We start from the raw sequence: 230,686 nt of genomic DNA on the forward strand, positions 1-230,686 counted from the left end.
AGAGACTACTATAGAAGTATTCTCAACCAAACCTGAAACCATTTTTGGTGCTAGCTTTATAGGAATTGCCTTTAATCATCCGATAATAGAGCGGTTAGTTTCTAAAACACCTGAAATACTCGCTTTTATAACTCAATGCTCGCATATTACAAGAAGTAGCAAACTAGAAAAGGCTGAAAAGGAAGGTGTATTTACCGGTCTTTTTGTTACTCATCCTTTCGATTCAAATATAGTTTTACCGGTTATTATTACTAATTTTGTGCTAATGGATTATGGCACTGGTGCAATATTTGGTTGCCCTGCTCATGACGAATGTGACCATGAATTAGCTGTTAAAATGAATTTATCTATTAAACAAGTAATTAAAGCAGATATGGATGTACAAAAGATCGCTTATACGGAAGATGGAATTTTAATTAATTCGGATTTTCTAAACGGCTTAACTAGTAACGAAGCAAAACAAGAAGTCATCAGAGAATTTGAGAAACTAGGCATAGGTAAACGCAGCGTAAATTATCGTCTAAAAGATTGGGGGATTTCAAGGCAGCGCTTTTGGGGATGTCCTATTCCTATGATTCACTGCGAAATTTGTGGCATAGTGCCCGTACCTTACAAAGACTTACCCGTTACTTTACCTGATGATGTCAATTTTGACGGTCACGGTAATCCGCTTGATCATCATCCTAGTTGGAAACATGTTAATTGTCCGAAATGCGATAAGCCGGCTGTGCGTGAAACCGATACTTTTGATACATTTTTTGAATCATCTTGGTATTTTACGAGATATTGCAATAGCAATGCTACAGAGATGACTGATAAAAAAGCTTGTGATTACTGGCTACCGGTTGATAAATATATAGGCGGCATTGAACATGCGGTAATGCATTTATTATATGCAAGGTTTTTTACAAAAGTAATGAACGAACAGAATTACGTAAGCGTTCAAGAGCCTTTTAAAGGTCTATTTACTCAAGGTATGGTGCTGCATGCCACTTACAAAGATGAACATAATAATTGGTTATATCCTGAAGAAGTAGTTAAAAAGGGTAATGAATTTTTTCATAAAGAAAGCAATAATAGAGTAGTGCAGGGACGCATTGAAAAGATGAGTAAGTCTAAAAAGAATCTCATCGATCTTGAGACAATGCAAGAGCAATATGGGGCAGATGCTATTAGGCTTTTTGTACTGTCCGATAGTCCGCCTGAGAAAGATCTAGAATGGTCGGCAAGCGGTATTGAAGGCTGCTCACGTTTTATTAATAAGCTTGAGTATATGTTTAAGGCGATAGATTCTTTAAAAGATGATGTGAATAGCGAGGTTAATAAAGAGCTTAATAGGTTAGTACATTTTACAATAAAGCACGTCGCCGAAGATATAAAGCATTTTGCCCTAAACAGAGCAATAGCACGTATGCGTGAGCTTTCTAATTCTATATCTGCTGAAATATCCAAAGATAAAATTGATGTTAAAACCGTAAGGCATGGCTTTAATGTTTTAGTACAGCTACTAAATCCTTTTATCCCGCATATTACGGAAGAAATTTGGCAAAAGCTTGGCAATAAAGAGCGATTATATAATTTGTCTTTTCCTGCATTTGATGAATCAATGCTAGAGTTAGATACATATATTATGGCAGTGCAGGTTAACGGCAAACTCCGTGATACCTATGAGTTTAAAACTTCCGTAAGTGAAGATGAAATAAAGCAAGTTACCGTCAGTCTGCCAAAGGTACAAAAGTTCTTAGAAGGGAAAGAGCCGAAGAAGATTATCCTTGTTCCTCGTAAAATTGTGAATATACTCGTTTAATTTGGACAATTGGCTACGTCGTTTTGGTAAGTCTTCGGATGCTCACGTATTAAGTATATGCTCCGCTCCTCGGCTTACAGATTCCTTGCTCTTTCCAAATTAAGCTGCGTCTATCTACTTTTCATTTATCAGAAGTATATTATTTTTTGAATCTGTCATCCCGCGACTTGATCGTGGGATCTAGTTTAAAATACTAAAATTATTAGTACTTTAAGTTGTTTTTAAATACCGTGGTCAAGCCGCAGTATGACACCTAAGTATACTTTTATTGTATTACCTACCATACTAACCCAAAAAAAAGTAGTAGTATGACCTAAAACTACCGCCTTATGTTTATCTAATGAAGAGTCATAATGCTGCTTCGTCTCATTTATAAAATTACTGCAATTATTATGGTAAGTACCTTTTGAAGCACCCTTATAACTCTGATAAGATGAAGTTTCATAATGTCCCTTCTCTAAGGTAATAGTAAATATTGTTTATTAGCATTAATACTTTATCTATTATATAATTAGCTGCCTACCAAAATGCGGCAAAACCGCCATCAATACTTAAAGTGTCTTCTTCTGTTTCACAAGTTATAATCCTAGGATAACAGAGGTTTGCTATACTATCTAGACTTAGATTTAAATCTGACTCTGAATCTAGCACGTCTATTTTTTTTCTATTAGTCATAAAAATCCCCTTTTAGTTACTAATTAATTAAACTTTTTGTATAACTTGCGTCTAAGGGTAAATTTGTATGTCAATCCGGTACTCACATCCTTACGTATTTTTATATACGCTGCGGTGGCAAGTGTTTCCATGTTTTCTTCAAATTCTTTCTTATTAGCTACATTATGCAATAAGTCTATTGTAGGCTCAGTAATTTAAAAAAATCAATTAGCTACTAATAGACTGTCTGTAATAAATTTTAACCGGTAATTTAATTTTTGTTGCTGTAAATTATAAGATTTTTTTGAAATAGGAACTGCTATTTCTCCAAAAATCTTCAATTATTAATGAAAATTTATTACAGATAGACTATTAAATAGTGCGCCTGATTTTATACCTGAAGTCAATAAATGGTATTAATAAATTAATGCATGAAAATATCAATTTCATTCCAACCGATAAGGTCTAAATTAGCTCTTATCGGTAAAAAACGGAAAATATCTTGGGCAAGTTCATACCTATTTTCTTTAAGTAGCATTTTTTGTAAAATATCTTTTAACTGATGCAAATAAAGCACATCTTTTGCTGCATATTCTTTTTGTTCTGAAGATAAATTATCCGCACCCCAATAGGAAGATTGTTGTTGTTTTGAAATATTTATATTAAGCAATTCTCGGCACAAATCCTTAAGCCCATGACTATCGGTATAAGTTCTAACTAGTTTTGAAGATATTTTAGTACAAAAGATATTTTCTAAATCTATACTTAAATATTTTTTTATGGATGCTAGATCAAATCTAGCAAAATGAAATATCTTACATCTAGTTTTATCTAGTAATAATGCTTTTACATTAGGAGCTGTATAATCTTGATTTGTAAAATGAACAAGATGAGCTTCACCATTGCCATTACTAAATTGTAGCAAACATAGTTTATCTCTATGGAGATTTAGTCCCATTGTTTCGGTATCTATAGCTAGATCTCCTTCAAGTGTAAAATTATTAGGTAGGTCGTTTTGATAAATTTTTATAGTCATAAATGATTTTTAATTCCTTTGAATCAATAATGTTGTTGTGCGGATCGAAAAACGCGTTCTGTGTCATACCGTGGCTTGACCACGGTATAAAAAAAATTACAAAAGACTGGATCCCGCGATCAAGTCGCGGGATGACAACAAAGTTTTGTTATTGGTGATTAAACACCTGCTCATTTGGAGCAGCTACTCCTAAAACTTTCTTTGCTTGTTCTTCTAACATATCTTTATTTAGAGATTCCGTTCGCAGTAATTTGACGTTATGCTCAAGTTCTACTCTTTCTGCTCGTAAGCCTTTTAGTTCATCATAAGCTTTTTCAAGCTGCCTATTTACTTTTAAATATGCAATAATCCCTTTGTTACCATATATGCAATGAAAAACAAAATATCCAAGCAGTAAAGCTAAAAAGATATTTAAAATTATTTTTTTAGAATGATTATTTAAATGTATTATCATAAATATATATTCATAAGAAATAATATCAGAGCGGTTAAAATAATACTATCAAATCTGTCTAGCACTCCTCCATGACCGGGTATTATATGACCGCTATCTTTAATATTAAATTTTCGCTTAAAATATGAAATAAATAAATCACTTAATTGAGCTATTAATGCTAATATACAACTAATTATAAACAAATAAATTTTATTTGAAAAATAGTAATTTTCAATATGAAAGTTTGGTATAAAACTAACTAATACCGCAACTAAACCTGCTGATAATACTCCCGTCACTAAACCGCTCCAGGTTTTGTTAGGACTAAGTTTCGGAGCAAGTTTTGCTCCTTTAAAAGTTTTGCCGCCAATCATAGCGAAAGTATCTACCGACCACATTATGCAAAAATAAAGCATAATAAGCCATCTATTGGTATCTGCCATACTTAAAAATATTAATAGGCTTATAGGAATCGGAATAATAATTAGCCCGATTAATAGATCAGGAATAGAAGAGTAGGTCATATTATACCATTCACTTAACATTCCCGTACCTACTAATATCATTAGAATATAGAATAAAGGCTTACACCATAATATAGCTATGACAAATAACGGAACTAAAACTATACCGGACAGGATTCTTAAATATATGTTTGATTTTTGTTTATCTTTTACCAAATGTTCTTTTCCTTTTTGAGTAATCATTTATAGCTTCTTGTATATCATATTTATTAAAATCAGGCCAATATTTGGGTGAGAAATATAATTCAGCATAAGCTGCTTGCCAAAGCAAGAAATTACTGATGCGATAAACCCCGCCCGGTCTTATTAATAAATCTACATCCGGCATTTCAGGATCATATAAAGCGTGTTGTATATCGCTGTCACTTACTGCTTTTTTACCGCTTGTAATAATTTTTGTGCAGGCATCAACTATTTCTTGACGACTTCCATAACTAAAAGCTATACAAAGCGTTATTTTATTATTATTTTTTGTTAATTCTATAGCATTATTTATTTGTTTTTGCAATGAGCTACTTAATAAAGTCAGCCTACCTATTACTTTTATTTTAACGCCGTTTTTATGTAAATTATTTAATTCGGTTTTTAAATAAATACTTAATAATTTTATTAAGAAATCTACTTCCGTGCTTGAGCGTTGCCAATTTTCGGAAGAGAAAGTATATAAAGTTATATAAGGTATGTTAAGGTTAAGAAACTCAGGCAGTAATTCACGAATTTTATCGGCTCCTGCTTTATGCCCTTCAGATTTTGTTAAGTTATGCTGATCTGCCCAACGAGCATTACCGTCCATTATTATTGCTAAATGTTTTATGTTAGTCATTATTTTATATTTTAGATGTTGCTGCATGGATCGATTTTTCCGTCATTGCAAGCGACTAAAAGGAGCGTGGCAATTTCATGAAACAATATAAAATTTCTGAGATTGTCACGCCCTCGGCTTTGCCTATCCTTGTAATGACGATTTGGCATCTACACGGGAATGACATCGGTAGTCATATTTTAGGTATTTCGATTCTTACCGATAGCCCGCCTAAATCCTTGCTATCTTCTAAATAAATAGAGCCTTTATGATCGTTTATTATTTCTTTAGTAATAGCAAGCCCAAGCCCTACGTTACTTGCATTATCAAGCTGTCTTGCTTTATCCGATCTATAAAACGGTTTAAATACAAGGTGTGTTTCCGTATCATCTATACCGGGACCGTTATCCTCAATAATTATAGCTACGGTAGATGAATTATCTTTTGAGGATATCTTAATTTTAGTTCCATATTTTATAGCGTTACCGATTAAATTAGACAAGGCTCTTTCAAAAGAATGCGGCTTAATGCATACTTCTAGTTTATCTAAATTAGTAGATTTTATAAATTCAATATTTACATGTGACCATTTGTTAAAAAAACGTTCCATCCAAGGTAATAATAAAATGTCTTCAAATTCTTCTGTACTTTCACCTTTAGCAAAATCTAAATAAGAATTTATCATTTGCTGCATAGTTAATATATCTTGTTTTAACCCTTCGATTTCTTCGCTTTCTTCCATCAATTCAAGTTGTAGCTTCATTCTTGTTAAAGGAGTTCTCAGGTCATGAGAAATCATAGCAAGCATAGTGGTTTTTTTAGTAATTTGTTTTTCAATACGAGCTTTCATTTTTAAAAAAGCAAGCCCTGCTTTTCTTATTTCTAAGGCTCCTGAAGGTTTGAAATTTTTGCCTTTTAAAACACCTCGACCAAATTTATCCATGCTATCCGCAAGAGTGAGTATTGATTTAATTTGATTTTTGGAGAAAATAATAGAAACAGAAAGTAATATAACAGTTAAAGATATAATCCATAAAACAAATATATATACTGTAGGATTAAGTAGTAACTTTGCAGGAAAAGTAATATATAATACTCCATCTTTTAATTCTAAAAATACTTCAATTTTATTTTCCTTATTTAGTTTAACTATATTTTTTTCATGGATTTTTGTAGCTAAAATATTTTTGAATATAGTTAAAGGTTCACCTAATTTAGGCTGTTTTATAGATAACTTTTTATTAAGCTGAAACTGATAAGATAAATTAAGATAATTTTCCGATAAATGGGTTATCTCTCTTGAATTATTTCTATGTTCTTTAATCAATGATTCTATTTCATTGATAATAATAGTACTAGTATAATATGAAACATTATACCAATGACGATCGTAAAACAAAAATATAGCAACGATTTGTCCTATTAAAATCGGAATGATTATAATAAACATAAACCGTACAAATAATGTTCTTGGTAAAGCATATTTCAAAGAGCTTGATACAAGCGAATTTTTCAAGATTCGTCTGTGCTCACGTATTGTTATATGCTGTGTAGGCTCGCTTTTAAATTCATCTTGTCTGAAGCTCTTTGAAATATGCTGTAATAATTTAGATATAAAGTGCATAGCCCTCATTACGCACAGTTTTTAAATATTTCGGCTCTTTTGGGTTGTCTTCTATTTTGCTTCTTATTCTTGTAATTTGTACATCGATAGAACGCATACTAAGCCCTCCCATTATTTTTGACAGTTCAAAACGACTAGTAGATTTACCGGAATTTTTTATTAATATCTCAAGTAATTTTTGTTCAGTAGAGCTAAGAGATACAATTTGATTATTCTTGGTAAATTCTTTTGTATCGGAATTATAAAAATTATTGCCGAATTTAATTATATTCGTTTCTTTTTTAAAGTTATTATAATTATTGATTAAGTTATTTATCCGAAGTAATAATTCTCTCGGTTCAAAAGGTTTAGTTATATAATCAGAGGCACCGGCTTCAAGTCCTTTAACACGGTCATCGGCTTCCGATAAAGCAGTAAGCATAACTATAGGAATATTATTACCGGCATCCCTTATAGTAGTAGCAAAATCAAGCCCTGTTATTTCAGGTAACATAACATCTAAAATAATTAAATCATAATTAGAAGTTTTTAATAGATTTTTAGCTTCTATGACTGAGCTTGCCGTTGATACTAAAAACGCGTTTTTATTTAAAAATTGCTTTAAAAGTGCTAATATTCTGCTATCATCATCAACGATTAAAATATGTGCTTTGTATGTATGCATACTCGTTTAATTTAAAAAAATTGTATTTCACTATTGTCATCCCGTGGCTTGACCACGGGATCTTATTTCGTAGGTTGTGTTCTGAGATCCTGAGATCAAGTCGCGGTATGACGTTAAATACTACTGGATTCCCGCTTTCGTAGGAATGACATAGGAACTACGGCCGTATAGCTCATGACGATTGACAATACTTTAATATAAATATAGATTAATGACAATGGTAAAACTAGAGCAAATTTTTTGGCATGTTTGGATTAACGGTGATTTAGTTCCTTATCAATTTGCAAGGATTCATGTTTTGACTCATAGCCTGCATTATTCAGGATCGGTATTTGAGGGTGAGAGAGCTTATAATGGCAAAGTTTTTAAACTAAAAGAACATACGGCAAGATTAATAAAATCAGCAGAAGCATTAGGTTTGAAAGTACCTTATAATGTAGACGAGATAATAAAAGCTCATGAACGTGTAATAAAACAAAATAATATTAAGGATGCATATATAAGACCGCTTATTTGGTGCGGAGATGAGTCGCTAAATATCACTAATCAGTATTTATCTACTAATCTTTTGATTGCCGGTATTCCATCTATGCCGAGGTCTTTTGAGAAAGGTATAAATTTGCATGTAAGCCGCTGGCGTAAAGCAATGCCTGATAGCACCCCGGTACAATCTAAATCCGCCGCTCAATATAATATGGCAATAACGAGTAAAAAAGAAGCTAAGGCTCTTGGCTATGAGGATGCATTATTACTTGATTATGAAGGATATATTGCTGAATGCACTACAACAAATATTTTCTTTGTTAAAGATAAAATATTATATACTCCAATTGCCGATAGGTTTTTAAACGGTATAACAAGACAGACTATTATTGAAATTGCAAAAGATTTAGGTCTAGAAGTAAAAGAAGAGCGTTTAAAATTAGAGCAAATAGAGGATTTTACCGGATGTTTTGTTACAGGCACGGCAATTGAGGTACAAAATATTGATTCTATAGATCTTGGCAATAAAAAGATTATTTTTGATGATCATAAAATTGCAGATCGTTTGAAAGAAGAGTATAGGCGTGTTGTTAGGGAGTAGAAGAAACGTCATTGTGAGGAGGTATTGCCTGTGTATGGATACTGAGTCGTCATTGCGAGCAGTCGTAGACTGCGTGGTAATCCTATGAAATAATAACAAACTCCTGAGATTGCTTAGTCGAATTACTACGTAATTCTTCTCGCAATGATGATTTAATAAGCTAAACAATTAAAATCAAAAAAATCATGCATAACATATTTAAAGGTTTAATTACCGCACTTATAACACCTTTTAAAGATAATAAGTTAGACTTATATGCTTTAGAGAGAATTGTAAAACATCAAATAAAGCATGAAGTCGATGCAGTATTAATTGCAGGCTCAACGGGAGAAAGTAGTAGTTTAAGCTTTGAAGAATATAAATTATTACTGCAAACTAGCGTAGAAATCGTTAATAAGTGTATTCCTATAATAAGCGGGTGTTCATCAAATAATACTACTTATGCAAGAGCACTTGCAGTGGAATCTACAAAAATCGGCGTAGATGGTTTTATGGCTAGTCCACCATCTTATGTCAAACCTACCCAACACGGGATTTATAAGCATTTTGAAGCATTGCATGAAGCGTGTAATCTACCTATTATGTTATATTCAGCTCCAACTAGAAGCGGAGTAGATTTTTCTGATGAGACAATATTGAGACTTAGCAAGCTACCGCGTATTTTAGCATTAAAAGATTGTGGTGTAGATTTAGAACGTCCATTGCGGATCAGAGCAACAGTTAAAAAGGATTTCAATATTTTAACCGGTAATGATGAAGTAGTCTTAGCTTTTAACGCTCAAGGTGGGGTGGGGTGGACTTCTGTAGCCTCTAATATTGTTCCTAATATATGTAAAGAGCTATTAGAAAAATGGAATAAGAACGATACTAAAGGAGCATTAGAAATCCATCAGAAATTACTACCTTTATATACAGCATTATTTGTAGAATCTAATCCGATTCCGATAAAATATGCTGCACATTATTTAGGTTTATGTGAAAATGAAATTAGACCCCCATTAACTGAAGCAAGCGATAGTGCCAAAAAACAAATTGAAAACATCATAACATCACTATCTATAAAAATATGACTGAATATAAGAAAGTTATTGCACAACATAAGAAAGCCCTTTTTCATTATTTTATTGAAGAAAGATTAGAAGCGGGTATTGTATTAAAGGGTAGTGAAGTACGGTCTCTGCGTCAAGGCAAAGCTTCTATAGAAGAAAGTCATGCGGCAGATACCGGACATGAGGTATTTTTGTATAACTGCCATATTGCAGAATATGAAAAAGCGAATAGATTTAATCATGCTACTCGTAGACCACGTAAATTATTGTTGCATACTAAAGAGATAAAGAAAATTATCGGTAGAATTAGAATAAAAGGCTATACGCTAGTAGCTCTTTCTATGTATTTTAATAAAAAAAATAAAGTGAAAGTTGAACTTGGTATTGCTAAAGGTAAGAAATTACATGATAAAAGAGAGTCAATTAAAGAAAAAGACTGGAAAAGAGATCAGAGCAGATTAATAAGACAGAAGTAATGGACTTTGCTACACCGGATGACAAGCCGGCTTTGTTACGTAGCTCGTTTTATGTCATTCCCGCTTTCGCGGGAATGACATATAGAATTACTTAGACTTTAGGAAGATATAAAATTTTAAAAAAAGGTATTTATGCAGCATATTATAGGTAAAATATTGGTTATATTTATAGTTATAATAGGAGTTTTATTTGTTTTCAAAACAATGAAAACTTATTCTACAAATCCAGTTTCCGTTGAGGTTAAACAAAGCGAAGATGCAATAAAATGTGAAGAGGCAAGAGTACAAGAAATAATCAAAGATTATTTGCTTAAAACTCCGGAAATAATAATAGAATCAATAGAAGGGTTGCAAAAACGTAAAGTACAGGAAAATGAGACTAAAGTTAATAACTATATAAAAGATAATAAGTTAAGTATTGAAGATAGCACAAGCTTTCCTGTTATAGGAAATAAAGACGGTGATGTAACAATAATTGCTTTTTATGATTACAATTGTTCTTATTGTAAAAAAGGCGATGTTTCTATAAATGAATTATTGCAAAACGATCCAAAAGTTAAAGTTGTATTACGACCGCTTCCTATCCTTGGAGATGTTTCCGAATATCTTGCAAGAATAGTTTTAGCCGTTTATAAGGTTAATCCAAGTAAATTCAAAGCTGTTCATGATGAATTAATAAAAATAAGAGATGTTTCTAAGGAATCTATAAAAGAATTATTAACTGAGAATGGCTTAAATGCTACGGAAATTGAAGAAATTGCCGATAGTAATGAGATTAAAGATTTAATTACTCAAAATATGAAAATAGCTAGAAGTCTTAGAATGCAAGGAGTACCTGCGTATATAATCGATTCAAAATTAATACCTGGGTTAATAGATTTTCCACAATTACTAAATATAGTTAAAGAAATGAGGGATAATTAAGAGTCCTTAAGAATTGTTGCGTAGACCAGTAAATGCTTTTTATGTTATTCCCGTGAAAGCATTGTTGCATGGGTACCAAATCATCATTGCGAGGAGCGAAGCGACGTGGCAATCTTGTCAAGCATCCTGAAATTGCTTCGTCAATTACTTACGTAATTTCCTCGCAATGACGACCTTCAGTCTCCACGCAACAAGGCCTAGTAGGAATGACAGCAATTGCTCTTGAATAACTTTAGCCTTTATTTAGTAAATCTAACATAGTTTTACCGATATCGGCAGGGGATCTAGTGATAACTACGCCGGCACTTTGTAGAGCTTCCAGCTTATCTTCGGCACTTCCTGTTCTTCCGACAATAATAGCTCCGGCATGTCCCATTCTTTTACCTGGAGGTGCTGTAATACCTGCAATAAAGCTTACTATAGGTTTCTTGATTTTTGACTGCTTGATAAACTCAGCTGCATCTTCTTCTGCATTACCGCCAATTTCACCGATCATAATAATTGCTTTTGTTTCATCATCTTTCAAAAACATCTCAATACAATCAACAAAATTAGTGCCGTTAACAGGATCGCCGCCTATACCGACACACGTAGATTGTCCAAGTCCTACTGCTGTTGTCTGTGCTACTGCTTCATAAGTTAGAGTACCTGATCTTGAAACAATACCTATTGTTCCTCTTTTATGAATATGCCCAGGCATAATACCGATTTTACATTCACCCGGTGTGATAACTCCAGGGCAGTTAGGACCGATTAATCTAGTTTTAGAACCGACTAAAGCACGTTTGACTTTCACCATATCAAGCACCGGAATTCCTTCTGTTATACATACTACTACTTCAATTTCGGCATCGATTGCTTCTAATATCGAATCAGCGGCAAAGCCGGGCGGAACATATATAACGCTTGCATTTGCACCGGTTTTTGCTTTTGCTTCATGTACGGTATTATATACAGGTAAATCAAGGTGAGTATGACCGCCTTTGCCGGGTGTAACACCGCCAACCATGTTAGTGCCGTACGCTATCGCTTGTTCAGAGTGAAAAGTTCCTTGTAAACCAGTAAAACCCTGACAGATAACTTGTGTTTTTTTATTTATTAATATTGCCATGTTAAATAATGTTTATTGTTTTTATTTTACTGTGATGTCCCGCGACTTGATCGCGTTATCCAGTCCTTATTTTAATTTTTTTATGGATACTGTGGTCAAGACACGGTATGACACTGAACTGGTTGTTCGAGCTATACAACAAGGTCAATGCCTGTATAGCTCATGACGGTTATCTACCGTATCGCTTCAACTATTTTATTTGCCGCATCTGCTAAATCATGTGCCGGTATTATTTCTAAACCGGAATTTGATAAAATTTCTTTGCCTTTTTCAACGTTTGTACCGGCTAAACGAACTACTAACGGTACTTTTATACCTATGTCTTTTGCAGCGGCAATAATCCCTTCTGCTATAATATCACAACGCATGATACCGCCAAAAATATTAACTAGAATCCCTTGTACTGCTTTATCAGATAAAATTATTTTTAAAGCTTCTTTTACACGCTCACGATCAGCTCCACCACCGACATCCAAGAAATTAGCAGGTGAAGCACCGTAAAGTTTAATAATATCCATAGTGGCCATGGCAAGACCGGCACCGTTAACCATACAACCTATATTACCTTCCATTTTTACATAGCTAAGTCCTGCATTTGCTGCTCTAGTTTCTAGAGGATCTTCTTCATCATGATCACGCATTGCCGTAATATTTGGATGCCGCAATAAGCCGTTATCGTCAAAAGTAATTTTTGCATCTAAAGCTAATAAGTTCCCGTCGCTATTTACAATTAATGGGTTGATTTCGATTTGTGCTGCATCGGTTTCAATAAAAGCATTATAGACTGATTTTACTATTTCTTTCATCTGTTTAGCTTGGTTATCCTTAAAGCCTAACTCATAAGCTATGCCTCGCATATGAAAATCTTGTAAACCGGTTGCAGGATCAACGGAAAATTTAATAATTTTTTCCGGAGTTTTTTCTGCTACTTCTTCAATATCAACTCCTCCTTCCGTAGAAGCTATAAAAGTAATACAGCTAGCCGATCTATCAAATACTATACTAAAATAATATTCTTTTAAAATCTCACAACCTGATTCGATATAAAGACGGTTTACTTTTTGTCCTTGAGGTCCTGTTTGATGCGTTACTAAATTAATACCAAACATGTCATGAGCAACTTTTTTGGCTTCTTCTTTACTCTTAACAACCTTAACACCGCCTGCTTTACCTCTACCGCCGGCATGTATTTGTGCTTTAACCACATATACTTCCGTATTTAATTTATCTATGGTTTCATTAATCTTTTCGGTTTTCGTAACAACTAGCCCGGTGGAAGTAGGCACGCCGTATTTTCTTAAAATCTCTTTTGCTTGATATTCATGAATATTCATTTTAAATAATTTATTTAAAGTGCTATTAATTTTTATGGATAAGATGCATTTTTAACTTCTCTTACTATGTCTTTATCAAAAGTGCTAAACTTATTAGCACTATTGACTTCTCCTTCTGCAATAATCATATAATCGGCAAAGTCTGCTTTACCTTTAATATATTTCTCAGTAGCTGATATATGTCTTGATGCCCAATGATAAAGCTGGAATTATCAATAAGATTAATTACTGCTTCATAAATTTCCTGGCGAGTAAATTTATTTACTTTTAGCACCCATACAAATTCAAGTAATGCATATGATGCAATAAAAATCTTATTAGTGATGTTATGTTTTAAGAAATTTTGAGCTGCTTTACCTTGTATTTCATCATCTTCAAGAAAAGTACGAGTTAAGATATTAGTGTCAATTCCTATCATTTTCGATAACCGCAATACTAATAGCTTCATCTACATCCACCGGACCGTTTTTAGCTTTATGTTTACCTTTACCAAAAAAGCTATAGATATCTTTTTTTATAGGAAGCAATTCTAATGTTTCATTTTTTTTGTAGTTAATTATTAACTCAGAGCCTGAATGTAAACCAAGTTTATTTCTTATATATTGAGGTATAACTACCTGTCCTTTCGATGAGATGACTACTCTGGCACTTTTACTCATAATACTAATATAGTAAGTTATCTGATCTTACTTTGTATATAAAACACAATTTATTATATGTCAATAAGTTTATAATGAGGTTACTCATTCAATATCCTTAGCAAAAGAATTTATAGTAAACAAACCATAAAAATCAATATGATGGTTTGATAAGATAGTTATTAGAAAGCCGCTTATCGGCATTAATAACATTAAAAGCTATAGCAAATTTATATTAATATTAGTGGCTTTTTGTGCCAATTCGGCATATCTTCCGGTAGCAAAACATTAGCATTATAGAATTTCCATAAAAGCCTTATTATTACTAAAGATAAAACAACTATACCGGTTGCTTCATGTATCCCGTATAATTGCCCTTTTAAAGGAAGTTCTAAGAAATTATCCATTAAGACACCGACAACGAGCATTACTATAACTATAATGCTCATGATCCAGTGAAAAAGTTTTGCAATTAAGCCGTAAGAATTTTCAGTATTTGTAAGTAGCATGATAGTACTCAAACTTACTTAATGTCATTGTCGCTCTTCTGTGTCATTTTCCTGCGAAAGCAGGAATCTAAAAAACAATAAAAAATACTAAAATTATTAGTATTTTTAACTAGATCCCATGGGCAAGCCACGGGGTGACACCGAGTCACGGTATGACAGTTTCTTCTTAATTCCCAACTGCCGTATCTATAATCTTTTCTGCCTCTGTACCGCTAATTTTTTCTTTATCATTCAGAATGAGATTAGCATTCTTTAAGTCATCTCCTATATGTTCCGCTCTTCCTTTTAAAACCTTAGCTAAAAACTGCTCGGCAAGAGCGTAATATGAGATTCTATTACCGGCTTTTGCAAATCCATGACCTTCATCTTTGTAAAGTGCATAAACTACCGGTATATGCTTTGCTTGCATGCTGTTTACAATCTGTTCTGATTCTGCCTGCACGACTCTCACATCGTGAACACCTTGTGCTATAAATAAAGGCTTTTTGATATTATCAACAAAATTAATCGGTGATCTTTGTCTTAAAAATTCTTTTTCTTCTTCAGTGTCCCAAGGTCCTATACGTGTTTTATATATACTTAACAATGGTGTCATATAAGGAGCTTTAGATTGCACATGAGTTAATAAATTAGACATACCGACAACGTCAATACCGCAAGCAAATACGTCAGGCGTCATGGTAAGACCTACAAGCGTTGCATAACCTCCATAGCTTCCACCCATAATACAAACTTTGTCAGAATCAACTATATTATTCTTAATAGCCCAGTTAACACCATCAATTAAATCGGTGTGCATTTTACCGGCATATTCTAAATTACCGGCGTTTAAGAAATCTTTCCCAAAACCGGTAGAACCACGGTAATTTATACTTAAAACTGCGTAACCACGATTTGCAAGCCACTGATGCTCAGTATTGTATCCCCAGCTATCACGTACCCACGGACCGCCGTGGACATTTAAAATTAGAGGTACTTTTCTATCGGGTATATTATTTTTATCGAGCTTTACATCATTTGGAAAAGTGATATAGCTAACTAAATCAAGCCCGTCACGTGACTTGATAATTATCGGTATCATCTTAGCAAGATTATATTGCTCAAGTTCTTTGCGATTAGTAAATAAAAACTCAGCTTTTTTATTTGTCCTATCATATTTATAATATTTCACCGGTGCATTATCAGCCATATAAGCAACGATCCAAGTTTTATCGTCTAGCGTCCTACTATTAATAATTAAATCACCGCGATCAATAGATTGCAAATATTTAATATCATCTTCAATATCTTTATCTAATATTTTATATGAGACTCTATCATAATCTATAGATACTGCTTGCGGAGTTTGCTTTGTGGGATGAACTGTAAATAAGCTGATATCGGCTTTTGCATCTTCGGCTAATATTTCTTCACTACCTGTAGCTAGTGTTATAGCTTTAAGTGCGGAGGTATTACGATTACGTCCCTCTAGCATATATAAAGTTTCACCGCTAGCATCAAAACCAAGTATGGCAGTGTTAAAAGAATCTTCCATTGATATCTTAGTAAATAACTTTGGTTCTCCGTCTTTTAATTCATAATATTCAACAGCTCCGTCTTTATCTAGTAAGCTACCAAATCTTAAATTTAAATTTTCATCAGTTACATAATCAGTAAATCTATCATTTTTATAAATCAGTTCTTTTTCTAGAGTATCTAGATTTAATTTGTAAATATCAAAATATTCAGGATTACGCTCATTTAAATATATTAATATCTCATTTGGCTTCTTATGACTTGCTCCGGCTATTTTGGCTTTAACTCCTTTTGCAGGAGTAAGTAATTTTGTCTCTTTTGTCTCTATGTTATAGCTATAAATTCGGTCATTTTCATCACCGTTAAAATCTTGGGTATATAAAATATTTTTATTATTATAAGCTTTAGCATAAGACCAAATACCGCGTCCTTTGTCATGGGTTATGGCTTCTGCTTTACTAATATCATCTGAGGGTGCTAGCCAAATGTTTAATACACCGTCTTTCGGTGCAACATATAGAATATATTTGCCGTCGTGGGTTAGAGAAACCCTTGCTTTATCAGGGTTACCAAATAAAACTTTTCTGGGGATTATTTGATTGTTATCCGTTATCGTTTGAAACATAAAAATACCGACACTTATTATTAATATAGTGCCTATAATATAGAAAATTTTACTCATTACTAATAGTTTGTTATTTAGTTTTATAGTCTTTTGATGTCATTCCCACTTCCGCGGAAATGACATTCAGGTCATAAAATATAATTGCTACACTCTCTCAATATTGCTTAAAAACCAATCAACTTCTTTGGTATTAGCATTACGTGTAAATGTCCATTCTTCTTTTAAATCTTCGATTTTGTCAACTACATTTTTACCTTGAAATAGTAATTTAATAAATATGTTATTACCGAACATGTAAATTTCTGAATATTTTGCACTTAAAGCCGATGAGTCAAAAAAATCACCATAGGACGGTGTTATTTTTTCAAATTCTTCCAAGTATCTTTTATCTATCAGCTCAGATAATTCTTTAGCATCTTTTTTATAAGCAGCTTCTATAATCATTTGAAAAGCAGTTTTAGCATTATTTATGAATTTAACCGGATCAAAGGAGTAAAGGCGTTTATGGACTTGTTCCATTCCATCTACGACCGCAGTTATATTATGTTCTACTATTATATCTTTAAAAGCTTTAATATCTTGGGCTGTGGGAATATTTTTTGCTTCTTTATTAGATTTAACTATACTGTAAGTTACGTCCTTAATAACCGGTTCGCCAAAATAAGATTTTTGCTTTGTCTGTTCCTCTTCTGAAGTAGAACCGAGAGTCGTAATTAATTTGTTGATAATGTAAAAGGCAATAACGGCAAAAATTAATAACTCTATTATTTGAGGAGACATTTTCTATTTATTTTTATTAAAAGATTATTTTTATATTTTAATATAAAAAAATAATCTTTTAAAGTTATTTAATAAAAATAAGGATTTATTTTTATTTGAGTTATACTTAAAATTTAAAAAATAACTAAAATATCTTGATTATTTTAATTATTATGATATTTATCGTTTTGTAAATGATGTTTAAACTCCATCATTGCAAAACATTTATTTATAGCCTTTAGTCCATTTATGCTAGGGGGCTGTTGTACTAAAGCTTAATTTTTAAGCGTTTTTAGTATAACGGATAATTATTGTTTTCAATGATTGCGTTTATCTCCTAGCACCTATCTATTCACTTTTAATTGACGAATGAACTGGTGAGCTGGTAATTCAATTATATAATGCAAAATAGTAGCTATTGTAACCGAAGTAGCAAATTTAAGCCATAAAGGAGTTGGATAAATCCAGTAATATGCTACAAAAAATTCTGTAGTTAAAGCAGAAAGGTATAAAGTATATGAAATTTGATCTAGAAAATATGTTATTGGATTACCGTAAATAAGTTTACTTAATCCTGAATCATTAGATTTTCCAATAATTATTAAGGATGAGCCAACTGCAAGCCACCAAAGTGTTTCTGCATTAATTATAATAAAAATATAAGCAAAAACAGCAATTCCTACAAATGTAATAATATCATAAATAATATAATTAAGTTTCAAAGATTTTATATATTTTGTAATAAAAAATGTTATACAACCAAAAATAAATACACCTAAAAACATTATTAAGCTTTTACCGTAAGCAAATTGTACTCTTTCGTTACTAAATATGGGTCTGCAGCCATTGAAAAGCATAAGGAGCAGAAATTATCCCATAAGATATAAATAACAAGATTATCAATAACTTAATTATTGATAATCTTTGCATCAATGATATTAAAAAAGGAAATAATTAATATGCAAACATTGCCGTACTTATTGCACATGAAGGTTGATTCCAAGATACTAAATCCGTGAACCCCCATGCTTGAATAAGGAACACATTATAAAAGCATAAATAAATGTAAGGGATAAACTCTGGCAATACGTGCAAATAAAAAACTTTTATAACTAACGGTATGCGTATAAAATCTAGTATTACATACATAACATAAAATAAAGCCGGATAACACAAAAAATATTACAACCCCAAGACTGCCAAGTCTTGCTATATTCATTCCAATTGAGTTATCTGGCCAAATTATATGTGGCGTGTTAAGAAGAATACCCATAATGCAGTATACCCGCGTAAACCTGTTAATCCTTTTATTTCTTTTAAGTTATCTATTTTGTTATGCCATATTTAAGTTATAACATTACTGATTAAAATATGGCATGATACAATAACCTAAATATTAAAACAATTTATTAATAATAATTTTTTTAATAAATTATTAGATTCCTATATTCAGAGATCTTTTAATAAGTGTGCCACTTTTATAGCATTATCAAATCCGTGATCGTAATGAAATCTTATATCAGGCGAGAATTTCATATGTATTTTATTAGTAATAAAATTTCTGATAGCATTTTTAGAATTATTTAATGCATCCATAATTTCATCTATTGTTAGTTTAGTATTAAAAGGCAAGAAATAACAATTAGCTATTTTGAGATCAGTAGTAACTATAACTTTCGTAATAGTGAGAGGACAATCAAAAAGTCTGCTATCCAGCATTTTGCCACGCCTTAGAATTTCTATTAATGCTTCATTTATAATGCTTGCTAATTTTTGTTGTCTATGAGAATGAGTTTTGGTTAATTTTTTCATGCGTTAAAAAATATATACAATTCTAAAGCATAATAGCATGCTTTTGCCAAACAACCAATACCTAAAAATTTTAGAAATTTTGTTTTAAAAAAACCGGAGAATAAAGAAATAAAGCTTCCCCAAAAAGAAAATGCCATTAAGAAAATTATAAATATCTCATATTTATAATATAGTTTTGTTAAATTTTTATGTCTTAAAATATTTTGTGTATTTTTGGAAGCATAAAAGATATTTAAAACTATTTTTCCAAAAATATAATTGATTGCATTACCGCTAAGAGAAGCACAAATAGCTACTAACAGCATTATTAAATTATTATAGCCTCCGAACATTTTCATAGAATGAAATATTAATTCATTCTGAAAACCTATAACAAGATTTGAGACAAAACTATCAACAAATAATAAACTATATGCTTTAAATTGATTCATGAATGTAATATATTGAATTTTGATTAGGGGTATTAATCGTCATTGCAAGGAAAAACTGTAAGTTTTGACGAAGCAATCTCATGCCAAAATCCTGAGATTGCCATAACCCTTACTATCTAACACCAAAATAAAGTAACTGGCAATGAAAAAGCAAATTATTTATCCTGATTTTATAGCACGAATTTTTTCTACGGCACTTGATTTATCAGTATTTGCCTTTATAGCAATCCCAATATCACAATTTTGTTCTTTTAATTTATTATGGTTGTTCTTTAATGATTATTTCCTTAGCAATAACATTAATCTTCATAATCCCAATGAAATGTTTAACTCGGTTATGAGTCAGGAATTTTATGAATATCTTAAAGCAGGAAATTTTAATAAATATATTTTGTTTAATATTTCAATTTTTGCTACTAATATATTAGTAATAGGCTCATATTTCATAACGCTTTGGTATTATAAAGGTGCAACGCTTAGTAAAATGTTTTTACGTATGAAAATCGTAGATGCCGTAACATTAAATCGTCCGACCTTAAAGCAGTTAATTAAAAGATTTTTAGGGTATATGACTTTTCCTATCGGTATTTTTTTCATACTTTTTTCTTCTAAAAAACAAGCATTACATGATAAAATAGCCGGAACCGTCGTTATTAAGTCTTAAATATACTCCTAAGTAATAGACGAAGTTTAATTTGGAAAAGAGCAAGGAGTATATAAGGCGAAGAGCGGAGCATATACAATTAATAGGTGAGTACCGCAGTGCTTATAATACGATGTAGCTCATTTTTCAAATTAAACGAGTATATTTATGAATGAAACAAATGATAATGATATAGATCAGCTAATTTATCTTTTTTCAAAATTACCCGGTCTTGGTATTAGATCGGCAAGGCGTATAGCGCTTTACCTATTGCAAGATAAAGACGTAAGGTTAAAAAGCCTGATTAATAATCTTGTAGAGATAGATAAGAAAATAGTAAAATGCGAGATTTGCGGTAATATGGATACGGAAAATATTTGCCGTATTTGTTCTTCTGAATATAGAGATAAATCAATTATTGCTATTGTCGAAACTGTGGCTGAATTATGGGCAATGGAGCGTAGCGGTAATTTTAAAGGTTTATATCATGTACTCGGTCATAATTTATCGGCAGCTAGTAGACAAAACCCTAGCATACTTCGGTTACCTGAACTACTTACAAGATGTTTTGCAGAAAATATTAAAGAAGTTATTATTGCTACTAATTCTACTTTAGAAGGTCAGACTACTGCTTATTTTATTACAGAATATTTAAAAGAGCATCCTGCTAAAATTTCTCGCCTTGCTAGCGGTATACCTATCGGAGGTGAACTTGATTATTTAGACGAGGGTACCGTATCTGCCGCTATTAACCTACGCCAACCTTTTGAGTAAAAATTAATAATTTTATTAAAGTTATAGTGAACCTTGATGAAATTCTAGATGATGTTCGCCGGCGAATTTTATTACATAATTATGATTTCCTTGATGATCAAAATGTATCAGTAATTCACCTTGTTCGTTTGAATGTAATATATTTGTGAATAAACGCTGGTCACCATCAATTTTAATGTCAACTACTTTTTTACCGATAAATTTAACGCCGTTATCCCCCTGTTGTCTATATATTATATCTTTCTTTAAGACATTTATAAATTTATCACATTGATTCGTATCTAATCTCAATGGCTTCCTGATTTTTATTATCATATTGTAAAATTTCCTCAACTTTCTTTAACCCTAAGTTGTATTTCTTAATTGCGATTAAACAAGTGATAATCTTATTAATTTTTTCTATAGCTTGTGCTTGTACAAAATTAAGGTTGCTAACAAGAGCTTCGATATGAATTTGGTTAATATATTCTTCAGGATTGAATAAAAATTCTATTGCCTGGAAGATATTACTGAGATATGGAGTTATTTTATTTTTAGGTATTTTTTGTATAAATTGTTTAGCTAATTCATATTACTTTGGTATATAAGGCTGTTGTAGATAGTAATATAACACCACTCATAGAGTTGCTCATTTCGATTCACTCATCCTTTAGGTTTTCTTCATGCACAATTTTCTCAGCAGCAGAATATTGATTGTATTTGGCAATATATTGAAAACATCGAAACTGTTCTTGACTATCTTTAGATAAATTGTCTTGATTAATTAGATTTAATTTAGCTTCAGCAATTTCAGCTAAATTAAAACTCATTGCTGTCAAAATTTTGATATCTGTAGGAGCATTTTTGATTAAATTTGTTGTTGCTGTTGCCCTTTCGTTAAGTAAATAAATATTAAATAAGCTATAGCTTGATGCAGCGCTATCGTTTGGTCGATCCTTTAAAATGCGTAATAATTGTTCTTCGTCTAATGATAATTTTCCTGTATTATTATAGGCTACTGATAGATTATAACGGCAAAAATAGATGAATTTACTTTCCTGTTTTTGCTCATTGTTTACTAGATTCGCTGGTCGTGGTGCAGGTAATGTTATTATTTCATCATATTTTTTGGTAGCAAGCAATATTTCAGAAAAAGAGCCTAGAATAGCAAAATCTTCTATATTTGCTAATTGTTTAATAATATCAGGTTGAAATTCAGGTTTTACAAATAATAATATTTAGATATTTTTGATACCATTCTCCGTGAGTTTTAAGTAAATTTAAAACTATAGGTGCTGATTTAAGTATATCTTTAGCTACTTCTTCCATTAATGCAATATTCTTTTCTACTACGGCTAAACGAAAAATATTTTCCTTAGCGATAAATTTATTGATAATCTTAGTGATAGGGTTAGAAGAATTGGAGCTAGGTTTGTATTCAAAAAATATTTCTACTTTAGAATTTTTATTCATTAAAGCATTATATTCACTAATCGCATAATCTTTAAATAACTCATGATTTTTAAGTTCTTCGTAACTGTATTTTTTAATACACATTCCAATAGCTTTTTTGGGGTTTTGACCTCTTTTATCTCCTTAATTGCTAAATTAGCAAATTCTGAAGCTAATTTTGAATTTTTTATTTCTTCAATAGTTCTTAAATAATTATTTTTTATATCAAAATCCTTAACTATTGCTGAGTACAATTCTATAGCTGTATTTAAGGTAATATTGGAGCTTCACGTGGTAACCATAAAATATGGGTATTTTCAGAAAAGTTAATAGAAGACTTTTTTGATTTCATATATGATGCCTAGTTATTTTTAACAAGGCATCATACATTAGTTTAATGCTTAGTCAAAAAATTATTAATATTTTTTAATAATTACCCACCGAATTGCTCTTTAATAATTCTATCTTCCAGCGTATGGTTTTTATTAAAGAGCAGTTTGACAGACTTATCCTTAGTAGATTTAACGGTAACATTTGTGATATTATGAAACTCCTGAAAGTCGGCAGTAGCATTTACCGGTCGTTTATTTGTATTAAGTATTTCAAATTTAATCGTAGCAGATGAAAGCAGTAAAGCACCGTGCCATCTACGCGGTCTAAACGAGCAGATAGGGGTTAGGCATAACATGTTTGACTCAAGCGGTAAAATAGGACCGCTGGCAGATAAATTATAAGCACTACTTCCGGCAGGTGTTGCAACTAAAGCTCCGTCTGCTACTAATTCGTTCATTCTCTCTATCCCGTTTACTTCTATTCTAAATTTAGCAGCTTGATTAGTTTTACGAAATATCGATACTTCGTTAATAGCAAGTGCCGTATATATTTGACCGCTCGTATCTGCGACTTGCATAAGAAGAGGATTTAGGATAGAAACCGTACTTTCGTGTATATTTTGTAATAATTTTTTGGTATCTAAAGGATTCATTAAAAAGCCGAGGCTTCCTAAATTAACTCCGTAAAAAGGTATATTAAGATGCATATAGCGGTGAATATTATGTAGTAATTCTCCATCCCCGCCTATTACGATAATGACCTCCGCTTCCTCTATTTTACAATAATTATAGAGTTTTTTTATTTCCTCTATAATAGCTAAATGTTTGGAATTGTGGTTATAAATCAATGCTATTTTATTTATATTCATTATATGAATTTCTTTTTTAATATATAGACGCTTAACTAATAATAAGTTATAAGAATAAAATAATAAAATAAATATTAAGTTAAATTATGTCATCATTCAACATCAAAAATCATAAAAATGATCTGCTATTTGTACCGCTAGGGGGCTCTAATGAAATAGGTATGAATCTTAATCTTTACCATTATCAAGGTCAATGGTTAATGATTGATTGTGGTAGCGGTTTTGCCGATGATTATTTACCCGGTGTTGATATGATAATTGCTGATAGCAGCTTTATCGAGAAATATAAAAAAGATATAGTAGGTCTGATTTTAACTCATGCTCACGAGGATCATTTAGGTGGAGTCCAATATTTATGGAATAGACTTAAATGTCCTATTTATAGTACTACTTTTACAGCAAATTTTCTAAAAATTCGTTTAAATGAATATGATTTTGCTAAAAATATAAAAATTCATGAAGTAAAACCCGGTAGTAAAATAAATCTAGATCCTTTTTCCTTAGAGATGGTGCCACTGACTCACTCGGCTCCTGAAATGCAAGCAATTATGATCCGTACGGATGCAGGTAATATTTTACATACGGGGGATTGGAAATTTGATAACGATCCGATACTTGGGAAAAAAGCCGATGAGGAGCTTTTAAAATCTTACGGAGATGAAGGGGTTCTTGCACTTGTTTGTGATTCAACTAACGTATTTAATAAAGGAAGCTCAGGTTCTGAGGGGGATGTTAGAAAAAGTTTAGTAGATATTATAGCCGGTTGTCCTCAAATGGTAGTAGTTTCAACCTTTGCCTCTAATTTAGCACGGCTTGATACAATAATTCATGCTGCAGGGCTTGCGGGTAGAAAAGTAGTCTTAACCGGTAGAAGTTTGCACCGTATGATGCTTGCTGCACAGGAAAGCGGCTATTTGAAAGATATTGCTCCTCTAATTAGTGAACGTGATGTTAGCAGATTTAGAAGAGAAGAATTATTAGTAATTGCTACCGGTTGTCAAGGTGAGCCTATGGCTGCTACCGCAAAACTGGCTAGTAATTCTCATCCGTCTATAAAGCTTGTTCCTAAGGATACAATGATTTTTTCTTCAAAAATTATTCCGGGTAATGAAAAGAAAATATTCAGGCTATTTAATATATTTGTTAAAGCCGGTGTAGAAGTTATTACAGAGCGAGACCATTTTGTACATGTTTCAGGACATCCATCGATTGACGAGCTACAAAAAATGTATTCTCTAATTAGACCGAATATTTGTATACCTGTTCACGGCGAGCCTGTACATATTCATGAACATGTTAAGCTTGCTAAGAAAAACGGCATAAAACAGGTAGTAGAGGTTGAAAATGGTAGTGTAGTACTGCTTGAACCTAATAATGCAAAAGTAATTTCAAAGGTTGAAAACGGTTATTTAGCTGTTGACGGTAATTATTTGCTGCCCGTTGAATCTCCGATTTTCAAAGCTAGAAGACGTATGCGTGAGTCGGGTATCGTGGTAGCATCAGTAGTCATTAATAAAAAAGGACTGCTTGCTGCAAACCCAATGCTGTCTATGCCCGGGCTGCTTGATCCGAAAGAGGATATGGCATTAGTTAACCTCATTAAAAACGACATTCAAGAACTTGTGACCATTCAAAATAAACAGGCTAAAAAAGCATTGTCGGATGAACAAGTAATCGAGGCAATAAAAGGAACAATCCGTAAAACCTTAAAACAAGAAATTAATAAGTCACCCGTTATAATAGTAAATCTTGAGAAAGCTGTGGAGTAGTGAAATTGTTATTGTGAGTAGGTATTGTTTTATGGCTCGAGAAATTCGCTCAATGTCATTCCCACAGAAGCGGGAATTCAGAAACACAACTTCAATATTGATACAGAAGTTACATATTTGATAAAAAAACCATATAAAAACAAGTTTTTATATGGTTTTACTGGATTCCCCCCTTCGTGAGAATGACATAAACAAGCCAAGCAACGATACCTACAAACCTGCAAGTGACAAAGAAAAAATAAGCACATGAACAAATTTAAAAATATTGCGGTTTATGGGGGAGGGAGTTTTGGTACTAGCCTTGCTTCTTTAGCAGCACAAAACTGTAATAACGTTACTTTATTTTTACGTGATGAGGCAATAGCAAAGGAAATTTTACATAACAAAACTAATGTAAAATATTTAGGGGATATTAAATTACCTGCTCATTTACAGGCTACTACAAACTTAGATATAATTAAGGATTTTGAATTAATTATTATTGCAGTGCCGTCTTACGCTTTTGATGACTCAATAAAATTATTAAAAACTCACAGCATTTCTAAAGACAATACTCTTCTAATTGCAACAAAAGGCTTTGCCCGTAATCCTACCGCATTATTTTCAGATAGGTTAAAAACTCTATTACCGCATAGTCCTACAGCGTTTTTTGTAGGTCCGAATCTAGCAAAAGAACTTGCTAAAAATTTACCTGCTTCGGCAAGTATTGCAAGTTTAGATATAGATATAGCAAATAAAATAGCTTATAACCTAAGTTCAAAAATTTTTACTACTAATGTGTCAAGCGATATTGTAACATTACAGGTAGCAGGAGCTTTAAAAAATATTTTTGCTATTAAAAGCGGGATTGATTTAGCAAGAAAGCAGGGCGAGAATGCAAGAGCAACGCTTATAGTAGCTGCCTTAAAAGAAATTGCTATTTTGTCGAAAGCGTTAGGTGGTATGCAAAAAAATTCTGATATTTTACTAGAGGGCGTAGTAGGCGATTTAGTGCTTACTTGTTATTCGTTAGGTTCACGTAATACAAAATTTGGTTATGAACTTGGAATTAGTAGCGATAAAAAGCAATTTTTACAGGAATATAAAGAGCTAGTAGAGGGAAGAGAAGCATTAAAATTAGTTTTGGATTTGATAAAAAAATATAATTTACATATGCCTATAATTTCCGAAGTAGCTTCATGTGTTATTCCTTATGTCATTCCTGCAAAAGCAGGAATGACATATGAATCCACGCGAGCAATACCAATAAATATGAAAATTTCATATTAAATTAGACACCTTAAATCACATAAAGTTTTTAAAGTTTTAATTAGAAATTTATTTTGGTCTGATGAAGTAAAAATCTTTACAAAATTTAGTGAAAAAAATAAAACCTCATATATTATAAGTAATTATATCTTTAGCTCATTACATGATAATCTTTAGTATAGTTTTTTTTAAAACCGTTTCGGTATTATTAAGTGTAGTAATAGGATTTTTAGCAGGTAAATATTCAAATGTTGAAAGAGATAGTATCTCTTCGTTACTATTCTATTTTATATCGCCTATAGTATTTTTTACGATACCTGCTAGTACAACCTTAACACTTGCGGCATTAAGCATTACGGTTGTAACATTTGTAATTGCAACACTCTTATCGCTCTTTTCTTATTATTTTTTTGGTAAATTTTGGCAGGATCATACACGTAATATTATAGCTTTGTCTGCAGGTACGGCAAATGGCGGGTATTTTATGTTGCCTATAGCTACAGCACTTTTTGATGATTATACATTAAGTATTTACATGATGGTTGTTATAGGAGTGAATATTTATGAATGTTCCGTCGGCTTTTATATTTGTATGAGGAGCTTTGCTAATACCACCGATAGTATATTAAAAGTAGTAAAATTACCGATTTTAAATGCTTTTTTCTTGGGATGTTTATTTAGTTTTTGCGGTTTTACTTTACCGGATTTTTTAGATGATTTTATATATAATATGAAAGGCTCTTTTTCGATACTCGGTATGGTGATGGTGGGTCTTGCTCTTTCGTCTCTACAAAAATTTGAAGTCGATATCAAATTTACTCTTGCTACTTTTGCTGCTAAATTTCTATTCTATCCTTTGGGAGTAGGGTTATTTATCATGTTTGATCATTTTGTAACAAAATGGTATAACAATGATTACTATAATGCCCTAAAACTACTTTCTACGGCACCACTCGCAGCAAATACTATAGTTATAGCGAATTTACAGAAATTTTACCCTGAAAAAGTTGCAGCTACTGTGTTTTTATCTTTGCTTTTTGTAGTTATATATATGCCGACCATGGTCAGTATATTTTTAAGTGACTTAAATTAATAACATGATGACAATTGATGACAATGATTTTTTTACAATTTATTCTAAATTGGTATTAATAGGTTCATATGAAAATTAATTCAATAAAAATTGGTCCCTATATTAATTTATTACCTCTTCAATATATACCGAAACATAAAATTTCTTATTTGGAATTCGGTGATCCTAAAAATAAAAATATAATAGTATGTGCTCACGGTTTAACTAGAAATGCTCATGATTTTGATAAAATAGCTAAAGAGTTGAGTAAAAATTATAGAGTAATTGCAATAAATTATCCCGGTCGCAGTGATAGCGAAAATTTTAAAAAAGCTAATCATTATAACTATACGACTTATATTAAAGATACGTTATTTTTTTTAAAAAGGCTAAATATCAAAAATCCTATCTGGCTTGGTACTTCAATGGGCGGTATTATAGGTATGGTACTTGCCAGTAAATATAAAAATATTTTTAAAGCCTTAATATTAAATGATATAGGGGCGTTTATTGATGCGGCTCCTTTAATTAAAATGGGAGGTTATGCTAAAAAAACGATACTCTTAGATGATTTGGCTAGTGCAAAAGAACATTTAAAACTTATTTATGCACAAAGCGGTATTAAAGATGAAGAAGATTGGGATTATTTAACAAAATATAGTGTCATTTCTACATTCGGCGGAAAATATAAAATGAATTATGATCCTGCTATAACAAAAGGAATGAAAAATGCTAGTAACCAGGAAGATATTAAACTATGGTCTGTATGGAATAAAATAAAATGTAGAATATTAGTAATTCATGGGATGAAATCTCAAATTTTAACAAAATCTACTCTTAAAAAGATGAAAGAAACAAAAATTTTTGATCTTTATGAAATAAAATATGCCGGTCATGCTCCTTCTCTAATGAACCCTGAAGAAATTAACTATGTCAAATCTTGGTTAGAAAAGAAGTCTTAGATTGTATGACCTTGTATTGTACGAACGTTCAGGATGTCATTCCCGCTTTCGCGGGAATCCAGAAAAATAACCTTAATCTTAGTACAAAAATTACATATTTCATACAATAAACATATAAAAAAATTGTTTTTTATATGTTTTTCTGGATTCCTGCTTTCGCATGAATGACATAGGCATCATTTAAATTAATAAATAATAATTATGAAAATTACTACTAAAGTACTAATAATAGGTTCAGGACCTGCGGGCTTAAGTGCCGCTATTTATACAGCTAGAGCTGCTTTAAAACCAATATTAATAAATGGTATGCAGCCAGGCGGGCAGCTGACAATTACCACCGGTGTTGAGAACTATCCAGGATTTGCGGAAACGGTGCAAGGACCTTGGCTTATGGAGCAGATGTATATGCAGGCTAAAAATGTCGGTACGGAAATTGTTAGTGATTACGTAGAAAAGGTGGATTTATCAAAAAGACCTTTTAAAGTATTTACAGGAGCAGGAAATGAATATGACGCGGAGAGCATAATCATTTGTACCGGTGCGGAAGCAAAATGGCTTGGTATAGCTTCAGAGCAGAAATTTCGTGGTTTTGGTGTTTCGGCATGTGCTACTTGCGATGGTGTCTTTTTTAAGAATCAAGCAATAGTTGTAGTAGGGGGAGGAAATAGTGCAGTAGAAGAAGCTTTATACTTAACCAATCATGCTAACAAAGTCACTATAGTGCATAGAAGAGATAGTTTTAGAGCTGAGAAAATATTACAGGATCGATTATTTAAAAATTCTAAAATATCAGTAATTTGGGATCATGTAGTAGATGAGATTGTAGGTAGCAATAAACCAAAATCCGTTACTGGAGTTAAAATTCAAAATGTTCACACCAAAGAGAGTAGTTTATTGAATTGTAGCGGTGTATTTATAGCTATTGGGCATGCACCGAATACGGGGCTATTTACCGGACAAATTGTAATGGATGACGATAATTATATCATCACGAAGTCAGGCACTACTAGAACTAGTGTAGAAGGTGTTTTTGCTGCTGGTGACGTTCAGGATAAAATTTATAGACAAGCAGTAACTGCTGCAGGAACAGGCTGTATGGCGGCTCTTGAGGCTGCAAAATTTCTCAATAAATAATTTAGATTTTTTAGCTGTAAATTAACATATAAGTTAATAAAAAATTGTTGCATTTAGTAAGACACTTATTATAGTCATTGTGTATTAATTTAATTAGGTACAAATATATAATGACTTGGAACAAATATACCACCACAAAAACAAAATATTGATACATATCCATTACTTATGAAATTTTTAGTTGGATGAGGTAGTTTTAACATACAAAATTTAGAAGCATTGAAAAATGCTAATTTAGAAATAGAGCTAGCAGAAGCCAAAAAATTTTTAATATATTCGGCAATTAAATTTTACTTAAATCATTTTTATCCAAATAGCCAAAGTGAAAAATTTACAGAGCTAGAAATAACCGGAGTTAGATATGATCAAGTGATAAAGGCTCCTGATATTAGGTTAGCTACCGATAAGCCTACGACTACTAATATATTTAAAAATTTGACTTTGGACTCAATATGTTACATCAGAATTGGAGTTTTAATGGAGATGACTCAAATGATTGGCTGTTAGCAAGTATAAATCTTAATAAAGGCGGTTATTTAATAACTTAGAAAAAGTATTTCTCTCAGCTGTGATCTCTTTAGAGTCACAATTAATAAATCCTAAGCAAAAATATTACTCTGATATTTCATCTGAGGTTATTGAGTATACATGGGGTAAAGGAGTTAAAGGTAATTATTTAGAGCCATTCAAGAATTTAATAGCTTTTGAAGTCCCTCTGAGTTATGGGTTAAAATAGCTGAGGCTATAAAGGTAGATAAAGTATCAAATGTATTGTGAGACAATATTCTAGAAGACTTAAACAAGATAGGTGTATGACTTTATTATAATATAACTGAAAACTCTGCTATATTATCTGACATTGGATATAAATTCCTCAAGAAATATTGAATCTTATATTAAATGCAATAGCTCCTGAAGATATCATTAATATTATAAAACATGCTAATTTGGCAAATATTTCTTATGATGTATTAGAAAGTCAAATGGGTGGTGAAGATTTTGGTATAAATAATTCATTATAAATATTTTTCTTTCTAGTATTGCCGTATAATTTTAATATAAGTTTATAACACTTTTCTCGAGCCATGCAACAACGCCAATGTTCGCTCGCAATGACGATTTTAGTATCCACGCAGGTAAAAATATATGAACTTACTTAAAAACATTACGGGAAAGAATTATATAAACGGTGAATTTATAGAGTTCGGGAAGCAAATATCCGTTATTAATCCTGCGACCTTAAAAGAAATTGCTACAGTTCCGAATTTAGGATTATCTGAGATTAATTCAGCGATTAATAATACGGTGACTAGTTTTGCTTTATGGTCACAAAGTTCATTTGAAGCGAGAATAGCGATTCTTAGAAGATGGTATAATTTAGTAATCGAAAATATTGAGGAGTTAAGTCATATATTAACCCTAGAGCAGGGTAAAGTACTTGCTGAATCAAAAAAAGAAATTTTATATGGAGCCTCTTTTATTGATTGGTATACATATGCTATACATAATATTCATTCGACTATCAAACCCGGTAATAGTAACACTCATAAAATTGTTACGCAATATGAGCCTGTAGGACCGTCTGCTGCTATAACTCCTTGGAATTTTCCAAATGCAATGATTGCTCGCAAGGTAGTACCTGCAATAGCTGCGGGTTGCAGCGTTATATTAAAACCGTCAAGTCTTACGCCTCTATCAGCTTTAGTACTTGCGAAATTTGCAAGCGATGCCGGTTTGCCTGCCGGAGTATTTAATGTAATTACAGGTAGTTCAGATATTATAGGTAAGGCTTTTTGTGAAGATTTTAGGCTTCGGAAATTATCATTTACCGGCGCTACAAATGTCGGTAAAATTCTATATCAAAATGCCGCAAATACTCTAAAACGTTTATCTTTGGAACTTGGCGGCAATGCTCCTTTCATTATAACGGCAGATAATAATTTAGAGAAAGTAGTAAGTGATTTAGTAATCGCTAAAACTAGAAATAGTGGACAGTCTTGTACTTCACCTAACAGAATATTTATAGAAGAATCTATATATGAAAAATTTATAGAAATTCTAAAGGCTAAATTTACTAAGCTTAAAGCTGGTGACGGATTTGATAAGGAATCGGATGTAGGTCCGTTAATTAATTCTGCTGCCATAGAAAAAATACAAAAGTTACTCGCTGATGCACAAAGTAAAGGAGCTAAATTAATTTGCGGCGGTAAAACTGTTGATAATTTTATTGAGCCTACTATTATTATTGACTGTTTGGATAATATGGATATCTTTAGAATAGAAATATTCGGTCCGGTAGTTGCTTGTTATAAATTCAAAGATTTGGATGAAGTAATAGAACATGCAAATAATACCGAATACGGCTTGCAAGGATATGTATATTCAAATAATATATCCGTGGCACAAATGATAGCGTCTAAGCTTGATTTTGGTATGGTATCGATTAACGACCCGTTACCTGCAAATGCAAAAGCACCTTTTGCAGGACGTAAAGCTTCAGGTTTTGGAGTGGAAGGCTCATTTGAAGGGATATTTGAATATCTAAATACGAAATATATAAATTTACAGAATTAAGCATGCCCGCATGGTTCCTTTTATGTCATTCCTGCGAAAGCAGGAATCTAATAAAGAATATAATTCTTTGTAGCAGTATTAAGATTATTTTTTCTGGATTCCCGCCTACGCGGGAATGACATAGAAAATATAATAATCTAAATAGTAAAAATTATGCTAGTGCTTGTAGATAATATTGAAGTACAAATTGAAAAAATTTATGAAGTATTTGATTTAATAGATAATGAAGGAGCTGATCTTTTGTTATGGGCATTATCTGATTGTCTTGCCGAGCTATTGCTCAATATAAAGAATCGTTAACAATTGAATATGTTGATCCTTTGATGCAACTAATTAAAAGGTTTGAAGAGCAAAATACTATAATACCCAAAATGCTTAATAATGCTTTAAGCAATATATTATTAATCCTTGAAGATGGATGTAAAGCTGAAGAATCAGAACTAATAGAAAATATAATTAATAGTTTAAATACTCTTGATATGTTAGGAGGACATGCATAGTAATCTTCCAAAAATCTCAATAGTTTTACCGGTTTATAATAGAAAGAAGCTGTTACCTTTTGCTATTGAGAGTTGCCTTAATCAAAGTTTTAAAGACTTTGAGCTTATTATTATTGATGATTGCTCAAAAGATAATAGCGTTATAGTAGCTAGGACATATGCAGAGCAGGATTCACGTATTAAGGTAATAGTAAATGAGACCAATAAAAGATTACCGGCAAGTCTTAATATTGCTTTTAAAGAGGCCAAGGGGGAGTATTTTACTTGGACTTCAGATGATAATCTTTTCCATGAAAATGCTTTAGAAAAAATGGTTAAGATACTTGATAATTCACCTGAGATAGGGCTTGTATATACTGATTATACTTTGATCGATGACCACGGTAAAGTAGGAAGAAGACTTTATCAAGAACCTCCTGAGTTTTTACCGATTAGAGATTGCGTCGGTGCATGTTTCTTATATAGAGCCGATTTAGCAAGGCAAGTAGGTGGATATAATGAAAATATGCAGTTAGTGGATGATTATGAATATTGGCTAAGGTTTGGGCTTGTTACGCAATTTGCTCATATACCGGAATCTTTATATTTCTACCGAGTACATGATCACAGCTTAACAATAGAGCGTAAAGTAGAAGCAAAACAGGCAAAAAGAGTTTTAAAAGCATTATTTAAAGATCAATATATTATTCCTGCTGAGATTAAACCTATAAATGATTTATATAATTGGTTTATTGAAGATAGAAATTTAAGCTCTTATTTTAGGTTATTTAAAATAATTATTTGTAGTCCGATAATTACTATTTCGTATATTATTAAAAATCTAAGAAGAATAAGGTGATATTTTAATGCTTTAATGTCATGCCCGCTTTTGCGGGAATGACATAGTAGAGCCATAGCACAACATCCTTAAAATAAATGCAAAATCAAGATTTCATACATACATTAAATCCAGAGCAGCAAAAAGCAGTTCTTCACACTGAAGGACCGCTTTTATTGCTTGCAGGTGCAGGGACAGGTAAAACAAAGGTACTTACCTCAAGAATAGCTAATATTATTCACCAAAATTTAGCCTCACCTCAAAATATTCTAGCCGTTACTTTTACTAATAAAGCTGCTAAAGAAATGGCTGAAAGAGTTAATAGTCTAATTAATTGCTATGGTCTTAATATAGGCACTTTCCACTCAATGGCAGCTAGGATATTACGTGACCAGATTGAGCATTTAAATCTTGGTTTAAATAATAGATTTACTATTATTAGTCATGATGATCAATTAAAACTAGTGCAAGATATAGTAAAGCTAAAAGATATTGATACTAAACAATATGCTCCTAAATTAATACATATCATAATTTCTAGATGGAAAGATCAAGGATTATTACCAACTAAACTATCAGTATCAGATACTAATTTACCGTTGCAGAGGGTTGCAAAACTTGTATACGAAGAATATCAGAAAAATTTACTTATTTCTAATGTTTTAGATTTTGGAGATTTGCTACTTTATAATAATGAGCTTTTTATTAAAAACTCTGAAATACTAAGATATTACCAAGAAAAATATCGATATATTTTAATTGATGAATATCAAGACACTAACGTTGTCCAGTATTTATGGGCAAGAATGCTCGCAAGTTTATATAAAAATATTTGCTGTGTAGGGGATGATGATCAATCTATTTATGGTTGGCGAGGAGCAGAAGTCGGGAATATATTACGTTTTGAAAAAGATTTTGCAGGTGCAACAGTTATTAAATTAGAGCAGAATTATAGATCAACTTTGCCAATACTTGCTGCTGCTTCCAATGTTATCAATAATAATAAAAACCGTCACAGTAAAACGTTATGGACGGATAGGGAAAACGGTGAAAAGATAAAAATTATCTCTTGTTGGAGTGATAAAGAAGAAGCAAGATATATAGCCGGTGAAATAGATAAGTTAGTGCGAGAAAACCGGTATAATGCCGGCAATATTGCAATATTAGTACGAGCCGGATTTCAAACAAGAAGTTTTGAGGAAGCGTTTATAAATAGTGCTATGCCTTATAAAATTATAGGCGGTTTGCGGTTCTATGAACGTATGGAAATAAGAGATGTGCTTGCTTATATCCGTATATCTTTGAATAAAAATGACAATCTAGCACTTGAGCGTATTATAAATGTGCCGAAAAGGGCAATAGGTGCAGCTAGCTTAAATAAAATTAGAGGTTATGCACTTGAGCGAAATATTTCTAATTTCGCAGCCATTAAAGAAATGCTAGAAATAGGTGCGATTAAAGCAAAATCATATGAAACTCTAAAAGATTTGGTTACTAAAATCGATAATTGGTACGAAAGATTTAGTATAGATGCTCCAATAAACGTAGTTAAAGCAATACTTGATGATTCTGGTTATCTTGAAATGCTTCAAGAAGAAAAAACCGAAGAAGCATTCGGTAGAATCGAAAATATTAACGAAATGCTTAGAGCTATTGCTGAATTTAACGATGTTCATGATTTTATCGAACATTCAAGCTTAGTTATGGAAAATGAAGTGCTTGAAACCAATTACGGTGGCTCGGTTACTATAATGACCCTGCACGCAGCTAAAGGGCTTGAGTTTGACGTGGTATTTTTACCGGGCTGGGAAGAGGGGGTATTTCCGTCTCAAAGATCTCTAGACGAAGATGGCGACAAAGGCTTAGAAGAAGAACGCCGCATTGCTTATGTCGGTATTACGAGAGCCAAAAAAGACCTCTACATTACTCATGCTGAAAGCAGAAAAATATTTTATGAAATAGTCCGTTCTTACCCTTCAAGGTTCATAACTGAAATCCCTGATGAAATTACGATCAGGACCTCTTCTATGAAAAAATACAATTCTTTTTATAAGTTTTAATGAATTTTCATTCATAAATTTTAAATTGGTTTGCCATAGATTTAAGTGAGTCTCAAGTAGAGCAGATGAACGACGAAAAACGTAATGGCTTAAGCGAAGATGAAGTGATGGATATTAAAAAACCATTAGAAAAAGCTATGTTAGAATTAGCTAACCAAAAAATATCTAAAGAACAATATAGAGAGAAATTAATAGATAAAACATTAGATAACCTTAAAGAAAATGTTTCAGAAACAACATTAGGTAACTACAGAAAATTTCTTACTAAAAATACTACCCCTAAACTTGATAAACAAGAGCAAATTAATGATCCAAAACAAGTAGAAGCATTAACACAAGCAGCATTAAAGATAGCTGAATTTTTAAAAATTACTTTTCAAACAAATGAAAAAGAAGCAAAAGCTTTATCGTCTATTCATGAGTTAGGAGTAAATGAGCCTAATATAATTAAAACTTTATTACCAGCGATAAGTAAACTACCGTCTGAAAAAATGATAGAGCAAGGTAAAGAAATTATCAAGAATTTTGCCCCATTACTTGAGAGCAGCAATTTTGCACTTGTTAACGGTACTAAAAGAGTATTAGCAGAGTTAAATCCTGGATATTTAAGGAACACACGGATGGGGGGAGAAAGTTATAGCATGAGAATTACAAAGAGTAACCAAACCTAAGCTATGGCAAAGAATAGTAGCAGTTTTTACCGGTACGGATTATGCTCAAAAAAATATAGATAAAGCATTTGCTAACTTTGAAAAAAGTAATAGTTTACATATAGAAACGAAAAATTTGTCGGAAGAACTACAAAGAGAAAAACAAGCACCCAATATTGTAAAGCAAAATAAAACAATACCCCAAGGCTATAAGTCTTCTATATCAACCCCTATCTCTCATGTTGAAAACCTTAATAAAAGTAGAGAGAGTGGGCAACAGTCAGGGCATAGTAAGTAGTGCTTTATATGATAATATAGTTGCGAATTTTTAAAAAGTTTGATAATTATTCATTATATCAAATAACTTAATAATGAGTATTATATGGCAGAGATTATAACTAATATGGATGATACTATTAAAAAAAACGATGAAGTGACTGAGATATTGGCTGCAGTAAAAGATAAAATAGTTGATATAAAAAACGTAGATAGGAGATTAGATACTTTGAATAAAAATATTGTTACTCCCGATCCTATTCAACAATATTTACAATCTGAAGAATATATCACTAGTACGCTTGAAGTACTTGCCAGTAAAATTATTAGTGAAGTTGTAGAAAATAAAGATATACAAAAATTAGTAGATAACTTGCATATCAATTTAGGACAAGATATAAAACTAATACCTAGTGTAGCAGATAAGCTAAAGTTTGATGTCGCAAGGGCTGAAGCAGCACTTAAGGGTTTTGTACTGCCTCTAAATACAGGAGGACCTTTTGATGAATTATCATTGATGGGTATAGAAGATGAAGAAGAAATCTTTGCCAATCCTATAAGAGCAACTAAAGAAGCATTAATAGCCGTAAGCGGAAAGTCTATACCTAAAGAGCAATATGCACAGGCTGTAAAAGATCAAGCTATAGAAATCTTAAAACAAGATCCTAAAAACACTCCAGACAAACTTGAGAAATATGAAAAATTTATTATGCAAGGAGATCAAAACCAGAAATTTAATAAAAATAGTAAGCAGTTTATCCCAAGAGTAAATCAATTATCTCAAGTGGAATTTAAGGCATTACAAAATGCAGCCACTTATACGGTACAGCAGGTTATTAATAGATTAGAAAAAAATAATAAAATTAGTAAGCAATTAGAACAAATTATTATACTTACTAACTCATCAGGCATAAAGAATCCTGAAATAATAAGGGAATTAAATAAGTTAGATTCTACTTATCTAACTGAGAATAGTACTAAAATAGCCACTGAATTAAAAGATATTAATGATAGAGGTACTTCTTTATGGGAAAAATTTAAGCAGATATTTACAGGTAGAAACTATTTGGAAAAAAGATTAGGAAAAGTTGTAGATAAATATATTACTCTGAGTGATGGATATGTAGTGAAGACAATTAATGATAAAATCTTTTCAAATGCTTTAACAAATCCTGACATTGCTGCAGGTCTAACAAAATTTTTAAATGAAAATAAAGATAAAGTAGCAACTAATCCTGAATTTAAAAATTTAATTCCTGTTACGGGTGAGCCTATTATAGTGCAACCGCAACAAATTAATAATTTTAATTTAGCGGAACTCAGAAAAATCAATCCAATAGCATTTGATAAAACCATATTTGAAGATTTAATAAAACTAAGAAGTTCTAATATAAAATCTCCGCACATCACTCCTAATCCTTCTACTAAAAATCAAGAAGCAGTAAGAAGAAAGGGTTAAATTTTAATATAACTTCATCATTGTGAGGAGGCGTTGTTACATTGCTTCTATGTCATGCCCGCGAAAGCGGGAATCTAGATTTTTTATTGTCACCCCGTGGCGTGACCACGGGGTCTTGTATCACCAGCTGAGTCCTAAGATACCGCAATCAAGTTGCAGTATGACATTAAAGGTTACTAGATTGCTGCTTTCGCAGAAATGACATCAGAACATAAAGATTTAGGTGAGATGCTTAAATACGCCTCTTTCCATAATTCATTATAAAGAATAGGATCGATATTACCGCCTGAGATTAGTACTAGTAATTTTTGAGGTTTGGATTGTGTTTTTAAAAAATTTACCACTGAAACCATGTTTATACTACTTGACGGCTCGCATATTACTTTAAGTAAATGAGTAAGCCACGCCGTCCAGTAATATATTTCATATTCTTCTGCTAAATAAAAATCATCAAGTTTTTTCAGATATTCAAATGTACGAGCTGATATACTCAAGGTTTTAAGACCGTCCGCAATAGTATTTGGAGCATAGTTAAATCTATATGTTTTATTATCTTTAACAGATAAATAAGCATCATTGGCATTTAAAGGTTCTGAACCTATTAACAAGCTTGTCGGTGATATTAATTCCTTGGCAAGATATGCGCCAGAAATTAAACCGCCGCCGCCGCAAGAGGCAAAAATAGCATCAGGACTAAAACCTAGCTGCTGTAATGCTTCATAGCATAACGTGCCTGCTCCTGCTATTGTAGAATCACTATCGGAAGGATGCATATAGTAAAATCCTTGCTTTTCATCTTCTTTTGCTTTTTCTTCCGCTTCTTGTCGAGTATATGTATATATAACTTCACCGCCGTAATAAAGAGCTGCTTGCTGTTTTACTTTTGAAGTATTTAACGGTAAATAAATCCTTGTTTTAATACCGAATAATTTGCTCGCATAAGCAAGACCGATTCCATGGTTACCCGTACTATAACCGACTATTTTATCAGGTAATTTTCCTTGCTCTTTTAATTCTAATAAATGATTTAACACGCCTCTAACTTTAAATGCACCGGTTTTTTGTAATGATTCAACCTTAAAAAAAATCTCATGACCGAGCATCTCATTTAAGCTTTCAGAGTGAACGATCGGAGTTAAATGTAGATATTGTTTTATTCTATTATGTGCGGCTGCTACATTTTGAGGAGGTTGTAGTAATAAATTCATAAATATAATTAATAATGGTAGCTTGAAATCAGGTTAATACTATATTATATAGTTAATAATTAGAAATTTTAAAAGGTTTTAATTGATGCATAAAAAATCCCTTCCGTTAATGGCACTGAGAGATATGGTAGTATTTCCGGGAGTAATTGCTCCTATTTTTGTGGGTAGGCCAAAATCGTTGCAAGCACTCTCTCATACTACCATTTCCGAGGAAGATAATAGTAAATATATTTTAGTAACTTTACAGAAAAAATTTGATCAAGAAAACCCTAGTACACACGAACTTTATAACACAGCTATACTTGCCAAGATTATCCAAATAGTGAAGCTGCCTAATAATACGGCAAAAATCTTAATAGAAGCAGTAGCAAGAGTAAAGCTAAGCAATATCAAAGGCGACGAAGCTTTTGAAGCAAATTACGAAATTATTCCAGATGAAGAAATATTTGATGTTAATAACATGCGTTCACTCGTTGATAATGCAGTACAACTATTTAGTAAATATGCGATTAATGATAAGAAAGTTAATGCAGAAATTATTGAAACTATCAATAAAGCAATAAGTAATAGCACTAATTTCATAGATATTATAAATATATTAGCCTCACATTTGATAACTTCACTTGAGGCAAAGCAGCATTTATTAGAAGAAACTAGTCCTTTTAAGCGTATCACTACGGTTATTAGTACGCTTACTTCCAATATAGTAAATTCAGAAACCGAGCAGGCATTGCAGCAAAGAGTAAGAAAGCAAATCGAAAAAACGCAGCGTGATTATTATCTGCACGAACAAATGAAAGCTATTCAAAAAGAGCTTGATGAAGATAAATCAGAACTTGCTGATATTGAGAAAAAAATTAAAAGTTTAAAATTATCAAAAGAAGCAAAAGAAAAAGCTGAGGCTGAACTTAAGAAACTCCGTACTATGAACCAAATGTCAGCGGAGTCGGGAGTAACGCGTAACTATCTTGAGACATTGCTTAGCCTGCCTTGGGGTAAGTATGATAATAGCAAAATAGATATTAACCAAGCAGAGAAAATTTTAAATCGTGACCATTTTGGACTCGAAAAAGTTAAAGAACGAATTATAGAATATTTAGCGGTATTACAGCGTTCAAGTAAAATTAGAGGACCTATATTATGTTTAATAGGTCCGCCAGGGGTCGGTAAAACTTCACTTGTAAAATCTATTGCCGAAGGAATGGGCAGAAAATATACTAAACTTGCGCTCGGCGGTGTTAGAGACGAAGCAGAAATCAGAGGGCATAGAAAAACTTACCTTGGATCAATGCCCGGTAAAATTTTAGGTCAACTTAAGAAAGTTAAGACTAGTAATCCTGTAATGCTGCTTGATGAAATCGATAAAATGAGTTCTGATTTTAGAGGTGATCCGGCATCCGCTTTGCTTGAGGTATTAGACCCTGAGCAGAATAGTCACTTTGTTGATCATTATCTAGAAGTAGAATATGATCTATCAAATGTAATATTTATTGCTACTGCTAACTCTCATGATTTACCTAGAGCTTTAAGTGATAGAATGGAAAAAATATATATTTCCGGTTATGTAGAGGAAACAAAGCTCCAAATTGCTAGAAATTATTTAGTTCCAAAACAATTTAAAATGCATAAAATCAAAAAAGATGAAATTACTATATCCGAGACGGCAATTTTGGATTTAATTAGATATTATACCAAGGAATCAGGTGTAAGAGCTTTAGAGCGTGAAATAGGGGCATTAACTAGAAAAGCATTAAAGCAGATTTTAGCAGATAAAAGTGTTAAGCATATTGCCATAGATAGTAATCATCTTGAAGAATTTTTAGGAGCTAAGAAATATAATTTCGGGCTTGCCGAGAAAGAAGATCAAATAGGAAGTACTACGGGACTTGCTTACACTGAAGTAGGCGGAGAGCTTTTAACTATAGAGGCTTTAGCATTTCCAGGGAAAGGTGAAATAAAGACCACCGGAAAACTCGGTGATGTTATGAAAGAATCGGCAATGGCTGCCTATAGTTGTTTTAGAAGCAGAGCAACAAATTTTGGATTAAAGTACGACAATTATAAAGATTTTGATATTCACATTCACGTACCAGCTGGAGCTATTCCAAAAGATGGGCCGTCTGCTGGCTGTGCTTTGTTTACGACTATTGTTTCGTTGATGACTAAAATACCCGTACATCGTACTGTAGCAATGACCGGTGAAATTACTTTAAGAGGCAATGTTTTACCTATAGGTGGTCTTAAAGAGAAGTTACTGGCTGCAAGTAGGGGAGGTATTAAAACCGTGTTGATTCCTGAAGAAAATGTCAAAGATTTGCAAGATATACCGCCGAATATAAAAGAAAGCCTAGAAATTATATCTGTATCAAATATTGATCAAGTACTTAAGCATGCTTTGGTAGGAACACCGATAAATAAATAGAGATTTGTTAATAGTCAAAATATCATATGTTAAATTAATGCAAGCTATAGTACAGTAATTCTTTTTGACTTTTCAATCAAAATGCGATTTTTCTTGCTTAATTCCTGACTATCTTGAGCTCACCTACTTATTATAGACTCTCTTCCTTACGCCTGTCACTAAATTGGGCTGAATTGACTATATTGTTGCGTGGATCAATTTCACCTCTGTCATCCCGTGGCTTGACCATGGGATCCAGTTAAAACTACTAATAATTTTAGTATTTTGTATTGTTTTTATGGACCCCGTGGGGGTGTGACACAGTAATGCTGCTACTACTGCGGCAGCTACTCAAAGCGGTGTATCTGAGGTAGTAAAATCCATGCCTACAATAAAAGACAACACAGCTTAGTTTATCTTTCCAAAGTTCATTGAGAAATTCCTTTAACTTAATTCTAAATACATAATTAAATTTCTACACTACCAAGTAACAATATTTGTTTGGTACAGCATCGTTCAGAAAGCTTGATACAAGTGAATTTTCTGACATGTGCCTTTGCTCACGTACTTTTTGTACGTTCCGCAGGCTCAGTCGTCAATTCATCTTGTCTAAAGCTTTCTGAATCTAGCTCTATCTGCTTCTATTTTATTATTGTAAAAAAGTTGCTACAAATTATTAATTAAATGTATTAATATTAATGAAAGAATCAAAAATTTTAAGAAAATTTTTAGCAACGGCATCATTATGCGGAACATTATTCACTAGCTCTAATACTGCAGGAGCAACAATTCCTAATCTCGGGAGCGTAAGCTTGAGTCCCGGTGCCGGTCTTGTAGGAGGAGTATTTAATAACGGCAATATTTATTCAAAGGGCTTGGAATTAAAATATCGGCAGATAAAACAAATGCTGTTATTGGCGGGATAAATACATTAATTAATAGCACTACCTGCTTTTGGTGGGGTTGAGGTAAGTCAAAATGTATCAATAGGTGCTTTTAGTGCAACAGTAGGTCTTACTCCTAATTTCACTCCTCTTAAATTTATTAATAATGATGTTACGTCAATTGTTACCGGAGTCGGTAATCAAACATTTAGTAATATAGATTTCGCTGGTAAGAATTCTACTTGACAAATTAATAACGGTTTAAATATTACAACTCAGATAGATAATACGGTAGCTGGCAATAACGGTACAATAACATTTGTAGGTACGGGTACTATATCAAATCACATAGGTCTAACTAACTCTCTTGCTGGAATAAATCTAGGCAACGGGGAAGCACAGATTTATATGTCCGGCGCAGGTAATATTACAATTAATGCTGCAAATATAAATCTTACTAACAATAACTCTATACTTACTCTTTTTGACGGTAATATAACAACGTTAACGGGTAATATAAGTAATACTACCGGCGTTGACGGTCAAGGGATACTAAATCTAGCTCATGATCTTGGTAGTAGTAACATAATAACAGGCGATATAGGTAATATAGGCTCATTAGCCGCAGTATAATGTTTTACTTGGGTCGGCAACACTTAATTCTACAATATTAAAAGCTACTAATATTAATTTACAAAGTAATACGTCCGTACTTAATTTAGATGACGACATAACGGTTGCGGGTAATATAGACGGTGCTAAAGGAGTAAACGGAAATTTTATAGGGAATGCTATACTTAACGGAAAGATAAATAATTTCAATATACTTCAGTGTAATGGAGGTAACGGTAAGATTCTTGATTTACAAGGTAATACTACAGTAAATAGTATTGTTTTTGCAGATAGTGTTTTAGCTGCGGGCACTATAAGTGTTAACAGTCTATTAGATGTAGGAGGTATTACTTTTAATAATAGTAATGCTAGTGGCGGTACTTTAATAATAAATACCGAAAATACAATCAATGTTGCATTATTAAACGCTATAAAAGCAAAAATACAAATAAATGCTAATTTAACAATCAATGATCCAAGTGCCGGAGATATAGGTGATATTAGAATAGCGGATAATACGACATGCAAATGGGAATGTAAATTTGCTAAAATAATAATTTAAACAAATCTGGTAATGATGAATATGGAATAGTGAGAATAGGAGCAATCACAAAATACCTAACCATAGCAAATAACGGTGGACCTTATACTATAGAATACTCATCGCCTTAAGAATTTCATAGTAGACTGAGCAGGTGATGTCGTAGTCGATAATACGGTATTTACGCAGTTACTTAGTATGAATAGCAGGTAACATTTAACCAAGCTTTAGACCTAGGAGCGGGTGGTAACATATTATTTAGAGCAGATGGTGAGTTAATAGTAAATGGTGTGACCAGTTCAGTTACGACCTCTGCAAATAACCAAGGCAATAACCAATGCACACTGACAATACAAAGCGGTAATGTTAACGGTACGATTGGAACTAACGGCAGCAGCTTAAAACTCGTAAATATCGGAGCAACCCCCATTACGTTCTCAGCTAATGTATTTGTTCCCGTAGCTTTAAATAAGAATGGCTCTATCTTAGCTTTAGCAGATGGGGTTACGCTAACCGGTAGCGTAGGAGCAAATGGAGCAGTACTTAGCACCGGCGGTGTAGGCGGTACATTGAATTTTATAGGTGACGGTAATGTAACTCAAAATATAGGTACGGATGCTGCAAATAGCCCTGCTAATGCTAATATAAATATCCCTAACTTTACTTAATGCAGTAATCTCCATTGCGGCAATTAATTTTTGTGCTTCTGCGGTATTTTCTTTCTGTATAGTTCTTATTAATTCTTGATTTGAGGGTTGAAACCATCTAAACATAATTATTTTCGTATTAAATTCTATAAATTTTGTTAAAAATGAGCTTATAGATAGAATCATAATAAGAAGTTTTAAGAATACAATAGAAATTTAACTAAAAGTGCGAACAAATGAGTTGAGGTTACTTTAAGGCATATACAAAGTTAGTTTTTTATAATATTTAAAATTCGGAATTTAAAAGAGTTTAATATGAGAATTAAAACAAAAGGCGAATAAAAGGAGCATATGAATTTTTTAGAAAACGACAGGAAATCCCGAAACCTGAAAGGGGTTGGCGAGAGTGACGGGACTCGAACCCGCGACCTTCTGCGTGACAGGCAGATGCTCTAACCAACTGAGCTACACCCCCTTATATACTCTTCTGCTTTTAAGAATTGCTCTTTCATTTTATCAAGGATTGCATCTGCATCCATTAAGTATAGGCTGCGGGTGCTCACCTCTCAAAAGAAAATTCAATTCTTGAAATCATTTGAGTATAAGTAAAAGATAACAATGTATATAACAATTTTTCTATTTCTGCAAGAGTAAAATATCGTATTTTATCAAAAAATATACAGAACCTAACATCTAGCTTATTCCTAATATTATAATGACTAGATATCTCTATTAATCCAAATGAGTCACTACTAGTTGAAGCCTTGAAAATTATTATACTTTTTAAGGCCTTTGTTAAAAAAGAAAAACCTAGTAGTTACATTTATTTTAATAAAATCTTACTTTATTAATAATTATTAGAGGTTTTATATGACTAAACCATATGTCATTAAATTAACTACTCCTTTTGAGCGTATTAAACTTTATAATTCTATACCCGATATTGCGCTTAGAAGTGCTATTATTATGCAGGCAATAATAGATGCAACTAATACTTCTAACAAGAAAGAGGCAACAAAAGCAGAATATAACGCTAAAAAATGGCTTGTTGAAAATAATGAAAATTTTAATGCTACCTGCTTAGAAATTGGCATTGAGCCTCATTATGTAAGAAAGACTGCTAAAAAACTAATTAAATCGCAACAAAATAAGGATAAGCGTCCTAAACTCTACGGCTAAAGTTTAAATAAATTAATTTGTAATAAAACTTGAAATTACTCTAAATATAAATTAATTGTATAGGTGTTACTTAGTAACGCCTATATATTAATTATTTCAGATTATAAAGGTTATTTATGATTATTTCAGTTTCAGGTCAACATATTTCTATCGGTAATAATTTACAAGAATATTCAAAAGAGAGGGCTACGCAAGTCGTTAAAAAATATTTTACCGATATAATAAATATAGATATACATTTTTCAAAAGAAGGAATTCACTTTAAATGTGATATTATAGTAAAATATGGCTCCGGTAAACATAATATAGTCAAAAGTAATGATAGTTGTAGCGATATATATGTAGCTTTTGATAAAGCTATGTCAAAACTAGAAAAACAGCTTAGAAAATATAAATCAAAATTCAAAAATCATCATGCGGGTAAAGTAAAAATATCAGAAATTGCTTACGAAGGTACCAAATATATTATTAATCCGCAATCTGATAGTGAAACCTCTAACGCCGAAGATAATGATAATCCGGCAATTATCGCTGAAAAGCCTGTAGAAATATTAAAATTATCAGTAAAAGAAGCGGTAATGCAAATGGATTTAGAAGATTTACCTGCAGTAGTATTTAAAAATATAAATAATGATCGTATCAATATAGTTTATTATCGTAAAGACGGTAATATTTCTTGGGTAGATTATAATTAATGCTCATTATCCCTTACAAAGGAGTTACGCCAAGAATCGATAAAAGTGCATATATTGCCGAAAGCAGCTCTTTAATAGGAGAGGTTGAAATAGGTAGTAATTCAAGCATTTGGTTTAATACGGTTCTTAGAGGCGACGTTGAATAGATAAAAATAGGAAATAATACTAACAAGACGGTAGTGTAATTCATGCTTTAAGGTTTAACGGACCGGTAGAAATAGGCGATAATATAACTACCGGTAATCTCTCTCTTATTCATGCCTGTACAATACATCATAATGCTTTTATCGGTATGAGTGCTACGATAATGGATTATGCAGTAATAGAAGAATATGCCTTTATTGCTGCAGGCAGTCTTATCCTGCTAAAGAAGATAATTAAATCTCAAGAATTATGGATGGGATCCCCTGCAAAATTTGTTAGATATTTAACCGATCAAGATTTAGAATATATGCAAGATAATGTAAGACATTATGTAGAACTTGCAAATGTTTATAAGATACTCGTTGCATTTGAAAAATTGGCGTAGTCTATCTACTTTTTACGTATCAAGAGTATATAAGGAATCCTTAAATGCCTTAACCGTATTTTTAAGTAAAAACGCAATAGTCATCGGTCCGATGCCGCCTGGGACGGGAGTAATATATTGTACTTTAGACTGAACATTTTCAAAATCAACATCACCGATAATTTTATTGCTGCTAATTCTATTAATGCCTACATCAATTACTATAGATTCAGGATTAAAATATTCTGCAGTTAATTTTAAAGGTGAGCCTATTGCAGCAACAACAATATCGGCTTTAGAAGTAATAGAGCGTAAATTGTGTGTCTTAGAATGACAAATAGTAACGCTGCAATTTTCTTTTAACAGTAAAGCACTTAAAGGTTTGCCTACTATATTTGAGCGTCCAATAATTACAACGTTTTTACCGGTTAAATTAGGTTCGTATTTTTTTATAGCTGCAAGACAACCAAGAGCAGTGCAGGGAATAAAGCCTTGACTAATTCCGCTATGTAAGTAACCGACATTTAAAGGGTGGAAACCATCAATATCTTTAGAAGGTGATATTGCCGATAAAATTTTATTTTTATCTATGGAGCTTGGCAAAGGAAGCTGAACTATAATTCCTGAAATCTCGTTATCAAGGTTTAACTCATTGATTTTTGATATTAAATCATTAGTATGAATAGTAGCAGATAGATTTATTAATAAAGTATAAATTCCTACTTGATGTGCATTTTTTATTTTGTGTCTTACATAAATAATGCTTGCCGGATTATCGCCTACTAGGACTATAGCAAGCTTTGGTGAAGTGTTGGTTTGGCTTGTAAGTTCTTGAATTTCTAGCTTTAAGTCTGCTAGTATCTCATTGGCTAATGCTTTACCGTCAATTATATTATTCACTCTTATTTTTGTCTCCGTTCAGTTTTAACGTCATTACAAGGAAATTACGTAAGTAATTGACGAAGCAATCTCAGGAGTTTGTTATTGTTTCATGAGATTGTCACGTTCTCTAAGGTTGTTCGCAATGACGATCTCTTTATTTAGTCACGCTCTTACTTCTTTTCCCCGTATTTTTGGTAGTAGAATACTCAAAATGTAGAGCCTTGCCGTCAAATACTCTACTATAAGCATGATGAAGACTGCTTGCCGCTTCAGCAAAACCCGTAAGAATCAGCTTAAGCTTACCAACATAATGAGCAATATCGCCAATGGCGTAAATACCTTCTATATTAGTTTGATAATAGGAAGAGTCTACTTCAATATGGTGAAGCTTAACATTTAAACCCCAATTTGCTAAGCTACCTAAATCTTGCTTTAACCCAAAAAAAGGTAGTAATATATTGGCATCCAATTTGCGAGTATTATTTTGTAAATCTTTAACTATAACCGATTGAAGTTCACTATTATTACCATCTAAAGCATTTAATTGATAACCGGTTATTAACTCGATTTTATCGGTTTCTGCAATATGCCTTAATTGCCTTACGCTTTCAGGAGCTGCTGTAAATTTATCCCGCCTATGTACTAAATATATTTTATTTGCAATATCTGAAAGAGAAATAGCCCAGTCAACAGCCGAATCCCCGCCGCCTGCTATAACTATATTTTTACCCGCAAATTTGCTTTTATCATTGATGAAATAAAAAACTGACTTGCTTTCAAAATCTTCAATATTCGCAAGGGGCGGTTTGTTTGGACCGAATGAACCTGCTCCTGCTGCAATAATAATAACTTTGCTTTTAATAAGAGTGTTTTTTGAGGTTTTAATTTCAAAAAAATCATCTTGTTTATTTAGCTCTATAGCTTGCTGATTTAAATGATATATAGGGTTAAAAGGAGCTGCTTGAAGTGCTAACTGTTTTATTAGCTCTTCTGCTACAATTTTAGGATATGCCGGTATATCGTAAATAGGCTTTTCAGGATATAGGGTAATACACTGACCGCCGATAACTTCTTGTGCATCAATAACATGACACTTCATGCCAAGCATTCCTGCTTGAAAAACTGCAAATAATCCAACCGGACCGGCACCTATTATTACAACATCAGTATTATGCATACTTTTTATATTTAAATTTTAAAAAGGATTTTATTGGATATTGAGAAAATAATCAATGGTTATGTGAGTATATTTATAGAAATCCAACACTTTCTCAGAGGGATTTTTAAAAACTGTCGGATATTATACTAGACGAGATGCATTTAAAGGTTGTACTGCATTCCACTTTTCTTCTACGGGTTCTAATATATTCGCTTTTATCTCGGCTTTGTTTTGTAGCATACCGAATAATGAGATTTTTTTAGTATTTATAGGTAATATTTGTGCTACTTCCCTATCGCTTTTGGTAATTATAATAGATTCTTTATCTGTTTGTAATTTTTCTATATAAAGAATCTATTTATAGCTAATTTGGGTTATATTCATTATATTTTAATGTAAAAAATAAAATTTAAAGAAAAACCAAAACAAATTCTGTGGGGCACATATCATCAATTCATATTTAAATATAACCATTTCTTAAACTAGCCTTGTAAAATCATTAAACTTTGTAAAAGATTAATAATAGAAATTAATTATTTTTATTATTAATTATGAAAATTAAGATTCTACGAAATATTATCGGTTTTATTATCTGAACTATAAGTACGGGCAATAGTTTTGCCTCCTCCGCTAATGCTTTTTTTCCTTGTTAGTGCGATGGTTTTACCGTCTTGTATAGTTCGGCTACTCCTTTAGCTTTCGGTACGTATGTTCCAACTGTCGATGCTCTGCAAACAAATACAATTATAATAAAGTGTACTTTAGGTACTAATTATACTGTTTCATTAAATGCCGGTACTGCACCTGCTGCTACAACTAGTACCCGTAAAATGACTGGTCTTGTTAACACTAATAGTTATTTACCTTATAATCTTTACTCCCATGCAGGGAGAACACAGAATTGGGGAAATCAATCAAGTGACTGGGTAATGGGAACAGGACTAGATCAAACGCTCACAATATACGGCAAAATACCTCAAGGAGCAAATGTTCCTTCCGATACTTATAATGATACAATTACAATAATCGTGGCATATTGATATAAATCATTTTTTAAGATTTCTACCTATCCTATCTATATTCTTGATTTTTAATTCTTTTGCCAGTGCTACTATCGTACCTGTCAATATATAGTAATAGAATAGCAACTATGACGGTGCAAAATAATGATTATGCACCTAAAAAGTTTCAATTAATTCGTTTAAAGCGTACATATAAAGATGGTATAGAAGAATATAAAGCAACTAAAGATTTAGTGGCAACTCCGGTAACATTTACCTTACATGATGGTAAAATACAATTGATACGGGTAGCTTTAAAAAACACACAGACTTATTCTACTAAAGCAAAAGACTATAGAATTTTTATAAAAGAATTACCTCGTAGAGTGAAGTTAGAGAATAGTGTTACCTCCACCGTAGATCTTGTTGTTCAGCATAGTATAGCTATAACAATATCAGGTTAAAAATCTTTAAAACTAAATAAATTAAAGCAATGTGCTTTTTAAATACAATAATATCGGTTTTTATAGGTATTATTTTTTTATACCGGTGAGTTTTGCAGGTGGAGTTATCTCTGAATCTCTTGGTGATACTTCGCCTTGAATCGCAGCGGATACAAACGTACATGAGGATTAGGAGTTAGGGTTATTGTCCCAATTACCTCTAGCAGTAGAATTTGAGAATAGCGCTAATGAAATTGCGGGTGAGAGTGAATTGATGGTTTCGTTAGAAGTTAATTATACCGAAACCGATATATTGCCGACTATAGTGCAAAACGCTCAAGGTCATTATTTAATTCCTCTTGAAGATATAGAACATTTTGATGTTCAAGCAAATTATCTTAAGCAGGGTTTAGTGCATTATCATGATACTGCATATATTAATTTAGATTTGCTTGAGGGTACTAAATATGATTTAAACTTTGAGAATTTAGATTTAAATATTACTTTTCCAGCAGAAAAATTCAACCTCAATCATTTGATGCTTCAGGTGGTCCTATGAAGAACGTCGATACTAAACTTATTAGTGGGGTATATTTAAACTATGATGTGACTCTTAGTCCAAATGATGATATTAATTATTTAGCCGGAGTAGAGGAACTCAATTATTTCACTGAACACGGTGTATAGTTATAGTTTCTTATTTCAAACTGAAGCCGTTAAATCAAATTTTTCTAAAATCACAAATACCACAAAAAACCAAAATAAATTTACACGTTTAGACACAAATTGGACATATGAGAATGTGGATAAGATGACTAATTGGTGGGTAGGGGATAATAGCATAACTAAAGTGTCTTCTTGGTCTAATTCAACTAGATTTGCCGGTATTCAGTATACTACTAATTTTGCAGTTAGACCGAATTTAGTTACCTATCCGTTACTGGATTTTAGAGGGAAATCAGAACTTCCAAGCAGTATAGAGAGATTTTAGTATACCTATATATAATGCTAAAGCTCATATGGGGGATTTTGATATAACCAATATTCCGGTTATCACCGGTAGAGGTGATTTAATAGTTAAAACGCAAGATATAAACGGTAAAGTTTAGACAATTACTATTCTCCTTATTACGCATCACCGAGCTTATTACGTTCCGGGCTTTCACATTTCTCTTACGAAGCAGGTTTTCAAAGACAAGATTTTACGATATATAGCAGTGCTTATAAATATTTAGTTCTAAATACTGATTATATGCTTGGTATGAATGATTATAACAAGCTGCGGACATAAATTTTTAAAAAATAATGGAGTAGTAGGGGTAATAATTTAAAAATCGGAAATTTATTATAGGCATTTCAGCTGCAAGTAATATCAAAAATTTCGGTCGCTGTCAAAGAATTAATTGCGGCTATACTTATGAATCGGAATATTTTGATATTAATAGTAATTTAGATTGGAATAATAGTAATTATCAGGACGTATATAACGATCCCGATAAAATTTTCTCAAGTTTAAATTATCAGATTTCAGCTAGTTGCGGTAATACCGATTTTGGTAATATAAGTGTTAATTTTTTGTCTTTTGTCGTAAATAACACAATGCAAAAAGGTAAACGCTCAAATATATTATCATCAACTTATCAAAGAAATATTACTAAAAAAGGTTTCTTAAGTTTTACTATAGGTACCGATTTAAACAGTAAACGTAAAAATAATTTTGCCTATATACCATTTAACTTAAATTTAGATTCCAATAAAAGCATTTCATTGACCGATTTATATCAAAATAAATATCATACAAAGCAACTTGGTGTTTCCTGGCCGATTACTTCAAATATGGGATGGGGATATAATGCTAACCTGATCAAAGTTAAAGCTACAAATTACAATGTACAAGTTAACCGTAACGGTAAAAATAATGATATTGGAGTTTATCTGCAGAAAAATGATACCGAAATAATGAAACAGTTTAATATCAAAGGAGGAATTTTCTCTATTGATAAAAGCTATTATGAGACAAGACCGATTAACGGAGGTCTTGCTTTGATTAAAGTCAATAGTTTAAAGAATGTCGGGGTTTATAATAATAGCGGGTGATACCGATGATAAAGGTAAAATGCTTGTACCTAACTTAACACCGTATGTTCCTTCCGAAATAAGACTAGACGATGAAAATCTACCTCTTAATACAGAGTTTGAAGAAATTGCTTTGAAAGTTGCTCCAAGAACAAAATCAGCGGTATTATTAGACTTTAATATTAAAATAATTAAAAGCATTGAAATGACAGTATTTGATAATACGTGAGTATTGAAGGTTTAGATGAAGAAATATTTGTAGGCTATGATGGTAAGATATATATTAAAGATCTTGAAGTATTAAACGGTTCTATTTGTGACGAGAATGCGGAGAATAATAAATACTGTCATTTTAGCGTACCGGTTAATAGAGATTTCAATGACCCTGTAATTGATTTAGGCGAAGCAATATGCAGATGAAGACTTATTATTACTCCTGTGTGGACTAAAAACGCTCCGTTGTCATACCGTGGCTTGACCACCACGGTATGACAAATTCTTTTTAAGCAATGTCAAGAAATCAATAATAATATTATTAATCAACATGATTATGTCAGGAAATGCTATGGCGTTACTTGCAACATGTAATCCGTCAGTTCCAACCGTAAATTTCGGTAGTTTTAATGTCGGTGCCATTAGCACAACTTCCGTTACTGCTGCAGTTACTTGTAGTGCTTTATTATCACTACTTGTTAGCTATACCGTAACTTTCAGTACGGGAGCTGCTAATATTTATAACCCAAGAAATATGATTAATGGGGTACGTAAGCTGAATTATAATTTGTATAAAGATACCGGTTTTACTCAAATCATCGGTAACGGTACTAGTAGTACTGTAACATTTACCGATAGCTATACACTAGGTCTTGAACCGGTCACAAAAAACTATACCGTATATGCACGTCTGCCGTTACAACCTATTGCTGCTACCGGCACGTTTCAAGACACTATTATCGTAACCCAGCCATGGCTATATAATAAAAAATCTTTAAAATCAAAATTCTTCAGTCTAGGTTCTAACTTTGTTGCTTGCATGGATTGACTCCTAGGGTGCTAGACATTGCTGTCCAGTATTATGAAGCTGTATTTTTATTATAATATCAAAAACAATTTAAGTTTTATATTACTATAACTACATTGAGTATTTTGTAGTTACTTAATATTTTTAACTTAAATAAAGGTCGAATTTATGAAAAATGAAGAACAACACAATCCACCAACTCCAAAACATGGTCGAATAATATTCCCGCTTTACACAATGGGAAAAGTTTGTGTAGATAAGAAGCTAATAGATGAAGAGTGGAAACTTAACGAATTTGAAACAGGGAAAGGGAGTGATGAGCGTTTTGGAAATGATGTCGCAGGGGAACCGCTACCACTAGATGGACATATTCTTAATGGTGGGCGTACAGATGATACAGATTGGGTAAATGCTACTAATGAAGAAATAAGAGCGGAATTAAAAGATCCAATGTTTAACTGGATAAACTATACCATTAGAAGGTGAGAAAAAACTTACAATAGCATGGGATTATACTGTATCACATAAAACTTGCGGTTATATAGTGCAAATGACAAAAGCAGAGTTTACCTTTGCAAATAGACTGAAACACGATGATTTAGAAGAAATTTATAGTGAACTTTCTGATCAATTTCCTTACTGGGATAATACATTAGTTCCTTCTAAAATGATTTAAGTAACTTTTCCAGATAGAGAGCCAGGATATTATGTTGTAGAAGTTGATTGGATAGTAGCCGACACGCCACGTTTGTTGCATCGTTTATTGTTGAATATAAGGATGAGGTTACACCGATAGGTCTCTTAATACGAATGATAGAGAATGTATTTAACGTTATTCCCGTATAGATAAGGTCTTGTTGCATGGATCGGTTTTCTTTCTGTTACGCTGTGACTTGATCGTGAGATGACAGAGATGGAATCGATCCTTAAACTTATGTCTACGCGAAAATGCAACCGGGAACCACACAACATTGCCTTACTTCCGCAGGATAAGACTGTTTGTGCCTTAAGAAAGTATAATATTTGTACAAACAATTCTATATAGTAATCAAGAGTGATTTGTGTCAAGTCAAAAATCTAAAAAAAAATAAATATTTATATTGAATAAATTATTATTCTCGTGTCTACTTAAGTGAAGATTCTATACACTGAATATGGTGTCATTTTTTCAAAATAAGCATTATAAATCCTACAACCCCATTAGTACCTATAATGAACACGTTTAAAAAAAATAAATTTCAAATCACTATAAACAACAACCATAACAATTTACTTACTCCTTTCGGTAAAGCTATTCTGCGAGATCGATATCTTATGAAAGGTGAGGATTTTCAAGATTTATTTGCAAGAGTTTCTAGTTATTATGCCGAAAATAAACAGCATGCTCAGAAGTTATATGAATATATGAGTAAAATGTGGTTTATGCCAGCAACACCAATCTTAAGTAACGGCGGAACGGATAGGGGACTTCCTATTTCGTGCTTCTTGAATGAGACCGATGATAGCTTAGACGATATAGTAAATTTATGGACAGAAAATGTTTGGCTTGCTGCACGCGGTGGCGGGATTGGCAGTTATTGGGGTAATGTTCGTGCTATTAATGAAGGGATTCGTGATAAAGGTCATTCATCTGGTATTATACCGTTTATTAAAGTAATGGATTCTATGACTCTTGCTATTTCGCAAGGTTCTATTAGGCGAGGTTCATCGGCTGTATATTTGCCTATTAATCACCCTGAAATTGAAGAATTTATCGATATAAGACGTCCGACAGGCGGGGATGTGAACCGTAAAGCTCTTAATATTCATCACGGTATAGCTATAACCGATGAATTTATGAAAGCAGTTGAAAACAATACGGATTTTGACCTTGTTAGTCCTGCTACCAAAAAAGTCGTAAATAAAGTTAGAGCAAGAGATTTATGGGTTAAGTTATTAACTACTAGAATAGAAACAGGTGAGCCTTATTTGTTATTTATCGATAGTGTTAATAAATCTATCCCTAAGCATCATAAAAAATTAGGGCTTCAAGTTAAAATGTCTAATCTTTGTAGCGAAATTACATTGCCGACGGGAATTGACCATCTAGGCAAGTCAAGAACTGCTGTTTGCTGCCTTTCCTCTTTAAATTTAGAGTATTACGAAGAGTGGAAAGACGATAAAGAATTTATCCATTCTATTATGTTGTTCCTTGATAATGTTTTAGAAGACTTTATTAATAAAGCACCGGATACTATGGCAAGAGCTAAATATTCAGCTTTACGTGAGCGAAGTGTTGGACTTGGCGTAATGGGCTTCCACTCATTTTTGCAAATGAAAAAAGTACCGATAGAATCGGTTATGGCAAAAGTTTGGAATAAAAAAATATTTGAATATATATCTGCTGAAACTGATAAAGCCTCAATAGAAATCGGTAAAGAAAAAGGAGTATGTCCTGATGCTCTAGATGCAGGAAGTAATGAACGATTTAGCAATAAAACCGCAATAGCACCTACCGCCTCAATTTCGGTAATAGCAGGTAATGCCTCACCCGGAATAGAGCCGTTTGCCGCTAATAGCTTTGTACAAAAGACTTTAACCGGTTCTTTTAACGTGCGTAACAAACATTTAGAAAGGTTATTAGAGGAGAAAGGATTTAATAATGATCAAGTTTGGTCTTCGATTGCAACACATGAAGGATCAGTACAACATTTAACATTTTTATCCGAAGAAGAAAAACAGGTTTTCAAAACCGCTTACGAAATTGATCAGAATTGGCTAATTGAACTGGCAAGCGATCGTACTCCTTACATTACGCAAGCACAATCTTTAAACATCTTTTTACCGGGGAATGTTAGTAAGAAATATTTAAATAATATTCATTTTAAAGCCTGGACAAAAGGAGTAAAAAGTTTATATTACTGTCGATCGACATCAATACAGCGAGCCGATAAGGTCTCGCATGACGTATTAAAGGCCAATTTTAAAGATTTAGAGGAACAAAACGATAAGTTAGCAGAAGCCGGTAACTACGAAGAATGCTTAGCTTGTCAGTAAGTATAACTATGCAAAGATATTTAGACCCAACAAATGATGTAGCATTTAAAAAATTGTTTACGGATAAAACAAGGTGACTAGGCTTTCTCAATATATTATGAGGTTACCTGAAGAGTTAAGGATTATCAACCTTGAATATATTTCAAACGAACAAGCGCCGGATTTAGGATAGAATAAAAGGAGTATAGTAGACGTAAAAGTGCGAGATAACTCCGGCAATATTTATATTGTTGAGATGCAAAACGGCTATGCCGATGCTTCTTTATCAAGAGTACCATTTTACAGTTGTATAGCATTTTCTTCGCAATTAAAAAGAGGAAAAGAATATGTTGATCTAGCTCCTGTAGTAATGGTAGTAATTATTTCTGGATTGCAGGCATTGCCCGAGGAACAAGAATGTATTAGCTATCATCAAACTATTAATGTCGGCAACGGTAAGCATCAACTTAAATGCTTGCGTATTTGTTGAATTAGACAAATTTACCAAAGAAGCAGATGAGTGAGAAAGCTTAGAAAATGATTGGTTATATATGATGGCTAAATTCGATAGAGCAAAAGAACCCCCGCAACATACAAAAGATGAAAATAGCATTAGCAGTTTATAAAACTATTGAATAATTTAACTGGAGCGAAGCAGAATATGATCTTGCTACTCAAACGGAAGAGTTAAATCAAAAAAGTAAATATAATGAGGGGAAAGCTGAGGGTATTGAAATTGGAGAAACTAGAAGAAATACAGAAATAGCAAAAGAAATGTTAGCGGATAATGAGCCGATAGAGAAAATAATTAAATATACTAAGCTTTCAAAAGAAGAAATAGAAAAATTAAAAGAAGAAAAATTATGTCACTACTTGATGCAAGTCCAATTTATAAACCGTTTTCATATCCATGGGCATATGAAGCTTGGCACACTCAACAAAAAATTCATTGGCTACCGGAAGAAGTACCGCTTGCCGACGATGTTAAAGATTGGAAATATAACTTAACTCCAGGGGAAAAACATCTATTAACGCAAATATTTCGTTTTTTTACACAGGCAGATATTGAAGTGAATAATTGCTATATGAAGCATTATTCACGAGTATTTAAACCGACTGAAATATTAATGATGTTATCAGCATTTTCTAATATGGAAACGGTACATATCGCGGCATATTCACATTTACTTGATACGGTAGGTATGCCGGAAGTAGAATATTCAGCATTTCTTAAATATAAGGAAATGAAAGACAAGTATGATTATATGCAGCAATTCGGAGTGGATGCCAAAGAAGATATAGCAACTACACTCGCAGTATTTGGAGCTTTTACTGAAGGATTACAGCTATTTGCTTCTTTTGCGATCATGCTTAATTTCCCTCGTTTTAATAAAATGAAAGGTATGGGACAGATTATTGCTTGGTCAGTGCGTGATGAAACACTTCATACTAACTCAATTATTACTCTGTTTAAGACTTTTGTAAGAGAAAACCCTGAAGTTTGGACAGAAACTTTACGTAAACGTATTTATGAAGCTTGTACGACTATTGTGCATTTTGAAGATGCCTTTATTGAACTTGCTTTTGAAGTTGGCGGTATTGAGGGATTAACGGCATATGAAGTAAGACAATATATTCGTTATATTGCCGACCGTCGTTTAATGCAGCTAGGACTCAAAGATGTATATTTGGTAAATCATAACCCCCTTCCTTGGCTTGATGAAATGCTAAACGGAGTCGAACATACGAACTTTTTTGAAAATAGAACAACTGAATATTCAAAAGCAGCGACTACCGGTTCATGGGAAGAAGTATTCACTGAGATGGACGCCACAGCGGAGGCTAAATAATATACTCAGATAGCACTTATGCTAAACATGTTGTGTCGAAGTATACATATTAAGAACAACAATAACAAAAAATTAAAAATACCTGATCTTTATTTTTAAAAATTTTTTAAAATAGATTTAGAATATTTAAACATTGCAAGTGATTTTATGGCTGTTATAAATAATAAAAACTATCAAAAAGTTGTAGAAAAAGTTTTATCTTCTTCTAAAGCTAATAAAGTACTAAAGAGTGCAATTCAGGACTTATCATCTTCAAAGAGTATAAGCTTAAGAACGATATTACTCGGAGCAAGATTTATTTTAACTAATCCTGTAAATACTTATAATCTTGTTAAGCTTGCTAACTCTTCTAAGATATATCTTGATCCGGAATTTCAAAAATCACTTCTTAAAAAATCTCCAATATGGGAATTTTTAAAAAAACATTCGGATGATTTGCCTAAAATAGGTCAAATCTTAGCAAATGCAGGCTTTAGAGAATTTCAAGATAAGAGTGCTTTAGATGAAAAGGGACTCGAAATACTAAAAGAATGTTTTAAAAATGAACAAGTACTTAAAAAACTTCAAGAAATTGCAGTTGAAGTAAAGCAAGAGCTACCGGACTGGAATAAAGTGACTTCTAGAACTTTAGATATGCTGGTTACCGATAAAAACTTCCAAAAATTCTTTAACGAAAAGAGTGAAGATATTACGAAATACATACGTACAGGAGCAACTGAAATACTTCCAAGCGATTATATAAAAACTTTTGATTATATATTACAAAAACCCGAAAAGAAAAATTTATTAAAAATATTTAATGAACATCCTGATTTTAAGCAAGAACTGGCTAAAAATATAAACAATCCTAATACTCTAAAAAGATTTAATAAGTTATATCCTGAAAAACAAATAATTATTGAAAATTTCTTAGAAGAAGCAAAAGAACAAGCTAAACCTTTTTTAAAAGAACATTTTGAAACCTACAAAATTGATCTTAAAATTTTAGATATTATTCCTACTTTATTAAATAAAATGCCTGAGATAAAAGAGATTTGTGATACTCTTAATGCTCCAAATCAAGGTGTAATGATATCTCTTGAGAAATCCTTAGAAATGGTAGCTGGTGATGATAAATTAAAAAGTTTTTTTGCTAATAATAAAACAATCTTACCAAATATTGCTTTAGGTATTATTGAAAATACTCCTAGCGTACAAAACATAACAAAAGAATATAATTTTGATAAACAAATGCTTAGTATTGTAGGCGAAGTTATGTCAAAACCGGAAGTTGCTCATGAGATTATTGCAGACTTAAATAAAGGCGATTATATGAGTTTAACCGGTAATATAATCGCCGCCCTTAATGATCCTTCATTTAAATTAAAAGATATATTAGTAGAGCAAAGTAAAGGAGGTCTATTTGATAATTTAATTACAGGAGTTTTAGAACAAGATGCAAAAAATAGCCAAACTATAAAACAACAACTTATAAATTATAGTCTGGAAGCGAGTGATGTTACAAAGCTAACGAGCATAATGCCTATATTACTTGATCAATCTGAATCATTAAAAAAGATTTTTCGAGATTTTATTCAAGGTGATTATACGGGAATGGCAAAAGAGTTAATAGCTTTAACTAAAGACAATCCTGAAATTAAAAAATATTTAAACAATAATAGAGAAATATTTGCAAGTATTTTAGATAAAACTTTAGTAGAAATACCAGGTATAAATAACCTTGATAAGAAAGAATTATATAATGTACTTCCATCAATGTTAAACCATCCTAATGAATTAGTTAAAGTTATAGAAGAGGTTGAAAAAAGTAATTATCGTGAGGCTGCTAGTGCTATATATAATCTAGTTCAAAAAACAAATTATTTGGAAGGGCAATTGCCGAATATTATAAAAGCAGGTTTGAGCTATGCTACTGAAAAACTAAAAGACGTATTTAGTCCATCACAAGATTTTAAAGATAAAACTATAGATGCAATTACTCTTAGAAATAATTTACATAAAATACAAAATGGAAAATTCAGCTTAGAGGGAGCTATATTAGTAGGTGATTTATCTAATATCGACTTCTCAGGCGTATCATTAAAAAATGCAGATTTAACTAAAGTCACTTCTTTAAAAGATTGTAATTTTAAAAAAATTAATTTAGCAGAGGCTAAATTACCTGATAATTTAATGCTACTTACTGATACTTACAATCTTGATAAGGCTATCCCTCCTTTAGTACCTAAACTAATTAAAGAACAACAAGCAAAATTAATTGATAAGGCAATTGATAAATTATTTTTACAAATACAAGCTGAAGGAAAAAGAAATGTACTTAGTAAAAAACAATTTGCTCAACAAGTAAAAAGATTATATGAAGAAAATCAAACGATTAAAGACTATATTATAGAAAAACTAAATTCACTACCTATGAATATGGTTACTAACCTAGCTACTCCTAGAACAAATCAATATAAACATATTACAAATCATGTAAATTCTCCATTACAAGTATTGAACCCTTTATATGAAAATATTGCAAATAAACAAAATATTAAGAGTAATTTATTGGCAAATATTTTAAGCGAGAAAATATCACAAAAACTTTTTGATAAAGGTGATAATAGAGGTGAAGATTTTTACATGATAAATCAGATGCTAAAACCTATCGTTTCTGAATATTCTAAAGAAAATCCTGATAATATAAATAATTTTTTAGAGCCAAAAAATCTAGAAAAGTTAGCAAGTAATATTGCCTCTACTTTATATGCTAAATCTAAATATACTGGGGTAGGCACTATTACCGGTGGAATTTATTTACCAAAAGAAATCTTCAATGAACAGTTAAAAGATAACTTTAAAAATGAGTTCGAAAATATTAATAAATTAAATGTTTTAAAAGCAGCAAAAAATATAGTTTCAAATTTAGATAGTAAAGTGCATGTAGTAGATAATCACGATAAATCAAATACTTACGCATCATTACCTACAAAAAGTAAACAAATACACAGATAACTCCATAAATCTTAGATCAAATTGATTTAATTACCATATTATGTAATATAAATTAAAATATTTAAGTAGTGCTTAATTTATTTCTTTGAATCAATTTTAAGATAATGTAATGTTTATGTAATTAAATATATTTCATTATTTTTACGGCAGTTACAAATTCCATTAAAGATATTACATTAAAGAATTTTAATAAAACTGTTAAAAGGACATTATCTTCTACTGATGCAGAAAGGCATTGACAAGCTTTATTTATGACCTTGCATCTCCAAAGAAAAAATATTACCAGTTAGTATAGGAGCATTATTAAAAGGTGCGAAGTTTGCCTTCACTAATCCCGTAAATAGTTATAATCTTGTTAAACTTGCAAGCTCCTCTGATATATATCTTGATTCAAAGTTTCAAAAATCTGTTCTTGAAAAATCCGAAATATAGGATTTTCTAAAAAAGCATTCCGATGATTTACCAAAAATAGGACAAATCTTAGCAAAAGCAGGTTTTAGAGAATTTCAAGATAAGAGTGCTTTAGATGAAAAGAGACTCGAAATACTAAAAGAATGTTTTAAAAATGATGCTGTACTTAAAAGCCTTCAAGAAATTGCACTTGAGATAAAGCAAGAAGTACCGGACTATGAATAAAGTAACTTCTAAAACATTAGGAATGTTATCCACGGATAAAAATTGCTGAAAATTTTTTAATGAAAAAGGTAACGATATTGCGAATTACATAACTGAAATACTTCCAAGCGACTATATAAAAGCTTTTGATGATATATTACAAAAACCTCAAAGTAAATGACACATATGCAAAAGTTATAAAAATATTTAATGAACATCCTGAGTTTAAAAAAGAGCTGGCTGAAAATATAAACAATCCTAATGCTCTAAAAAGGTTTAATAAATTATCTCCTGAAAAATAAATAATTATAGAAGGTTTCTTAAATAGAAACTAAAGAACAAGCTAAACCTTTCTTAAAAGAATATTTTGAAAGCTATAAAGTTGATGTAGAGATTTATTAAATAAAATGCCTGAAACAACAGAGATTTTTGATACTCTGAATGCAAATCAAGGAGTAATGGTGGCTTGTGGAGATCTTTAGAAATGGTAGCGGGTGACGATAAATTAAAAAGTTTTTTTGCTGATAATAAAACAGTCTTACCAGATATTGACGCAGCTATTATTGAAAATACTCCGAATATACAAAGCATAACGCAAGAATATAATTTCGATAAACAAATGCTTAGTATAGTAGGTGAAGTTATGTCAAAACCGGAAGTTGCTCATGAGATTATTGCAGACTTAAATAAAGGCGATTATATGAGTTTAACCGGTAATATAATCTCCGCCTTAATAGATCCTTCATTTAAATTAAAAGATATATTAGTAGAGCAAAGTAAAGAGGGTTTATTCGATAATTTAATTAAAGGCATTTTAGAGCAAGATGAAAAAAATAGCCACACTATAAACAGCAGCTTGAAAATTATGGACTAGAAACAAAAGATACTACAAAACTTACGAATGTAATGCCTATATTACTTGATAATCCTGAATAATTAAAAAAGGTTTTTGATGGATTTGTTAAAGGTGATTATACGGGAATAGCTAAAGAATTGGTAATGTTAACTAACGATAATCCCGAGATCAAAAAATATTTAAACGATAATAAGGAAATATTTACAGGTATTTTAGATAAAACTTTAAAAGATGTACCCGGTATAAATAAGCTCGATAAGAAAGAATTATATAGTATACTAACACCTATGCTCAATCAACCGGATAAGCTGATTCCAATCTTAGAAAATATTGAAAATAAAAAATATATTAATGTTGCTACTAGTATAGGTAGTTTAGTTTGGAAAGAAGGACAAGCACTGAATATTATTAAACAAATACTAAATGTTGTTCAAGCAGGAGTTGGTTATTATCAAAAATCTGATAAGAAACCAGAATTAGAAAATAAAGTTCCGGCTGATGTATTAAAAGAAGCACAAAGTATCGTCTCAAATTTAAATAGTAAGATTAATATTGTAGGACCTAAGACAAATACACTTTCCATTACTCCTATTTCCAATAATAAAAAGAAAGAAGCAATACGTAGATAAGCTATATAGTTTTAAAAGAGTTTTTTAAAGTTTGAGTCAATTCTTCTTGGTTAGCATATTCCAATGTGATTTTATCTTGTATCTGATTTTTAAACCAAGTAACTTGTCTTTTAGCATACTGACGGGTTCGTATTTGAGCTGCATTTAAAGCCTCATCTAAAGTGAGATTGCCGTTTAAATAAGCTAAAATTTCTTTTATCCCTACAGCTTTCAAATTCGTATAATCTTTAGGAGCAAATTGCTTTTTTATTAAAGCTATTTCGTCAATTGCCCCTTCTTTAAATATCTTATCTAAACGCTCATCACATGTTTTATATAAAAACTTTCGCTCAGGATTTAAGAAAATAATTTTGCAATTAAAATCAGATAAGATTTGTTCTTTTGGCAAAGTTTGAAAAGAAAAAATAGATTTACCGGTTTGCATGAATACTTCATAAGCTCTAATTAAACGCTGAGTATCATTTTGGTTTATTTTAGAAGCAGCAAGCGGGTCAAACTTCTCTAATTTACCCCATAATTCTATATTGCCTATTTTAACATGTAAATTTCTTACCTGTGCTTGTAAATCTTCTGATATATCAGGAATATTATTATAGCCAAACACTAAAGAATTAATATATAAACCCGTTCCACCTATTAATATAGGTAGCTTACCCCTGTCGGTTATTTCTTTTATTTTTTCTGTCGCAAGTTTTAGATATTTTATTACCGAGAAATCTTCTGTCATTGATAAGAAGTTATATAAGTGATACAAGATTTCAGTTTTGTAGCTTTTCGGAGGGGAGGCGGTAATAATAGGAATTTCCTTATAAACCTGCATTGAGTCGATATTAATGATTTCGCCGTTATAAGCTTTAGCCAGTTCATGACCTAAATAAGACTTCCCGCTAGCAGTCGGCCCGCATAATATAATTATACTCTTCTGCTTTGAAGAATTGTTTCTGCAAAACTTCGGATCACCTATTAAATATAGGCTGTGCGTACTCGCTCCTCGTTTTACATTCCCATTCTCCAAATCATTTGAGTATATTTCTTTCTTTGTCACTTGTTTAACTAATAAATACAAACTTGTATCGTCATTGCAAGCCAGCATTTATGATGGCGTGGCAAGCTCAGGAGTTTTTTTATATTATCTTATGAGATTGCCGCGTCGTTGCTAACGTAACTCCTCGCAATGACAGAAAAACCTATCCATGTAACAACGCCTAGCAGGAATGACCTCATACCCTTAAACGGTTTCATTAGTATTTCCTAAAGTGTCAGTATTAGCATTACTATCTGCTGGTCCACTAAATGTTATTGTACCAAGTTTGTTGTCATAACTAATAGTTGGAGCACTAAATAAGCCCGCATCACTGTAGTCAATGGTCAGACTATTTAAACCATGAGATGCGGCTACGTCACTGTTAAGAGGATTATCAGTAGGCTCAAGGTCTTTATGTTTTATTACTAATGGTGCCTCAAAATGTTAATATTTAATGTATTTACACCTATTGGCGTTATTGTAACTAATCTAGTATCAACAAATGAGTGATTGATATTTGAGATTTTTAACATATTATTTTTCTTTATATTAATTTAATGTAAGAAAAATATATAAAATAATATTTTAGAAAGCAATAATGTGTTAATAATTAATTAATAACCCGTATTTTTCAAGATATTTATTAATTATAGTGATTATTTCCTCTAAACCATTCTTACTATCTGATTCAGCCCTTGCAACTATAATAGATTCGGTATTAGAGCTACGCAAGAGCCACCAACCATGTGCAGTATTTACCCGTACACCGTCTATATCATTAAACTCCATTTTCTCTTCTAATGATTTTTCTTTAATCTCTTTAATAATTTGTAATTTTAACTCTGAAGGAACAACAATTTTAATTTCCGGTGTACTATAGCTTTTCGGTACATCCTCTATTATCTCATCTAGAGTTTTACTTGATCTACTAAGTAAATCTAAAAATCTAAGAGCTGCATAAATTGCATCGTCAAAACCAAAATATTTATCGGCAAAGAATATATGCCCGCTCATTTCGCCAGCGAGTAAAGCCTTTGTCTCAAGCATTTTGCTTTTAATAAAAGGATGACCTGTTCGCCATATTATAGGATGTCCTCCATATGATTTTATTTTAGCGACTATAAATTGGCTGACTTTTACATCAACTATTATAGTTGCGTTTGGATTTTCCTTTAAAATATCCTCAGCAAAAATGCATAAAATTTGATCACCTAATAATATTTTACCGCTTGAGCTTATAATGCCGATTCTATCACCGTCACCGTCAAAAGCTATACCAAGGTCACAATTTTGTTCTTTAACCACTTTTATTAACTCCTGCAAATTAGCAGGATTTGTAGGATCAGGATGATGGCTTGGAAAATTCCCGTCAATTTTACTATGTATGATTATATTCTTGTTTGAGAGATGCTTTTTAAGTTCTTCAACAATATCGCCGGTTGCTCCATTGCCGCAATCCCAAGCCACTTTTAATTTTGGATTAATGTTGATTCCATCTAAAATACGTTTTAGGTATTTAGATTGTATATTATGGATTCCTGCTTTCGCAGGAATGACATAAGGGGATGCTGGTGTGGTATTGGGGTAGTTATCCAAAATCTTAGTCAATAACTCCTGTATCTGATCACCGAAAAAAGGTTTACCGTTTTGTAGTATTTTAAAGCCGTTATCGTCACGAGGATTGTGTGACCCCGTGACCATAATACTACCGGCGGGCGTAAAGTGTTTATCGGCAAAATATAAAACTGGTGTTGGAACTACGCCAATATTTATGATTTCAGCCCCTGCATTAGTTAATCCTAGTTCTAAAGCTTTACAAAGGGTAGGGGAGCTAAGCCGACCGTCTAAACCGACACAGATTTTATCGTTATCTTTCGTTATAGTCATCTCGGCAAAACCAAAGCCGATTTTATAAGCTACTTCTTCCGTTAAATCTTTAAGGCTATTGCCTCTTATATCATAAGCCCTAAAAATTTCTTTGTTAATTTGCATAGAAAACTGTTTTGAATATTATTACATGGCTCTTATGTCATTCCTACAAAAGAGCCTTGTTGCATGGCTCGGAAAACCTACTCGATGTTATCCCCGCGTAGGCGGGAATGACATAAAACAATCCATGCAACAACACCTGCAAGTCGCTCGCAATGACGAATTTGCATAGTCTAGAAACTAAAGCTCTCACCTAAATACACTTCCTTAACTTTCTTGCTATTTGCTATTTCCTTAGCACTTCCTTCTAATAATACTTTACCTTCAAAAATAACATAAGCACGGTCGACTATATCTAGAGTATCACGTACATTATGGTCGGTAATTAATATACCTATATTAAATTCACGTAAATAAGTAATTAGATTTTTAATATCGGAAATAGCAAGCGGGTCAATACCGGCAAGCGGTTCATCAAGCATGATAAATTTAGGCTCTATTGCAAGTGCACGTGCAATCTCAAGCCTACGCCTTTCACCGCCTGATAAGCTAGCAGCGGATAAATCTTTTAAATGAACTATCGAAAACTGCTCTAACAAATTATGGGTTTTTTGTTCAATTACTTCTTTATCATTGTTAGATATCTCAACTACAGCCTTAATATTATCTTCAACCGACAATTCCCGAAATATCGAAGGTTCTTGAAGAAGATAGCCGAGTCCAAGCCTTGCTCGTAAATAAATAGGCAAGTTGGTAATATTTATATCATTTAAAAGTAATTGCCCTGAGTCCAGTTTCATTAAACCGATAATAATGTTAAAGCAAGTTGTTTTACCGGCTCCATTCGGACCGAATAAACCAACTATCTCTCCTTGTTTTATATTCAGAGATATATCAGTTAATATATTCCTTTTTTTGTAGGATTTTGATATATTTTTAACGTGTAAGCTGTCCATCTTTTTTATTTGTTAAGATTTTGTTGCGTGGATTAATTTTCAACGTCATTGCGAGAAAATTACGTAAGTAATTGACGAAGCAATCCAGTTAAAAATATTAATCTTTAGCATTTTTTTAATTATTTTCTGGATTGTCACACTTCTTGCAATCGCTTGCCATGACGTACCAACGGTAAATAGCTCTATTTTTTAATAATATCTACATAGTAGATTAGTTTATTAGTTTTTAAAACATTATCGTCACGCTGTAATATTACATTACCAAGTAGAATAAGTTGTTTATTATCGCAAAAATATTTAGCACTATCTGCAAGTAATAATTCATTATTTATTTTTCTTTCTACAGTCAATTTAGTAGGGACAACTATATGATCAATAGTTTGCTTTTCATCTATTGTTTTATAAAAAATATATAATTCTTTCGTTCTAAGTATCACATTATCGAAGTAAACAATAACATTTCCAAGATATGCTGCTTTTTGTTTGGTTCTATCAATAATTAAACTATCAGATGTGATATGTAAATTTGAAATATTTTTATCATTAGCATATATTATATTACTAATTATAAGAAGTAAAACAAGTTTAATAATAGACATCTTTCCAAACTTCGCTTCTAGAGGTAATTTTTAGACGTCAAATCGGTACTCGTATCCTCAAGTACTTCTTTGTACGCTGCGGTGCTACATTCCATGTCTCCTTTAAATTCCTCTCTATAAGCTGGTTTGGCAAGATGTCTAATCCGATAAATCGATGATTGTAGAGACATTGCCTTTAAAAATTATAATATTATTTTCATCTTTTGTATTAAAACTATCCGAAGTAATTGAAGAGTTTTTGTAAAGTAACGTAGCAGGGGAATGACCGGTTATATTCTTATTTACTAAATCAATCCTTGCATCGTTAGTGTTAAATATGATCTCATCAAAAAAAAGTTTTACATCGTTTTTTAAATCTAATATGCTTGATTCTTCATCTAAAAAGCCTTCTTTCGCATTGATAATAAGAGTTTGGTCTTGATTTACGTTATAAATAGCATTTATTATATCTAGTTTATATTTGTTATTCGACTCTTTTATAGCTCGTTCAGTTTTAATCTTATACGCATTTAAATTTTTACTTACTCCTTCAAAAATTGAATCTTTCAATATAATATTATACTTTAAATCAAACTTTTTATTGTCTTTTAAACTTTTTTTTGTAACGTTAATATCGTTTTTTTCATTAATATAACCGCTTTTAATTAATATATACCCTATATATAAAATTCCAACTGTTATTAAAAGATATATAGATTTCCAAATTTTTTTTCGCCGTTTATAAGAAGAGGGCATAGATTTTAGCTAACCCCTATGCGTAGTAAATCATGAATATGAATAATGCCTATAATAATATTATCATCAACAATCGGTATATTAGTGATATTCTTGGCTTTCATTAAATTTAAAGCCTCTTTTGCAAATATTTCCGATGAGATATGAATAGGGTTTTTGGTCATAATGCTTGATGCTGTTTTTAAGTGGATTTGATCGTTAATATGACGACGTAAATCCCCATCGGTTATAATTCCCACCAAATTTTGGTTTTTATCTGTTACAAGCGTACAACCTAAACGTTTTTTATTCATAATAATTATAGTTTTGGCAAAGGAAGTATCTTCATATACTAAAGGTATTTCATCACCGCTACGCATTAGGTTTTTAATTTTTGTTAAATTAGCGCCGATTGTACCTCCCGGATGATAAATTTTAAAATCATCTTTAGTAAAGCCTCGTTTTTCATGTATAACAGTCATTAAAGCATCACCGAGTGATAGCATGATTAAAGATGATATAGTAGGAACTCCAATTACAGAAGCTTCCTGGTATTCAGGTACTATTAATAAAAAATCGCTTCTTTTAGCTAAAGTAGAATTTTTATTCATTGTCATTGCAGCAATTTTTATGGAAGAGTTCTTGCAATATTCAATTATATTAAATAGTTCTTTAGTTTCGCCGGAATTAGATAACATAATTACTAGATCATTTCTCGTCACCATACCTAAATCGCCGTGACTTGCTTCTGCCGGATGTAAATAAAAAGCAGGCATACCGGTTGAAGAAAAGCTAGCAGCGATTTTTCTTGCAATATAACCGCTTTTGCCTATGCCGGTTAGGATTATCCGTCCTTTGAAAGATAGTAAAAATTCTATAATTCTGTTAAAGTCTTCAGGGATATTTTCGGATAATTTTTCTAAAGCACTTGCTTCACTAGAAATAACCCTCTTTGCGATGATTCGGTAATTATTTGTGTTGGTCATTTATTTACTCATTGTCATACCGTGGCTTGTCCACGGTATCCAGCAAATTATTAGTATTATGAGCTATTTTTGTGGATACCCGAACCGTCATTGCGAGCAGCCGTAGGCTGCACGGCAATCTCATGAAATAATAACAAACCCCTGAGATTGCTTCGTCAATTACTTCGTAATTTCCTCGCAATGACGATTAAGCTTCATATCAATTAAAATACTTACGTTCTGTAATTACTTCAGCAATTTCAGCATTATTATCTTCATTCCAAGCGCGTTTTTTACTAGAATCATGTCGCTGCTCAGGTTCTGAATTGTCCTTAGTATTATTAACACTAGTTTTTGGCTTTGTATTATTTGAAAATTTATCTTTATCGGCATTTTTAATAGTTAATTTTGCTTTGCCTTTATTATCAAAGCCTATTAGCTTAACTTTTACTATATCGCCTTGTTTTAAAACACTGCTAACCGTTTCTATTCTTTCTCCTGATACTTCACTAATATGAACAAAGCCGTCTTTATTACCTACATAATTAATAAAAGCACCGGAATCTAAGACTTTCACTACCGTACCGTTAAATATTTCACCGATTTCAGGTTCAACGACAATAGCTTTAATTTTATCTAAGGCAACTTTTAGCTTATCTCTATCTGAAGCATAAACAGACACCGTACCGTCATCGCTTATATCTATTTTAGCACCGCTAGTTTCACAAATTTCCTTTATTACTTTACCTCCCGGTCCTATAATATCTCTAATTTTATCCTTATCTATTTTTATAGTAGTAGTAGAAGGAGCATTTTTACTTAGTTTGTTATTTGGTTTACTGATAACTTTATTCATTTGCTCCAGTATATGCAAACGACCGAGTCGTGCTTGCTCTAAAGCTACTTTCATTATTTTAAAATCTACTCCGGATATTTTGATATCCATTTGTAATGCAGTAATCCCTTCGCCAGTTCCTGCAACCTTAAAGTCCATATCACCGAAATAATCTTCATCGCCGAGAATATCCGATAATACGGCAAAATTTTTACCTTCCTTCACAAGTCCCATAGCAATACCCGCAACCGGTGCTTTTATCGGTACGCCGGCATACATTAAAGCAAGAGAACTACCGCAAACAGTTGCCATTGAAGAAGAACCGTTAGATTCCGTAGTTTCGGCAACTACTCTAATAGAATAAGGAAATTGTACTTTATTAGGTAATATTGGATTAATAGCACGCCATGCGAGTTTACCGTGTCCGACTTCACGACGACTAGGTGCTTTCATTGGCATTGCTTCATTTACAGAGTAGGGCGGAAAGATATAATTGAGCATAAAACGCTCTTTATACTCACCCTCTAAACTGTCAACTATCTGCTCATCTAAACTAGTACCGAATGTAGTACTAACTAAGCTTTGCGTTTCACCTCTAGTAAATAAAGCTGAACCATGTGCGGAAGGTAGTAAACCTATTTCACAAGCAATTTGTCTTATATCCGTGGTACTTCTTCCATCGATACGTCTATTTTTTTCTAAAATCTCGTTACGTAATATATCTGATTCAATAGCTTTTAAAGCTGATTCGATTTGATAATGACTATATTTTTTATTTTCTATGTCGCTTACAAAATGTGTAAAAACTTTTTCAGGTATTAAATCTAAATTAGTGCTACGTTCTTGTTTAGATTTCATTGCAAAAGCTTGTTCAATTTCTTTTACAAATAACTTCTCAATTTCTTTCTTTAATGAAGCAGGATATAAAGCTTGCATTTCAAGTTTTGGTTTTTTAGCTTCTTCTGCTAGTTCTTTAATTATCTTTATTACCGGCTGAAAGCTTTCAAATCCAAATTTTACAGCTTCTAACATTTGTTCTTCAGAAAGTAAATGAGCTTCCGATTCAACCATCATTACTGAATCTGATGTTCCTGCAACTACTAAATCAAGCTGACTTGTTTTTAATAATGCAAGTGTCGGATTTAAAACAAATTCACCATTGATTAAACCTACTTTACTTGCCGCAACTATTTCTAGATAAGGAGCAGGGGATAGGCTAAGTGCAGCCGATGCACCGATAATTGCAAGTATATCTACCGGAGTTTCAGGATCATATGAAAGAACACTGCAAGTTACATGCGTTTCATTCACAAAAGCCGGATGAAATAATGGTCTAATCGGTCTATCTATTAAACGAGATACTAAAACTTCTCTATCTGATGGTTTTCCCTCATGTTTAAAAAATCCCCCTGGTATCTTACCGGCAGCATATGCCATTTCTCTATAATTAATTGTTAAAGGAAGAAAACCTATGCCCTCTTTTGCTTTGTTAGCTACTACTGCCGTACATAATAAAACGGAATTACCCATTTTTACCGTAACTGCCCCGTCAGCTTGCCTTGCTATTTTACCTGTACTAAGCTCAAGAACTTGCCCGTTCCATGTAACACTCTTAGTTATTTCGTTAAACATCTATTTATCTCATCTCATAATTTATATTTTATTGTATTCTACCACGTCATTGCGAGGAAAATTACGCAGTAATTCGACGAAGCAATCTCAGGATATTTGACGAGATTGCCACGCATCCTACGGCTGCTCGCAATGACGATTATCCAACTACTTAATCTTTCTAATTCCTAGCTTACTTATTAAATCTAAATATTTGCTAACATTATTCTTTTTAATATAGTTAAGTAATCTGCGGCGGCGCCCGACTAAAATTAATAATCCGCGTCTTGAAGTATGATCTTTATGGTTAGATTTAAAATGCTCGGTTAAATTATTGATTCTTTCAGTTAAGATAGCACATTGCACTGCACTTGAACCGGTATCATTTTCTGTTATAGCATATTCTTTAATTAATTGTTGTTTACGTTCTGTAGTAATCGACATCGATAATTTCTCCTTAAATATATAGACTTCCAGTTTTAAAAGAAGTCTTGTGTTAAATTAAATACTCGTAAAGAATTAAAGCAACTTTTGTTTAAGCTACCTATTGCAAGCAAAGTGCCTTTATAGCGAACCCACAAAAGATCAACAGACATCTTACCAAACTCTACTTCTAGAGGTAATTTGTACGTCAATCCGGTACTCGCATCCTCACGTACTAAAGTGTACGCTGTGGTGCTGCGTTCCGTGTTTCCTTTAAATTCCTCTCTATAAGCAAATTTGGCAAGATGTCTAAAGTCTTTTTCATAATTAAATAAACATTTCTGTCCATATTTAATTTGCTGTGCTTGGCTGTCAGTTGCATCAAGAACCAGGATGTCGTCCAGTATTGCTTCTATCTTTATACTTTTTGCCTCTAGGGCATTTTTGGTAATTTCGTCAGGCGATTTAATTCGGATAGCATTTTCTTCTTTAAATATTCCAACCTGAGTACGGCGTAATTCTATCACAAATCCTAAACTTTGCAAGGACAATGCCAAATCTTCTGCTAAAGTCCTTATATAAGTACCTTTTGAGCATTCCGTATAGTATGTAGCGGTAGCATTTTTCTCATCAAAATTTAAACATTTTAGATCATAAATAGTTATATTTCGTGGCTTTAATTCTACTTTTTTTTCCTCTCTAGCCAATTTATAAGCTCTTACACCGTTAACTTTAAGAGCTGAAAAAGCCGGCGGTATTTGTGTTATGCTACCGATAAATTTAGAACATACGGCATAAGCTTCTTCTTGAGAAGGGACACAATCTTTCGTTGCTATTACTTTACCGGCACAATCGCCGCTATTGGTTTGCATTCCGAATTTTACGGTAAAAATATAGGTTTTTCTAGCATCAATGAGCAGATGTATCAGTTTTGTAGCTTCACCTACGGCAAACGGTAATATTCCTTCCGCTTCTACGTCTAAAGTACCGGCATGTCCTATCTTGGTTTTACCGAGTATTTTTTTTACTATGCTAACAAGTTGAGCAGAACTTATACCTCTTGGTTTATAAATATTTAACCAATAATTACTCATTTTAATGTGATTTTAACTTGACTTAAATTTAGACAATCTTTAATATATAACTCTAGCCAATAGCAAGATAGGTTAGACCAAATAATGACGATTAACCCCAGTAATATAGAAAATTCTTCCTCTAAAATCAATAGCTATTTTTCTAAACTTACCGATTATATCTGGCCTATAAAACGCCATGAAGTTTCTAAATTTTTATTCATCACTTTATTAATGTTCTGTATTTTATTTATCCAAAATCTAATCAGAGCTTTAAAAGATAGTATTGTTACTACTATGATCGGTGCCGAGATTATCTCGTTTTTGAAGTTTTGGGGAGTGATGCCGTCAGCTTTTTTAATAACTGCTATATATGTAAAGCTTGTTAATAAGATGAAAGCAGAAAATATATTTTATCTTATTATATCAATATTTTTAACATTCTTTGCTCTTTTTGCTTACGTTATTTTTCCAAATCATGAAATGCTGCATTTCAGTCCTGTAACCGTTCAAAATTTAACGGCAAGTTTACCTAATTTAAAATGGTTTATATTGCTTTTATCAAAATGGAGTTTTTCGTTATTTTATATAATAGCCGAATTATGGCCAAACGTAGTTTTCGCATTACTTTTTTGGCAGTTTGTTAATAATATTACTACAGTAGAAGAATCTAAAAGATTTTATCCGTTATTCGGTTTACTTAGTCAAACAGGTATTTATTTAGCAGGGCAGTTTTTAGAAAATCTAAGTAATATTAATGATTACGTAACTAATAAATTTGCATTGCAATCGTCTTTTCATACACTTTCTATACAAATTATACTAACTATAGTATTAATTTTAGGAATAATAGCTATTAAAACTTTTTGGTTGCTTAATCATAAAGTACTAGACAAAGAGCATATGGCGTTACTCAGGTTTAAAGCAAAGAAAAAATCTATGACTATTGCCGAAAGTTTTCAGATGCTTCTATCGTCAAGACATATTAGATTAATTGCAACTTTGCTTATCTGCTATGGCATTGCCATTAATTTAGTAGAAGGTCCTTGGAAAGCAGCAGCTACTAAAATTTATAAAACTCCAACCGAATATGCAGCTTTTATAGGAAGTTATTTGAGCTATACCGGAGTATTTACTATTTTATTTGTCGTACTTGGTTCAAATATAGTTAGAAGACTTGGCTGGTTTACGGCGGCTGTTATCACCCCTTTAATAGTTTTTATTACCGGTATATTATTTTTTGCCGTTAATAATTTTGAAAGATTTGCCGGCTTAATAATAGTAAATTTTATTCTAACCGATCCTGCTTTAATTGCTATAACAATAGGTGCTATTCAAAATGTGCTTAGTAAATCAAGCAAATATACCTTATTTGATTCAACAAAAGAAATGGCCTATGTTCCTTTAGATCCGGAAATAAAAATAAAAGGCAAAGCTGCTGCCGACGTGATAGGTACAAAACTCGGTAAATCTGGTAGTGCATTTTTACAATCATTGGTATTTATAATATTACCTTCCGCTAGTTATCAATCTATTTCCATCTGTTTAATGATTATATTTATAATTACTTGCTTAACCTGGCTTTGGGCAACTAAAGCACTCAATAAAGAATATAAAAATTCTATTAAATTTTCTCAATAATATTAGTTTTGTCTTGATATTACTAAAATCTCTATATACTATCTTTGACAGTATAACTCAAACTGTGAAAAAAGGATATGTTATGTCATTCCCGCAGAGGCGGGAATCCAGAAAAAAACGAAATAAATCGAGCTTTTAATTTAAAAATCTAGTGTGCTTAGACTTTTTAGTGACTGGATACCCGCCTACGCGGGAATGACATAAGAGGGTAAAGATCAATATAACAATCGGTTTGACTACGCATCACTTACAGTTTATGCTAATTAATTTTTGGTTAAATGAGAGGTTTTATGAGTAAAGACGGTAACCTAGATACAAGTGAATTTGATCCTTTAGCAAATAAGGAATATACAGAAGAACAAAAGCAAACATTAGAACAAGAGCAAAAAGAATTTTTATCTCAAACTACAACCCCAGAACTAGAAGCTGACGATGGTTTTATCGTTACTTCTGAATCTTCTGCTCAATCTACCCCTTCAATGAGTGCTTTATCGGGCAATATCTCTCCTGACAGTCAGACATCAGACCCAATAACCAAGGCTGTAAGAGAAACAATTATACAACCGCAAAAAGATAATTTAATAGAACAAATATTAAAAGACCTGGCAGCCCTTACAGACCGTGATTTAGCTGAACAAAAAAGAAAAGAAATAGAAGAAGAAAAAGAAAAAGATAAAACACTAAGTACTTTTTTCGGTAATCCGGCTAATAGAGAATTTATTGATAAGGCTTTAGAAAAGCCTGAGCTTAAAAAGAAATTAGAATCAATAGAAATAGCCGGCTATAAAAATGTGCATAATACATTTAGCGCCGCTAGTGGATACCCTGGTGGATTTAAACCGGTACAGTGGGAAAATCACGTAAGTGCAAGCGATCTTAGAGCAACAGTAGTTAAAAATGATGCAGGTGATGAACTCTGTACCTTAAATGAAACAACTGTTAAAACTAAGCCTTTTACTTTAGCTAAACAAGACGGTACTCAGGTTCAGATCAGCTCATATAGGGAAATAGATTTTCCTATAAAACTTGATAAAGCCGATGGGTCAATGCATTTATCGATGGTAGCATTAAAAGCTGATGGCACAAAGCCCTCCAAAGATAAAGCCGTATATTTCACTGCCCACTACGAAGAAGGACCAAACGGTAAACCTCAACTTAAAGAAATAAGCTCACCAAAACCTTTAAAATTTGCCGGAACCGGAGATGACGCAATAGCTTATATAGAGCATGGTGGAGAAATTTATACACTTGCGGTAACACGCGGTAAATATAAAGAAATGATGAAGGAGGTGGAACTGAACCAAGGGCAGAGCGTTGATTTATCGCAAGCTGAAGATATTATAATAGGACAAGGACAAAGTAAGGAACAACCGCTAATAACTCCACAGCAAACAACAAGTTCATCGGTTGAACCACCTCAGTATAAACAACAAGTACCGCCAATTACTCCTACTAACCAACCACTGCAACCTGAGACTTCACAAATGCCACAGTCGCAACACGTGAATCCAAATCTTCTTAATGCAGCTACGGCTTTATCAGGCAGCATGCAAGATTTATTAAATAATGTAAATGCAGGTTTAACAAAAGAAATTGATAGCAACAAACAAATTGATTTAATTAAAGAAGCAGCCACGGTAATTCTTAATAATGAGAAAAGTGATATTGCTGAAAAGCAGGCTAATATCATTGCTTTCGCTGAAAATACGGTCAATAATAAAAACCTCAAACCGGATGCAAAAGTAGCTGGAGTCAATGCAGTATTAGAAACCATAAAAAATGATCAGAATACCCCAGACCTAGAAAAATCAAAAATGCTTGAAGCTACAGTAGCTATCGTTTTAAATTCAGAGCATCTTGAGCCGAAGCAAAAACAGCAGGTGTTAGACAAGGCAGTAGATGTCGGTTTAAGTCTTCAAGATGATGCAAGTAGAGCTGCAGCAATTGACGGTATTAAGGATGTTGTAATAAAAAGTAACCTTTCTACTGCAATGCTTATAGCAGTAGGTGATAAGGTTAATGTCTCTGAATTAAGCAATGCGGAAAAACAAAAATTATTAGGTTCTGTATTAAAGAAAGGTGTAGAAGCCCAAGTTCTCAGTCCGGCACAACAACAATTGATGCAGCAGCATTTAGATAAGATTATGGCAGAACAAACTAAAAAAGATACAATAAAAAAAGTAAATGATATTTTGCTTGATCCTCTAAGTAATACTGAATTAAAAACAACAAACATACAAGCCATTATATCTAATGTTTTAGATGGTCCGGCTACAGCAGTAGTCAAAGGCGAAATAATTCAAGAAATTACTAACACAGTGGCAGGAAGCTCGCTTGAAGCTCAAGACAAAGCAACGATTGTTAAAGGGGTAGGCGAGACTATAGCTACTCATAGTGATACCTCTTTATCCTTACCTAATAAAGCACTTATTATGGCATCAGCGGAAAAAGGTATTGCAGAAAGTCAGACCAATTTACCTGATAGAGAGCTAATGACTAAAGGGTTAGTAGACGGTATTTATGAAGGCAAAGGAGGTCCTGAAATAACTAAGGCAGTTTCTAGCGGGATCGATAATAGTAATATTAATGACTCTGAGAAAGAGGCACTTAAAAAAGCTAAAGATGCAGCGAGTGAGACAGCTTTAGATAGAGACACTCAAAATTTAACTGAAGGGTTAAAAGGACAGAATATAGAAGAACACAAGCCTCACGATGATATATATAACAAAGCTCGAGAAGTAATTAACGCTGTTAATCCTGTTATAGAAGCATTAGAAAAATCTAAAGAACCGGTAGTGTCGGCAGAAGCAAGAATTGTACAAGAAACTTCTAGTATATTAAATAATATCTCTAAACTTGCAGTTGAGAAAGTCAATAATTTTCGTGCTATGCTTTCTCCCAATGGTAACCTTAAAACTCTTGAAGAAAAAAAAGAGGAATCAATAAAAAAAGTAGATGAGCTGGTAAAGGCATTTGGTACTAAATCTTCTACTGCAGAACAGCAAAGTTTCATTAAAACTAATTTAATTGATGATAAAACTTTATCTAAAGAGGTACGTTTACAAACTATAGATAAGTTATTACAAGAACAAAAACGAGCAGAAGCAATTGAAAACCCTAGTGTTAAAACGGAAGATGTAAGGGTAGTATCAGGAAAGTCTCAATTAAAACCTATAAGTAAAGATAATCCAGATATTGAAAAAGCTAAAATGGTAGTAGGAAGAGATAGAGTTAATATCAAAGGGAATATAAAAATTATGGGAGCATTAATGAATGCAAGAGATATCATTCAGTCGGAAAATTTGAATAAATCAACACCTATTAAAAGAGAGTCTTCCCCTCCACAACGCTGATCAAGATTTGTATTCTGTATATTATTAAGGCAAGCAATGTTATTCCCGCTTCTGCTAGGATGACATAAATTATATCACAACGTAATAAGGATGGCAGCTTGCCGTTATGCATTAGTTTTTAGTTTTTCTTTCCAGCTAAACATTTTACTAAATTATTAACGGCTTGTTGTACTTCTGTGCTATTAATTTTCATAAAATTTCTTGAAACTTCAATACACATACGTTGATGTTGAGTATGTACGGGCTGCGGTTTATTAGCTTCTTCTAAACCTTCAAAGAAATAATCAATATTCCTATCTAAAGCTTCTGCAATTAGTACTAGCCTTCCTACAGAAATTCTATTAATTGCTTTTTCATATTTTTGTAATTGTTGATGCGTAACATCAATTACTTCAGCCAGTTGTTGACGAGACAACCCCTTAGCGAGTCTTAAAGAATAAATTTTCTTGCCGATAAAACTATCGATTTTTTGTATAATATCGTTTTTTCTACCCATTATCCTCTCCTTGGTTACTAATTATATCTATATTTAAAAATTTTCTTTGAACAAAAATGATATTATCCTATATTATTATAAAACATGTGGTTATTAATAATTTAATACCGTTAAACTTATCCAAGTGTAAGTAGAAATGATACCATAAATTAATATTATAAGCAACTATAAAATAACATTTTTTAAGTTTTTTGTAATCATTTGGTAAATAATTATTAATAGAATAAAATTATTTCTTATCAAATAAAAATATCATCAGAACTTTAAAATTATTTGTAAAATATGAATACCTTATGTTTTAAAAACTTATTTACTGAAGCATAAATTAACAATTTATAAAAAATTTTTGGTGCATTATAGAAAAATATAAAATTAATGCAAGGAAAAAATTTCATTTCTATATTAATATTTCAAATCAAGAATAAAGTATAGTTTCATTTTAATTATAAATTAATTATTTACAGCGAACTTATTTAAGATTAAATATAAAATTAATAATAACAACTTAGCTTTTATAATGAGAAAAATTTGTAATTGTCTTTACGTAGCCTTATTTAGAACAATAGAAGATGATGGCGTTGAACATTCGGGATATATGTCATTCATGATACTTTTATCTATTTTCCCTTTCCTAGTATTCTTATTAGCTTTAACAAGCTTTTTAGGAGCTTCAGAACTTGGTCAAAATTTTATACAAATTTTTCTAGAGAGTCTTCCAGAACAAGCAATGGAATCAATAGAAAAAAGAATACGCGAATTACTAAGTGCTCCTCCTCAAAGTTTAATGAATCTTGCCATAGTAGGCAGTATTTGGACTGCTTCTTCTTTTGTAGAATGTTTAAGGACTATTTTAAATCGTGTATATCAAATAAAATCTCCACCCCCTTATATAAGAAGAAGATTACTTAGTATTATACAGTTTCTTATAATTAGTGCCTTGATTACCTTTACTATGTTTCTTTTAGTGGTGATTCCAATATTATTTACAAAAATTCCGATAATATTAGAGACCATTGAAAAATATAAGATCATTTTAAATTTTATAAGATATTTTTTAATTTTAATTTTATTATTTTTAGGTGCCTCATCTTTGTATTATATATTACCTAATGTAAAACTAAATTTTATTGATGTATTTCCAGGGGCTTTATTAACTGTGATATTATGGATAATAAGCGGCTATTTGCTTTCAACTTATATAGTCTACTATAATCAATTAAATCTAATGTATGGTTCACTTGGTAGTATAATAGTTACATTAATATTCTTTTATATTATAAATATGATATTTATCTATGGTGCGGAATTTAATTATCTAATGAAAAATTATGAAAATATAGAGTGAAGTGCAGCTTAAAGCACTTCATCAGAAAAATAAAATACTGAATTGAAACAATTTCGGCAGTTTTATATTTAATATTTTATATCAACCTTTATTTTAGTTGTAAAAAACAATTATTGTTTAGTTTTTAGGTTTTGTAAACAAAATACAAATTATTTAAAAAAATCCGGTTTAAATAACATAAAGCTCGCCTGAGATGATGTCGGTAATGGAGTTAAATTATATTGTGGATCGAAAGCATTTCCGTAAATTTTTTCTATTGTTTGGAGCGAACTTGGAGATTTCAAAGCCAACAATATTGACTTTAAAATAGTAAAAATTGCTATATATGGATCGGTTTCGGGGGAAGATAAGCGATGTTCTAAACGTTTGGGAAAAGCATTTGGAGTTCGTACGGCTACGCTTCTATTATTTCCACCGTACGATATATGCGTAGGAGCCATAAATTTTTTATTTATCCGTGAATAATCTAGAGTAGTAGGCATAAAAGCGAGTAGGGTGTCTAACATATAGTGACATAGCCCTTGTGCTGCTAAAATTATATAATAATCATTGAACTCGGAATGAAAATTAATATGAAAATGCATACTATTACCATAATCATCCAAAAACGGCTTAGGCGAAAAATCTATATAACCGTTTAACTGCTGTGCCATTTTTTTTAAAATAGTTTTAACCTCTAATATATTTTTTATATATTGTATTAAGTTTACAGAAGGGGGGAGATCTATTTCAAATTGGTTATTGCCTTTTTCTTTTTTTATTTTAGCAATTTTAAATCTAGCTAAGTATTTTCTTGAAAGTATTTCAAATTTAGCTATATCAATATTGTGGCTTAAATAAAACTCTATTTCTACGCCAATAATAGGGATTAGGTTATAGTCTTGATGAAATTGTGCTATTATTTTTTCTAGCTGTTTATTTTTTTGTAAACGACCGGATAAAGTATTAATAAAACTATTATAATTAATATGGGATATTTTCATGGAAGGATTAATAAACGGATCAGTTTATTATAAAATTTTTGATAAAACATTCAATAATTCTAGTCATAGATATATAAAAAAAAATAACTCTATAAATGAAACAGAAATAGTTGAAAACAAAAAATCTATTACTACTTATTTTAAAGCACAAGATATTTTAATTTTAAACCAAGTACATGGCAATCAAATTGTTAATGCTGACGAGTCCATAATTGCCGTACCTGAAGCAGATGGCAGCATTACAACTAAGAAAAATTTAGTATTAGCGGTACAATCAGCAGATTGTGTACCGGTATTACTTGCAAGCGGCGACGGTAAAATAATCGGAGCGGCACATGCAGGTTGGAAAGGAAGTATAAATAATATTATTAGTAATATAGTTACTAAAATAACAGAAAAAGGAGCAAAGAATTTAATAGCAGTGATAGGTCCTGCTATAGCTCAAAGTTCATATGAAGTTGATGATGAATATTATAAAGCTTTCTTAAGTAAGGATATTAACAATAAACAGTTTTTTATAAACTCTATAAAAGAAAATCATTATATGTTTGATTTACCGGCTTTTGTAGAGTTAAAACTTAAAGAAGCAGGCGTCAAAGATATAAAAAATATTGCTGAAGATACTTACACAAATCCGTTAAAATATCCAAGTAAAAGACGCTCATATCATTTGCAAGAACCTTATAATCAGAATATATTATCAGCTATCGTAATGAAATAATGGCATTGCTAAATAAATATTGATGGTTTGAAAAAGCTACACCATTGCAAGGAGGCGTTGTTGCATGGACACTGAGTCATCATTGTGAGCAGCCGTAGGCTGCGTGGCAATCTAGAAAATAATTAAAAAATTCTGTAAATTAGAATTTTTTACTGGATTGCTTAGTCAATTACTTTGTAATTTCCTTGTAATGACGGGAAAACCGGTCTACGCAACAATGCTCGCTCGCAATAACGATATCTATCTTTATTTAGCAATGCAAAAATCACTCTTCATTTATCGGAGTATATTAATGAATCAAGATAAACCTTACTATCAAATAGTTTATGCACCAAACGATATTTTTAAAAAACAAGCAGAATATATAGACATTGTTGATGATAATATTCGTACTATTGTCGATACAATGCTTCAGAATTTACATATAGAAAGGGCAGTGGGCTTGGGTGCTAATATGGTAGGAATATTAAAGCGTATAGCGGTAGTTGACCTACATGAAAATAATAAATCATCGCCTATAGTTTTTATTAATCCGGACATAACTTATTTTTCAGAAGAAACACAAACTTTTATTGAGGATTCTTTATCGTTTCCAGGCATTGAAGCATCTATTACACGATCAAAAGCAATCAAGGTAAAATATCTTGATTATAACGGTAATAAGCAAGAACTAGCAGCAGAAGGCTTTTTAGCAACTGTAATTCAGCATGAAATAGATTATTTAAACGGCAAATCTTAGATTATTCATCAAAACTTAAGCGTGATACACTACTTAAAAAGATGCTAAAGCATATAAAACTCTATCCTCCACATATTCACGGTAGCGGTTGTAGGCATTAGACATTGTCTCAAACTGCGCTTCTAGAGGTAATTTATACATCAAGCCTAGACTCGTATCCTCACATACTACATGAGGGTAAGAAGTAAAAAATGGTCTCTTTTGTTTTAGATTCTTCAATTGCTTTATCATGGCTTATGCCTGATGAAGTAGCAAGCTTGGATATACTAGATAAAACCATAACAGAAGGAGCAATTGTCCCTGCTATTTGGGGGCTTGAGATTGGAAATGTATTATTATGTGCAGAGCGTGCAAAACGTCTTACTGCAAATCAACGTCACCAAGCAATTTATACTTTAAAGGATCTTTACATCAAAATTGATCAAATAACATTGGAACATATATGGTTTGAGACAATGGATTTAGCCGTACAATATGGATTAACACTTTATGATGCTAGCTATTTAGAGCTAGTATTACGCTGTGGGTTACCAATAGCAACACTTGATAAATCCTTAAAACAAGCAAGTAAAGCCGCTGGGGTCGTAGTATTATGATCACATCTTCACAAGTCGTAGCCAAGCTGCCCAGTCACGTTTGCCTAAATCTTCTTCAAACGATAATAAGTCTTTTACCGTCTGCTTACATATTTCTACGGAAGGGATTATAAGCTCTTGTTCTTTTGTAGAATTTAGTAGGCATTGCGTTTTACAAGCTTGTTCTAAATGGTAAGTATAAAACATAGCTTCATGAATAGTTTTTCCGCAGGTAATAGCACCGTGATTACGAAGTAACATAACATAATTCTGTTTAAGGTCAGTAACAAGTCTACTACTCTGTTTGTCGGCATCTAGTACTAGAGAATTATAATTATGATATGATATTCTGTCGTAAAAATGTAATGCCCATTGACTGATCGGTAAAAGCCCGCATTTTAAAGCAGAAACGGCAATAGCTGCAGGAGTATGATAATGAAAAATAGCAGAAATATCAGGGCGTGTTTTATAAATACTACCATGAATAAAGTAACCGGTTTTATTATATTGATATTCTTCTCCTTCTAAAATTTGTCCGTCTAAACTAACTTTTAAAAGATTCTCTGTAGTTACTTCTTCAAATCTTAGTCCAAAAGGATAAATATAGTAAAAAACGGCATTTTTAGGTCTTGCGGATAGATGCGTATAAGTATGATCATCCAGTGATAAATACGCCATTATTCGGTAAGCGGCAGCTAAATTATATTTTATATCCATAATTGTTAAAATCTATATTGGTTTTATGTTATTCTCGCGTGATGTTGTTGCGTGAATCAGCTGTCCAATCTGAGCTACGGAAATTGCATAGCAATTGATGAAGCAATCTCAGAAGTCTGTTATTATTTTATGAGATTGCCACGCAAGTACTACAACTGCTGGCAATGATTGGGTAATATCTACACAACAAGGCCACACAGGAATGACATAGGAGCTGTGCAACAAATCCTCAACTCTATTTAAAAGGAGCGTATACCGCTTCTTCCTTTGTTTCTATAATCGCTTCTTTAGGAGCTTTTATGCATTCTTGTAAGGATTTCTTACCTAAATACGGTACTAGATTATAATTTAATATATAACATTGTAAATTATCTTTCTTACCGCTAAAGTTAAATTCAATTTTATTGCCTTGCTCCAATAGCTTTTTCACTTCTATTGTTTGCTGGATAAAATTCTTTTGTTCTAAGTTTAAGTGTTTGATTCTTAGTATATTTTTTACTACGGAAAACGTAGAAACAGCAAGAAGCAGAAAGAATATAAATAACTCTTTATTACTTTGCTTGTGTAAGAAAATACTATTTTTAACATACGAAGCTGCAATCATTCCGATAGCTATAACATAACAGCCAAGATATCTAAGTAACGATGCCCCTCTAATTGCCTCTTCATAACTAAAGTTAAAGAAATATAAATATAACCGCCACAAAGCAAAAATTATAAAACACGCAAACGTACTTATCAGGAAAAATTTATATTCTTTCAGCAAATCCGGTTTATATTTATGAATTCCGTACCATGCAGCTATACAAATAGTATATACAACTAAACTTCCTTCTTTTAATAAGAATAACAAGAGAAATTTACCGTAATTTAGTAATAATGATCTATGCTGTTCATTAAAATTTTCAGCAATATATACTAAATTGCTAAAACTATGTTCGCATCTGTCAAAAAAATCATGGGTGTTTTTAAAATAACTCATCCAAATAAAATTACACAAAATAGGTAAAGTAAGTAAAATCAGATACGTAATATAATCACTTGATTTCTTAGGCTTTTTATAAAAAATTGTATAATGAGCTATAAGAATTATCGAAGCAAAACTAGCAAGCCATGTTCCAATTTCTCGGAAAGAGGCAAGTAATATCGTAATAGGTAAAATAAGCAATAATGCTTTTTTCTTGTCTTCCGCAAGGATATAAATTGCAAAAATAGCTCCGAACATTAAGCCAATAGTACTATCGTTATATATTGAACGAATTCCGGTCGTATATAATACTACGCCGCAAAGTAAAAGTGAAAACAACATTCCGGTTTGCCACAATTTCTTATTTGCAGCTAAAGGAGCTAGAAATGCTAAATGTAATAAGAAATGAGCAAATAATACGTTACCGTCCGAATAACCTGAAAGTAGCAGCATAAAATAATGATAAACGGCAGCTCCTCTTGGATAATGGGCATGAGTAGTAATAATGGAAGTTAACGAAGACTGATTTTCAAAAACACCGAAATATAATAATTCTTTAGTAAATATTCCCCAATGTGAGAAATCATCATAAGAATGCAGCGATGCATCTCTGGTATAAAGAAAAAACAAAAGAATCAATAAAGTAAATACAATGATTTCAATTATATTTTTTCTAGATTCCTGCTTCCACAGAAATGACATGAAGGAGGTATTATTGCGTAGATCAAGAAATGCGTGCGGTGTCATACCGTGGCTTGACCACGGTATCCAAAAATATAACTTAAAAATACTAAACATTTTTAACTGGATCCCGCGATCAAGTCGCGGGATGACAGGAGCGGAGCCACCCCCCACAACAACGCCTATAAAATGCAGGAATGACATGAAAGCTAAAAATATACCGATGAAATAATATATATATGTTGTAGCCGGTAATAGCTTTAACATAGCAAAACAATATAAAATCGGTACTAATATGCTGATTGTTATGGGAATAGCGAAAGTCAATTTTGTTTTGAAATATTTGGCAAAAAAAGATGAAAACCCAAAAATGCTTAATATTGGTATTATGATCATATTAATTTGTAAATATTGTAAATAATTTTTTGGTCATTGCGTGAACCGGTAAAACCCACTGTGTCACCCCGTGGCTTAACCACGGGGTCTAAAAAACAATAAAAAATACTAATAATTTTAGTATTTTTAACTGGATCCCGTGGTCAAGCCACGGGGTGACAGAGGTGAAATTGATTCACGCAACAAGGCCACGCGGAAATGATATAGAACGAAAATGTCCGGTACTATGGGTATCCAATACCCGCTCGCAACAACGCCTTTATCACCCGTGTTTAATTTTAGCTTGTGCTGCGGCGATTCTTGCTATAGGGATACGATATGGAGAACAAGAAACATAGTTTAAATTCATTCTATGAAAAAATTCTATAGAGGCAGGGTTCCCTGCATGTTCTCCGCAAGCTCCGAGTTTCAAATTAGCATTACTGCTTTTTCCGCGTTTTATAGCAATTTCAATTAATTCTCCTACTCCTTCTTCATCGAGAGTAGTAAATGGATCGGATTCAAAAATCTTTTCTTCTAAATAATATGGAAGAAAAGAGGCAATATCATCTCTAGAAATTCCATATGTAGTCTGAGTTAAATCATTAGTACCAAAACTAAAATAGTCAACTTCCTTAGCTATTTTCTTACTGCCGAGTGCTGCCCTGGGTAGTTCTATCATAGTACCGAGCGTAAAGGAAAACTTATAGCTATAACGTTGCTCTAATTCCTCTATTACCGCATAAATATCCATTTTAAGCTTTTGTATTTCACCTACATTGCTAATTAAAGGAATCATTAATTCTAAGTTGCATTCTATATGTTCTTTTTTATGTAGCTCAAAAATAGCTGTAAAAATTGCTTCAATTTGCATTTGGTAAATTTCTGGCGAACATATACCAAGTCTACATCCACGGTGACCGAGCATAGGATTTACTTCATGCATAGCATGAAGACGTTGATTAATCATGGATAAAGGTAGATTTAAGCTATTGGCTAAATTCTTTTTATCTTCTTCGGTGGTAGGTAAAAACTCATGTAACGGCGGATCAAGTAATCTAATATTTACCGGTTTATCTTTCATTACTCTGAATAAAGCTTTAAAATCCTCAGTTTGCAGAGGTAATAATTTCTGCACGGCAAGCTTTCTCCGTTCTATATCAGGAGCAATAATCATGTCTCTTACTAAAGGAATTTTATTTTTATCAAAAAACATATGTTCGCTACGACATAAACCTATACCTTGAGCTCCAAACTTTACAGATACTAAAGCATCGTTAACTGTTTCAGCATTTGCACGAACTTTTAAGCTACTAATCTCGTCTGCCCAATCTAAAATTAATTTTGATTCCTCACTGAAAGTAGGTTGAATTAACGGCATTTCACCTAAGAAGATTTTACCGCTACCTCCATCAATCGTTATAATATCACCTTGTTTAATAACTATGTCGCCTGCTGTTAATATTTGTTTTTTCTCATCTATAGATAAATTACTTGTACCGCAAACACAAGGCTTCCCCATACCTCTTGCCACAACTGCAGCATGTGAAGTCATTCCCCCTCTAATAGTTAAAATACCTGAAGAAACATGCATTCCGTTAATATCCTCAGGACTAGTATCATGGCGTACTAAAATTACTTTATGATGATGAGATAATTTTTCGGCATCATAAGGTGAGAATACTGCAATACCTGTTGCAGCCCCAGGAGAAGCAGGCAGCCCCTCAGCAATAGAAGTAAGCCCCTTACTGTAATCAATTCTTGTATGTAATAATTGATTTAATGATTCCGGATCGATTCGCATTAAGGCTTGTTCTTTAGAAATAAGCTTTTCTTCTACCATTTGTACGGCAATATTAATAGCAGCGATGGCTGTTCTTTTTGCAGTACGTGTTTGCAAAATATATAGCTTATTATTTTCTATAGTGAATTCTATATCCTGCATATCTAAGTAATGTTCTTCAAGCTTTTGTGCAATTTGTGATAACTCCTTAAACACTTCCGGCATCATTGCTTGCATAGAATTTGAATCATTTGCAATAATAGGCATAGGTGTTCTAGTTCCCGATACTATGTCTTCACCTTGAGCATTTATTAAAAACTCTCCAAAGAGCTTTTTTTCTCCTGTAGAAGGTGATCTAGTAAAAGCAACTCCCGTAGCTGAAGTTTTACCTAAATTACCGAAAACCATTGCTTGGATATTAATAGCCGTACCGCAATCCTCCGCAATATTATTGATTTTTCTATATATAACCGCTCTATTACTCATCCAAGAATGTAGCACCGCTTTAATTGCCGATTCTAACTGTTCATAAGGATCATTAATTAGTTGCTTAGTATACTTAATATGCAACCGTTTGAAATCATCAATAATTTTTTCTAATAATTCTACGGTAATATCGCTATCTTTATGAATATCGGCTTGCATCTTGTGCTTTTCGTAAATTTGTTCAAATAGATCACTAGGTATAGATAATACCGTTGAACCGTACATTTCTAAAAATCTTTTGTAACTATCAAGAGCAAATCGTTTATCACCGCAGGAATCCGCAAGAGCATTACACACTTCGTTATTCATTCCAAGATTAAGGATAGTATCCATCATTCCAGGCATTGAAACCGTAGAGCCCGAACGCACCGATAACAATAAAGGATTGCTTGTACTGCCGAAAATTTTACCGGTAATTATTTCAAGTTCAGTGATAGCTTTTTTTAAGTCGCTTTGAAAGTTTTTAGGAAAGTTATTATTGTGGGTATAAAAATAATTACATAGCTCTGTAGTTATTGTAAAACCATCAGGAATAGGTAGTTTTAGGTTGGACATTTCGGCAAGACCAGCACCTTTGTTACCAAGTATATTTTTCATTCTAGCGTTTCCATCACTACCATTACTGCCAAAATAATAAATTAATTTTTTCATATCATATATCAAAATTTGCTAACAATTTATGTGTTTAGGAGCATTAAATACATATTTATACAGTATGAAAAAAATAGTAGCAACGTTAAATTAAGAATATCTTTAATAAAATAGTTGAAATTTTAATTTGTTATTATACTTATTAATTTAATTATATTCTGTGTACAAAAGTCAAATTTTCAAAAAAAATCTTATTAATTTTCGCTAAAAAATATCTCAAAATAGCAAATCAATTAGAAACCTTCACAGAACCTAATAAGTTAATTGAACTTATTCTAAATGTTATTGACTAATTTAAGAAAATTGACCATAATTCTAAATGGTCGTGCAGTTGCGTGATAATATAGCAAAGCTATAGATCACGAGGAAAGTCCGGACTCTATAGAGGTATGGTGCCGGTTAACCTCCGGCAGAGTATTATTACTTTAGGGACAGTACCACAGAAAATACACCGCCAAGTATGAATACGAAGATCAACTTCAAAAAGAGCTAGGAGTTCACCAGACGAGGAACGGAGCGTATACTTAATACGTGAGTACCGTAGTACTTGTGAAATGACGCAGCCAATTTTTGCAGTTGATCGAGTATTTTTGGTAAGGGTGAAAAGGTACGGTAAGAGCGTACCGGTAAGTTGGTAACAAATTACGCATGGTAAACCCCACCAAGAGCAAGATCAAATAGGCGTTACAGAACTTATCAAGTTCCCGGGTTATCTCTAGCCGGCTTGTAATGCGGGTAGATCGCTTGAGGTAAACGGTAACGTTTATCCTAGATAAATAACTGCAATGAATTAATATTCATACAGAATCCGGCTTATAGACCTTATTGTCATCCCGCGACTTGATCGCGGGAGCTTAGAAAATAGCTTAACAAATATTGATAGATCCTGCGATCAAGTCGCGGAATGACTAGGACTGTAACACAATTTAATGAAAAAGTTATATCATAATCCTATTTGTCCTCTTTCAAGACAAGCCCGTGTCTTCTTAAAAGCATTAGATATAGAATTTACTACGATTAAAGAAGATTATTGGCAATTCAATAAAGATTTCTTAAAAATAAATCCTGCCGGAACTTTACCTATTTTAGCAGAATCATACGGCTTATTTGTGGTAGGTATTTATCCTTTTGTTGAATATCTTAATAGCAAATATCCGAATTTTAATTTTTTAGATGAAGATATTGATATTTGTTGCGAAATTAGACGATTATTCTTTTGGTTTAACGATAAATTTTATCGTGAAGTTACTAAGATTATTATCGATGAAAAAGTTATACGATCAATTGCTAAAATGAGCAGCCCACGAACCGAGTTTTTACGTGTTGCAAAAAATAATTTAAATTATCACTTAGAATATATAACTTCTTTACTAGAAAAAAGAAGTTATCTTGTATCGGATTCACTAACTATTGCTGATATTGCCGCAAGTTGTCACTTATCGGTACTCGATTATTTCGGTGAGATTTATTGGGATAAATGGACGCTTATCAAACATTGGTATTCACTAATTAAATCAAGACCGGCTTTTAGGTTATTACTACAAGATAGAATCCCTGGCTTTACCCCTCCAAACTATTATACAGATTTAGATTTTTGAATAGACTTCTTCGGAAACTCTACTTCTAGAGGTAATTTGTGCGTCAATTCGCTGCTCGCATCCTCTCACGTACTTCTACGTACGCTGTGGTTCTGTTGTGCTGCGTGTTTCCTACAAATTCCTCTCTATAAGCACGTTTCCGAAGAAGTCTAATATATAATTTAATAATTTGATTCTTTCCGTATCATGAGCTTTTAGTATTTTATGAATATTATTAAGAGATTGATTTTTTATGAGTGCAGGATCATATTCAAGATGAACTCCACTTAAAATAGCTGTCCCGTCGCCGTAAGTACATTTTATTATTGCAGCCTGAGAATCCTCATAACTTGCTATTATTTTAGTATCTTTGGTATTTTCTGCATCAATAAAATATCCACCGCCATTATAAAAAGCATAACAATCCTTAATATTTAAATTAAGTGTTGGATTTATTTTTAGATAAGCGGCTCTTGCTCCTTTATGTGAGTTGTAATAATAAGGAGCAAGCAATGGTCCTCTAACCGTTCCATTGAAAATCTTTAATTCTCTTTTACTTATAACCTCTATATTTGTTCCTTTAGCAAATTCTACATAGTTACCGCTGTAGTAACTGCCTGCACATATCCCAAGAAAATTACCACCGTTTTTAATATAATTCTTTATATTAGCATTTCCTTTGCCTTGCAATTTTTGTACATAGTATAAATCTCTTCCACCGAGTAAAATAAGTAATAAGGTGTTTTGAACCGACTTTTCGTCTATAATTTCTTGTGCAGTAATATAATCTACGTTATACTTTGGAGCATAAAGTCTTAAGGTATGCACGCAATGCTTAATACTTTCTTTTGAAACTCCTAGATCATTATAAATTTTTATTTTCATTTTTATATTCTTGACAAGGACATTATATAATTCTATTTAGTGTAATTACTTAAAAATAAATCATGCGGTAATTTTATGCAACTTAATTCAATCTCACTACCGTTAACCACAAGGCAAGCAATAGAAATAGTTTTAGGAGTGACATTACTTACTATTTGTTCACAAATAGTAATACCTATAAAGCCTATATTTATTTCATTGCAAACCGTTGCAGTAATATTCATCGGACTTACATATAATAAGACTACCGCACCTTTAACAATATTATCTTTCATAACTCTTGGAGCAATGGGAATCCCTGTGTTTGGAGAATTTTCAAGCGGTTTACGAATATTATTCGGCCCTACCGGAGGATATCTAGCAGGTTTTGTAATTGCCGTATATGTTATGGCTAGCTTAAAAGATAAAATTTTTACTTCTAATCAATGGTTAAATCAGATATCTTTATGTTTGATCGGTAATATAATTATTATGAGTTTAGGCTGGATGTGGCTCTCTACACTCTTAGGAGCAAGCGGTGCCTTTTACGGCGGCGTATTACCTTTTATAATACCGGGAATAATTAAATCAGTATTATTAATTGGACTTATCAATGCAGTAAAACCAAAAACTCGATGAACTTCAGTATTGCCTAAAAACAGTTGATCTAAAGTTTCGATGTCATTCCCGCGCAAGCGAGAATCCGCTACTTTTAAGCTTTCTAAAAGCTTGATTTATCTCGCTTTACCCTGTTTCGAGCCATGCAAAAACACCACCTTTGCAGGAATGGCATCGATCTTTAAGTTGACAACAAATATGGTATAACTCTATCATTCATGAAAAAAATCAATAACAATGCTAATGCCTCATTTTCCCGTGCCGACCTGGAAAAATAACATTAAATATGATCTTGAAAATATAGCAAGACTTTTAAAAGCCTTAGGTAATGCTCATTTAAGGCTTCCTCCCGTCATACATATAGCAGGTACAAACGGTAAAGGTTCAAGTAGTGCTATGCTTAAAAGCATCTTTACGCTTGCCGGTTATAAGGTACATTGCTATACATCTCCTCATTTATTAGAATTTAATGAACGAATCGTAGTAGCAGGTGAGAAAATCTCGGATAATGAATTATGGCAGGTTTGTGAGCAGGTGAGGGTAGCAAGCGAAAAATTTAATATTGAACCTAGCTTCTTTGAAGGTACTACGGCAGCAGCGTTTCTAGCATTTGAGAAAACAAAAGCCGATATATTAATTTTAGAGACGGGACTAGGCGGTCGGTTAGACGCAACAAATATAGTAGAACAACCATTAATTACTTTAATTACACCTATTTCATATGATCATATGCATATGCTGGGTAATACATTACCCCTAATAGCAGTTGAGAAAGCTGGTATTATGAAGTCTTGCGTTCCTTGCGTTATAAGTATGCAAGTTTTGGAAGTTTATGAAACATTATTTGCCAAGGCTGAAGAGTTAGAAGTACCGAGTTTCTGTTATGAATATGATTTCGGTATTAAAAAGACGGACAACGGATTTATTTATTCATCACGAAATTTTACCTATGAGTTTCCGACTCCTTCGCTACTTGGTGATCATCAATTAATAAATGCTGCAAGCGTTATTGCCTTAATAAGCATTATTAACAAACAATTTAATATTAATAATGAGGTTATTGCTAAAGGATTACAAAATACTATTTGGCCTGCTAGAATCGAAAAAATAGAACCGAAGAAATATTCTAAATTAATAGGTGATAATGTGCAAATTTGGATAGACGTAGCTCACAATAATGGCGGAGCTCAAGTTTTGGCAAATTGGATGCGTGATAATTTAAAATCATCGATATATTTAATACTCGGTATGACTAAAAATAGGAATATTGAGCAATTTTGCTCTTACTTTAAGGATTTGACAATTAAAGGTTACGGCGTTAAAGTGTTATCCGAACCGCTAAGCCATAGTGCAGAAACAATAAATTTGGAAGGCAGAAAGAGTGGTATTGATTTTAGCGAAAGCAACTCACTCGAAGAAGCGATGAGTGATATAAAGAAGATAAACGGCGATAATAAAGCAAATATTATAATAACCGGATCGCTTTATTTAGCTTCCGATTTTTATAAGTTACTATGATGTCATGCCTGCGTGGATACTAAATCGTCATTGCAAGCAACTGCAAGGAGCGTGGCAATCTCATAAAGTAGGACTCCTGAGATTGTGCTTCGTCAAAATTTTCAATTTTTCCTCGCAATGACGTATTGATTCTCGCTATAAATATATAAAAACCAACATAGGAGAAAATAACATGACCTATTGCAACAAATCTAATCAAACCTCATATCCTTTTATCTTACCTGATTTACCTTATGAGAAAGAAAGTTTTAAACCACATTTTACTCTCGAGACTTTTGATTATCATCATGGTAAGCATCATAATACTTATGTACAAAATCTAAACAATTTACTCAAAGATAAAGAAGAATTACAAAAAAAAGATTTAGAAGAAATAATAGAATGGTCATCACAAAACTCAAATGCGGCTATTTTTAATAACGCAGCCCAAATATGGAATCATACCTTTTTTTGGCATTCAATAAAGCCGCAGGGCGGAGGTAAGCCAAGCGGTAAAATATTAGAACAAATTAATAAAGATTTCGGTAGTTTTGAAGAGTTTTGTAAACATTTTAAGCAAGAGGCAGTAGGGCAATTCGGTAGCGGCTGGGCATGGCTTGTATATCACGATAATAGGTTACAAATTATAAAAACCGCTAATGCCGGTACACCTATAGCACACGGTATGAAGCCACTTCTTGCATGTGATGTATGGGAACATGCTTATTATATTGATTATCGTAACAAACGACCTGATTATGTTGACATATTTATTAAGCATATGATCAACTGGAAGTTTGTAGAAGATAACTTAATAAAATAAAACTATGGCTGATATAAAGGTAAGAAAACATCCTATTATTAATAATCTGAAGCAAGAGTCACAAACTCCTGTAGTTAATGAGCAATCTGATATATTAGAGGAGTTAAAAGACCTAAAAAAATTCAACAATCTTCTAGCAATCAAACAAAAACATTGCAGGAGTTAGAGCAAGCACAGAAAGCTCCTATCGAATATATAGCTTTTAGTGGAGGAGGAGCTAAGGGAGCAATATATTCCGGAGCTTATGAGACAGCAAAAAAGCTGGTATTTTAGATAATGTCAAGGCGGTAGCAGGTTCTTCCGCTTGTGCTATAACTGCCACAGTGGTAGCTCTTGGGACACCCGCCTGAGCGATTTGAAGAAATTTCTAAAAATACAAATCTGCAAACTTTACTTGGAAAAAAAGGATTTTCTGTGGATATAGTACAGTTAAATAAAGACGGTAAACCTTTATATGCTCTATTAGAACTTGTTATTAAAGAAAATATAGGAAATTTTTTACAGAGATCAGATATAGTAAATGTTAAAGATGATAAAGCTCTTGATGAATTAAGAGAAAGATACAACCAAAAAGACGGTAAAATATATTTTAAGGATATAGCGTTACTGCGAAAATACAATCCAGTGCAGTATAAAGATTTAGTAATTATGGCAACTCAGCAAGAGACAAGTGAACTAACTATTTTCAATAGCTTGGATACGCCAAATGTTAAAATTACTTTAGCTTGCTGTGCTTCTGCTTCTATACCGCTTGTTTTTAAGTCGGTAGAAATTGACAGTAAAAAATATATAAACGGCAGATATAGAGATAATATACCGACAAAATATTTTAAAGGCAATGAACTGGAATTTGATACAAAAACAATAACTGATAATATGGAGGAGATTACCTTAGCTAAAAAACAAGGTAGAACTCTAGCTATGGCTTTTGGTACGTGTATGGAAGCTGATGCAAATATTGCTATATATAGTGCAAAAAAATTTGAAAGCCCAAGTGATATCGTAAAGTTTTTAGCTGATATATTATTTAAGACACTTGCAAAAGTAGGAGGAAAATTTAAATATACTGAAACTCTAAGAGCAACTAATGAACAGTTACGTGAAAATGCTTTAAACACTGCTGTTTTTTAGATACTACCGGAATAGATACTTTGGATTTCAAAGATACACAAAAATATTCTAATTATTTGTATATTAAAGGATATTGTCACACTAGAGAACATTTGCATAATCATGACCTTGGCAAAGAAGCAGATAAAATATTTGACCATCAAAAATTTCTACTATAATGTTTATGAAGTTTATGATAATAAAAATCTACATAAAACATTTGGCACTAAATTGTTAGAAATGTTTATTCAGTCAAAAGAAAATAATACTTCTAAATGGCAAGAAGGAGTTATTGAAAATCATGATGATAAAGCAAAGATGTTATTATCATTTTGTAAAACCGGAGCATTAAACGAAAAAGAATTAAATGAAAAGCTTAAAGAATATGTAATTATTGCTGCAACTAGTCGTAATAATACACTAAAAGCCGATACAAACTCATTGAACGCTTTATTGTATACCTTAAATGATACTGCTGCTTCAAGTAAAATAAAAGATAGTTTCATTGAGGTACTTGGAATAGATAAAAATAAAGATGTAAGATTTGATAAAACTAAAACCTTTGATGAAAATATTGCTAAGTTTAAATTTACTAAACAAGATTTAGAAAGCTTTATAACTAAGAGTAAAAGCGAAGCACCAAAAATTCAAAGCAAACATAGTGTAGCTACAAGTCATGTCAGTAGGGGGCGAGTTAGGTGTTTTGATGTCATTCCTGCGAAAGTGGGAATGACATCAAGCGGGTTTTTCAAGCCATGCAACACAGCTCGCCTTTCCTCGCAATGACGGCTACTCAAAAAAATGAATATCGGTACATTTAAACTAATTGTTTTTGACAAGCTAGACAGTACAAACTCTGAGGCTATGAAAATGGCTCAGAATGCTAAAGTTGATTCAAACTATGCAGTACTTGCCAAATCTCAAACTAATGGACGTGGTAGAAGCGGCAAAAACTGGCAGTCTAGGTCAGGTAACTTACATGTAAGTTTACTAATAAAGCCTGATAAAGAGCTAGAATTAGTGCCGCAATTATCTTTTGTTACGGCACTTAGCGTTTATGATAGTATAACCTCTTTATGTCACTCCTATAGTTCTCTATGTCATTCCCGCGAAAGCGGGAATGACATAAGGAACGAAAATAACATTATACAACTAAAATGGCCCAATGATGTATTAATTAACAGTCGGAAAATTGCCGGTATACTTCTTGAATCTGTTAAAGTAGAAAATAATTATTACCTTATTATCGGTATCGGCATTAATATTAGCTATCACCCTGATAATATCGACCAGCCTACTACTAGCTTAATAAGCGAAAATCTACCACCTATAGAACCGCACGCTTTACTTGAGATATTAATAGAAAATTTTGAAGAATATTATCAAATTTGGCATAATAACGGTTTTCCTTTTATTAGAAAAAAATGGTTAGAACATGCTTATAAGTTATATGAAAATATTAGCGTTAAATATCAAAATGATATAGTAACCGGTCTTTTTAAAGATATCGATAATACCGGCAGAATAATATTGCAACTACCGTCCAAAAAAATAATCTCTTTTTCCAATGCCGAACTTTTTTTTAGCAAAAAATATTACTAAATTTAAATTGTAGATTTAATTTTTGTTAACTTCTACTTAAGCTCCAATTTAACAAGGTAATAAATATATGTCCCAAGAGAATAACAACCCAAGTTATCTGTCTCAAGCGTTTTTAACAAATGCATATGAGCCATTAAACGAATTTAAAAAACTTTCTTCTAATAACATTCGTACATTAATGGAAGATTTTATAAAATTGAAAAAGCTTTTAAATGTACACTATTTACGGGTAATAATAACGCATGTGAAGGTTTAGTAGAATTATATGACGAAGTAATAAAAAATGCCTAATTAGGAACTTCAAAATATAAATATAACACAATTTAGAGATATTATGGTCTTAGTCGGAAGAGAACTTAAGCATGAACAATGTATAAATACCTCCTTATTGTCAGTCAATATTAATGAAAAATTTCTCAAACCAAGTGTTGTTACTCACGTAAAAACTATTGAAATATGTCAACAGCAAAATAGTGAAGATCCTTTCGCAATTAACGAGTCAGAAATATTTAATCAAAAATGCAAGGTTAAGCAGTACGGAATTTGAGCAATTTAATAGCTTTTTTAAAGCAAGATGTGGAAGTAATTTTGCTTTGAGATTTAGGAATTATGCAGATTATAAAGGAATTAACGAAGTTATTGCTAAAGGGGACGGTAATTTAAATAAATTTCAGCTAAGGAAGATATATGGCGATCCTATTGCTCCTTACGAACGAGTTATCACTAAACCGGTTAATAATAGTGTCATTCTATACATTAATAATGTAAGAACTATGGGCATTGTAGATTACAACGATGGTATAGTGACCTTACCAAGTCCCTTAGGTCAAGATGTAATTTTAACTGCTGATTTTACTTTTGACGTAGCAGTTAGATTTAGTATAGATAGTTTTGAATATTCTTATTGTAATGACGGTTCTATAGCGTTATACAACATAGAGTTAGTGGAGGTGATTATATGAGTATTGCGATTGAAGAGGTAATTACAAAGCTTACGAATTTTGTTTATTGTTTTCAAATTAAGCGAGCTAGCGGTGAGGAATTAAACTTAACAAATAGCGATCATGCTATAAACAGTGAAGAGAGAGTTTTTTTACCGAAGTCCAGTTTAGATTTAAAAGAAGCAGAATTTAACGATTCCGCACAAAACCATATAATCATTGAAGGTATTTTTGAGGAAAACGGCTATTATACGGCGGTCAAATTATATTCAGCAAAATCGTTTTAACAGTAAAGTTCTAAGCAATTTCGGTGATTTGATTATATTAGAGGATATTATACCGGATTATTTTAAAGATGCCGAGGAAGTAAAAATTACTGCCGGATGTGATAAAAATTTTATAACCTGTTGCAATAAATTTAATAATGCTATAAATTTTAGGGACGAACCGCTAATACCAAAAACAGATTTTATAAATTTAGTATAATCAATGAAACAAAGTTTTATAAAACTAGTATATGCAGAGCTACAGAATATAATAAATATGAAAAGCTCCAAACAACAGCAAAAAAAAGAAACGCAATTAATTGATTATTTTAAAATAGTTGAAAGTAATATATTATATACATTTCAAAAAATAAAACAGGGATATGAAAGAGACTAAACGTTTTTTTAACAAAAATAATAGATTAAATAAAGGTTATGCTAAGACTTTTAGTGTAAACGAACCTGATAATAATTTTTACCGTAAAAAATTTGAACATATATTACCGCCAATTGATTTAATCAGTGAGTATGAGAGTATTTATCCCGGTACTTTACAGGAATTAATGCATATGGCACAACAAGAGCAAGCTCATAAGCATGCTATAGACCTAAAAAACTTGAAAATACAGGCAAGAGTAGCTAAATTAACACGAATCTGTTTATTAATATTTGGAATTTGCCTTGTAGTTTCAATTTTTTTTAAAACTTTCTAAATAAAATTAAAGATAAAATATTTTATTTACTTGTAATTTTAAATAAAATAAGTTAAATCCAATATATATTTATTTATAAACATAATACGGAGACATTTTATTTCTAAAAATAATTTTCCTAAGGCTAATAGAGAAATCAGAGCTAGAGAAGTGCGTTTAGTAGGCGAAAACGGCGAAATGCACGGCGTCGTAAATATTAGAGAAGCATTAGATATGGCGGAAAGAGCCGGTCTTGACTTAGTCGAGATATCACCGAATGCTGTACCCCCTGTCTGTAAAATTCTAGATTTTGGTAAGTTTAAGTACGAAAGCAAAAAACGTTTGCATGAAGCACGCAAAAAACAAAAAATCATCGTACTTAAAGAAATGAAATTTAAACCTAATATTAGTATAGGTGATTTTGAAACTAAGTTAAGAAAAATAAAAGAATTTTTAAAAGACGGAGATAAAGTAAAAATTTCTTTATGGTTTAAGGGACGAGAGATTCTTCATAAAGAGGTCGGTCAAGAACTATTTAAACGTATAGAAGTAGGGCTCGAAGGACTCGTTAAAATCGATCAGCATGCTAAAATGGAAGGTAAACAGATGATAATGATCGTTAGCCCTGATATTAAGGTGCAATAGCTACTCAAATCGTCATTGCGCGTGAACGTAGAGAGTGTGGCAATCTCAGGAATTTTACTGTTTCATGAGGTTGCCGCGTCGAGGCTTGGCCTCTCCTCGCAATGACGTGTAATAACAACAATAAAAAGTCAAATCTAAATAAGTTATGCCGATTAAAATTTTAATGCCTGCTTTATCTCCAACTATGACGGAAGGAAATCTAGCTAGGTGGTTAAAAAAAGAAGGGGACAAAGTTAATCCTGGAGAAGTAATTGCTGAAATTGAAACCGATAAAGCAACGATGGAAGTAGAAGCAGTAGACGAAGGTATACTTGCCAAAATAGTTATCCCACAAAATAGTCAAAATGTACCTGTTAACTCTTTAATTGCCGTGTTAAGTGAAGAGGGAGAAGAAAAAACAGACATTGATGCGTTTATTGCAAAAAATAATAGTGTATCACCGTCACCGAAAACAGATGCTAATCTTCTGAAACCCCACGAGAATATAACTAATGTAGAAGAACAGGTAACAGTTATAAAACATGATGCTAGTAAAATATTCGCCTCACCGCTTGCAAAAAGACTTGCAAAAATGAGAAATATTAGATTTGAGAGCGTGAAAGGTAGCGGTCCGCACGGTAGAATAGTCAAACAAGATATCTTATCATATACTCCTAGCACTGCTCATAATAAAATAGTTAGCAGAAATCCTGAAGAATATCGTTTAGTACCAAATAATAATATCCGCAAGATTATAGCCAAGCGTCTGCTTGAATCTAAACAAACAGTTCCACATTTTTATTTATCTATAGAATGTAATGTCGATAAATTGTTAGATATAAGAGAAGACATTAATAAATCTTTTTCTGAAGATAAATCAACAAGGATATCGGTTAATGATTTTATTATTTTAGCAGTAGCCAAAGCTTTACAAGAAGTGCCAAATGCCAATGCTAGCTGGGGAGAAGATGCAATTAGATATTACAATAATGTCGATATTTCAGTAGCGGTAGCGATTGAGAACGGGCTTGTTACACCGATAGTTAAAAATGCCAATCAAAAAAACATTCTAGAACTATCTCGTGAAATGAAAGCATTAATAAAGAAAGCAAAAGATAATAAATTAACCCCTGAAGAATTTCAGGGCGGAGGGTTTACCATTTCTAACCTCGGTATGTACGGTATTAAGAATTTCAATGCTATAATTAACCCACCGCAAAGTTGTATAATGGGCGTCGGAGCTATTGCAAAACGTACTATAGTCAAGAATGATCAAATAACTATAGCAACAATTATGGACGTAACTCTTTCTGCCGATCACCGAGTAGTAGACGGAGCAGTCGGTGCTGAGTTCTTGGCAGCATTTAAAAAGTTTATAGAGAGTCCCGTTTTGATGTTGATATAAGTCGTCATTACGAGCAGCCATAGGCTGGCTGCGTGACCATCTCGTCAAATATCCTGAGATTGCTTCGTTGCAACTTTCAGTTGCTTCTCGCAATAAAGTTGAAATCTCACCCATAAACAAATCACAATAAAATAACATGCGTTTTTCAGATAATTTAGCAAAAATTTTAGACAAATACGAAAATTTAGGCAACAAACTATCTTCCGGCATTATGGGAGACGAGTTTGTTAAGGCATCTAAAGAATATGCAGAACTTGAAGATGTTGTAGCAAAAATTAAAGAATATAATAAGGCTAAATCTGAGCTTGAAGAAGCAAATAATTTTAAGCTAGAAGTGGGACTTGATAATGCCACTTTAGAAATGATTGAAGACGAAATATACACTCTTGAAAATTCGTTACCAAAACTTGAAAGAGCCGTAAAAATTGCTTTATTACCAAAAGATGATGCGGATAGTAAAAGTGCTATTATTGAAGTTAGAGCAGGAAGCGGCGGAGAAGAAGCGGCACTTTTTGCTGCCGTACTTTTTAATATGTATCAAAGATATGCTGAGTTAAAAGGATGGCGTTTTGAGATATTAGCAATTTCCGATACGGGAATAGGCGGTTATAAAGAAGCATCGGCGTCAATAAAAGGCAAAGATGTATTTTCTAAGCTCAAATTTGAGTCAGGCGTTCATAGGGTACAGAGAGTACCGGAAACGGAATCACAAGGACGTATTCATACTTCGGCAGCAACGGTTGCAGTACTTCCTGAGGCTGAAGAGGTTGATATTAAAATTGAAGATAAAGACTTAAGAATCGATACTTATAGAGCTTCAGGGGCTGGTGGACAGCACGTTAATACTACCGATTCTGCAGTACGTATAACTCATATCCCTACCGGTATTACCGTAGCCTTGCAAGATGAGAAGTCACAGCATAAAAATAAAGCAAAGGCGTTAAAAATTCTACGTGCTAGAATTTATGAAGAAGAACGACGTAAAAAGGAACAAGCAAGAGCCGATAGCAGAAGAGGGCAGGTAGGTTCAGGAGATCGTTCGGAGCGGATACGTACTTATAATTTCCCACAGGGAAGAGTATCCGACCATAGAATACACTTAACACTTTATAAGATAGACGAAGTAGTTAAAAACGGACAATTAGATGAGTTTGTTGAAGCTTTAATTGCAGATGATGAAGCTAAAAAACTTTTGGAGATATAAGTGTATATCGTCATTGTGAGTAGGCATTGTTGCGTGGATCAATTTCACCTCTGTTCACCCCGTGGCTTGACCACAGGATCCAGTTAAAAATACTAACATTATTAGTATTTTTTATTATTTTTATGGACCCCGTGGTCAAGCCACGGGGTGAACAGAGGTGAAATTGATCCACGCAACAATGCCTACTCACAATGACGATATACAGCAAAAATACAGCCTAATAAACAAATGAAACCACAAGTATCTATAAACGGTAAAATCTGGCAGCAGAAACTGATTAACGAAGATATAGTCACCGAGTTATGTCGTAGTTTCAAAATTAGTGATTTACTTGCTAGGATAGTATCATTAAGAGTAAATAATCTAGAGGAAGTAGAAAATTTCTTGAGACCGAAAATCAAAAATTTATTACCTGATCCTTTCCATCTACTTGATATGGAAAAGGCTGTAGATAGAACTGTTACAGCTATTTTAAATAACCAAAAAATATGTATCTTTGCCGATTATGATGTAGACGGTGCTACTTCAGCCGCTTTACTTAAAAATATTTTTAGAGATTTAAATATACTATGTGATATTTATGTTCCTGATCGTATAGCTGAAGGATACGGTCCAACTCCTTTTGCTATGCAAAAAATTAAAGATCACGGCACAGAATTATTAATTACGGTTGATTGCGGTGCTATGGCACATGAAGCCCTAAAATACGCAAAAGACGTTAACCTTGATGTTATAGTAATCGATCATCATATAACTACGGAAATATTACCGGATGCAGTAGCTATAGTAAATCCAAATCGTATTGATGAAAAAAGCGAATATAAACATTTGGCAGCCGTAGGAGTTGCTTTCTTATTTGCAACTGCAATATTATCGAATTTAAAGAAGCAAAATTATTTCACGCAAACAATGCTTCAGCCTAATCTAATGCAGTATCTAGATTTAGTGGCTCTTGGTACTGTTTGCGATATGATGAAATTAACAGGCTTAAATCGTGCATTTGTTGCAAGCGGATTGAAAGTAATGCAACAAAGGCAAAATATAGGGATTAAAACATTATATGATATGGCAGGGCTTCATGAAATACCAAAATGTTATCATTTAGGGTTTATTCTAGGTCCGCGTATCAATGCAGGCGGTAGAGTAGGAAAGTCAAGTTTAGGGGCTCATCTCCTATCTACTAGTTGTTCTAATGAAGCAAATAAATTAGCTAAAGAACTTGAAAAACACAATAATGAGCGTAAAGTAATTGAGTTATTAATGATAGAAGAAGCGATGGAAATTGCTTTGACACAACAAGATAGTAGTGTATTATTTATCGTAAAAGAAGGATGGCATCCAGGCGTTATAGGAATCGTTGCCGGCAAATTAAAAGAAAAATTTGATAAGCCGGTGGCAGTTATAGCTTTAAATGACGGGATTGGTAAAGCTTCATGCCGTTCTATTTTAGGTATTGATTTTGGTGCTGAAATTATCAATGCTAAAAGCAAAGATTTGCTAATAGCAGGCGGAGGTCATGCTATGGCGGCAGGTTTTACCGTAACGGCTGAAAAATTACAAGAATTGCAGAATTTTTTTAATAATGCTTTTAGAATTAGTATAACTAAACTAGAAAATTATAAGCATGCGGAATATGATATTGATTTAACGGTTAATAGTGTGAATTTCCCTTTAATGGAGGAATTAAACACTTTAGAGCCTTTCGGTCAAGGAAATCATGAGCCTATATTTAAATTTGATGATTTATTTGTATTAAAAGCGGATATCGTTGGAAGTAAGCATATTAAATGTATGCTTGTTCCAAATAAGCGAGGCTTTGGTAATAAAGCCTTATCTGCTATTGCTTTTAATTCGGTAGGCACTGCATTTGAAGATGTTTTATTAAGCCCTAAAGCAAAAAATATTGCTGCAATAGGAACGTTAAAAACTAATAATTGGCAAGATAATTATACTATTCAATTAATTATAAAAGATATACTTCTAAAAGAGTAGATAGACTAAGTATATATAATAACAACGTAAAAAATAATAATTTATGAGAAATTTAAAGAAAACAAAAAATACTACAATTTCTAAAGACTTAGCAGAAGTACAAGAGCATTATCAAGATTATCCTTATCCTTTCAGAGACCCAAATCAAGAACAAGAATATTTACTTGCAACATGCGGTGAGTTCTTAGGAGAATTAAACCATTTTCTATATCAAGGAAAAGAAAATTTTAATAATAATTTTAGATGCTTAATAGCAGGCGGCGGCACCGGTGATTCGACTATTTATCTTGCCGAGCAGTTAAAAGATAAAAATGCCGAAATAATATATCTAGATTTCAGCAAGCCTAGCATGGAAGTAGCACAAAAACGTGCAGAAGTACGAGGTCTTAGAAATATTAAATGGATTAATGATTCAATATTAAATATACCTAATCTAAAACTTGGAAAATTCGATTATATAAATTGTACCGGCGTGCTTCATCATTTAGCAAATCCTGATGAAGGTTTAAAAAATCTAAAAGATTCTTTAAAGCCGACCGGCGGTATGGGTTTAATGGTATATGCTAAATACGGACGTACCGGTGTTTATCAAATTCAGGATGTAATGAAAATGATAAATAAAGATACTAAAAGCCGTATCGAAGAAGTAATGAACGGGAAGCTAATTCTAGATCATTTGCCTGCTACTAACTGGTATAAAAGAGGTTGGGAGTTATTTTCAGATTACCAAAATTTCGGTGACGTCGGAGTTTATGATATGTTCCTGCACAAACAGGATAGAGCCTATTCCGTTCCTGAGTTATATGAATTCGTAGAAAAAGCAAGCTTAAATTTTGTTGATTATCTTGATCCTTTAGAGAAAATTTTATTAAGACCGGAAAATTATATAAAAGATTTTTCACTTCTACAAAAAATTAAAAAGATGGATAAAGTAACTAGAGAAGCAATTTCTGAAATACTTACCGGTAATATTATTAAACATTCATTTTACGTATCAAATCAAAAAGATAGTGTAGCCTCTCTTGATGACCTTGATAATATACCGTACTTCCATAATATTGCCAATTTTGCTAAACAAATTTATGAGCATTTGGAATCTAATCCTTCAGCAGTAAATAATGCTATTAATTTTACTATTAATAATGGGATATTAAATAATGTTAATATCTCAATGTCGATATTTAGAAGCACTAAATATATTTTTAAATATATGGTAGAAGAGAAAAGTTTAAGAGAAATATTTGATGCGGTACGCAACGAATTAAACCAAGCAATAAGCAATGAGGCCTTATTAAATGAAGTTAAAAATGTATGCATGCCATTACTTAATACAAATGTGTTATTGTTAAGATCAAAGGATTGCTAGAGTTACGTGGATTGATTCATCCGTCATTGCGAAAAGAGGTTACCAGGGTCGTCATGAGCTACGCAGCCGTAAGCTGTGCAGCAATCTCATGCAATAATAATAAACTCCCAAGATTGCTTCGTAATTTTCTCGCAATGACCATTTACCGATTACCTGCTCGCAATGACGATTTGGGTTGACAATGTGCTATTAACGTTGTTAGTATGCTTTTACATACATAGCCAGCTCTTATAAGCTAACAAGATAAATAATTCTTTAAACCGCAAGAATAAATAAAACTTTCTAAAAATCTAATTTGATTCCTAACTTAAATAAGTATATTACTTACCTTTAAACTTGATTGCTAACTCAACTTTTCAATTATAATCTATTAATAATAAAATAATGAACACAACTAATAAAGAATCCACAGCAGAACTTAACAATACCGAATCCAATAACAATTATAATAATTTTGCAGAGAACGGTAATATTATTAATTTAAAACAATTAAAACGTAAATTACCGGAGGAACTACAAGCTCAAGCAGAAGAATTAAAAATTGAAAATATTAATTCATTACTTAAACAAGAATTAGTTTTTGCAATTTTGAAAAAATCCGTAGAGCAGGGAGTTTTAATCGTGGGAGAGGGGGTACTTGAAGTACTACCTGACGGATTTGGTTTTTTACGTTCTCCGGAAGTAAACTACTTAGCAGGCCCTGATGATATTTATATTTCTCCTAGTCAGATTCGTCGCTTTGGTCTGCGTACCGGTGATACTGTAGAAGGTCAGATCAGAGCTCCAAAAGCCGGGGAACGTTATTTTGCTTTACTGAAAGTCAATAGAGTAAATTTTGAAGACCCTTCTAAAGCTTATCATCGTGTTCATTTTGATAATTTAACCCCCTTATACCCTGATGAAAAATTAGGATTAGAACTTGAAAATAATAGTAAAGATAGTAAGGATTTTAGTACACGGGTTATTGAACTTGTTGCCCCTATGGGTAAAGGACAACGTGCATTAATAGTAGCACCGCCTCGTACAGGTAAAACCGTACTATTACAAAATATAGCACATGCAATTACAACCAATAATCCGGAAGTATTTTTAATAGTACTATTAATAGACGAAAGACCTGAAGAAGTAACCGATATGCAACGTTCCGTACGTGGGGAGGTTGTTAGCTCTACTTTCGATGAACCGGCAAGTAGGCACGTGCAGCTTGCAGAAATGGTTATCAAAAAAGCAAAGCGTTTAGTAGAACATAAAAAAGATGTGGTAATTTTAGTAGATGCGATAACACGTTTAGCTCGTGCTTATAATACTGTAGTGCCGTCATCAGGTAAAGTATTAACGGGCGGTGTTGATGCTAATGCTCTTCAGAGACCTAAAAGATTTTTCGGAGCAGCAAGAAATATTGAAAACGGCGGTTCGCTTACTATAATCGGTACGGCTTTAATTGAAACCGGTTCTCGTATGGATGAGGTAATTTTTGAGGAGTTTAAAGGTACAGGTAATTCCGAGATAGTTCTAGATCGTAAGATTGCCGATAAGCGTATTTATCCGGCTATTGATATAACTAGATCAGGAACTAGAAAAGAAGATTTATTAGTAGATAAAATAATATTAAATAAAATGTGGGTCCTTCGTCGTATTATCGATCCAATGGGTAGCAGTGAAGCAATAGAATTTTTACTCAAAAAACTTGAAAATACTAAAACTAACGGTGAGTTTTTTGAGATGATGAAGAGTCCTGAACGTCCTAAGAACGGTCTATAGTCAATTGATACCTATATTGTGCTTCGTTGTGCGTCGGCCTCACCTTATTATATTATAGGCTTCGCTCCTCACGCCTGTCACAGTATAGGTCTGCATTTAGTATTCTAAAAAAGTATATAAGATCATGAGTATAACACCTGATTATTTAATTGAAAGAAGACAAATAAAATCTCGTTTGTTAATTTGGAAGCTAGCAGCTATTATTTTAATTGCGATCGTATTCTTACTAGTCGGTAAAGATTTTGCTCCAAAAGAGGTGTTACCTATTAATAGTAATGAAGACTATATAGCTTCCGTATTAATAGACGAAATAATTCTTGAAGACGAAAAGCGTGACAAAAAACTCAAAAAAATAATCGATGATTCTCATATTAAAGCGTTAATAGTTAACGTAAATTCTCCCGGCGGTACGGTAGTCGGCGCTGAAAAAATTTATAATATTCTGCGTAAAATATCCGCAAAAAAGCCGGTAGTGATAGTTATGGGAACAATGGCTGCAAGCGGCGGTTATTTAATCTCTCTTGGAGGTGATTATATTATCAGCCATAACGGAACTATTACGGGTTCAATCGGTGTAATACTACAAACAGCCGAGGTAACGGAGCTTGCTCAAAAATTGGGGATTAAGTTTAATAATTTCAAATCGGGTGAATTAAAAGCTGTCCCAAATCCTACCGAAAAACTGACGGAAGCAGTGCGGGTAGCCATTATGGACAATATAGAAGATACTTATAATTTCTTCCTTGAACTTGTTTCAGAGAGGCGTAATCTTCCTATAGAAGAAGTAAAAAAGCTCGCAGACGGACGAGTATATTCAGGTCGTCAGGCTTTAAAGTTAAAGCTTGTGGATGCTATAGGCTCGGAAGATACTGCATTAAAATGGTTACAGGAAGTTCAGAAAATTAATGTTAATCTACTAGTTAAAGATTATCAATTAAAACCAAAACCAACATTAATGGACATAATACTTGAAGATTTTGATAGTATAGCACCTAGTTTTTTTAAAAATAGTTTTAACGGAATCAAAGCGATTTTTTAATAATGATTACTAAGAATTATTTAATAGATAAAATACATGATAAGCTGAATTATCTTTCTAAAGAAGATGTTAAAGATTCAGTAGATTTAATTTTAGATTATTTAAACGAATCTCTTAAACAACAAAAGCGTATCGAAATCAGAAATTTCGGTAATTTCTCTATCCGCAAACGCAAATTTCCTGAAAGCGAAAAATTCTATAATACGGTTTATTACAGAATGCCTAAAAATTTATTTAAGGAATAAATTTCCATGGCTCTTCATACTGAAGATTTAGAACTCTTCAAAAAAATATTATCGATAGATGGGAAGCTGATTATTCAAGCACTTAATATAGACTCTTTTATATATCACGATATTATAGGTAATAGGCAATATGATTCTTTTTTTGAAGCATTATATAATTACTTAAATGATAGTACACCAACAATCATGCCTTTAGTATCTGAATAAGAAAGAATATTATCCTATTGTTGAAGAATTATGTAATGAATCTTTAAAGGAAAAAACATCATCAATAATGATATATTTAGAAAAAGAATCTGATAATCACCCTCTACCTAGATGGGAATATGAAGAAACTTTAGAATATTATTTAAAAACTAGAAAAATTATGATCAGCTTAAACCTGAACCCGAAATAGAAAGCAGCAAAGATGAACCTAATTTAAATTATGCAGAATTAGATTTAAAATATTATGAAGAATCTTTAGACTATTACTGAAAGGTTATAGGGTAGGGTAATAAAGTTTTCCTCTCACTTGACATTATAATAATAGGCAGCTATCTTAAGTGTAAAATTAAAACAGGGTATTTATGATAAGGTATTTAATAATTTTATTTGCTTCTATAGCTTTAATTGGCTGTACCGGTCCAAAAACTACGAAACCCAAAGAAGTAGTAGAGCTTGACGGTGATCCAAGCTATGCAATTATGCAAACAATCGATAGTACTAACAGAAATATCGCTAGCACTACTTCATCTCTTCCGAGTACTCCGGCTAGATAGAAATGCTTGCTATTATTTCTTCTGCTAAAACTCTAAATTTCGAGAAGTTAGCTCCCAAGATGGAGCTGACGATTCCAGTGTTCCTTACGTTAACTAATAAACTACTTTCTACACTCCAAAGCTATTCTGAGAATCAATTATCGAAAATAATGAATATAAGTGCAAAACTTGCACATATAAATAAAGAAAGATTTAAGGATTTTGATAATCAAGAGAGTAAAGCGGCTATTTTTGCTTATGCAGGAGATGTTTTTAATAATATACATATAGAAAAATTAACTAATCATGCATTAAATTTCTTGCAATCACATTTGCTTATTATATCAGGACTTTACGGAGTCTTAAAACCGCTAGATACTATTAAGCCGTATAGATTAGAAATGGCAACAAAATTAAATGAAATAAATTTAACAAACTTTTGGCAAGATGAAGTCACTAATTATATTAATAAAATTCTTGCTAAACAGGAAAATAAATATTTACTCAACCTAGCATCACAAGAATATTCATCTGTAATAAACCCAAATAAACTTAAATATCAATTAGTTAACGTTCATTTTAAAGAAAATAGGAACGGTAAATTATCAACAATCGGTATAAATGCTAAAAAAGCTCGAGGGGCGATGGTCAAGGTTATTGCTAACAACCTAATTGACTCACCTGAGCTACTTAAGAATTTCTCATATTTAGGTTATGCATTTAGTACTAAACACTCATCTGATAACGAATTGGTGTTTATTAAGAGTTAAAATAGTGGGGGTGAAATACCAATAGAAATACTTCAAGTTATTAACTTTAATTAAAAAACTTTATAATACATGCCTATTTATTAATAAGTATTTATTATGATAAAAAATCCTAAATCTTCAGCAGTCTCAAAATTTAATCCTATAGCATTGTCATACAATAAAATAATAGAGTTTAAATCACAAAAGGCTTTAATTGTAGCGGGGGAATGAATAGAACCATTAAAAAATGTAAAAAGTTCTATAGATGCTAGTGCAGAAATAGCAACAACTCTTTTAAACTCTTGAGATAGCATGGTGAGCTGGAGCATAGCCGTATACTTGACCTTCTCCTTTAATCCACAGCGTAACAAAAAACGGAAAATATGAATATCCTGATTGACTGATAATTTTTTGTTCAGATAAGTAGATATATTCTGAGCTATAGGCAAGTGTTGTCATTAACCCTTTTCCTTTTCCACCTTTACCTCTCTGATTCTCACTTTGTGGGCTAACTATGTGCAATATCTTTACTGTTTCATCAGGATTCTTAGCTAGTCTTTCCTTGAAATCGGCAAAGTCTGGCCATTTAGCTGATGCAGCTTTAATTGGCATGCTAAATAGTCGGTACATGGTATTAACAAAACCAAATTTATCTTCTTCAAAGTAACATTCCTATAAATTAATATTACGAAAAAATAGAGTTTGGGGCAATAATAGGTCTTCTTCAACATAGAATATCGCTGTACTATTATGCAGCAGGAGGGTTATCTATTAGAACTAATAAAACATCTTTTAATCCGATTTCTATTACCCCTCCCTCGTTAAACATGAGCTGTAGTGGTATAGATTCTTATCTTGGTAGTTTTTCGATTATTTCAGGTGAAGAGCTAGTTCAGCTAATGAAAAATATTGGTACGCAAGCAAAAGCTTATGCATTTTCATTGGGTCTTAAAACTTTTGCTCCACAAATAGAAAATGCCTTAAAAGATTTAAGAAATCTTGCTATGGAAATGAATCAATTTGCTAAGGGCGATTGTGAAATGACTAAAGCTATTTTCGCTTCCATTTTGCCTAAAGATTCAGCCATGAGAGAATCAGTTTGCAGAGATTTACAATCCAGCTCTGGCTTTGATTATTTTGCTGCCGGCAAAAAATGTCGTAGTGATTTAGAGCAGAAACAAGCTTTAGCGAATATCCAAAATCAAGATCCAGAATTAATGCTGACAAATTATAATATTTTTATCAAGGCAGCAGAAAAAGCAGGAATCCCTGAAAATATGAGAAGTGCCATCATGTCCATGACTGGAACTATAATAGTTCGAGATAATAATGTATATTTCCTTGAGTCACTTGCTCAAGATGAAAAGAGCTGGATTGCTCATTTAAAAGGCGGAGAATCTGCCTCAATTTATACTTGTGATAATAGTAATTGTTTAAACCCAGATCTAAGACGTAATATTACTATTGTTCTAGATCAATCATATCAAGGCAAGGCTAAAACAAAACTAGATGAATTAAAGAGCAAACTTACAAGTAATAACGAGTTTAGTAATGCAGACATATCTTTCCTATCTTCAATAGGGGAAGCATTTCCAATATATGATTATATTACTTTAGAAGCAATATCAGGAGTTACTATTTTAGATAGTTCTTCAGAATTAGTTGCTAGTTACAGTTTACTGCAGCATTTAAAGGAAGTAACCTCAGAGGTAAGAAAAGCAGTTACTATGCTCAAATCAAAGCAAGTAGCAGATCATCATTTAACCGCTTACTTAAAAGCTTTAGATAGAGTGCAACTTTTTGCTCAAGAAAAATGGAGTAATATGCTAACAAGTAGTGATCAGATTGATAGAAGAGCAAGATTAATAGAACAACATTTAATCGCTAAAGAGAGGGCTTAAGTATAAATTAAAATTAGATGAGCAAGCAGATAAGCAGGTACAAAAATAAGCAAAGAAGATAAAAATATAAAAAGAACATGACAGATTACGTAATACATACATTTGGTGGAGGAGATATATTATGGCAAGTTTTTAATGGCATAGGAAGAGTCTTTGCCTCAAATAGTGAGTATTTTACACCAGTAGGTAAATTTGCTTTGACAATTGGTGGAATTTGGGCAGCAACTCGTGCTATTTTTAGAGGTAATATTGGTATTTTTGCTATGGAATGGTTTTTTCCATCCTTATTTATTTTTATCTTTTTATTTGCTCCAAAAGCAAATGTGTGGCTTAAAGATGAAATATCAATGCAGGCTCCTGTAAAAATTGATAATATCCCAGTAGGTATTGCTTTTTTTGCTTCTATATCATCAAAAATAAGTTACTCTTTATCAGAGACGCTCGAAAAGCATTTACTTCCACCTGATGAAGGGTTATCAAGCAGGAAGAATGGGATTATGTTTGGAGCAAAAGCTATTGGTAAAATCAAGGACATTCAAATAGAGGATCCGGTAACTTTGACCAATACAAAAGAATTTTTAAGACAATGTTTTATGAAACCTTATATAATTGGTAATATTTTAGGTAAAAAAGCAGAAGCACAAAGAGCAAGTGACATCATTGCTTTTATCGAACAAAATATGCCCAATAATTTTGGTATTTATTATAAGGATCCAAGTAATTCTGCTATTTCTTTTAAAACCTGCAGGCAAGTAACTCCCTTGATTAAGGCAGCTATTAATAAAGAATTAAATGATAGGTTATTAACTAAATTTGCAAATGGTATAGGCATTAGCTCTGATAGGCAAGAGATATTATCTAGCAGATTAAAAACTATGACCTCTGATACTCTAAAATATCTTAAAAAAGAACAAACAGATATTCATCAGTGGATGAGACAAGCAATGCTACTTAATGCTAATCGTGAAGCTTATGATGATTTAAGAGAAAAATTCTCACTTTCTAGAATATATCCTCAATTAGTTAGTATGAATGCGACCCGCGGGTTATTTCAGCAATCCTTTTCTTACCTGATTGCAGGAGAGATGGCAGCAAATATCATGCCTATCTTACAATCAGTATTTTTTGCTTTGGTAATTTGTCTCATTTTCGTAGTATTTCCAATGTCAATGTTGCCCGGTGGTTATACTATCTTTAAAACTTGGATAACATTAATCATTTGGGTAACCAGCTGGCCAGTATTTTTTACTGTGATTCATTGTTTAGGGATGATTAGCCTAGCTGGTAAAGGCACAAGTCACTTTACTGGTTTAAATATCTTATCGCAAGGGAGTTTTTCAGAAATGCTGTTGCATGAGTTTGCAACATTTCAGATGTTAGCAGCTTCAGTTCCGATGTTATCCTGGGCAGTATTAAAGGCTTGTGCTCATGCAACTACTACTTTGGCCAATCAATTTTCTCCAGTACCGGTTGCAAGTAATATTGGTGCTAATATTGCTGATAATAACCTTGCTATGGATAATTATAGCATCGGTAATCGAACAATTGCCCAGCAAAATCTTACCCCAACTTTACAATTGGCAGGAGGAATTATTGATGATGGAGGAATGAGAGTAACCAGTACTGATAGTGGTAGACAAGTACTGACTCAAGCAGTAGACTCACTTGTTAATAACTACCGCTCTTCTAAATTATTACAGGATAGTTATCAATCTCAGTTTATGAGCTCACAAAGTTATCTTGACTCATTAAATGATAGATATAGTAATTTAACTACTACAGGTAATTCTATGGCAACTGAGATAGGAAAAAGATTAAGCTATGAAGAAGCAAAATCTATAGGTATTACTGATAGCCAGTATCTAGCCTTGCAGCAGATGAATTCAGATAGCATCGCTGCTACTGATCATACTGGTAGCAGTAATAGAAAGGGAACTAGTACTAGTGCAAATATAGGTTTAAATGTACCTAGCATAGGAGGAGTAACAGTTCGAGCAGATAATGATCAAGGAAAAGAACGAGGAAAATCAGTAAATCAACAGCAATCATATAATGAAGCATTATCTAAGATTAAAAGTGCTACTAAAGATGGCAGATTAGGTCATACAAATAGTGATCTGCAATCACTTAGTAATAATCTTAATAGTAACTTCTCTGAGCAACAATCTGTAGGGCAAGAAATAACTAGAACTAAACAAAATATCGAGCAATTAAGCTATAACATGAACTATATAGCACAAAATTCTGCCTCTATTGATCGTAATTTAAATGAATCAGTATTAAATAGCATAATTGCCAAAAATATTCCTGGAGTAAGTAGCAAAGAGCAGGCTGCTATGTGGGCAAGTACTCACCAACAAGAAGCCGAACAAATCGCTTTAGATATAGCTAAAATCAATAATATTATACCGCAAGACTTAAGTTCTGTAAGTAGCATCAATATTCCATCTAAAGAAAACTTGCGATCAAGTTTTGATAAAAATACTAAACAGTTGAATGACCAAGCTGCTATTAGTAATATTGATGATAGAAGAAATGATGTTTATGATAAAAATGTAGAACAAATGCTAATTCAGAGTATAGATAATAATGAAATAGAAAAAGTAAAGATTCTTGAGCAGTTATCTGATAAAGTAAAAGATAAGAAGGCACAAATTGAAGATGAATTTAATAAAACTCCTGAATCAACGATTGTCAGAACTGGCCAGCAAATAGCAGATAATCTTGAAATAAGTAGCAAAGCGATCAAGAAAAGAAATATTAAATTACCAGGCCATAAAAATGAAAATAATTGAGAAAAAATTTATGCAAAACATCGAAAAATTAGCATTCATATTTATCTTATCATTAATATTTTTCAGTAGTGCTTTTGCAGAAAACTTGATCAATCCTACTAATGCAAAACAACAACAAATCGAGCAACAAAGCAAAATTCAGGATTCAAATATTTTAGCTGAAGAATATTTAAATATTGGTAAATCTTTTTATAAATTAGGAAAATATCAAGAAGCAATAAAAAATTTTGATTTAGCTATTAAATATAAACCTGACTACGAAGATGCTTATAACTATAAAGGAATGGTCTTAGCTAAGTTAGGAAAATATCAAGAAGCAATACAATATTATAATTTAGCAATCAAATATGGTTCTAGTTTTACAGAAGCCTATAATAATAAAGGTAATTCTTTAAATAAATTAGGTAGATATCAAGAAGCAATAAAAAATTTTGATTTAGCTATTAAATATAAATCAGATTATGCAGATGCTTATAACAACAAGGGTGCAGCTTTAATAAACTTAGGAAAATATCAAGAAGCAATTGAAACCTGTGATATAGCTATAAAATATCAGCCCCATTGTGTAGAAGCATACTATAACAAGGCTATCTCTTTAAACATATTAAAAAAATATCATGAAGCAATAGAGAATTGTGATTTAGCAATCAAATATGATCCTACTTATACAGCATCATACTTAGAAAAAGGAATAGCTCTTAGAAAATTAGGTAAATATCAAGAAGCAATTAATAGCTATGATCTAGCTATTAAGTATAAATCTGATTATGCTGAAAGTTACTTAGAAAAAGGAATTACATTGATTAGCATGGGAAAAGAAAAAGAAGCTAAAGTAAATTTTCACTTAGCTCTTAAATATAAACCTAATCTTATGACAGAATATACAGAAATAATTAAAGCTTTAAGAAAACTAGGTAATGATCTTATGGCTGACGAGTTTGAAGAAAAATTAAAGATAATGCAAGATAATTTGTAATTTGATGCAACAAAATCAAAATAATTTTACTCGTGGTTCACAGATTTTTGCTCATCAGATGAGAATGCTTGGGCAAGGCAGTATTAATGCTTTAACTATTGGATTAATATTTACTGTAGTTTGGCTAATGTGGCGTACATATCAGAAATTGTCCTTAGTAAGCTTATATTATTTTATCATAGAGCGATACGCACAATTAAAACTTGCCATAGGAGAGTATTTTTACCCTATAAGCCAAATAGGTATTAAATTCTATTATTTAGAACAAAAAGCTTGGGTTTATCGTAATGCTGAAGAATTTGTGCATAAATTTTGGCATGTTACACCGCATTCGCATAATATCAATCAATTTGGGCAATTCTTATTGCATTCAGCTTGGCCAGAAGGTATTATTGTTTTTACTATTAGCATGTTTACTGCCATCATCTTTTTTATGTATCGAGGTAAAAAAGCTGTTATACAAGATAAGATCAGGGGAGCAGATTTGGTGGAAGCAAAAACTTTAGCGAGAATGCTTCATAAAAACAAACAAGCTGCTAATATTTGTTTTTCTGGATTGCCATTAGTTAAAAATAGCGAAAGGAGGCATATTCTTATTACCGGTACTACTGGTAGTGGTAAAACTAATATGTTAAATGAGCTATTACCTCAGATTAGAAAAGAGCAAGGTAGAGCAATTATTGTTGATTTAACAGGTAGCTTTACTGATCGATTTTTTGATCCCAAATGTGATAAGCTACTTAATCCTTTGCAAGAGAATACAGAGCATTGGTTGCCTTGGAATGATTGTCATGAAATTTGGGATTATAATGATATGGCAAGTAACTTTAGTAACTATAATCCCAAATTAGATGATTTTTTTGCTAAAAGTGCTGAGTTGGTACTCGCTGAAGGATTAAGATTATATCAGGATAGTAAAGACATCAAAAAGCTAATAAATACTATTCTTTATGCAAATAATAAAGAATTTGCAAAAAGTTTTAAAAATAGTGCAGTATCTGGTATAATTAGCAGTAGTGCCCCTGAGACTTCTTCAGGTATTCAAGCAACTGTTAGTAAAAATATTGAAGTGTTGCAACATTTAAAGCCTAAAGGTGAGTTTAGTATTAGAAAGTGGTTTACTGCGGACAAAGGTTGGTTATTTATAACTAGTACTCCTAATCAAAGAGTAATGCTTAGACCACTTATTGCTGCATGGATTAGCATAGCGATAAAAGCATTAATGAATAGGAACATCAATAATACTCATAGTAATATGTGGTTTGTGATTGATGAGCTGCCAGCTTTACAAAAGATATCTTCACTCCCTATAGCTTTGGCTGAAAGCAGGAAATATGGTGGCTGCGTTGTTGCAGGTATGCAAAACATTCATCAATTAGAGGAGATATATGGTTCTGCTGGAACAGCTTCAATGCTTGATTTATTTGGTAGCAAATTTATTTTTCGGGTAAGTGATCAACAAACAGCACATAAATCAGCTTTAATGCTTGGTGAGCAAGAAATTATTGAAACTCAAGAGAATCTCTCTTATGGTGCTAACTCCATGCGTGATGGAGTAAATATGCATAGCTTAGAGAAAAGAAAATTATTAGTAATGCCATCTGAAATTATGAATCTAGAAGATCTTACCTGTTATGTAAAACTTGCGGGTAACATCCCAATTACTAAATTACAAATGAATTTACAAACTTGATTTAAATGCAAAAATATAGAAACCATTTTAATGGTATTTTTAAAAGATTTCAATTGTTTGATAGGGGATTACCTTATAAAGAAAAATCCTACTATAATGCCCCTTTAAATCGCTAATTTAGTCCGTCCGCCAAAACTCTACAGACCTTATAGATACTAGGTTTTAAGGCAAAAAGTAATAGTAAAATCCATAAGAAAATGAAAGGTTTTATATCAAAAGCTTATGGAAATACAAAAAAATGGCAACGAGAAAATTGAGTACGTTTTGGGACATAGTGTGTTTTTTGATACAAAAATTTAAAATTAGCCCTCAAAATCATAGTAATTTGCTCTAAAATTGCCCTGTTTTTGGAAATTAGTGCCACAAGTGATATTTTTTTGAGTTTTGGCGGACGGACTAATTTAGTATACGAGTTTTAGAGGTAAGCTGTGTATAAAAAACTTTTTTGTCATTTCAGAATTTTTTATAAATGATTTTTCAAACAGCAGAGTAAATTTTACAAGAAATATGTTTACTCTAAAGAACTAATAAAAGCTTCATCAAGACCGGTTACACTAGAAATTAAAGAAACATTACAACCTTGAGTTAACATTTTCTTTGCTACCTCTACTGCTTTATTATATTCCCCTTCAGCTTTACCTTCAGCTTTACCTTCAGCTTTTCCAATTTGGATACCTTCAGCTTTTCCAATTTGGATACCTTTAGCTTCACCAATTTGGATACCTTTAGCCTCACCAACTTGTAAGCCTTCAAGAATACCTATTTCTTTCCCTTCTTGTTGCCAATGCTCTGCTAAACTTCTCATAAGCCTTGTTCCTATTTCTGGATTCAACTTTGTTGATAATAAATTCTCTAGCTTTATTTTATCAGCTTGCTCTATCTTTGTCAAAGTATAATATAATATCATTTCTAGATAATCATAACCTATCGTTATTTTGGTTAATTCCGGCAATATATCTGATATTTCTTGCCATCTTTTTAATAATTCCCTCTCATGTATATGCTTGAGAAAAAATTCTAATATTCCCGACCATATTCTTTGTTTAAACTCTTCATCTGGTATTTCATGGACATTCACTAATTGGTAATCATTAATCCATAATTCTCTTGCTAATTTGTTATTGGCAAATAAATCCCACAAATTCCTTGCAACATTATATTTCTCCTGACCATTGAAAAATATCATCGGGTATACCAACGGTAAAGTCTTAGCTTTAGGATTTTGTATTAAATATCGCTCACAAATATTAATCATATATTTAAAAAGCCTAAAAGCCATAAAATGATCTGCTTTTGATTGATGTTCGACAAGCAAAAATAAGTAGCCGTCTTGTTTATCAAATTTGCATGAGAATAAAACATCAGAGATAGAATCTTTTAAAGAACTTTCTACAAATGTGGTGTTCTCCATTGCTAAACTAGGAAAATCTATTAAACTTTTAATATTTGGGGGCAAATGTGCATTAAAGAACTCATGGGCAACTAGAGGATTCTCAAGTGCCTTACGAAATATCTTATCATGCTTAGCTTTCTTCTTATCCTTATCTGGATCACCAAGCAGGTTTCCTTGTTCACTCATATATTTACATTTTTTGAATTGGTAAAATATTATTACACTACACTCTAAACTCTTATTCCTTGATTTAGCTTGATCTCAGATACTTGCTTTACCGCACTTCTTATTTCTTTACCTATTTCTGAGCTTGGACTTACATATTGCATTACTTGTTTATCTCTTCCTATGGCATTTAAGTAATCTTCAGGGACTAGATGGCTTTTGCCTTGAAAATCATATACTACTATATCAGAAAATTTCTTATCACCAAGATTATAATTAGGATTAAATTTATTCTTCATAATTTGTAAATCTTTCTGTATCTTCTGCTCTATTGCTGCTATGCAAATCTTGTTACTGTAGAGCAGACAAGAATCTATACCTTTTTCTCTGTAGATTTGTATTGCGGTATTGATATTCTCTGCTGTGCCAAACTTTGCTAAAGCTTGTATTTGCTGTTGCTGCAAATTATTTAGTCCGTTATTATCGTTATTTACCATTTTTGAAAATAGTAATTCTATAGACTGAAATTGTGATTTTCTATCATCACTTGCTTTTAAGGATGATTTAAGTTCAGCTACATTGCTAGCTACTGTTAATTTTGCTATTTCAGGCTCTAGAAGATTTCTAATAGATTCTGCTCCTTGAGATTTTAGCACATCATTAAAATCTCCTGTCTCGAGTGGTCGTATTATTGCTACTGCTGCTCCTTTGCTAATTAATTCGTCCTGAGCCTTAATTATGGTACGAACTGATACTGCGTCTTTGCCGTCATTATCGGCAACAATTATTATTCTCTCTCCTTTGATAGGCTCATAGTTCCTGATGTTATTTACACCTAAACTACAAAGAATTTTGCCTTTAATACCAGCTTCCCCAATGCTTAAAGCCGTCTCTACCCCTTCTGCTATAATCGTTATATTACTAACTGAATTATTGCCATCTTTACTGCTTTGTACATTCCTGCTTTGTACGTTCTGCTGTTCGTTATTTTTATTAATTTCAACAAAAGAACCTCTGATTCTACCAAATGAACGTTTATTAACTTCTATACTCGCTTTTGCCCCTGTTTCTTTATTTAAATAAATAGCTTGACCTCCGGTAATATTGCCATCTTTATTTCTTACAAAAGCAATTAATGCAGGATAATATTGTTTGCTATTACTGTCCCACATCATATTGGTTCTAAGATCATTACTTAGTTGGTATCTTGTTAATACTTCTTTAATTCCACGATGTTCTGATAAATATCTTTTTGCTACATTATTTGGCATAACATATTTTATAGAATCTGATTTTTCATATAATCCTATAGCTCTCTTAATTTTTGCTATTTCAGCATATTGCTCTGTTTGAGTTTTAATTTGTTGATTTTTGTCTGCTGCTAAATTTGCTGCTAGATCTTTACCTCCGTTGGTTGACATACCAACCATATCTTGTAAATATTTCTTAGCTTCTACAAAATCACAATTTTTTTCTCTTTGTACTAAGGTAAATAGATCTCCTCCCTCGCCTTTACTAAAATCATACCATCTGCCGGCTTTACTGCCATGTATCTTCATCACTATTTTGCCATCTTTCTCCCAGCGGAGTAACTGGCTATTTGATAAATGCTTATTTGGACTACCTAGTAAATTTCTTCCTATTTCTTCTGCTTTAAATGATAATCTTTGCTTTAATTCTACAGCTTCTTGTTTATTAACAGAATTATAATCTATTTTTTTCTTGACCATAATATCCTCTTGTAACTTAACACTTATTGTTGTATCTTGTTTATTACAATTCGTAAGGTTATAAGAAGAGCTTTTTTGCTCTTCTTGGGCTTTATGGCTTGTGGCAAAATTTGAGCTAGTGCTTCTTAGGATTTCTAGTACTTTAGCCGGTGGCTCTGACTTTACTTTTGGTTGGTAATAGTTATCATTACTATGTAATCGATAGTCCACTTTTCGCTTTTCGCATGTTCCGTTACGGCAATCCAAATGATGACAAAGATTCTCAAGTATCTGCTCATATGCAAGGAGTTGTGACATAGTCCAATTAAATCGACTCAAAATATTATAGGCATTATTGATGTTAATATTAATATAAGCTGTATTAAACCTATCATTAGAGAGTAACTTTCTTAATCTTGTTTCCTGTGTCTTTTTATATTCATCGTGGTTTGCTGTACCAAATTCTGCTATATTATGCATCTCTCTGCTACGTATTTGTATTTCTATATTACGTTTATAGATATTAATTATGACATGTAAGGAACGGTAGCCATTATCCTTAGGATTAGTAATATAGTCTTTAAACTTCTTTACATCAACAGAATAAATATTGTAAATAATATCTAATACTTTATAACAGTCTTCTTTTTTATTAACTATAATCCTAAAAGCAATTAGGTCCTTCAATTCTTTCACAGTGGTAGCTTTTTTAAATATCTTCTTTAAAACAGAACAAGGAGATTTTAATCTGTAATGTATTTCAGCAGCTATATTAGCTTTATATAGTTTAGTGCTAATAGCAGCTATGATATTATGTAAATCATTAGTATTTATACCTTGCATAATTAACATTTATAATAAATTATAATACGTTTGTTATAAAATAATCAGCTTTTGATCCCTGTAATTAACTATTAACTCCACATTAGTACACTAAACTCCATAAAGAGATATAACTCTTGGAACTTTACTTTTAAATTTATGGAGGGAAAAAGCTGATTATTTTACAGTAACTTAAGTACAATATTTAACTCCCTGACCTTACTAATTTGGTAGAATGTATTAAAACTTAAATTAGAATTATTACAACTCTTAAAAAAACAGTAAGTATTATACATAAGTAAAAAACACGTAGATATTAATGTAAAAATTTATCTATTAAAGACCTCTGAAAATAACTGAATTAAGTAGTCAATAATAAGAAAGAGATATTAATGAAGAGATTATAATCATTAAGAATTATTAGAATGGATATATTTACAGTTGTTGGAAGAGACAGATTAAGTAAAGATAATGTACTTAAGTTAGAACAAATAATTAACTGGAATCAAGTAAGTAATTATTTAAAGAACAGTAAACTGAGATCTGACTTAGAACCTGTCTTGAAAGACTAATTATCTAATTACATAGTACTTCAACATGTTACTTTTTTAGTACTATTTTATGTCTAAAAAATTTACATGTTTTAGCAAAATTACTGTTTTTTATATAGATTTTAAACTGTTTGTTATGAATTAGTGTATTATTGTTGTTATCAATCCACTTTCAAGACAGCCTCTTAGGCAGGATTGGTTATAGCGAGTGATTGTTATTTAAATGTATCCTATTAGGACAATTATATAATTTAACGTGAATAGCGAATTAAAATAAGTCAAGAATTAAGGAAAGAGTCGATAGACGGTTTGTTAGGTAGTAACTGGTAATTGATAAGAGAAGCGATCATGTGAGAGAAGGCATTTTTGACTGATCCATATATGACGATGTCTTTTAACCTTATAGAATAATAATAGTTTAAATAAATTAGATTTTATGGAAGATAAAGACTATGTGTCCGCAAGAAATATATGAAAAACATTTACGTGTAATTAACAATATTAGATTTACATCAAGAGAAATAGATGTAATAGCATGCATTATGCATGGGAAGAACATAAAAGGAGTAGCTAATTTTTTATCAAATGAGGATAAACAGGTTGAGACAAGAACTATTGAAAGTCATATTTCTAACATCAAACGGAAAATAGGAACAAATGTTCGAGAGGGCATTATAAACTTTATGGAAAAGTCCGATAAATATAAACTAATACAAAGTTACTATTTAAGTTTATTAATTCAACAAGAATTTAAAAAAAACTTAAAGGAAATTTTAATATTAACAAAGCCTTATAATATATCTTTTTTTATTGTTTTGCAGATGCTAGGAAACAATGATTTAAACTGGATGATTTATAAGATACGTAGGGATTTACAACTTGTAGGCATAACAGTTTTTATAGAACTGCGAGAATATTCTGATAATGTTCCTATAGTTCTCATGCATAAGGGGACACATGGCGAAGATAAAAAGCAATGTACTATCTATGTTTTATCTGTAAATAAAACTAATATACCTAAACGACAATCTATTGTTATGTCTAATGATCAGGATATATCTAAAGTATTTTTCCTTACAACACAGGAAAAACAAGGTTTAGAATTTTTACCTAAGCGAACTAATTTTGAATATATTAATCTTTCTCTATCCAAACAATATCATTTTATTTTTTTAGAAATTATCACAAAAGTTTTTTCTAATACAAATGTAGAGAATATTATTGTTAAGTTCAGGGAAAGATATAATAATATTATGTCAAATCAGACTAGTTTAGTTGCCCCTCACTCCTATTTGACAGACAAAAATATTCAAGCTAAAGTTAGGAATATTTATTTACCAATAGTTGGTGTATTGGTTTTGATTATTTGTGGTACTTATCTTTTAATATTTGACCCAGCTGTTAGAACAACGGTTAAAAGTCAAAAAGCAGAAATGCCTTACCTTAAACCACAAGAATCAATAATATTTCCTAAGAATGTGACTACTTGGAATATACCTAGACAAGATAACGTTTTTGTTGGTAGAGAAAAATTATTGAATAATTTACACAATAAATTACGTCAGAATCATACACCAGAAGGAATAAGTAATGTGGCAATTAGTGCATGTGCTGGACTTGGAGGAATTGGAAAAACACAATTAACTTTGCAATATGTCACGCACACAAAACATCCGTATACATTTAAAGCTTGGTTTCCTGCAGAGAACATTGATGATTTGTATAATAAATATATTGAATTCGCTAAGCTATTAGGATATACAGAAAACATCTATACAAAAGAAAACATTATCGCTTATGTTAAACAATGGCTAGTTGATAATCCAGGATGGCTTTTAATTTATGATAACGTAAATAACTATCGTGAAATTGCACCATTTTTACCAGAAACTGGGGGACATGTAATTTTTACAACTCGTCAACGTCATTGGCCAACAAAATTTTCAATATTGCCCATTGACGTCATGACAGAAGAAGAATCTATTAAAACAATAAAGACTTTAATACAGCGAAATGTGGCATTAGAAGAAGAAAATGCTATAAGGGAATTAGTAGAAATTTTAGGATATTTACCCTTAGCACTAGTACAAGCTAGTGCTTATATTAAGCAAAAACATATTGCTATTCCAGAATATTTAGACCTTTACAAGAAGTATGAATCAGAATTATTATCAGATAATTCTTTTTTAGAAGAGACAAATAATTATAGTTACCCAGTGGCAGTAACCTGGAACATTACCTTAGATGAAATTGTTAGAGATACTAGAATTAACAATGAACCACCAATAGCTATTGAACTTTTAATAGTATGTGCTTACTTAGCACCAGACAAAATCTCTCGAAAACTATTGCTTACATGGCTGCAAACTGCTCATCCTGATTTATCATCGCCAGAATTAACATTAAATAAACATATTGCTCTATTATGGCAATATTCCATGATCAATTATGATAACGATAATAATATTTCCCTCCATCGTCTAGTACAAACAGTTTTACGTCATCAGTTCGATAAGATACTAAATAAAAACAATAATATGTATCCTACCTTAAATTTAAGGTGGTTTGAATCCCTATTACAATTTTTTATAGATAATGAGCAAGAATTTAAACTAACTAATTCTTTTCAACAAATTATTGAAACTAGTCAGCACTTTAAAACTCAATTTCAGGATAAATATAATGAAAATCTTATAAAAATGGATTTGATGGTTGCTACAATCTACTATTATCAAGAAAAGTATACAGATTTTCTAAAGATACTTGATCAGGTTAATGCATATTTGCAGAAAATTGACGGCTTAGAAATGTTAAAATGTGAAATGCTAGCCTTATATTCAGCATATTTTTATAAAATCGGTAATTATCATGAGGCTGAAGAAAAACTAAATAAAGCATTTGATGAGTACAATAATATAAAAATAAATAATTCAGAAAAAGACAATGATATGAAAATATTGAAGGCAAGATTAGTGTATCATAAAGCCAATCTTGTCTTAGAGAAAAGTAAAAAAACAGATAAAACTAATATAAATACACTAGAAATAGAGAATGCTATTAAATCAATTCAAGAATCAATGATTTTATTTAAGGCAGCTAATAGAACTAAAGGTTTTTTATTATCAATTAGATTGTATGGACAACTACTTATTTTAACTAACCAAGTGGATAAAGTAATAATAGAGTTTAATAAATACAATAACTTAATTGAGCAAACATCTGATTACATGATAAAAATGCTTTTTTATATAACTTATTCAGATGCTTATTTTAGCAAAGGCGATTTCAACAAAGCTTTGGAATATTGTGGTAAAGCTAAACAACAAGCAGAGAAATTACAGCTTAACAATAAATTAAATTATCTTAACAATCAAGAGAAAACTATTAAAGCATCACTGCAATAAAATTGAATAGCATTCTATAGTTAAGTAAATTCAATTAGGTATAATAAAGAGTATTAAGTCCGTCCGCTAAAACTTAAGAAAATATCGCTTTAGGCACTAATTCCCAAAAATAGTGCGATTTTAGAGCAAATTACTATGATTTTGATGGCTGATTTCAAATTTTTGTATCAAAAAAACACCATATTTTCCAAAACGCACTCAATTTTCCCATTGCGATTTTTTCTTATTTCCATAAGCTTTTGATATAAAACCCTTCATTTTTTTATGGATTTTACTATTACTTTTTGCCTTACAACCCTATTGCCTACAAGGCTTGTAGAGTTTTGGCGGACGGACTATTAAAGATATTTATTGCATAATAACAATTTACCGTTATTGTGGAGTAAGAGGAGAGAATGGGACTGTGTTATTATATAAATTTAATTTTTTGTAATTTGTAGTTATATTTAAACAATGTGTGTGTAATTGTCTTGCAACTTTTGGTATTTTGAGATAAGTAGCAAGAGCTAAGAAGACCTGTAAAGTTTCTAAAATTGTTTTCTGTTCTTTTTTATGGGTTTTAGCTCCTATTGTTTGTACATTATGTAGCCGATCAAATAACTTAATTAATAGCAACTCTTTTTTCTTCTGCTGATATAATATTTTAACCACTTCTGCTGCACTAATTTTTTTATCCTTTTTAACTCGTGTTAAATCTTCAACTTGACCTGCGATTTTATAGCCAAACTCTTTTACTATCATTTCTTTAGTAAGTAATGTATCTTCAATACAATCGTGCAATATGCTAGTTACTATGATATCTGTTCTAAATAAATAATCAGAAACCATGTATGCTACTTCTAAAGGATGTGAGTAATAGAATTCTCCTGTTTCTCTCTTTTGCCTGCCATGATACTTTTTAGCAAAATAAATTGCTTTTTTAATTTTATTAAGATCAACCATGTTCTTAGACATCTTATTAATAAGCATGATCTTCGTTAATAGCCTTTTACTATATCGGCAATTTGATAGATCTGTAATTTTTATTTTGTCTAGCTCAAGATCTATACCTTTAGGTAAATTTAACTTTCCTGTAATAGGATCTATAGTTTTTTGATGATTTTCTTGACTTCTTGCCATATATCCTTCCTTACTATAATTTACTTAAGTGTAGCAAGTGAAGTACAATAATCAAGAAAATCATCATTATTAGTTAATACATAATCATCAAAACCTTATCAATATCAACATTATGTATCATAAATCAGATCATCAAGAAGAGGTAACTTAATTGGTATATTACAGACAATAGTAGTACTTTTACCTTTTTCACTTGTTACTTCAATCTCTCCATTTAGCTCACTAATTAGACGCTTTACAAAACTTAATCCTGATCCAAGTCCATTATATTGCATAGCAACATCAAATTTATCAATCTTTTCATGAAGATGTTGCCTGATTTCTTTAGACAAACCAACACCACTATCATGCACCATAAATTGGAATACCATTTCTCTGTTTTGTTGTTCTGATTCTGAAACGGCTGGACTAATAGCAAACATGTTCACTGTTACCACAACTTTACCTTCTTTAGTAAAGTTAATAGAATTATCTATTAACTGCTCTAATATTGCCCCTATTCGATAAGTATCACTAATTATAGCATTTGTTAAATCATACTGAAAATTACAAGATAAATTTAATCCCTTACGTTGAGCTATTGGCATCGCTTTATCAATAATCTTATTTACCAACTGTTTTGGATCAAACTTATTAAAAACTATAGGAGGTAATCCTGAATTATTCTGTAAATAACTAAGTATATTGTTATAATAATCCAGTAATTCTTCAGCACAATTTACCACACTAGCTAAATAATCCTTTTTTTCAGGATGATCCTCTATTTCATAAAGGGCTGTTACTAATGAAAAAATCCCATTACATGGAATCTTTAATCCATGTACCATATTTTGCACCACATCTCTTTTAAATAACTCAGATTCTTTCAATTTATTATTTGCTTCTTGTAACTCTAATTTATATTTAATTATATCAGTATAATTTGTGATCGTCGAGTTAATGATATTCTCTTCTTGCTGATATGGTATTAATGTGACAGATATGGGAGATAATTGAAGATTCCAATTTGTTTTAGTAATATTATGATTATCTTTTGGTTGATTTTGATTATTAATTGTCATAGCATCTCCTTGCTGTTAAAGTTCAGAAAACAGCTCAGAGGTTAAAGTGCTAAAATTTTGTAGTTTTTAATTTAACCTCTGAACTAGAACTGCACCACGGCTGCTCTTAACAAGGACAGATATCCTAACTATTCCATGAAGTACAGAGGATTTAAGAGCTTTTTTGACAGATTTCTACACAATTTAATAAAGAGCTGCATAAATGAGACACAGCTAAATTACTATTATTTGTTAGCTCAGATCTTTGTCTATTACATACAAATCAAAACTAGTATTAATGATGTTACAGAAAACATCAAGAATTCCTTGAAAATCCCTTGTAATACAGTATTTTGCTGGCATTTAAACCTATTTTATACTATAATTTAGTATAAATATTTTAATAATAATTTCATGTCAGTAAAGAACTCAGATAAATCACAACCATTCCTACAATGGGTTGGTGGTAAAAGAAAAATTGCCGATCAATTAATTAAGTTTCTTCCATCAACACTGAATAACTACTATGAACCATTCCTTGGTGGTGGGGCTTTATTTTTTCAAATTAGAGATAAATTTAAACAATGCTATTTATCTGATATTAATCTAGAGCTAGTAACTAGCTATAACGCAATAAAGAAGAATCCAGATAAGGTCAGTAAACTATTAGACTCTCATAAAGAAAAACATTCCAAAGAGCATTATTACCAAGTTAGAAGTAATAATGATAGTAATGACCCAGCAAAAATTACTGCAAGATTTATCTATCTTAATAGATATTCATTTAAAGGCATTTACCGGATTAATATTGATGGGAAGCCAGCTCAAACTTTCTCTGGTAGAAACTATAGTAAATCTGATATTGCTTCTCGATTAAAACAGTGTAGTCAGCTTTTAGCTGACACATCTATTTGTGCTATGGATTTTTCTTTCATTGAACCACAACAAGATGATTTTGTTTATTTTGATCCTCCTTATCATAAATCAGGTGAGAAGTTTTATACCAGATTACCCTTTGATGAAAATGAGCAAACGAGACTTAAAGATTTTGCTACAGAACTCAATGATAAAAATGTTAAAATAATGGTTTCTAATAGTAATACTCCCTTTATTAGAAACTTATACAAAAATTTTAATATTAGTACTATTAAGGTTAAATATTCTATGCCTGAGCACAATAAAATATCTGACGAAGTAGTTATTACAAATTATCAATTACCACAATAGCTTAGTTATATTCAAACTTGATTAATTCAAAGCAATAATCTTGAGTCTTAAAAGCTTCTTCTAGATCTTGCATATGACGATTTCTAACATAGTAATCATTAAAAGCCGTTGTTGATTTAAGGATTACCTTGTTGTTGACTATATCTTCCTCTACCACTACTAATTTACTTAATACCCCAAAATCAATATATTGGTTATAACGTTCAATAAGAAATTTCCGTGCCCTGTACCATATTGAATTAGGATTTAATTGCTTGCTAAGCTGCAATAGGTAATTTTGTTTTTCATCTTCAGTATTATTATGCTTAGCTTCAAGCTCAGCAAATGGTATGATTTGTAATTGCCCAATATTACTGCCATAGATCATTCGTACTTGCTGTAGTATTTTATCTTGGCTATGTTCTGAAAGCGTAATGTTTTTAAGCAATTTTATTTGATAGCTATTACCTACTACCCCAATAAAGTAGCAAGAACTTAGTAATTCATAAGCTGTATCAGGATCAAAACTACCAACAATTTTACGTTTTAGCTGAGCTTGCTTGCTAGTATCAAGGCTACTTTCTATCTTATCTAGATGTCGGTCTTTGGCTTTGTTTACATCGCTAGATTTAAACTGAAATGTAGTGCTGTTGGCTTTAGTAGTTTCTCTGAGCTCATGAGCTAAAGCTTTAGCCATATAGTTCAGTAGGACTTTCTTATGACCAAAATGATATTCTGGATATTGTTCTGCTAGCTTCAATAAGAGCTTATTGATGAAATTAAGATTAAATTCTCGATTTGATTTTACCTGTAATAAATCGGCCTCTTCTTGAGTTAAGGGATGGAAATCTATTAATTTTTTTCTTTTGAACCAGCCTTTATTCTTTACAGATTCTACTGCTGAATCATTATTAGCTGGTGATGCTATTTGCTTACATCTTGCCTTATCCACCTTATCAAGCACTGCTTGCAATGCCTTATTAATCTGTAATGGACCAACGATAAAATCACTTTTGGCTGTTTTGGTATTTTCACTCTCTTGCTGATTATTAGCCGATCTTGTTGTTGCGAATTTTAACTCTTGTGCAAGCTTTTGTTGTTGTGAATATTGTAGTAATTGTTGATTTTGAACAGTTTCATTTTGTTCATTTTGAAAAATTATAGATTTGCTATATCTAGATTTATTAGATATATTTTTATTATTATCTATATATATGTACTGGTCCAAACTTTTTTGGGGTTGAGGCAAAATTTCTTTGGGTTTCACCCCAAATTTATTTTGAGTTAAGCCCAAATTTTTTTCATTTTCATTGAGAATTTTTTGAGAAAATGGCTGGAAATTTCTAGCCAGCTTAATACAAGGAGTATTGCGGCATTTAATACCATATTTAATAATAGTTGCTTTATAAAACTTAATGAAACCACTCTTTTCTAATTCAATTAGGCACTGTCTGACACGTTCTTGACAAACTCCTAAGTGTTCTTCAAAGAAATGATAGGTTTCCTGAAGTTCGTCGATACTATTGTTATAGTAGATTTGCAAGCGGAAGACTGTTAGAGATAGGAGTTGTCTTGAGGTTTTACTTAAAATTTTACCATTACTAGAGGATAGGTTACTCCATTCAGGAGGAATAAAATTACCAACAAAATTGTAGAAAATGATTGAATTTTGATTACCATGATCATGTGTTACACAATCATTAGTAAAATGTGATGAGCATATAGTGTGCATAAGACCTCAACTTAAACATCAGGTTTAGTCAAGGTAGTAAGAGAATTAGAGTACCATTTTTAAAAACGCGATGAGCATATAGTGAGCATATGGAGTAGGGAGGTAAAATTAGTAGATTACAAAAAGCTTGACTGTATGCTGGTGGGCGATAGAGGGGTTGAACCTCTGACCTTTACGATGTCAACGTAATGCTCTAACCAACTGAGCTAATCACCCTTATAATTTTTTTAATCTTTATATAGTTTTGGGTTTATTGAATTATGGACCTTATAATATTTACAATTAAGATAAGTGTCAATTGATTAGTTCAAGTTATATGTTAAAAAGATTATATTGATAAAAAATAGTTATATTGCATACATTTATTAAAAAAACAGAAAAAAACTCCTAAAACAGCTATTTCAATAACTAAAACTTAAGATTAAAGGAAGGTTTTAATGAAAAACTTTGATAAATTTAAAAAAGAGTTATTATCAAACCCCGAAGTAAAAAAAGCTTATGAAGAACGAAAAATGGAATTTGAGATAGCAAGCACTTTAATAAAGGTTCGTCTTGCATCTAATATGACTCAGGCGGATGTTGCTAAAAAAATGTCTAATTCTCAAGCGCAAATAGCAAGAATGGAAAGCGGACATCATATTCCTAATTTCTTAAGCCTTCAAAAATACACTAAAGCTGTAAATCAAAAAATTAATTTGTTGATTACCCCATCATAGGGTGTACTACTAAATCTATATGTAGTTTTTAACCCTTGTTTTTTTAAAAAATTCATTAATGTACTAGATTTCAAGCTTTATTTCCATTATTTATAATATTTTATTATTTAGTCTATAATTTTATGGTGGATTTAAAAACTAAAGCCTTTGATATTTCTCAAAATTTCACTATTGCTCTTGACGGTCCTGCTGCTTCAGGTAAAGGGACTATCGGTTTAATACTGGCCAAGAAATTTTCTCTTAAATATTTTCAGTCAAGTATTGTTTATAGGCAGCTTGCGTTTGACTGTATTAGTCAAAAAATAGATGTCACTGATATAGATGCGGTAATTGCTTTATCTAAAGAATTAAAACTCGACAATAATTTTGACTTAGAGAATGAGAATATAGGAAATATAGCATCGCAAATTGCCGTAATAAGTGAAATTAGAAATAATCTAAACAAATACCTGATTAATCTAGTAAAAACAACACCTAGAATGATTATGGAGGGTAGGGATATAGGCACCGTTGTTGCACCGGACGCCGATTTAAAGATTTTTATAACCGCAAATCCTCAAATTAGGGCTGAAAGACGATATAAGCAGTTGCAAGCAAAAGGAAAAACATGTATACTCGATGAGATTTTACAGCAAATAATTTTGCGAGATAAAAGAGATAAAGAGCGAAAAGCTGCACCGTTATTACCGGCTTCAGATGCTTTAATTATCGATACTTCAAAGCTTGCGGCTATGGAAGTCGTAGAAGAAGTAACAAATTATATAAAGAATAAAATAACTTGAAAAAGTGCTAGGTTATTTTATTCGATTTTATGGCGTTATTGCATGGCTAGTATGTCATTCCCGCGTAGGCGGGAATTCAGCAACTAAAAGGTAAAAACACACTGAATTTTTAATATTAAAAGCTCAATTTCGCTTTTTCTGGATTCCCGCCTACGCGGGAATGACATAGAACGCTTTTTTTAGCAATGCAAGAGCATCCAATTTTATTAACCTTTCAAAAAAATTTTATTAGCCTAGGCACTTGAGCTAATATTACGAGAAGAATATGTCAATAAAACTAAAACAACGATTTGTTCCACAACTTGCAGCAATGAATCACAAATTTGCAGAAGATTTCTCTAAAATGCTTGAAACCGTTGATACAAGTCATATAAAAGAAAAAACGGTAGTTAAAGGTCAAGTAATCGAAATAAAAAACGATATAATTATTGTGGACGTTGGATTAAAAAATGAAGGTAGAATACCTAAGTCTGAATTTTTAGCTTTACCTGAAGTTGGGGACGTAGTTGAAGTTTTCATCGAGACAATTGAAGGACGTAACGGCAGAACAATATTGAGCCGTGAAAAAGCAGTTAAAGAGGAATTATGGGGACAACTAGAAATCATGTGTTCCAAGGGCGAATTTGTCGACGGTACGATTTTCGGTCGTGTAAAAGGAGGCTTTACCGTGGATTTATCTGGTGTAGTAGCATTCTTACCGGGAAGCCAAGTTGACGTTAGACCTATTAAAGATCCTACTTCTATAATGCATATCAAGCAACCGTTTAAAATTTTAAGTATGGATAAAAAGCTTGGTAATATAGTAGTTTCAAGAAGAGCCATTTTAGAAGAATCACGTTCCGAAGCTAGAGATGAGATGCTATCTAAAATTAAAGAAGGCATGGTATTAGAAGGAACCGTAAAAAATATTACTGATTACGGTGCGTTTATCGATCTTGGAAGTGTTGATGGTTTATTACATTTAACCGATATTTCTTGGGGAAGAGTTAACCATCCTTCAGAAGTGTTAGACTTTAACCAAAAGGTTAAAGTAATGGTTATTAAGTTTGATGAAAAAACCAAAAGAATATCACTCGGTATAAAACAACTTGATTCTAACCCATGGGAAGCAATTAAAGAAGAATTCCCCATCGGTAAACAAATGACCGGTAAAGTTACAAATTTTGCTGATTACGGCGTATTTATAGAATTAAAAGACGGGCTTGAGGGACTTGTTCATTCAAGCGAAATTAGTTGGTTAAAATCTAATCAAAATCCTAGAAAAACGCTAACTATAGGGCAAGAAGTAGAATTCGTAGTTTTAGAGGTCGATACTGAAAAGCATCGTGTTTCTTTAAGTATTAAACAATGCCAAGAAAATCCTTTAACAAAGTTCGCTGAAAATAATCCTGTCGGTACTATAATTAAAGCACCGATTAGAAATATTACGGATTTCGGTATTTTTGTTGCACTCGGTAATAATATGGACGGCATGATTCATGAAGGTGATATTAGCTGGGAAGATAAAGGAACGGATCTATTAAAATCATACAAAAAAGGTGACGAAATAGAATGCAAAGTTCTAGCCATTAATATTGAAAAAGAACAAGTTAGTTTAGGTATAAAACAATTGTCGCCGAATCCATATCAAGAAATCAGTGATGAATATAAAAAAGGCACCATAGTTAAAGCCCTTATAACAGAAGTTAAAGATGAGGGACTCGAAGTATTATTAAACGATAAAGTAGCAGGTTTTATTAAAAGCACTGAACTATCGGATGAAAAAGACGAACAGAAGCCTGAAATGTTTCAAATAGACAAAGAAATAGAAGCAAAAGTTGTTTCTATCGAGAAATCAACCGGTAGAATTTTATTATCGGTAAAAGCTCATAAAATAGCAGAACGTCAAAAAGCTCTCAAAGCATATGGTTCTAGTGATAATACTACCAATATGGGAGATATACTTGCTAATGCTTTAGAAGATAAGAAGTAATAATCTAGTATAAGTCATTGCGAGGAGAAACTGTAAGTTTCAACGAAGCAATCTCAGGAGTTCTATGCTACTTCATAAGATTGCCACGTCGGTTATTAAAATAACCTCCTCGTAATGACGAAAAACTATTTAATTAATCAATTTCAGGAGAAAATATTAATGTCGTATGTACCGATAGTAATTGAACCAACATCACGCGGTGAACGTGCTTATGATATATATTCAAGATTGCTAAAAGAACGTATAATCTTTGTATGTAGTACTGTTGAAGATCATATGGCAAACTTAATTGTTGCACAATTATTGTTTCTTGAAGCAGAAAATCCTAAAAAAGATATATATATGTATATCAATTCCCCCGGAGGAGTTGTAACCGCAGGTCTTGCAATTTATGACACAATGCAATATATAAAACCTAAAGTGGCTACATTATGCATAGGTCAAGCTTGTTCTATGGGTTCACTTTTACTGTGCGGGGGCGAGAAGGGGATGCGTTATAGTTTACCTCACAGTCGTATTATGATCCATCAACCATCAGGAGGTTATAAAGGGCAAGCTACCGATATAGAAATCCATGCTCAAGAAACCCTAAAAATCAAAAGGTTACTTAACGAATTGTATAGTAAACATACTGAACAAGAGTTACAACATATCGAAAAAAGTATGGAACGTGATAATTTCATGTCACCGGAAGAAGCAAAAAAATTTGGATTAGTAGATAATATAATATCGTCCAGAGATGCTATGGCATTGTTAGCAAAATAAAGATTAAATTCTATAGATTTAGTTTTATTATTATAGTATAAGAGAATTAATTTGTTATAGTCAAGTCAGTGGGATTTGCACACCAGAAGCGAGGAGTTAAACCTAACTAATAGGAGAACAACGAATGACGATGCAGGCGAGTCCAAATCAATTGACTATATTGGGGTCATAGCTCAGTTGGTAGAGTGTTTGAATGGCATTCAAAAGGTCGGGGGTTCGACTCCCCCTGGCTCCACCATGTCTTATTGCTATTTCAATTTATAAATACTTCACACAGTAAACATATCATAAACTAAGGACTTTTTGCTTTCCAAAAAAAGTTAGATAATATTCAAATCTTATCATAATTCCTTTTTAGATTAGTTTTAACTTACTTAGTGAATTAATAAGAGGCTATAAAATGCATAAAGTAATTACACAATTATCAGAAATTAAATTAATTGGTATTACAACAGGCCGGAGAATATAAAGCTCAAAGCGGGGCATTTTAAAGGTAATACAAGTTATTTAATGATAAACAATATATTAACATAAGCTTTACCCCACTTTCTACTTCTCATTTTTTGCTTTTTTTTTAAAATGGCTAGAAATGCCACATATAAAACTATGGTGAGATAAGGATATAGAATGGAGCTTAGAATTGATCGAACAAAAATACTCAAGCTATGTTATAGGATATAAGCTAGAAAATAATGAGCCTAAAAATATACACGCTTACATTATAGAAGCAGACTGTACTCCTTTACAATGCTTATGATTTTGCGCGTTCAGACCCATTAATAAACTTACCTTCAAAACTTGCAGCACTTGATTATTTCTTTAATGCTTAGGTGCTGTGGACATTTAATAGAATAATCATAATTATGACTCTTTTTTGCTGCAAATTATAAGTTTTTTTTGAAATATGAATAACTATTCCTTCAAAAATCTTATTAATTTTCGCTAAAAAATACTTCAAAATAAAAAATCAATTAGAAATCTTCACAGAACCTAGATATATTAATATAGATTAAGTGTAAAAAGAATTAGTGAGAAAATGCTAAAAGATCAGAATTTAGATATAGAAAGAAAGCAAGACCATATTGAAATTAATCTTACGCAAAACGTTGAATCTACACTTAAAAGCGGTTTTGAATCTATTCACTTTATTCACAATGCATTACCGGAACTTAACTACGATAGCATCAATACAACTACTACTTTCCTCGGAAAATCTTTACAAGCACCTATCCTAATTTCTAGTATGACCGGAGGCACGACTAGAGCTAGAGATATTAACTATAGACTTGCACAGGTCGCTCAAAAAGCCGGTATTGCTATGGGGCTTGGCTCTATGCGGGTTTTGTTAACGGAACCGGATACAATCAAGACATTTGCAGTAAGGCATATAGCTCCCGATATCCCTTTACTAGCCAATATCGGTGCAGTACAGCTTAATTACGGAGTGACACCTAAAGAATGTCAGTATTTAGTGGATGCTATTAAAGCCGATGCCTTAATTTTACACTTAAACGTGTTACAGGAACTGACTCAGCCGGAAGGTAATAGAAACTGGGAAAAGCTGTTACCTAAGATAAGAGAAGTGGTTCATTACCTCTCTATTCCGGTAATTGTTAAGGAAGTAGGATACGGTTTATCTAAAAAAGTTGCTGAGAGTCTTATTGACGCAGGGGTTAAGGTTCTTGATATTGCAGGGAGCGGTGGGACATCTTGGAGTCAAGTAGAGGCTTATCGTGCTACAAATGCGTTACAAAACCGTATAGCTAGTAGCTTTATTAACTGGGGAATCCCGACTTTAGATTCTCTAAAAATGGTGCGGGAAGTTTCAAAAGATATTCCGATTATTACCAGTGGTGGGTTAAAATCCGGCATTGACGGTGCAAAAGCAATTCGTATAGGAGCTAATATTTTTGGACTTGCCGGTCAATTTTTAAAAGCGGCAGATACTTCTGAAAGCTTGCTTTTCGAAGAGATAAAATTGATAATCGAGCAACTTAAAATTACCATGCTATGCACCGGATCACGCACTTTAAAAGATTTAGCAAAAGCAGAGATTAGGTTGTAGTAAAATTTATATTCATAATATATTGGCACCAAATTCAAAAATAACTCTTTCGGCCTTATAATCACTCATTTGAACAAGTTTAATTTCCTCAAGATAAATTACCTTTGGTAAATTCGTTAATGACTTTCCGCCAAAATATTAATGCCAGCTTATTTTCAGAAATAACCACAACTTCCCATAATCTTTTATACATTTGCCAAATTTGCTTAGCTACTTGCCTACCAACTCCTTTATTTTGAAATCTTGCTATAATAAAAAATTCCCCCATATTCCAATCGATTTTATAATGCGTTCCAACCTTATTAAGCAATATAAAACCTGCTATTTCGTCATTTAATTTAATTCAATAGGCTTTCCTATCCGTTTCTATAAAATATTTTTTGTAATTATCAGCGTCATATAAACCATCTCGTGACAATGTCCAATCATATTTATCTGATTCAAACCCACAATAACCCGATATATCATATATATAAAACCGTACCATATTTTGGATTAGAGGATAATCAGCAACGGTTGCAGTGGTTAAACGTATATTCTTTACAGATTCATTCTTCATAACTCTTGTCTTAAATATAATTTAGCCATTTCTCCGGAATTATGATAACCTAGCACTTCATAAAATATATGCGTACTGTCTTTAGCACATCGATAACCAGAAGTAAGATCAACGATTACGAGGCTATATTTTTTTACTATTTCTTCTAAATATTCCATAAGCTTTTTACCTATTTGTTTTCCCCGATAATTCTCATCAATAACTAAAGCTTCAATATGAATTCTAGTTTTATCTGAGGCGAAAAGCAGCGATTTAGACCAAGCAATAAATCCAACTATTTTATTATCTAAACTAGCTAAAGCAACACCATACCCCTCACGATTTATAAAATTCTTAAAACGTGCTATTAATTCTTCTGAACTAGAAGGATAGCCAAGTTGAGCCATCAAAGGTAAAATATTTGTAATATTATCAGGAGTTGCTAAACTAATATTTACACTACTCATAATTATCCTTTTTCTCTTCGTTTCTTTAACCTAGCTAAATCTTTTGGACTAGGTAAATAGCTTTTTCATTTCGTAGGTAAATTCTTCGGTTAATTTAAGTTTAAATTTACCCGTTTTTAATTCAATAACAACATAGCATTTAAGTTTAACATGATAAAAAACTAAATCTAAGTAATAATCCTCTCCTTCTAATTCTATAGGTATGGAGTACCTATAAATGCAAAATCTTGACTGAGTTCTAATAAAAAATCCTTAATATTATCTATTAGCTTATTTTCTAGTTCTCGTTCTAAAATATTTTCTTTAATATCTAGAAATTCTAAATTATAAGGATTTTTTATAATTGATTTTGCTAAATCAGACTGCATTGCCGGTAAAGTATGTCCAAAATTATTTATACTTTTTCCTGATCTTGCGTATAAATTGCTTTTAATTTGCAAGGTTAGTACGTTACGTGACCAACCGTTTTCTATAGTTTGTGCATACATACCAAAGCCTTTCAGTATGATTTTTAACTTTTGAGACAATGACTATATGATATCCCCAGGGAATTTCTCCAACAGGCTGTTGGGGGATTTGTTCATCGTTATATTCTTCAGCAAATTGCCTCATATAAGAAATATTTTATTTTGATAAGATCATCCTTTCATTTCAGGAAATTCTTTTAATAAGTCTTTAGAAAAATTTTCTATAACTTTTGCTCCCCACTTCTCAAGCTTTTGACGTTTAATTATTTGAAAACCAATATTTCAATATAGTTTTATCAATTCTTTATTTACGCTTAAATGTGCACGAATTCGTATTTGCTTGATTTCTAGCTTCAGATTCTCAATTAAATCGTAGTATGATTTGTAATCTAAAATATTATTCATTTACTCAATATTATTTGTATGCTCTAAAATCTTCTCTGCTAAAGCACTTGCCGTTAGATCACTAACATCTATTTCTAACAAATGAGAATGCGTTATATTAATTAACTCTGCGTTTCCTTCAATACTCAAAGATTTATAACACAAAACTCTATCGGGCCTTTGTATTCGTTTATTATTTTCCTCTACTGAAATAAGTAGTTTTACCGGTACAACAAGAGAGTCACGCTGCAAAGCCATATTTTCTACTTGCTTAAAAAGCTTATGATCACCTTAATTATCTTCTAAGACATTGGTTAATAATTATTATATGGCTTTTTGGTTATTTAGGTATATGTTAAATATTGCTGAATATCATAGAAAGTACTAAAAAACACAAAATTTCCTTTCATATATCCTTTAGTGTTTTATAATGGCATACAAAAATAATACTGCTCCTTTAAATTTATGGGAATTATTTGAAAATAGTGAATTAGTAAAAGCTACTTGTATTAATGATTATCAGCTAATTAATGTTCATGAAATTCCTGATGAAAAATTGACAGAAAATACTTGGTCAGGAATTTTATAATTTTTTATGAAGCACATTCATACACGAGATTTGTTAAAGAGATGGTAAGAAATAGCAGACCTTTTACCTATATTTGCTGAGGTTAATATAGGGATTGATTATATAGAGTTAATTTTATTCTACATTTTGACCAAACTCGGTCAAAATGATATAATAGAAATAGCAAAAATACTTAAAGCACAATATAATATAGCCAAAAATTTAATCACAGCTGGTGTAAAAACTGATTTAATAGCTACCTCAACCGGATTAAAGAAGGAAGAGGTTGAAAAACTTAAATAAATTACTTATACATGTATTTATTATCATTTATATTAGGAGGATTAAATGCATTACTCCGTCAATTACATTTATCAATTCGCTCTATAGAGTTTTATAAAGATGTATATAAAAACTATCAAGGATACGGAATAAGATATGTATTTACCTTATCTTTTATTCCATCAATAATTTATTGTATTTTTATATTAAATTACCTAATAACTTTAAAAGATTATTTTAACGGAATACAATCATCAAAAGTTACAGCCAACATTGAATATATTATCAATCAATTACCGGAAATTAAATATAATAATTCAAACATTTCAGTTGAAGAAGTAGAGCCTATATATTTATATAGCAAGAATAACAAGAAAATAGTCGTCATTGATACAAAAAATCAAGTTTCTAACAAAGAAAAAAGCAAAATACCGTTTGTACTTGAAGAGAATAAGCTGAAGATAAATTTAATTGTAGCCAATACTAAGAAAACTTTCCCAAGTACTATTAACTATTCTGAGATATTCAAGCAAAATGAAGTAATTTTAACTCCTGAAATAATAAAAAAATATTTTGCCGATCATTTATTATATGCCCCCAATTTATTTATTTATTTCGGTATGCCGGCTATTATATTATTTTGGTTTGTAACATTCTTATTAGAGAGAAGTATTATAGTTTTGTTAGTATATAGCTTAGCTAATTTACTTACTACTAAAACTTCAATACAAACTTCTATAAGGTTAGTAATGTTTTCAAGCGGAGTCCCGATAATATTACAACCGGTTATTATTATATTAATACCGGAATTAAGCATATTATTACAGCTACTACAAATGTTTACAACTTATTTAGTATTTGTCGCTATTTGGCAAATTAACAAGAACCTATCGCACTATATGTAAGAAAAATCAGTTATCATATAATATGTGATTTTAAATCCTCAATTTACTAAAAAAATAGCCTATTATTAAAAAAATAAAAGTTTTTATTGTTAAAATGAAACCTAAAGTTATTTTTTTATAAATTTATTTAAATGGGTAAGAACAAAAAAGAAAGTAAGGTTTGCAGAAGAGCTGCAAGTTAAGGAATTTTCACAAGATAAAGAAGCAACAGAAGTAGACCTTATAAGAGGAAGAATAATTAATATTTATGATAAAGGTAGCTACTTAAAGCCGGATCAATTGGTAATTCATGAACGAGAAGCTATTGGAGTAAAAAATGTTGAAGTAAAGAGCAATCTAAATTTCTTTCAACAAATTTTCGCTGCAGTAGGTCTTATAAAGGACACAAAAACAATCAAAGAAGAATTTACTTATACTATCGGCGATATACAAGGAATATTAAAGGATAACGGTCAATTTATTAATAATTCTGAAGAAATTAGAAAATTTGTTGATAAAAATAGAGATATTCAAATTGCAGATATTGACGGTATCGGTATTGGTAATTTAAATCATCAGGGTAAAATACAAATTAATTCATAAGTAATGAAAAAATTATTCTTTATAAGGATGGTCAATTAGCTGCTATTGCAAAAAAAGGTCCACTTATAAATCAAGAAGGAGAGCCTTTATACAAAGATAACTTAGTCCAAAAAGATAATAAAGTTTATCTAGTTGGAGATGTCAGAAGAAATATTGATACACCTTTTAGAGATCCCAAAACTAGAGCTAGAGATAATTGGAATAGATTAATAAAGAAATTTAAGCATGCTTTAATACCGGAACATGAGTTAGGAAAATGAAACGATGCAATAGTAGATTCTGTAAGATTTAAAGTAGTTCATCCCAATCCAAAACTTGCAGAACATCATCTTCAAGAAATAGCTCAAGGTAAACAAATATGGGATGGGCATAAATTTAAAATATTACGTATGGGACCAGAAGAAAAAAATCACCAATTATTCTATGATACCTCCTCTCAAAGATTACTTGATGCTAACGGTAAAGTAGCTTCTACTATCGGTAAAGAAAGTAAAAGCATGAATAATGTTCAAGCATTTGTAATGGGAGAGGATGGAACAATTTATATGGGTACTCATAAAAATCAATATTTGCCAAATACTAAAAATCTTGTTCAAGGTTCATTTTTAAGTGGAAAGCCTGCGGAAGCAGCAGGAGTTATAGGTATAAATGATAGGGGAAAAATTGATTACCTTCGTAATAATAGCGGTCATTATCAACCTGAAGCTTTAGATATGTACTGATTGTCAAATCGATATTCAAGGGCATCTCGAATACTTGTTACTGATTTTGTAAAACATATGGAAACCAAAGTAGGTTTCAGCAAAAATGCTAAAACTCATTATGAAAAACTAAGAGAGGCAAGAATAGAGAAAATTAAAAATTATCAAACTAATTTAAAAAATATTGCTGCTTCTTCAAAACCTAAAGCTAGAAATAGAACAACAAACAGAGAGCGTGGATAATAAATTAACTATTTATAATTAAATGTCATTCCTGCGAAAGCAGGCATCCAGCTAAATGTCATACTCCAGCATTGTTGCATGGATTGGTAAAACCCATTATGTCACCTAGTTCGCTTGACCACTGGGACCATAAAAATAATTTAAAGTACTAACATTTAATTGGGTCCCGCTACAAGCTTGCGGGATGATGACAAAACAATTTTGGATTCCCGCTTCTAGCTAGGAATGATATCGAAGGTGTTTTTTGCACCATGCAACAACGTCCCTAGGTAATGTTGGATTAACACTTATTTATAATATTCTCTCCTTCTTTTCTACTGCTACTAGTTTTTACACAATTAAATTTTAGTTTATATTAACAAGCTAATTTTTTATTAAATAATATAATTATATACTTGACTAAATTACTTGGGTATTGTAGATATTAAACAATTTTAAGTTTTAATAGGTTGGTTATATGATGCTGACGACTAAAGGAAGATATGCCGTAATGGCAATACTTGAAATGGCTTCAAAATCAAGTGCCGAACCGGTCACTTTGAATGAAATGTCCGTAAAACAAAATATATCACTTAACTATTTAGAGCAGATATTTTCTAAACTTAAAAAAGCTGATCTAGTTAAGGCTATTAGAGGATCGAAAGGTGGGTATATTTTAATCGGTAACCTAGAAGAAATAAAAATTTCCGATATTATGGACGCCGTTAACGAAAATTTTATAATGACTACCTGCTATAAGAAGTCAGTTAAAACTTGCGTGCCTGATACAATAAAATGTAATTCGCATAAATTATGGCAAGGTCTTGGTAAGCATATTAGAGATTATTTTGAAAATATCTCAATTAAAGATGCTTTAAACTCAAATTTAAATATATGATATATTTAGACCATAATGCTACTACTTGTATCGACCCTAGAGTTAAGGAATTCATAATAAGTTTAATGGACAAGGAGCTTAACCCTTCATCAGCACATAGCTCAGGTAGATTTGCTAAGAATCTCATAGAAACGGTACGCGCACAAATAGCGACGGCTCTTGGTATAACCTTATCATCTAGAGAATATGATATTACTTTTACTTCATCAGGAACTGAAGGTAATAATTTAATAATGAAAAATTTTTATGACGGCGATATTTTTATTTCAGCTATTGAACATTTATCGATCTATAACCATATAAACTACGCTCCAAATATTAAAGTTATAAGTGTTAATACGCAAGGGCTAGTTGATTTAGAACATTTAGAAGAGTTGTTAGCTCAAAGTAATACTAGTAAAAAACTAGTTTCCATAATAATGGCTAATAATGAAAGCGGAGTTTTACAAGATATAGCTGAGATAGGTAAAATAACTAAAAAATATGAGGCAAAATTTCATAGCGATTTAGTGCAAAGTTTTGGCAGAATACCAATAAATATCAAAGCATTAGGATTAGATTTTGCTACAATTTCAGGGCATAAAATAGGAGGGGGGCAGGGTGGTGCTGCTTTAATTTCTAGCTCTAATTTTCAAGTTACTCCAATGATTATAGGAGGAGGGCAGGAAAAATCAGTACGCTCAGGCACTGAAAATGTTTTAGCAATTGCAGGATTTGGTTTAGCTTCTGCATTGAGGACAGACAATATCTCAGAAAATTATATAAAAATCAAAAAGTTACAAGAAAATTTAGAGCAAAAATTAAAAAAATATCCTAATGTAAATATTGTTAGTAATAACGTAGCTAGGTTGCCTAATACTACCTTAATTACTATACCAAATACGGATGCACAAGCGAAATTAATCGGGTTTGATTTACATAATATTTGCGTAAGTTCCGGTTCTGCTTGTTCATCGGGAAAAATATCTAAATCACATGTATTAACCAATATGGGTGTAGGGGAAGAAGAAGCAAAATCTTCGATTAGGATATCTTTAAGCCATACTAATACGGTAAGTGATATAGAGGCTTTTATAGAGGCTTTTGAGGAGATTTACGATGTCATTCCTAGCTAAAAGCTACGTTGTTGCACGGCTCGGTTTATGTCATTCCCGCTTCCGCAGGAATGACATCGATGACTGTTTAAACTATACCAAAACATGAATTAATTTAACCATATGACCCCACAATTAAACAATTTAACCTTACCGATATATATGGATTATCAGGCGACGACTCCAATAGATCCAAGAGTAATGGAGGCAATGTTGCCTTATTTTACTACCAAGTTCGGCAATCCTCATTCACGCAGCCATTCTTTCGGTTGGGAGGCAGAAAACGCCGTTGAAGAGGCCAGGAGTATGGTAGCAAAGTTAATAGGAGCGGATACTAAAGAAATTATTTTCACTTCCGGTGCAACTGAGTCTAACAATCTTGCAATAAAGGGAATAGCAAAATTTTACAGCAATAAAAAGAATCATATTATTACCGTAGTCAGTGAACATAAATGCGTACTTGATGCTTGCAGGCATTTAGAGCAAGAAGGTATAAAAATCACATACTTACCGATTAAGCCAAATGGAATAATCGATTTAGAAACTCTAAAAAATGCCATTACCGATCAGACTATGTTAGTTTCAGTTATGGTGGTTAATAATGAAATAGGTGTTGTTCAGCCTTTAAAGGAAATCGGGAAAATTTGCCGTGAAAAGGGCGTTTTTTTTCATTCCGATATTGCTCAAGGTTTTGGTAAAATTCCAATTGATGTTAACGCATTTAATATTGATCTTGCCAGTATCTCAGGGCATAAAATTTACGGTCCGAAAGGAATAGGTGCATTATATGTAAGGAAAAAACCTCGTGTGCGTATTACACCGCTCATAAACGGTGGCGGGCAGGAGAGAGGTATGCGTTCAGGTACGCTACCGACTCCTTTAATCGTAGGGCTTGGCATGGCTGCTGAAATAGCGTATAGTGAGATGGAAAAAGATACTAAGCACGTAAATTACTTATTCGACAGATTTTTAAATAATATACATAAGCGAATTTCAGAAGTTTATTTAAACGGCGATAAAAATCAAAGATATAAAGGTAATTTAAATTTAAGCTTTGCCGGAGTTGAAGGAGAATCAATGATCCTTGCCATTAAAGATTTAGCGGTTTCCTCCGGTTCTGCTTGTACTTCTGCCTCTTTAGAGCCGTCATATGTTTTACGTTCTATTGGAATCGGTGAAGAGCTTGCCCATACTGCAATTCGGTTCGGCATAGGTAGATTTACTACCGAGCAGGAAGTTGACTACGCAGTAAATTTAATATGCTCAAAAATCGATAAACTAAGGGCATTAAGCCCTCTTTGGGAAATGATGCAAGAGGGAATTGATTTGAAAAAGATTAAATGGGCTGTACATTGAGAATATCGGCATTGCGAGCAGCCGTAGGCTGCGTGGCAATCTTGTCAAATATCCTGAGATTGCTTCGTCAAAACTTACAGTTTTTCCTCGCAATGACGGCTCAGGTATTCACACAAGTATAACATACAAAACCAAATTTTAGAGAATAACAATGGCTTATAGCAAAAAAGTGATAGATCATTATGAAAATCCTCGTAATGTTGGATCGCTTGATAAAGAAAATAAAAATGTTGGTACAGGACTAGTTGGAGCTCCTGCTTGCGGTGACGTTATGAAGTTACAAATCGCAGTTGATGATGACGGGATTATTACAGATGCTAAATTTAAAACATTCGGCTGCGGTTCAGCTATTGCTTCAAGTTCTTTAGTAACGGAGTGGGTTAAAGGAAGATCGGTAGAAGATGCCGAGACTATTAAAAATACCGAAATAGCACAAGAATTGTCACTTCCACCGGTCAAATTACATTGCTCACTACTTGCTGAAGATGCAATAAAAGCAGCTATAGCCGATTACAAACAGAAAAAAGAAAGCAAAAAAGACTCTTAAAATATGAAAAATGTTATTTCATTAACCGATTCTGCTGCAAAGCAAGTAAAATTGCTAATAGAAAAACGCGCCAAGCCTACCTTTGGTATTAGGGTAGGGGTTAAGTCAGGCGGTTGTGCCGGTCAGACTTATTACGTGGAATATGCCGATAGTAAAAATCAATTCGATGAAGTAGTTGAAGAACAGGGCGTACGGATACTAATCGACCCAAAGGCATTAATGTATATTCTAGGTTCTGAAATGGACTATGTAGAGACTAAATTCAAATCCCAATTCACTTTCACCAATCCTAACGAAAAAGCTAATTGCGGCTGCGGCAAATCTTTTAGCGTGTAACACTTTAGAATCAATAAAGGTTTTAAAATATGTTTAACTGGGTTTATAATAAGATATTCTCTTAAAAGCACTAGAGGAAAGAATTGATTTCTTTTCTCCGCTTAATACAGAAGAAAAGGAAAAAAGAAGGGCTGAAATTAGACTTATGAGGGATGCTGATATCAAATTAGATGATGACTTTGAAAATTCTTTTTACTATTCAAGCTAGTAAAGATTTGGAAGAACTCGAAAATAATAAAGGATTAGAAAAACGTTTAAAAGCAGTAAAAAAACACTGGCATATCTACAGGCAAACCCTCGTCATCCTAGTTTAAATACCCATAAACATAAAAATCTGTTAAAGGACATAAGACATAACGGAGAAGAAATATTTAAAGCTTATGCTGAAAATAATATTCCTGCTGCTTATAGAATTTTTTGGTATTATGGACCAAACAAAGATAATATCACACTATTCTAGCAATTACAGCACATCCATAAAAAGTCAATTGCAGTTGACTATTACACCAATAGCTTGATTTTAAGAAAAATCATGCACATCACCGGAAAATGAAATCCCCCAGCCTACTGCGATATGATTAGGATCGCGTATATTAGTATATTTAACTAAATCCTGAACAGGAGTATCATAATTTGTGAAATTTTTGATAAAGCATCTCCTGATTTCACTGTATAAACTTTAGCGGTGCGATTTGGCATATTAACTCCTAAGATTATTTTTGATAGCTTAAAAAGCTATCAATCTTTTGTTTAGAAATCAAGAGTAAAATAATTATAGTAGTTTTAACTATTGCTAAAAATCATTATTTCAGCTATGTTAAAGCTGTTTCTTTAAATTAGATTAATATGTCACAGAAATTAGGTTTCTGGGCGGTTTTTGCCTTAGTAACCGGCAGTCAAATCGGTACTAGCGTTTTTATCTTGCCGTTAAGTTTAGCACCGTTCGGTATATACAGCATTTGGGGCTGGGTACTTTCATTATTCGGTGCTATGAGTATAGCACTTGTATTTTCTACCCTTTGTGCAAAATTTCCTAAAACAGGAGGTCCGCACGTTTATGTACGGGAAAATTTTGGGGATAAAATAGCTTTTTTCACCGGTTGGACTTACTGGATTATATCCTTTGTCAGTACAAGTATAGTAGTCATTTCGGCAATAGGTTATCTAACGCCTTTTTTTAAATCACAAGCGATTTCAGACTTAATATTACAGATCATATTATTAGGTGCTATTATGGTTTTAAATTTAAAAGGTCCTGAAGTAGCAGGAAAAGCAGAGTTTTATTTAACTCTCTTAAAATTTGTTCCATTGCTTATAGTAGGTTTATGTGCTTTATCACATTTTAATATAGATAATATAACTATTGCCGAGGAAGTAGAGAATTTAAGCATTCCGAGCATTATGGGAAGAGTTGTACTTCTTACTTTTTGGGGATTTATTGGCATAGAATGTGCAACTACCACGGCAGGTGCAGTAAAAGATCCGGCAAAAACCATTCCACGAGCCATAATAGTTGGAACTTTTTGCGTAGCAGTGTTATATATTATTAATAGCATAGGTATAATGGGATTAATCCCTGCTTCTGAACTTGTCAGTGCTAAAGCTCCTTATGCCGATGCCGCTTCATTATTATTCGGGGGTAAATGGTCAAGCGTAATTACGGTTATAGCCTCGATTATATGTATAGGTACGCTCAATGCTTGGGTGCTAACTAGCGGACAGATAGCTCTTGGGCTTGCAGAAGACGGTTTATTACCGAAATTTTTTGCTAAGAAAAATAGCAATAACGCTCCAACTCACGGAATTATTGTAAGCTGCCTTGGCATTGTGCCGTTATTAGTCTTTACGGCAAATGATAATTTGGCCAAACAGATTACACAAATAATAGATTTCTCGGCCATCACATTCTTATTCGTCTATTTAATTTGTAGCTTAGCTTTTTTAAAGGTGATTTTTAGCTCAAAAGAAAATTTTTCTTATTATTATTTACTTATAGCTATAATATCGATTATCTTTTGTGCATGGGTTATCTATGAAACACCTGTTAAAACTCTGATTATAGCTAGTTCTTTTACTATCTTTGGTATTCCTTTGTATTATGGATGGTATAAATGTCATTCCCGTCTATGAGCGTTACCTAGCTGGATTCTGAGCCGTCATTGCAAGCGACTGCAAGGAGCGTGGCAATCCAGAAAAAATAATAAAAAAATTCTGTAAATCAGAATTTTTTAACTGGATTGCTTCGTCAATGCAATGACGGCTCAGCCTCCAAGCGGGCAAGAGACATAAGAGATATAAACATGACAAAAATCCGCATTAATCTGCTTAGAAATTTATTCACAGAATATGATATAGACGGTTATATAATTCCGTCTAACGATAAATATATGAGTGAATATGTTCCAAGCTATGCAAAGAGACTTGAATATATAACAGGTTTTACTGGTTCAAACGGTATAGCTATTATATATAAAGATACAGCATTATTCTTTACCGATGGACGTTATTTAGAGCAAGCAAATAAAGAGCTGGATTTAGAGCTTTTTAAGCTTTTTGACTTAAAAGATATATCTAAGTTTGGTAAAGATGCAAAAATAGGATACGATTCTGAATTATTTACTTATCCCACTATATCAAATTTAAAGTTCAATTTTCAGAAGATTAATGGAAATTTAGTTGATAAGATTTGGCCAAATCAGCCGCTAGAGCCAAACTCTAAAGTGTATTTGTATGATATTAAGTTGGCGGGCGTTAGTCATACTGATAAAATAAGTAAATGTCGTGAAATTTTTTTGGATTCCCGCTTTTGCAGGAATGACACCGAGCAATCTGCCTTAGTCATTCTCGATAGCTCCTCCATATGTTGGTTACTAAATTTGCGTGCCAGTGACGTTGCTTATACGCCTTTAATGTTTGCAAAAGTTATACTCACTTCTACACAATTATATTTGTTTATAAATCCTACAAGAATCGATGCCGAAATTATTAATGCTCGTCCTGAAATAACGATTTTACCGGAAGAAGAATTTGAAAATATTTTAAGAGATAGCAAGAATAAACATCTTTCCAAACCAGCTTATAGAATTTTTATTGATGATACTATAGCATCTGTTCATATAATGGACTTAGTAGCTGATAAAAAAGTACAAAAAATTACCGATCCATGCTTAATGCTTAAAGCTTGTAAGAACGATGTAGAAATTCAGCATGCAATCGATTTGCATATTAAAGATGCAGTAGCTTTATGTGAATTTTTTGCTGATTTTTCTCAATGTCATCCACGTGAAAACGGGGATCCAGAAAAACATAATAACGAATTGACCGAGTATTCCCTCGGTTTAAAGCTTACAGAGCAACGAGCTAAACAAGAGGGATATGTTTCGGATAGTTTTCCTGCTATTTGCGGATTTCAGGAAAATAGTGCTATTATTCATTATAGAGCTGACCAAAAAACTGCTAAAAAAATTGAAGGGCAGGGGATATTACTGATAGATTCCGGCGGTCAGTATCAAGGTGCTACTACCGATATAACTAGAACAATAGTAATAGGTACACCGACAGATGAGCAGAAAAAGCGTTATACGCAAGTACTTAAAGGACATATTGCTTTAGCTAAAGCAAAATTCCCAAAAAATATCATCGCAGGAGCTAATCTTGATATACTCGCTCGGCAATATTTATGGCAAGAAATGCTAGATTATCCACACGGTACAGGGCATGGGGTAGGGAGCTTCTTAAGTGTTCACGAAGGACCGCAAAGCATAAATCTTCTTAATAAAACAATACTTAAAGCAGGTATGATCTTATCTAATGAACCGGGGTTTTATGTTCCTGGAAAATATGGTATTAGGATTGAGAATTTGATGTATGTAAAAGAAAATAATGGATGGCTTGAGTTTGAGACCTTAAGCCTAGTGCCTTATGCTAGTAAATTGACTAATATGAAACTACTTAATATTGATGAAATAAACTATATCAAGGAATATTATAACAAAATTAGAGCTAAAATTTATGATTTATTATCCACGCAAGCGAGGAATTGGCTTAATAATGAAATAAATTTATATTGTAATTGACGTTTCTGCTATTTATTGGTATAAAGTCTACTTCTACTTTTCTACATTGGGACGTCGCCAAGTGGTAAGGCAACGGTTTTTGGTATCGTCATCCGGAGGTTCGAATCCTCCCGTCCCAGCCATTCGTCATTCGTCAAAATTAATTAAGTAATTGTTGTTCTATAATCTATATTATGGAAAATAAAATTTTATATGGTGCATTCGATTGGATTTGAACCAACGACCTTTGCCTTCGGAGGGCAACGCTCTATCCAGCTGAGCTACGAATGCAAATAACTAATAAGAGCGATCCAAAATAAATTTAATAATCGAAAACAAATAGTCTTTATAAATATTCTGAACCGGAATTTTATTTAATAACTTACTTGCTGCATTTTCTAAGTTACTCAAATAATTAACTGTTTCATTGTAAATTTCATGCTTTACCATTAAGTCATGTATTTTTACAAAGTCATCTTTAGTACGCTTATCACATTTAATTATATTTTCAAGCCAAAGCTGCTTATCTTGCGCTAACTTATTATATAAAAAAATCAGCGGTAACGTAACTTTTCCTTCTAAGAAATCATCGCCAATATTTTTGCCTACCTGTTTATCATTACCCAAATAATCAAGCAAGTCATCTATAACCTGAAATATCGTACCGAGTAATTTCCCAAAGTCCTGCATATCTTTAGAAATATGGTCTACCTGCTCTGCTATAATAGTTCCAACTGCACAAGCAGTTCCAAATAGTTCGGCGGTTTTAGATTTAACTATTTGCTGATATTCGTCTATAGTTATAATACGTCGTTCATTTAACTTCACTAGCTGTACTACCTCCCCTTCGGAAATAATTGCTGAAGCTTTAGCTAGAACATTCATAGCTTTAATAGAGCCGGAAGCTACCATTAACTTAAAAGACTGACTAAAGAGGAAATCACCCACTAAAATACTTGTTTTACTGCCCCAAATAACGTTAGCCGTAGGTTTGAATCTTCTTAAAGTACTGTCGTCTACCACATCATCATGAAGCAATGTGGCGGTGTGAATGAATTCAACGGCACTTGCGAGCTTTATATGATTATCGCCTTTATAATCAAACATTTTAGCAGTTATTATAGTTAAAAGCGGACGAATTCTTTTACCTCCTGCTTCTAGTAAATATTTACCGACCTTTTCTATTAACTCTTCATCACTTTTTAAACAGCTAATGATTAAATTGTTTAACTTAGTTACTTCATCTTTTAAATCTTGCTGTATTTTTACTATAATATTCATGGTTGGTATTTTTATACTCGTGCCAAAATCCTGAGATTGCCACGCTCCTTTCAGTTGCTTGCAATGATGATTAACGCAGTTCATCGAGTATACATTCCTCTAATATTTTTTGATTAACATTAGGAATTAACTCCATAATTTTTTCTTTTACATTTTCACCGGGTTGCACTTTTTTTACTGCTGCTTGATATAAAGATAAATAATATAAAGGTATAAGTTTATTTATATCATCTATATTACCTATTTTAGCTTTGTTTAAATCGGACAAATCAAACACATACTCAATGCTAGCATCAATTAAATTAGATGAATTCGGGTGATCAGAAATAGTTTTTAAAAATGATTTCAAAGCATTCCCGTATACTTCCTTACTCTCTTCCGAAAAATCTTTAAAATCCCCTACTCCGTATATATATGCACTTAAAACATCTATTATTCTAGAGTAATCATTAATTATTATCGTACCTTTACTGTAAGAATCTTTAAGAGCATTTACTATAGTTTCATTTGTTATATTAAATCCCGATGCGTTTGAATAGAGACTTAAAGCATTTATCTGTGCTCTAGTTAATTTGTTTAATTCAGTTACTAAATTAATATTTAAATTAAAATTATATTCCCTATCTTCAAAAATACTAAAATTATATTGTTTATTATTATTTAAAATATAGCTTAGTTCATTATTAAAATCTTTATATAGCTTATTATCAGAAAGTTTAAATAAATAGGTTTGCTTATCGTAATATTTCTTTATAAATTCTAATGAACCTATTATAAAACCAGGTTTTAGCTTAAATTGCGAATCTACCAAAAGATCAATATTATTATTGCCGAAATCGTTTAACTTACCTTTATATAATAAATTAATATTATTTTCAAAGTTATTACTATTGATTTTTGCATTAGTAACTTCAATTGTTAAATCTTTAGCAATATCTTTAAAATTCACACTACTAGTACTAATCAAGAAATTACCGGAAAATTTGAAATTATTATTCCAAGCGGGTCTATATAATAATAAGCCGGCAGGTATTATTCTATCTTCAAGGTTACTTTGTACTATTTCGGTTTCATAATAAATTGCTAATTTTTGCGGTATGTTATCAAGGAAATCCTGTTTACTTGTATAATACTTACTTTTGTCAAATAACATAGTAAGTATAGTATGATCTTCTTCATATAATTTTTGATTATCGACTAAGTCAAAAATTTCTGTTTTACCGGAAGTAAATTTAATATTTTCTATTAAATTTATAACTTCAAATAAATCTTTTTTAAATCGTACTATTTCAAATAATTTAAAATTTAACGGTATTTTTGTTGATAATATACAGTTCTCATTATAAAATCTTACTCCAAAGCCTCTTTGAACCGGCTTAAATTTTCCGAATGCTTCTCCGGAAAAATGTATAAATAATTTCTGCTTAAGTAAATCATAACCGATATTTATCGGTGTGGTAAATTCAGTTACTCTATTAATACTCTCTTCTTGCCAATTAATTACTGAAATACCTAATTTGAAAGGGAAACCATATGGCTGAACTTTAGAAAACTTAATAAGATATTGCTGATTAGGATTATTATCAGCCTCTTCTATATTAAGGTTGGTACCGGCATATTTTTGATTTATAGAGTGTGATAAAGAGAACATAATAGTAAACCACAACCCACTATATGCGAGTATAATAAAGATAGTTATAAATAATATTATTTTAAGAATTTTTTTCATCTTTAAATCGGTATTATAGTGTGATTTTCTTTTGTTGTATGGATAAGTTTTTTCGTCATTGCAAGGAAAAATTGAAAATTTTGACGAAACAATCTCAGGAGTTTGTTATTATTTCATGAGATTGCCATGCAGTCTACGACTGCACGCAACAATGCCCGCTTGCAATGACGTTTACTTACACAGCTCTATATATTCCTTATTCAATTTTATAACGTTCCAAATCCATAAACTCATCATAACTATAAAAGTTACTAATAAATATATTATAATAGAATCAAAGGTAGCAGTCGGAATAATAATAAATATCAAAGACTGTATAAATGCTCCAAGCGATTTACCGAATTTAGTACCTATTACCTCTACGGCAGCTTTTCCCTTAGTTCTAAGCTCTAAAGATAAAGGAATATACGCCATTTCTTTTGTTGAATCGAATAATGAATATTTGGACGATTTACTCAGTATGTTCTGAATTGCTCCAACAATAATCGCTGCATATAGAAGATTAAAATCACCGAAACATTCTCCTATTTCTTCAATAAAAATTATAAAGATAAAAAACATCAAGCCAGTAATAGACAACATAATAGGAGTTAATAATGCCGAAATGAGCCAACCGAGTCTTCTCAGAATATTACTGCCTATTATCATGAAAGTAACGCATGATATCCCCATCCAAATATTAAACCTGCCCATAAAGTTAACATAGTCTATAGTGTTGGGATGTAATTCTTTTATTTTTGCTTTCCAAGGTCCTTCAACTATATTTATTAATAATCCATAACAGACTATTAATAAGGCAATACGACCTATATATTTTGAGTGAATTACTAATTTGATACTTTCAATTACCGAAAGTTTTGTTTTCATTTTAGCTGTAACTTTTTTTGCATCTAAAACATTTATGGAATCTGTTAAAATAAATCTATTTATTATTCTAAATAGAAGCATAGCAATTATTCCTGCAGTAACAATAATTGACATGATTGGCTTAAGCATTATAGCATTTCCAACAGATAAATTAAAAGCATCCGGTAATAATTCTGAATCAATGACGTCCTGCCCGCTTGAGAAAAAGACAAGTACGCTACCTGCTATTATAAGACCGATATTACCGACCATTCCAAGAACGGGATAGAATCTTTTAGCTTGAGAAGTATCAAAAATGTGATTGGCAAACTGCCAAAACATTAAGTTTATGACTACTGCACTCCATAATTCCGCGAAAATATACATCAGTGCATAACTCCATTGACTACCTATTTTAATAAACCATTTAAAATGAGGGTATGAAGCAATTAATTTATTTATCATTTCATCATTAGGATGATAAATATCTTGATTTGGATAAATAATATAGGCAAATAATAAGAAAAATAGTAAAAAACTGCCGACTATAATGTAGAAAATATATTCAAAATTTAAGTTATTACTAAGTTTAACATAAAGTACGGTAAAAATTACGCACGAGGGTAATACTAACCATAATTTTAAGAAGCTAATAATTTCAGCCCCCATAGAGGGTACTACTAAACTATCTTTGATAGATCTTAAAGCCCCAAAATTAAAAAGGATACATAACATCATTAAAGCCATAGGTATAAATAGCTTTAATTCTTTCCTTTCTATAGGCCAAATTATTTCTTTAACTTTTTCAAAGAAAATTTTAGGCGGTAACATTTTTATTGTAACCTTACATATTAAAGTTAACTTTTAAATCTCTTAAGTGCTAAAGTCAATTAAAATAATTAATTTATACTACTCCAAGGTGTTATTTCTTGATATCGCCAGTAATATTTTGTGATCTTATCTAATTTGTCCTGATTTGTCTTCCATAATTCCTGCTTATCGGTAGTCCATGGCTTAGGTCCTGCATAGTGTAAAATGAAATAAGAAAAATAAGGGCTTTGAGTCTAAAAATATGTAAAACAGTTCCATCTCATCGATAAGATTTAATAAATCTTAGTTAGGAAAAGAAAAATCACATTTTGACTTTTGTAAAGTTTTTAAAAGCATATTTTTATCTTGCGTTTTTTGCATATTTTTTAAGTTTAAAAATACTACCCCGCTATTTTTATAAGAATTAGCTATATTTCTCTTACATTCTTTTGTCACTTTATGACTAATCTATGGGAGTTATTTGAAAACAGTGAACTTGTAAAAAATACATATGGATTAATGATTATCAGTTAATTAATGTTCAAAATATTTCTGATGAAAAATTAAAAGAAAAAGCTTGGTCTGGAATCTTGCAGTTTTTTTTAAAACAGATCCACAAACGAGATTTATTAAAGAGATGGCAAGAAGTAGCTGATCTTTGACCAGAATTTATTAAAGTTAATATCGGTATAGATTATATAGAGCTAATTTTGTCCTCTACACCTTGAATCAGATTAGGGAAAATGATAAAATAGAAATAGAAAAAATACTTAAATCGCATTTAAACCCTGCATTAGGAGGAAACCTTATGAATAGCTTAGCTCATAGCTGGAAACAAGCAGGTATTGAAGAAGGTAGAAACAAAGAGAAAATTACTATGACTAAAGAAATGAAAAAAGAAGGGCTTTCTTTAGAAACTATTATGAAAATAACAAAATTAGATAAGAAAGATATTGAGACATTAAAATAACATGATTACATTACATGCTGCAAATCAACAGAAGACTCACATTTTTGCATATTAAGCCTATAGGCACTTAGAGCTAAAGGCATATATACTCGATCAACTTCAAAAATTGGCTATGTTGTTTCATAAGCTCTGCGGTGCTCACGTATTAAGTATACGCTCCGCTCTTTGCCTTATAGACTCCTTGCTCTTGTTGAAGTTGATCTTCGTCTATCAATTCTTCATTTACTCGAAGTATATAAATTCATGTTAAATAACTCTCGTTTATGTATTATTTGGTTGTTTGGGCTTATTAGCGGTTTTAATCTAATGATGACCGGTAATACTTTAAATTATTGGCTTGCTAAAGAAGATATAGCACTGCAAACAATCGGTATATTATCATTCATAACGCTTCCCTACTCTATTAATTTCTTGTTAGCACCGATTTTTGATGCAGTGCAAATTAAATATTTAAACAAAATATTCGGTCATAGATTATCTTGGATTTGCTTAACTAGTAGTGCATTGATATTTCTTATATATATTTTCAGCTTTCTAGATCCTAGTACTAATCTATTATTATTTGCTTTCACAGCTTTAATTATTTCTTTTTTTAGTGCTGCACAAGATACTATATTAAGTGCTTTAAGAACGGAAATAGTACCTAAAGAATCGCTTGGGTTTACTTCAGGAATATATATATTTGGTTATCGGGTCGGTATGCTTTTAGCCGGTTCTGGAGCTATTTATTTATCTATTTATTTAACATTTAATGAAATATATAAAATCTTTGCCGGTTTAGTATTTATTTATTTAATTTTATTGATTGTAGGAATTAAGTATTGTTATTTAAACGAGAACATACATATACAGATAATCAAGAATGATATAAAAAATAATCAAAATAAAAAAAACATAATAAATTTTATATATAATGCGTTAAAACCTATAGGTTCTGTTTATTTCATTATTCTTATATTAATTTTCCTAGTATTATATAGGTTACCGGATAACTTAATTAATGTTATGATTAATCCGTTTTTGCTTCATCTTGAGTATGATGCTTTTGAAATAGCAAGCGTTGGAAAGTTTTGTGGAGTTGTAGGAGCTATAATCGGTGGACTTGTCGGCGGGGTTATTATGAAACATAAAAATATATTAAATAGTATATTTTTATTTGGTATTATTCATGCTTTAGGACATATTTTATTTATTTTTCTTGAAATAAACGGTAAAAATTCTTTATTATTATTTATTACGATAGGAATAGCAAGTATTACCGGCGGTATGACAATGACTGCTTATATCGCTTTTATTTCTGCACTCTGTCAAGGTCAATTTCGAGCTACTCAATATTCTTTTCTTTCATCGATGATGGGGATTTCGCGCTCAATTTTTCCTATAATTTCAGGCTATATGGTAGTAAATTTCGGTTGGCAAAATTTCTTTTTATTTACTACTATTATAACTATTCCGTCTCTATTAATATTATTAAAAATAAAAACTAAATTACAATAATGCATGAATATATTAAGTATAATATTTTTAATACCGTATTTTGCTATTTCTTCCATTATACCAAGTATTTTTATATTAAATCACAGTGCAAAATATCGTAGCTTCAAAAAAGCTCTACCTAGTGTAATTGTTGCTTATGTTATAATATACTTATACATATAATCGTTTTCAATCATGATTTCTTCTTTATTTTTATGATTTGATATAACAATACCTCTTTTCATAATTGGATTTATTTTTCTAATCTGTATGGAATATAATACTTGGCATCAATCATATTTTAATTTAACAATAGAACCTTAGCCTATTTCTATGTAGAAACAAAGTTTAGTTTCTATATTGTGATATCAATATTATCTATATTAAACCCATATATAATGAGTATATTAAATATTGGTTTTTACAAATATCAAGGAAATGACATTAAAATTAATGTTTATTTGTATATAATTTTTATCATTGGCAATAATTGGTTATAATATTAGAAAATTAAATAAAAATGCTATAATATTAAAAATAATTAATAAAATGGGAGCAGTAACAATTTGGAGCATAGCTCTAGTATATAATGGCTATTTAAATGAATAATGATATATTAAGTGCTTTTTTACATGGCATCGTTTTAGCTCTCGGTTTAATAGTGCCGCTCGGAGTACAGAATATTTTTATATTCAATCAAGGAGCAACACAGCCAAAGTTTAGCAAGGCTTTACCTAGCATAATTGCAGCCTCAATATGTGATACTATGCTTATATGTATTGCAGTTCTTGGGATATCTTTGTTAATTCTTGAAATTTCTTGGTTAAAATTATCTATATTTATTGTTGGATTTATTTTCTTAATTTATATGGGATATAATACTTGGAATCAGCCGCCTATTGATCTTACAATGAATTACGGGGCTTTTTCAGCTCAAAAACAAATTTTATTTGCTATATCGGTGTCAATATTAAATCCGCATGCAATTATGGATACGATTATAGTAATAGGTATTAGTGCTTTAAAGTATAGCGGTATTGCAAAAATTATATTTACCTTAACTTGCATACTTATATCTTGGATATGGTTTTTTTCTTTAGCAGTTGCAGGTTATAATATTAGAAAGCTAAATAAAAGTAGTACGATTTTCACTATAATTAATAAAATAGCTGCTATTATTATTTGGGCAGTTGCTTTTTATATTGGAGTACAAATATTGTATGAAATCGGTTTTATTAACTAGACATATTGAAGAAAATAATGAAACTATAAAGGAAATAAGTAAATATAATTTAGATTTACGTGATATTCATTGTCCTTTAATTAAATATAAAACTCTAGATTTTAATATCGCTATTTTAGATAATTACTCAAATATAATAATAACTAGTAAATATGCAGCAAGTATCTTAACCGGTCATAACTTAAAACAAGATATTTGGGTAGTAGGTAGTAAGTCAAAACGATTATTAGGCAAGAAAGTAATGTATACTGCTAAAAACGTGGAAGATTTGATTAAGCATTTTCCTCCTGATTTATATGAGCAGACTATATATTTATCTTCAAATGAAATTACTAAAGATTTACCTAGCAAAATAGCTAGACATATCATTTATAATGTAGAATATTTGAATGAGCTGCCCGTATCTATTATAAAAGCATTTAAAAATAATATTGATTTTATATTACTTTATTCTCAAAATAGTGCTAGGACTTTAGTAAAATTATTACTGCAAAATAATTTACTAGAGTACTTACAAGATAGTTTAGTTGTAGCCATAAGTTTGAAAGTTGCAAATATAGTTAGACCTTTTATAAAAAATGTGGTTTATTGTGATGATCAAAACCTTAACGATATAATCAAGTTATTATCTGAAAATGCACAAATTCGATAGTTTATTTAAAAGCAAAAACATCTTTTTTATAGCAATAGTAATATTTGTCTTATCTTCTTTTACTCTTTATCATAATAGATCCGATATTTTAAAACTTTTTAAAAGTGAAAATAAGGATTTAAGCCACATTCCTGATCAAGCAGTAGAAAATAAAGAAAATACTACCCTGGAAGAAAAGGAAGCAGCTCCTCTATTATCTACCAAGTCGCTTTTAAATTACGTAAGTTCTTTAAAGTTTCCTGAAGCACCGACTAATTTAGTAGAACCAAAATTAGAAACTGTAGTCAATTCAGCTTCATTCGGATACAAGGAACAAGAAGCGAAGAAGCCTATAACTAATAGGAGAGCGACGAGTGATGAGGTAGGCGTATGGGTATCACTTGACTATATTAATTACTTATTAAATGTAAATCTATTAGTATATAATTTCATGCAAGATAAGGATTATAGTAAAGAACTAAGAATAGTAAAGTCCCGTCTGCTGCCTCAAGATATAAGGAATATTTTAAATAACTTAGAAGCATATAATAATTATCTTTTTTCTAAATCAAGTAGTACGGAAGTAATTTTTCCTACCAACCATAAGTGGCTGGCGAAGTTTATCAAAATTGAAAAAAAACCTTCTGCTATGATGATAAAAGAACAAGATAAACCTCTAATTTTAGAGAACTTAAACTATCTAATCGATTGTCTTTATTCAGAAAAATTTATGCAGGAGTTTGTAAATAAAGATGTTTAGGTTATTATTAATATGTGCTACTTTTTTACTGCTTTATTTCGGGTTTACTTTTATAGAGAGCTTTGATTCAAAAGTTTTTATTAGTTTATATGATTATAATATAGAGACTAACTTGTTCTTTAGTCTTATTTTAGGTCTTTTATTACTAATTTCTTGTTTTATTGTCATTAGATTCCTAATATTAATTATCGATTTACCATCTAAAATACATAATATTTTTAGTAAACGAAAAATTAATCATGGTAGATATGCTTTAATTTTAGCTTTTGCCGAATATATTATGAATAATAAAGCTAAATCTGCTTCTATTGCTCGCAAAAATTTATCTTCTGAGGATCTAAAAGATTCACAAGAATTCCATAATTTAATCTTAGCCGTAACTGAAGAGGATGTAGATAGAAAAATTTCCTATTTTCAAAAACTTATTACATCTAAAGAATTTGTTTTTTACGGTAGCAAAAATCTAGCAAAACTTTATTATGATAAATCTTTTTATGAGAAAGCAGAAAATTACGCAACCAAGGCTTATAATTTCAATGAACTTGATATTGACAATTTAATTACTTTAATGCGTTGTTATGCTAGACTTTCTCTATGGACAAAATTTATTTTTATAACGAATAAGCTCGCAAAATTTCATAAACATGAGTCTATGCAGGAAATTGCTGAGTATTATTTATTAGCAGTGAAGCAAGAAGTAGAAAGTAATAATACGACTAATGCTATAGATTATTTGGCAACGGCTGTAGATTTAAATTTTTATAACGACGAATTACTAGAATTTTACTTTAATTTAAATAATAAGCTTAATGTTAATAAAAAGATCAAAATATTAAAAGATGCTTTTCGTATTATCCCTTCTTTAAAATTAGTGCAGCTATTTAAAAAATTCACTTCTCTATCAGATAGGCAAATTTATGAAGAATTAACTCAAGAGTTAGATGCTAAAAAAGATGAAATATTAATTTTAGCAATAGAAGCTTATTTAGAATTGTAGACGTTGTGATATGGATTCTTTTATGTTATTCCCACGAGATATTGTTGCGTGGATACCGAGTCGTCATTGCAAGCAGCCGTAGGCTACATGGTGATAAAAAAATTCTGTAAATCAGAATTTTTACTGGATTGCTTCGTCAATTGCTACGCAATTTCCTCGCCATGACGACTTGGGTACCTGCAACAACGCCTGCTTGCAATGACGGATAAGCCGAACCACACAACAAAAACTAATATAAAAATAATTTCTTTGGGTGCTTACTAATTTCTTCATTTACATTATTACTATGGTGATGATAATTAGATTGAATTGTTATTAAATAAGCATTTATTGCTTTAGAAAATTCTTCAGTTTTATAACGAAAGAAATGGTCAGCTCCATTGATAATTTTATAATCAACTTTAATATGGGATTGTTGCTTAGATAATCTATTTGCTAGGTCTTTTACATCATCTGCCGATACTATACTATCATTATCTCCCTGTAATATAAATCCTGGAATAGGACAAGGTGAGAGGAATGAGAAGTCATATTTATGAATTGTATTAACCGGCGGTGAAATAGCAATAAAATGATTTATTTCCGGACGTCGCATTACAAGTTGCATAGCTATCCATGCTCCGAAAGAAAATCCTAATATCAGATTAGACTGAGCATTTGGGTTATTCTGCTGTAACCAGTCGAGAGCTGCCCCCGCATCAACCACTTCACCGACTCCGTTATCAAATTTACCTTGTGATCCCCCTACTCCTCTAAAATTAATACGTAAGACTGTATAACCGTTATCTGCTAAAATCTTATAGGCATTATAAACTACTTTATTATTCATATTACCCTCATATAAAGGATGAGGATGAAGAACTAATGCAATAGGGGCGTTAGGCGCGGTAGCTTTTACATATCTTCCTTCAATTCGTCCTTCCGGACCGTTAAAATAAATTTGTGGCATAATTATTCATAATATTTAATTTGTTCGATATGATATTTTACCACTTTTTCTTATTAGTGCAACTATTCTGAATTAAAATATGAGTGTATTGACGCATGCCGCCATATATACTAAAATGTGGTCAAATCAGTTGGATGTAATTACAAAGAGCGAGAAGCGCAGCCTATAATAATCGGAGAGCGACGAGAGACTATGTAAGTGAATTCAAATCATTTGACTATAGCGGATAATAATAACTGAATGGAGCTATATTCAGTAGATATTAGATTACGCGTTTCAGCAGATATAAAACTTGAAGCAACAGAAATATTTAAGCAAATGGGGATGACTATGTCAGAAGCCATGAGGATATTTTGCTAACTCAATGTATAAATGGTTTGCCTTTCAAACCACATATTAAGATTCCTAATGAAAAGACTATAAAAACTTTTGAGAATACAGATAAGCAAATTGGTTTAACTATCGCAAATAATACAAAAGAAATATTTAATAAGTTAGGCACCTAATTTGTATCATCATTACAAACGACTAAAAAGCTTGTTGTACGACTTCTATGTCATTCCTGCGAAAGTGGGAGTCTAGAAAGGATCACCTTAATACTAGTATAAAAATTACAGATTATTGACAAAATAAACCTAAAAAAACAAGTTTTTTATAGGTTTTACTGGATTCCCGGTTTCGCGGGAATGACATATAAAGATTATCTAAGAAAATACTGCTCGCTCCACTGCATCTACGCTATGTTGCACTAAATCCTTAGCAATTTCTTTAGTAATCATCTTTTTTAGACCGTTTTTAAGTTCTTGTCTAACACATCCAAGCATTTGCGGTTCTGCTACAATAATCAATTCCTTATATTTAGCTTGATCAGCAGTAGTTACTTTCTCTAAATGTTTAATAACGCTCCGTGCTGCTTCTTTATGTGCTATATCTTTTAGCGAAGTATGCGGCTCAAACAACGAAGCCGGTGTAGATTTATTTTGGTAAAGGCTTTGTCTTTTTTCTCTATGGTGGTGATGCTCCTCTAAATCCAAAGATAATTTTAAAGGTGTATTAGTAGTAATTTTAACTCCTTGAGCGTCGTAAAGCATCATTTGCTTACTATCGATAACCGCAATTAATTTTAACGCTGTTGTCCTGACCATAAATACCTCCACAAGAACTAAGTTGTAATTTTATGATAATACTAATTATTGTTAAAACCTAATATTAATTTAATAATTTTTGCTTTTCACTGTTAATAATTTGCTCAACCTTGTCATTAAGTATACGTACGTCTGTTTGCTCTATTTCTTCTTTTTCTATTACACCTATAATCTTTATCTTTATAGTTCCAGGTTGCTTAAACCAAAAACCTCTAGGCCAAAATAAACCGGCATTATGAGCTATCATCACAATTGGAACTTTAGTAATTGAAGCAAGCTTTACGGCACTTGGTTTAAATTTTACCGTTCTATCAGGCGGAACTTTAGTTGATTCCGGAAATATTATTAACCATAATCCTTCTTTTATTTTTTCCTGACCTTCTCTTAAAATCTGAGCAACCGAGCTATTAGTACCACGGTCAACTGCAATAGGTTTAACCATCCGAAGTCCCCAACCAAGCAGGGGTATATTAAATAATTCACGCTTTAATACCCAAGAATGTTTAGGAATAATCAGTTGCATAAACATTTGATCCCAAAAGGATTGGTGATTAGACACGACGATTGCAATAGTCTTCGGTAATTTCTCAAGCCCCTCTACTTCATATTTTAAACCGCAACAAATTTTTGCAAGCCACACAAAAGCATAAGAAAAGATAATGGCAATTCTATATCTTATTTGATAGTTGACATTGAAAAATGTTACTGGTATGTAACATATAAGAAAAAAAATAAATGTAAATAACGATAATAATCCGTAAAATGATAAAATTCTTAAACGCCACAGCATAATTAAGATAATTATATTAATAAAAATGGTATTTATAACATAATTTTACAATGAGTAAAATAAAAAGGTATTAAATGAAAAAAACTGTTCTTTCCGGTGTGCAAGCAACCGGTTCTTTACATCTCGGTAACTATCTTGGTGCAATTAAAAACTGGGTTAAAATGCAGGAAGAATATAATTGTTTTTTCTTCTTAGCAGATTTGCATGCTATCACGGTTGATATTAAGCCATCAGAACTTAACAATTCAATTATGGAGGTGCTTGCTGTTTATTTAGCAGCAGGGCTTAACCCCGACAAAGTAACGATTTTTGCCCAAAGTATGGTGAAAGAGCATACTGAACTTGCTTGGCTACTAAATTGCGTTACACCGCTTGGATGGTTAAAGCGCATGACGCAATTTAAAGATAAAGCAGGTAGCGATCAAGAAAAGGCGTGTCTTGGGTTATTTTCCTATCCGGTACTTATGGCAGCGGATATCTTAATATATAAAGCCGATATAGTGCCTGTAGGTGAGGATCAGAAGCAGCATTTAGAGCTAACAAGAGATATTGCAGGGGTAATAAATAGAAAATTTAACAAAGAAATTCTAAAAGTTCCTGAGGTTTTAATTAGTGAAACAGGCACAAGAATTATGAGCTTACGGGATGGATCAAAGAAAATGAGTAAATCTGATATTTCGGATTTTGCCCGTATCAATTTAAAAGACGATAACGATCTTATTCATCAAAAAATAAAAAAAGCCAAAACCGATCATTTAAGTTTTGTTAGCTATGATCAAGAAACAAGACCGGAAATTAGTAATTTATTAGATATTTATAGCAGTTTATCCGAAGAAAGCTTGGAAAAAATAATCGGTAATTATCAAAACCAAGGTTTCGCAAAATTTAAAGAAGATTTGGCAGAAATTATTATTACAAATCTACAACCGATACGTGATAAGTATTTAGAATTAATGAATGATAAAGGATATTTATTAAAAATACTGCACAAAGGAGCAGAAAAAGCAAGAATTAGAGCTTCTGAAACGGTTAATGAAGTGAAAGAACAATTCGGATTTGTAATTTAGATTCATATATTGCAATATTTCCCTTGAAATATATAAGATTATTTGGTATGAATCTTCTTGGATAGGTGGCCGAGTGGTTTAAGGCACTAGTCTTGAAAACTGGCGTACGGGCAACCGTACCGTGGGTTCGAATCCCACCCTATCCGCCAGCTCAGTTTATAGTAGTATTATACCCTTTTATTTGCTTTATAGTGCTTAGTATATTTTCTAGTAAAATCCTAATCATTTTTTGATAAGGCACATGTGCAGTTGCTGCTTCTGATTTAAAAAATTCTACGCTCTCTTTACTTAAAGACATGGTTACTTTTACTGAATCACCTTTTAATAAAAGTTCTCTAGGATGTGGTAAGAAATCTTTTACTATTTTTACTTCCCCTATTTCCCCATCAGTGTATTTTATCTCTTGCTCATAAATTCTCTTGCCTTTACGCCAGTATCCTGCTCCAAAAATTCTTATATGATTACCTCGGAACATAAAACGGACTGTTAAATATTACCATCAACTTTACCTAAACAAAAATATCTTTTTTCTGTAACACTATGGTCTACATCTTGAAGGATTATCCTTTTGATATCTAGAAAAGCTTTCATAAAAGCTTACGTTATGCTACCAATATTAATTTTATTTTTTTCTTCATCCCATTCAAAAGAAGAATGCATTTTTAGCCTTTAATCGATTAATTTAATAATACTTAGCTCTATACTAAATGTCCATATATGTAATTTAAAATCACTATCTTTACTAAATTCTAATAGACCTTCTAAATGATTTTTTTGTATAGAAGAAGCAATTTTAACTTCAAATGCATCATTATTTTGAAATATAAAATCAACCTCATATCCTTCTTTAGTACACCAATAAAATAATTCATCTCTTTTGTTGTTTAAATATTTATAAGCTATTAATTCTAAGAATACATAATGCTCAAAAGATTTACCAGCATCAAACCCTGTCATTTCCTGATATTCATATTTCCTTAGGTAATTTGCTAAGTGCGGTATCGAAAAGGTAAAATTTAGGCATTTCCGTAATAATTCGCCTTTTGCTAAGTGATCTATACGGATAAAGATGATATCCTAAATATATATCTTCTAATATTTCAAGATATGTTCTAACGGTTTTTGCATCAACACCGCAATCTCTTGCTATATTACTATAATTTATCATCTCATCGTTTGAAATGCCTATAATCTCTAGAAACCTTGCAAGTGCTTTGCGTTTTCTTAAATTTGCTTCACAAACTGTACTTCAGGTAAAATATAGTCATATAAATAGGACGCAAGATATTTATGAAGCTTTTTTGATGCAATATAATGATCAGGTATTAGTCCATGATTAAAAATTTTATGCCAATCAAGCTCTTTTATCTCAGAATAGCATAGAGCAGCAAAAACATATATCTCCAAGCTCTTCTGCCAAGTAAATTGCTACCTGTTGATTTTAAGAGTCTAGTACTGGAGCAGCAAAGGATAAATTGTAAAGCTTTATTAGATTCTATTAAATAATGAACCTTATCTAACAGTAAGGGAATTTTTTGCACCTCATCAATAATAATAGTTGAGATGCCGTCTTTTGACTTCAATTCTTCTCTTAAACGTTCAGGATTTTGAAAGTAAACTTTATAGGATATCAGCTTGTAATAAATCTATATATATCCGGAAAACGTTGTTTCAGATATGTTGACTTACCAGTTTTACGTGCTCCCCACAAACAACAGGACTGTCCTTTTGATAATTCTAAGTCTAAAAATCTTTGTATTGTCATGATAATATCTTGCAAATTTAGATATTTTATGGGTTATCTGTAAATAAATTGTAATTAGCAAGTAAAGAGCTTTTTTAGCAAAAATTGATAAGATTTTTGATAGGGTGTTATTCATATTTCAAAAAAATCTTATAATGTGCAGCAAAAAAGAATTAAATTATCGATTAAAATTTATTTACAGATAGCTTCTAACATCATTTTAGCGGCTTTTATGCCTGCTTCTGTTGAAGTTTTTATATTGGTAGTTTCGGTATGGAAAGTTATTTTACTGCCATCAAGGTTACCGAGCATAAAATTGGTTTGTATATTAGACATCTTCCCAAACTCTACTTCTAGGGGTAATTTGTACGTCAATCCGGTACTCGCATCTGTGCGATTGCTTTTGTACGCTGCGGTGGCAAGTGCTTCTGTGTTTCCTTCAAATACCTCCCTATAAGCGAGTTTGGAAAGATGTCTAGGATTTGCATCTAGATATTGTGAATAAGCAGCAATCGGGGTGCGGCAATTAGCATCTAGATACTCTAAAAATGCTCTTTCGGGTTTTATGAGCTCAAAAGTGGGAAGATGATTAATTTGGTTGCATATCTCAAGCATAGCATTATCATCTTTTCTAATCTCAACTGCAATGACTCCCTGCCCTATACACGGTAACATCTGTGAATACTCTATCAAATGGCAATACTCCGGATTAAACACCTCTAACCTTTTAAGACCTGTATATGCTAAAATTGTTGCGTCAACTTCGCCGGTCATTAGCTTTTTTATTCTTGAATCAACATTCCCTCTAAAAACCGTTACCTTTAAATCCGGTCTTATTTTTTGGATAAATGCTTTTCTTCGTACTGCCGAGCTACCTATTACGGCATTTTGTGGCAGCTCTTCTATAGATTTATATTTTAGACAAACAAAAACATCTCTGGGGTCTTCACGCTCTAAAACAGCAGCTATTACTAGCGGTTCAGGTATTCTACCCGGTACATCTTTTAAAGAATGAACAGCTAAGTCAATTTTTTTATCAAGCAAGGCTTGCTCTATTTCCTTTAAAAATAAAGCTTTACCGCCTATATCGTATAATGGTTTATTTTGGATTAAATCCCCGCTAGTAATAATCGGCACTATTTCACAATTGACATCAGGAAAAAATTGTTTGATTTGCTGAATAACTAAATTAGTGTGTATTAAAGCAAGTGGACTTTTTCTTGTACCTATTCTGATAGAATTTGTCATTTGTTTTCTACTATTTCAAAAGGGCTAGTAAAACTTAAAACATTACTGTTTATAATTACTTCATGATTCATAATAACTGGATGATTTACTTCTCCATGCGCTATTCCTACTGCTTTATAAGTTCCAATATTTTGAATATGATTTAAACAAAAACTTTTTATAGCTTGTTCTACAAACTCATCCCCTTTAGTAAAATCACCAAAGATTATTGCCTTTATGCGTTCAAATATACCGGTATTTTTTAATTGAACTAGATTACGATGTACGGCATAGGCTTTTTCATTAACGTCTTCAAGCAATAGAATTTTATTGTCATCCCCGTGGAAACGGGGATCCAGTATTATTTTTTCTGGATTCCCGCTTCCGCGGGAATGACATAAAGAAGCATAGGAATGAGAATGAATTTGCAAACCAGTACTAATCAATTGAGTTAAAACCGTTAAATTCCCGCCTGTTATTGTACCTGTTATATTTTCCTCACTAATTTTCTTTATAGGTATAAGTTGTATTTCACTCTTTTCTCCTTTAAGAACATTTATTATAGGCATAATATCCTGATTAGTAGGCGGTAGTAACGAAGTTAACACTGAACCGTGAATAGTTGGGATATTATAATGGTTATTTAGTAATAAATGCAAAACGGTAATATCGCTATAGCCTATCAGGACTTTATCCCCTTTTTGTTCTATATTAAAACAATCTTCTACAAATTCACTGCATCCACATCCGCCACGAAAAGCCCAAATTATTTTAACCTGTTCATTTTCCATAGCTTCAAACATTCTTAACCTTTCCTCTTTAGAAGCAGCGAAAAAAGGCAATGCATCACCTGAAAAAATCTTATCATCTACTAAAGTTTTAAAACCATGCAACGCTAGTATTTTAATAGCTTCCTTTAATTTATCTTGTGCATCTAGACAGCTTGACGCCGGTTCTATAATTGATATAAAATCTTGTTGTTTATTAAAAATAATTTTTTTCATAATAATGTCATACCGTGGCCCTGCCACGGTATCCGGTAAAAATGTTAAAAAATGCGTGTTATAAGTTGTTTTTTGGATACCGTGGCGGGCACGGTATGACAGCAAACAGTACTGTATTCCTGTGCTCAACGGAATGACATTTTCAATTACAAAGGCATCGTAAAAATAAAAGTAGTCTTTCCCTGTTTATCGTTTTCTGCCCAAATTTTTCCGGCGTGCAGTTCTATTACTTTCTTACATAATGCAAGTCCTACTCATCTACCTCCTGCCGTACGTGTTTTAGAGCTTACGACAAATACACCGAATATACTCTGCAATTCCTCTTTCAGTACTCCTATTCATCGTCTTTTATACTATAAAACAAGATATCATTTTCTTGCATGTGTAGATCAATTTTTATTATTCCCTCACTACAATAGCTGATAGCATTTATTATTAGATTATCGAATGTGTGTTTAATATAATGAGGATCACAGTTAAAATTGAAAAGAATATAATTATTATATTCTTTTCAATATCAGATACAAAATTTAAGATTTTGCCGTTTAGATATAATTTCTTACATATTTTAATCCTTTCATGTAGCAATTCGCTTAAGTTTATATCTTTTTTATTGAGTGCATCATTAAGACTGGATAATTTTGAAAAATCTAGAATATTATTTATCAAGCTATTTAATTTAATAGAGCTTTTAGCTATAACCTCTACTGCATTGCGACGCTGATCTTCATTAAATTTATCATAATTAGCCCATAAGGTTTCACCAAGGCTAATAATACCGGTTAGCGGCGTATTGATTTCATGGTTTATATTACGTAAGAACTCATGTTTCAAATCAAGTAACTTCTCTAATTCCTACTCTCTATAATTAACTCTATTACCTAAAGGAGTATTTTTTAGGTTAACTAATTTTTCTTGCTCCTGCCTTGGTTTTAAGCATACTATTAAAAGGCTACTAAATAAGGTTAGGAATATACTACTTTGAATTGAAAACTACCTATGCTAATTAATAACTTCTCATCCATAAAATATTTATAAAGCTCTATACTAGCAAACGTAACGGTCATAAGTAGTAAAGTAGCTTGCCACCTGAATATCGTTGCAATTATAAGTAGGTTAATTATCAAACACATTAATTGCAGTTGATCAAAACTAACTTGATATAACAAGTAAACTACCGAAAAATATTAATATAACGAAAGTAGCCACAAACCAAGATAAAGATATAATATAATTCTTTTGAAACTTTAAAGACCATAAAGGATAAGTAATTAATATTGCAGCAGTTATAAGTGTGGTATGGTAAATAATATTATATATCTCCAAATGGTTCATTATTCTGCTACCTGATGTGATATATAAAGATGAGAACATCGATATTAAAATAAATATACCGACATAACTATAAGTAATTTCTTGATTTGGTAGGGTACTTTCCCAATATTTAAAGATGTTAAAATTCTTAAGATCACGAAATAAAGTCAAACCTTTTCTTTCTCTCTCTTGCCTGATTATTTTAACGGTTAGCGGCTCTTTTAAAGAACTAAACCCTCCGGGTTGCTTTAAAATATAATGGCTTCCAAGAAAAAAGAATAAATTTACAATAGTTGCGGATAGTATCGGATAAATACCTAGAACTGCTCTTAAAGAAAATATTTGCCACAATATAATAGTTAATATTGCAGTAATCATAACGATAAAAAAACTTTTAGCACTTGATTTAAAACCGTATATTAACAAAATTAACGGCAAAGTGATTAGCGGTAAATAGATACTAGTCAATAATAAAAATAGATTTATTAAATCTTTAGTGTAGAGCGATATAATAAAACCTATTAATCCTATAGTAGCGGTTATATAATTATAATTTAATGAAGCTTTTTTAATTATGTCATTAGTAAAAGTTACCACTGCAACGTTAATATAAGAGTTTGTACTTGCGATTATCATTGCCATAATAACGCCGACTATTAACCCCTTAAATCCTATATAACTTTTAATGATTCGTAAAAACAATTCATTGGTGTTAACTACCGGATCTTGAGACAATAATAATATAACGCTACCGAATATACTAGGTAATAAGTACAATAATCCGTCCGTATATATTCTTGAATTATCGATTAAAAAAGTACTAGTACTGATCCAAGTAGCAATAAGAGTTGCGACTATTGTACCTGTAGAAAAATTCCTTGTTCCTATCGCATATTCGCAAATATTTTTTATATTTGTGATATTTAGAAGTCCAACTAGCAAATTAATCGCTAAAAAGCTAGTAAAAATAAGGAGATCTATATTTGGCATAGATTTAAGTTATAGGGATTTTCTATGCAAATAATAATAAAGATAAAAAAAGAAACAAACAATATTTTTGTGGAGTTAAAAAAGTATGTCATTCCTACGAATACACATGGGTGTCATAAGACTCGATGTCATTCCCGCGTAGGCGGGAATCCAGTACTGCAAAACTTTTTAAAAGATTTTTTTTAAAGCTCGCTTTATGCTGAAATTCCTGCTTCTGCGGACATGACATAAACGAGCCATGCAATAAGGCCGCTTTTAGCTAGGAATGACATACAATACTCATTTTTATTCATAAAGATTAAACTGCTACTGCCCTGACCTAATGATTCTACAGTATAATCGTTATTATACCAAGTTGTGTACTCATCAAGTGCATTATGACAATCATTGTCATCAACTATAGCTGTTTTTTTCTCTTCTCATACATCTGCTGCCGTTTTTATTACCTACCATCTTGATACTTGGATCAAACGGTGGCTTGTTTCCTTTATTTAATAATGCTTTTAGAGTTGGCAGTTTTGGGTTGCTAGCATTATACTTTTGAATTGTTTAAAAATAATCTATGGCTAGGAGCAGCTGCATCTTGAGTACACTGAAGATTTACATTACCGCCATTTTTTATTAAAGTTTCTACGATTTTAGTAGCGTTATAATCGCTATACCAATCAAGTGGTGTTTTACCACTCTTATCATAGAAATTTACATCAGGTTTTGTATGCGTATTTTTATGCATTTTTCTAAGAAGTTTTACTATTTTTTCTATTATAGGCTCAGCTAAAGATTTCAGTTCTTTAAAATTGTTGATTAACAATGTTTTTGCTTGACCGGATGCTTTTGAAATATCTTGTTTAATAGACCATATTATATTACCAAGCGTAGCAATCATATTATTACCGCCGGTAGAATTTTCAAGATTACACTTTCCTAATGTTTTTTCTACTAATTCCTTTACATTCATTATTAAAGTTTTAAAACCTGCTTGAGCTAAATATTTATGACCGTTATCAGACATTTTAGATATTGTATTTTGTATTTGTAAAGTACCGGTAGCTAATAAATTTAATATATTATTTGCTTCAAGCGAAGGATTAACACCAAATTTAACTAGATTCTCAATTATTTTATAATATTTATCCATTTGAGTTTGAAATAAACTTATATTTTGATTACTCGGATTATTAGTAATAAGCGGATATTTATTGTAGAATATAAAGCAATATGATTATCTTGACCAAGATCATTAATATCTAAACCTAATTGTGTAAATTTTTCAATTTGTGTCTTACGGAAATCATCAGAAATATGCGACTCCATAGCAACACGGAAAAAATTATGAATTTGTGCTTTCTCAGTTGAAACAAATTTTGCCATAAGTGCAGGGTTATGATGAAATACATCAATAACATTGGAGCTATTACTCCAAATACCCCATTCAAGTATAGTATTACCGTTTGTATCTTTCTTATCCCAATTAGTGTCAGGGATGAGGATCATTTTGTTTAATATCTGTACAGCAATATTTTCTAAAACATTTTTAACATTCTGATCTTATTGTTGAGGTATTAAACTACAAAGAGCTTCAAAAATATTAAGCTTGTTGTTAACATTAGTTCTGTTTAATATAGCCGGTATTAATTGTATGTTTCCTGAAGTGAATAATTGAAAAGGTGTATACATAAAAGTCTCCAATTTATATTTTTTTTATAAAAAATACCATGAAATATGGTTTGTATCTTTTGTGTCTATTTATAATAATAATACATGAAAACTTGATAAATGTCAAGTAATTATTAAAAAATTAACTATTATTTAATACCAAGGTGCGAGAGATAAGTTGATTTTAATCCCTTTAACTGTAACATCAGCTTCTTTATCGGCAAGATATTTTTCTTCTCTGATTAAGGCAATTGCTTTATTGTGATAACTTGAGCATATTACGCCGATTTTATTGTTATCTGCGAGTATTTCTTCATCTTTAACTAATGAAGATAAATCTTCATCTGCTGTAATTTTATATATCTTTCTTCTTATAACTCCTTGATATTTAGCCCTTGAAATCACTTCCTGCCCGACATAACAACCTTTATCAAAACTAATTGCATTTAACTCCTCAGCACCATACATATTTGGAATAGATTTATCTGTGATTAAATCTTCCACACCATCTATTATTGCAAAATTATATTTATCTTCTAGGTATATTGGATTCCCGTTTTCACGGGGAGATGTTGTTGAGGGGGGCGGTTCCCCCTCTATCACCCTGTGGCTTGACCACGGGATCCAGTCTTTTGTAATTATTGTCTGGATACCGCACAGCGGTATGACATCGAGCTTATTTATTGAGCGGAAACCAAGCTTAGCATAACGAGGATCACGAACCGTAATTAGCGAGTCTATATCTAATTTTTGAAGTGAGTAGATAACTTTATATTCGTTACTACAATCTATTACTTGTATTTTTGAGCGAAATTTATAGAAGTTTAAATACTCTATCAAAGCAGCTTTATTACTTTTATCAATATCAAGGTAAATTTCTTCAGGGTTATGAACATACACGAAAAAATCAAATAAATATCTTCCTTGATTATTAAGCAAATAAGTATAGCAATAATTATAGTCAATTGATTTGGACTCGCCTACTGCATTACTCGTCGTCTCGCCTATTATTATAGGCTTCGCTCCTCGCTCCTTGTATCCGAATTCAACTGAATTGACTATACTCTTACAAATATCGTTAGTAATGAGATTTTGTAGGAACTTTACGGAATCGAAACCTATTATTTTGATAACTTCTCTATTACTTAATATTTCATACATAATTATAATATTATTGACTTTATAGGTTCCTAACTACTATACTCTAAATTTATATAAATTAAACTTAATAATCATGAGATGTTCATCTTACTGTACTGCTTCCGAATATAAGATGAGTGATCTAGTGACTAATTTAAAAAAGATTGGTCTTGAACCTCAACATTTTGATGATGTTTTATATATTCGGAAAGAGATAAATAAAGATTCTGATTTTATAGAGATATTTTTCTTTCCGTTTGGTTGTGTAACTATTTGGGGCGGCGATGAAATTCAAGAAAAAATAGTTTTAAGCGATACTGATTTAGTACCAGTAAATAAGCTTAAAGAGCCGGTATCCGATTATATTTATTTTGAATATAATACGGAAGTCAAGAAAACATTTATTGATGAAGAAAAAAATAAAATAATCTTAGCAGATAAATCAGTTTTTGTTAAACTTTCTATTTCCCATGCTCTTGCACAATCGGTTAAACTTAGCGTTCTTGAGCAATCTGTTAGTAACTTGATTGTTCAGACAACCCCTATACAACAGGAACTAGCTAGAACCGGTAGCGTATCGCTTTCTAAAAAGGAGATATTACAGCAAATAGGTATATTATTTAACGAGCGTTATTCAATCAGTTTGCATAGCGATATATTCGATACTCCAGAATTTTTTTGGCGTCGTCCGAGTTATGAGCCTCTATATCTCATGACAGCAGAGTTTCAAGACATAGAAATACGGCAAAATATAATGAATCATCGTCTTAATATGATTCACGAGCTTTTAGACATTCTTTCAAACGATCTTAATTATAAACATTCCACCAAACTTGAGTGGATTATTATTATTTTAATCGGTCTTGAAGTGGTGCTGTCGTTATCTCATACTAATCTTTTCTTAAAAATTATCGGAGCTTTATAAATAGCTTCTATGCAAATTATCGATAATCAAAAAATATTAGAAGAATTTTGTAACCGGTTAGCAAATAAGGCATGCTTAAGCATAGATACGGAATTTGAGCGTCGCTATACTTATTATGCTCAGCTTAGTATAATTCAAGTTAAAGCAGAAGAATATTGCGGAATAATTGATGCATTAAGCAATTTAGATCTGAATATTTTTAATAAGCTGCTTGCAGATAATAATATTACTAAAATATTTCATGCTCCTCGTGAAGATTTAGAGATTTTCTATAATTTATTTAAAACACTACCTGCTAATGTTTTTGATATACAAATTGCAGCAAATATTTGCGGATTCGGTAAACAGCTAAGCTATGATGACCTTTGCTATAAGCTAATCGGTATTACTATCGATAAAACCCACCAAAAATCTCACTGGCTAAAACGCCCTATTACTAGTGATATGTTAAATTATGCAATGTTAGACGTGGAGTATTTGTATAAGATATATAAAGAGTTAAATAATATAATTGTTAGAAATAATTTAACTAATAAATATCAAACTACTCTTAGTGCTTTATTAGATGTTAGAAATTATAAGGTTGAGCCGAAAGATGCTTGGAAAAAAATAAAATATGGAAGTGATGATAAGAGTTTTAATCACAAAATTCAAATGCTTGCAGCTTATCGTGAAGAGAATGCACAAACTATAAATATTCCTCGTAAGCATTTTATTTTAGATGAAGATTTAATAAAGCTTAGTAAATACCCGCCATTGAATCATAAGGATTTTAAAAATCTAAATTTAAAAAGCAAATATTTACACAAACAAAAATATAAAGATGAAATAATAAGTTTGTGTAATAACTTATAAGAAAAAAGCTATAAATCGAATAACTTGTAGCCTATTATGAATAGAAAAAAATTAGCCAACTAATGTAACTTATATCTCACTATCTTATACTACTTTGACATATTCGTTGTATACATAATCAGGCAAGTTACTAAAGGCCTGGGCTAAGTGTCCCTACTAATGCTAATTGAAAGCAAATATCTCCAGTCTGAGTATCGCCGGATATTTGTCCTGTTTCTAGCCACTCTCCAACTGCTTGTGCAAAAAAAGCAAAAGGTACACCGATCAATACGACAATTTTTTTATTATATCAACCATTTTACCCTAAGTTGATTTTTATAATTAAATATAAATTAATATTTTATACAATAAAAAGTTAAGGTTATTATACCGAAATCATAAATTTAAGCTTACGATCATGAGATTCAATCAGAAAATTATCTATTAATTGTTCTTTTAAACAAACTCCGGCGGTTAATATATTTCGGTTATTATTAAGATATCGGTCAAAATGTCCTTGGCCGTATCCAAGTCTATAACCCTCCTTACTAAACGCAAGTCCTGGGATAATCACTAACTCAGGAATAAAAAAATCATTATTTATAGGTTCATAGGTTTTAAAAGCCCCTAAAGCCAATTGATCGTTATAATGATAAGAACAATATTTTATCTCATTTTTTATGATTTTCGGTAGGAAGAATCTTATTTCAGGATGTAAGTTTGTTATTTCAAGTAAGTTAATTTCGTATTTTAGAGGAAAGTAAAGTCCTACTGTCTTTACTTTTAACTCCTGTAATAATCGGCTAATTTTATTGATTAGAGAGTTTTTGACTAAATCGGAATTAATCTTATCTTGGTTTTTTATTAAAAATTCTTTGAAATAAAGACGCAGCTCTTGTTTGGTCATAAATATCCTTAAATTCGTCATTGCGAGCGACTGAAGGCCTTGTGGTATGGCGCGCTTCATCTCTGTCATCCCACGACTTGTTCGTGGGATCTAGTTAAAAATACTAATATTATTAGTATTGTGAGTGGTTTTACTGGATACCGTGGTCAAGCCATGGTATGACACCGAACTGGTTTTTCAAGCCATGCAACAACGCCGCGACTGCAAGGAGCGTGGCAATCTCATAAAGCAGGACGCTTGAGATTGCTTCGTCAAAACTTACAGTTTTTCCTTGCAATGACGTAGAAATATATCAAATATTAATAGTCCTCTTATCTACACTAAGTGCTGCCTCTTTTATAGCCTCGCTTAAAGTTGGGTGAGCGTGGCAGGTTCTTGCTATATCTTCTGAAGCTGCTCCGAATTCCATATAAGCCGTAAGCGCGGCAATTAATGTACCTGCATCAGCTCCTATAATATGAGCTCCTAAAACCCTATCGGTTTTACTATCGGCAAGGATCTTAACCATACCTTCCGTACTACCGATTGCTCTTGCTCTACTATTTGCTAAAAACGGAAACTTACCGACTTTATAATTAATGCCTTTTTCTTTTAGCTGTTCTTCCGTTTCACCGACGCTTGCTACTTCAGGATAAGTATATATTACACTTGGAATTAAGTTATAGTTAACATGTCCTGCCTGCCCTGCCATAATTTCTACGGCAGCTACAGCCTCTTCCTCGGCTTTATGAGCAAGCATAGCTCCTTTTACCACATCACCGACTGCATAAATATTGGAAACTGCTGTTTGGAACCGGTCATTAATCTCAATGCTACCTTGCTTATCCGTAATAATACCGACAGACTCAAGCCCTAGATTTTGCGTATAGGCTTTTCTGCCTACCGCCATCAACACAACATCGCTTGTTACTACTGAACTCTTACCGTCCTCCTCTATTGTTAGATTTACTTTTCCTGACTTTACTTCAGCAGATAGCACTTTAGTATTCAGTTTAAACTCTATACCTTGTTTTTGCTGTAGTTTCATAAATTGTGTAGCAATTTCTTTATCAAGCATAGGTACAATGCTCGGTGCATACTCAATAACCGTTACTTTAGCTCCCAAACGACGCCAAACTGAACCAAGTTCTAAGCCTATATACCCTCCGCCTACTACTATTAAGTTCTCAGGTACTTTAGAAAGTTTCAAAGCACCGGTAGATGAAACAATAAATTCTTCGTCTATTTTGATATTCGGTATTTCTATGACGCTGGAACCTGTAGTAATTAGGATATTTTTGGCTTTAATTTGCTCTTTATTTACTTCAACGATATTACTAGAACTAATTTTAGCTTCACCTTTTATCCTAGTAACTTTGTTTTTGGCAAAGAGACTTTCTATACCTTTTGTGAGATCAAGAACTACTTTATCTTTATTAGCTAGCATTTTTTGTAAGTCTAGTTTTACATCCGCAGTAATACCTATATTCTCAAAATGTTTTAGAGCTGCTTCATATTTTTCGGAAGAATTAAGTAAAGCTTTCGATGGTATGCATCCTATATTTAAACAAGTGCCGCCAAGAGTATCGCTTTTCTCAATACACGCTACTTTCATACCAAGTTGAGCAGCCCTAATACTGCCTGTATAACCGGCTGGACCGCTACCTATTACCACTAAATCAAATTCTTGCATATTTGTTTGACCTTAATAAATTGTTGGATCGTCATTGCAAGCAGCCATAGGCTGCGTGGCAATCTTGTCAAATATCCTGAGATTGCTTTGTCAATTACTTACATAATTTCCTCGCAATGATGTAATACTGCTAAAATACACCACTATCACCTTTATAACAACTTTAATCTTATACTATTCTTATTTGGTGAAGCAATAAAACTAATTAAATGAATATTATCTTCAAAGCCGTTTTTATAATTTTGTAGTAAAGAAAACATCTTTTTAGAAATAGCATAATTATGACTAGCATTTAGTGAATTTGCCTCACCTATATTTTTTATTTCTCTCATTAAAGCTAAAGGATTATCAAATTTTAGCTCTATATTTTCATAGTCAACAATTACTTCGGCAAATCTTGCTTGCGAAAATAAAATCGGAACATGAGCAAAATGAATAAAAGGAGCAATATGAGGAGAGTGCTTAAAATCACTTGCTATTTCGGCATCTATTAAGGATTTACGTAAATTCTTTAAGCTATTTCCTCCGACAAAATTACCGATAAAAATACCGTCAGACTTTAAAAATATTCTTATATTAGATAAAAAGCGTTGTACATCATTTATCCAGTGTAACCCTAATGAATAAATAATTAAATCAAAAGAGTCTTTTGGCAATGCTAAATCTTCATCATCGATTAATAATTTATGATTATGCTCAAAAGAATCAAGCAATAAAGGCGACATATCTGTTACGGTAATATCGGCACTTCGATAAGCATTTTTTAGTAAGCTCGTAAGATAACCGCATTTAGCCGATATTTCTAGAATATCCGAAAAATCCTTATCAATCATCCCTAATCGACTTATTATATCATTAGCTGCATGCTTGATAAATAAGCTGTTACTTATCGCCTCTACTGAATTATTTCGGTGATTTTTTAGCTTTAGTCTGTTGAATATATAATCTTCTCCTATCTTGAATTTTCTCTCCTAAAATTGTTGGTGGCGGTCGAGAAATAAAACCCCCTAAAAAATCTCCTAGCAAACTATTGTGAACAAGTTCTCTCTGTCTTGCAGTGCGAATATCATCCCCTTTAACTCTATCTAGCCCTTCAAAATTCTCCTGAATATCTACAATTATAGGTTTCGTATTGTTATTATTAGGTGATAAAGATTCTAAACTCAACAGGCTTTTTTATGTAGGATTTAAATCCGAAGTTAGATCAAAATGCTCTAAGTAGATAGGTTTTAGTTGTTTATCATTACTAGAAACTTTTTTTCTTTCTATCGCTGAAACATTGTTCTCGGTCTTATTAGATTCTCCTAGAGATACTTATACACAACAATACTAATATAAAATTCTTTAACATAAATAACCCTGTATATTAACAGTGAGTATACATTAATCAAGTACTGAAATAAATTAAGGGAATTATATACTTGTATAACCTATATTTTCTTTTTATTTACCTAAGATGTAAATTCAGACATACTAAACACTTCTATTAAATTACTGCCAACTTGATCCTTGAAACATTTCAAGGCTTCTTTTTTATATCCATCACCATCAATTATTATTATAGTATCATAAATTCCTTGTTTTTTTATGTTTAGCACAAGATAAGTATATTTTTCATCAACCGATCCTCCTGATTGTTGCCACTTAGATTCTATAACTAGGCAATTAGGGTGACGTTCTGGATGATATAATATAAAATCGCTATCTGAATTTGAAATAAAATATACACCTTTCTTATGTAATGCTCTGCATTTTTCATAAAGCTTAACCTGATCTGCCTCTGTAAAGCCAAGCTTTGTATATTTTGTAAATGAAGTATTATTAATAGGTTGATATGACGGGTCTATATAAACGAAATCTTTAGGCTTAGGCGCAATATTGCTGAAATCCTGATATATTATTTCAACATTTTGTAAAGCTTTACTACACGCAAGCAAGTATGTTATCCTTATCAAGAATATTAGGATTCATATAAGCTCCCATCGGGACTTTGCACTCTCCTTTGCTATTTACTCTATAAAGACCATTATAACAAAAGTCTTGTTAAGGTATATGAAACGTGTTGCTATCTCAATAGGGTTATCGCTATTTGCGTTCTTTCTAACAGCATAGTAATAATCTTGAGAGTGATTAGCTTTATGCTTAGCTAACAGCTCAACTAATGCTCGAGCTTCATCCTTAACTGCCTTGTATGAAATCTAAGTTTATATCTGATATAATAGCTTTGTCTGGAACGAGTGCAAAAAAAAGTGCTCCTCCTAAAGGCTCATAATGATTATTGTAACTAGCAGATAAGCGTAAGCACAACTCTTTGATAAGGCTTCTTTTTCCCCTGTCCATTTTATAAATTTTATAAATGGTTTAGGGATTTTGTCTTCTGCAATCTCTGGAGAATTAATTTTTAACGGAGCTTGACCTATCATTGCTAAAACCTCGTTAAAAGATAATTCTCCGTTTTTAACTACCTTGAGTTTCATACCGACCTACCAAGGCTTTATAAAATAAATAATTACCTGTATTTAAAAGTATAGCATTAAACATATTTCTTACATTATAGTTTTTATGGTTGTACCTAAATACAAACTCGTTTAAATATCTCTCTATGTGTTTTTTTCTAATAGAATTAAGAGTCCGATTATACCACGCTTAAACAACGCCCAAAAGCTTTCTATCGTGTTTGTGGACACAGACTCTCTTATATATTTACCTAAGTCGTGATTTATATATTCATGATTATATAACTTTTCTAATACCTTGTAAGCTCCCCATTCATCAGATAAAATAGTTGACCCTATTAGAATATTATTTATTGCAATTTTTTCTATGGTCTTTGAATTAACTTTTGTTATAACTTGAGCCTTAGCGTTACCGTTTCTCTCTATCATGCCGATTACAACGGTTGTTGTCTTTGTGCTGCCACCTTGTGTACTTTTAGTTTTTTTATTTTGATGTTTGTTCTTTTCTTTACCACCAATATACGTCTCATCTATTTCTACAGTGCTTTTTAAAGGAATACTAAAACTTTCTAGTTTAGTCACTTCTCTAATCCTATGAAGCATAAACCATGCAGTTGTTTGGGTAACATTAATATCTCTTGAAAGCTGTAACGATGATAAACTTTTTTTTGCGTAGTAACTTGTAAAACTGCTGTAAACCATGTCTTTAAAGAAATCTTACTATTTTCAAAAATTGTGCCAACTTTGATACTAAAACGCTTTTTACATGCCTAACATTTGTGATTCGTTCCATCTGCATAATGAAAAATCTTTTGGTTGCCGCAATACGGACAATAAGCTACGTTAGCCCAACGTATATCAGTAAAATAATTATGCACTTTTGTTCAGTAGGTAATTTTTCGAATAAATCAACAACACTTTTAAAATCTAACACTTAACTATACTAACACAATTTTATATAAAATTATCGAAACAATTTAGGTTATACAAGATATATAGTTGCCTTAATTAATTATTTCTAAAGATATTATCTTCGTATTTTTTTCTATAATATATTTTGTAATTCTCATTTCTTATATCATTAAACCATTGGTCTTGTTGTTTTTTAATATAATAATTTAGGGAATTAGATTTACTTTTACTAGTTTGAAAATTATCTTCACAAAATTTTAAAAAACCTGATATTAAAGTTTCTACTCCATTAGTCTCAGATTTTTTCTCAAGAAATTGCATAGAAAAATTAGTAGGATTATTATGTTTTAAATAAAATTGTTTATATTTCTCACGAATTTTATTTTCTTTTTTTATTTGTTGTTCTGAAAAAGATAATTTTTCCTCTAATAATTTATGAATTTCGGTACAATCGCTCCAAGGTAATTCTATTATTAATTGCTCTTCCTGATATTCAAAATTATCTTGAATATTGTTAAAATCGGCATTTACTTTTACCGCACTTACTAATATTAAAAAACATGTAATTAATTTAATATTCATAGAATTAATTAATTTTAGCAGGAACCGGTATCATAATACTACTTCTGTATCTTTTATTGCCACTAAAAAGTGATTTTTTTTGAACTTTGTTATTATTTACTGGAATTGTATCTTCTAAAGCCCCTTCATTATTATTTAGATAACTATGTAAGGATGCTTTATAAAGAGCCATATTACTTGCTATTTTAACTACATCTTGTTTATATTTAAACCCTAAAGAATGTGTAGCCGAATGATAATGAGCTATCGCCTTGTGCCAACTCCCTAGCTGATCATATTTTGAACGCAAAAATTCTGCACCGTAACGAATGTTATTATTTGGATCAAATGCCTGTTCAAGGGAATTAAAAGCCCCTAAATGATGCCTTAAGTTAATCTGCATGCATCCGATATCAATACTCTCTCGCCCTTTTATAAGCTCTACTCTAACAAAACTTACGGCTTCTCTTTTTGTGTTAAAATAATAGCCTTTTCCTTCAACATTTACTGTCCAAGGCCATACTACTGTAATTTTACGGGTTGTATGTTTTTTCCCCGATTCTTTTAAAGCTATTGAATGTAACGTATTAGATGGGATATTAAATTTTTTTTCAAAGTAAGGAAAAAGTTTTGAACATTTAAAGGATTCAGCTATTTCAGGATCGGCAATAGCCGGCTTAGAGAAGAGGATAAAGGATAATAATAGGAGTAGTATGGTTTTAACGTCATTGAGAGGAAAATTACAGAGTAATTGACGAAGCAGTCCAGTAAACAATTCTGATTTACAGAATTTTTTTATCGTTTTGCTGGATTGCCACGCTCCTTGTAGTCGCTCGCAATAACAATTTTGGCATAATTCCCAAACCATACCGGCAACGCTAAAATAACTTGAGTTACAATAAGATAAACTAGCCTACCATAACTTATCTTACGAAGCAAGGGAAGTTATAGCATGTAAGAGGTAAGGATTTAAGCTAAATCCCAAGCAGCATCATTAGTGTTTTGAGGATTACCTAATATATCGGGTACCATATCCAACAAATTATTAATATCGCCTCCTGTCGCTTGCAAAAGATTACTTACTTCGACATTAATTAATGTTACTAAATCCTTAGCTTGCATACCTAAAATAGTATCTTCTGTACCGCTCTCTCCTCTATTAGAACTAGTAGAAGGTTGTATATGTGGTATTTCCTCTCTGTTAGCGTGAGCAGTTGCTTGATGAACCAAAGCTGCAAGTTGTTGATCGTTAAGATTATTTTGTTCCTTTGACATTTCTGGAGATATAGTAGAATCATCCTCAGATAGATCAATTAGATCTTTTTCTTGCAATATAGAGCTTGTATCCACACTATAGCTTAAAGCTTAACATTGAAAATCATCATCTTTAATTACGCTTTCATACCATTTTTTATGTTCGTTAGCTGCATGTTTTGCATTTTCATTATTTTTATAATTATTTGGAATAGCGTATAAGCCGTATCCTCCTTTATTTGCTTCGTCTATTATGATTTTAGCTATCTTCAGTTCATCTATACTTAAGTCAATATTTTGTTTCACTTTGTTTAAAAGAAGTTTCAGTATCTGATTGCCTTGTACTGCCCCTTTATTATTTTCCCAGCCTCTTATTAAACTACAATAATCTATACCTGATGTTTTAGCATGCTCTAATACTGCTTTTATAGCTTTCCTTGATTATTAGCTTTTTCATTTTCACCTTGCTGCTCATCTTTAATAGCATTCTCAGCCCATTTAGCAAGTTGAGCATATGATGCTAGCTCCCCTACTGCATTAAATATGGATACATGTTTACCTGGATAATCTATAATCTACTTTTGTAATTATTTCAGATAGATCAAATTTTTGAACTAATTTCGGTAATTCAACAAGCAATTCATCATAATATGGTTTGTTTAAACTCCATTCTCTTCCATTTTGCTTGATTTCATTTATGGTTTCCTGAGTAAAGTTATATAATGAATATTTATTCATAATTTGATCCCTTGGTAATTATTGGTTAAATTTATAGTTAAAAACCACGAAACATGGTATTTTTTAAAAATGCTTTAAATTGTTAGGTCCTGTACACTTGATTAATGATTATAATTTTGAGATGTTTTTTAGCAAAAATTAATAAGATTTTTGCAGAAATAGTTATTCATATTTCAAAAAAATCTTATAATTTGCAACTAAAAATGGCCATAATTATGATTATTCTATTACAAGAGTACAGAACCTAATTGACTGATTAAATAAACATGTTTATTATCAATCCAAATTAAATGTAAAAGTATATTTTATGAAAGTTGTTAGCTCATTAAAATCGTTAAAAAAACGTGATAAAGATTGTCAGATCGTTAAAAGAAGAGGCAAAATTTTTGTAATAAATAAAAAGAATAAAAGATTTAAAGCAAAACAAGGTTAATTAATCATTTGTGGAGAAAAAAAATATACTCGATGAACTTGAAAAATTAGCTACGTCGTCTTTGTAAGTCCTCGGATGCTGAGTGTTTATTATATGCTCCGCTCCTCGGTTTGCAGACTCCTTGCTCTTTTTCCAGTTGATCTTCGTATATTACTTTTCATTTTACTTCAGAGTATATAATACTACTTTTGAAAGAAAAGAAATAAATATGGCCGGTCATTCAAAGTTCAAAAATATTCAGCATCGTAAAGGGGCTCAAGATAAAAAAAGAGCAAAAGTTTTCACTAAATTAATTCGTGAAATAGTTACTGCAGCTAAAACCGGTTCTTCTAATAACCCTGAAAATAATCCACGTCTTAGAAATGCTTTAACCGCTGCACGTAGTCAAAATCTCCCTAAAGAAAGAATAGATAAAGCTCTTAATAGTGCTAATGAGTCTTCTAATAACGAAAATTATACGGAAATTAGATATGAAGGTTATGCACCGAATGGTATTGCTATAATAGTTGAAGCTTTAACCGATAATAAAAACCGCACTGCTGCAGAAGTACGCTCTAGTTTTACTAAATATGGTGGGAGTTTAGGCGAAACCGGTAGTGTCAATTATTTATTCAACCATTGCGGAGTTATTCAGTATCCAATAAATATAGCATCTAATGAAGATGTTTTAGAGGCAGTCATAGAGGCCGGGGGGCATGATATTATATCCGATGATACCACCCATACAATCTATACGGATGTTGAAAATTTCTCTAAAGTGCTAGACTTTTTCACTGGCAAATACGGCATACCTGAAGATTCGTATATAGGCTGGATCCCATTAAATACAATAATTATAGATGATAAGGAAAAAGCCGCAAAATTACTAAAGCTTGTGGAAGTTTTAGAAGAAAGCGATGATGTGCAAAGAGTTTTTGGGAATTATGAGTTATCTGATGATGTTTACGAAATAATACAAGGAGAACCATGACTTATAACGATGCAAATTATCAAATAATTATTTTAGCAGCAGGTAAAGGTACTAGAATGGAGTCCGATTTACCGAAAGTAATGCATCAAGTCGGTGGAGTTCCAATGCTTGAAACGGTATTAAAAAATTCGCTTAACGTTACAAATGATGTAATTATAGTGTATTCAGAAGAACTTAAAAAACATTTAATGCCCTATGAAAATATGTGTCGCTTTGTACTGCAAGCAGAACCTAAAGGCACAGCTCATGCTACTTATGCAGCAATAGATTTAATTAATAAAAATAAAACAATATTAGTTTTGTACGCTGATCATCCTCTTATTACTCCAAAACTTATGCATGAATTAATAGCTTATTTAAGCCTTACTAATTCTGCATTAGTGACTTTAAGCTTTGAGAGAGCAAATCCGGGTCAATATGGGAGAATATCTACTGATAAAAATGGTGAATTTTTAGAGATAATCGAACATAAAAATGCAAGCGCAGAAGAGAAAAACATAAAGCTTTGTAATTCAGGTATTATGGCTTTCAGTAGCGAAATTTTAAATAAATACTTACCTTTATTTGCTACTAATACTAACGGTCATAAGGAAGTTTATTTAACTGAAATAGTAAAAATATGTAAAAATCACGGTGAAAAAGTTTCATATTTATTATCTACTGATCATGATTTAATTGTTGGTGTTAACACTAAAAATGAGCTAGAAGAAGCTAATAATATTTTTTCTCAGAATAAGTCTTAGCTTTGTCGTATGGATACCCGAGTAGTCATTGCAAGCGACTAAAGGCTTTGTGGCATAGATTGTTTTATGTCATTCCCGCGAGAAACCGGGAATCCAGTAAAACCTATAAAAAACTTGTTGTTATAGGTTTATTTTTTGGGATCCTCGCTTCCGCTGGGATGATATCGAGTAGGCTTTTTACTCTATGCAACAACATCAATACCTTGTGAGAATGACATAGGAAGCCATACAGGCAATGCTAAACATTTGGGAGAGATGGCCGAGTGGTTTAAGGCGCACGCCTGGAAAGCGTGTTCACGGCAACGTGTCGGGGGTTCGAATCCCCCTCTCTCCGCCAGTTCAGTTTATTGTATACTCGCATGATTTCAAGAATTGAATTTGTTATCAAATGGTGAGTGTGTACAGTTTATACTTAATAAGTGAGTACGTGAATTCATGCAGATAACAAAGAGCAATTCTTAAAAGCAGAAGAGTATGTTATGCTCGTTTATTTTCTTTATAATACTTAGTATATTTATCTAGTAAAGGAACATGTGCAGTTGCTGCTTCTGATTTAAAAAATTCTACGCTCTCTTTACTTCAAGACATGGTTACTTTTACTGAATCATCTTTTAATAAAAGTTCTCTAGGGTGCGGCAAGAAATCTTTTACTATTTTTACTTCCCCTATTTCCCCATCAGTGTATTTTATTCTCTTGCTCATAAATTCTCTTACCTTTGCGCCAGTATCCTGCTCTAAAAATTCTTATATGATTATCTCGGAATGTAAAACGGACTGTTAAAATATTACCATCAACTTTACCTAAACAAAAATATCTTTTTTCTGTAATACTAACTTACCATGCTCTAGTCTGGACAGTTAGCCAATTTTTGTAGTTTATCGAACCGGAAAGCCCAATAGTAATCAAGGTTTCCACTGTCGAGTATTTAAAAGTTTCATATGCATTTGTTATTACATTTATAAAGTCTAAAAGCTTTTTACAAAGCTTATCGTTTACTAATTACCTCATATTGATAGTCTTTTAATTTCTATTTTTACTTTTATAATAAAAATAGTTGTATATTTATATTGTTTTTTTATTACAGCTGTAATTTTATAAGTTACAATTATATACCTAAGAATCAATTAATTTATATTAAGTTATGACTCATAAAGATTTATCACATTTAACAGAAGAACAAATCAAAGATTTAATAAAACGTTATTATAACTATGAGAAAATAGCTAAATTAGAAGAATTTAATGTTAATGTATCTCCCAATAGTTTAGTTAGTTGATTTCCGCTTGTTACGCATCATAAATTATTCTGTAAATACTACCGAGATACAAATTTAGTTATTAAGCTAAAGAGTAGAAATTATTATAGCTATGTTTATGGAGAAACGAGTTTTGCTCTATTGGGTCCTATATGTAATCATAACAATAACTCTAGTTGTTCATGTGATAATTGTAAGAAATCTATAAAACAGCAAAAACAAACTGAAGAAGAAGCAAAAAGACATATTTTAATATATACATTTTTGTATAAAAATATTAAAGCTCCGCCAATTGAAGAATTAACTCTAAAAGATGCTTTATATTTATTAAGTGTAGTAGAACATTCTGCTGCTGAAGACCTTGAATTTGTAAAGCCATATTTAAAAGGATATTCTGTACCGAGTTTAACACCGGACGAAGATTTAAATGATCATATTGTAGGGACATCTAGGTCGTAGAGATTTTGTATTAATTAATCCTTTAACAAACAGTCTTGACGCCTTCAAATTCAATCAAGAAAACGCATTAACAGACTATTATCCAAACAAAGTGTTATGGGATCTTTTGCCTAAATATGGATATTGAAGAAAAAAAAGAATATTTAAATTCTGTGCGAAATATAGTTAAAGGCGAATGGTCTTCATCATGGAAAAAAGAAGTCAGTGATATATGGCATCAAATTGCTAAATATGAATATATTATATCTCATTGAAAGACGATGAATATGATGCAGATAACATCGTTAGTATAATTATAAATAATATACATAAAAAAGTAAGTAAAGCACTTGGGGAGAAGTGGACAATAAAAAATTCTAAAATAGAGTGTTGCCGTTTACAAAGTGCAGTTAGCTCTACTTTTTTTGATTTGTTTTTAGGAATAAGGGATAAATATTTTGAGCGTATTATGCCACTTGAGTAAATAATAAATTTCTCAAAAATCTTAAAGAGATCATATTTGAGTGATAGTTTAATGTGTTGTATATCCTTTTAATTCTTCTGTAAAAATATTCCAATCCTCTTGCTAGTCTTCTAAACTAAGCGGCGATGGTAAAATCATTCTCGGCTTAATGGGAAAATACGAGAGCTTAAACCCCCATTTGATACCGTCTATAACTGTTATTGTTTTACGCTCATGATCAATTTTAATGGCATAAACGTGACCGATCCAGTAAGATAAAGGTTTAGAGAAAAGTGTGTAGTACCATAAAGGAGAATCATAAAAATCTTGTTCTAAAGTGTAAAATGGGTAATTGAGTTTTATATCACCGTCTATAAACTCTTGTAATTCCTTATCCGAGCAAATCAGTGCGAACTATGTGAAGCCAAGTATTATGTTTTGCATCTGTTTTAGTATGAATAATAGGGAAAGATGTATTAAAACAGTCTTTTTCAGCATTTGGGGTATAGGAAATATTAAATGCTATTCCCATAGAATTAACCTGTAGGCTTTGATGAGCATTTTTATATAAACAAATTCCTATATCATCAGCTACTTCATTATTTACGTCGGGATTATTGCCAATGCAAAGCAAAATTTACTCCGTATAAAGTAAGTAAAAATATACTAAGAAAGATTATTAATTTAAGAATACTTTTAGGGTTTAACATTTTTAGTTATCTCTTTTGCTTCTTTCCAAAGCTTCAGCATAAATTCTACGGATTGTCCTTGCAGATTTGGCAGGTTATGCTTTTTGGTAAGCATTTTTATTGCTCTCATACGTGTCTCAAATTTTTCATTTGTCTTGCTAAGCGTTGTCTCAACATCCAACCCTGAAAAAATACACAACGAAATCGCCGTATGGAGCAAATCCCCTATTTCTTCTTGTACTCTTTCCGGTGGTTCGGCATCGTCCATAGCTTCTTTTATCTCTCTACATTCATCTATTGCCTGCTCTAAAATCATCTCATGATCCGGCCAATCAAAACCATAGCCCCGTGCGTCTTGCTCAAGCAGAATTAAATTTTGTAGAGGATTTGTTAGATTCTAGATTCTTAACCATATACACCATATTAAATTCATAGTTTTGTGGCTTTAAATTAAATAATGGTTTAAAACCGCAAGCTTCATTGTATATTTACCGAATCCTTGATTTTGATAAGGCCTATCTACTACAAGTGACCTTAGTGCCAATTCATTTTCATTGAAAAATTCTATATGAGCAGTTGCAACGATTTTAACTCTTTTATATAACACAAAATGATAATGATTCTCTGCCGTTATAGTTGTATGGTTAGAATCATATTTTACGTTTATAGTATCAAAGATTTGTTCAGCTCGTATGCGATGGTATTCTTTCCACTCGCTATAATGTGTGCAACGCATAAGCCTAATGGAGTTATTACTTAAGTGCATAATTATATAGTGAAGTTAAAATTTTAAATGATTTTATGAAAATATTTAATAGTTATCGTGATTCAATTTTCATCAAAGATCATGTTAAATCGAAGCATATTATAGATAAAGAAAAAGAACAATTACGTTATGAAATACTTGAAAAAGAACATATTTGGCTTTTAGATAAGGCACTTGAAGCAAGATTTAAAAGTAAATAAACTACTTTGATAAGTTTATACATAAATATATTTTTTCTAAAAATTACTTGTGGGACGATTTATTATATCATAATTGAGATTAGTTAAATATGAATCAAGTTATAATAATCAACGGTCCTTCTTGTGCAGGTAAAACAACAATAGCCAAAGAAATTTGTAGGCAATCTAATAATAAATTTATTCATTTACAAATTGATCAAGTCGGAGCGTTTTATAGTACGATTTTTCCTATAGAATTTAAGTTTGCAGAAAATGAGGCCGGCACTGAAAACAATGATGATAGACTAAAAGGTCGTTTTAATAATAATAGGTTAGCAAGAAGAAAAATTGTTGCGTTGATATTGCTTACAACCGCAAAAGCATGATTAGATAAAAATTTTAATATTGTAATCGATACGGCACTAGATGGTCTGGATGCTCAAGAACTTGCTAAATTTTATCTTAAATATCTAAATGGTTACAAAATAACCTTTTTCAGGAATCTTTTGTCCGGTTGAAGAACGATTAAAAAGATTAAACACTAGAACTGACAACCTCTTCTTAACGGAAGATTTTGTAAGATTACAGAGTGGACAATATGATGTTTTTGAATCTTGTAGAAACTTCTATAATACTTGGTTCGATAACTCAAAGTGAAGGGCTATAGAAATTGCCTCTAAAATATTATCTATTTAATAGGAAAGCCCAGGACGGGTAAATATACTATAGCGAAAGAGCTTATGTTATATATGATAATAAGTTAATTAATAATACTATTTTTGCTTTGCTTGGATATGACGGTTTTAAGCAGATTCCAGAATTTGTATGGGATACAATCGGACGTATTAGAGATCATGTTTTTGAGTTTATCGTGCAAGAACCTTTTAATAGAATAGTTTGTGACAACGAGGTTGTATCAAAGAGTTGTTTCCGCTAGGCAACCATCTATGTCACTAGATGAACCTAAGAGTCTGAATAAAGAGACTCAAAATGAAATATTTACCGATTGTAAGACATGTGAAAGTTAAAATGGATACTACAATATATGATCCAGCATATAAGAAATATTTTGAAAAGCGTGAGCCGATTCAAAAGAAACTCATCACAATGTGCATTAAGGTTTGAGCTGTGTGCGGGAAAACCAGCATACACGATTCTTAGGAGAGTGGCAATTGCTGCTTATCTGATTTTACATTTATTAGGTGTCAGAAGAGATTAACATTAGACAATATTACTATTTTCACCCTTTTCATCCTGCACGTAAAAATCGTTTTTTTCATTCAATATATCATCACGGTTTGTATATAAAGATTCAATAAATAGAGTCCTTTAAAGCTAGTTGCACAGCTATATTATCCTGATCATGTCTTTCTATAGTTTTAGAAAAGCCCAAATTCTTTAACTACATTACCTAATTCTTTTATATTAGCTCGAAATCTAGTAGAATCAGAATGTGACATAGGTGTTTTTGAGAGCTTTATTATTTCGTTTCTACGTTCTTGTGTTTTAATAATAACTATTTTCTTTAAGTTATCGTCTAAATCTTCCATTCCAATTTTATTGCGAATAATATCGTTTATACTAATTACTTTATTTCCATGCTTTCTCTCATGCGTTGCTGCTACTATACTGCAAGCCAAATCTGTTAATATATCTATTAAGAAACTTTGCGTTATTAAACCTATACCTTTTACTAAAATTTTTATTATACCCTCTTGCTCATTAATATTATTTTTATAGTTTCAGCAATACAGCAAGCATTTATGATATTTTTATATTCCAATAAAATGCATTACAGTAATCGTATAATAATGGGCTTTCTTGTGCTAAACTTTCAATGTCTCAAAGATTTCTGCTTTTTGTATTGTTCCACTATAGTATTTTATTGTGGCTATCTATCTTAATTGCATAGGCATCTAATCTTTTATTTGCCCCGGCATCTAGTAATTTAAAATTACTGGTTTTCAACCTTATTTTTGCATCTTATTATCTGTTAACTGATTTTTTAAATAACATGCGGCTAAAAATTCTTGAATAGTTAAGTGAATAAATTGATCATTACTTCCTTTGCTTTTTAATCATCCTTGTTCTATAACTTCATCTATATCATTAGCTTCAGTTTTATTTTTATATTTTGTTTTTTTCTATATGCCTATTATTAAGCCAGTTTATTACTTCACTATATAAACGACTTATAAAATCTTGATTACTGTTTTTTTTTGAAATTTATCCCTTATGGCTTGATCACTCCAAACCAAACATATTAATGCAGTATTGATAGGAACTTCACATATTTCTTTTATTTGGCTATGAGTATCCAAAAAGCTTTTTAATTGCACTCCTAGCTCTTTATCATACTCAAAATTTTTATGTACATATTGCTCTATTCCCTCACTATCCCAGCCTGTCCTGTATTGTCTACTTTCCGCGCAAACCTGTTTTACGCATTTCTTCTACAACCACATTAAGTCTAGAACTCATTATTACGTTTTGATATTCTAATATTTTATCTATTAACTTTTTACATCTCGAGTATTTAGATGTGCTACTTCATCATACCCATCAAGTAATAACAACATCTTATCTTTATTTTGGATATCCATTATTTCCTTAACACTTAAGGTACTTTCACTACTGCCTAAACAATAATGGATAAAACAATTAAGCTTACTTTGAGATAAATTATTAATATCAAAATACCCACTATAACCGTCTTTCTAACTTTCATTTAATAATTCTTTTAACTCTCTAAAAACATAATCAAACTTATCGCTCCATAACTCCCCTTTTCCCCATTTATACGATAGATAATGCATTAACGTGGTTTTACCTATTCCTGCACTACCGAGCCACAGTACTTTACCGACATCTGCTTTTATTCTGTTTACTTGCTCAATTATATTTTTTATTTCTGATTCACTTGTATTAGGTAGATTTCTGCGAAGTATCTCAAACTTATGTTCTTCATTTAGTGACTTAACTATATTATCAATTTTTTCTTCTTGAACTTGATAATTTTTATTAAACAGCTCTCTTATCTTTCCGTATCTATGGCTTTAAAAATATTCTCTATTTCTATCGCTCTCTTTTCTCCGACAACTTTATCGCGTAATGCTGCTTTAGCTGCTTCATCGTCTTCACTAAATAATATCTGTAATTTTACTTAATATTCATCTAAAGACTGAGCTTTTTTCGTATCTTCTATTAGCTTTGGTAAAGTATCGTGAGAACTATATAAGGTTCTTAACTTGTCAGTTAATGATTGTACAGAAGGCTTCATATTTTTATTAGAAAACCTAATTAGATTAAAACAATTATAGGTGTGAGTTTAAGAATTTAATTTTATTTAAGCAATTTAACATTGATTAACCACAATAATTTATTTTTTTATTTATTGCAACTATTAATTATTAATGTATAAGATATTATACACTCAACAAAATTAGCACTTATAGTTATGAAATATTAGCCATAGGAATTTTAATAGCCGGTAATAATATATTTGTACAGGATACGAAGCCTGCTAAAGAATAAGAACAAAGAAGGATTATTAGAACTAAGCTGTAGAGGGCTTTAGCAACTATAGGGTTTTCAAATGCACTACGTACAATCTCATCATGTTTAGGCTTTTTTTGTATAATATAATTTTACGAAGAAAATAATTTTAATTAGAGGTAGTATTAAAGTGCAATATTATATATAAGTTTGTTGATAAAAAATGATTTATTTACTAATATTTATATTTCCATAAATAATATTAGTTTTATATGCTACTGCTACTTCCTGAAATAACTTTGACTTTAATAGCACTTTTAGGGCAGTTTTTTGCCATAATGATCCCAAATAAAAATAGAATTATTTCTAATATCATTATTTTACTATGCATATTATCAATTTTTCTTACCTTTAAGTACTCAAGTTATGAAGGAGTATGGTACTCATTTGCTACCGGAATAAATATCGGTATTAGTAAAAGCATAGTGCTACTATTCACTATTATCTCCATGATTATATACCGTGATTACTCTATTCTTGTTGCTGATGAATTAAAGTTTGAATTTATTACTTTAATGTTATTATCGGTTGTAGGTATTTTTGTTGCAATTTCATCACGGAATTTTCTATTATTATTCTGCGGTATGGAGCTTACTGCTTTAACTTCATATGCACTTGCAGGATTCAAATTAAATGATATGAAATCATCGGAAGGTGCTTTAAAATATTTTATCTTAGGTAGTTTAGTTAGTTGTTTATCATTATTCGGTATTTCTTTTATATACGGATTCGGCGGAAGCCTACAATTTGAGGATATCTTATATAAACTAAATGATAATTCCGGAATGAATCTTAGTTTAATAATCGGTATTGTACTATTTTTAAGTAGTATTTTCTTTAAACTCTCAAGTGTTCCACTCCATTTTTGGGTCCCTGACGTATATGAAGGATCACCGATTACTTCGGTTACTTATTTCAACGCTGCCTCAAAAATAGGTATGGTTATTGTTTTATTAAATATCAGCAAATTAATTATAGGTAATTACTATCCTATTAATTATAATTTAATAAAGATAATTGCTATATTATCTATGCTGTTTGGCGCTTTTGGAGCCATTCGTCAAACTTCTCTAAAAAGATTAATGGCTTATAGTACTATTTTAAATATCGGTTATGTATTAATCGGCGTTCTTCTGCATAATCAAGAAGGATATAAAGCAGCTCTACTATATATTCTAATATATGCTGTAGGGAGTATAGGATTTTTTACTTGCTTAATTATACTGCTCGGTAAAGACGTCGATAAAGCTAGTTTTAAAACTATACAAGGAATTGCAGAGTATCATAAAACTATAGCTGCCGTAATTAGCATAGTTATGTTTTCAATGATTGGAATCCCTCCTCTTACAGGATTTTTCGGTAAATATTACCTTTTTTACCAAGCAATTAATCAAGAAGAATTCGCATTAGCTTATTGTGGTATTTTTACCAGCGTAGTTGCTGCGTTTTATTATCTTAAAGTAGTAAAAGGCATGTATTTTGCTAAAAAGATTGAGATAATTAAGCTGCCGATGCAATATGGGCTTTTACTGATTAATTACTTAGTTGTAGGCTTCTTGTTGCTTGGTTCATTTATTATCTCGTTTTAGCCGGTGTAGACTTTTTATTAACAACACTAGCTGCAGTAGTTTGAGTAGGCTTCATAACCTTTCCTTTTAGATTCTTTATATGTTTTAGATTTTCTTCATCTAATTTTAATAAATCTTGGTCTTTTTGTTTAGCTTTTTTAGCTAGACCTAATTGACTTGGAGTAACACTAACAATATCATCCGTTCCAACTTCTTTCTTAAATTTTTCTAGAGCATCTACATATTCTCTGTTTGCATATATATTTGTCTTTACCAATTTTTGTTTTGGTTCTTTCTTTATTTTATCAGAAGAACCAGCTAAATTTCTTTCATCTTTAATATCTTCATTTAAACTTTTTATTGTCTTTATTAAATGTTTTTTCGCACTATCTCTAATACCAAGTATTTCTAAAATTCTTGCAAAATTAGTAGTAATGTTATTTCTTAATTTAAGTTTTTGTCCTCCTTTTTTTCTTTCTTCATAATTAAGAATTTTCGCAAAATAATCAGGATACTCTTTCATTAATGTTTTTAATCCTTGCTCTTTCACTTCGTAATAAGGAAAACTATATTTTTTAGAAATTAAACTATTTACTTTAATTTCTAAGCCGTATTCCTTTAAGGATTCTTGCCTTTTTTTCATTGTATCTATTAAACTAGCCTTAATTTCTTCAGGCGTTATGTCTTTAGATTGTGTATTATTAAATTGCTTTGGCATCGCTTGTTTTGCAAATTCTGCAATTGCTTCATTACTATAATATTTAGTTAATGCATCAAAACTTTTATCAATAGTTTTGCTTAAATCAATTTTAGAAACTGCAAGTAAGCTATCGGCAAAATTAGGATTTTTTGTTCTTAAATTAGAAGGAAATTCTCTAAAATGGTTAGTGGGACCGAATCCAGGCAAATGTTTGGCTCTGGAATGCGGATATATATTATTTGTTAAATTATCAAAACTACCAGCAAAATCAATTCTTACTAATTTAGGTAAAGTTTTTGGATTTTTTTGATCTCTGATAACTCCTATATTTCCAACATGTATATCAAAATCGCCGATCAATAAACTTGCCGGCATAATGTTTTCAAAGTTCTGATACTTAATTTCCTTAAAAGCATTTTCTAAGGTTCTAAATAATTTATTTCTAGTCCCCATAAAAAGTGGTCTACCGCCGTCCTTTCTAAACCAAGAACTCGGTTTAGTTTTAGCAGACATATGTTTATCCATGTCCACATACATATCACTACTATAATTCTCAAAAAATTCAGATTTGACATATATTTGCAAATCAACGGCTTTAGATTTATTAAAATCATCAGGAGCAATTAAATTAACCTTTGCTCCATTTCCAGGACTTATAGCTTCAAAAATTTGAGATCCTAAAAACTCGGCTATATTTTTTGAGCTTGAAGCCTCTTTTTTTATCATCGCCGTAATTTTACCGTCTAAGCTTTGATATACTCCGCCATGCTCTCCTACCTCATTAGCTCCGCCTCCTTTAGGCTTTAAAAAATTCCAACCTTTAAATACTGATTTCTTATTTTGCGTCATCTTCGCCTCTTTATAACGATTTACACTACATTGATAATTTTGATATAATTATAAAACATATTATTTATTTTATATCAGAAGCCGTTTTGTACCTAATTTTATTGTTCTTTAATATTTCAGCTACTTCAAGAGCTGCATAGGTAAATATACCTGTGGCACCGGCACGTTTAAAACTAATTAATGACTCCATCAAAGCTCTCTCCCAATCCATTGCCCCTGCTTCTGCTGCAAATTTTAACATTGCATATTCTCCACTAACCTGATATGCAAAAATTTTAGCATTTAAATTATTTGCCGCTTCACGAATAACATCCAAAAACGGCATACCAGGCTTCACCATTACCATATCGGCTCCCTCTGCTATATCATGCTCAATCTCAAGCATTGCTTCCTTAATATTACGTACATCCATTTGATAGCTTGATTTATCTAAATAATTCTTTTTATTACTCTTAACAGCATCGCGAAACGGACCGTAAAAACTTGAAGCATATTTAGCGGCATAAGCAAGAATTCCAACATTTATAAATCCCTCTTTGTCAAGATATTCCCTTATAGCCCTGATTCTTCCATCCATCATATCGGAAGGTGCAACAATATCTACTCCAGCTTTTGCTAGCACTAATGCCTGATTACACAAAGCGCTTACTGATCTATCATTATCAACTGCCCCATGATGCACAATACCATCATGACCATGTGTAGTATAAGGATCAAGGGCTACATCGCATATTATACCAATATCGATATTAGCGTTTTTGATGCTTCTAATAGTTCTACATATTAAATTATCTAAATTATAAGCCTCATCGGCATTGTCGCTTTTTAGACTTTGATCAATACTCGGAAATAATGCAATAACATTAATACCCAGCTCTGCTGCTTCTTTTGCCGTTTCTACTATTTGATCAATCGATAAACGATATATACCAGGCATAGTTTTAATTTCTTGCCTTTCATTATGTCCTTCAACAACAAATAAAGGCAACACTAAATCACTAACCGATAAATTACTTTCGGATATTAACTCTCTAAGCCAAAAAGCTTTTCTATTTCTTCTAAGTCTAATATGGGGGTACATAAAATTCATATCTCATTTTAGTTAATAACTTGGATTCTAATATATAAAATATATAATCTAACTATCTTATAGTAAAAATATTGCATTACAAAAAGAAATTTTGCTTGCAATTTATAAAAAATTTAAGCAAGCTGTTTAATTATATAAATAAACATAGGAGCTTAATATGGCACAAGATAATATTCCAAAATCAATACAAGATAGAATACAAGAGTGGGAAAAAAATCAAAAAATATGTCAAATAACCCACTAAAAAATACAAAACCGGCTGTTCCTCTAAAACCCACTTCTGAGCAAATAAAGGCATGGAACGAGGCACATAAAAAACAGACTGACTTAACTACACATTCCCAAGCACTTGATATATTTGTTGACACCCCATCTCCGCAAGTTGAAACCCAAAAGCCTATTGTTTTTTCAAAACCGGCTCCGGAACAAACAAAAGTACCGGAAACAACACCTAAAAAACAATCCAATTTAACCGTAAAAGAGAAAATAGAGCAATTTTTTAAAGATCATAATATTGATACTAAAGATGCTTTGATCCCGGAATTTAGCCACTATATAGCATTAAGCGGTTCTATGGCAGGGAAGCGTCTTGATGTTACTATTAAAGCTTATGAACAATCATTAGGACGGCTAATAAAACAAGTAGGAGTACCTCAAAAAGAGTTTGTTTCTTTTATAGAAGATGATCTAATCAAGAATCATCCACACAAAGATAAATTTGACAAAATCAATCAACATTATAAATTACCTGACCCACCTACACTATCTGATATAATTGATAATCTGAGAGAATTAGTAAACAATGATGATATAATAGCTCATTTGAAACAAAGTAGAAAACACATTGAATTTAAAGAAAAAGTAAATAATATTATTCAGATTTATGATGATAATAAACATAATCCAGCTGCTATAGCTCAAGTTGAAGCAAAACTGCAAGAGGTAGGTAAATGGTGTGAAGAAACTACAAAAATGGATAATAATCCTATTTGGAAAAATATTGGTAATTTTATACAATATTCTTTTACCAAAGATAAAGCTAAAGCTGCTTTTTATAAAGATGCTATAAAAATTCTACTCAAAATACTAAAAAAGCTATAGAAGAAATACAAAAATCTCTCACCAACCCTTCTCCTCATTCATCTAATGTTCCACCGTCGAAGCATCAAGGAGAAAGATATAGAAGCTAATAAAAACTTTTAGGATCGATATCTATTTTTAGATGGCAAAAAGAAGGAATTTTTATAAGGCTTAGCCAAAATTTTAAATATTTCTGCAAATTAAATTTCTTATCGGCTATAATAAGTATTCGGTAACGATATTTACCAGCGAGCTTTGACATTAATGAGCTTGCCGGTCCTAAAATTTTCACGTTTGCTTTTGGTGCAATTCGGACCATATCCCTAGCAATTTCTAGAATTTTAGCTTCACTGGAACCTGACAAAATTACCGATGCTGTTTTGGAAAATGGCGGCATATCTGCTGATTTTCTTATTTCAAGTTCATTTGCAAAAAAACTATCTTCATCACCGGCTTTAACATAACTAAAAATTGTATTATCAGGATAATAGCTTTGTAAATATACTACACCTTTACTATCTCCTCTACCCGCTCTACCACCTACCTGATGTAGTAGCTGAAAAGTTCGCTCAGATGCTCTAAGATCGGCATTATTGCTTCCAAGATCGGCATCTATTACTCCAACTAAAGTAAGATTCGGAAAGTGATAACCTTTTGTTATTATTTGTGTGCCTATTAAAATATCAATTTCTAAATTTTCCATTTGATGTAGAAGCTGTGCTATTTTTTCCGGGCTTTTAGCATGATCTTTACTTATCACTGCAATTTTACTCTCAGGAAAAAGTGCTTTTGCTTCTTCCTCTATTCTCTCTATACCTGGACCACAGATAGTTAATGTTTCATCCTCTAGACATTCAGGACAAGAACTAAAAATTTTACTTTGATAACCGCAATGGTGACATTCAAGTTTTTTAGTCGCTTTATGTACTACCATCCAAGAAGAGCAGAATTTACAGGTCAATCTGTGACCGCAAGCTTTGCATAGCATGAGCGGAGCATAACCACGCCTATTAAGAAATAATAAGACTTGCTTTTTATTATCTAAATTACCTTTGATAGCTTCTATAAGAAGCTTGGATAAATAGGAATTCTTAGATAGCTTTTCTTTAGTCATGTCGATTATTTCTATATTTGGCAAATCGACATTTTTGTATCTATTAACCAATGTAACCAATTGATATTTACCAATTTCTATATTATGTATCGTTTCAATAGACGGTGTTGCCGAACACAAAACAATTTGTGCTTTATCAAATGTACCTCTTACGATAGCCGTATCCCTAGCATTATATAATATACCGTCATCTTGTTTATAGGAATCGTCATGTTCCTCATCTATAACTATTAAACCGAGATTTTTAAAAGGTAAAAACAAACTACTTCTAGCCCCAATTACTACTTTAACTTTATCGCTTAATATACCTCTTAAAATCATTTTCTTGTGAGCTTTGGTAACGCTTGAGTTCCATATGATAGGCTCAAAACCGAATCGCTCTATAAAACGATTAATAATTTGTGTACTTAAAGCAATTTCAGGCAACATAACAAGCACTTGTTTGCCTTTTGCTAAGTAATCTGCTATTAGATGAAAATATATTTCTGTTTTACCTGATCCCGTAACACCTTTAACAAGTGTTGGCTTATTACTTTCATTTAAAATTGTTACTGCTTGTTTCTGCTCTTCTGACAAATCAGGTAGCACAAAGTTATTATTGACTTTCTGCTCCTTAACTTTAATCGGTTTTTCAGCAATATCCATAGGTAATACTAACTTGGCTATGCTCCCAAGCTCTGACATATAGTAGCTACTCATCCATTTAATTAATTCTAAAACTTCTGAAGTAATATTTAAGTTTAACGGTACTTTCGCTCTAATAGTTTTTATTTTTTTTGCCTCGGAATTTGAAACAAGCTCCCATACTATGCCGGTTAATTCCTTATTTCTAAAAGGCACTACAACAAGATCACCTATGTTTAGCTCTAAATCTTCAGGTATTAAATAATCTAGCGGAAATAATTTTGCTACCGGTAATAATATTTTTGCTATTCGCATATATAATGTATTTTATAATTTTTTTTTTATTATATACTAAACTGATAAATTATAGAAACCTAGATGAATAAAGAAACAAAAATTGTTATAGCAATTTCTGGAGCTTCAGGCACAATATACGGTATTCGTTTGCTTGAAGTACTAAAACAACAAAATATCGAAACTCATTTGGTTATTTCAGAGGGAGCAGCTCTTACTATAAAGCTCGAAACTAAATATTCTATAGATAAAGTTAAGCTACTGGCTAATTATTATTATGACGATAAAGATTTAGGTGCTACCATTTCAAGCGGCTCTTTTAAAACTTCAGGCATGATAATAGCCCCTTGTAGTATGAAGACCTTAGCAAGTATTGCTCACTCAATGGAAGATAATTTAATTAGTAGAGCGGCAGGTGTTGTACTTAAAGACAGAAGGAAACTTATTTTAATGACCCGTGAAACTCCTTTGCATATCGGACATTTAGAAAATATGTTAAAAGTAGCGAGTTACGGCGGCATTATATCGCCGCCCGTGCCGGCTTTTTATAATAACCCTGTAAATATAGATGATATAGTGAATCATTCTATTACTAGAGTTTTAGATTTTTTCGATATCGAAACTAATTTAATTAAACGCTGGGATAGTTATGAGCAATAAAGTATCAACTTTACTATTAAAACTTGCATTTAAAAAAGCCTGTAATATTATTAATAAATATTTTTCACCGGAAGAAAGTTTAGTAGATAAATTAATCGCTGAACATAGAAATGAAGCAAAGAATGAATAATGTACAATGTTCTGTTTTGGGCTTTGTTGTGTGGATCGGTTTTAACGTCATTGCGAGGAAATTACATAAGTAATTGACGAAGCAATCCAGTAAAAATGCTGATTTACAGAATTTTTTTATCACCACGCAGCCTACGGCTGCTTGCAATGACGACTCGGTATCCACGCAACAATACCTCGTGGGAATGACATAAAGGGCTTCTTTTTTCAAACCATATAATAATTTAACAAACAACAATGGCACGTAATAAAATAAATAACGAAACAAATATATTAGCTGATAACGAAGATAATTTACCTATACCAAGGGTTTTACCTTCAAATGTTCAAGCAGAGCAAATGCTACTTGGGGCGATTTTAACCAATAACGAATTACTAAATTACGTATCGGAATTTTTACGTGATGAACATTTTTTTGAACCTATTCATAAAAAAATCTATAAGGCAATTGAGAAAATTACTGAAAAAGGGCTGACAGCTACACCTATTACTTTACGTAGTATGTTAACTCAAGATGCACTATTTCAAGAAGTAGAAGGAGCGGAGTATTTAGCAAAATTGATAACTATGTCAATGATGGTAATAAATCCGGTTGATTATGGTAAAATAATATATGATTTAGCAATAAAGCGTAATTTAATAAATATCGGTGAAGAAGTAGTAAATAATGCCTATAATTCTTCATTAGAAGTTGAAGCAAAGGAACAGATTGAACATGCCGAAGCTAAACTTTACGATTTAGCTAGCGAAGGTTTGAATGAAAAAAGTTTTACCAAAATCGGTATATCTATTTCAGAATCACTAGCTAGTATTAATAGGGCTATGAAAAATAATGATCATATAATTGGTATATCTACCGGTTTGATTGATCTAGATAATAAATTATGCGGCTTTCATAATTCCGATCTTATAATTCTTGCAGGACGTCCGTCTATGGGTAAAACGGCATTTGCTATAAATCTTGCACTTAATGCCTGTAATAATATGCGTCTTAAAAATATTAGAGAGAATAAAGAAATTCAGTCAGTAGGTTTTTTCTCTTTAGAAATGTCCTCAGAACAGCTAACCACACGTCTACTTTCAATGTGTGCAGAAATTGATTCTACTTCTCTTCGTACGGGGATTCTAGGTGAAGAAAAATATAACCGTCTTCGCAAGGAAGCAAATACTTTATCGGAATTACAATTTTTTATCGATGATACCCCTGCTCTATCTATTTCCGCTATAAGAACAAGAGCTAGAAGAATGAAACGCAAGCATAATCTCGGTATATTATTTATTGATTATTTACAATTAATTAGAGGAGTAAGTAAATCCGAAAATAGAGTTAGCGAGATTTCAGAAATAACCCAAGGTTTAAAAGCAATAGCAAAAGAGTTAAATATTCCGGTTATTGCGTTATCTCAGCTTTCAAGAGCGGTAGAACTACGTGAGGACAAAAAACCTATGCTATCCGATCTTCGAGAATCGGGAACTATAGAACAGGATGCTGATATAGTAATGTTTATTTATCGTGAAGAATATTATTTAACTAGAAAAGAACCGGCAGCAGGCGATGCTAAACATGCCGCATGGTTAGATAAGCTCAACAAAGTATATAATATTGCCGATATAATTGTTGCAAAACATCGTAACGGACCAGTTGGAAATGTTCCGCTTTATTATGATAGTCAATTTTCTAAATTTGGTAATTTGGAGACAAGAACTTTTAACTCTAATTAAATCAGAATTGTTTTACGTCATTATTGCGTGGATACCAAATCGTCATTGCGAGCGAACGTTAGTGAGCGTGGCAATCTCAGGAATTTTTCCTGAGATTGCTTAGTTAGTTACTTCGTACCTTCCTCGCAATGATGATGTTTATCTTTTATTTTTTTCTGTCTATCCTATTGCTTTATCAAACACCTCATTATTATTGTTCCTATAAAGCCACATCTCATTATAAGGAATGAACTTACCGGGCTTTATTATTATAGTACCGTCACTTGATGTTAAAACTTGTATCTGTTTTCCTGCATATTTCTTCCCCACGGATATTTGCCCGTTATTTCTTACATGTTTTATTGTTGCTATATTATTTCCTATTATCATAATATTTATATTTACAAAATTCTTTCAATATTACTATTATATTTAATAATAAATAACCTTATTATTTAGTTACTATATTAACAAGTTCATAGCCCATTATAAGCATTTCAACAATTACACATATAATAATTAGATATTGTTTTTGTAATTCAAGATAATAAATTATTTATCTTTGCTTTATATAACAGATAAACCGGTAATAAAATTGCAATAATTACGAGAATCATACCAGCAAATCCTAAAATTATAATAAAAGCATTAGGTACTACTACTGCTACAATACAAGCTGGTAATATAGCAACGATAGAAGCGGTCATATTACGCATTACTACATTCGGTATCGAATTCATAAACATAGTTTTAAGGGAATCACATAGCCCTACTCCTACTCCGAGTATTGATCTAACGATAGCAAGAGTTGAAATTATCTAAACTAATAATTGTACGAACGGCCATTTTGCTATATTACTTAATTCCTTAAATCTCCGACTTCTACATTACTGGTAATCATTTGTTGATAAAATGTTGGATTATTATGATGTACTACAATAAGAATACTACAAGTCCAAATTATATATACTATTGCAGGAATTAAGCTTCCAAATAAAAACGCCGTCTTTAGCATTTTTGTTACAATAATTAGTTAAGGTATGGAAGATTACTTGAAAACTAAATGAAGTAAAAACTACCGGAGTGACTATACCCCATATAGATATTTCTTTTAGAGGTAATAATAATACACCATGCTCCTATATAAGTTATACTTGTATTTAAAGCTAATAACTTCTGTAATATTGAAGAGCCTCCGTATATAAATACTGCAAGTAAAGCATATGAAAGAAGCTTAAGGCTTACAGTACCGATGATTTGAGCAGTATGTCCTGAAAAATATTTTCCCAATGCCCAAGTGTTAAGCCTTTACCCGCTTGAAGATTAAGCTCTAGGTTAATTAAAGAAGTATAATACATTATAAACCAAATTACAAACATCAATATTATACTAGGTATTATAACCTAATTTTGCTAATACCATGGGTAGTGCTATCATACCGCTACCTATACAAGTACCTGAAATTAACAGGATTGAACCAATAAGTTTTTGCATAATTTAATGAAGTTTAAATTAAAGCAAAGGACTTAATTTTTGTTAAAAAGAAAATCAGCTAAAAAAAGACGATAAGAATTTTAAAGAATAAAAAGTTTTGATAAGTAACATTAACATTAGTATAATTTTGTTAAAACATATGTAGCGGTATAGTATAATTATATTAATAATTTATGTAAAATTATTAATATTGCTTTTTAAGGGTATTTTTATATATTCTTATTAGACCTCTTCCCAAACCAACTTATAGAGAGGAATTTAACGGAGACACGGGACACAGCACCACAGCATATATAGAAATACGTGAAGATGCGAGTACCGAATCGACGTATAAATTATCTCTAGACTACGCTTGGGAAGAGGTCTATTGAAAATTACTATATTTAAAAATGCATAGATTAGCTAAAATAATTAGTAATGCAGGAGTTTGTTCTAGGCGTGATGCTGAAAAGCTGATAGTTGAAGGACAGGTAAAAGTAGACGGCATTACAATTTTATCACCGACTACAAATGTTGATATTAGTAATCAAATTGAAGTATCAGGCACATTAATCAATAATATACACAAACCAAGGCTTTGGATTTATTACAAACCTGTTGGTTTAATTACCACTCATAAAGATCCTTTATCTCGTAAAACAGTGTTTGAACAGCTAACCGGTTTACCTCGTGTTATTTCAATAGGTAGGCTGGATTTAAATAGCGAAGGTTTATTATTACTAACTAATAGCGGTGATTTAGCTCGTCAGTTTGAGCTCCCCTCAAGTAGGTTAAAGCGAGTATATCATGTTAGGGCGTATGGGAAGTCTGATGTTCTACTAAAAAGCAATTATAAAAATTTAGAAATTGACGGGATATTTTATAACCCTCATTCGATAAAATTACTTAAGCAAAATAAGACTAATTGTTGGTTTGAAGTAGTTTTATTTGAAGGAAAAAATCGTGAAATTAGAAGAATATTCGAGTATTGTGGACTAAAAGTTAACAAATTAATTAGGATTCAATATGGTAGTTTTACAATAGATAATCTAAAACCCGGAGATTATAAAGAAATAAATAATAAAATACTGGAAAATAATTAGTAATGTGTTATTATTAATACATTTTAACTAATCATATAGAATACATATGACAAATCTTAATATATATACATGTGCAGAAAAAGACCTAAACGATTACCTTGGTTATATAAAAGATAACCCTAGTGTCTCGCTAAATGATTTTATCAAAAATAAATATTTCGCTGAAGATAATGATAACATTATCATTACTAGTTTAGAAAATATGGAAATTAACGCAGATTTAGCCAATGCTAATTTCCAAGGTACAATACTAACAGATGCCGTATTTAATAATTGTGACTTAACAAATACCATATTATGTGATTCAGATTTAACAAATGTACAATTTAATGATTGTACATTTATCGGTACCGACTTTAGAGGAGCAAATCTTCATTATACAGATTTTAATTATAAAGATTATGATTATGATAACTATAAAATCCCCAATCTCAAAGATAAAATACGAGATATAAAACTATCTTTTTCAGATCTTGAAAGATTAAATCAATATATAGATAAAGATTTAGAAAAAGAACATATCAAAGAAATAGTTATAGATGAAGCTACGAAGACAAAGAAATATATTTTGGCTGGAGAAGACGAACAAACTTTATGGAACATCAAATCAAAAGAACTAAAGACTAAGCAAGAAGAGTTAGAAACTCTAAAGCAAAATTTAGATAATCCTGGGATTGCTACCAATTTTTTAAATGCTTTTTGGAATAGTGCAGAAACTATTGCTAGAAACCGACAAAACGCACTAGAAAAAATCAACAAGTTACAGCATGAAGTAAACAAATTAGAAACTGAAGTATATGCTTTAGATAATCTTAGAATGTTCTGCGGTAAGGGTTTAGAGGGTATTTTTGAGCAGTTAAAAGACGAAGAAATACAAATAACACTAGACCCATCATATATTATAGGCTCGACTGCCAAAGAACGAGATATACCGAAAGAATATATAAAATTAACTTCTGCCGAATTTGATCTATATTTAGCTGAAGCAGCAAAACAATCCAATACAAAATTATCTCTTACCGAATTTGTTAGAAAGCAAAAAAATCTTTCAGAAGATTTAAATATAGTTCCTGATCTTTCAGCGATTAATTTATCAGGTAAAACTCTTACTAATCTTAACCTGAAGAATACATTATTTGCTTCAGCCAACTTAGAGAGTGTCAAAATCTCAAATTGTAATTTAGATTTTACTAATTTTGAAGGAGCTAATTTACAAAATGCCGTTGTTCAAAATGTTACGGCTCGTAACGCAGGATTTCTTTTTGCTGATCTTAAAAAGAGCAAAATTGAAAATAGTGATATGTCGAGAGCTTACATGCCTAAAGTAGATTTATCTGAAGTAGAGGTAACAAATAGCAAATTTAATGCGGTTATGATGGTTAATGCCGATGCCGAAAAGTTCATTATTAAAGATTCAGAATGGAAAAATTCTAATCTGACCGGTATATCGCTTGCCTATGCAGATATGCAAAGAGTGCAAATGCAGGGGGTAGTTTTAAATAATGCACTTCTAGATCAAGCAAATATCGTTTCTACTAATCTTGAAAATGTTTTTATGAATAAAACACATGCATTAGAAGCAAAATTTAAAGAGCAATGTAACATGCAAGGCATAACTGCAAGAAATGCCTATTTTAGCGATGCTGAATTTGAAAATATACTATCTTTAAAAGAAGCTGACTTAAGAGAAGCTATAATGCAACGTGTTAAACTTAAGAACGCTGATTTAACAAAAGCACAGCTTGATAAAGCAAATCTTGAATATGCCGATCTTACAAACGCTACACTTACTAATGCAACTGCACAATTTGCTAAGTTAAGTAATGCTACTTTAGAAAAAGCAGAAGCCGAGGGATTAAATATTTCGGATGCTATTGCTAAAAATATTAATGCTAAGGAAGCTAACTTTAAAAATGCAATTATGCAGCGTGCCGATCTTACTAAAGCCAATTTCACTAAAGCAGTGTTGGAAAATGCCGATATGCAAGCAGTGGAAGCAGCCGAGGCTATATTTAAAGAAGCAAATCTAAAACAAGCGAATCTAAAAGCAGCAAATCTCGCTGGAATTAATAAAGAAGGAGCAGATTTTGATAAAGCAAAAATCAACGATGCTACAAAGATGCATGATACTAAAGGTGAGGCTAAAGGGAATTTAGATCATCAAGATAAAGACGGTAAAAAAACATCTGTCAATATTAACGAACATGCTAAATTACAAGATAAAATTCATGCAAGAGAGAAAAGCGGTTGGTTTCTGAAAACCGGAGTAGGACAGCTTTGTACAAAACTTGCTAAAAGTATTACATCAGGAATTAGCCGCGTAACAAATTTTTTAGCAAGTAAAAAATTTTTAGTAGGACTTGCCGTAGTAGCCGGTCTTGCAGTAGCAGCTGCACCTTTCGTAGCAATGCCTGTGTTATTGGTCACCGGCACGGCCCTTACTACTAAAGCTGTCATTCTAGGCGCAGGTATTTTGGCCGGAGGACTAGTCGCTACCGGAACTTATAAACTCACTCAAAAACCTTTACGCAATCTTCAGAAGTCATTTGAAAACTTAACTAGTAGTATAGATAAATATATCTCACCACCTCCTAAAAATATTGATGAATTAGTAACAGCAAAACAACAAGCAAGACAAAAAGCTGAGACAGAAAAATCTAAAGAAAGGGAAGAAAATTTAAATAATGTAAATAATAATATTGATAAAGCTAAAGAACAAGATCTTTTAAAACAAGCACAAAATAATTTAAACCAAGCAACGCCAAAAGTAGAAATCAAAGAAAAGAAAGATAAAACTGTAGAAAAACAACAAGCAAAATCTAATACATTCGCAGCAAAATTTAAGCCTAACACTCAAGGCAAAGGGTTTGCCACAAAAATAAAAGACGAAAAAAAATCACGCTCAATAAAAGAAGCATATAACTAAATAAGTGTTAAAAATAATATCCGGTAAATATAGAAACCAAATTATACCTACCGCTAAAAATATCAAATATCGACCTTCCACCGGTAAACTCAAAGAGGCAATATTTAGTATATTAACCTCCGGTGAGTTTACCGATAATAAATTATTTAACGAAAATACTCACATTCTCGATTTATTTGCCGGTAGTGGTAGCCTTGCTTTTGAGAGCCTATCAAGAGGAGCAGGCTTTGCTACCTTAATTGATATTGATACATCCTCATTAAAAATAGCAGAAGGATTTGCTAAATCTCTAAACATTGAAAATAATGTTAATTTTGTTAATATTAATGCTTTAAATCTAACGAAAGCTACTAAACATCTTTTTAAACCAGCTTATAGAGAGGGATCTCAAGGAGACACGGAACACAGCACCGCAGCGTACACACTAGTACGTGAGGATGCGAGTACCGGATCAACGTCTAAATTACCTCTAGAAGCGAAGTTTGGGAAGATGTCTAATAAATCATTTGATCTTGTCTTTATAGACCCCCCTTATCATAAAAATATAGTGCCTAAAGTAATGAAACTGCTGATAAAAAATAATTGGCTCAAAGACGGTGCTATTATAGTTATTGAGATGGCTAAAACAGATGATTATATTTTAGATGAAAATATTGAAATTATACGTGAAAAACTATATGGTAAGAGTAAGCTGTTGGTTTTGAGCTTTACCGTCATTCCCGCGCAGGCGGGAATCCAGTAAAACATATAAAATATAAAAACTTGTTTTTATATTTTTATTTTATTAATAGTATGTAATTTTGTACCTGTATTAAGGTTATTTTTTCTGGATGCCCGCTTTCGTGGGAATGACATAGAACCGCGTAACAAGACATTAAAAAACAAACATGACCAAAAAACATTACATATGTTCTAACTGTGGAAATATTAGTCCTAAATGGTCAGGGCAGTGCTTTGATTGCGGTGTATGGGGTAGTATTGTCGAAGAGATAATAAGTACAAATCAAGCAATTGTTAAAGTCGGTAGCAAGCAAGACTTCGATAAACTTTCAGGGCATGTAACCGAGCAGTTACGCATCCCTACCCCTATCGGTGAATTCAATAGAGTACTAGGCGGCGGTTTAGTGCTTGGTTCTGCTATATTAATAGGAGGAGACCCTGGTATAGGCAAATCTACTTTGTTACTACAGCTAGCAGCAAGTAACTTTGCATCAAAGATGAATTGCTTATATATAACGGGCGAAGAATCGTTAGACCAAATAAAATTAAGGGCCATAAGGCTAAACCTAACTAACTATAATACCGATATTTTAGCAGCTACTAATTTGGAAGATATTATTGCGAGTATAGAAGCTAATAAAAATAATATTGATTTAATAGTGATTGATTCTATTCAAACAATTACCACAAAAGAATTATCATCGCCTCCAGGCACTGTTTCGCAAATTCGTACATGTGCAAATGAGCTTGTTAATTATGCTAAGCAAAACAATATAATTATTTTATTAAGCTGTCACGTCACTAAAGACGGACAACTAGCAGGTCCTAAGATACTTGAACATTTAGTGGATACCGTGCTATATTTTGAGGGAGATCATAATAATCATTTCCGTATTTTACGCTCATATAAAAATCGTTTTGGCGGTGTGGGTGAAATAGGAGTATTTGAGATGAACGGCAGCGGGCTTATTGAAGTAACAAATCCGTCTGAACTATTTTTAATGCAGCGAGAACAGAACGTTATAGGTACGTCTATTTTTGCAGGAATCGAAGGTTCAAGACCGTTACTGATGGAAGTACAAGCCCTTATAGTACCCTCAAATATGGTAACTCCTAGACGCTCTGCGGTGGGCTGGGATGCTAATAGGTTATCAATGATACTTGCCGTGCTTAGTAGTAGGATAGGACTGAATCTTGCTAATTATGAGGTATATTTAAGCATTGCGGGGGGACTTAAAATTGCCGATCCTGCTTCTGATTTAGCAGTAACAGCGAGCTTAATATCTGCTGCAACCGGCAACCCTGTACCCGAACATAGCGTCTTTTTCGGCGAAATAAGCTTATCGGGTGAAATAAGAAAAACCGCAAAAGCAGAAACAAGAATAAAAGAAGCCGTAAAACTTGGATTTAATAAGATTATCTGCTCTAAATTTGAAAATTTAACGTATGACTTTATATCTTCCGTCTCACATTTAAAGGACCTAAAAGAGATAATTAAATGAGTATAGTTTATGAAATAAGAAATTTGGAAGAAGCACGTAATTTTTTATCTAGTGTAGAAGAACAGCTGATATTAACAAATCATGCCTCTAGCGTAAAATATTACGGTATGCTAGCAATTGATTACATGTTTAAAACTCTAAGTAAAGAATTTCCAGAAAAAGTTTTAGATCTTACCGTAAATGTAGGAGAGGATCACGCCGCTTTATTTACTGCAATCAAACTAGGGTATAAGAATATATCATATACAGGGAATTCTGAGGAAGCTAGGGGGTTGTTGTACGGATATCAAACCGTCATTGCGAGCGACTGAAAGGAGCACGACAATCCAGAAAATAATTAAAAAAATGCTAAAAATTAGCATTTTTAACTGGATTGCTTCGTCAATTACTCCGTAATTTTCCTTGCAATGACAAAAATTTAATAAAAAAAACCATGAATATCAAAGATATAGGAGTAATAATTGCTAAAAAACCTTTGAAAGAAAATACATTTATTATTACGGTTTTTACTAAAAATCATGGTTTATATTCGGGAGTTGTAAAAGAATTTTCTAAAAAAAGTAAATTTATATATCAAGAAGGGAATATTATAGATTTTCTTTGGCAGGCAAGATTACATGAACATATTGGCATGGCTAAATGTGAACTCATTAAATCTTACACCGGTTATTTTATCACAAATAAAACTAAATTATATGCTTTTAATTCCGTTATATCTTTAATCAAAGAGTTATTTCATGAAAGAGAAGAACATTCTAAATTTTTTTCATTTCTAATTAACTATTTAGATAATTTATCAAAGCATTTTTGTTTTCGTGATTATATTAATTTTGAGCTAGCTTTACTTGCCGAGACGGGTTATAAGCTTGATCTTACCAAGTGCGGCGTGAGCCATGTTACAACTGATTTAATCTATGTATCACCTAAATCAGCTAGAGCATTATCATATGAAGTAGGCAAACCTTATAAAGATAAATTATTGATGTTACCAAGATTTTTACTTTCAGATAATAGTGAGATTACATTAGAAGAAAAACGGCAAGCTTTAGCTCTAACAAACTATTTTTTTAATAGATATTTATTTCATAATAATAGACAGGTTGAAGCACGCCAAACTTTTATTGAATATACTTTAAATAATTTTTAGAGACTATATTTTTACTTTTATTTTTCTTATTTTATGATATACTTACTTAAGTAATTACTTAAATAAGTATGTAATATGACTAGACTAAGCATAGATATACCAAACGAATTACATCATTTTCTTAAAGTTCACACTGCAAAATGATACTATTATGAATTTTGTAAGAGAAGCGATATATCATAAAATAGCACAGGAAAAAGCATTAAATGCAGAATCAATAAAAATATTAGAAGAATCAGCAAAAGGTTTAAATATTAATAAATATTCTGCGTATAAAGAAATGTATAAAAACCTTAATTTAATATGATTCTGCAAACCTCTACTATTTTATTCCATGTCATTCCTGCGAAAGCGAGAATCCAGTTGAGTAAAGCTTCTTAAAAGCTTTACTCAAGAAGAAAGTAACATAATAAAAAAAATCTTTAAAATCAAGATTTAATGACATAAGGGCTTTTCAAAAATTTCCTGGTACACTATCTATATACATACCGGTACACATAGTGACTTATTCAAATAATAATCTATGAAAATACTAGCATTTGACACAGCCAATAATACTGCATCGGTAGCAATATCCGAAAATGAGAATATCCTTGCATGTATAGAAGAATTACGTCCTTCTATGCAAGCAGAAAATCTAATGCCGATGATAGAAGACGTGATGAAATCAGCTAAATGTTCATATGATGATTTAGATTATTTAGCTGTAACTAACGGACCCGGTAGCTTTACCGGCATTAGAATAGGACTTGCTAGTGCTAAAGGTATATTATTTTCCAAGGAGAATATTAAAGCAGTAGCGGTTAGCAATTTTGAATATGCTTATTTTAGAGCCATAACTCAAGTTAAAGATTATGATAAAATATATGTCTTTTTAAACGCTTATCGCTCACAGCTTTATATGCAAGTTTTTCATAAATCAGGACAAATAGAAGAGCCGTTATTGATAGATTTCGAGTATGCTATAAAACTGCTTACAAATGAGAAAGAAAATATAGTTTGTTGCGGTAGCGGACTTGAATTTATATATCACCAAATTATGCATTTGCCGAATATAATAACCTTGCCACGTTTTGCACGAGTTAAAGCTTGGGTTACCTGTAGATATATTGCTAGTAGATTGTCGAGCGATGTAAAATTAAATAGCTCTATCGAGCCACTATACATACGCCCTCCTGATGCTAAAATCGCAATCAATTATGCCATTCCTAGTTAAAAGTAGGAATCCATTTACTGGATTTCTATAATCAACGAAATGACATAAGAGCTTTATTATAAGTATACTACATCATCTTCATAATTAAAGACTCCAAAATGATAAGATAATTTCATAGTAAAATCACTATTAGAGTGTTCTACTTGATTGCCTGATACTTTTATTTCATCTTCATAATCAAAGAATCCGGAATCACTATCAGAGACTGCACCTGATTCTTGTTTTACACACTTCTTGTCGTGTATTAAGGCTATTATTTGCCCAACTAATGATTTCGATAAATCATGATTATCCGAGTTAATAATATCAATGATTCTTACTAGACTTTCATCTGAGGCGTGCCAAATTATTGGTGCTAGCTTATCATTTGAAATATGACTCATGATTCTTACTAAATTTTTATTTGGAATAATATCAAAATTTTCTGCAAGCTTTTCTTCTCCTGCTAAAATAATTATATTTTCAAGCTGTTCATCAGAAATATCCTCATCTGATAATTTTTTTAGTTCCTGCTCGGTAAGCTTTTCTAAAGAAAGGGTAGTATCGATATATGTATTTAATTTATCTAATGGAATAAATTGCATTAATTTTTCAAAATGCTCCGGCAAAATATAATGAACTAATTTTTGTGCTTGTTCATCGGAAATATTATTAATTAATTCTACCAATTTTTTATATGTTATCTTTTCAAAAACTTCATCTAATGCATTTTCAGACGTGTTTAAAATTGCTTCTACTAACTCATTATCAGGAAGAGTTTCTAGTTGATCTAAGAGATTAAATGTTTCTTCAGCGTTATTATTTAAATAAGAAAAAACTTTATTACTCACAAAATTAAAAGTTTCAGCAACTTTAGAAGAAAGAATACTAGATGTATTTTTTATAATATTAAAACTCTTTACTCCGGAATCATAAACTGTTTTTAATGATGAACTAAATGTACTGAAAAAACCTTTACTTTTAGGTGTGTTAGTTACTTTTTCACTACCATCAAGCTTATTTACAAGATCTGTAAATCTGATTTGAGAGATGCCTAGAGTATCTGGCTGACCTTTTACTGCTTCTTGGAAGATTATTTTAGAATTTAAAAAAGGATCTTTAGCTTGAGCTTCTACTATTTTTTTATTACATCTTGCACTTTTTTCGTCATACTGCTTAATTGAATTATCTAACGCTGCTAAAAAATCAGTATTTTCTTCTTGCTTAGTAGGAGAAGTTATAAACTCAAATTCATCGTTAGCAAGATAGGAGGCCGACTTTGGAGAGGTATTATTTGGGATTAAATTTTGTAACTTATTAAAAATTGATGTTATGGCCATAATTTTTCCTCATTTCTGATTACAATAATCAACATTGCATTATAATAGAAATTATGAGGAGGTCAAGATAAAGGCTAATAATTATTAACTTTTTATTATATTTTACTTAAAATTGATTAATCAAAAAGGGATATTCTACTAAATGTCATGCCTGCGAAAGCAGGACGTTGTTGCGTGGTTCTAACTTTTCGTCATTGCGAGGAAATTACGAAGTAATTGACGAAGCAATCTCAGGAGTTTGTTATTATTGCATGAGATTGCCATACAGTCTACAACTACTCGCAATGACGATTTAGTAGTACCCATGCAACAACGCCGCAGTACTTGTATGATAATGTAGGCAATTTTTGAAGTTCAACGAGTATATTATAATTGTCTTTGTTCTTGCATTAGCTCAAAAACTTCAACTGTGTCTCCTTCTCTAATATCTTCGTAATTTTCAAATGCTATACCACACTCATATCCTTCTCTAACTTCTTTAACTTCATCTTTAAAGCGTTTTAAAGTTTTGAGTTTTCCTTCATGAATGACTACATTATCACGTAATAAGCGTACGCCTGCTCCTTTCTTAATAATCCCTTTAGTTACATAGCTACCGGCGATTTTGCCAACTTTGGTAATATTAAATATTTGTCTAATGTCTGCGCTTCCGATATACTGCTCTCTAACGATCGGATCAAGCATACCGCTCATAATGGCTTTTATATCATCAATTAAATGATATATTATACTATAATATCGAATATCGACTTTTTCTTTTTCTGCGGCAGTTAAGGCATTTGCCCCTGCTCTAACGTTAAAGCTGACAATAATAGCCGAAGAAGCATGTGCAAGAGATACATCGGATTCCGTTATCGGACCTACGCCACTATGAAGTATACGAAGCTTTATCTCATCACTCGGTAATTTTAATAAGCTACCTGAAATAGCTTCAACCGACCCTTGAACATCACCTTTAATAATTAAAGGTAATTCCTTAATTTTACTATTACCGGAAGCTTTTAAAAACAAATCTTCTAAACTTGAACGCGGTGCAATAGATATTTTTTTTTCTTTAGCAAGACGCATTCTATATTCGGCTATATCTTTTGCTTGTTTCTCATTTTGTACTATGTTAAATTTATCGCCGGCAAAAGGCACTTCATTTAACCCCTGAATTTCTACAGGAACAGACGGAGTTGCTTCTACTATTTCTAGTCCCTTATCATTAGTCATCTTTTTAACTTTACCGTAAGCAGTACCAGCTATTATAATATCACTGTTTCTTAAAGTACCTCGCTGCACTAATATAGTGGTTAGCGTTCCTCTTCCTTGTTCAATTTTTGACTCGATTACAACACCGGCAGCTGAACCGAAAGGATTTGCCTTTAAATCCTGCATTTCTGCAATTAATAAAATTGCTTCTTCAAGTTTATCTAAGTTAATTTTCTTTAGTGCCGAGATAGGAATAATCATAACGTCACCACCTGCCTCTTCGCCGATAATTTCATGGACATATAATTCGTTCTTTACACGTTCAATATCAATATCAGGCTTATCAATCTTATTAATAGCTACAATTATAGGAACGCCCGCTGCTTTCGCATGATTAATTGCCTCAACCGTTTGCGTTTTGATTCCATCATCTGCTGCGACCACTATAATAACTATATCCGTTACTTTAGCACCTCTTGACCGCATTTCCGAAAAAGCTTCATGCCCCGGAGTATCAATAAAAGTAATTGCTCTACCATCTGCAAGAGTTACTCTATAAGCCCCAATATGTTGTGTAATTCCGCCTAGCTCACCTGCAGCAATATCTGTAGACTTAAGAGCGTCAAGCAATGAGGTTTTACCATGATCGACATGACCCATTACCGTCACAACCGGAGCACGCGTTCTTAAATCCTCAACCTTATCATCACTAATTAAAACATTTTCAACATCTGACTCTTGGACTCTTTTTACCGTATGCCCTAAATTTGTTGCAACTAGTTCTGCCGTATCGGCATCTATTGTTTGGCTAGCATTTGCAAGAATACCGAGTTTCATTAATTCTTTAATTACATCAGCCACTCTTTCAGACATAGCATTTGCAAGATCGCCGACTCCGATAACTTCCGGGATCGTCACTTCTCTATATACTTTCTCAGGTGCTTGTGATGCTAATTTACGCTTTTCTTTTTCTCTAGCTCTTTTTATAGAAGCAAGACTTCTAGTTCTACAGCTGCCGCTTTCGTCGTCGCTAAGCATATTGAAAAGATCGGCTTTTTTGATTTTTTTTGGCTCTTCTAGCTTAATTTTTGGTGCTATTATTTTACTATCTGCTGTTTTATCTAATTCTTTCTCTGATTCTATACCGTAACGTGTTCGCATGCCTACTAAAGGAGACTTTACAAAAGTTTCTTCTTTCTTTTTAGGTATTTGTGACGGTATATCTTTATCATCTTGAACGATTTTAGCACTAACTTCTACTTTATTTTCTTCGGTATTTTGCTGTTTTTGTTCAACTTCTTTATCAGTTTCTAGCGGTTCTATTTTGGAATTAGCAGACTGGTTAATACTTGCAAGTTTGCTTAAAGTGCTTATTTTTGAAGGGTCATTTAATTGAGATTGCTCAGCAGCTTTTTTAAGAATAGATAAACGTCTGTTAAATTCTTCCTTATTAGCATCAATAACAGTTTGATCTAAGCTATTCCTCTCTTTATTTAATGAGAGGGTAGTAGCACTACCGGTAGAGCTTTTTCTAACTTCTACTAGCGTTTTAGATTTAGCATTAACAAAGCTTTGAGCTCCTGTAAGAGAGTCAAAAGACTTATTAAGCGATAATTTTGAATTGCCAAGTGTCAACTTTTTGGGTTTGATTTCCTGGTTATCCGTCATATTTAAAACCTTTGTGTTTCTGTTTTTTCCATCTACTACTTGATTATGTCATTCCTAGCTAAAAGCGGCGTTGCTCGCATGGCTCGTTTATGTCATTCCCGAGCAAGCGGGAATCCACTAAAATTTATAAAAAAAACTTATTTTTATAGGTTTATTTTTCAAGGATGCCGTAATTACTAAGCTATTTATTCTGGATGACTGCTTTCGCAGGAATGACATACACCCTACATTCAACCCACTAACTATCCTTCAATGCACCATGCTGTCTAGCAGTTTTAATCAGCAATTTAATATTTTCGTCCGTTATATTAGAATTTGGAGCTAAATTTTTAAATTCATTTACACTCATCTCTCCTAAATCTTCTATGGTCTTTATACCATATTCGGCAAATTGTAATATTAATTCAAGCGATAATTCTAATATATCTATTAATTCTTGCTCAACTCCTAGATCCTCTAGCTTTTTGATAATCTTTGCATTCTTAAGGTCGACGTAATTAATAGCTCGATTTTTAATCTCTACGGCAAGTTCTTCCTCAAAGCCTTCAATTCTTGTTAAAGTACTAATCTCACTACTAGCAATTTGTTCTACTGAATTAAATCCCGTTACCGATAAAAGCTGACCTATAACTTCTTCAACATCTAAAGCTTCCATAAATAATGCCGTAGAAGTTAAGAACTCTTCATTTCTTCTTTTTGATTCTTGCTCTTCAGTCATTATATCGATATTCCACCCTGTAAGCTGAGAAGCTAAACGAACATTTTGCCCTCTTCTACCTATTGCAATACTTTGATTTTCTTGCGAAACTACTACTTCTACCTTATGCCTATCCTCATCAATCAAAATTTTTGTGATTTCCCCAGGTGCAAGCGGTGCAAGAGCATTAACTATAAACTGTGCAAGATCATTACTCCATAATACTATATCAATTTTCTCTCCGTTTAATTCATTTGTTACGGCTTTTACTCTATTACCTCTAATACCTACGCATGAGCCTACGGGATCTATACTACTATCCGAAGCAAATACCGCTATTTTTGCTTTTGAACCGGGATCACGTGCTACTGATTTTATTTGAATAATAGATTCAAGAATTTCAGGTACTTCTAGCTTAAATAGTTTAACTAGCATCTGGTTATCTACTCTAGACAAGAAAATCTGCGGTCCTTTTGTTTCTTGCCTTACATCCTGTACATATGCTTTTATACGATCATTAGGTTTAAAATTCTCCCCCTTAATTAATTGATCTTTTTTTATTATTGCTTCAGCACGACTCAGGTCAACTATGATATCACCGTATTCTATTCTCTTAACTATCCCATTTATAATTTCGCCTTTTCTATCTTTAAAGTCATGATATTGTTTTTCACGTTCAGCTTCTATAACACGTTGCGTTATAACTTGTTTTGCAGCTTGAGCCGATACTCTAGCATGATCAATCGGCGGTAAATATTCATATATCTCATCACCGATTTTAGCTTCCGGATTCTTTATTAAAGCTTCTTCAAGTGAGATTTGCGTTAAGTAATCTTCTACATCTTCTACTATTTTTAAGATCCTTAAAAGATTTATCTCACCGGTTTTCCTATTTATCTGAGCTTTAATATTATATTCATTACCGTATTTTTTTCGTCCTGCTGCTTGTACCGCTTGTTCAACCGTTGAAATCAAAATTTCTTTTGATATTCCTTTCTCACGAGCTACAGAATCTATAATTTGTAAAATTTCTACATTACCTACATTAGACATACATTATCTCTTATTGCTTTAGCAATTTTTTAAATACTTCTTCAGTTAACACTAGATTAGCATTTTTAATTAAATCATAATCAATTAGTACTTCTTGTTCCTCACATTTTAAATATATTTTATTATTTTCGGCTTTAATTATTTTACCCTGATAACGAGTTTTGCCGTTCAATAATTCTTTAAGTTTGATTTTAACTTCTCTTGCTAAAAATCTATTATAATTTTCAAACTTTACTAACGGACGTTCAAGACCGCTTGATGCTACCTCTAAAGAATATGCAGCTTCTATTAAATCTTCAACATCTAGAATAGCGGAGATAGTCCTACTTGCTTTAGTACAATCTTCTACAGATACTTTTTCGCTGTTTAAGCTATCAATCAATATCTCGACTACTTTAGGGTTAACACCTTTAAACTTCACAAGAACTAACTCAAACCCCATATCTGTCAAGGATTCTTCTATTACGTTTGTTATTTGTTGTTCAATAGTTTGCATATTTGATATTTATAACAAAAAAGGTGGGATAAACCCACCTATCTATAATTTTTATAATGCTTATCCGTAACCAAAATACACTAATTAGAATATATAAGCAATATTTAACTTTATATTTTTGTAAAACTACATATTCATAAAGGGGCAAATACTCGATAATCCCTCTGGTCTGCTTAGAGATGAATCATAGTCTCCTCCTGATGAACAAAATGCTTATACATGAATCTGAGTATACACATCACCCCCATTTTCGCTTCTAATATATGCTGCACATGATCGTTAAAAGAATGAGGCCCACAAATTTCATCAGTTTCACCTTTTAAAAGGCCTAATAAAAATTCTTCAGCTATTCTACCGGTATGATAATGTATATTATCGTTCTCATTAATATTATTATAACTATCTTGAGTATAAAATTTATAGTGAATTTCAGTATAGCATATTGCGGCCATATCAGTTAATTTTTTTACAACTGCATCTAATTGAAATGTATCACTGTTTTTATTTCTAGTAGAGTGAATAATGTGCATAACGGCGGAAAGCTTAACATTTTCTTCATTTGTTATACTATTAATTCTAGAAATAGAATGGCTTGCTCCCGACCCGCCGCTGATAAGAACGAGATCTTTATTGTTTTCTATATCCGATTCAATATATGAAGGGTGTACTTTTACCAGATGATTTTCAGAATCAAATAGATAATTTGTTACAGTTCCATTAGGATTTTTCTTTATTAAGTATTCATAACAATGACCTTCTTCATCATGACCGGTTTTTATAACTGTAAATTCACTGTATCTTTCTCCTACTTTAAAAGTAATAATTTGCCTATGTTTGTGCGGTATTACTTTTTGTTCAGCACTTTCTATTTCGATTTTTATTTTATGACTTTCAAACTCGCTATATTATACTTTGCTTTTAATTCATCATATTGCTTCTTTTCAGCACTTACAAAATGCTTTCCTACTATATTTACGTTACCACAGCTTGTTACCCTCATCTACATTTGATATAAGCTCTTCAGCAACAGGTTGATATCACTCTGAAGGAATATTACGCCCTACATGTATCAACAATTTTTGATACCGCCCTCTTTTACATTTATGATCATTCTCTAATGCTTGGATTGGATCACTTCTAAAAGATCTACTTCATCTGTTTCGCTATATGCACTTAAAACCTTTAGAATACTACTGCCGGTAAGATTTAAAAAATTTTTCATTGCATTTGGCTGTATTCCTTTCTCAGGTTTTTCAGTATTAAAACCCTTACTATTAAAAAATTCATTTACCACTGCTTCATATTTAGTTGCTAAATTTCCATAAAAATTTAAAGATTTAGTAATATCAAAATTCTTAAATAGCGCAGCAGTTTTTCTTATTTCTCTCACTATAGTTGTTCTAGACATAATTACTCCTTTTTGAATAATATAACCTTTACTACAAATATGCATTTAAAATACATATTATAGTAACTAGACTTATATAGACGTTTTTTTAAGGTAAAAATAAATAAAATTTTTGCAGTTAACAAGTTTTACCGACTACGGATTACGTAGCCTTATATATCTTGCTTCAACACCGGAAAGAATTTGTAGTGTAAAAGAGATATCAGAGTACCATAATATTTCCCTTAATCATTTGATAAAAGTGATTCATAGATTAGCACAATTAGGATATATTAATAGTAGTAAAGGAAAAGGAGGAGGAATTAAGCTAGCATTTAGCCCTTCTTCCATGAAGTTGGGAGATATAATAGAAAAATTAGAACCTAATATGGATATAGTAGAATGTTTCAATAAAAATACTAATAGCTGCAGAATTACAAATTCATGCCAATTTAAACATTTTATTAAAGAAGCAAGTGAAGCATTTATAAAAACATTGAATAATTATACATTAGAAGATGCAATGATTACTAAAACAATTCAAATTAAGGATAAACTATAGAAAAATAAGCGTTTTTCTTTTTCCGCATATTAAAAACTCTTGATTCCCCTTAGCTCCTAGTATTGGACTTGCTATTATACCGAATATTTTAAAATTATGCTCTTTCTCAAGCCAATCTTTGATTTTATCGCATACTTTTTGATGTAAGAGAGGATTTTTAATAACTCCTCCCTGCTCTACTTCATGCTTTTCGACCTCAAACTGCGGTTTTATTAAAGCAATAAGCATGCAATCTTCTTTAACTAAATTTAGTGCAGTCGGTAATATAGTAGTTAAACTAATAAAGCTGGCATCGCAAACAATTAAATCAGGCTTCGTTATTATTTGTTTATCGGTTAAATATCGTGCATTAGTCTTCTCAAGCACCTTAATGTGTGGATTATCGCGTAATTTAGGATGAAGTCCGCCATAACCGACATCTACGGCAAAAATTAATTTTGCTTTACGCTCAAGTAACACTTCTGTAAAACCGCCGGTGCTACTACCGATATCAATACAAACTAAATTTTCGGGATCAATTTTAAAATAATCCAAAGCGGCAATTAATTTTAATGCCCCTCTTGAAACATAATTATGCTGCGGTAGCTTTACCTTAATGTCGGTGTCATTTATATTAACCTGTATCCCAGGCTTAATTAACTGCTCATGCTTATTATGTACTTTACCTTGGATAATCAAACTTCGTGCTATGGTAATATCTGTTACAAAACCTTTTTGCAGCAAATATTCATCAAGCCTTATTTTAGTCATTACTGTTTAAATTTGAATTTAACTTATGTTATAAGGGCCCATTAGATAGAAAATATACAATTTATCTAATTGAAAGTTACAGTTTCAATTAGACATAATATATTTGAGCCATACAATAATGCTACAACTGAAGGGAACATGGTACTCTAGAAAAATATTCAAACCCTAACCAATATATGTCTTTTCTTACCGGCAGAGAGCTTTATAACTTTTTTATCGAGTAAGAAATGAGTGTTAATTATCATATTTTCATCTGCGACTAATCTATCATTTATCTTAGCACCATTCCCTCTTATAAGCTTGCGTGCTTCCGATTTAGAAGTAGCAAGCCCTGCTTCATGAAATAATTCATATGCACTAATACCTGCTTGTAATACTTCCTGCTCTAAAACAACGGTAGGTAAATTCTCATCGATTTGTCCTTCTTCAAATATCTTTACTGCAGTTTCTAGAGCTGATTTTGCTGCCTGCTCCGAGTGACAAAGTTTAGTTAGCTCATAAGCAAGCTGTTTTTTAGCTGCATTAATATCTTCTGCCGCTAAACTCTCAAACCTATTAAGCTCTTCTTGAGTGAACTCGCTATATAATTTGGCAAATCTAACTATGTCGGCATCTTCGCAGTTACGCCAATATTGGTAATAATCATACGGGCTTAGCAAATCTTCATTAAGCCATACCGCTCCCGCAGCAGTCTTGCCCATCTTAGCACCGGAGCTAGTCGTAAGTAGCGGTGTCGTCATACCGAATACTTCTTTGCCGCTTATTTTACGAATTAAATCGGCTCCCATTACGATATTGCCCCACTGATCACTACCGCCAAGCTGCAAGCTGCAATTGTAATGCTTGCTTAAATAGTAAAAATCATAGGCCTGCAATAACATATAGTTAAATTCTAAGAAGCTTAAATGCTGCTCACGCTCAAGCCTTAGTTTTACCGAATCCATAGTCAGCATACGGTTTACCGAGAAATAGCTACCAAAATCCCGTAGAAAATCTAGATAATTGAACGAATCTAACCACTCTGCGTTATCCAGCATAATAGCATCACTTTTACCGTCACCGAATTTGATAAACTGCGACAAAGATTTTTTAATACCTTCGGCATTTTTAGCTATATCTTCTTTGCTTAAAATTTTGCGCACTTCGTCTTTCCAAGTAGGATCACCGATTTTACTCGTACCGCCGCCGATAATTACAATAGGCTTATGCCCGTGCTGCTGAAGCAATCGCAGAATCATTATCTGCATTAAACTACCGATGTGGAGTGATGTAGCAGTACAGTCAAAGCCTATATACGCAGCTATTTTTGTTTCTTTCGTTATAGCAGTTAACCGATCCAAATCGGTACATTGATGGAAATATCCTTTATTTATAAATTCTTCTATAAAACGCATATATTATTTCTTATCTTTTAAAAATTCCTTTTTTGCTTTTCTGCTAGGAAATAAAGTGTTCAGGAAAATAGCATCTTTATCACCTTTTATATAAAGTACTGCATATACTTGCGCAATCATTTGAACATTTTTTGACCTTTATATTGCTCTTGATTATGATGTAATTTAATATCTAATAAATTACCGTCAGCAATCGACTGTATTATTTCTTCAAAGCCTATACCACCACGCTCATTCAATAACTTAACGTTCTTTGCATGATTATCTCTATACTTGGTCATATATTTAGAGTTTAGTAGTGTCTGAATGAATTAGCATATTAAGATAGGTCTGATAAGGCAAACCATGCTTAGAAGCTTTAATTTTTATTGCTTCTATGTCATGTTCTGCAATCCTAATAGTAACAGATCTTTTTTTACTAAGATGTGCTTTTGCAAATTTTTGAAGCAAAACTATTGCACTTCTATCATCAATTTTTTGCTGCTTTTCAAAATTATCTTCAATATCTTGTTCGTAAGAATCTAGTTTGATACTCATAATACAAACATTTTCAATGTTATAAAGAATGTAAGTACTTTGTCAATACTTGATATATTAGATTATCATGCGAATATTTGTAAAAGCAGCAATATCAACGGCTGCATGGAGATTTTATGCTCATCCTACAGTTGCTATGGGGATTTGTGTTGGAACAGCTCTTGCATATTCACCGGAGAACACATTTGAGTTATTAAAAAATACGACTTATACAGGAATAGAAGCAGCAAAATTTGCTTATGAAAATACAGCAGGGATAGTAAACGGAATAGCCGGCTTAGCTCATCTTGTGTATGATAACTTACCAAGCTACAGCGAAACTCCTAAAGTGGATCTAGTCGGTAGCATAGAAATTTCATGGGTAGATGCTGTTGCATAAATCTCTAAAATAGCCAATAACTAAAAAAGCTGATTATGTCATTCCTGCAAACCAGGGACGTTGTTGCATAAATCGGCGTCATTCCTGCAAGACATTGTTGCATGAATCAGTAAAATCCACTGTGTCATACCGTGGTTTGACCACGGTATCCAAAAAAATAACTTAAAACACTGGGGATGCCCGCTGCTGCAGGAGGACATTGCCTGCGTAGATCGATTCCACCATTGTCACCCCGTAGCCTGTACCTGCTGGGTCCAGTTAAACATACTAGTATTTTTTTTATCATATTTATGGATCCCGTGGTCAAGCCACGGTATGACAACAGGAAATCGATCCATACAGGCAATGCCCCACGGGAATGACATAGAATAAAAACTGTCCGGTTACCTTACTGATATCTGTTATATTTTATAATAATAAAATTTTATTTCGTTGTTTTTAAATGCATCTTTTTTATTCCTAAAACCCTTTTTCAAAGAGCTACAGGAAAAATTAATATTACCGGCTTGAGCCGTGTCCGGTCCTTCATTTTTTATTTTCTCTATATCCTTACTACTTGGTACTACAACGGCAATATGCCCTGCTCTTTTTGGATTAGCATTGTTATATACGGATAGAACAAAATATCCTTGATTAGCAAATTTTTGTGCTTGAATAAAACTATCATCACGATTTCCTGCTTTAACAAAATGCCATCCGTTCTTTATTAGATCTGTTTCAAGCCACTCAGCTTTCTTATTTGATAAAGTAAGGTATAAAAATTTTATCGCTTTCAGGATGGTAGAGACTGATTTGGAAACCCCAAGGCTGCACTAGCAGCATACGCAAAACAACTACAATGAGTCAAACGCTTTAACTTAGGAGAATTATATTTTTCTGTTTCTTCTAATAAAGTTGCTCCCAACTTACAATTTATTACATTACCTTTCTACCACTTTTCCTCAACATTTCAAGAGTTAATTACTGCTAAATTTTTTTTAGCACTTTCTGATATATTGTCTGCTTGTGCAGTCATATTAATCCAAAGTAAGTAAATTATGATTAATTTTATTCATTTTTTTCTCATATCAATTTATGAAGCTCTATATACAATATATAATATGATAATGCAATTATTAATTGTAATTTTTTATATTTTATTATTCAGAGAAACATAAGAACACTTTATGTTTCTTGACAAATACTATGCTTTTATATATGCTTCTTCGTATGTTAGCAACAAGAAATAAGTACTTAAAACTTAGGCACCCGTAGCTCAATTGGATAGAGTATATGACTACGGATCATAAGGTTAGGGGTTCGACTCCTCTCGGGTGCGCCATTCTTCAATTTCTTTCACTTTTATGAATGAATCAAACGGTGGACGCATCATAAAATCAAGCTTTTCAGGTTTAAGTGTTAGGTTAGCAAAAACTAAAGGTGGTAGAAAAACGATGCGGGCAGCATTATATATGGCCACTGTTACGTCTGTAAGATATAATTCGGCAGTTAAACCTTTTTATAAAAGACTTGTAAAACAAGGAAAAGCCAAAAAGTTAGCTCTTATCTTGACTTCTTAAACACAATTACCTATGTAAAGGATAAAGAACTTAAAGGCTTAGTTAAATGCCGTAAGCTGGAACGGACTATATTTTGAGCGAGGTGGATTTAGCTTTACCAAGTGAGATTTAAGCAAGAAAGAAACACATTTATTCTCGCGAAATAAAGATTTTTCTTCTATATAGAGTTATCTCCCAGTTGAGATATTGCTTTTTGACTGATCGTTTAAAGCTTTCCGTTGTACTTAGCAGCAATTATCTTTTGCCTAGGTTCATTTTTTGCTTCAGCTTCAATAGAAGAAGTGTCAGCAGTCAATTGCTTTTGTCTCTGTTTTTTCAAAGGTTCATGTTCTTTATCTTTGCTCTGTTCTTTCTCCGGGTTTATTTTAAGCAGGGTGTCCTTAATCTTTAATTCCCCTTTGCCTATATATCTTACTATACCGTTAATTGCTATTTTCTTCTCCTGTTCTGATAAAGCGTTATATTTTTCATATGCTGTTTTACCTAGCAAATCCTCTAACCAGTCAGGATTTTTTCTTATAACATCTATTAAATCCCATTCATATCCTACTCCATTTCCTCCGCTAGTAGTAATATTAAGCGGTATTAAGTGTTTTTGTTTACTCTTATCAGTAAAATGCAAATCTACATTTTTCGTTGCTTTATTTATAATTAAATCACAACTAATACAACAAAATTTAGACAATCCTATGTATTATATTTCTGCACTTAATTGATTATCACGATCTGGAAGTTGTGCTTTTATATACTGTATTATTCTCATTTCAGCATGAGCTTTATCGCTAAGTGGACCATCTAATACAATTTTATATGGTTGTTTTATAGCTTCAATAATTGAATGGACAAATTTTTTACTTGCATCAATAGTATCAGGGTTTAATGCATCTTCTCATTTCATCAAATCTCTGCTAGCTCTAGCTACTGCCTTCACTACTTTTGGACTTACACTGGTTACATTACAGACTTTTTGTTGAACCTCTTGATTATTATTCGGATATTTTTCTAGCTCTTGCAAAATACGTGGTAATATATCCTTATGGTCACTATTATTTTTATAATAATATTGTGCAACATCTAGAAGTAGCGCTTTTCGTTGAGTAGATAGATTTTGTTGTTGTAGAAAATTTTTTTGCTCTTCTGTAGGTAAAGCTGTGTAAGTAGCATAATCTTGTAAATATTTAAAAACTTTTGTGGTATGTGTCTCAATTTGTTCAACTTTATTTGTGTTCACACTAGAATTATGTAATTCGTTGAACGCTACTAAAATTTGTTTGCCGTCAAAACATACGGCACTACATTGGCTATTATATTGAATTAACCTACCTAAGGCATCAAAGCGTCTATTTTGTAAAGGAGTATCATTTTCTTTTATAATCTTTGAGTTAAGTCGAGTACGGAAAGCATATGCAAAATTCTGCAGATTTGAGTTGTTGTTGTCATTGAATAGCCCGTGGGTAGGATTCTCGTCAGCAAATCCAACATGAAATACCATATAAGGAACAAGTTGTTTTGGAATCATCTTTTCTGTTTTACTTGCTAAAACCGCTAGAACTGCTAATTTTTCAAAACTTTCATCCAGGGCTTCACTATTATTTTTGTGTATTTTCTTATAGTGTTCAGTAAGGATTTTTAAGGCAGATATAGATTCGTTTAATATAATACTTTTTAATAAAGCCTCTCTCGATTTTTTATCTCTTATGATTCCTCTACTGTCTGGCTATCTACATATTTAACACACTCTACTGTTAACCTTTCTTTCTGTGCATTTGTTAGATTTGCCATATAAATATTATTTTATAATTTTAATTCTTTTCTCCTAAAGCCTCAACGCTTTTCTCAAATATTGAATTATCAATATCATTACCGTCTACTAAAATCGTCATGTTACCTGGAATGCTTTTTAAGCTTTCCGCACCCAAATTGGTTATGTTATTATCTCTTAGATCTCCTAATTTAATGTTCATAAGCGCTAATTTTTTTAGAGAATTGTTTTTTTGTAGCATGTTCGCTATTGCTTCAAAACCTAGATCTCCTATTTCAATATTATTGCTTATGAGTAAAGTTTCTAACGCTTTATTTTCGGTTAATGCAGTAGTAAGTTCTTTTATATTATTATGGGTTAAATTCTTGTTATTAAGATTTAGAGTTTTTAACCATGGATTTAATTTTAAAGCAGATGCTATATATTTTCATCTCCTAAGTTATTTGTTTTAAATCTAAAGTATCAATAGATGTGAGGTTAAAAAATTTTCAATTACTTCTGCACTTTTTTCGGAGATTCTTGTTTCATTTAATATTAATTCTTTAATATATTGATTAACCATTAAAGCATGCAGTAATTTTATGACTCCCTCGTTTCTAAGGTTATTATACCCTAAATTTAACGACATTAATTTTGCACTGCTAATATTATTTGCGATAACGTCTATCCCTTCGGCAGTAATATTCATTTGTCCTATATCTAAGGATTTTAACGGTAGTTTTGAATGAAACAACTCACTAATAATTGCTGCTCCTTTATTTCCTACTTCACTACTACCTAATGCTAAAGAACTTAAATTAGGGTGGTTTTTAATAGCATCTATTAATATTCTTAAATATTCTATTTTCAGCGCAATAGAATTTAAAGATAAATATTCAAGAGAGGTATTATCGGCTAAAGCATCAATAAGAATGTTTATTTTTTCACTATCTAAAGAAGTAGAATTCAGGTTTAAATGTGATATTTGATTTAACTTTACAATTTTACTTAGATTTTTTATATCATCGTTACTAAGGTTGCTGCCATATAAATCAATTTCTTTTACTACAGTATTTTTCTCTAAAGTTTTAATTACAATTGACAAAAAACTACTATCTTCTTCATAAGGTAGTTCTACACGAACAATTTCAGGATCATTATTCTTAATTTTCTGCAACAATAAATCATTTCGACTGAGGTCAATTTGTTGTCTTTTGGGAGACTCATCTTTCTTCACATCATCTATGCTAAACAAGATATAGACATTGAAAAAGGTGGTAGTAATAATTGTTGTTTTACGTCCTATAGCGTCTCCTATCCAACCAAATATTAAAAAGCTCCAAAAGGTCTTAATAAATATGTTGAACAAAAAGCAGATACAGAATAAATAAAAACTACTTTTGGATAAGCCTTTGGCAAAAACAATTCATTGAATACTACTACCATATGTACATAAAGCATAAGGTCAAAATATTCAAGAAATGTACCAACAGATAATAAACCTATTGCTTCTTTTTGATTACGATTTAAGCTGCTTTGTTCTTTCTCATAGCCGAGCATAATGTCTTTATAAAAAATTAAATTGTAAAGAAACTTATACTGTTTTATATAAAAGTCAATAGGAAATTTCGCTTTATACGATAAATAAGGAAACGAAGTGCAACTTAACTCACTTCATATACTAATGCGTTGATCTTATATGAATATGGCATAACCTCACCGATAGTGGAAAACTAAAACCTATTAAGAACCAAGTTAAATAAAACTTATATCCCAAATATTGTTTGAATAGATAATTAATATATGCAATCAAAGCTACTGAAGCAACAATGATAGCTAAATTAATAAAACGATTTAATTTTGATTGAGGAAAATCAAAATATTGATAAAACAGTCCTCCAGAAATAGTAAAACCGAGTAATCCCCAAAATACCGTCCATACCCAAGCAAGACAATGCACGTCAAT

General features: G+C 31.8%; 243 protein-coding genes, 8 tRNA genes, 1 other RNA gene and 19 pseudogenes (2 of these 271 only partly in view). 143 read left to right on the top strand and 128 right to left on the bottom strand.

Annotated features, from left to right (window positions below; translation table 11 throughout):
• Positions 1-1,807, top strand: partial view of a leucine--tRNA ligase gene (gene leuS / locus RSA_RS02960; RefSeq protein ID WP_014364687.1) — the 3' portion only. Its footprint begins 701 nt before the window's first position; only the last 1,807 of its 2,508 coding nucleotides appear in the window; its start codon lies beyond the left edge, outside the window; the stop codon is at positions 1,805-1,807.
• On the opposite strand, the pseudogene RSA_RS10240 reads toward leuS, so the two are convergent.
• The 8 genes and pseudogenes from RSA_RS10240 to RSA_RS02990 all read right to left on the bottom strand — a co-directional run.
• Positions 1,804-1,900 (bottom strand): annotated as a pseudogene (locus RSA_RS10240) (palindromic element RPE5 domain-containing protein); the annotation flags it as partial. The gene leuS and the pseudogene RSA_RS10240 overlap by 4 nt on opposite strands.
• A 426-nt stretch (positions 1,901-2,326) precedes the next feature.
• Positions 2,327-2,482, bottom strand: a complete 156-nt coding sequence (locus RSA_RS08885; protein WP_014362340.1) for a hypothetical protein — start codon at positions 2,480-2,482, stop codon at positions 2,327-2,329.
• Positions 2,483-2,885: 403 nt separating this feature from the next.
• Complete coding sequence (locus tag RSA_RS02965; protein ID WP_012150780.1) at positions 2,886-3,497, bottom strand: ribonuclease D; 612 nt, start codon at positions 3,495-3,497, stop codon at positions 2,886-2,888.
• Positions 3,498-3,645: 148 nt separating this feature from the next.
• Positions 3,646-3,951 carry an FtsB family cell division protein gene (locus tag RSA_RS02970; protein ID WP_012150781.1) on the bottom strand — a complete coding sequence of 102 codons (306 nt, stop codon included), beginning with the start codon at positions 3,949-3,951 and terminating at the stop codon, positions 3,646-3,648.
• The gene (locus tag RSA_RS02975; RefSeq protein ID WP_014364688.1) at positions 3,948-4,640 is read right to left on the bottom strand and encodes a phosphatidate cytidylyltransferase; all 693 of its coding nucleotides are present in this window, start codon (positions 4,638-4,640) and stop codon (positions 3,948-3,950) included. The genes RSA_RS02970 and RSA_RS02975 overlap by 4 nt, the downstream gene beginning before the upstream one ends.
• The gene (uppS, locus tag RSA_RS02980; RefSeq protein WP_010977222.1) at positions 4,600-5,307 is read right to left on the bottom strand and encodes a polyprenyl diphosphate synthase; all 708 of its coding nucleotides are present in this window, start codon (positions 5,305-5,307) and stop codon (positions 4,600-4,602) included. The genes RSA_RS02975 and uppS overlap by 41 nt, the downstream gene beginning before the upstream one ends.
• Before the next feature lie 145 nt (positions 5,308-5,452).
• Positions 5,453-6,883 carry a palindromic element RPE3 domain-containing protein gene (locus tag RSA_RS02985; RefSeq protein ID WP_014364689.1) on the bottom strand — a complete coding sequence of 477 codons (1,431 nt, stop codon included), beginning with the start codon at positions 6,881-6,883 and terminating at the stop codon, positions 5,453-5,455.
• Positions 6,867-7,547: a response regulator transcription factor gene (locus tag RSA_RS02990; protein WP_012150784.1), complete on the bottom strand. Its 681-nt coding sequence runs from the start codon at positions 7,545-7,547 to the stop codon at positions 6,867-6,869. The genes RSA_RS02985 and RSA_RS02990 overlap by 17 nt, the downstream gene beginning before the upstream one ends.
• A 211-nt stretch (positions 7,548-7,758) precedes the next feature.
• Between RSA_RS02990 and RSA_RS02995 the strand changes: the two genes are divergently transcribed.
• The 4 genes from RSA_RS02995 (at position 7,759) to RSA_RS03010 (ending at position 11,080) form a co-directional block, all read left to right on the top strand.
• Positions 7,759-8,631, top strand: coding sequence for a branched-chain amino acid transaminase (locus RSA_RS02995; RefSeq protein ID WP_012150785.1), 873 nt, complete (start codon positions 7,759-7,761; stop codon positions 8,629-8,631).
• A gap of 185 nt (positions 8,632-8,816) precedes the next feature.
• Complete coding sequence (gene dapA / locus RSA_RS03000) at positions 8,817-9,701, top strand: 4-hydroxy-tetrahydrodipicolinate synthase (RefSeq protein WP_014364690.1); 885 nt, start codon at positions 8,817-8,819, stop codon at positions 9,699-9,701.
• Entirely contained in the window at positions 9,698-10,156 is a 459-nt protein-coding gene (gene smpB / locus RSA_RS03005; RefSeq protein ID WP_014364691.1) for an SsrA-binding protein SmpB, read from the top strand. The genes dapA and smpB overlap by 4 nt, the downstream gene beginning before the upstream one ends.
• 132 nt (positions 10,157-10,288) lie before the next feature.
• Positions 10,289-11,080: a DsbA family protein gene (locus tag RSA_RS03010; protein ID WP_014364692.1), complete on the top strand. Its 792-nt coding sequence runs from the start codon at positions 10,289-10,291 to the stop codon at positions 11,078-11,080.
• Positions 11,081-11,312: 232 nt separating this feature from the next.
• On the opposite strand, the gene sucD is transcribed toward RSA_RS03010, so the two are convergent.
• The 12 genes and pseudogenes from sucD to RSA_RS03070 all read right to left on the bottom strand — a co-directional run bounded on the left by sucD (position 11,313) and on the right by RSA_RS03070 (position 19,814).
• Positions 11,313-12,191 (bottom strand): succinate--CoA ligase subunit alpha, encoded by an 879-nt coding sequence (gene sucD / locus RSA_RS03015; RefSeq protein ID WP_014364693.1) that lies wholly within the window; start codon positions 12,189-12,191, stop codon positions 11,313-11,315.
• Between the two features lie 173 nt (positions 12,192-12,364).
• Positions 12,365-13,525, bottom strand: coding sequence for an ADP-forming succinate--CoA ligase subunit beta (sucC, locus tag RSA_RS03020; RefSeq protein ID WP_014364694.1), 1,161 nt, complete (start codon positions 13,523-13,525; stop codon positions 12,365-12,367).
• Between the two features lie 32 nt (positions 13,526-13,557).
• Positions 13,558-13,943: pseudogene (locus tag RSA_RS03025) on the bottom strand (PIN domain-containing protein).
• A complete protein-coding gene (locus tag RSA_RS03030) occupies positions 13,930-14,184 on the bottom strand; it encodes an AbrB/MazE/SpoVT family DNA-binding domain-containing protein (RefSeq protein WP_014364695.1) in 255 nt (84 codons plus the stop codon). The pseudogene RSA_RS03025 and the gene RSA_RS03030 overlap by 14 nt, the downstream one beginning before the upstream one ends.
• An 84-nt stretch (positions 14,185-14,268) precedes the next feature.
• Positions 14,269-14,376, bottom strand: coding sequence for a hypothetical protein (locus tag RSA_RS10245; protein ID WP_014364696.1), 108 nt, complete (start codon positions 14,374-14,376; stop codon positions 14,269-14,271).
• Between the two features lie 17 nt (positions 14,377-14,393).
• A complete protein-coding gene (locus tag RSA_RS03040) occupies positions 14,394-14,672 on the bottom strand; it encodes a cytochrome b (RefSeq protein ID WP_014364697.1) in 279 nt (92 codons plus the stop codon).
• Positions 14,673-14,838: 166 nt separating this feature from the next.
• On the bottom strand, positions 14,839-16,869 hold the full coding sequence (locus RSA_RS03045; RefSeq protein ID WP_012150796.1) for a S9 family peptidase: 2,031 nt from the start codon (positions 16,867-16,869) through the stop codon (positions 14,839-14,841).
• A gap of 87 nt (positions 16,870-16,956) precedes the next feature.
• On the bottom strand, positions 16,957-17,592 hold the full coding sequence (locus tag RSA_RS03050) for a Tim44 domain-containing protein (protein WP_014364698.1): 636 nt from the start codon (positions 17,590-17,592) through the stop codon (positions 16,957-16,959).
• A 323-nt stretch (positions 17,593-17,915) separates the two neighbouring features.
• Positions 17,916-18,428, bottom strand: coding sequence for a hypothetical protein (locus tag RSA_RS03055; RefSeq protein ID WP_014364699.1), 513 nt, complete (start codon positions 18,426-18,428; stop codon positions 17,916-17,918).
• A 188-nt stretch (positions 18,429-18,616) separates the two neighbouring features.
• Positions 18,617-18,844, bottom strand: coding sequence for an acyltransferase family protein (locus RSA_RS10250; RefSeq protein WP_014364700.1), 228 nt, complete (start codon positions 18,842-18,844; stop codon positions 18,617-18,619).
• A gap of 176 nt (positions 18,845-19,020) precedes the next feature.
• The gene (rbfA, locus tag RSA_RS03065; RefSeq protein ID WP_012150799.1) at positions 19,021-19,383 is read right to left on the bottom strand and encodes a 30S ribosome-binding factor RbfA; all 363 of its coding nucleotides are present in this window, start codon (positions 19,381-19,383) and stop codon (positions 19,021-19,023) included.
• A complete protein-coding gene (locus tag RSA_RS03070) occupies positions 19,380-19,814 on the bottom strand; it encodes a YqaA family protein (protein ID WP_012150800.1) in 435 nt (144 codons plus the stop codon). The genes rbfA and RSA_RS03070 overlap by 4 nt, the downstream gene beginning before the upstream one ends.
• 142 nt (positions 19,815-19,956) lie before the next feature.
• Between RSA_RS03070 and RSA_RS03075 the strand changes: the two genes are divergently transcribed.
• Both RSA_RS03075 and recR read left to right on the top strand, forming a co-directional pair.
• The gene (locus RSA_RS03075; RefSeq protein ID WP_004995736.1) at positions 19,957-20,478 is read left to right on the top strand and encodes an RDD family protein; all 522 of its coding nucleotides are present in this window, start codon (positions 19,957-19,959) and stop codon (positions 20,476-20,478) included.
• Positions 20,479-20,625: 147 nt separating this feature from the next.
• Positions 20,626-21,231 carry a recombination mediator RecR gene (gene recR / locus RSA_RS03080; RefSeq protein ID WP_014364701.1) on the top strand — a complete coding sequence of 202 codons (606 nt, stop codon included), beginning with the start codon at positions 20,626-20,628 and terminating at the stop codon, positions 21,229-21,231.
• A 21-nt stretch (positions 21,232-21,252) separates the two neighbouring features.
• Here recR and RSA_RS03085 read toward each other — a convergent pair whose 3' ends face one another.
• The 4 genes from RSA_RS03085 to RSA_RS03105 all read right to left on the bottom strand — a co-directional run bounded on the left by RSA_RS03085 (position 21,253) and on the right by RSA_RS03105 (position 23,863).
• The gene (locus RSA_RS03085; RefSeq protein ID WP_014364702.1) at positions 21,253-21,546 is read right to left on the bottom strand and encodes a hypothetical protein; all 294 of its coding nucleotides are present in this window, start codon (positions 21,544-21,546) and stop codon (positions 21,253-21,255) included.
• A 323-nt stretch (positions 21,547-21,869) separates the two neighbouring features.
• Positions 21,870-22,352: a hypothetical protein gene (locus tag RSA_RS08890; RefSeq protein WP_014364703.1), complete on the bottom strand. Its 483-nt coding sequence runs from the start codon at positions 22,350-22,352 to the stop codon at positions 21,870-21,872.
• A 73-nt stretch (positions 22,353-22,425) separates the two neighbouring features.
• Positions 22,426-22,767: a hypothetical protein gene (locus RSA_RS03095; protein WP_081498216.1), complete on the bottom strand. Its 342-nt coding sequence runs from the start codon at positions 22,765-22,767 to the stop codon at positions 22,426-22,428.
• Positions 22,768-23,095: 328 nt separating this feature from the next.
• On the bottom strand, positions 23,096-23,863 hold the full coding sequence (locus RSA_RS03105) for an NAD kinase (protein ID WP_014364706.1): 768 nt from the start codon (positions 23,861-23,863) through the stop codon (positions 23,096-23,098).
• Positions 23,864-23,949: 86 nt separating this feature from the next.
• On the opposite strand from RSA_RS03105, the gene RSA_RS03110 reads away from it, so the two are divergent.
• The 15 genes and pseudogenes from RSA_RS03110 to RSA_RS03165 all read left to right on the top strand — a co-directional run bounded on the left by RSA_RS03110 (position 23,950) and on the right by RSA_RS03165 (position 38,384).
• Complete coding sequence (locus tag RSA_RS03110) at positions 23,950-25,632, top strand: ribonuclease J (RefSeq protein ID WP_014364707.1); 1,683 nt, start codon at positions 23,950-23,952, stop codon at positions 25,630-25,632.
• A 246-nt stretch (positions 25,633-25,878) separates the two neighbouring features.
• Entirely contained in the window at positions 25,879-26,901 is a 1,023-nt protein-coding gene (locus RSA_RS03115) for an NAD(P)H-dependent glycerol-3-phosphate dehydrogenase (protein ID WP_014364708.1), read from the top strand.
• A gap of 142 nt (positions 26,902-27,043) precedes the next feature.
• Complete coding sequence (locus RSA_RS03120) at positions 27,044-27,973, top strand: AEC family transporter (RefSeq protein ID WP_014364709.1); 930 nt, start codon at positions 27,044-27,046, stop codon at positions 27,971-27,973.
• Positions 27,974-28,041: 68 nt separating this feature from the next.
• Entirely contained in the window at positions 28,042-28,914 is an 873-nt protein-coding gene (locus RSA_RS03125) for an alpha/beta fold hydrolase (RefSeq protein WP_012150811.1), read from the top strand.
• A 201-nt stretch (positions 28,915-29,115) separates the two neighbouring features.
• Positions 29,116-30,048 carry a thioredoxin-disulfide reductase gene (trxB, locus tag RSA_RS03130; RefSeq protein ID WP_014364710.1) on the top strand — a complete coding sequence of 311 codons (933 nt, stop codon included), beginning with the start codon at positions 29,116-29,118 and terminating at the stop codon, positions 30,046-30,048.
• 219 nt (positions 30,049-30,267) lie between these two features.
• Positions 30,268-30,555, top strand: coding sequence for a hypothetical protein (locus tag RSA_RS03135; protein ID WP_014364711.1), 288 nt, complete (start codon positions 30,268-30,270; stop codon positions 30,553-30,555).
• A 61-nt stretch (positions 30,556-30,616) separates the two neighbouring features.
• Positions 30,617-30,784 (top strand): hypothetical protein, encoded by a 168-nt coding sequence (locus tag RSA_RS08895; protein WP_014364712.1) that lies wholly within the window; start codon positions 30,617-30,619, stop codon positions 30,782-30,784.
• Between the two features lie 148 nt (positions 30,785-30,932).
• The gene (locus RSA_RS08440; protein WP_012262387.1) at positions 30,933-31,070 is read left to right on the top strand and encodes a hypothetical protein; all 138 of its coding nucleotides are present in this window, start codon (positions 30,933-30,935) and stop codon (positions 31,068-31,070) included.
• 124 nt (positions 31,071-31,194) lie between these two features.
• Positions 31,195-32,622 (top strand): NAD-dependent succinate-semialdehyde dehydrogenase, encoded by a 1,428-nt coding sequence (locus RSA_RS03140; RefSeq protein ID WP_014364713.1) that lies wholly within the window; start codon positions 31,195-31,197, stop codon positions 32,620-32,622.
• A gap of 153 nt (positions 32,623-32,775) precedes the next feature.
• Positions 32,776-33,122: pseudogene (locus RSA_RS03145) on the top strand (hypothetical protein).
• Entirely contained in the window at positions 33,115-33,960 is an 846-nt protein-coding gene (locus tag RSA_RS03150; protein ID WP_014364714.1) for a glycosyltransferase, read from the top strand. Before RSA_RS03145 ends, RSA_RS03150 begins: the two are co-directional and overlap by 8 nt.
• A gap of 77 nt (positions 33,961-34,037) precedes the next feature.
• Entirely contained in the window at positions 34,038-35,999 is a 1,962-nt protein-coding gene (pcrA, locus tag RSA_RS03155; RefSeq protein ID WP_014364715.1) for a DNA helicase PcrA, read from the top strand.
• Between the two features lie 65 nt (positions 36,000-36,064).
• On the top strand, positions 36,065-36,670 hold the full coding sequence (locus RSA_RS03160; protein ID WP_014364716.1) for a hypothetical protein: 606 nt from the start codon (positions 36,065-36,067) through the stop codon (positions 36,668-36,670).
• Between the two features lie 115 nt (positions 36,671-36,785).
• Positions 36,786-36,947, top strand: coding sequence for a hypothetical protein (locus RSA_RS08445; protein WP_012736381.1), 162 nt, complete (start codon positions 36,786-36,788; stop codon positions 36,945-36,947).
• An 84-nt stretch (positions 36,948-37,031) separates the two neighbouring features.
• Positions 37,032-38,384, top strand: a complete 1,353-nt coding sequence (locus tag RSA_RS03165) for a hypothetical protein (RefSeq protein WP_014364717.1) — start codon at positions 37,032-37,034, stop codon at positions 38,382-38,384.
• A gap of 176 nt (positions 38,385-38,560) precedes the next feature.
• Here RSA_RS03165 and RSA_RS03170 read toward each other — a convergent pair whose 3' ends face one another.
• Positions 38,561-39,592, bottom strand: coding sequence for a serine/threonine dehydratase (locus RSA_RS03170; protein ID WP_012150822.1), 1,032 nt, complete (start codon positions 39,590-39,592; stop codon positions 38,561-38,563).
• Between the two features lie 85 nt (positions 39,593-39,677).
• Between RSA_RS03170 and lon the strand changes: the two genes are divergently transcribed.
• From lon to RSA_RS03185, 3 genes are all read left to right on the top strand, one after another.
• Entirely contained in the window at positions 39,678-42,014 is a 2,337-nt protein-coding gene (gene lon, locus RSA_RS03175) for an endopeptidase La (protein WP_014364718.1), read from the top strand.
• A gap of 677 nt (positions 42,015-42,691) precedes the next feature.
• Positions 42,692-42,919 (top strand): hypothetical protein, encoded by a 228-nt coding sequence (locus tag RSA_RS03180; protein WP_041472339.1) that lies wholly within the window; start codon positions 42,692-42,694, stop codon positions 42,917-42,919.
• Positions 42,920-43,285: 366 nt separating this feature from the next.
• Positions 43,286-43,510 carry a hypothetical protein gene (locus RSA_RS03185; protein ID WP_041472340.1) on the top strand — a complete coding sequence of 75 codons (225 nt, stop codon included), beginning with the start codon at positions 43,286-43,288 and terminating at the stop codon, positions 43,508-43,510.
• Here RSA_RS03185 and RSA_RS03190 read toward each other — a convergent pair.
• A complete protein-coding gene (locus tag RSA_RS03190) occupies positions 43,496-43,699 on the bottom strand; it encodes a hypothetical protein (protein WP_012150824.1) in 204 nt (67 codons plus the stop codon). The genes RSA_RS03185 and RSA_RS03190 overlap by 15 nt on opposite strands.
• 621 nt (positions 43,700-44,320) lie before the next feature.
• Here RSA_RS03190 and RSA_RS09470 point away from each other — a divergent pair.
• Positions 44,321-44,698: a cell surface protein gene (locus tag RSA_RS09470; protein ID WP_231284256.1), complete on the top strand. Its 378-nt coding sequence runs from the start codon at positions 44,321-44,323 to the stop codon at positions 44,696-44,698.
• Positions 44,699-45,075: 377 nt separating this feature from the next.
• Here the strand turns inward: RSA_RS09470 and RSA_RS03205 are convergent.
• Positions 45,076-45,152: transfer RNA gene (locus RSA_RS03205), tRNA-Asp, on the bottom strand.
• A gap of 395 nt (positions 45,153-45,547) precedes the next feature.
• On the opposite strand from RSA_RS03205, the gene RSA_RS03210 reads away from it, so the two are divergent.
• From RSA_RS03210 to RSA_RS08460, 3 genes and pseudogenes are all read left to right on the top strand, one after another.
• Positions 45,548-45,856 (top strand): hypothetical protein, encoded by a 309-nt coding sequence (locus RSA_RS03210; protein WP_014364721.1) that lies wholly within the window; start codon positions 45,548-45,550, stop codon positions 45,854-45,856.
• A gap of 116 nt (positions 45,857-45,972) precedes the next feature.
• The gene (gene hpf / locus RSA_RS03215) at positions 45,973-46,551 is read left to right on the top strand and encodes a ribosome hibernation-promoting factor, HPF/YfiA family (protein WP_014364722.1); all 579 of its coding nucleotides are present in this window, start codon (positions 45,973-45,975) and stop codon (positions 46,549-46,551) included.
• Positions 46,551-47,080: pseudogene (locus RSA_RS08460) on the top strand (gamma carbonic anhydrase family protein). Before hpf ends, RSA_RS08460 begins: the two are co-directional and overlap by 1 nt.
• A gap of 12 nt (positions 47,081-47,092) precedes the next feature.
• On the opposite strand, the gene folD reads toward RSA_RS08460, so the two are convergent.
• The 3 genes and pseudogenes from folD to RSA_RS09475 all read right to left on the bottom strand — a co-directional run bounded on the left by folD (position 47,093) and on the right by RSA_RS09475 (position 49,454).
• Positions 47,093-47,959 (bottom strand): bifunctional methylenetetrahydrofolate dehydrogenase/methenyltetrahydrofolate cyclohydrolase FolD, encoded by an 867-nt coding sequence (folD, locus tag RSA_RS03230; protein WP_014364725.1) that lies wholly within the window; start codon positions 47,957-47,959, stop codon positions 47,093-47,095.
• Positions 47,960-48,111: 152 nt separating this feature from the next.
• Positions 48,112-49,118 (bottom strand): annotated as a pseudogene (locus RSA_RS03235) (NAD(P)/FAD-dependent oxidoreductase).
• A 123-nt stretch (positions 49,119-49,241) separates the two neighbouring features.
• Positions 49,242-49,454: a type II toxin-antitoxin system Phd/YefM family antitoxin gene (locus RSA_RS09475; protein ID WP_231284263.1), complete on the bottom strand. Its 213-nt coding sequence runs from the start codon at positions 49,452-49,454 to the stop codon at positions 49,242-49,244.
• Positions 49,455-49,771: 317 nt separating this feature from the next.
• Here RSA_RS09475 and RSA_RS03245 point away from each other — a divergent pair, with 317 nt between their 5' ends.
• The 16 genes and pseudogenes from RSA_RS03245 to RSA_RS09495 form a co-directional block, all read left to right on the top strand.
• The gene (locus tag RSA_RS03245; protein ID WP_014362957.1) at positions 49,772-50,140 is read left to right on the top strand and encodes a Csu type fimbrial protein; all 369 of its coding nucleotides are present in this window, start codon (positions 49,772-49,774) and stop codon (positions 50,138-50,140) included.
• Between the two features lie 110 nt (positions 50,141-50,250).
• Entirely contained in the window at positions 50,251-50,565 is a 315-nt protein-coding gene (locus RSA_RS03250; RefSeq protein WP_014364726.1) for a fimbria/pilus periplasmic chaperone, read from the top strand.
• Positions 50,566-50,749: 184 nt separating this feature from the next.
• The gene (locus RSA_RS03255) at positions 50,750-51,103 is read left to right on the top strand and encodes a hypothetical protein (RefSeq protein ID WP_014364727.1); all 354 of its coding nucleotides are present in this window, start codon (positions 50,750-50,752) and stop codon (positions 51,101-51,103) included.
• On the top strand, positions 51,100-51,231 hold the full coding sequence (locus RSA_RS03260; RefSeq protein WP_012150834.1) for a hypothetical protein: 132 nt from the start codon (positions 51,100-51,102) through the stop codon (positions 51,229-51,231). The genes RSA_RS03255 and RSA_RS03260 overlap by 4 nt, the downstream gene beginning before the upstream one ends.
• The gene (locus RSA_RS09480) at positions 51,224-51,535 is read left to right on the top strand and encodes a hypothetical protein (RefSeq protein WP_231284257.1); all 312 of its coding nucleotides are present in this window, start codon (positions 51,224-51,226) and stop codon (positions 51,533-51,535) included. Before RSA_RS03260 ends, RSA_RS09480 begins: the two co-directional genes overlap by 8 nt.
• Before the next feature lie 584 nt (positions 51,536-52,119).
• Complete coding sequence (locus RSA_RS09485; protein WP_230455921.1) at positions 52,120-52,641, top strand: hypothetical protein; 522 nt, start codon at positions 52,120-52,122, stop codon at positions 52,639-52,641.
• Positions 52,613-52,849, top strand: a complete 237-nt coding sequence (locus RSA_RS03280) for a fimbria/pilus outer membrane usher protein (protein ID WP_041472341.1) — start codon at positions 52,613-52,615, stop codon at positions 52,847-52,849. The genes RSA_RS09485 and RSA_RS03280 overlap by 29 nt, the downstream gene beginning before the upstream one ends.
• A complete protein-coding gene (locus tag RSA_RS03285; protein ID WP_041472342.1) occupies positions 52,846-53,040 on the top strand; it encodes a hypothetical protein in 195 nt (64 codons plus the stop codon). Before RSA_RS03280 ends, RSA_RS03285 begins: the two co-directional genes overlap by 4 nt.
• Before the next feature lie 124 nt (positions 53,041-53,164).
• Positions 53,165-53,662: a spore coat protein U domain-containing protein gene (locus RSA_RS03290; protein ID WP_196792870.1), complete on the top strand. Its 498-nt coding sequence runs from the start codon at positions 53,165-53,167 to the stop codon at positions 53,660-53,662.
• Positions 53,663-53,809: 147 nt separating this feature from the next.
• The gene (locus RSA_RS03295) at positions 53,810-54,127 is read left to right on the top strand and encodes a hypothetical protein (protein WP_012150837.1); all 318 of its coding nucleotides are present in this window, start codon (positions 53,810-53,812) and stop codon (positions 54,125-54,127) included.
• A gap of 64 nt (positions 54,128-54,191) precedes the next feature.
• The gene (locus tag RSA_RS03300; protein ID WP_014362346.1) at positions 54,192-54,317 is read left to right on the top strand and encodes a hypothetical protein; all 126 of its coding nucleotides are present in this window, start codon (positions 54,192-54,194) and stop codon (positions 54,315-54,317) included.
• A gap of 536 nt (positions 54,318-54,853) precedes the next feature.
• Positions 54,854-56,677, top strand: coding sequence for a ribonucleoside-diphosphate reductase subunit alpha (locus RSA_RS03305; RefSeq protein WP_014362953.1), 1,824 nt, complete (start codon positions 54,854-54,856; stop codon positions 56,675-56,677).
• A gap of 199 nt (positions 56,678-56,876) precedes the next feature.
• Positions 56,877-57,146 (top strand): PD-(D/E)XK nuclease family transposase, encoded by a 270-nt coding sequence (locus tag RSA_RS09490; protein ID WP_014364729.1) that lies wholly within the window; start codon positions 56,877-56,879, stop codon positions 57,144-57,146.
• A gap of 373 nt (positions 57,147-57,519) precedes the next feature.
• A complete protein-coding gene (locus RSA_RS03315) occupies positions 57,520-58,506 on the top strand; it encodes a ribonucleotide-diphosphate reductase subunit beta (RefSeq protein ID WP_004995690.1) in 987 nt (328 codons plus the stop codon).
• Positions 58,507-58,653: 147 nt separating this feature from the next.
• A complete protein-coding gene (locus RSA_RS03320; RefSeq protein WP_014364730.1) occupies positions 58,654-61,503 on the top strand; it encodes a pentapeptide repeat-containing protein in 2,850 nt (949 codons plus the stop codon).
• 161 nt (positions 61,504-61,664) lie between these two features.
• Positions 61,665-63,387, top strand: a pseudogene (locus RSA_RS09495) (hypothetical protein); the annotation flags it as partial.
• A gap of 217 nt (positions 63,388-63,604) precedes the next feature.
• Here RSA_RS09495 and miaA read toward each other — a convergent pair.
• The 11 genes and pseudogenes from miaA to truB form a co-directional block, all read right to left on the bottom strand.
• Positions 63,605-64,696 carry a tRNA (adenosine(37)-N6)-dimethylallyltransferase MiaA gene (gene miaA / locus RSA_RS03335; RefSeq protein WP_014364732.1) on the bottom strand — a complete coding sequence of 364 codons (1,092 nt, stop codon included), beginning with the start codon at positions 64,694-64,696 and terminating at the stop codon, positions 63,605-63,607.
• A gap of 135 nt (positions 64,697-64,831) precedes the next feature.
• Positions 64,832-65,160, bottom strand: a pseudogene (locus tag RSA_RS10255) (hypothetical protein).
• 70 nt (positions 65,161-65,230) lie between these two features.
• Positions 65,231-66,619 (bottom strand): phosphomannomutase/phosphoglucomutase, encoded by a 1,389-nt coding sequence (locus RSA_RS03340; RefSeq protein ID WP_012150846.1) that lies wholly within the window; start codon positions 66,617-66,619, stop codon positions 65,231-65,233.
• A 170-nt stretch (positions 66,620-66,789) separates the two neighbouring features.
• Positions 66,790-67,512, bottom strand: a complete 723-nt coding sequence (gene lptB / locus RSA_RS03345) for an LPS export ABC transporter ATP-binding protein (protein ID WP_012150848.1) — start codon at positions 67,510-67,512, stop codon at positions 66,790-66,792.
• A gap of 182 nt (positions 67,513-67,694) precedes the next feature.
• On the bottom strand, positions 67,695-68,111 hold the full coding sequence (locus tag RSA_RS03350) for an LptA/OstA family protein (protein ID WP_012150849.1): 417 nt from the start codon (positions 68,109-68,111) through the stop codon (positions 67,695-67,697).
• A pseudogene (locus RSA_RS09500) lies at positions 68,106-68,254 on the bottom strand (palindromic element RPE1 domain-containing protein); the annotation flags it as partial. The pseudogene RSA_RS09500 and the gene RSA_RS03350, both read right to left, overlap by 6 nt.
• Positions 68,250-68,846 (bottom strand): LPS export ABC transporter periplasmic protein LptC, encoded by a 597-nt coding sequence (lptC, locus tag RSA_RS03355; RefSeq protein ID WP_014364734.1) that lies wholly within the window; start codon positions 68,844-68,846, stop codon positions 68,250-68,252. The gene lptC and the pseudogene RSA_RS09500, both read right to left, overlap by 5 nt.
• A 5-nt stretch (positions 68,847-68,851) precedes the next feature.
• Complete coding sequence (locus RSA_RS03360; protein WP_012736363.1) at positions 68,852-69,811, bottom strand: KpsF/GutQ family sugar-phosphate isomerase; 960 nt, start codon at positions 69,809-69,811, stop codon at positions 68,852-68,854.
• Between the two features lie 199 nt (positions 69,812-70,010).
• The gene (gene pnp, locus RSA_RS03365) at positions 70,011-72,257 is read right to left on the bottom strand and encodes a polyribonucleotide nucleotidyltransferase (protein ID WP_014364735.1); all 2,247 of its coding nucleotides are present in this window, start codon (positions 72,255-72,257) and stop codon (positions 70,011-70,013) included.
• Positions 72,258-72,404: 147 nt separating this feature from the next.
• Complete coding sequence (gene rpsO / locus RSA_RS03370; protein WP_004995678.1) at positions 72,405-72,680, bottom strand: 30S ribosomal protein S15; 276 nt, start codon at positions 72,678-72,680, stop codon at positions 72,405-72,407.
• Positions 72,681-72,715: 35 nt separating this feature from the next.
• Positions 72,716-73,753, bottom strand: coding sequence for a tRNA pseudouridine(55) synthase TruB (gene truB, locus RSA_RS03375; protein ID WP_014364736.1), 1,038 nt, complete (start codon positions 73,751-73,753; stop codon positions 72,716-72,718).
• Positions 73,754-73,837: 84 nt separating this feature from the next.
• Between truB and tlc4 the strand changes: the two genes are divergently transcribed.
• Complete coding sequence (tlc4, locus tag RSA_RS03380) at positions 73,838-75,373, top strand: NTP/NDP exchange transporter Tlc4 (RefSeq protein WP_014362945.1); 1,536 nt, start codon at positions 73,838-73,840, stop codon at positions 75,371-75,373.
• Positions 75,374-75,663: 290 nt separating this feature from the next.
• Positions 75,664-78,726: a Sca4 family spreading effector gene (locus RSA_RS03385; protein WP_014364737.1), complete on the top strand. Its 3,063-nt coding sequence runs from the start codon at positions 75,664-75,666 to the stop codon at positions 78,724-78,726.
• A gap of 118 nt (positions 78,727-78,844) precedes the next feature.
• On the opposite strand, the gene RSA_RS03390 is transcribed toward RSA_RS03385, so the two are convergent.
• Positions 78,845-79,222 carry a helix-turn-helix domain-containing protein gene (locus tag RSA_RS03390; protein ID WP_014364738.1) on the bottom strand — a complete coding sequence of 126 codons (378 nt, stop codon included), beginning with the start codon at positions 79,220-79,222 and terminating at the stop codon, positions 78,845-78,847.
• Between the two features lie 517 nt (positions 79,223-79,739).
• Here RSA_RS03390 and RSA_RS03395 point away from each other — a divergent pair.
• Positions 79,740-80,567: a YihY/virulence factor BrkB family protein gene (locus RSA_RS03395; protein ID WP_012150857.1), complete on the top strand. Its 828-nt coding sequence runs from the start codon at positions 79,740-79,742 to the stop codon at positions 80,565-80,567.
• A gap of 149 nt (positions 80,568-80,716) precedes the next feature.
• Here the strand turns inward: RSA_RS03395 and RSA_RS03400 are convergent, their stop codons facing one another.
• On the bottom strand, positions 80,717-81,550 hold the full coding sequence (locus RSA_RS03400; RefSeq protein WP_012150858.1) for a glutamine synthetase family protein: 834 nt from the start codon (positions 81,548-81,550) through the stop codon (positions 80,717-80,719).
• Between RSA_RS03400 and pgeF the strand changes: the two genes are divergently transcribed.
• Together pgeF and def are read left to right on the top strand one after the other, a co-directional pair.
• The gene (gene pgeF / locus RSA_RS03405) at positions 81,549-82,271 is read left to right on the top strand and encodes a peptidoglycan editing factor PgeF (protein WP_012150859.1); all 723 of its coding nucleotides are present in this window, start codon (positions 81,549-81,551) and stop codon (positions 82,269-82,271) included. The two genes, RSA_RS03400 and pgeF, sit on opposite strands and share 2 nt — an antisense overlap.
• Positions 82,272-82,563: 292 nt before the next feature.
• Positions 82,564-83,111, top strand: a pseudogene (def, locus tag RSA_RS03410) (peptide deformylase).
• On the opposite strand, the gene RSA_RS10260 reads toward def, so the two are convergent.
• Entirely contained in the window at positions 83,044-83,229 is a 186-nt protein-coding gene (locus RSA_RS10260; RefSeq protein WP_014364740.1) for a hypothetical protein, read from the bottom strand. The pseudogene def and the gene RSA_RS10260 overlap by 68 nt on opposite strands.
• Between RSA_RS10260 and RSA_RS03415 the strand changes: the two genes are divergently transcribed.
• Entirely contained in the window at positions 83,202-83,606 is a 405-nt protein-coding gene (locus RSA_RS03415) for a type II toxin-antitoxin system VapC family toxin (RefSeq protein ID WP_004995653.1), read from the top strand. The genes RSA_RS10260 and RSA_RS03415 overlap by 28 nt on opposite strands.
• On the opposite strand, the gene RSA_RS03420 is transcribed toward RSA_RS03415, so the two are convergent.
• Together RSA_RS03420 and RSA_RS03425 are read right to left on the bottom strand one after the other, a co-directional pair.
• Complete coding sequence (locus tag RSA_RS03420) at positions 83,607-84,302, bottom strand: class II aldolase/adducin family protein (RefSeq protein WP_010977301.1); 696 nt, start codon at positions 84,300-84,302, stop codon at positions 83,607-83,609. It abuts the gene before it with no gap.
• A 235-nt stretch (positions 84,303-84,537) separates the two neighbouring features.
• On the bottom strand, positions 84,538-86,217 hold the full coding sequence (locus RSA_RS03425; RefSeq protein WP_331270647.1) for a hypothetical protein: 1,680 nt from the start codon (positions 86,215-86,217) through the stop codon (positions 84,538-84,540).
• Between the two features lie 28 nt (positions 86,218-86,245).
• On the opposite strand from RSA_RS03425, the gene RSA_RS10265 reads away from it, so the two are divergent.
• Positions 86,246-86,371, top strand: a complete 126-nt coding sequence (locus RSA_RS10265; protein ID WP_012150863.1) for a hypothetical protein — start codon at positions 86,246-86,248, stop codon at positions 86,369-86,371.
• 237 nt (positions 86,372-86,608) lie between these two features.
• Here the strand turns inward: RSA_RS10265 and ppdK are convergent, their stop codons facing one another.
• Positions 86,609-89,245 carry a pyruvate, phosphate dikinase gene (gene ppdK / locus RSA_RS03430; RefSeq protein ID WP_014364742.1) on the bottom strand — a complete coding sequence of 879 codons (2,637 nt, stop codon included), beginning with the start codon at positions 89,243-89,245 and terminating at the stop codon, positions 86,609-86,611.
• Between the two features lie 315 nt (positions 89,246-89,560).
• On the opposite strand from ppdK, the gene rnpB reads away from it, so the two are divergent.
• Together rnpB and RSA_RS03435 are read left to right on the top strand one after the other, a co-directional pair.
• Positions 89,561-90,077, top strand: an RNA gene (gene rnpB, locus RSA_RS06860) — RNase P RNA component class A.
• A gap of 97 nt (positions 90,078-90,174) precedes the next feature.
• Positions 90,175-90,843: a glutathione S-transferase family protein gene (locus RSA_RS03435; RefSeq protein WP_012150865.1), complete on the top strand. Its 669-nt coding sequence runs from the start codon at positions 90,175-90,177 to the stop codon at positions 90,841-90,843.
• On the opposite strand, the pseudogene RSA_RS10270 reads toward RSA_RS03435, so the two are convergent.
• Together RSA_RS10270 and RSA_RS03440 are read right to left on the bottom strand one after the other, a co-directional pair.
• Positions 90,831-91,012, bottom strand: a pseudogene (locus RSA_RS10270) (palindromic element RPE1 domain-containing protein); the annotation flags it as partial. The gene RSA_RS03435 and the pseudogene RSA_RS10270 overlap by 13 nt on opposite strands.
• On the bottom strand, positions 90,955-91,707 hold the full coding sequence (locus RSA_RS03440; protein WP_014364743.1) for a BPL-N domain-containing protein: 753 nt from the start codon (positions 91,705-91,707) through the stop codon (positions 90,955-90,957). The pseudogene RSA_RS10270 and the gene RSA_RS03440, both read right to left, overlap by 58 nt.
• 75 nt (positions 91,708-91,782) lie before the next feature.
• Between RSA_RS03440 and RSA_RS03445 the strand changes: the two genes are divergently transcribed.
• From RSA_RS03445 to RSA_RS03540, 21 genes and pseudogenes are all read left to right on the top strand, one after another.
• Complete coding sequence (locus tag RSA_RS03445) at positions 91,783-92,325, top strand: biotin transporter BioY (RefSeq protein ID WP_014364744.1); 543 nt, start codon at positions 91,783-91,785, stop codon at positions 92,323-92,325.
• Positions 92,326-92,541: 216 nt separating this feature from the next.
• Positions 92,542-93,822: a folylpolyglutamate synthase/dihydrofolate synthase family protein gene (locus RSA_RS03450; protein ID WP_014364745.1), complete on the top strand. Its 1,281-nt coding sequence runs from the start codon at positions 92,542-92,544 to the stop codon at positions 93,820-93,822.
• A 172-nt stretch (positions 93,823-93,994) separates the two neighbouring features.
• On the top strand, positions 93,995-94,624 hold the full coding sequence (locus tag RSA_RS03455) for a superoxide dismutase (RefSeq protein WP_014364746.1): 630 nt from the start codon (positions 93,995-93,997) through the stop codon (positions 94,622-94,624).
• Positions 94,625-94,628: 4 nt separating this feature from the next.
• Positions 94,629-96,424, top strand: a pseudogene (locus RSA_RS10275) (patatin-like phospholipase family protein); the annotation flags it as partial.
• Between the two features lie 111 nt (positions 96,425-96,535).
• The gene (locus RSA_RS03470) at positions 96,536-97,336 is read left to right on the top strand and encodes a biotin--[acetyl-CoA-carboxylase] ligase (protein WP_014364747.1); all 801 of its coding nucleotides are present in this window, start codon (positions 96,536-96,538) and stop codon (positions 97,334-97,336) included.
• A 473-nt stretch (positions 97,337-97,809) separates the two neighbouring features.
• Positions 97,810-98,298: a phage distal tail protein, Rcc01695 family gene (locus RSA_RS03475; protein WP_014364748.1), complete on the top strand. Its 489-nt coding sequence runs from the start codon at positions 97,810-97,812 to the stop codon at positions 98,296-98,298.
• On the top strand, positions 98,295-98,564 hold the full coding sequence (locus RSA_RS03480; RefSeq protein WP_014364749.1) for a baseplate hub domain-containing protein: 270 nt from the start codon (positions 98,295-98,297) through the stop codon (positions 98,562-98,564). The genes RSA_RS03475 and RSA_RS03480 overlap by 4 nt, the downstream gene beginning before the upstream one ends.
• Positions 98,565-98,592: 28 nt before the next feature.
• Positions 98,593-98,763 (top strand): phage BR0599 family protein, encoded by a 171-nt coding sequence (locus tag RSA_RS07525; protein WP_014364750.1) that lies wholly within the window; start codon positions 98,593-98,595, stop codon positions 98,761-98,763.
• A 163-nt stretch (positions 98,764-98,926) separates the two neighbouring features.
• A complete protein-coding gene (locus RSA_RS03485; RefSeq protein WP_014362932.1) occupies positions 98,927-99,256 on the top strand; it encodes a DUF2335 domain-containing protein in 330 nt (109 codons plus the stop codon).
• 63 nt (positions 99,257-99,319) lie between these two features.
• On the top strand, positions 99,320-99,880 hold the full coding sequence (infC, locus tag RSA_RS03490) for a translation initiation factor IF-3 (protein WP_080508225.1): 561 nt from the start codon (positions 99,320-99,322) through the stop codon (positions 99,878-99,880).
• A 145-nt stretch (positions 99,881-100,025) separates the two neighbouring features.
• Positions 100,026-101,264 carry a pyruvate dehydrogenase complex dihydrolipoamide acetyltransferase gene (locus tag RSA_RS03495; RefSeq protein WP_014364751.1) on the top strand — a complete coding sequence of 413 codons (1,239 nt, stop codon included), beginning with the start codon at positions 100,026-100,028 and terminating at the stop codon, positions 101,262-101,264.
• 136 nt (positions 101,265-101,400) lie between these two features.
• Entirely contained in the window at positions 101,401-102,468 is a 1,068-nt protein-coding gene (prfA, locus tag RSA_RS03500) for a peptide chain release factor 1 (protein WP_012150880.1), read from the top strand.
• Between the two features lie 228 nt (positions 102,469-102,696).
• Positions 102,697-104,460: a single-stranded-DNA-specific exonuclease RecJ gene (gene recJ, locus RSA_RS03505; protein ID WP_014364752.1), complete on the top strand. Its 1,764-nt coding sequence runs from the start codon at positions 102,697-102,699 to the stop codon at positions 104,458-104,460.
• A gap of 43 nt (positions 104,461-104,503) precedes the next feature.
• Complete coding sequence (locus RSA_RS03510) at positions 104,504-105,826, top strand: class I SAM-dependent methyltransferase (RefSeq protein ID WP_014364753.1); 1,323 nt, start codon at positions 104,504-104,506, stop codon at positions 105,824-105,826.
• A 384-nt stretch (positions 105,827-106,210) separates the two neighbouring features.
• Positions 106,211-107,587, top strand: a complete 1,377-nt coding sequence (gene rho, locus RSA_RS03515) for a transcription termination factor Rho (protein ID WP_004998383.1) — start codon at positions 106,211-106,213, stop codon at positions 107,585-107,587.
• 124 nt (positions 107,588-107,711) lie between these two features.
• Positions 107,712-108,626 carry a signal peptide peptidase SppA gene (gene sppA / locus RSA_RS03520; RefSeq protein ID WP_012150883.1) on the top strand — a complete coding sequence of 305 codons (915 nt, stop codon included), beginning with the start codon at positions 107,712-107,714 and terminating at the stop codon, positions 108,624-108,626.
• Positions 108,627-108,628: 2 nt separating this feature from the next.
• Complete coding sequence (locus RSA_RS03525) at positions 108,629-108,871, top strand: HU family DNA-binding protein (protein ID WP_012150884.1); 243 nt, start codon at positions 108,629-108,631, stop codon at positions 108,869-108,871.
• Positions 108,872-108,877: 6 nt separating this feature from the next.
• Positions 108,878-109,078: a hypothetical protein gene (locus tag RSA_RS03530; protein ID WP_012150885.1), complete on the top strand. Its 201-nt coding sequence runs from the start codon at positions 108,878-108,880 to the stop codon at positions 109,076-109,078.
• A gap of 67 nt (positions 109,079-109,145) precedes the next feature.
• The gene (locus tag RSA_RS10020; RefSeq protein ID WP_014362929.1) at positions 109,146-109,268 is read left to right on the top strand and encodes a hypothetical protein; all 123 of its coding nucleotides are present in this window, start codon (positions 109,146-109,148) and stop codon (positions 109,266-109,268) included.
• A gap of 172 nt (positions 109,269-109,440) precedes the next feature.
• Positions 109,441-109,632, top strand: a complete 192-nt coding sequence (locus tag RSA_RS03535; protein WP_004998377.1) for a hypothetical protein — start codon at positions 109,441-109,443, stop codon at positions 109,630-109,632.
• 2 nt (positions 109,633-109,634) lie between these two features.
• A complete protein-coding gene (locus RSA_RS03540) occupies positions 109,635-110,381 on the top strand; it encodes a YaaA family protein (RefSeq protein WP_014364754.1) in 747 nt (248 codons plus the stop codon).
• 80 nt (positions 110,382-110,461) lie between these two features.
• Here the strand turns inward: RSA_RS03540 and RSA_RS03545 are convergent, their stop codons facing one another.
• Positions 110,462-110,674: a hypothetical protein gene (locus tag RSA_RS03545; RefSeq protein WP_014362927.1), complete on the bottom strand. Its 213-nt coding sequence runs from the start codon at positions 110,672-110,674 to the stop codon at positions 110,462-110,464.
• Positions 110,655-110,972, bottom strand: a complete 318-nt coding sequence (locus RSA_RS03550) for a portal protein (protein WP_231284197.1) — start codon at positions 110,970-110,972, stop codon at positions 110,655-110,657. The genes RSA_RS03545 and RSA_RS03550 overlap by 20 nt, the downstream gene beginning before the upstream one ends.
• A gap of 134 nt (positions 110,973-111,106) precedes the next feature.
• Between RSA_RS03550 and RSA_RS03555 the strand changes: the two are divergent.
• The 4 genes and pseudogenes from RSA_RS03555 to RSA_RS03570 form a co-directional block, all read left to right on the top strand.
• Positions 111,107-112,261: pseudogene (locus RSA_RS03555) on the top strand (conjugal transfer protein TraH); the annotation flags it as partial.
• Positions 112,262-112,338: 77 nt separating this feature from the next.
• On the top strand, positions 112,339-115,056 hold the full coding sequence (locus RSA_RS03560; protein WP_014364756.1) for a conjugal transfer protein TraG N-terminal domain-containing protein: 2,718 nt from the start codon (positions 112,339-112,341) through the stop codon (positions 115,054-115,056).
• A complete protein-coding gene (locus RSA_RS03565) occupies positions 115,043-116,032 on the top strand; it encodes a tetratricopeptide repeat protein (RefSeq protein WP_014364757.1) in 990 nt (329 codons plus the stop codon). Before RSA_RS03560 ends, RSA_RS03565 begins: the two co-directional genes overlap by 14 nt.
• A 4-nt stretch (positions 116,033-116,036) precedes the next feature.
• Positions 116,037-117,725, top strand: coding sequence for a type IV secretion system DNA-binding domain-containing protein (locus tag RSA_RS03570; RefSeq protein WP_008579926.1), 1,689 nt, complete (start codon positions 116,037-116,039; stop codon positions 117,723-117,725).
• 511 nt (positions 117,726-118,236) lie between these two features.
• Here RSA_RS03570 and RSA_RS03575 read toward each other — a convergent pair.
• Together RSA_RS03575 and RSA_RS03580 are read right to left on the bottom strand one after the other, a co-directional pair.
• Complete coding sequence (locus RSA_RS03575; RefSeq protein WP_008579927.1) at positions 118,237-119,304, bottom strand: Rpn family recombination-promoting nuclease/putative transposase; 1,068 nt, start codon at positions 119,302-119,304, stop codon at positions 118,237-118,239.
• A gap of 44 nt (positions 119,305-119,348) precedes the next feature.
• The gene (locus RSA_RS03580) at positions 119,349-121,844 is read right to left on the bottom strand and encodes a toprim domain-containing protein (RefSeq protein ID WP_014364758.1); all 2,496 of its coding nucleotides are present in this window, start codon (positions 121,842-121,844) and stop codon (positions 119,349-119,351) included.
• Between the two features lie 973 nt (positions 121,845-122,817).
• Between RSA_RS03580 and RSA_RS03590 the strand changes: the two genes are divergently transcribed.
• A complete protein-coding gene (locus RSA_RS03590) occupies positions 122,818-125,769 on the top strand; it encodes a DUF7779 domain-containing protein (protein ID WP_014364759.1) in 2,952 nt (983 codons plus the stop codon).
• A gap of 372 nt (positions 125,770-126,141) precedes the next feature.
• On the opposite strand, the gene RSA_RS03595 is transcribed toward RSA_RS03590, so the two are convergent.
• Together RSA_RS03595 and RSA_RS03600 are read right to left on the bottom strand one after the other, a co-directional pair.
• Positions 126,142-126,888, bottom strand: coding sequence for an HD domain-containing protein (locus RSA_RS03595; protein ID WP_008579933.1), 747 nt, complete (start codon positions 126,886-126,888; stop codon positions 126,142-126,144).
• Between the two features lie 110 nt (positions 126,889-126,998).
• Positions 126,999-127,949, bottom strand: coding sequence for a sensor histidine kinase (locus tag RSA_RS03600; RefSeq protein WP_008579934.1), 951 nt, complete (start codon positions 127,947-127,949; stop codon positions 126,999-127,001).
• Between the two features lie 393 nt (positions 127,950-128,342).
• Here RSA_RS03600 and RSA_RS03605 point away from each other — a divergent pair, with 393 nt between their 5' ends.
• Positions 128,343-129,155, top strand: a complete 813-nt coding sequence (locus RSA_RS03605) for a DNA adenine methylase (RefSeq protein WP_011477104.1) — start codon at positions 128,343-128,345, stop codon at positions 129,153-129,155.
• A 1-nt stretch (position 129,156) separates the two neighbouring features.
• On the opposite strand, the gene RSA_RS03610 is transcribed toward RSA_RS03605, so the two are convergent.
• A complete protein-coding gene (locus tag RSA_RS03610) occupies positions 129,157-130,866 on the bottom strand; it encodes a hypothetical protein (RefSeq protein WP_014364760.1) in 1,710 nt (569 codons plus the stop codon).
• Between the two features lie 139 nt (positions 130,867-131,005).
• A tRNA-Val gene (locus RSA_RS03615) sits at positions 131,006-131,082 on the bottom strand.
• Between the two features lie 221 nt (positions 131,083-131,303).
• Between RSA_RS03615 and RSA_RS03620 the strand changes: the two genes are divergently transcribed.
• The 6 genes from RSA_RS03620 to fni all read left to right on the top strand — a co-directional run bounded on the left by RSA_RS03620 (position 131,304) and on the right by fni (position 137,166).
• A complete protein-coding gene (locus RSA_RS03620; RefSeq protein ID WP_012150926.1) occupies positions 131,304-131,582 on the top strand; it encodes a helix-turn-helix transcriptional regulator in 279 nt (92 codons plus the stop codon).
• Positions 131,583-131,704: 122 nt separating this feature from the next.
• On the top strand, positions 131,705-132,364 hold the full coding sequence (gene cmk / locus RSA_RS03625; protein ID WP_014364761.1) for a (d)CMP kinase: 660 nt from the start codon (positions 131,705-131,707) through the stop codon (positions 132,362-132,364).
• Positions 132,365-132,629: 265 nt separating this feature from the next.
• Entirely contained in the window at positions 132,630-134,336 is a 1,707-nt protein-coding gene (locus RSA_RS03630) for a 30S ribosomal protein S1 (protein WP_014364762.1), read from the top strand.
• Positions 134,337-134,495: 159 nt separating this feature from the next.
• The gene (clpP, locus tag RSA_RS03635; RefSeq protein ID WP_014362920.1) at positions 134,496-135,101 is read left to right on the top strand and encodes an ATP-dependent Clp endopeptidase proteolytic subunit ClpP; all 606 of its coding nucleotides are present in this window, start codon (positions 134,496-134,498) and stop codon (positions 135,099-135,101) included.
• A gap of 162 nt (positions 135,102-135,263) precedes the next feature.
• Positions 135,264-135,339, top strand: a tRNA-Ala gene (locus RSA_RS03640).
• A gap of 798 nt (positions 135,340-136,137) precedes the next feature.
• Entirely contained in the window at positions 136,138-137,166 is a 1,029-nt protein-coding gene (gene fni / locus RSA_RS03645; protein WP_014364763.1) for a type 2 isopentenyl-diphosphate Delta-isomerase, read from the top strand.
• Positions 137,167-137,254: 88 nt separating this feature from the next.
• On the opposite strand, the gene RSA_RS03650 is transcribed toward fni, so the two are convergent.
• The 6 genes and pseudogenes from RSA_RS03650 to RSA_RS03675 all read right to left on the bottom strand — a co-directional run bounded on the left by RSA_RS03650 (position 137,255) and on the right by RSA_RS03675 (position 139,280).
• Positions 137,255-137,476, bottom strand: coding sequence for an acetyltransferase (locus tag RSA_RS03650; protein WP_014362361.1), 222 nt, complete (start codon positions 137,474-137,476; stop codon positions 137,255-137,257).
• Between the two features lie 33 nt (positions 137,477-137,509).
• Positions 137,510-137,725, bottom strand: a complete 216-nt coding sequence (locus tag RSA_RS03655) for a hypothetical protein (RefSeq protein WP_014364764.1) — start codon at positions 137,723-137,725, stop codon at positions 137,510-137,512.
• Positions 137,722-138,171, bottom strand: coding sequence for a GNAT family N-acetyltransferase (locus RSA_RS03660; RefSeq protein WP_014364765.1), 450 nt, complete (start codon positions 138,169-138,171; stop codon positions 137,722-137,724). Before RSA_RS03660 ends, RSA_RS03655 begins: the two co-directional genes overlap by 4 nt.
• Before the next feature lie 48 nt (positions 138,172-138,219).
• Positions 138,220-138,659, bottom strand: a pseudogene (locus RSA_RS03665) (PDDEXK nuclease domain-containing protein).
• A complete protein-coding gene (locus tag RSA_RS07550) occupies positions 138,622-138,783 on the bottom strand; it encodes a DUF1016 N-terminal domain-containing protein (RefSeq protein WP_080582425.1) in 162 nt (53 codons plus the stop codon). The pseudogene RSA_RS03665 and the gene RSA_RS07550 overlap by 38 nt, the downstream one beginning before the upstream one ends.
• A 260-nt stretch (positions 138,784-139,043) precedes the next feature.
• Positions 139,044-139,280: a hypothetical protein gene (locus tag RSA_RS03675; RefSeq protein WP_012150920.1), complete on the bottom strand. Its 237-nt coding sequence runs from the start codon at positions 139,278-139,280 to the stop codon at positions 139,044-139,046.
• A 172-nt stretch (positions 139,281-139,452) separates the two neighbouring features.
• Between RSA_RS03675 and RSA_RS08920 the strand changes: the two genes are divergently transcribed.
• The 11 genes from RSA_RS08920 to RSA_RS03720 all read left to right on the top strand — a co-directional run bounded on the left by RSA_RS08920 (position 139,453) and on the right by RSA_RS03720 (position 146,513).
• The gene (locus tag RSA_RS08920; protein ID WP_014362917.1) at positions 139,453-139,611 is read left to right on the top strand and encodes a transposase; all 159 of its coding nucleotides are present in this window, start codon (positions 139,453-139,455) and stop codon (positions 139,609-139,611) included.
• 126 nt (positions 139,612-139,737) lie between these two features.
• A complete protein-coding gene (locus tag RSA_RS08925) occupies positions 139,738-139,893 on the top strand; it encodes a hypothetical protein (protein ID WP_012150918.1) in 156 nt (51 codons plus the stop codon).
• An 11-nt stretch (positions 139,894-139,904) separates the two neighbouring features.
• Positions 139,905-140,777, top strand: coding sequence for a DUF1189 family protein (locus tag RSA_RS03685; RefSeq protein WP_041472345.1), 873 nt, complete (start codon positions 139,905-139,907; stop codon positions 140,775-140,777).
• Between the two features lie 279 nt (positions 140,778-141,056).
• The gene (locus RSA_RS03690) at positions 141,057-141,359 is read left to right on the top strand and encodes a hypothetical protein (protein ID WP_014364767.1); all 303 of its coding nucleotides are present in this window, start codon (positions 141,057-141,059) and stop codon (positions 141,357-141,359) included.
• A gap of 389 nt (positions 141,360-141,748) precedes the next feature.
• Entirely contained in the window at positions 141,749-142,081 is a 333-nt protein-coding gene (locus RSA_RS03695; protein ID WP_196792857.1) for a hypothetical protein, read from the top strand.
• Complete coding sequence (locus RSA_RS08930; protein ID WP_231284199.1) at positions 142,082-142,303, top strand: hypothetical protein; 222 nt, start codon at positions 142,082-142,084, stop codon at positions 142,301-142,303. It begins immediately after the preceding gene.
• Between the two features lie 457 nt (positions 142,304-142,760).
• Positions 142,761-143,180 (top strand): Fe-S cluster assembly transcription factor, encoded by a 420-nt coding sequence (locus tag RSA_RS03700; protein ID WP_012150915.1) that lies wholly within the window; start codon positions 142,761-142,763, stop codon positions 143,178-143,180.
• Positions 143,177-144,295 carry a cysteine desulfurase family protein gene (locus tag RSA_RS03705; protein ID WP_014364768.1) on the top strand — a complete coding sequence of 373 codons (1,119 nt, stop codon included), beginning with the start codon at positions 143,177-143,179 and terminating at the stop codon, positions 144,293-144,295. The genes RSA_RS03700 and RSA_RS03705 overlap by 4 nt, the downstream gene beginning before the upstream one ends.
• Before the next feature lie 102 nt (positions 144,296-144,397).
• Positions 144,398-145,630, top strand: a complete 1,233-nt coding sequence (locus RSA_RS03710; RefSeq protein WP_012150913.1) for an IscS subfamily cysteine desulfurase — start codon at positions 144,398-144,400, stop codon at positions 145,628-145,630.
• Between the two features lie 151 nt (positions 145,631-145,781).
• Positions 145,782-146,177 carry a Fe-S cluster assembly scaffold IscU gene (gene iscU, locus RSA_RS03715; protein ID WP_014364769.1) on the top strand — a complete coding sequence of 132 codons (396 nt, stop codon included), beginning with the start codon at positions 145,782-145,784 and terminating at the stop codon, positions 146,175-146,177.
• A gap of 3 nt (positions 146,178-146,180) precedes the next feature.
• A complete protein-coding gene (locus RSA_RS03720; RefSeq protein WP_014364770.1) occupies positions 146,181-146,513 on the top strand; it encodes an iron-sulfur cluster assembly accessory protein in 333 nt (110 codons plus the stop codon).
• A 520-nt stretch (positions 146,514-147,033) separates the two neighbouring features.
• Here the strand turns inward: RSA_RS03720 and RSA_RS09510 are convergent.
• Positions 147,034-147,212: pseudogene (locus RSA_RS09510) on the bottom strand (LysM peptidoglycan-binding domain-containing protein).
• Between the two features lie 147 nt (positions 147,213-147,359).
• On the opposite strand from RSA_RS09510, the gene RSA_RS03725 reads away from it, so the two are divergent.
• The 3 genes from RSA_RS03725 to RSA_RS03735 all read left to right on the top strand — a co-directional run bounded on the left by RSA_RS03725 (position 147,360) and on the right by RSA_RS03735 (position 150,711).
• Positions 147,360-148,643, top strand: coding sequence for an APC family permease (locus RSA_RS03725; RefSeq protein WP_012150912.1), 1,284 nt, complete (start codon positions 147,360-147,362; stop codon positions 148,641-148,643).
• A gap of 170 nt (positions 148,644-148,813) precedes the next feature.
• On the top strand, positions 148,814-150,589 hold the full coding sequence (locus RSA_RS03730; protein ID WP_014364771.1) for an aminopeptidase P family protein: 1,776 nt from the start codon (positions 148,814-148,816) through the stop codon (positions 150,587-150,589).
• Between the two features lie 47 nt (positions 150,590-150,636).
• Positions 150,637-150,711: transfer RNA gene (locus tag RSA_RS03735), tRNA-Gln, on the top strand.
• A 71-nt stretch (positions 150,712-150,782) separates the two neighbouring features.
• Here the strand turns inward: RSA_RS03735 and RSA_RS03740 are convergent.
• The 4 genes from RSA_RS03740 to tlc3 all read right to left on the bottom strand — a co-directional run bounded on the left by RSA_RS03740 (position 150,783) and on the right by tlc3 (position 155,255).
• A tRNA-Arg gene (locus RSA_RS03740) sits at positions 150,783-150,859 on the bottom strand.
• Positions 150,860-150,865: 6 nt separating this feature from the next.
• Positions 150,866-151,849, bottom strand: a complete 984-nt coding sequence (locus RSA_RS03745; RefSeq protein WP_014364772.1) for a polyprenyl synthetase family protein — start codon at positions 151,847-151,849, stop codon at positions 150,866-150,868.
• Between the two features lie 70 nt (positions 151,850-151,919).
• Positions 151,920-153,578 carry a hypothetical protein gene (locus tag RSA_RS03750; RefSeq protein ID WP_014364773.1) on the bottom strand — a complete coding sequence of 553 codons (1,659 nt, stop codon included), beginning with the start codon at positions 153,576-153,578 and terminating at the stop codon, positions 151,920-151,922.
• Positions 153,579-153,749: 171 nt separating this feature from the next.
• The gene (tlc3, locus tag RSA_RS03755) at positions 153,750-155,255 is read right to left on the bottom strand and encodes a nucleotide exchange transporter Tlc3 (RefSeq protein WP_014364774.1); all 1,506 of its coding nucleotides are present in this window, start codon (positions 155,253-155,255) and stop codon (positions 153,750-153,752) included.
• Between the two features lie 527 nt (positions 155,256-155,782).
• Between tlc3 and RSA_RS08480 the strand changes: the two genes are divergently transcribed.
• The 8 genes from RSA_RS08480 to RSA_RS03795 all read left to right on the top strand — a co-directional run bounded on the left by RSA_RS08480 (position 155,783) and on the right by RSA_RS03795 (position 161,311).
• Positions 155,783-155,896, top strand: coding sequence for a hypothetical protein (locus tag RSA_RS08480; RefSeq protein ID WP_231284264.1), 114 nt, complete (start codon positions 155,783-155,785; stop codon positions 155,894-155,896).
• Between the two features lie 62 nt (positions 155,897-155,958).
• Positions 155,959-156,204 carry a hypothetical protein gene (locus RSA_RS03765; protein ID WP_014364775.1) on the top strand — a complete coding sequence of 82 codons (246 nt, stop codon included), beginning with the start codon at positions 155,959-155,961 and terminating at the stop codon, positions 156,202-156,204.
• Positions 156,205-156,447: 243 nt separating this feature from the next.
• Positions 156,448-157,701 carry an AmpG family muropeptide MFS transporter gene (locus RSA_RS03770; RefSeq protein ID WP_014364776.1) on the top strand — a complete coding sequence of 418 codons (1,254 nt, stop codon included), beginning with the start codon at positions 156,448-156,450 and terminating at the stop codon, positions 157,699-157,701.
• A gap of 459 nt (positions 157,702-158,160) precedes the next feature.
• On the top strand, positions 158,161-158,289 hold the full coding sequence (locus tag RSA_RS03775) for a hypothetical protein (RefSeq protein WP_014364777.1): 129 nt from the start codon (positions 158,161-158,163) through the stop codon (positions 158,287-158,289).
• Positions 158,282-158,923 carry a LysE/ArgO family amino acid transporter gene (locus RSA_RS03780; RefSeq protein ID WP_014364778.1) on the top strand — a complete coding sequence of 214 codons (642 nt, stop codon included), beginning with the start codon at positions 158,282-158,284 and terminating at the stop codon, positions 158,921-158,923. Before RSA_RS03775 ends, RSA_RS03780 begins: the two co-directional genes overlap by 8 nt.
• Entirely contained in the window at positions 158,901-159,575 is a 675-nt protein-coding gene (locus tag RSA_RS03785) for a uroporphyrinogen-III synthase (RefSeq protein ID WP_012150901.1), read from the top strand. Before RSA_RS03780 ends, RSA_RS03785 begins: the two co-directional genes overlap by 23 nt.
• Complete coding sequence (locus tag RSA_RS03790) at positions 159,559-160,314, top strand: palindromic element RPE2 domain-containing protein (protein WP_014364779.1); 756 nt, start codon at positions 159,559-159,561, stop codon at positions 160,312-160,314. The genes RSA_RS03785 and RSA_RS03790 overlap by 17 nt, the downstream gene beginning before the upstream one ends.
• Complete coding sequence (locus RSA_RS03795) at positions 160,307-161,311, top strand: tetratricopeptide repeat protein (RefSeq protein WP_014364780.1); 1,005 nt, start codon at positions 160,307-160,309, stop codon at positions 161,309-161,311. The genes RSA_RS03790 and RSA_RS03795 overlap by 8 nt, the downstream gene beginning before the upstream one ends.
• A 229-nt stretch (positions 161,312-161,540) precedes the next feature.
• Here the strand turns inward: RSA_RS03795 and RSA_RS03800 are convergent, their stop codons facing one another.
• On the bottom strand, positions 161,541-162,260 hold the full coding sequence (locus RSA_RS03800; RefSeq protein WP_012150898.1) for an alpha/beta hydrolase: 720 nt from the start codon (positions 162,258-162,260) through the stop codon (positions 161,541-161,543).
• A 240-nt stretch (positions 162,261-162,500) separates the two neighbouring features.
• Between RSA_RS03800 and RSA_RS09515 the strand changes: the two genes are divergently transcribed.
• Positions 162,501-162,620, top strand: a complete 120-nt coding sequence (locus tag RSA_RS09515) for a type II toxin-antitoxin system RelB/DinJ family antitoxin (RefSeq protein WP_014364781.1) — start codon at positions 162,501-162,503, stop codon at positions 162,618-162,620.
• Between the two features lie 17 nt (positions 162,621-162,637).
• Complete coding sequence (locus RSA_RS09520; RefSeq protein WP_012262417.1) at positions 162,638-162,766, top strand: hypothetical protein; 129 nt, start codon at positions 162,638-162,640, stop codon at positions 162,764-162,766.
• 198 nt (positions 162,767-162,964) lie between these two features.
• Here RSA_RS09520 and RSA_RS03815 read toward each other — a convergent pair whose 3' ends face one another.
• Positions 162,965-163,405 (bottom strand): host attachment protein, encoded by a 441-nt coding sequence (locus tag RSA_RS03815; protein ID WP_004998294.1) that lies wholly within the window; start codon positions 163,403-163,405, stop codon positions 162,965-162,967.
• Between the two features lie 64 nt (positions 163,406-163,469).
• Positions 163,470-164,195: a lysophospholipid acyltransferase family protein gene (locus RSA_RS03820; protein ID WP_012262415.1), complete on the bottom strand. Its 726-nt coding sequence runs from the start codon at positions 164,193-164,195 to the stop codon at positions 163,470-163,472.
• A 74-nt stretch (positions 164,196-164,269) separates the two neighbouring features.
• Here RSA_RS03820 and trpS point away from each other — a divergent pair, with 74 nt between their 5' ends.
• Both trpS and RSA_RS03830 read left to right on the top strand, forming a co-directional pair.
• Complete coding sequence (trpS, locus tag RSA_RS03825) at positions 164,270-165,262, top strand: tryptophan--tRNA ligase (RefSeq protein WP_012150895.1); 993 nt, start codon at positions 164,270-164,272, stop codon at positions 165,260-165,262.
• Positions 165,263-165,321: 59 nt separating this feature from the next.
• Positions 165,322-165,411: transfer RNA gene (locus tag RSA_RS03830), tRNA-Ser, on the top strand.
• A gap of 2 nt (positions 165,412-165,413) precedes the next feature.
• On the opposite strand, the gene RSA_RS08490 is transcribed toward RSA_RS03830, so the two are convergent.
• The 13 genes from RSA_RS08490 to RSA_RS03885 all read right to left on the bottom strand — a co-directional run bounded on the left by RSA_RS08490 (position 165,414) and on the right by RSA_RS03885 (position 174,358).
• Positions 165,414-165,737 carry a hypothetical protein gene (locus RSA_RS08490; RefSeq protein ID WP_012262414.1) on the bottom strand — a complete coding sequence of 108 codons (324 nt, stop codon included), beginning with the start codon at positions 165,735-165,737 and terminating at the stop codon, positions 165,414-165,416.
• Between the two features lie 194 nt (positions 165,738-165,931).
• The gene (locus RSA_RS03840) at positions 165,932-166,219 is read right to left on the bottom strand and encodes a DUF4143 domain-containing protein (protein ID WP_014364783.1); all 288 of its coding nucleotides are present in this window, start codon (positions 166,217-166,219) and stop codon (positions 165,932-165,934) included.
• A 10-nt stretch (positions 166,220-166,229) separates the two neighbouring features.
• The gene (locus RSA_RS03845; protein WP_395164779.1) at positions 166,230-166,445 is read right to left on the bottom strand and encodes a DUF4143 domain-containing protein; all 216 of its coding nucleotides are present in this window, start codon (positions 166,443-166,445) and stop codon (positions 166,230-166,232) included.
• Positions 166,446-166,626: 181 nt separating this feature from the next.
• Positions 166,627-166,845, bottom strand: coding sequence for an AAA family ATPase (locus RSA_RS07585; RefSeq protein ID WP_231284200.1), 219 nt, complete (start codon positions 166,843-166,845; stop codon positions 166,627-166,629).
• A 353-nt stretch (positions 166,846-167,198) separates the two neighbouring features.
• Positions 167,199-168,254, bottom strand: a complete 1,056-nt coding sequence (gene hemC / locus RSA_RS03855) for a hydroxymethylbilane synthase (RefSeq protein ID WP_014364785.1) — start codon at positions 168,252-168,254, stop codon at positions 167,199-167,201.
• The gene (locus RSA_RS03860) at positions 168,251-169,237 is read right to left on the bottom strand and encodes an LD-carboxypeptidase (protein ID WP_014364786.1); all 987 of its coding nucleotides are present in this window, start codon (positions 169,235-169,237) and stop codon (positions 168,251-168,253) included. Before RSA_RS03860 ends, hemC begins: the two co-directional genes overlap by 4 nt.
• A 146-nt stretch (positions 169,238-169,383) precedes the next feature.
• Entirely contained in the window at positions 169,384-169,464 is an 81-nt protein-coding gene (locus tag RSA_RS10465; protein ID WP_075807953.1) for a hypothetical protein, read from the bottom strand.
• A 208-nt stretch (positions 169,465-169,672) separates the two neighbouring features.
• Positions 169,673-170,071: a sensor histidine kinase gene (locus tag RSA_RS08940; RefSeq protein WP_014364787.1), complete on the bottom strand. Its 399-nt coding sequence runs from the start codon at positions 170,069-170,071 to the stop codon at positions 169,673-169,675.
• A 131-nt stretch (positions 170,072-170,202) separates the two neighbouring features.
• Positions 170,203-170,406 (bottom strand): hypothetical protein, encoded by a 204-nt coding sequence (locus RSA_RS09530; protein WP_231284201.1) that lies wholly within the window; start codon positions 170,404-170,406, stop codon positions 170,203-170,205.
• On the bottom strand, positions 170,390-171,541 hold the full coding sequence (locus RSA_RS08945; RefSeq protein ID WP_231284202.1) for a hypothetical protein: 1,152 nt from the start codon (positions 171,539-171,541) through the stop codon (positions 170,390-170,392). Before RSA_RS08945 ends, RSA_RS09530 begins: the two co-directional genes overlap by 17 nt.
• Positions 171,542-172,073: 532 nt before the next feature.
• The gene (locus RSA_RS03875; protein WP_012150939.1) at positions 172,074-172,679 is read right to left on the bottom strand and encodes an ankyrin repeat domain-containing protein; all 606 of its coding nucleotides are present in this window, start codon (positions 172,677-172,679) and stop codon (positions 172,074-172,076) included.
• A gap of 17 nt (positions 172,680-172,696) precedes the next feature.
• Positions 172,697-173,035 (bottom strand): hypothetical protein, encoded by a 339-nt coding sequence (locus RSA_RS03880; protein WP_012150940.1) that lies wholly within the window; start codon positions 173,033-173,035, stop codon positions 172,697-172,699.
• A 315-nt stretch (positions 173,036-173,350) separates the two neighbouring features.
• Positions 173,351-174,358 (bottom strand): CAF17-like 4Fe-4S cluster assembly/insertion protein YgfZ, encoded by a 1,008-nt coding sequence (locus tag RSA_RS03885; RefSeq protein WP_014364788.1) that lies wholly within the window; start codon positions 174,356-174,358, stop codon positions 173,351-173,353.
• Positions 174,359-174,470: 112 nt separating this feature from the next.
• On the opposite strand from RSA_RS03885, the gene RSA_RS03890 reads away from it, so the two are divergent.
• Together RSA_RS03890 and RSA_RS03895 are read left to right on the top strand one after the other, a co-directional pair.
• A complete protein-coding gene (locus RSA_RS03890; RefSeq protein WP_012150942.1) occupies positions 174,471-175,262 on the top strand; it encodes an RMD1 family protein in 792 nt (263 codons plus the stop codon).
• A gap of 9 nt (positions 175,263-175,271) precedes the next feature.
• Positions 175,272-176,117 carry a ribonuclease D gene (locus tag RSA_RS03895; RefSeq protein WP_014364789.1) on the top strand — a complete coding sequence of 282 codons (846 nt, stop codon included), beginning with the start codon at positions 175,272-175,274 and terminating at the stop codon, positions 176,115-176,117.
• Positions 176,118-176,247: 130 nt separating this feature from the next.
• Here the strand turns inward: RSA_RS03895 and RSA_RS07605 are convergent, their stop codons facing one another.
• From RSA_RS07605 to RSA_RS03955, 15 genes and pseudogenes are all read right to left on the bottom strand, one after another.
• Positions 176,248-176,385: a hypothetical protein gene (locus tag RSA_RS07605; protein ID WP_012150944.1), complete on the bottom strand. Its 138-nt coding sequence runs from the start codon at positions 176,383-176,385 to the stop codon at positions 176,248-176,250.
• 96 nt (positions 176,386-176,481) lie between these two features.
• On the bottom strand, positions 176,482-177,003 hold the full coding sequence (locus RSA_RS03900) for a 5-formyltetrahydrofolate cyclo-ligase (RefSeq protein ID WP_012150945.1): 522 nt from the start codon (positions 177,001-177,003) through the stop codon (positions 176,482-176,484).
• Between the two features lie 292 nt (positions 177,004-177,295).
• Complete coding sequence (gene lpdA / locus RSA_RS03905; protein ID WP_014364790.1) at positions 177,296-178,675, bottom strand: dihydrolipoyl dehydrogenase; 1,380 nt, start codon at positions 178,673-178,675, stop codon at positions 177,296-177,298.
• Positions 178,676-178,827: 152 nt separating this feature from the next.
• A complete protein-coding gene (locus RSA_RS03910; protein WP_269208633.1) occupies positions 178,828-179,547 on the bottom strand; it encodes a methyltransferase domain-containing protein in 720 nt (239 codons plus the stop codon).
• Positions 179,548-179,578: 31 nt separating this feature from the next.
• Positions 179,579-180,026, bottom strand: a pseudogene (locus RSA_RS10280) (hypothetical protein).
• A 100-nt stretch (positions 180,027-180,126) separates the two neighbouring features.
• Positions 180,127-180,612 carry a PD-(D/E)XK nuclease superfamily protein gene (locus RSA_RS06830; RefSeq protein WP_196792859.1) on the bottom strand — a complete coding sequence of 162 codons (486 nt, stop codon included), beginning with the start codon at positions 180,610-180,612 and terminating at the stop codon, positions 180,127-180,129.
• Positions 180,599-180,667: pseudogene (locus tag RSA_RS10470) on the bottom strand (DNA methyltransferase); the annotation flags it as partial. The pseudogene RSA_RS10470 and the gene RSA_RS06830, both read right to left, overlap by 14 nt.
• 266 nt (positions 180,668-180,933) lie before the next feature.
• On the bottom strand, positions 180,934-181,152 hold the full coding sequence (locus tag RSA_RS03925) for a hypothetical protein (RefSeq protein WP_014364794.1): 219 nt from the start codon (positions 181,150-181,152) through the stop codon (positions 180,934-180,936).
• A gap of 123 nt (positions 181,153-181,275) precedes the next feature.
• A complete protein-coding gene (locus RSA_RS03930) occupies positions 181,276-181,833 on the bottom strand; it encodes an IS1595 family transposase (RefSeq protein WP_014364795.1) in 558 nt (185 codons plus the stop codon).
• Positions 181,834-181,901: 68 nt separating this feature from the next.
• Positions 181,902-182,009 (bottom strand): transposase, encoded by a 108-nt coding sequence (locus tag RSA_RS10475; protein WP_155114716.1) that lies wholly within the window; start codon positions 182,007-182,009, stop codon positions 181,902-181,904.
• Positions 182,010-182,139: 130 nt separating this feature from the next.
• On the bottom strand, positions 182,140-182,625 hold the full coding sequence (locus tag RSA_RS03935) for a DUF2532 domain-containing protein (protein ID WP_012719801.1): 486 nt from the start codon (positions 182,623-182,625) through the stop codon (positions 182,140-182,142).
• Between the two features lie 4 nt (positions 182,626-182,629).
• Positions 182,630-183,472: a lytic transglycosylase domain-containing protein gene (locus RSA_RS03940; RefSeq protein ID WP_014362891.1), complete on the bottom strand. Its 843-nt coding sequence runs from the start codon at positions 183,470-183,472 to the stop codon at positions 182,630-182,632.
• A gap of 101 nt (positions 183,473-183,573) precedes the next feature.
• On the bottom strand, positions 183,574-183,954 hold the full coding sequence (locus RSA_RS03945; protein WP_041472346.1) for a hypothetical protein: 381 nt from the start codon (positions 183,952-183,954) through the stop codon (positions 183,574-183,576).
• A 15-nt stretch (positions 183,955-183,969) separates the two neighbouring features.
• Positions 183,970-184,164 (bottom strand): hypothetical protein, encoded by a 195-nt coding sequence (locus tag RSA_RS03950; protein WP_012150955.1) that lies wholly within the window; start codon positions 184,162-184,164, stop codon positions 183,970-183,972.
• Positions 184,165-184,413: 249 nt separating this feature from the next.
• Positions 184,414-184,596 carry a hypothetical protein gene (locus RSA_RS03955; protein ID WP_014362890.1) on the bottom strand — a complete coding sequence of 61 codons (183 nt, stop codon included), beginning with the start codon at positions 184,594-184,596 and terminating at the stop codon, positions 184,414-184,416.
• A gap of 307 nt (positions 184,597-184,903) precedes the next feature.
• Between RSA_RS03955 and ykgO the strand changes: the two genes are divergently transcribed.
• From ykgO to RSA_RS03975, 4 genes are all read left to right on the top strand, one after another.
• Positions 184,904-185,029 carry a type B 50S ribosomal protein L36 gene (gene ykgO, locus RSA_RS03960; RefSeq protein WP_004998227.1) on the top strand — a complete coding sequence of 42 codons (126 nt, stop codon included), beginning with the start codon at positions 184,904-184,906 and terminating at the stop codon, positions 185,027-185,029.
• A 208-nt stretch (positions 185,030-185,237) separates the two neighbouring features.
• Positions 185,238-185,999 carry a YebC/PmpR family DNA-binding transcriptional regulator gene (locus RSA_RS03965; RefSeq protein ID WP_012150957.1) on the top strand — a complete coding sequence of 254 codons (762 nt, stop codon included), beginning with the start codon at positions 185,238-185,240 and terminating at the stop codon, positions 185,997-185,999.
• Complete coding sequence (locus RSA_RS03970; protein ID WP_014364796.1) at positions 185,996-186,742, top strand: sugar phosphate nucleotidyltransferase; 747 nt, start codon at positions 185,996-185,998, stop codon at positions 186,740-186,742. Before RSA_RS03965 ends, RSA_RS03970 begins: the two co-directional genes overlap by 4 nt.
• A 249-nt stretch (positions 186,743-186,991) precedes the next feature.
• Positions 186,992-187,079: transfer RNA gene (locus RSA_RS03975), tRNA-Ser, on the top strand.
• A gap of 140 nt (positions 187,080-187,219) precedes the next feature.
• Here RSA_RS03975 and RSA_RS10285 read toward each other — a convergent pair.
• Positions 187,220-187,444 (bottom strand): annotated as a pseudogene (locus RSA_RS10285) (CopG family transcriptional regulator).
• Between the two features lie 440 nt (positions 187,445-187,884).
• Between RSA_RS10285 and RSA_RS10030 the strand changes: the two are divergent.
• From RSA_RS10030 to RSA_RS03985, 4 genes are all read left to right on the top strand, one after another.
• Positions 187,885-188,019 carry a hypothetical protein gene (locus tag RSA_RS10030; protein ID WP_014362886.1) on the top strand — a complete coding sequence of 45 codons (135 nt, stop codon included), beginning with the start codon at positions 187,885-187,887 and terminating at the stop codon, positions 188,017-188,019.
• 120 nt (positions 188,020-188,139) lie between these two features.
• On the top strand, positions 188,140-188,457 hold the full coding sequence (locus tag RSA_RS03980) for a hypothetical protein (RefSeq protein WP_014364797.1): 318 nt from the start codon (positions 188,140-188,142) through the stop codon (positions 188,455-188,457).
• Between the two features lie 116 nt (positions 188,458-188,573).
• Positions 188,574-188,711, top strand: coding sequence for a hypothetical protein (locus RSA_RS08955; RefSeq protein ID WP_014362884.1), 138 nt, complete (start codon positions 188,574-188,576; stop codon positions 188,709-188,711).
• Positions 188,708-188,920 (top strand): hypothetical protein, encoded by a 213-nt coding sequence (locus tag RSA_RS03985; protein ID WP_014364798.1) that lies wholly within the window; start codon positions 188,708-188,710, stop codon positions 188,918-188,920. The genes RSA_RS08955 and RSA_RS03985 overlap by 4 nt, the downstream gene beginning before the upstream one ends.
• A 370-nt stretch (positions 188,921-189,290) precedes the next feature.
• Here the strand turns inward: RSA_RS03985 and RSA_RS03990 are convergent, their stop codons facing one another.
• The 3 genes from RSA_RS03990 to RSA_RS04000 form a co-directional block, all read right to left on the bottom strand.
• Entirely contained in the window at positions 189,291-189,533 is a 243-nt protein-coding gene (locus RSA_RS03990; RefSeq protein WP_014364799.1) for a hypothetical protein, read from the bottom strand.
• A gap of 62 nt (positions 189,534-189,595) precedes the next feature.
• A complete protein-coding gene (locus RSA_RS03995; RefSeq protein ID WP_014364800.1) occupies positions 189,596-189,904 on the bottom strand; it encodes a MazG nucleotide pyrophosphohydrolase domain-containing protein in 309 nt (102 codons plus the stop codon).
• Positions 189,905-190,033: 129 nt separating this feature from the next.
• Entirely contained in the window at positions 190,034-190,324 is a 291-nt protein-coding gene (locus tag RSA_RS04000) for a GNAT family N-acetyltransferase (protein WP_014364801.1), read from the bottom strand.
• A 65-nt stretch (positions 190,325-190,389) separates the two neighbouring features.
• Between RSA_RS04000 and RSA_RS08960 the strand changes: the two genes are divergently transcribed.
• The gene (locus tag RSA_RS08960; protein ID WP_014364802.1) at positions 190,390-190,554 is read left to right on the top strand and encodes a hypothetical protein; all 165 of its coding nucleotides are present in this window, start codon (positions 190,390-190,392) and stop codon (positions 190,552-190,554) included.
• Between the two features lie 89 nt (positions 190,555-190,643).
• On the top strand, positions 190,644-190,919 hold the full coding sequence (locus tag RSA_RS04005; protein ID WP_014364803.1) for a phosphotransferase-like protein: 276 nt from the start codon (positions 190,644-190,646) through the stop codon (positions 190,917-190,919).
• 993 nt (positions 190,920-191,912) lie between these two features.
• On the opposite strand, the gene RSA_RS09535 is transcribed toward RSA_RS04005, so the two are convergent.
• Together RSA_RS09535 and RSA_RS10290 are read right to left on the bottom strand one after the other, a co-directional pair.
• The gene (locus RSA_RS09535; protein ID WP_014364544.1) at positions 191,913-192,173 is read right to left on the bottom strand and encodes a hypothetical protein; all 261 of its coding nucleotides are present in this window, start codon (positions 192,171-192,173) and stop codon (positions 191,913-191,915) included.
• 1,077 nt (positions 192,174-193,250) lie between these two features.
• Entirely contained in the window at positions 193,251-193,349 is a 99-nt protein-coding gene (locus RSA_RS10290; protein ID WP_014364805.1) for a hypothetical protein, read from the bottom strand.
• Positions 193,350-194,300: 951 nt separating this feature from the next.
• Here RSA_RS10290 and nuoN point away from each other — a divergent pair.
• Positions 194,301-195,677: an NADH-quinone oxidoreductase subunit NuoN gene (nuoN, locus tag RSA_RS04025; protein WP_014364807.1), complete on the top strand. Its 1,377-nt coding sequence runs from the start codon at positions 194,301-194,303 to the stop codon at positions 195,675-195,677.
• On the opposite strand, the gene RSA_RS04030 is transcribed toward nuoN, so the two are convergent.
• Both RSA_RS04030 and hemB read right to left on the bottom strand, forming a co-directional pair.
• Positions 195,664-197,205, bottom strand: a complete 1,542-nt coding sequence (locus tag RSA_RS04030) for a hypothetical protein (RefSeq protein WP_014364808.1) — start codon at positions 197,203-197,205, stop codon at positions 195,664-195,666. The genes nuoN and RSA_RS04030 overlap by 14 nt on opposite strands.
• Positions 197,206-197,269: 64 nt before the next feature.
• Positions 197,270-198,286 carry a porphobilinogen synthase gene (gene hemB, locus RSA_RS04035; protein ID WP_014364809.1) on the bottom strand — a complete coding sequence of 339 codons (1,017 nt, stop codon included), beginning with the start codon at positions 198,284-198,286 and terminating at the stop codon, positions 197,270-197,272.
• A gap of 234 nt (positions 198,287-198,520) precedes the next feature.
• Between hemB and RSA_RS09540 the strand changes: the two genes are divergently transcribed.
• The gene (locus RSA_RS09540; RefSeq protein WP_231284203.1) at positions 198,521-199,396 is read left to right on the top strand and encodes a hypothetical protein; all 876 of its coding nucleotides are present in this window, start codon (positions 198,521-198,523) and stop codon (positions 199,394-199,396) included.
• An 85-nt stretch (positions 199,397-199,481) separates the two neighbouring features.
• Here the strand turns inward: RSA_RS09540 and RSA_RS04045 are convergent, their stop codons facing one another.
• Positions 199,482-201,428 carry a primosomal protein N' gene (locus tag RSA_RS04045; protein ID WP_012150977.1) on the bottom strand — a complete coding sequence of 649 codons (1,947 nt, stop codon included), beginning with the start codon at positions 201,426-201,428 and terminating at the stop codon, positions 199,482-199,484.
• Between the two features lie 63 nt (positions 201,429-201,491).
• On the opposite strand from RSA_RS04045, the gene RSA_RS04050 reads away from it, so the two are divergent.
• From RSA_RS04050 to RSA_RS04055, 3 genes are all read left to right on the top strand, one after another.
• A complete protein-coding gene (locus RSA_RS04050; protein ID WP_014364811.1) occupies positions 201,492-202,067 on the top strand; it encodes a UbiX family flavin prenyltransferase in 576 nt (191 codons plus the stop codon).
• Positions 202,057-202,197: a hypothetical protein gene (locus tag RSA_RS08970; RefSeq protein ID WP_014364812.1), complete on the top strand. Its 141-nt coding sequence runs from the start codon at positions 202,057-202,059 to the stop codon at positions 202,195-202,197. The genes RSA_RS04050 and RSA_RS08970 overlap by 11 nt, the downstream gene beginning before the upstream one ends.
• Positions 202,198-202,433: 236 nt before the next feature.
• Positions 202,434-203,918 (top strand): replicative DNA helicase, encoded by a 1,485-nt coding sequence (locus RSA_RS04055; protein ID WP_014364814.1) that lies wholly within the window; start codon positions 202,434-202,436, stop codon positions 203,916-203,918.
• Positions 203,919-204,077: 159 nt separating this feature from the next.
• Here RSA_RS04055 and RSA_RS04060 read toward each other — a convergent pair whose 3' ends face one another.
• The 4 genes from RSA_RS04060 to RSA_RS10480 all read right to left on the bottom strand — a co-directional run bounded on the left by RSA_RS04060 (position 204,078) and on the right by RSA_RS10480 (position 205,391).
• On the bottom strand, positions 204,078-204,287 hold the full coding sequence (locus RSA_RS04060) for a hypothetical protein (RefSeq protein ID WP_012150981.1): 210 nt from the start codon (positions 204,285-204,287) through the stop codon (positions 204,078-204,080).
• A 149-nt stretch (positions 204,288-204,436) separates the two neighbouring features.
• Positions 204,437-204,685 carry an aromatic amino acid transport family protein gene (locus RSA_RS04065; protein WP_231284267.1) on the bottom strand — a complete coding sequence of 83 codons (249 nt, stop codon included), beginning with the start codon at positions 204,683-204,685 and terminating at the stop codon, positions 204,437-204,439.
• A 271-nt stretch (positions 204,686-204,956) separates the two neighbouring features.
• On the bottom strand, positions 204,957-205,187 hold the full coding sequence (locus tag RSA_RS09545) for a to amino acid permease (protein ID WP_014362372.1): 231 nt from the start codon (positions 205,185-205,187) through the stop codon (positions 204,957-204,959).
• Between the two features lie 99 nt (positions 205,188-205,286).
• Positions 205,287-205,391 carry an aromatic amino acid transport family protein gene (locus RSA_RS10480; RefSeq protein ID WP_012150982.1) on the bottom strand — a complete coding sequence of 35 codons (105 nt, stop codon included), beginning with the start codon at positions 205,389-205,391 and terminating at the stop codon, positions 205,287-205,289.
• A 215-nt stretch (positions 205,392-205,606) separates the two neighbouring features.
• On the opposite strand from RSA_RS10480, the pseudogene RSA_RS07670 reads away from it, so the two are divergent.
• From RSA_RS07670 to tsaB, 9 genes and pseudogenes are all read left to right on the top strand, one after another.
• Positions 205,607-205,738, top strand: a pseudogene (locus RSA_RS07670) (palindromic element RPE1 domain-containing protein); the annotation flags it as partial.
• Positions 205,739-205,780: 42 nt separating this feature from the next.
• Complete coding sequence (locus RSA_RS04080; protein WP_012262460.1) at positions 205,781-206,473, top strand: pseudouridine synthase; 693 nt, start codon at positions 205,781-205,783, stop codon at positions 206,471-206,473.
• Between the two features lie 46 nt (positions 206,474-206,519).
• On the top strand, positions 206,520-209,399 hold the full coding sequence (locus RSA_RS04085) for a pentapeptide repeat-containing protein (RefSeq protein ID WP_014364816.1): 2,880 nt from the start codon (positions 206,520-206,522) through the stop codon (positions 209,397-209,399).
• A 4-nt stretch (positions 209,400-209,403) separates the two neighbouring features.
• A complete protein-coding gene (locus tag RSA_RS04090) occupies positions 209,404-210,141 on the top strand; it encodes an RsmD family RNA methyltransferase (RefSeq protein ID WP_014364817.1) in 738 nt (245 codons plus the stop codon).
• Positions 210,142-210,286: 145 nt separating this feature from the next.
• A complete protein-coding gene (gene radA, locus RSA_RS04095) occupies positions 210,287-211,621 on the top strand; it encodes a DNA repair protein RadA (RefSeq protein ID WP_012150986.1) in 1,335 nt (444 codons plus the stop codon).
• Positions 211,618-211,932 (top strand): hypothetical protein, encoded by a 315-nt coding sequence (locus tag RSA_RS04100; protein ID WP_004998178.1) that lies wholly within the window; start codon positions 211,618-211,620, stop codon positions 211,930-211,932. Before radA ends, RSA_RS04100 begins: the two co-directional genes overlap by 4 nt.
• Before the next feature lie 122 nt (positions 211,933-212,054).
• On the top strand, positions 212,055-212,768 hold the full coding sequence (gene recO / locus RSA_RS04105) for a DNA repair protein RecO (RefSeq protein WP_012150988.1): 714 nt from the start codon (positions 212,055-212,057) through the stop codon (positions 212,766-212,768).
• A gap of 151 nt (positions 212,769-212,919) precedes the next feature.
• Complete coding sequence (locus tag RSA_RS08975; protein WP_014364818.1) at positions 212,920-213,075, top strand: hypothetical protein; 156 nt, start codon at positions 212,920-212,922, stop codon at positions 213,073-213,075.
• Positions 213,076-213,291: 216 nt separating this feature from the next.
• On the top strand, positions 213,292-213,984 hold the full coding sequence (gene tsaB, locus RSA_RS04110) for a tRNA (adenosine(37)-N6)-threonylcarbamoyltransferase complex dimerization subunit type 1 TsaB (RefSeq protein ID WP_012150990.1): 693 nt from the start codon (positions 213,292-213,294) through the stop codon (positions 213,982-213,984).
• 56 nt (positions 213,985-214,040) lie between these two features.
• On the opposite strand, the gene RSA_RS04115 is transcribed toward tsaB, so the two are convergent.
• The 6 genes from RSA_RS04115 to RSA_RS09550 form a co-directional block, all read right to left on the bottom strand.
• Positions 214,041-215,303: a hypothetical protein gene (locus RSA_RS04115; RefSeq protein WP_014364819.1), complete on the bottom strand. Its 1,263-nt coding sequence runs from the start codon at positions 215,301-215,303 to the stop codon at positions 214,041-214,043.
• 366 nt (positions 215,304-215,669) lie between these two features.
• Complete coding sequence (infB, locus tag RSA_RS04120; protein WP_014364820.1) at positions 215,670-218,165, bottom strand: translation initiation factor IF-2; 2,496 nt, start codon at positions 218,163-218,165, stop codon at positions 215,670-215,672.
• A 238-nt stretch (positions 218,166-218,403) separates the two neighbouring features.
• Positions 218,404-219,915 carry a transcription termination factor NusA gene (gene nusA, locus RSA_RS04125; protein ID WP_014364821.1) on the bottom strand — a complete coding sequence of 504 codons (1,512 nt, stop codon included), beginning with the start codon at positions 219,913-219,915 and terminating at the stop codon, positions 218,404-218,406.
• Between the two features lie 10 nt (positions 219,916-219,925).
• Positions 219,926-220,411 carry a ribosome maturation factor RimP gene (gene rimP / locus RSA_RS04130; RefSeq protein WP_014364822.1) on the bottom strand — a complete coding sequence of 162 codons (486 nt, stop codon included), beginning with the start codon at positions 220,409-220,411 and terminating at the stop codon, positions 219,926-219,928.
• Positions 220,412-220,584: 173 nt separating this feature from the next.
• Positions 220,585-220,941: a hypothetical protein gene (locus RSA_RS04135; protein ID WP_014364823.1), complete on the bottom strand. Its 357-nt coding sequence runs from the start codon at positions 220,939-220,941 to the stop codon at positions 220,585-220,587.
• A 584-nt stretch (positions 220,942-221,525) separates the two neighbouring features.
• On the bottom strand, positions 221,526-221,819 hold the full coding sequence (locus RSA_RS09550) for a hypothetical protein (protein WP_230455885.1): 294 nt from the start codon (positions 221,817-221,819) through the stop codon (positions 221,526-221,528).
• A gap of 112 nt (positions 221,820-221,931) precedes the next feature.
• Between RSA_RS09550 and RSA_RS04145 the strand changes: the two genes are divergently transcribed.
• Positions 221,932-222,360 (top strand): Rrf2 family transcriptional regulator, encoded by a 429-nt coding sequence (locus tag RSA_RS04145; protein WP_014364825.1) that lies wholly within the window; start codon positions 221,932-221,934, stop codon positions 222,358-222,360.
• Here RSA_RS04145 and RSA_RS04150 read toward each other — a convergent pair.
• The 4 genes and pseudogenes from RSA_RS04150 to RSA_RS04165 form a co-directional block, all read right to left on the bottom strand.
• Positions 222,355-223,110, bottom strand: coding sequence for a TlyA family RNA methyltransferase (locus RSA_RS04150; protein ID WP_012150998.1), 756 nt, complete (start codon positions 223,108-223,110; stop codon positions 222,355-222,357). The two genes, RSA_RS04145 and RSA_RS04150, sit on opposite strands and share 6 nt — an antisense overlap.
• Before the next feature lie 158 nt (positions 223,111-223,268).
• Positions 223,269-224,504, bottom strand: a complete 1,236-nt coding sequence (tyrS, locus tag RSA_RS04155; RefSeq protein WP_014364826.1) for a tyrosine--tRNA ligase — start codon at positions 224,502-224,504, stop codon at positions 223,269-223,271.
• 3 nt (positions 224,505-224,507) lie between these two features.
• Positions 224,508-224,785: pseudogene (locus RSA_RS04160) on the bottom strand (hypothetical protein).
• A 4-nt stretch (positions 224,786-224,789) separates the two neighbouring features.
• Entirely contained in the window at positions 224,790-225,041 is a 252-nt protein-coding gene (locus RSA_RS04165; RefSeq protein WP_014364827.1) for a CopG family antitoxin, read from the bottom strand.
• Positions 225,042-225,108: 67 nt separating this feature from the next.
• On the opposite strand from RSA_RS04165, the gene RSA_RS04170 reads away from it, so the two are divergent.
• The 3 genes from RSA_RS04170 to RSA_RS10485 all read left to right on the top strand — a co-directional run bounded on the left by RSA_RS04170 (position 225,109) and on the right by RSA_RS10485 (position 226,979).
• On the top strand, positions 225,109-225,420 hold the full coding sequence (locus tag RSA_RS04170; RefSeq protein ID WP_014364828.1) for a hypothetical protein: 312 nt from the start codon (positions 225,109-225,111) through the stop codon (positions 225,418-225,420).
• 1,244 nt (positions 225,421-226,664) lie between these two features.
• Positions 226,665-226,741 (top strand) — tRNA-Arg (locus RSA_RS04175).
• A gap of 22 nt (positions 226,742-226,763) precedes the next feature.
• The gene (locus RSA_RS10485; protein ID WP_012151004.1) at positions 226,764-226,979 is read left to right on the top strand and encodes a transposase; all 216 of its coding nucleotides are present in this window, start codon (positions 226,764-226,766) and stop codon (positions 226,977-226,979) included.
• A 205-nt stretch (positions 226,980-227,184) separates the two neighbouring features.
• Here the strand turns inward: RSA_RS10485 and RSA_RS04185 are convergent, their stop codons facing one another.
• The 6 genes from RSA_RS04185 to RSA_RS04215 form a co-directional block, all read right to left on the bottom strand.
• Positions 227,185-227,664 (bottom strand): hypothetical protein, encoded by a 480-nt coding sequence (locus RSA_RS04185; RefSeq protein WP_014364830.1) that lies wholly within the window; start codon positions 227,662-227,664, stop codon positions 227,185-227,187.
• A gap of 204 nt (positions 227,665-227,868) precedes the next feature.
• Positions 227,869-228,498: a hypothetical protein gene (locus RSA_RS04190; protein WP_014364831.1), complete on the bottom strand. Its 630-nt coding sequence runs from the start codon at positions 228,496-228,498 to the stop codon at positions 227,869-227,871.
• A 283-nt stretch (positions 228,499-228,781) separates the two neighbouring features.
• Complete coding sequence (locus RSA_RS04195; protein ID WP_012151008.1) at positions 228,782-228,982, bottom strand: hypothetical protein; 201 nt, start codon at positions 228,980-228,982, stop codon at positions 228,782-228,784.
• 213 nt (positions 228,983-229,195) lie between these two features.
• Positions 229,196-229,957, bottom strand: coding sequence for a hypothetical protein (locus tag RSA_RS04205; protein WP_041472400.1), 762 nt, complete (start codon positions 229,955-229,957; stop codon positions 229,196-229,198).
• Between the two features lie 92 nt (positions 229,958-230,049).
• Positions 230,050-230,280, bottom strand: coding sequence for a hypothetical protein (locus RSA_RS04210; protein ID WP_012262466.1), 231 nt, complete (start codon positions 230,278-230,280; stop codon positions 230,050-230,052).
• Positions 230,281-230,401: 121 nt separating this feature from the next.
• A protein-coding gene (locus RSA_RS04215) for a phosphatase PAP2 family protein (RefSeq protein WP_014364833.1) crosses the window boundary here: on the bottom strand, positions 230,402-230,686 show its 3' portion. 354 nt of this gene lie beyond the right edge of the window; the window shows 285 of its 639 coding nt (coding positions 355-639); its start codon lies beyond the right edge, outside the window — the gene reads right to left on this strand; the stop codon is at positions 230,402-230,404.

The sequence above is a fragment of the Rickettsia philipii str. 364D genome, from assembly GCF_000283995.1.
Lineage (GTDB): Bacteria > Pseudomonadota > Alphaproteobacteria > Rickettsiales > Rickettsiaceae > Rickettsia > Rickettsia rickettsii.

Excerpts from the sequence above, each read along its gene's own strand:
- RSA_RS08885 (WP_014362340.1), bottom strand. The coding sequence starts at position 2,482 with ATGACTAATAGAAAAAAAATAGACGTGCTAGATTCAGAGTCAGATTTA.
- RSA_RS02965 (WP_012150780.1), bottom strand. The coding sequence starts at position 3,497 with ATGACTATAAAAATTTATCAAAACGACCTACCTAATAATTTTACACTT.
- RSA_RS02970 (WP_012150781.1), bottom strand. The coding sequence starts at position 3,951 with ATGATAATACATTTAAATAATCATTCTAAAAAAATAATTTTAAATATC.
- RSA_RS02975 (WP_014364688.1), bottom strand. The coding sequence starts at position 4,640 with ATGATTACTCAAAAAGGAAAAGAACATTTGGTAAAAGATAAACAAAAA.
- uppS (WP_010977222.1), bottom strand. The coding sequence starts at position 5,307 with ATGCAGCAACATCTAAAATATAAAATAATGACTAACATAAAACATTTA.
- RSA_RS02985 (WP_014364689.1), bottom strand. The coding sequence starts at position 6,883 with ATGCACTTTATATCTAAATTATTACAGCATATTTCAAAGAGCTTCAGA.
- RSA_RS02990 (WP_012150784.1), bottom strand. The coding sequence starts at position 7,547 with ATGCATACATACAAAGCACATATTTTAATCGTTGATGATGATAGCAGA.
- RSA_RS02995 (WP_012150785.1), top strand. The coding sequence starts at position 7,759 with ATGACAATGGTAAAACTAGAGCAAATTTTTTGGCATGTTTGGATTAAC.
- dapA (WP_014364690.1), top strand. The coding sequence starts at position 8,817 with ATGCATAACATATTTAAAGGTTTAATTACCGCACTTATAACACCTTTT.
- smpB (WP_014364691.1), top strand. The coding sequence starts at position 9,698 with ATGACTGAATATAAGAAAGTTATTGCACAACATAAGAAAGCCCTTTTT.
- RSA_RS03010 (WP_014364692.1), top strand. The coding sequence starts at position 10,289 with ATGCAGCATATTATAGGTAAAATATTGGTTATATTTATAGTTATAATA.
- sucD (WP_014364693.1), bottom strand. The coding sequence starts at position 12,191 with ATGGCAATATTAATAAATAAAAAAACACAAGTTATCTGTCAGGGTTTT.
- sucC (WP_014364694.1), bottom strand. The coding sequence starts at position 13,525 with ATGAATATTCATGAATATCAAGCAAAAGAGATTTTAAGAAAATACGGC.
- RSA_RS03030 (WP_014364695.1), bottom strand. The coding sequence starts at position 14,184 with ATGAGTAAAAGTGCCAGAGTAGTCATCTCATCGAAAGGACAGGTAGTT.
- RSA_RS10245 (WP_014364696.1), bottom strand. The coding sequence starts at position 14,376 with ATGTTATTAATGCCGATAAGCGGCTTTCTAATAACTATCTTATCAAAC.
- RSA_RS03040 (WP_014364697.1), bottom strand. The coding sequence starts at position 14,672 with ATGCTACTTACAAATACTGAAAATTCTTACGGCTTAATTGCAAAACTT.
- RSA_RS03045 (WP_012150796.1), bottom strand. The coding sequence starts at position 16,869 with ATGAGTAAAATTTTCTATATTATAGGCACTATATTAATAATAAGTGTC.
- RSA_RS03050 (WP_014364698.1), bottom strand. The coding sequence starts at position 17,592 with ATGTCTCCTCAAATAATAGAGTTATTAATTTTTGCCGTTATTGCCTTT.
- RSA_RS03055 (WP_014364699.1), bottom strand. The coding sequence starts at position 18,428 with ATGCTTTTCAATGGCTGCAGACCCATATTTAGTAACGAAAGAGTACAA.
- RSA_RS10250 (WP_014364700.1), bottom strand. The coding sequence starts at position 18,844 with ATGGGTATTCTTCTTAACACGCCACATATAATTTGGCCAGATAACTCA.
- rbfA (WP_012150799.1), bottom strand. The coding sequence starts at position 19,383 with ATGAAAAAATTAACCAAAACTCATTCTCATAGACAACAAAAATTAGCA.
- RSA_RS03070 (WP_012150800.1), bottom strand. The coding sequence starts at position 19,814 with ATGAATCAATTTAAAGCATATAGTTTATTATTTGTTGATAGTTTTGTC.
- RSA_RS03075 (WP_004995736.1), top strand. The coding sequence starts at position 19,957 with ATGAAAAAGCAAATTATTTATCCTGATTTTATAGCACGAATTTTTTCT.
- recR (WP_014364701.1), top strand. The coding sequence starts at position 20,626 with ATGAATGAAACAAATGATAATGATATAGATCAGCTAATTTATCTTTTT.
- RSA_RS03085 (WP_014364702.1), bottom strand. The coding sequence starts at position 21,546 with ATGATAATAAAAATCAGGAAGCCATTGAGATTAGATACGAATCAATGT.
- RSA_RS03095 (WP_081498216.1), bottom strand. The coding sequence starts at position 22,767 with ATGTGTATTAAAAAATACAGTTACGAAGAACTTAAAAATCATGAGTTA.
- RSA_RS03105 (WP_014364706.1), bottom strand. The coding sequence starts at position 23,863 with ATGAATATAAATAAAATAGCATTGATTTATAACCACAATTCCAAACAT.
- RSA_RS03110 (WP_014364707.1), top strand. The coding sequence starts at position 23,950 with ATGTCATCATTCAACATCAAAAATCATAAAAATGATCTGCTATTTGTA.
- RSA_RS03115 (WP_014364708.1), top strand. The coding sequence starts at position 25,879 with ATGAACAAATTTAAAAATATTGCGGTTTATGGGGGAGGGAGTTTTGGT.
- RSA_RS03120 (WP_014364709.1), top strand. The coding sequence starts at position 27,044 with ATGATAATCTTTAGTATAGTTTTTTTTAAAACCGTTTCGGTATTATTA.
- RSA_RS03125 (WP_012150811.1), top strand. The coding sequence starts at position 28,042 with ATGAAAATTAATTCAATAAAAATTGGTCCCTATATTAATTTATTACCT.
- trxB (WP_014364710.1), top strand. The coding sequence starts at position 29,116 with ATGAAAATTACTACTAAAGTACTAATAATAGGTTCAGGACCTGCGGGC.
- RSA_RS03140 (WP_014364713.1), top strand. The coding sequence starts at position 31,195 with ATGAACTTACTTAAAAACATTACGGGAAAGAATTATATAAACGGTGAA.
- RSA_RS03150 (WP_014364714.1), top strand. The coding sequence starts at position 33,115 with ATGCATAGTAATCTTCCAAAAATCTCAATAGTTTTACCGGTTTATAAT.
- pcrA (WP_014364715.1), top strand. The coding sequence starts at position 34,038 with ATGCAAAATCAAGATTTCATACATACATTAAATCCAGAGCAGCAAAAA.
- RSA_RS03160 (WP_014364716.1), top strand. The coding sequence starts at position 36,065 with ATGAACGACGAAAAACGTAATGGCTTAAGCGAAGATGAAGTGATGGAT.
- RSA_RS03165 (WP_014364717.1), top strand. The coding sequence starts at position 37,032 with ATGGCAGAGATTATAACTAATATGGATGATACTATTAAAAAAAACGAT.
- RSA_RS03170 (WP_012150822.1), bottom strand. The coding sequence starts at position 39,592 with ATGAATTTATTACTACAACCTCCTCAAAATGTAGCAGCCGCACATAAT.
- lon (WP_014364718.1), top strand. The coding sequence starts at position 39,678 with ATGCATAAAAAATCCCTTCCGTTAATGGCACTGAGAGATATGGTAGTA.
- RSA_RS03180 (WP_041472339.1), top strand. The coding sequence starts at position 42,692 with ATGAAAGAATCAAAAATTTTAAGAAAATTTTTAGCAACGGCATCATTA.
- RSA_RS03185 (WP_041472340.1), top strand. The coding sequence starts at position 43,286 with ATGTCCGGCGCAGGTAATATTACAATTAATGCTGCAAATATAAATCTT.
- RSA_RS03210 (WP_014364721.1), top strand. The coding sequence starts at position 45,548 with ATGACTAAACCATATGTCATTAAATTAACTACTCCTTTTGAGCGTATT.
- hpf (WP_014364722.1), top strand. The coding sequence starts at position 45,973 with ATGATTATTTCAGTTTCAGGTCAACATATTTCTATCGGTAATAATTTA.
- RSA_RS03250 (WP_014364726.1), top strand. The coding sequence starts at position 50,251 with ATGACGGTGCAAAATAATGATTATGCACCTAAAAAGTTTCAATTAATT.
- RSA_RS03260 (WP_012150834.1), top strand. The coding sequence starts at position 51,100 with ATGAAGAACGTCGATACTAAACTTATTAGTGGGGTATATTTAAACTAT.
- RSA_RS03280 (WP_041472341.1), top strand. The coding sequence starts at position 52,613 with ATGTCGGGGTTTATAATAATAGCGGGTGATACCGATGATAAAGGTAAA.
- RSA_RS03290 (WP_196792870.1), top strand. The coding sequence starts at position 53,165 with ATGATTATGTCAGGAAATGCTATGGCGTTACTTGCAACATGTAATCCG.
- RSA_RS03295 (WP_012150837.1), top strand. The coding sequence starts at position 53,810 with ATGAAAAATGAAGAACAACACAATCCACCAACTCCAAAACATGGTCGA.
- RSA_RS03300 (WP_014362346.1), top strand. The coding sequence starts at position 54,192 with ATGACAAAAGCAGAGTTTACCTTTGCAAATAGACTGAAACACGATGAT.
- RSA_RS03305 (WP_014362953.1), top strand. The coding sequence starts at position 54,854 with ATGAACACGTTTAAAAAAAATAAATTTCAAATCACTATAAACAACAAC.
- RSA_RS03315 (WP_004995690.1), top strand. The coding sequence starts at position 57,520 with ATGTCACTACTTGATGCAAGTCCAATTTATAAACCGTTTTCATATCCA.
- RSA_RS03320 (WP_014364730.1), top strand. The coding sequence starts at position 58,654 with ATGGCTGTTATAAATAATAAAAACTATCAAAAAGTTGTAGAAAAAGTT.
- miaA (WP_014364732.1), bottom strand. The coding sequence starts at position 64,696 with ATGCTGGCTTGCAATGACGATACAAGTTTGTATTTATTAGTTAAACAA.
- RSA_RS03340 (WP_012150846.1), bottom strand. The coding sequence starts at position 66,619 with ATGCAAATTAACAAAGAAATTTTTAGGGCTTATGATATAAGAGGCAAT.
- lptB (WP_012150848.1), bottom strand. The coding sequence starts at position 67,512 with ATGGACAGCTTACACGTTAAAAATATATCAAAATCCTACAAAAAAAGG.
- RSA_RS03350 (WP_012150849.1), bottom strand. The coding sequence starts at position 68,111 with ATGTCTATTATTAAACTTGTTTTACTTCTTATAATTAGTAATATAATA.
- lptC (WP_014364734.1), bottom strand. The coding sequence starts at position 68,846 with ATGCCCTCTTCTTATAAACGGCGAAAAAAAATTTGGAAATCTATATAT.
- RSA_RS03360 (WP_012736363.1), bottom strand. The coding sequence starts at position 69,811 with ATGACCAACACAAATAATTACCGAATCATCGCAAAGAGGGTTATTTCT.
- pnp (WP_014364735.1), bottom strand. The coding sequence starts at position 72,257 with ATGTTTAACGAAATAACTAAGAGTGTTACATGGAACGGGCAAGTTCTT.
- rpsO (WP_004995678.1), bottom strand. The coding sequence starts at position 72,680 with ATGTCGATTACTACAGAACGTAAACAACAATTAATTAAAGAATATGCT.
- truB (WP_014364736.1), bottom strand. The coding sequence starts at position 73,753 with ATGAGTAATTATTGGTTAAATATTTATAAACCAAGAGGTATAAGTTCT.
- tlc4 (WP_014362945.1), top strand. The coding sequence starts at position 73,838 with ATGACGATTAACCCCAGTAATATAGAAAATTCTTCCTCTAAAATCAAT.
- RSA_RS03385 (WP_014364737.1), top strand. The coding sequence starts at position 75,664 with ATGAGTAAAGACGGTAACCTAGATACAAGTGAATTTGATCCTTTAGCA.
- RSA_RS03390 (WP_014364738.1), bottom strand. The coding sequence starts at position 79,222 with ATGGGTAGAAAAAACGATATTATACAAAAAATCGATAGTTTTATCGGC.
- RSA_RS03395 (WP_012150857.1), top strand. The coding sequence starts at position 79,740 with ATGAGAAAAATTTGTAATTGTCTTTACGTAGCCTTATTTAGAACAATA.
- pgeF (WP_012150859.1), top strand. The coding sequence starts at position 81,549 with ATGGAAGGATTAATAAACGGATCAGTTTATTATAAAATTTTTGATAAA.
- RSA_RS03400 (WP_012150858.1), bottom strand. The coding sequence starts at position 81,550 with ATGAAAATATCCCATATTAATTATAATAGTTTTATTAATACTTTATCC.
- RSA_RS03415 (WP_004995653.1), top strand. The coding sequence starts at position 83,202 with ATGGTCTCTTTTGTTTTAGATTCTTCAATTGCTTTATCATGGCTTATG.
- RSA_RS03420 (WP_010977301.1), bottom strand. The coding sequence starts at position 84,302 with ATGGATATAAAATATAATTTAGCTGCCGCTTACCGAATAATGGCGTAT.
- RSA_RS03425 (WP_331270647.1), bottom strand. The coding sequence starts at position 86,217 with ATGTTAAAGCTATTACCGGCTACAACATATATATATTATTTCATCGGT.
- RSA_RS10265 (WP_012150863.1), top strand. The coding sequence starts at position 86,246 with ATGCTGATTGTTATGGGAATAGCGAAAGTCAATTTTGTTTTGAAATAT.
- ppdK (WP_014364742.1), bottom strand. The coding sequence starts at position 89,245 with ATGAAAAAATTAATTTATTATTTTGGCAGTAATGGTAGTGATGGAAAC.
- RSA_RS03435 (WP_012150865.1), top strand. The coding sequence starts at position 90,175 with ATGAAAAAGTTATATCATAATCCTATTTGTCCTCTTTCAAGACAAGCC.
- RSA_RS03440 (WP_014364743.1), bottom strand. The coding sequence starts at position 91,707 with ATGAAAATAAAAATTTATAATGATCTAGGAGTTTCAAAAGAAAGTATT.
- RSA_RS03445 (WP_014364744.1), top strand. The coding sequence starts at position 91,783 with ATGCAACTTAATTCAATCTCACTACCGTTAACCACAAGGCAAGCAATA.
- RSA_RS03450 (WP_014364745.1), top strand. The coding sequence starts at position 92,542 with ATGCTAATGCCTCATTTTCCCGTGCCGACCTGGAAAAATAACATTAAA.
- RSA_RS03455 (WP_014364746.1), top strand. The coding sequence starts at position 93,995 with ATGACCTATTGCAACAAATCTAATCAAACCTCATATCCTTTTATCTTA.
- RSA_RS03470 (WP_014364747.1), top strand. The coding sequence starts at position 96,536 with ATGAATATCGGTACATTTAAACTAATTGTTTTTGACAAGCTAGACAGT.
- RSA_RS03480 (WP_014364749.1), top strand. The coding sequence starts at position 98,295 with ATGAGTATTGCGATTGAAGAGGTAATTACAAAGCTTACGAATTTTGTT.
- RSA_RS03485 (WP_014362932.1), top strand. The coding sequence starts at position 98,927 with ATGAAAGAGACTAAACGTTTTTTTAACAAAAATAATAGATTAAATAAA.
- RSA_RS03495 (WP_014364751.1), top strand. The coding sequence starts at position 100,026 with ATGCCGATTAAAATTTTAATGCCTGCTTTATCTCCAACTATGACGGAA.
- prfA (WP_012150880.1), top strand. The coding sequence starts at position 101,401 with ATGCGTTTTTCAGATAATTTAGCAAAAATTTTAGACAAATACGAAAAT.
- recJ (WP_014364752.1), top strand. The coding sequence starts at position 102,697 with ATGAAACCACAAGTATCTATAAACGGTAAAATCTGGCAGCAGAAACTG.
- RSA_RS03510 (WP_014364753.1), top strand. The coding sequence starts at position 104,504 with ATGAGAAATTTAAAGAAAACAAAAAATACTACAATTTCTAAAGACTTA.
- rho (WP_004998383.1), top strand. The coding sequence starts at position 106,211 with ATGAACACAACTAATAAAGAATCCACAGCAGAACTTAACAATACCGAA.
- sppA (WP_012150883.1), top strand. The coding sequence starts at position 107,712 with ATGAGTATAACACCTGATTATTTAATTGAAAGAAGACAAATAAAATCT.
- RSA_RS03525 (WP_012150884.1), top strand. The coding sequence starts at position 108,629 with ATGATTACTAAGAATTATTTAATAGATAAAATACATGATAAGCTGAAT.
- RSA_RS03530 (WP_012150885.1), top strand. The coding sequence starts at position 108,878 with ATGGCTCTTCATACTGAAGATTTAGAACTCTTCAAAAAAATATTATCG.
- RSA_RS10020 (WP_014362929.1), top strand. The coding sequence starts at position 109,146 with ATGATATATTTAGAAAAAGAATCTGATAATCACCCTCTACCTAGATGG.
- RSA_RS03535 (WP_004998377.1), top strand. The coding sequence starts at position 109,441 with ATGATAAGGTATTTAATAATTTTATTTGCTTCTATAGCTTTAATTGGC.
- RSA_RS03540 (WP_014364754.1), top strand. The coding sequence starts at position 109,635 with ATGCTTGCTATTATTTCTTCTGCTAAAACTCTAAATTTCGAGAAGTTA.
- RSA_RS03545 (WP_014362927.1), bottom strand. The coding sequence starts at position 110,674 with ATGCTATCTCAAGAGTTTAAAAGAGTTGTTGCTATTTCTGCACTAGCA.
- RSA_RS03550 (WP_231284197.1), bottom strand. The coding sequence starts at position 110,972 with ATGCCAATTAAAGCTGCATCAGCTAAATGGCCAGACTTTGCCGATTTC.
- RSA_RS03560 (WP_014364756.1), top strand. The coding sequence starts at position 112,339 with ATGACAGATTACGTAATACATACATTTGGTGGAGGAGATATATTATGG.
- RSA_RS03565 (WP_014364757.1), top strand. The coding sequence starts at position 115,043 with ATGAAAATAATTGAGAAAAAATTTATGCAAAACATCGAAAAATTAGCA.
- RSA_RS03570 (WP_008579926.1), top strand. The coding sequence starts at position 116,037 with ATGCAACAAAATCAAAATAATTTTACTCGTGGTTCACAGATTTTTGCT.
- RSA_RS03575 (WP_008579927.1), bottom strand. The coding sequence starts at position 119,304 with ATGAGTGAACAAGGAAACCTGCTTGGTGATCCAGATAAGGATAAGAAG.
- RSA_RS03580 (WP_014364758.1), bottom strand. The coding sequence starts at position 121,844 with ATGTTAATTATGCAAGGTATAAATACTAATGATTTACATAATATCATA.
- RSA_RS03590 (WP_014364759.1), top strand. The coding sequence starts at position 122,818 with ATGTGTCCGCAAGAAATATATGAAAAACATTTACGTGTAATTAACAAT.
- RSA_RS03595 (WP_008579933.1), bottom strand. The coding sequence starts at position 126,888 with ATGGCAAGAAGTCAAGAAAATCATCAAAAAACTATAGATCCTATTACA.
- RSA_RS03600 (WP_008579934.1), bottom strand. The coding sequence starts at position 127,949 with ATGACAATTAATAATCAAAATCAACCAAAAGATAATCATAATATTACT.
- RSA_RS03605 (WP_011477104.1), top strand. The coding sequence starts at position 128,343 with ATGTCAGTAAAGAACTCAGATAAATCACAACCATTCCTACAATGGGTT.
- RSA_RS03610 (WP_014364760.1), bottom strand. The coding sequence starts at position 130,866 with ATGCACACTATATGCTCATCACATTTTACTAATGATTGTGTAACACAT.
- RSA_RS03620 (WP_012150926.1), top strand. The coding sequence starts at position 131,304 with ATGAAAAACTTTGATAAATTTAAAAAAGAGTTATTATCAAACCCCGAA.
- cmk (WP_014364761.1), top strand. The coding sequence starts at position 131,705 with ATGGTGGATTTAAAAACTAAAGCCTTTGATATTTCTCAAAATTTCACT.
- RSA_RS03630 (WP_014364762.1), top strand. The coding sequence starts at position 132,630 with ATGTCAATAAAACTAAAACAACGATTTGTTCCACAACTTGCAGCAATG.
- clpP (WP_014362920.1), top strand. The coding sequence starts at position 134,496 with ATGTCGTATGTACCGATAGTAATTGAACCAACATCACGCGGTGAACGT.
- fni (WP_014364763.1), top strand. The coding sequence starts at position 136,138 with ATGCTAAAAGATCAGAATTTAGATATAGAAAGAAAGCAAGACCATATT.
- RSA_RS03655 (WP_014364764.1), bottom strand. The coding sequence starts at position 137,725 with ATGAAGAATGAATCTGTAAAGAATATACGTTTAACCACTGCAACCGTT.
- RSA_RS03660 (WP_014364765.1), bottom strand. The coding sequence starts at position 138,171 with ATGAGTAGTGTAAATATTAGTTTAGCAACTCCTGATAATATTACAAAT.
- RSA_RS07550 (WP_080582425.1), bottom strand. The coding sequence starts at position 138,783 with ATGAGGCAATTTGCTGAAGAATATAACGATGAACAAATCCCCCAACAG.
- RSA_RS03675 (WP_012150920.1), bottom strand. The coding sequence starts at position 139,280 with ATGGCTTTGCAGCGTGACTCTCTTGTTGTACCGGTAAAACTACTTATT.
- RSA_RS08920 (WP_014362917.1), top strand. The coding sequence starts at position 139,453 with ATGGCATACAAAAATAATACTGCTCCTTTAAATTTATGGGAATTATTT.
- RSA_RS03685 (WP_041472345.1), top strand. The coding sequence starts at position 139,905 with ATGTATTTATTATCATTTATATTAGGAGGATTAAATGCATTACTCCGT.
- RSA_RS03695 (WP_196792857.1), top strand. The coding sequence starts at position 141,749 with ATGGGACCAGAAGAAAAAAATCACCAATTATTCTATGATACCTCCTCT.
- RSA_RS03700 (WP_012150915.1), top strand. The coding sequence starts at position 142,761 with ATGATGCTGACGACTAAAGGAAGATATGCCGTAATGGCAATACTTGAA.
- RSA_RS03705 (WP_014364768.1), top strand. The coding sequence starts at position 143,177 with ATGATATATTTAGACCATAATGCTACTACTTGTATCGACCCTAGAGTT.
- RSA_RS03710 (WP_012150913.1), top strand. The coding sequence starts at position 144,398 with ATGACCCCACAATTAAACAATTTAACCTTACCGATATATATGGATTAT.
- iscU (WP_014364769.1), top strand. The coding sequence starts at position 145,782 with ATGGCTTATAGCAAAAAAGTGATAGATCATTATGAAAATCCTCGTAAT.
- RSA_RS03720 (WP_014364770.1), top strand. The coding sequence starts at position 146,181 with ATGAAAAATGTTATTTCATTAACCGATTCTGCTGCAAAGCAAGTAAAA.
- RSA_RS03725 (WP_012150912.1), top strand. The coding sequence starts at position 147,360 with ATGTCACAGAAATTAGGTTTCTGGGCGGTTTTTGCCTTAGTAACCGGC.
- RSA_RS03730 (WP_014364771.1), top strand. The coding sequence starts at position 148,814 with ATGACAAAAATCCGCATTAATCTGCTTAGAAATTTATTCACAGAATAT.
- RSA_RS03745 (WP_014364772.1), bottom strand. The coding sequence starts at position 151,849 with ATGAATATTATAGTAAAAATACAGCAAGATTTAAAAGATGAAGTAACT.
- RSA_RS03750 (WP_014364773.1), bottom strand. The coding sequence starts at position 153,578 with ATGAAAAAAATTCTTAAAATAATATTATTTATAACTATCTTTATTATA.
- tlc3 (WP_014364774.1), bottom strand. The coding sequence starts at position 155,255 with ATGTTACCGCCTAAAATTTTCTTTGAAAAAGTTAAAGAAATAATTTGG.
- RSA_RS03770 (WP_014364776.1), top strand. The coding sequence starts at position 156,448 with ATGTTAAATAACTCTCGTTTATGTATTATTTGGTTGTTTGGGCTTATT.
- RSA_RS03780 (WP_014364778.1), top strand. The coding sequence starts at position 158,282 with ATGAATAATGATATATTAAGTGCTTTTTTACATGGCATCGTTTTAGCT.
- RSA_RS03785 (WP_012150901.1), top strand. The coding sequence starts at position 158,901 with ATGAAATCGGTTTTATTAACTAGACATATTGAAGAAAATAATGAAACT.
- RSA_RS03790 (WP_014364779.1), top strand. The coding sequence starts at position 159,559 with ATGCACAAATTCGATAGTTTATTTAAAAGCAAAAACATCTTTTTTATA.
- RSA_RS03795 (WP_014364780.1), top strand. The coding sequence starts at position 160,307 with ATGTTTAGGTTATTATTAATATGTGCTACTTTTTTACTGCTTTATTTC.
- RSA_RS03800 (WP_012150898.1), bottom strand. The coding sequence starts at position 162,260 with ATGCCACAAATTTATTTTAACGGTCCGGAAGGACGAATTGAAGGAAGA.
- RSA_RS09515 (WP_014364781.1), top strand. The coding sequence starts at position 162,501 with ATGGAGCTATATTCAGTAGATATTAGATTACGCGTTTCAGCAGATATA.
- RSA_RS03815 (WP_004998294.1), bottom strand. The coding sequence starts at position 163,405 with ATGGTCAGGACAACAGCGTTAAAATTAATTGCGGTTATCGATAGTAAG.
- RSA_RS03820 (WP_012262415.1), bottom strand. The coding sequence starts at position 164,195 with ATGCTGTGGCGTTTAAGAATTTTATCATTTTACGGATTATTATCGTTA.
- trpS (WP_012150895.1), top strand. The coding sequence starts at position 164,270 with ATGAAAAAAACTGTTCTTTCCGGTGTGCAAGCAACCGGTTCTTTACAT.
- RSA_RS08490 (WP_012262414.1), bottom strand. The coding sequence starts at position 165,737 with ATGTTCCGAGGTAATCATATAAGAATTTTTGGAGCAGGATACTGGCGT.
- RSA_RS03840 (WP_014364783.1), bottom strand. The coding sequence starts at position 166,219 with ATGACAGGGTTTGATGCTGGTAAATCTTTTGAGCATTATGTATTCTTA.
- hemC (WP_014364785.1), bottom strand. The coding sequence starts at position 168,254 with ATGACAAATTCTATCAGAATAGGTACAAGAAAAAGTCCACTTGCTTTA.
- RSA_RS03860 (WP_014364786.1), bottom strand. The coding sequence starts at position 169,237 with ATGAAAAAAATTATTTTTAATAAACAACAAGATTTTATATCAATTATA.
- RSA_RS08945 (WP_231284202.1), bottom strand. The coding sequence starts at position 171,541 with ATGCCAAATATAGATCTCCTTATTTTTACTAGCTTTTTAGCGATTAAT.
- RSA_RS03875 (WP_012150939.1), bottom strand. The coding sequence starts at position 172,679 with ATGGATAAATATTATAAAATAATTGAGAATCTAGTTAAATTTGGTGTT.
- RSA_RS03880 (WP_012150940.1), bottom strand. The coding sequence starts at position 173,035 with ATGATCCTCATCCCTGACACTAATTGGGATAAGAAAGATACAAACGGT.
- RSA_RS03885 (WP_014364788.1), bottom strand. The coding sequence starts at position 174,358 with ATGTATGAAATATTAAGTAATAGAGAAGTTATCAAAATAATAGGTTTC.
- RSA_RS03890 (WP_012150942.1), top strand. The coding sequence starts at position 174,471 with ATGAGTGATCTAGTGACTAATTTAAAAAAGATTGGTCTTGAACCTCAA.
- RSA_RS03895 (WP_014364789.1), top strand. The coding sequence starts at position 175,272 with ATGCAAATTATCGATAATCAAAAAATATTAGAAGAATTTTGTAACCGG.
- RSA_RS03900 (WP_012150945.1), bottom strand. The coding sequence starts at position 177,003 with ATGACCAAACAAGAGCTGCGTCTTTATTTCAAAGAATTTTTAATAAAA.
- lpdA (WP_014364790.1), bottom strand. The coding sequence starts at position 178,675 with ATGCAAGAATTTGATTTAGTGGTAATAGGTAGCGGTCCAGCCGGTTAT.
- RSA_RS03925 (WP_014364794.1), bottom strand. The coding sequence starts at position 181,152 with ATGAAACTCAAGGTAGTTAAAAACGGAGAATTATCTTTTAACGAGGTT.
- RSA_RS03930 (WP_014364795.1), bottom strand. The coding sequence starts at position 181,833 with ATGGTTTACAGCAGTTTTACAAGTTACTACGCAAAAAAAAGTTTATCA.
- RSA_RS03935 (WP_012719801.1), bottom strand. The coding sequence starts at position 182,625 with ATGAATATTAAATTAATTACATGTTTTTTAATATTAGTAAGTGCGGTA.
- RSA_RS03940 (WP_014362891.1), bottom strand. The coding sequence starts at position 183,472 with ATGGTTTGGGAATTATGCCAAAATTGTTATTGCGAGCGACTACAAGGA.
- RSA_RS03955 (WP_014362890.1), bottom strand. The coding sequence starts at position 184,596 with ATGAATAAATATTCATTATATAACTTTACTCAGGAAACCATAAATGAA.
- ykgO (WP_004998227.1), top strand. The coding sequence starts at position 184,904 with ATGAAAGTTGTTAGCTCATTAAAATCGTTAAAAAAACGTGATAAAGAT.
- RSA_RS03965 (WP_012150957.1), top strand. The coding sequence starts at position 185,238 with ATGGCCGGTCATTCAAAGTTCAAAAATATTCAGCATCGTAAAGGGGCT.
- RSA_RS03970 (WP_014364796.1), top strand. The coding sequence starts at position 185,996 with ATGACTTATAACGATGCAAATTATCAAATAATTATTTTAGCAGCAGGT.
- RSA_RS10030 (WP_014362886.1), top strand. The coding sequence starts at position 187,885 with ATGACTCATAAAGATTTATCACATTTAACAGAAGAACAAATCAAAGAT.
- RSA_RS08955 (WP_014362884.1), top strand. The coding sequence starts at position 188,574 with ATGGATATTGAAGAAAAAAAAGAATATTTAAATTCTGTGCGAAATATA.
- RSA_RS03995 (WP_014364800.1), bottom strand. The coding sequence starts at position 189,904 with ATGATTTTAGAGCAGGCAATAGATGAATGTAGAGAGATAAAAGAAGCT.
- RSA_RS04000 (WP_014364801.1), bottom strand. The coding sequence starts at position 190,324 with ATGCGTTGCACACATTATAGCGAGTGGAAAGAATACCATCGCATACGA.
- RSA_RS08960 (WP_014364802.1), top strand. The coding sequence starts at position 190,390 with ATGAAAATATTTAATAGTTATCGTGATTCAATTTTCATCAAAGATCAT.
- RSA_RS04005 (WP_014364803.1), top strand. The coding sequence starts at position 190,644 with ATGAATCAAGTTATAATAATCAACGGTCCTTCTTGTGCAGGTAAAACA.
- RSA_RS10290 (WP_014364805.1), bottom strand. The coding sequence starts at position 193,349 with ATGCATTATCTATCGTATAAATGGGGAAAAGGGGAGTTATGGAGCGAT.
- nuoN (WP_014364807.1), top strand. The coding sequence starts at position 194,301 with ATGCTACTGCTACTTCCTGAAATAACTTTGACTTTAATAGCACTTTTA.
- RSA_RS04030 (WP_014364808.1), bottom strand. The coding sequence starts at position 197,205 with ATGACGCAAAATAAGAAATCAGTATTTAAAGGTTGGAATTTTTTAAAG.
- hemB (WP_014364809.1), bottom strand. The coding sequence starts at position 198,286 with ATGTACCCCCATATTAGACTTAGAAGAAATAGAAAAGCTTTTTGGCTT.
- RSA_RS09540 (WP_231284203.1), top strand. The coding sequence starts at position 198,521 with ATGTCAAATAACCCACTAAAAAATACAAAACCGGCTGTTCCTCTAAAA.
- RSA_RS04045 (WP_012150977.1), bottom strand. The coding sequence starts at position 201,428 with ATGCGAATAGCAAAAATATTATTACCGGTAGCAAAATTATTTCCGCTA.
- RSA_RS04050 (WP_014364811.1), top strand. The coding sequence starts at position 201,492 with ATGAATAAAGAAACAAAAATTGTTATAGCAATTTCTGGAGCTTCAGGC.
- RSA_RS08970 (WP_014364812.1), top strand. The coding sequence starts at position 202,057 with ATGAGCAATAAAGTATCAACTTTACTATTAAAACTTGCATTTAAAAAA.
- RSA_RS04055 (WP_014364814.1), top strand. The coding sequence starts at position 202,434 with ATGGCACGTAATAAAATAAATAACGAAACAAATATATTAGCTGATAAC.
- RSA_RS04060 (WP_012150981.1), bottom strand. The coding sequence starts at position 204,287 with ATGATAATAGGAAATAATATAGCAACAATAAAACATGTAAGAAATAAC.
- RSA_RS10480 (WP_012150982.1), bottom strand. The coding sequence starts at position 205,391 with ATGCAAAAACTTATTGGTTCAATCCTGTTAATTTCAGGTACTTGTATA.
- RSA_RS04080 (WP_012262460.1), top strand. The coding sequence starts at position 205,781 with ATGCATAGATTAGCTAAAATAATTAGTAATGCAGGAGTTTGTTCTAGG.
- RSA_RS04085 (WP_014364816.1), top strand. The coding sequence starts at position 206,520 with ATGACAAATCTTAATATATATACATGTGCAGAAAAAGACCTAAACGAT.
- radA (WP_012150986.1), top strand. The coding sequence starts at position 210,287 with ATGACCAAAAAACATTACATATGTTCTAACTGTGGAAATATTAGTCCT.
- RSA_RS04100 (WP_004998178.1), top strand. The coding sequence starts at position 211,618 with ATGAGTATAGTTTATGAAATAAGAAATTTGGAAGAAGCACGTAATTTT.
- recO (WP_012150988.1), top strand. The coding sequence starts at position 212,055 with ATGAATATCAAAGATATAGGAGTAATAATTGCTAAAAAACCTTTGAAA.
- RSA_RS08975 (WP_014364818.1), top strand. The coding sequence starts at position 212,920 with ATGAATTTTGTAAGAGAAGCGATATATCATAAAATAGCACAGGAAAAA.
- tsaB (WP_012150990.1), top strand. The coding sequence starts at position 213,292 with ATGAAAATACTAGCATTTGACACAGCCAATAATACTGCATCGGTAGCA.
- RSA_RS04115 (WP_014364819.1), bottom strand. The coding sequence starts at position 215,303 with ATGGCCATAACATCAATTTTTAATAAGTTACAAAATTTAATCCCAAAT.
- infB (WP_014364820.1), bottom strand. The coding sequence starts at position 218,165 with ATGACGGATAACCAGGAAATCAAACCCAAAAAGTTGACACTTGGCAAT.
- nusA (WP_014364821.1), bottom strand. The coding sequence starts at position 219,915 with ATGTCTAATGTAGGTAATGTAGAAATTTTACAAATTATAGATTCTGTA.
- rimP (WP_014364822.1), bottom strand. The coding sequence starts at position 220,411 with ATGCAAACTATTGAACAACAAATAACAAACGTAATAGAAGAATCCTTG.
- RSA_RS04135 (WP_014364823.1), bottom strand. The coding sequence starts at position 220,941 with ATGCACATTATTCACTCTACTAGAAATAAAAACAGTGATACATTTCAA.
- RSA_RS09550 (WP_230455885.1), bottom strand. The coding sequence starts at position 221,819 with ATGTCTAGAACAACTATAGTGAGAGAAATAAGAAAAACTGCTGCGCTA.
- RSA_RS04150 (WP_012150998.1), bottom strand. The coding sequence starts at position 223,110 with ATGACTAAAATAAGGCTTGATGAATATTTGCTGCAAAAAGGTTTTGTA.
- tyrS (WP_014364826.1), bottom strand. The coding sequence starts at position 224,504 with ATGCGTTTTATAGAAGAATTTATAAATAAAGGATATTTCCATCAATGT.
- RSA_RS04165 (WP_014364827.1), bottom strand. The coding sequence starts at position 225,041 with ATGAGTATCAAACTAGATTCTTACGAACAAGATATTGAAGATAATTTT.
- RSA_RS04170 (WP_014364828.1), top strand. The coding sequence starts at position 225,109 with ATGCGAATATTTGTAAAAGCAGCAATATCAACGGCTGCATGGAGATTT.
- RSA_RS10485 (WP_012151004.1), top strand. The coding sequence starts at position 226,764 with ATGAATGAATCAAACGGTGGACGCATCATAAAATCAAGCTTTTCAGGT.
- RSA_RS04190 (WP_014364831.1), bottom strand. The coding sequence starts at position 228,498 with ATGATTCCAAAACAACTTGTTCCTTATATGGTATTTCATGTTGGATTT.
- RSA_RS04195 (WP_012151008.1), bottom strand. The coding sequence starts at position 228,982 with ATGCTACAAAAAAACAATTCTCTAAAAAAATTAGCGCTTATGAACATT.
- RSA_RS04210 (WP_012262466.1), bottom strand. The coding sequence starts at position 230,280 with ATGCTCGGCTATGAGAAAGAACAAAGCAGCTTAAATCGTAATCAAAAA.